At 66.1% G+C, this 226371-nt stretch carries 210 protein-coding genes (2 of these 210 cut by a window edge); 120 read left to right on the top strand and 90 right to left on the bottom strand.

All coding sequences use genetic code 11. The features are described 5' to 3' along the window. A protein-coding gene (locus ACQU6B_RS09325) for a MarR family winged helix-turn-helix transcriptional regulator (protein WP_430867280.1) crosses the window boundary here: on the bottom strand, window positions 1-225 show its start. 285 nt of this gene lie to the left of the window's left edge; only the first 225 of its 510 coding nucleotides appear in the window; the start codon lies at window positions 223-225; its stop codon lies beyond the left edge, outside the window. Between the two features lie 174 nt (window positions 226-399). On the opposite strand from ACQU6B_RS09325, the gene tig reads away from it, so the two are divergent. Continuing rightward, complete coding sequence (gene tig / locus ACQU6B_RS09320) at window positions 400-1728, top strand: trigger factor (RefSeq protein ID WP_430867279.1); 1329 nt, start codon at window positions 400-402, stop codon at window positions 1726-1728. 102 nt (window positions 1729-1830) lie between these two features. On the opposite strand, the gene ACQU6B_RS09315 is transcribed toward tig, so the two are convergent. Then, window positions 1831-2262 (bottom strand): hypothetical protein, encoded by a 432-nt coding sequence (locus ACQU6B_RS09315; RefSeq protein WP_430867278.1) that lies wholly within the window; start codon window positions 2260-2262, stop codon window positions 1831-1833. 321 nt (window positions 2263-2583) lie between these two features. On the opposite strand from ACQU6B_RS09315, the gene ACQU6B_RS09310 reads away from it, so the two are divergent. From ACQU6B_RS09310 to ACQU6B_RS09295, 4 genes are all read left to right on the top strand, one after another. Further along, complete coding sequence (locus ACQU6B_RS09310) at window positions 2584-3162, top strand: ATP-dependent Clp protease proteolytic subunit (RefSeq protein ID WP_430869232.1); 579 nt, start codon at window positions 2584-2586, stop codon at window positions 3160-3162. Then, a complete protein-coding gene (locus ACQU6B_RS09305) occupies window positions 3159-3860 on the top strand; it encodes an ATP-dependent Clp protease proteolytic subunit (RefSeq protein ID WP_430867277.1) in 702 nt (233 codons plus the stop codon). The genes ACQU6B_RS09310 and ACQU6B_RS09305 overlap by 4 nt, the downstream gene beginning before the upstream one ends. Window positions 3861-4104: 244 nt before the next feature. After that, window positions 4105-5367 carry an ATP-dependent Clp protease ATP-binding subunit ClpX gene (gene clpX / locus ACQU6B_RS09300; protein WP_430867276.1) on the top strand — a complete coding sequence of 421 codons (1263 nt, stop codon included), beginning with the start codon at window positions 4105-4107 and terminating at the stop codon, window positions 5365-5367. Between the two features lie 848 nt (window positions 5368-6215). Beyond that, entirely contained in the window at window positions 6216-6656 is a 441-nt protein-coding gene (locus tag ACQU6B_RS09295) for an endonuclease domain-containing protein (protein WP_430867275.1), read from the top strand. A 323-nt stretch (window positions 6657-6979) separates the two neighbouring features. On the opposite strand, the gene valS is transcribed toward ACQU6B_RS09295, so the two are convergent. Genes valS through ACQU6B_RS09280 form a run of 3 tightly spaced genes read right to left on the bottom strand, consistent with a single transcriptional unit; the run spans window position 6980 to window position 11459 of the window. After that, a complete protein-coding gene (gene valS / locus ACQU6B_RS09290) occupies window positions 6980-9799 on the bottom strand; it encodes a valine--tRNA ligase (protein ID WP_430867274.1) in 2820 nt (939 codons plus the stop codon). 42 nt (window positions 9800-9841) lie between these two features. Then, a complete protein-coding gene (locus ACQU6B_RS09285; protein ID WP_430867273.1) occupies window positions 9842-10786 on the bottom strand; it encodes an anti-sigma factor domain-containing protein in 945 nt (314 codons plus the stop codon). A gap of 4 nt (window positions 10787-10790) precedes the next feature. After that, on the bottom strand, window positions 10791-11459 hold the full coding sequence (locus ACQU6B_RS09280) for a sigma-70 family RNA polymerase sigma factor (protein WP_430867272.1): 669 nt from the start codon (window positions 11457-11459) through the stop codon (window positions 10791-10793). Window positions 11460-11903: 444 nt separating this feature from the next. Here ACQU6B_RS09280 and ACQU6B_RS09275 point away from each other — a divergent pair, with 444 nt between their 5' ends. From ACQU6B_RS09275 to ACQU6B_RS09265, 3 genes are all read left to right on the top strand, one after another. Then, the gene (locus ACQU6B_RS09275; protein ID WP_430867271.1) at window positions 11904-12320 is read left to right on the top strand and encodes a carboxymuconolactone decarboxylase family protein; all 417 of its coding nucleotides are present in this window, start codon (window positions 11904-11906) and stop codon (window positions 12318-12320) included. A gap of 67 nt (window positions 12321-12387) precedes the next feature. After that, window positions 12388-12786, top strand: a complete 399-nt coding sequence (locus ACQU6B_RS09270; RefSeq protein ID WP_430867270.1) for a hypothetical protein — start codon at window positions 12388-12390, stop codon at window positions 12784-12786. 341 nt (window positions 12787-13127) lie between these two features. Continuing rightward, the gene (locus ACQU6B_RS09265) at window positions 13128-14645 is read left to right on the top strand and encodes an MFS transporter (RefSeq protein WP_430867269.1); all 1518 of its coding nucleotides are present in this window, start codon (window positions 13128-13130) and stop codon (window positions 14643-14645) included. Between the two features lie 81 nt (window positions 14646-14726). On the opposite strand, the gene ACQU6B_RS09260 is transcribed toward ACQU6B_RS09265, so the two are convergent. Both ACQU6B_RS09260 and ybaL read right to left on the bottom strand, forming a co-directional pair. Then, window positions 14727-15785: a hypothetical protein gene (locus ACQU6B_RS09260; RefSeq protein WP_430867268.1), complete on the bottom strand. Its 1059-nt coding sequence runs from the start codon at window positions 15783-15785 to the stop codon at window positions 14727-14729. A 90-nt stretch (window positions 15786-15875) separates the two neighbouring features. Continuing rightward, entirely contained in the window at window positions 15876-17501 is a 1626-nt protein-coding gene (ybaL, locus tag ACQU6B_RS09255) for a YbaL family putative K(+) efflux transporter (protein ID WP_430867267.1), read from the bottom strand. Between the two features lie 114 nt (window positions 17502-17615). On the opposite strand from ybaL, the gene ACQU6B_RS09250 reads away from it, so the two are divergent. Next, window positions 17616-18284: a heme oxygenase (biliverdin-producing) gene (locus ACQU6B_RS09250; RefSeq protein ID WP_430867266.1), complete on the top strand. Its 669-nt coding sequence runs from the start codon at window positions 17616-17618 to the stop codon at window positions 18282-18284. Here ACQU6B_RS09250 and ACQU6B_RS09245 read toward each other — a convergent pair. The 15 genes from ACQU6B_RS09245 to ACQU6B_RS09175 form a co-directional block, all read right to left on the bottom strand. After that, window positions 18262-18645, bottom strand: a complete 384-nt coding sequence (locus ACQU6B_RS09245; RefSeq protein ID WP_430867265.1) for a VOC family protein — start codon at window positions 18643-18645, stop codon at window positions 18262-18264. The genes ACQU6B_RS09250 and ACQU6B_RS09245 overlap by 23 nt on opposite strands. Next, complete coding sequence (locus ACQU6B_RS09240) at window positions 18645-19961, bottom strand: arginine deiminase (RefSeq protein WP_430867264.1); 1317 nt, start codon at window positions 19959-19961, stop codon at window positions 18645-18647. The genes ACQU6B_RS09245 and ACQU6B_RS09240 overlap by 1 nt, the downstream gene beginning before the upstream one ends. An 87-nt stretch (window positions 19962-20048) precedes the next feature. Then, window positions 20049-20993: a phosphotransferase gene (locus ACQU6B_RS09235; RefSeq protein WP_430867263.1), complete on the bottom strand. Its 945-nt coding sequence runs from the start codon at window positions 20991-20993 to the stop codon at window positions 20049-20051. Continuing rightward, window positions 20990-21922 carry a hypothetical protein gene (locus tag ACQU6B_RS09230; RefSeq protein ID WP_430867262.1) on the bottom strand — a complete coding sequence of 311 codons (933 nt, stop codon included), beginning with the start codon at window positions 21920-21922 and terminating at the stop codon, window positions 20990-20992. The genes ACQU6B_RS09235 and ACQU6B_RS09230 overlap by 4 nt, the downstream gene beginning before the upstream one ends. Then, window positions 21919-23337 (bottom strand): amidase, encoded by a 1419-nt coding sequence (locus ACQU6B_RS09225; RefSeq protein ID WP_430867261.1) that lies wholly within the window; start codon window positions 23335-23337, stop codon window positions 21919-21921. Before ACQU6B_RS09225 ends, ACQU6B_RS09230 begins: the two co-directional genes overlap by 4 nt. Next, entirely contained in the window at window positions 23334-24029 is a 696-nt protein-coding gene (locus tag ACQU6B_RS09220; RefSeq protein WP_430867260.1) for an HAD family hydrolase, read from the bottom strand. Before ACQU6B_RS09220 ends, ACQU6B_RS09225 begins: the two co-directional genes overlap by 4 nt. Next, entirely contained in the window at window positions 24026-25384 is a 1359-nt protein-coding gene (locus ACQU6B_RS09215; protein WP_430867259.1) for an aspartate aminotransferase family protein, read from the bottom strand. Before ACQU6B_RS09215 ends, ACQU6B_RS09220 begins: the two co-directional genes overlap by 4 nt. A 40-nt stretch (window positions 25385-25424) precedes the next feature. Further along, window positions 25425-26468: an ABC transporter permease gene (locus ACQU6B_RS09210; protein ID WP_430867258.1), complete on the bottom strand. Its 1044-nt coding sequence runs from the start codon at window positions 26466-26468 to the stop codon at window positions 25425-25427. Next, on the bottom strand, window positions 26465-27940 hold the full coding sequence (locus ACQU6B_RS09205; RefSeq protein ID WP_430867257.1) for an ATP-binding cassette domain-containing protein: 1476 nt from the start codon (window positions 27938-27940) through the stop codon (window positions 26465-26467). Before ACQU6B_RS09205 ends, ACQU6B_RS09210 begins: the two co-directional genes overlap by 4 nt. Window positions 27941-27995: 55 nt before the next feature. Next, complete coding sequence (locus ACQU6B_RS09200; RefSeq protein ID WP_430867256.1) at window positions 27996-28994, bottom strand: sugar ABC transporter substrate-binding protein; 999 nt, start codon at window positions 28992-28994, stop codon at window positions 27996-27998. 163 nt (window positions 28995-29157) lie between these two features. After that, window positions 29158-29931 (bottom strand): GntR family transcriptional regulator, encoded by a 774-nt coding sequence (locus ACQU6B_RS09195; RefSeq protein WP_430867255.1) that lies wholly within the window; start codon window positions 29929-29931, stop codon window positions 29158-29160. A 145-nt stretch (window positions 29932-30076) separates the two neighbouring features. Further along, on the bottom strand, window positions 30077-31921 hold the full coding sequence (locus ACQU6B_RS09190; RefSeq protein ID WP_430867254.1) for a glycoside hydrolase family 6 protein: 1845 nt from the start codon (window positions 31919-31921) through the stop codon (window positions 30077-30079). A gap of 299 nt (window positions 31922-32220) precedes the next feature. Next, a complete protein-coding gene (locus ACQU6B_RS09185; RefSeq protein WP_430867253.1) occupies window positions 32221-32457 on the bottom strand; it encodes a TM2 domain-containing protein in 237 nt (78 codons plus the stop codon). 25 nt (window positions 32458-32482) lie between these two features. Next, window positions 32483-32611 carry a hypothetical protein gene (locus ACQU6B_RS09180; protein ID WP_430867252.1) on the bottom strand — a complete coding sequence of 43 codons (129 nt, stop codon included), beginning with the start codon at window positions 32609-32611 and terminating at the stop codon, window positions 32483-32485. A gap of 55 nt (window positions 32612-32666) precedes the next feature. Then, window positions 32667-32960, bottom strand: coding sequence for a hypothetical protein (locus ACQU6B_RS09175; protein ID WP_430867251.1), 294 nt, complete (start codon window positions 32958-32960; stop codon window positions 32667-32669). Between the two features lie 49 nt (window positions 32961-33009). On the opposite strand from ACQU6B_RS09175, the gene ACQU6B_RS09170 reads away from it, so the two are divergent. Together ACQU6B_RS09170 and ACQU6B_RS09165 are read left to right on the top strand one after the other, a co-directional pair. Continuing rightward, window positions 33010-33393, top strand: coding sequence for a ribonuclease E inhibitor RraB (locus ACQU6B_RS09170; protein WP_430867250.1), 384 nt, complete (start codon window positions 33010-33012; stop codon window positions 33391-33393). A 3-nt stretch (window positions 33394-33396) separates the two neighbouring features. Next, the gene (locus ACQU6B_RS09165) at window positions 33397-33654 is read left to right on the top strand and encodes a hypothetical protein (RefSeq protein ID WP_430867249.1); all 258 of its coding nucleotides are present in this window, start codon (window positions 33397-33399) and stop codon (window positions 33652-33654) included. Between the two features lie 6 nt (window positions 33655-33660). Here ACQU6B_RS09165 and ACQU6B_RS09160 read toward each other — a convergent pair whose 3' ends face one another. The 5 genes from ACQU6B_RS09160 to ACQU6B_RS09140 form a co-directional block, all read right to left on the bottom strand. Further along, a complete protein-coding gene (locus ACQU6B_RS09160) occupies window positions 33661-34734 on the bottom strand; it encodes a hypothetical protein (RefSeq protein WP_430867248.1) in 1074 nt (357 codons plus the stop codon). Window positions 34735-34780: 46 nt separating this feature from the next. Continuing rightward, entirely contained in the window at window positions 34781-35278 is a 498-nt protein-coding gene (locus tag ACQU6B_RS09155) for a hypothetical protein (protein ID WP_430867247.1), read from the bottom strand. 290 nt (window positions 35279-35568) lie between these two features. Continuing rightward, a complete protein-coding gene (locus tag ACQU6B_RS09150; RefSeq protein ID WP_430867246.1) occupies window positions 35569-36972 on the bottom strand; it encodes an MFS transporter in 1404 nt (467 codons plus the stop codon). A gap of 29 nt (window positions 36973-37001) precedes the next feature. Further along, a complete protein-coding gene (locus ACQU6B_RS09145) occupies window positions 37002-39137 on the bottom strand; it encodes an alpha/beta fold hydrolase (protein WP_430867245.1) in 2136 nt (711 codons plus the stop codon). Then, window positions 39134-39754, bottom strand: a complete 621-nt coding sequence (locus tag ACQU6B_RS09140; RefSeq protein ID WP_430867244.1) for a TetR/AcrR family transcriptional regulator — start codon at window positions 39752-39754, stop codon at window positions 39134-39136. The genes ACQU6B_RS09145 and ACQU6B_RS09140 overlap by 4 nt, the downstream gene beginning before the upstream one ends. A gap of 187 nt (window positions 39755-39941) precedes the next feature. Here ACQU6B_RS09140 and ACQU6B_RS09135 point away from each other — a divergent pair, with 187 nt between their 5' ends. Next, window positions 39942-41228, top strand: coding sequence for a DUF2254 domain-containing protein (locus ACQU6B_RS09135; protein ID WP_430867243.1), 1287 nt, complete (start codon window positions 39942-39944; stop codon window positions 41226-41228). On the opposite strand, the gene ACQU6B_RS09130 is transcribed toward ACQU6B_RS09135, so the two are convergent. The 3 genes from ACQU6B_RS09130 to ACQU6B_RS09120 form a co-directional block, all read right to left on the bottom strand. Then, window positions 41225-41440, bottom strand: coding sequence for a type II toxin-antitoxin system VapB family antitoxin (locus tag ACQU6B_RS09130; RefSeq protein ID WP_430867242.1), 216 nt, complete (start codon window positions 41438-41440; stop codon window positions 41225-41227). The two genes, ACQU6B_RS09135 and ACQU6B_RS09130, sit on opposite strands and share 4 nt — an antisense overlap. Before the next feature lie 76 nt (window positions 41441-41516). Next, a complete protein-coding gene (locus ACQU6B_RS09125) occupies window positions 41517-41891 on the bottom strand; it encodes a PH domain-containing protein (RefSeq protein WP_430867241.1) in 375 nt (124 codons plus the stop codon). 66 nt (window positions 41892-41957) lie between these two features. Further along, window positions 41958-42176 carry a hypothetical protein gene (locus ACQU6B_RS09120; protein ID WP_430867240.1) on the bottom strand — a complete coding sequence of 73 codons (219 nt, stop codon included), beginning with the start codon at window positions 42174-42176 and terminating at the stop codon, window positions 41958-41960. A gap of 223 nt (window positions 42177-42399) precedes the next feature. On the opposite strand from ACQU6B_RS09120, the gene ACQU6B_RS09115 reads away from it, so the two are divergent. Together ACQU6B_RS09115 and ACQU6B_RS09110 are read left to right on the top strand one after the other, a co-directional pair. Next, window positions 42400-45423 (top strand): EAL domain-containing protein, encoded by a 3024-nt coding sequence (locus tag ACQU6B_RS09115; RefSeq protein WP_430867239.1) that lies wholly within the window; start codon window positions 42400-42402, stop codon window positions 45421-45423. Window positions 45424-45646: 223 nt separating this feature from the next. Further along, a complete protein-coding gene (locus ACQU6B_RS09110; protein WP_430867238.1) occupies window positions 45647-48037 on the top strand; it encodes a DUF7507 domain-containing protein in 2391 nt (796 codons plus the stop codon). A gap of 160 nt (window positions 48038-48197) precedes the next feature. Here ACQU6B_RS09110 and ACQU6B_RS09105 read toward each other — a convergent pair whose 3' ends face one another. From ACQU6B_RS09105 to ACQU6B_RS09050, 12 genes are all read right to left on the bottom strand, one after another. Beyond that, entirely contained in the window at window positions 48198-48953 is a 756-nt protein-coding gene (locus ACQU6B_RS09105) for an SDR family NAD(P)-dependent oxidoreductase (RefSeq protein ID WP_430867237.1), read from the bottom strand. A 45-nt stretch (window positions 48954-48998) separates the two neighbouring features. Next, window positions 48999-50102, bottom strand: coding sequence for a sugar kinase (locus ACQU6B_RS09100; protein WP_430867236.1), 1104 nt, complete (start codon window positions 50100-50102; stop codon window positions 48999-49001). Window positions 50103-50165: 63 nt separating this feature from the next. Continuing rightward, a complete protein-coding gene (eda, locus tag ACQU6B_RS09095; protein WP_430867235.1) occupies window positions 50166-50789 on the bottom strand; it encodes a bifunctional 4-hydroxy-2-oxoglutarate aldolase/2-dehydro-3-deoxy-phosphogluconate aldolase in 624 nt (207 codons plus the stop codon). 54 nt (window positions 50790-50843) lie between these two features. Next, complete coding sequence (locus ACQU6B_RS09090) at window positions 50844-51614, bottom strand: SDR family oxidoreductase (protein ID WP_430867234.1); 771 nt, start codon at window positions 51612-51614, stop codon at window positions 50844-50846. Next, window positions 51611-52654: a zinc-dependent alcohol dehydrogenase gene (locus tag ACQU6B_RS09085; protein ID WP_430867233.1), complete on the bottom strand. Its 1044-nt coding sequence runs from the start codon at window positions 52652-52654 to the stop codon at window positions 51611-51613. The genes ACQU6B_RS09090 and ACQU6B_RS09085 overlap by 4 nt, the downstream gene beginning before the upstream one ends. A 1-nt stretch (window position 52655) precedes the next feature. Continuing rightward, window positions 52656-53669 (bottom strand): C-terminal binding protein, encoded by a 1014-nt coding sequence (locus ACQU6B_RS09080; protein ID WP_430867232.1) that lies wholly within the window; start codon window positions 53667-53669, stop codon window positions 52656-52658. A 51-nt stretch (window positions 53670-53720) separates the two neighbouring features. Then, window positions 53721-54509, bottom strand: coding sequence for an SDR family oxidoreductase (locus tag ACQU6B_RS09075; RefSeq protein ID WP_430867231.1), 789 nt, complete (start codon window positions 54507-54509; stop codon window positions 53721-53723). 18 nt (window positions 54510-54527) lie between these two features. After that, window positions 54528-55337 (bottom strand): IclR family transcriptional regulator, encoded by an 810-nt coding sequence (locus tag ACQU6B_RS09070; RefSeq protein WP_430867230.1) that lies wholly within the window; start codon window positions 55335-55337, stop codon window positions 54528-54530. Between the two features lie 18 nt (window positions 55338-55355). Further along, window positions 55356-56195: a 5-dehydro-4-deoxy-D-glucuronate isomerase gene (kduI, locus tag ACQU6B_RS09065; RefSeq protein WP_430867229.1), complete on the bottom strand. Its 840-nt coding sequence runs from the start codon at window positions 56193-56195 to the stop codon at window positions 55356-55358. A gap of 62 nt (window positions 56196-56257) precedes the next feature. Further along, the gene (locus tag ACQU6B_RS09060) at window positions 56258-57568 is read right to left on the bottom strand and encodes a TRAP transporter large permease (RefSeq protein WP_430867228.1); all 1311 of its coding nucleotides are present in this window, start codon (window positions 57566-57568) and stop codon (window positions 56258-56260) included. Between the two features lie 14 nt (window positions 57569-57582). Then, window positions 57583-58086 carry a TRAP transporter small permease gene (locus ACQU6B_RS09055; RefSeq protein ID WP_430867227.1) on the bottom strand — a complete coding sequence of 168 codons (504 nt, stop codon included), beginning with the start codon at window positions 58084-58086 and terminating at the stop codon, window positions 57583-57585. A gap of 30 nt (window positions 58087-58116) precedes the next feature. Next, complete coding sequence (locus ACQU6B_RS09050; RefSeq protein ID WP_430867226.1) at window positions 58117-59175, bottom strand: TRAP transporter substrate-binding protein; 1059 nt, start codon at window positions 59173-59175, stop codon at window positions 58117-58119. A gap of 274 nt (window positions 59176-59449) precedes the next feature. Here ACQU6B_RS09050 and ACQU6B_RS09045 point away from each other — a divergent pair, with 274 nt between their 5' ends. The 3 genes from ACQU6B_RS09045 to nhaA are packed head-to-tail and all read left to right on the top strand — an operon-like array spanning window position 59450 to window position 62647. Next, window positions 59450-60409: a DUF4862 family protein gene (locus tag ACQU6B_RS09045; protein WP_430867225.1), complete on the top strand. Its 960-nt coding sequence runs from the start codon at window positions 59450-59452 to the stop codon at window positions 60407-60409. Then, the gene (locus tag ACQU6B_RS09040) at window positions 60399-61403 is read left to right on the top strand and encodes an NAD(P)-dependent oxidoreductase (RefSeq protein ID WP_430867224.1); all 1005 of its coding nucleotides are present in this window, start codon (window positions 60399-60401) and stop codon (window positions 61401-61403) included. Before ACQU6B_RS09045 ends, ACQU6B_RS09040 begins: the two co-directional genes overlap by 11 nt. Further along, the gene (nhaA, locus tag ACQU6B_RS09035) at window positions 61400-62647 is read left to right on the top strand and encodes a Na+/H+ antiporter NhaA (protein WP_430867223.1); all 1248 of its coding nucleotides are present in this window, start codon (window positions 61400-61402) and stop codon (window positions 62645-62647) included. The genes ACQU6B_RS09040 and nhaA overlap by 4 nt, the downstream gene beginning before the upstream one ends. Before the next feature lie 149 nt (window positions 62648-62796). Here nhaA and ACQU6B_RS09030 read toward each other — a convergent pair whose 3' ends face one another. Continuing rightward, window positions 62797-64602, bottom strand: coding sequence for an alpha/beta hydrolase (locus tag ACQU6B_RS09030; protein ID WP_430867222.1), 1806 nt, complete (start codon window positions 64600-64602; stop codon window positions 62797-62799). Window positions 64603-64788: 186 nt separating this feature from the next. Here ACQU6B_RS09030 and ACQU6B_RS09025 point away from each other — a divergent pair, with 186 nt between their 5' ends. Beyond that, the gene (locus ACQU6B_RS09025) at window positions 64789-66402 is read left to right on the top strand and encodes a DUF7507 domain-containing protein (protein ID WP_430867221.1); all 1614 of its coding nucleotides are present in this window, start codon (window positions 64789-64791) and stop codon (window positions 66400-66402) included. A gap of 85 nt (window positions 66403-66487) precedes the next feature. On the opposite strand, the gene ACQU6B_RS09020 is transcribed toward ACQU6B_RS09025, so the two are convergent. After that, entirely contained in the window at window positions 66488-66778 is a 291-nt protein-coding gene (locus ACQU6B_RS09020) for a hypothetical protein (protein ID WP_430867220.1), read from the bottom strand. A gap of 172 nt (window positions 66779-66950) precedes the next feature. Here ACQU6B_RS09020 and ACQU6B_RS09015 point away from each other — a divergent pair, with 172 nt between their 5' ends. Beyond that, window positions 66951-67730, top strand: coding sequence for an NYN domain-containing protein (locus tag ACQU6B_RS09015; RefSeq protein ID WP_430867219.1), 780 nt, complete (start codon window positions 66951-66953; stop codon window positions 67728-67730). Between the two features lie 81 nt (window positions 67731-67811). Here the strand turns inward: ACQU6B_RS09015 and ACQU6B_RS09010 are convergent, their stop codons facing one another. The 3 genes from ACQU6B_RS09010 to ACQU6B_RS09000 form a co-directional block, all read right to left on the bottom strand. After that, window positions 67812-68123, bottom strand: a complete 312-nt coding sequence (locus tag ACQU6B_RS09010; protein WP_430867218.1) for a putative quinol monooxygenase — start codon at window positions 68121-68123, stop codon at window positions 67812-67814. A gap of 128 nt (window positions 68124-68251) precedes the next feature. After that, window positions 68252-68521, bottom strand: a complete 270-nt coding sequence (locus tag ACQU6B_RS09005) for a hypothetical protein (protein ID WP_430867217.1) — start codon at window positions 68519-68521, stop codon at window positions 68252-68254. A gap of 193 nt (window positions 68522-68714) precedes the next feature. Beyond that, a complete protein-coding gene (locus ACQU6B_RS09000; RefSeq protein WP_430867216.1) occupies window positions 68715-68882 on the bottom strand; it encodes a hypothetical protein in 168 nt (55 codons plus the stop codon). A 94-nt stretch (window positions 68883-68976) separates the two neighbouring features. Here ACQU6B_RS09000 and ACQU6B_RS08995 point away from each other — a divergent pair, with 94 nt between their 5' ends. The 3 genes from ACQU6B_RS08995 to ACQU6B_RS08985 all read left to right on the top strand — a co-directional run bounded on the left by ACQU6B_RS08995 (window position 68977) and on the right by ACQU6B_RS08985 (window position 71661). Then, window positions 68977-69483 (top strand): hypothetical protein, encoded by a 507-nt coding sequence (locus ACQU6B_RS08995; protein ID WP_430867215.1) that lies wholly within the window; start codon window positions 68977-68979, stop codon window positions 69481-69483. A gap of 33 nt (window positions 69484-69516) precedes the next feature. Next, a complete protein-coding gene (locus ACQU6B_RS08990) occupies window positions 69517-70173 on the top strand; it encodes a DUF7002 family protein (protein WP_430867214.1) in 657 nt (218 codons plus the stop codon). 330 nt (window positions 70174-70503) lie between these two features. Beyond that, window positions 70504-71661, top strand: coding sequence for an ATP/GTP-binding protein (locus tag ACQU6B_RS08985; protein WP_430867213.1), 1158 nt, complete (start codon window positions 70504-70506; stop codon window positions 71659-71661). A gap of 377 nt (window positions 71662-72038) precedes the next feature. Here the strand turns inward: ACQU6B_RS08985 and ACQU6B_RS08980 are convergent, their stop codons facing one another. After that, window positions 72039-72323 (bottom strand): hypothetical protein, encoded by a 285-nt coding sequence (locus tag ACQU6B_RS08980; RefSeq protein ID WP_430867212.1) that lies wholly within the window; start codon window positions 72321-72323, stop codon window positions 72039-72041. 349 nt (window positions 72324-72672) lie between these two features. Here ACQU6B_RS08980 and ACQU6B_RS08975 point away from each other — a divergent pair, with 349 nt between their 5' ends. The 5 genes from ACQU6B_RS08975 to ACQU6B_RS08955 all read left to right on the top strand — a co-directional run bounded on the left by ACQU6B_RS08975 (window position 72673) and on the right by ACQU6B_RS08955 (window position 76671). After that, window positions 72673-72945, top strand: a complete 273-nt coding sequence (locus tag ACQU6B_RS08975; protein ID WP_430867211.1) for an OST-HTH/LOTUS domain-containing protein — start codon at window positions 72673-72675, stop codon at window positions 72943-72945. A gap of 2 nt (window positions 72946-72947) precedes the next feature. Next, entirely contained in the window at window positions 72948-74369 is a 1422-nt protein-coding gene (locus tag ACQU6B_RS08970; RefSeq protein WP_430867210.1) for a DUF2252 domain-containing protein, read from the top strand. A gap of 137 nt (window positions 74370-74506) precedes the next feature. After that, window positions 74507-75064 (top strand): uracil-DNA glycosylase family protein, encoded by a 558-nt coding sequence (locus tag ACQU6B_RS08965; RefSeq protein WP_430867209.1) that lies wholly within the window; start codon window positions 74507-74509, stop codon window positions 75062-75064. Between the two features lie 107 nt (window positions 75065-75171). Further along, entirely contained in the window at window positions 75172-75555 is a 384-nt protein-coding gene (locus tag ACQU6B_RS08960) for an HNH endonuclease (RefSeq protein WP_430869231.1), read from the top strand. Window positions 75556-75708: 153 nt separating this feature from the next. Further along, window positions 75709-76671: an SHOCT domain-containing protein gene (locus tag ACQU6B_RS08955; protein WP_430867208.1), complete on the top strand. Its 963-nt coding sequence runs from the start codon at window positions 75709-75711 to the stop codon at window positions 76669-76671. 136 nt (window positions 76672-76807) lie between these two features. On the opposite strand, the gene ACQU6B_RS08950 is transcribed toward ACQU6B_RS08955, so the two are convergent. Together ACQU6B_RS08950 and ACQU6B_RS08945 are read right to left on the bottom strand one after the other, a co-directional pair. Beyond that, window positions 76808-78871 carry a GmrSD restriction endonuclease domain-containing protein gene (locus ACQU6B_RS08950; RefSeq protein ID WP_430867207.1) on the bottom strand — a complete coding sequence of 688 codons (2064 nt, stop codon included), beginning with the start codon at window positions 78869-78871 and terminating at the stop codon, window positions 76808-76810. After that, window positions 78868-80280, bottom strand: a complete 1413-nt coding sequence (locus ACQU6B_RS08945; RefSeq protein ID WP_430867206.1) for a DUF262 domain-containing protein — start codon at window positions 80278-80280, stop codon at window positions 78868-78870. Before ACQU6B_RS08945 ends, ACQU6B_RS08950 begins: the two co-directional genes overlap by 4 nt. Before the next feature lie 332 nt (window positions 80281-80612). On the opposite strand from ACQU6B_RS08945, the gene ACQU6B_RS08940 reads away from it, so the two are divergent. The 3 genes from ACQU6B_RS08940 to ACQU6B_RS08930 all read left to right on the top strand — a co-directional run bounded on the left by ACQU6B_RS08940 (window position 80613) and on the right by ACQU6B_RS08930 (window position 84258). Continuing rightward, on the top strand, window positions 80613-80747 hold the full coding sequence (locus ACQU6B_RS08940; RefSeq protein WP_430867205.1) for a hypothetical protein: 135 nt from the start codon (window positions 80613-80615) through the stop codon (window positions 80745-80747). 86 nt (window positions 80748-80833) lie between these two features. Continuing rightward, entirely contained in the window at window positions 80834-82834 is a 2001-nt protein-coding gene (locus tag ACQU6B_RS08935) for an ATP-binding protein (protein WP_430867204.1), read from the top strand. 125 nt (window positions 82835-82959) lie between these two features. Beyond that, a complete protein-coding gene (locus tag ACQU6B_RS08930; protein WP_430867203.1) occupies window positions 82960-84258 on the top strand; it encodes a hypothetical protein in 1299 nt (432 codons plus the stop codon). A 3-nt stretch (window positions 84259-84261) separates the two neighbouring features. Here ACQU6B_RS08930 and ACQU6B_RS08925 read toward each other — a convergent pair whose 3' ends face one another. Both ACQU6B_RS08925 and ACQU6B_RS08920 read right to left on the bottom strand, forming a co-directional pair. Beyond that, window positions 84262-85146, bottom strand: a complete 885-nt coding sequence (locus tag ACQU6B_RS08925) for a DNA adenine methylase (protein ID WP_430867202.1) — start codon at window positions 85144-85146, stop codon at window positions 84262-84264. Window positions 85147-85235: 89 nt separating this feature from the next. Further along, the gene (locus ACQU6B_RS08920) at window positions 85236-87908 is read right to left on the bottom strand and encodes an ATP-dependent helicase (RefSeq protein ID WP_430867201.1); all 2673 of its coding nucleotides are present in this window, start codon (window positions 87906-87908) and stop codon (window positions 85236-85238) included. A gap of 175 nt (window positions 87909-88083) precedes the next feature. On the opposite strand from ACQU6B_RS08920, the gene ACQU6B_RS08915 reads away from it, so the two are divergent. The 3 genes from ACQU6B_RS08915 (at window position 88084) to ACQU6B_RS08905 (ending at window position 94659) form a co-directional block, all read left to right on the top strand. Beyond that, window positions 88084-89973, top strand: a complete 1890-nt coding sequence (locus tag ACQU6B_RS08915; protein WP_430867200.1) for a site-specific DNA-methyltransferase — start codon at window positions 88084-88086, stop codon at window positions 89971-89973. Beyond that, a complete protein-coding gene (locus tag ACQU6B_RS08910) occupies window positions 89973-92735 on the top strand; it encodes a DEAD/DEAH box helicase family protein (RefSeq protein ID WP_430867199.1) in 2763 nt (920 codons plus the stop codon). Before ACQU6B_RS08915 ends, ACQU6B_RS08910 begins: the two co-directional genes overlap by 1 nt. A 622-nt stretch (window positions 92736-93357) precedes the next feature. After that, window positions 93358-94659, top strand: a complete 1302-nt coding sequence (locus ACQU6B_RS08905) for an MFS transporter (RefSeq protein WP_430867198.1) — start codon at window positions 93358-93360, stop codon at window positions 94657-94659. A gap of 36 nt (window positions 94660-94695) precedes the next feature. On the opposite strand, the gene ACQU6B_RS08900 is transcribed toward ACQU6B_RS08905, so the two are convergent. Continuing rightward, entirely contained in the window at window positions 94696-94869 is a 174-nt protein-coding gene (locus tag ACQU6B_RS08900) for a hypothetical protein (RefSeq protein WP_430867197.1), read from the bottom strand. Window positions 94870-95316: 447 nt separating this feature from the next. On the opposite strand from ACQU6B_RS08900, the gene ACQU6B_RS08895 reads away from it, so the two are divergent. Further along, a complete protein-coding gene (locus tag ACQU6B_RS08895) occupies window positions 95317-95949 on the top strand; it encodes a hypothetical protein (RefSeq protein ID WP_430867196.1) in 633 nt (210 codons plus the stop codon). Window positions 95950-96843: 894 nt separating this feature from the next. On the opposite strand, the gene ACQU6B_RS08890 is transcribed toward ACQU6B_RS08895, so the two are convergent. The 3 genes from ACQU6B_RS08890 to ACQU6B_RS08880 all read right to left on the bottom strand — a co-directional run bounded on the left by ACQU6B_RS08890 (window position 96844) and on the right by ACQU6B_RS08880 (window position 100280). Further along, on the bottom strand, window positions 96844-97863 hold the full coding sequence (locus ACQU6B_RS08890; RefSeq protein ID WP_430867195.1) for a TerC family protein: 1020 nt from the start codon (window positions 97861-97863) through the stop codon (window positions 96844-96846). A gap of 211 nt (window positions 97864-98074) precedes the next feature. Further along, window positions 98075-98950 carry an NAD(P)-dependent oxidoreductase gene (locus tag ACQU6B_RS08885; RefSeq protein ID WP_430867194.1) on the bottom strand — a complete coding sequence of 292 codons (876 nt, stop codon included), beginning with the start codon at window positions 98948-98950 and terminating at the stop codon, window positions 98075-98077. A gap of 142 nt (window positions 98951-99092) precedes the next feature. Continuing rightward, the gene (locus ACQU6B_RS08880; protein ID WP_430867193.1) at window positions 99093-100280 is read right to left on the bottom strand and encodes an exonuclease domain-containing protein; all 1188 of its coding nucleotides are present in this window, start codon (window positions 100278-100280) and stop codon (window positions 99093-99095) included. Window positions 100281-100429: 149 nt separating this feature from the next. Here ACQU6B_RS08880 and ACQU6B_RS08875 point away from each other — a divergent pair, with 149 nt between their 5' ends. The 3 genes from ACQU6B_RS08875 (at window position 100430) to ACQU6B_RS08865 (ending at window position 102785) form a co-directional block, all read left to right on the top strand. Next, window positions 100430-100903 (top strand): nucleotidyltransferase domain-containing protein, encoded by a 474-nt coding sequence (locus tag ACQU6B_RS08875; protein ID WP_430867192.1) that lies wholly within the window; start codon window positions 100430-100432, stop codon window positions 100901-100903. Then, a complete protein-coding gene (locus ACQU6B_RS08870) occupies window positions 100903-101268 on the top strand; it encodes a HepT-like ribonuclease domain-containing protein (protein WP_430869230.1) in 366 nt (121 codons plus the stop codon). The genes ACQU6B_RS08875 and ACQU6B_RS08870 overlap by 1 nt, the downstream gene beginning before the upstream one ends. 194 nt (window positions 101269-101462) lie before the next feature. After that, the gene (locus ACQU6B_RS08865; RefSeq protein ID WP_430867191.1) at window positions 101463-102785 is read left to right on the top strand and encodes a DUF2130 domain-containing protein; all 1323 of its coding nucleotides are present in this window, start codon (window positions 101463-101465) and stop codon (window positions 102783-102785) included. 57 nt (window positions 102786-102842) lie between these two features. Here the strand turns inward: ACQU6B_RS08865 and ACQU6B_RS08860 are convergent, their stop codons facing one another. Then, the gene (locus ACQU6B_RS08860) at window positions 102843-103820 is read right to left on the bottom strand and encodes a zinc-binding dehydrogenase (RefSeq protein ID WP_430867190.1); all 978 of its coding nucleotides are present in this window, start codon (window positions 103818-103820) and stop codon (window positions 102843-102845) included. A gap of 324 nt (window positions 103821-104144) precedes the next feature. On the opposite strand from ACQU6B_RS08860, the gene ACQU6B_RS08855 reads away from it, so the two are divergent. Both ACQU6B_RS08855 and ACQU6B_RS08850 read left to right on the top strand, forming a co-directional pair. After that, window positions 104145-106610 (top strand): DUF7507 domain-containing protein, encoded by a 2466-nt coding sequence (locus ACQU6B_RS08855; RefSeq protein WP_430867189.1) that lies wholly within the window; start codon window positions 104145-104147, stop codon window positions 106608-106610. Window positions 106611-106745: 135 nt separating this feature from the next. Further along, window positions 106746-108287 carry a DUF222 domain-containing protein gene (locus ACQU6B_RS08850; protein ID WP_430867188.1) on the top strand — a complete coding sequence of 514 codons (1542 nt, stop codon included), beginning with the start codon at window positions 106746-106748 and terminating at the stop codon, window positions 108285-108287. A 65-nt stretch (window positions 108288-108352) separates the two neighbouring features. Here the strand turns inward: ACQU6B_RS08850 and ACQU6B_RS08845 are convergent, their stop codons facing one another. Then, window positions 108353-108991, bottom strand: a complete 639-nt coding sequence (locus tag ACQU6B_RS08845; RefSeq protein WP_430867187.1) for a SecDF P1 head subdomain-containing protein — start codon at window positions 108989-108991, stop codon at window positions 108353-108355. A gap of 153 nt (window positions 108992-109144) precedes the next feature. Between ACQU6B_RS08845 and ACQU6B_RS08840 the strand changes: the two genes are divergently transcribed. Further along, window positions 109145-109771 carry a thermonuclease family protein gene (locus ACQU6B_RS08840; RefSeq protein WP_430867186.1) on the top strand — a complete coding sequence of 209 codons (627 nt, stop codon included), beginning with the start codon at window positions 109145-109147 and terminating at the stop codon, window positions 109769-109771. Between the two features lie 325 nt (window positions 109772-110096). On the opposite strand, the gene ACQU6B_RS08835 is transcribed toward ACQU6B_RS08840, so the two are convergent. Together ACQU6B_RS08835 and ACQU6B_RS08830 are read right to left on the bottom strand one after the other, a co-directional pair. Next, window positions 110097-112196, bottom strand: a complete 2100-nt coding sequence (locus ACQU6B_RS08835) for an acyltransferase family protein (RefSeq protein WP_430867185.1) — start codon at window positions 112194-112196, stop codon at window positions 110097-110099. 219 nt (window positions 112197-112415) lie between these two features. Further along, complete coding sequence (locus tag ACQU6B_RS08830; RefSeq protein ID WP_430867184.1) at window positions 112416-112997, bottom strand: hypothetical protein; 582 nt, start codon at window positions 112995-112997, stop codon at window positions 112416-112418. Between the two features lie 112 nt (window positions 112998-113109). Between ACQU6B_RS08830 and ACQU6B_RS08825 the strand changes: the two genes are divergently transcribed. Further along, entirely contained in the window at window positions 113110-113709 is a 600-nt protein-coding gene (locus ACQU6B_RS08825; RefSeq protein WP_430867183.1) for a hypothetical protein, read from the top strand. 129 nt (window positions 113710-113838) lie between these two features. Here ACQU6B_RS08825 and ACQU6B_RS08820 read toward each other — a convergent pair whose 3' ends face one another. Beyond that, window positions 113839-114003 carry a hypothetical protein gene (locus tag ACQU6B_RS08820; RefSeq protein ID WP_430867182.1) on the bottom strand — a complete coding sequence of 55 codons (165 nt, stop codon included), beginning with the start codon at window positions 114001-114003 and terminating at the stop codon, window positions 113839-113841. Between the two features lie 122 nt (window positions 114004-114125). Here ACQU6B_RS08820 and ACQU6B_RS08815 point away from each other — a divergent pair, with 122 nt between their 5' ends. Further along, a complete protein-coding gene (locus tag ACQU6B_RS08815) occupies window positions 114126-114587 on the top strand; it encodes a hypothetical protein (protein ID WP_430867181.1) in 462 nt (153 codons plus the stop codon). Between the two features lie 108 nt (window positions 114588-114695). Here ACQU6B_RS08815 and ACQU6B_RS08810 read toward each other — a convergent pair whose 3' ends face one another. Together ACQU6B_RS08810 and ACQU6B_RS08805 are read right to left on the bottom strand one after the other, a co-directional pair. Beyond that, on the bottom strand, window positions 114696-115160 hold the full coding sequence (locus tag ACQU6B_RS08810; protein ID WP_430867180.1) for a hypothetical protein: 465 nt from the start codon (window positions 115158-115160) through the stop codon (window positions 114696-114698). 9 nt (window positions 115161-115169) lie between these two features. Beyond that, a complete protein-coding gene (locus ACQU6B_RS08805) occupies window positions 115170-115439 on the bottom strand; it encodes a hypothetical protein (RefSeq protein ID WP_430867179.1) in 270 nt (89 codons plus the stop codon). A gap of 117 nt (window positions 115440-115556) precedes the next feature. On the opposite strand from ACQU6B_RS08805, the gene ACQU6B_RS08800 reads away from it, so the two are divergent. Next, complete coding sequence (locus tag ACQU6B_RS08800) at window positions 115557-116582, top strand: aminoacyl-tRNA deacylase (RefSeq protein ID WP_430867178.1); 1026 nt, start codon at window positions 115557-115559, stop codon at window positions 116580-116582. A gap of 117 nt (window positions 116583-116699) precedes the next feature. Here the strand turns inward: ACQU6B_RS08800 and ACQU6B_RS08795 are convergent, their stop codons facing one another. After that, complete coding sequence (locus tag ACQU6B_RS08795; RefSeq protein ID WP_430867177.1) at window positions 116700-117296, bottom strand: dienelactone hydrolase family protein; 597 nt, start codon at window positions 117294-117296, stop codon at window positions 116700-116702. 108 nt (window positions 117297-117404) lie between these two features. Between ACQU6B_RS08795 and ACQU6B_RS08790 the strand changes: the two genes are divergently transcribed. Together ACQU6B_RS08790 and ACQU6B_RS08785 are read left to right on the top strand one after the other, a co-directional pair. After that, window positions 117405-119093 carry a cation:proton antiporter gene (locus tag ACQU6B_RS08790; protein ID WP_430867176.1) on the top strand — a complete coding sequence of 563 codons (1689 nt, stop codon included), beginning with the start codon at window positions 117405-117407 and terminating at the stop codon, window positions 119091-119093. 167 nt (window positions 119094-119260) lie between these two features. Further along, on the top strand, window positions 119261-120949 hold the full coding sequence (locus tag ACQU6B_RS08785; RefSeq protein ID WP_430867175.1) for a cation:proton antiporter: 1689 nt from the start codon (window positions 119261-119263) through the stop codon (window positions 120947-120949). Between the two features lie 59 nt (window positions 120950-121008). Here ACQU6B_RS08785 and ACQU6B_RS08780 read toward each other — a convergent pair whose 3' ends face one another. The 6 genes from ACQU6B_RS08780 to ACQU6B_RS08755 form a co-directional block, all read right to left on the bottom strand. Further along, window positions 121009-121824, bottom strand: coding sequence for an anti-sigma factor (locus ACQU6B_RS08780; RefSeq protein WP_430867174.1), 816 nt, complete (start codon window positions 121822-121824; stop codon window positions 121009-121011). Beyond that, window positions 121821-122471, bottom strand: a complete 651-nt coding sequence (locus ACQU6B_RS08775) for a sigma-70 family RNA polymerase sigma factor (protein ID WP_430867173.1) — start codon at window positions 122469-122471, stop codon at window positions 121821-121823. The genes ACQU6B_RS08780 and ACQU6B_RS08775 overlap by 4 nt, the downstream gene beginning before the upstream one ends. 50 nt (window positions 122472-122521) lie before the next feature. Continuing rightward, the gene (locus ACQU6B_RS08770; protein ID WP_430867172.1) at window positions 122522-122803 is read right to left on the bottom strand and encodes a hypothetical protein; all 282 of its coding nucleotides are present in this window, start codon (window positions 122801-122803) and stop codon (window positions 122522-122524) included. A gap of 338 nt (window positions 122804-123141) precedes the next feature. Then, window positions 123142-123321: a hypothetical protein gene (locus ACQU6B_RS08765; protein ID WP_430867171.1), complete on the bottom strand. Its 180-nt coding sequence runs from the start codon at window positions 123319-123321 to the stop codon at window positions 123142-123144. Between the two features lie 213 nt (window positions 123322-123534). Next, window positions 123535-123906 (bottom strand): DUF1304 domain-containing protein, encoded by a 372-nt coding sequence (locus tag ACQU6B_RS08760; RefSeq protein ID WP_430867170.1) that lies wholly within the window; start codon window positions 123904-123906, stop codon window positions 123535-123537. A 215-nt stretch (window positions 123907-124121) separates the two neighbouring features. Then, window positions 124122-125816 carry a cytochrome c biogenesis protein DipZ gene (locus ACQU6B_RS08755; protein ID WP_430867169.1) on the bottom strand — a complete coding sequence of 565 codons (1695 nt, stop codon included), beginning with the start codon at window positions 125814-125816 and terminating at the stop codon, window positions 124122-124124. Between the two features lie 119 nt (window positions 125817-125935). Between ACQU6B_RS08755 and ACQU6B_RS08750 the strand changes: the two genes are divergently transcribed. From ACQU6B_RS08750 to ACQU6B_RS08740, 3 genes are all read left to right on the top strand, one after another. Next, window positions 125936-126799, top strand: coding sequence for a hypothetical protein (locus tag ACQU6B_RS08750; RefSeq protein ID WP_430867168.1), 864 nt, complete (start codon window positions 125936-125938; stop codon window positions 126797-126799). A 91-nt stretch (window positions 126800-126890) separates the two neighbouring features. Further along, on the top strand, window positions 126891-127721 hold the full coding sequence (locus ACQU6B_RS08745) for a patatin-like phospholipase family protein (RefSeq protein WP_430867167.1): 831 nt from the start codon (window positions 126891-126893) through the stop codon (window positions 127719-127721). A 122-nt stretch (window positions 127722-127843) separates the two neighbouring features. Then, window positions 127844-128872: a 1-acyl-sn-glycerol-3-phosphate acyltransferase gene (locus tag ACQU6B_RS08740; RefSeq protein WP_430867166.1), complete on the top strand. Its 1029-nt coding sequence runs from the start codon at window positions 127844-127846 to the stop codon at window positions 128870-128872. Between the two features lie 228 nt (window positions 128873-129100). Here the strand turns inward: ACQU6B_RS08740 and ACQU6B_RS08735 are convergent, their stop codons facing one another. Beyond that, complete coding sequence (locus ACQU6B_RS08735; RefSeq protein WP_430867165.1) at window positions 129101-129766, bottom strand: class I SAM-dependent methyltransferase; 666 nt, start codon at window positions 129764-129766, stop codon at window positions 129101-129103. 362 nt (window positions 129767-130128) lie between these two features. Between ACQU6B_RS08735 and ACQU6B_RS08730 the strand changes: the two genes are divergently transcribed. The 4 genes from ACQU6B_RS08730 (at window position 130129) to ACQU6B_RS08715 (ending at window position 132276) form a co-directional block, all read left to right on the top strand. After that, entirely contained in the window at window positions 130129-130596 is a 468-nt protein-coding gene (locus ACQU6B_RS08730; protein WP_430867164.1) for a methyltransferase family protein, read from the top strand. A gap of 77 nt (window positions 130597-130673) precedes the next feature. Next, a complete protein-coding gene (locus ACQU6B_RS08725) occupies window positions 130674-131042 on the top strand; it encodes a hypothetical protein (RefSeq protein WP_430867163.1) in 369 nt (122 codons plus the stop codon). Between the two features lie 67 nt (window positions 131043-131109). Further along, on the top strand, window positions 131110-131505 hold the full coding sequence (locus ACQU6B_RS08720; RefSeq protein ID WP_430867162.1) for a DUF952 domain-containing protein: 396 nt from the start codon (window positions 131110-131112) through the stop codon (window positions 131503-131505). A gap of 27 nt (window positions 131506-131532) precedes the next feature. Then, window positions 131533-132276 (top strand): SDR family oxidoreductase, encoded by a 744-nt coding sequence (locus ACQU6B_RS08715; RefSeq protein WP_430867161.1) that lies wholly within the window; start codon window positions 131533-131535, stop codon window positions 132274-132276. Window positions 132277-132285: 9 nt separating this feature from the next. Here the strand turns inward: ACQU6B_RS08715 and ACQU6B_RS08710 are convergent, their stop codons facing one another. After that, entirely contained in the window at window positions 132286-133503 is a 1218-nt protein-coding gene (locus ACQU6B_RS08710; protein WP_430867160.1) for a PQQ-dependent sugar dehydrogenase, read from the bottom strand. Window positions 133504-133701: 198 nt separating this feature from the next. Here ACQU6B_RS08710 and ACQU6B_RS08705 point away from each other — a divergent pair, with 198 nt between their 5' ends. Continuing rightward, the gene (locus ACQU6B_RS08705) at window positions 133702-133983 is read left to right on the top strand and encodes a hypothetical protein (RefSeq protein ID WP_430867159.1); all 282 of its coding nucleotides are present in this window, start codon (window positions 133702-133704) and stop codon (window positions 133981-133983) included. A gap of 153 nt (window positions 133984-134136) precedes the next feature. On the opposite strand, the gene ACQU6B_RS08700 is transcribed toward ACQU6B_RS08705, so the two are convergent. Both ACQU6B_RS08700 and ACQU6B_RS08695 read right to left on the bottom strand, forming a co-directional pair. Next, entirely contained in the window at window positions 134137-134526 is a 390-nt protein-coding gene (locus tag ACQU6B_RS08700; protein ID WP_430867158.1) for a VOC family protein, read from the bottom strand. A gap of 44 nt (window positions 134527-134570) precedes the next feature. After that, complete coding sequence (locus ACQU6B_RS08695) at window positions 134571-136415, bottom strand: MFS transporter (RefSeq protein ID WP_430867157.1); 1845 nt, start codon at window positions 136413-136415, stop codon at window positions 134571-134573. Window positions 136416-137001: 586 nt separating this feature from the next. On the opposite strand from ACQU6B_RS08695, the gene ileS reads away from it, so the two are divergent. Together ileS and cysM are read left to right on the top strand one after the other, a co-directional pair. Then, the gene (ileS, locus tag ACQU6B_RS08690; RefSeq protein ID WP_430867156.1) at window positions 137002-140331 is read left to right on the top strand and encodes an isoleucine--tRNA ligase; all 3330 of its coding nucleotides are present in this window, start codon (window positions 137002-137004) and stop codon (window positions 140329-140331) included. A 12-nt stretch (window positions 140332-140343) separates the two neighbouring features. Further along, on the top strand, window positions 140344-141282 hold the full coding sequence (gene cysM / locus ACQU6B_RS08685; RefSeq protein ID WP_430867155.1) for a cysteine synthase CysM: 939 nt from the start codon (window positions 140344-140346) through the stop codon (window positions 141280-141282). 22 nt (window positions 141283-141304) lie between these two features. Here the strand turns inward: cysM and metX are convergent, their stop codons facing one another. The 3 genes from metX to ACQU6B_RS08670 all read right to left on the bottom strand — a co-directional run bounded on the left by metX (window position 141305) and on the right by ACQU6B_RS08670 (window position 144823). Then, window positions 141305-142504, bottom strand: coding sequence for a homoserine O-acetyltransferase MetX (gene metX / locus ACQU6B_RS08680; RefSeq protein WP_430867154.1), 1200 nt, complete (start codon window positions 142502-142504; stop codon window positions 141305-141307). A gap of 13 nt (window positions 142505-142517) precedes the next feature. Then, window positions 142518-143825 (bottom strand): bifunctional o-acetylhomoserine/o-acetylserine sulfhydrylase, encoded by a 1308-nt coding sequence (locus ACQU6B_RS08675; RefSeq protein WP_430867153.1) that lies wholly within the window; start codon window positions 143823-143825, stop codon window positions 142518-142520. Between the two features lie 344 nt (window positions 143826-144169). Continuing rightward, window positions 144170-144823 carry a cyclase family protein gene (locus ACQU6B_RS08670; RefSeq protein WP_430867152.1) on the bottom strand — a complete coding sequence of 218 codons (654 nt, stop codon included), beginning with the start codon at window positions 144821-144823 and terminating at the stop codon, window positions 144170-144172. 141 nt (window positions 144824-144964) lie between these two features. Between ACQU6B_RS08670 and ACQU6B_RS08665 the strand changes: the two genes are divergently transcribed. From ACQU6B_RS08665 to ACQU6B_RS08650, 4 genes are all read left to right on the top strand, one after another. Continuing rightward, the gene (locus tag ACQU6B_RS08665; RefSeq protein ID WP_430867151.1) at window positions 144965-145609 is read left to right on the top strand and encodes a hypothetical protein; all 645 of its coding nucleotides are present in this window, start codon (window positions 144965-144967) and stop codon (window positions 145607-145609) included. A gap of 106 nt (window positions 145610-145715) precedes the next feature. Further along, window positions 145716-147125, top strand: a complete 1410-nt coding sequence (locus ACQU6B_RS08660) for a bifunctional folylpolyglutamate synthase/dihydrofolate synthase (RefSeq protein WP_430867150.1) — start codon at window positions 145716-145718, stop codon at window positions 147123-147125. Further along, window positions 147122-147610, top strand: a complete 489-nt coding sequence (locus ACQU6B_RS08655) for a DUF4233 domain-containing protein (protein WP_430867149.1) — start codon at window positions 147122-147124, stop codon at window positions 147608-147610. Before ACQU6B_RS08660 ends, ACQU6B_RS08655 begins: the two co-directional genes overlap by 4 nt. 87 nt (window positions 147611-147697) lie before the next feature. Then, window positions 147698-148174 carry a hypothetical protein gene (locus tag ACQU6B_RS08650; RefSeq protein WP_430867148.1) on the top strand — a complete coding sequence of 159 codons (477 nt, stop codon included), beginning with the start codon at window positions 147698-147700 and terminating at the stop codon, window positions 148172-148174. A 58-nt stretch (window positions 148175-148232) separates the two neighbouring features. Here the strand turns inward: ACQU6B_RS08650 and ACQU6B_RS08645 are convergent, their stop codons facing one another. Continuing rightward, complete coding sequence (locus tag ACQU6B_RS08645) at window positions 148233-148736, bottom strand: adenine phosphoribosyltransferase (RefSeq protein WP_430867147.1); 504 nt, start codon at window positions 148734-148736, stop codon at window positions 148233-148235. A gap of 89 nt (window positions 148737-148825) precedes the next feature. Further along, complete coding sequence (locus ACQU6B_RS08640) at window positions 148826-150829, bottom strand: MFS transporter (protein ID WP_430867146.1); 2004 nt, start codon at window positions 150827-150829, stop codon at window positions 148826-148828. A gap of 271 nt (window positions 150830-151100) precedes the next feature. Here ACQU6B_RS08640 and ndk point away from each other — a divergent pair, with 271 nt between their 5' ends. From ndk to ACQU6B_RS08560, 16 genes are all read left to right on the top strand, one after another. Then, window positions 151101-151520, top strand: a complete 420-nt coding sequence (gene ndk / locus ACQU6B_RS08635; RefSeq protein ID WP_430867145.1) for a nucleoside-diphosphate kinase — start codon at window positions 151101-151103, stop codon at window positions 151518-151520. A 285-nt stretch (window positions 151521-151805) separates the two neighbouring features. Then, window positions 151806-155375 carry a chromosome segregation protein SMC gene (smc, locus tag ACQU6B_RS08630; RefSeq protein WP_430867144.1) on the top strand — a complete coding sequence of 1190 codons (3570 nt, stop codon included), beginning with the start codon at window positions 151806-151808 and terminating at the stop codon, window positions 155373-155375. A 362-nt stretch (window positions 155376-155737) separates the two neighbouring features. Further along, the gene (locus tag ACQU6B_RS08625; RefSeq protein ID WP_430867143.1) at window positions 155738-156034 is read left to right on the top strand and encodes a hypothetical protein; all 297 of its coding nucleotides are present in this window, start codon (window positions 155738-155740) and stop codon (window positions 156032-156034) included. Window positions 156035-156078: 44 nt separating this feature from the next. Further along, complete coding sequence (gene ftsY / locus ACQU6B_RS08620) at window positions 156079-157221, top strand: signal recognition particle-docking protein FtsY (protein WP_430867142.1); 1143 nt, start codon at window positions 156079-156081, stop codon at window positions 157219-157221. Between the two features lie 5 nt (window positions 157222-157226). Then, complete coding sequence (locus ACQU6B_RS08615; protein WP_430867141.1) at window positions 157227-158117, top strand: DUF2510 domain-containing protein; 891 nt, start codon at window positions 157227-157229, stop codon at window positions 158115-158117. Window positions 158118-158345: 228 nt separating this feature from the next. Next, window positions 158346-159635 (top strand): ammonium transporter, encoded by a 1290-nt coding sequence (locus ACQU6B_RS08610; protein WP_430867140.1) that lies wholly within the window; start codon window positions 158346-158348, stop codon window positions 159633-159635. Window positions 159636-159637: 2 nt separating this feature from the next. After that, window positions 159638-159976 (top strand): P-II family nitrogen regulator, encoded by a 339-nt coding sequence (locus ACQU6B_RS08605; RefSeq protein ID WP_430867139.1) that lies wholly within the window; start codon window positions 159638-159640, stop codon window positions 159974-159976. Between the two features lie 27 nt (window positions 159977-160003). Further along, a complete protein-coding gene (locus ACQU6B_RS08600; RefSeq protein WP_430867138.1) occupies window positions 160004-161881 on the top strand; it encodes an HD domain-containing protein in 1878 nt (625 codons plus the stop codon). Window positions 161882-161909: 28 nt separating this feature from the next. Further along, on the top strand, window positions 161910-163502 hold the full coding sequence (ffh, locus tag ACQU6B_RS08595) for a signal recognition particle protein (RefSeq protein WP_430867137.1): 1593 nt from the start codon (window positions 161910-161912) through the stop codon (window positions 163500-163502). A gap of 7 nt (window positions 163503-163509) precedes the next feature. Next, window positions 163510-164667, top strand: coding sequence for an amidohydrolase family protein (locus ACQU6B_RS08590; protein WP_430867136.1), 1158 nt, complete (start codon window positions 163510-163512; stop codon window positions 164665-164667). A gap of 58 nt (window positions 164668-164725) precedes the next feature. After that, window positions 164726-166084 (top strand): ferredoxin reductase family protein, encoded by a 1359-nt coding sequence (locus ACQU6B_RS08585; RefSeq protein WP_430867135.1) that lies wholly within the window; start codon window positions 164726-164728, stop codon window positions 166082-166084. 2 nt (window positions 166085-166086) lie between these two features. Then, window positions 166087-166554, top strand: coding sequence for an FMN-binding protein (locus ACQU6B_RS08580; RefSeq protein ID WP_430867134.1), 468 nt, complete (start codon window positions 166087-166089; stop codon window positions 166552-166554). 15 nt (window positions 166555-166569) lie between these two features. After that, on the top strand, window positions 166570-167409 hold the full coding sequence (locus tag ACQU6B_RS08575) for an FAD:protein FMN transferase (protein WP_430867133.1): 840 nt from the start codon (window positions 166570-166572) through the stop codon (window positions 167407-167409). A gap of 13 nt (window positions 167410-167422) precedes the next feature. Next, window positions 167423-168079 (top strand): hypothetical protein, encoded by a 657-nt coding sequence (locus tag ACQU6B_RS08570; RefSeq protein ID WP_430867132.1) that lies wholly within the window; start codon window positions 167423-167425, stop codon window positions 168077-168079. 196 nt (window positions 168080-168275) lie between these two features. Then, window positions 168276-168854, top strand: a complete 579-nt coding sequence (gene rpsP / locus ACQU6B_RS08565) for a 30S ribosomal protein S16 (RefSeq protein ID WP_430867131.1) — start codon at window positions 168276-168278, stop codon at window positions 168852-168854. A 2-nt stretch (window positions 168855-168856) separates the two neighbouring features. Beyond that, entirely contained in the window at window positions 168857-169093 is a 237-nt protein-coding gene (locus tag ACQU6B_RS08560) for a KH domain-containing protein (RefSeq protein WP_430867130.1), read from the top strand. A 522-nt stretch (window positions 169094-169615) separates the two neighbouring features. Here the strand turns inward: ACQU6B_RS08560 and ACQU6B_RS08555 are convergent. Then, entirely contained in the window at window positions 169616-170005 is a 390-nt protein-coding gene (locus ACQU6B_RS08555; protein ID WP_430867129.1) for a hypothetical protein, read from the bottom strand. A gap of 103 nt (window positions 170006-170108) precedes the next feature. On the opposite strand from ACQU6B_RS08555, the gene rimM reads away from it, so the two are divergent. The 11 genes from rimM to ACQU6B_RS08500 all read left to right on the top strand — a co-directional run bounded on the left by rimM (window position 170109) and on the right by ACQU6B_RS08500 (window position 179608). After that, the gene (gene rimM, locus ACQU6B_RS08550; RefSeq protein ID WP_430867128.1) at window positions 170109-170708 is read left to right on the top strand and encodes a ribosome maturation factor RimM; all 600 of its coding nucleotides are present in this window, start codon (window positions 170109-170111) and stop codon (window positions 170706-170708) included. Beyond that, a complete protein-coding gene (gene trmD / locus ACQU6B_RS08545) occupies window positions 170708-171397 on the top strand; it encodes a tRNA (guanosine(37)-N1)-methyltransferase TrmD (RefSeq protein WP_430867127.1) in 690 nt (229 codons plus the stop codon). Before rimM ends, trmD begins: the two co-directional genes overlap by 1 nt. A gap of 149 nt (window positions 171398-171546) precedes the next feature. Next, window positions 171547-172908: an NADP-specific glutamate dehydrogenase gene (gene gdhA / locus ACQU6B_RS08540; protein ID WP_430867126.1), complete on the top strand. Its 1362-nt coding sequence runs from the start codon at window positions 171547-171549 to the stop codon at window positions 172906-172908. Between the two features lie 83 nt (window positions 172909-172991). After that, on the top strand, window positions 172992-173531 hold the full coding sequence (locus ACQU6B_RS08535) for a hypothetical protein (protein ID WP_430867125.1): 540 nt from the start codon (window positions 172992-172994) through the stop codon (window positions 173529-173531). A gap of 91 nt (window positions 173532-173622) precedes the next feature. Continuing rightward, window positions 173623-174999 (top strand): ATP-binding protein, encoded by a 1377-nt coding sequence (locus ACQU6B_RS08530; RefSeq protein ID WP_430867124.1) that lies wholly within the window; start codon window positions 173623-173625, stop codon window positions 174997-174999. Further along, the gene (locus ACQU6B_RS08525) at window positions 174999-175658 is read left to right on the top strand and encodes a response regulator transcription factor (RefSeq protein WP_430867123.1); all 660 of its coding nucleotides are present in this window, start codon (window positions 174999-175001) and stop codon (window positions 175656-175658) included. The genes ACQU6B_RS08530 and ACQU6B_RS08525 overlap by 1 nt, the downstream gene beginning before the upstream one ends. Before the next feature lie 45 nt (window positions 175659-175703). Then, window positions 175704-177140, top strand: coding sequence for a ferredoxin reductase family protein (locus ACQU6B_RS08520; RefSeq protein WP_430867122.1), 1437 nt, complete (start codon window positions 175704-175706; stop codon window positions 177138-177140). Window positions 177141-177150: 10 nt separating this feature from the next. After that, window positions 177151-177663 (top strand): FMN-binding protein, encoded by a 513-nt coding sequence (locus tag ACQU6B_RS08515; RefSeq protein WP_430867121.1) that lies wholly within the window; start codon window positions 177151-177153, stop codon window positions 177661-177663. Between the two features lie 163 nt (window positions 177664-177826). Next, on the top strand, window positions 177827-178174 hold the full coding sequence (gene rplS / locus ACQU6B_RS08510) for a 50S ribosomal protein L19 (RefSeq protein WP_430867120.1): 348 nt from the start codon (window positions 177827-177829) through the stop codon (window positions 178172-178174). A gap of 59 nt (window positions 178175-178233) precedes the next feature. Then, complete coding sequence (gene lepB / locus ACQU6B_RS08505; RefSeq protein ID WP_430867119.1) at window positions 178234-178911, top strand: signal peptidase I; 678 nt, start codon at window positions 178234-178236, stop codon at window positions 178909-178911. Between the two features lie 4 nt (window positions 178912-178915). Beyond that, window positions 178916-179608 carry a ribonuclease HII gene (locus tag ACQU6B_RS08500; RefSeq protein WP_430867118.1) on the top strand — a complete coding sequence of 231 codons (693 nt, stop codon included), beginning with the start codon at window positions 178916-178918 and terminating at the stop codon, window positions 179606-179608. A 147-nt stretch (window positions 179609-179755) separates the two neighbouring features. On the opposite strand, the gene ACQU6B_RS08495 is transcribed toward ACQU6B_RS08500, so the two are convergent. The 6 genes from ACQU6B_RS08495 to ACQU6B_RS08470 form a co-directional block, all read right to left on the bottom strand. Beyond that, window positions 179756-182005: a TIM-barrel domain-containing protein gene (locus tag ACQU6B_RS08495; protein WP_430867117.1), complete on the bottom strand. Its 2250-nt coding sequence runs from the start codon at window positions 182003-182005 to the stop codon at window positions 179756-179758. Beyond that, window positions 182002-183108 carry a glycoside hydrolase family 15 protein gene (locus ACQU6B_RS08490; protein ID WP_430867116.1) on the bottom strand — a complete coding sequence of 369 codons (1107 nt, stop codon included), beginning with the start codon at window positions 183106-183108 and terminating at the stop codon, window positions 182002-182004. Before ACQU6B_RS08490 ends, ACQU6B_RS08495 begins: the two co-directional genes overlap by 4 nt. 83 nt (window positions 183109-183191) lie before the next feature. Beyond that, window positions 183192-184478, bottom strand: a complete 1287-nt coding sequence (locus ACQU6B_RS08485) for an ABC transporter substrate-binding protein (RefSeq protein ID WP_430867115.1) — start codon at window positions 184476-184478, stop codon at window positions 183192-183194. A gap of 33 nt (window positions 184479-184511) precedes the next feature. Then, window positions 184512-185327 (bottom strand): carbohydrate ABC transporter permease, encoded by an 816-nt coding sequence (locus ACQU6B_RS08480; protein WP_430867114.1) that lies wholly within the window; start codon window positions 185325-185327, stop codon window positions 184512-184514. Further along, on the bottom strand, window positions 185320-186264 hold the full coding sequence (locus ACQU6B_RS08475) for a carbohydrate ABC transporter permease (protein ID WP_430867113.1): 945 nt from the start codon (window positions 186262-186264) through the stop codon (window positions 185320-185322). The genes ACQU6B_RS08480 and ACQU6B_RS08475 overlap by 8 nt, the downstream gene beginning before the upstream one ends. After that, complete coding sequence (locus ACQU6B_RS08470; protein ID WP_430867112.1) at window positions 186261-187475, bottom strand: ROK family protein; 1215 nt, start codon at window positions 187473-187475, stop codon at window positions 186261-186263. Before ACQU6B_RS08470 ends, ACQU6B_RS08475 begins: the two co-directional genes overlap by 4 nt. Window positions 187476-187640: 165 nt before the next feature. On the opposite strand from ACQU6B_RS08470, the gene ACQU6B_RS08465 reads away from it, so the two are divergent. From ACQU6B_RS08465 to ACQU6B_RS08430, 8 genes are all read left to right on the top strand, one after another. Beyond that, window positions 187641-187967 carry a DUF2469 domain-containing protein gene (locus tag ACQU6B_RS08465; RefSeq protein ID WP_430867111.1) on the top strand — a complete coding sequence of 109 codons (327 nt, stop codon included), beginning with the start codon at window positions 187641-187643 and terminating at the stop codon, window positions 187965-187967. Window positions 187968-188042: 75 nt separating this feature from the next. After that, window positions 188043-188681: a TetR/AcrR family transcriptional regulator gene (locus ACQU6B_RS08460; RefSeq protein ID WP_430867110.1), complete on the top strand. Its 639-nt coding sequence runs from the start codon at window positions 188043-188045 to the stop codon at window positions 188679-188681. A 13-nt stretch (window positions 188682-188694) separates the two neighbouring features. Further along, on the top strand, window positions 188695-190371 hold the full coding sequence (locus ACQU6B_RS08455) for an MDR family MFS transporter (RefSeq protein ID WP_430867109.1): 1677 nt from the start codon (window positions 188695-188697) through the stop codon (window positions 190369-190371). A 300-nt stretch (window positions 190372-190671) separates the two neighbouring features. Further along, window positions 190672-191028, top strand: coding sequence for a YraN family protein (locus ACQU6B_RS08450; RefSeq protein ID WP_430867108.1), 357 nt, complete (start codon window positions 190672-190674; stop codon window positions 191026-191028). Further along, window positions 191025-192542 carry a YifB family Mg chelatase-like AAA ATPase gene (locus ACQU6B_RS08445; RefSeq protein ID WP_430867107.1) on the top strand — a complete coding sequence of 506 codons (1518 nt, stop codon included), beginning with the start codon at window positions 191025-191027 and terminating at the stop codon, window positions 192540-192542. Before ACQU6B_RS08450 ends, ACQU6B_RS08445 begins: the two co-directional genes overlap by 4 nt. Beyond that, on the top strand, window positions 192539-193735 hold the full coding sequence (gene dprA, locus ACQU6B_RS08440; protein WP_430867106.1) for a DNA-processing protein DprA: 1197 nt from the start codon (window positions 192539-192541) through the stop codon (window positions 193733-193735). The genes ACQU6B_RS08445 and dprA overlap by 4 nt, the downstream gene beginning before the upstream one ends. A 112-nt stretch (window positions 193736-193847) precedes the next feature. Further along, the gene (locus ACQU6B_RS08435; RefSeq protein WP_430867105.1) at window positions 193848-194804 is read left to right on the top strand and encodes a tyrosine recombinase XerC; all 957 of its coding nucleotides are present in this window, start codon (window positions 193848-193850) and stop codon (window positions 194802-194804) included. Between the two features lie 8 nt (window positions 194805-194812). Next, the gene (locus ACQU6B_RS08430; protein WP_430867104.1) at window positions 194813-195658 is read left to right on the top strand and encodes a FliA/WhiG family RNA polymerase sigma factor; all 846 of its coding nucleotides are present in this window, start codon (window positions 194813-194815) and stop codon (window positions 195656-195658) included. Between the two features lie 111 nt (window positions 195659-195769). Here the strand turns inward: ACQU6B_RS08430 and ACQU6B_RS08425 are convergent, their stop codons facing one another. Continuing rightward, window positions 195770-196552, bottom strand: coding sequence for a M23 family metallopeptidase (locus ACQU6B_RS08425; RefSeq protein ID WP_430867103.1), 783 nt, complete (start codon window positions 196550-196552; stop codon window positions 195770-195772). Between the two features lie 361 nt (window positions 196553-196913). On the opposite strand from ACQU6B_RS08425, the gene rpsB reads away from it, so the two are divergent. The 9 genes from rpsB to ACQU6B_RS08380 are packed head-to-tail and all read left to right on the top strand — an operon-like array spanning window position 196914 to window position 205490. Continuing rightward, window positions 196914-197987 (top strand): 30S ribosomal protein S2, encoded by a 1074-nt coding sequence (rpsB, locus tag ACQU6B_RS08420; protein WP_430867102.1) that lies wholly within the window; start codon window positions 196914-196916, stop codon window positions 197985-197987. 11 nt (window positions 197988-197998) lie between these two features. Then, window positions 197999-198838: a translation elongation factor Ts gene (tsf, locus tag ACQU6B_RS08415; RefSeq protein WP_430867101.1), complete on the top strand. Its 840-nt coding sequence runs from the start codon at window positions 197999-198001 to the stop codon at window positions 198836-198838. A gap of 46 nt (window positions 198839-198884) precedes the next feature. Beyond that, window positions 198885-199634 carry a UMP kinase gene (gene pyrH / locus ACQU6B_RS08410; RefSeq protein WP_430867100.1) on the top strand — a complete coding sequence of 250 codons (750 nt, stop codon included), beginning with the start codon at window positions 198885-198887 and terminating at the stop codon, window positions 199632-199634. A gap of 26 nt (window positions 199635-199660) precedes the next feature. Then, a complete protein-coding gene (gene frr, locus ACQU6B_RS08405) occupies window positions 199661-200218 on the top strand; it encodes a ribosome recycling factor (RefSeq protein WP_430867099.1) in 558 nt (185 codons plus the stop codon). Window positions 200219-200244: 26 nt separating this feature from the next. Next, window positions 200245-201327 carry a phosphatidate cytidylyltransferase gene (locus ACQU6B_RS08400; protein WP_430867098.1) on the top strand — a complete coding sequence of 361 codons (1083 nt, stop codon included), beginning with the start codon at window positions 200245-200247 and terminating at the stop codon, window positions 201325-201327. Between the two features lie 10 nt (window positions 201328-201337). After that, entirely contained in the window at window positions 201338-202450 is a 1113-nt protein-coding gene (gene rlmN / locus ACQU6B_RS08395; RefSeq protein WP_430867097.1) for a 23S rRNA (adenine(2503)-C(2))-methyltransferase RlmN, read from the top strand. Next, window positions 202447-203010 carry a DivIVA domain-containing protein gene (locus tag ACQU6B_RS08390; RefSeq protein ID WP_430867096.1) on the top strand — a complete coding sequence of 188 codons (564 nt, stop codon included), beginning with the start codon at window positions 202447-202449 and terminating at the stop codon, window positions 203008-203010. The genes rlmN and ACQU6B_RS08390 overlap by 4 nt, the downstream gene beginning before the upstream one ends. Next, window positions 203007-204161 (top strand): 1-deoxy-D-xylulose-5-phosphate reductoisomerase, encoded by a 1155-nt coding sequence (gene dxr, locus ACQU6B_RS08385; RefSeq protein WP_430867095.1) that lies wholly within the window; start codon window positions 203007-203009, stop codon window positions 204159-204161. Before ACQU6B_RS08390 ends, dxr begins: the two co-directional genes overlap by 4 nt. 18 nt (window positions 204162-204179) lie before the next feature. Then, window positions 204180-205490: a M50 family metallopeptidase gene (locus ACQU6B_RS08380; protein ID WP_430867094.1), complete on the top strand. Its 1311-nt coding sequence runs from the start codon at window positions 204180-204182 to the stop codon at window positions 205488-205490. 23 nt (window positions 205491-205513) lie between these two features. On the opposite strand, the gene ACQU6B_RS08375 is transcribed toward ACQU6B_RS08380, so the two are convergent. Both ACQU6B_RS08375 and ACQU6B_RS08370 read right to left on the bottom strand, forming a co-directional pair. After that, window positions 205514-206194: an arsenate reductase ArsC gene (locus tag ACQU6B_RS08375; protein WP_430867093.1), complete on the bottom strand. Its 681-nt coding sequence runs from the start codon at window positions 206192-206194 to the stop codon at window positions 205514-205516. 4 nt (window positions 206195-206198) lie between these two features. Next, the gene (locus ACQU6B_RS08370; RefSeq protein WP_430867092.1) at window positions 206199-206864 is read right to left on the bottom strand and encodes an ArsR family transcriptional regulator; all 666 of its coding nucleotides are present in this window, start codon (window positions 206862-206864) and stop codon (window positions 206199-206201) included. Window positions 206865-206960: 96 nt separating this feature from the next. Between ACQU6B_RS08370 and ispG the strand changes: the two genes are divergently transcribed. From ispG to ACQU6B_RS08355, 3 genes are all read left to right on the top strand, one after another. Next, complete coding sequence (gene ispG / locus ACQU6B_RS08365; protein WP_430867091.1) at window positions 206961-208115, top strand: flavodoxin-dependent (E)-4-hydroxy-3-methylbut-2-enyl-diphosphate synthase; 1155 nt, start codon at window positions 206961-206963, stop codon at window positions 208113-208115. Further along, window positions 208112-209047: a GNAT family N-acetyltransferase gene (locus ACQU6B_RS08360; RefSeq protein ID WP_430867090.1), complete on the top strand. Its 936-nt coding sequence runs from the start codon at window positions 208112-208114 to the stop codon at window positions 209045-209047. The genes ispG and ACQU6B_RS08360 overlap by 4 nt, the downstream gene beginning before the upstream one ends. 120 nt (window positions 209048-209167) lie before the next feature. Continuing rightward, window positions 209168-210958 (top strand): proline--tRNA ligase, encoded by a 1791-nt coding sequence (locus tag ACQU6B_RS08355; protein ID WP_430867089.1) that lies wholly within the window; start codon window positions 209168-209170, stop codon window positions 210956-210958. 26 nt (window positions 210959-210984) lie between these two features. Here ACQU6B_RS08355 and ACQU6B_RS08350 read toward each other — a convergent pair whose 3' ends face one another. Further along, window positions 210985-212091, bottom strand: a complete 1107-nt coding sequence (locus ACQU6B_RS08350; RefSeq protein WP_430867088.1) for a hypothetical protein — start codon at window positions 212089-212091, stop codon at window positions 210985-210987. A gap of 95 nt (window positions 212092-212186) precedes the next feature. Here ACQU6B_RS08350 and rimP point away from each other — a divergent pair, with 95 nt between their 5' ends. The 14 genes from rimP to ACQU6B_RS08280 all read left to right on the top strand — a co-directional run. Next, window positions 212187-212690 carry a ribosome maturation factor RimP gene (gene rimP / locus ACQU6B_RS08345; protein ID WP_430867087.1) on the top strand — a complete coding sequence of 168 codons (504 nt, stop codon included), beginning with the start codon at window positions 212187-212189 and terminating at the stop codon, window positions 212688-212690. Further along, window positions 212680-213732 carry a transcription termination factor NusA gene (gene nusA, locus ACQU6B_RS08340; RefSeq protein WP_430867086.1) on the top strand — a complete coding sequence of 351 codons (1053 nt, stop codon included), beginning with the start codon at window positions 212680-212682 and terminating at the stop codon, window positions 213730-213732. Before rimP ends, nusA begins: the two co-directional genes overlap by 11 nt. Before the next feature lie 17 nt (window positions 213733-213749). Then, a complete protein-coding gene (locus tag ACQU6B_RS08335) occupies window positions 213750-214037 on the top strand; it encodes a YlxR family protein (RefSeq protein ID WP_430867085.1) in 288 nt (95 codons plus the stop codon). A gap of 130 nt (window positions 214038-214167) precedes the next feature. Next, window positions 214168-216864, top strand: a complete 2697-nt coding sequence (infB, locus tag ACQU6B_RS08330; RefSeq protein WP_430867084.1) for a translation initiation factor IF-2 — start codon at window positions 214168-214170, stop codon at window positions 216862-216864. Beyond that, on the top strand, window positions 216864-217313 hold the full coding sequence (rbfA, locus tag ACQU6B_RS08325) for a 30S ribosome-binding factor RbfA (RefSeq protein WP_430867083.1): 450 nt from the start codon (window positions 216864-216866) through the stop codon (window positions 217311-217313). The genes infB and rbfA overlap by 1 nt, the downstream gene beginning before the upstream one ends. Beyond that, entirely contained in the window at window positions 217297-218289 is a 993-nt protein-coding gene (gene truB, locus ACQU6B_RS08320; protein WP_430867082.1) for a tRNA pseudouridine(55) synthase TruB, read from the top strand. The genes rbfA and truB overlap by 17 nt, the downstream gene beginning before the upstream one ends. A 26-nt stretch (window positions 218290-218315) precedes the next feature. Beyond that, window positions 218316-219347 (top strand): bifunctional riboflavin kinase/FAD synthetase, encoded by a 1032-nt coding sequence (locus ACQU6B_RS08315; RefSeq protein WP_430867081.1) that lies wholly within the window; start codon window positions 218316-218318, stop codon window positions 219345-219347. Between the two features lie 50 nt (window positions 219348-219397). Then, the gene (locus tag ACQU6B_RS08310) at window positions 219398-220171 is read left to right on the top strand and encodes an amino acid ABC transporter ATP-binding protein (protein ID WP_430867080.1); all 774 of its coding nucleotides are present in this window, start codon (window positions 219398-219400) and stop codon (window positions 220169-220171) included. Window positions 220172-220219: 48 nt separating this feature from the next. Next, window positions 220220-221086, top strand: coding sequence for a glutamate ABC transporter substrate-binding protein (locus ACQU6B_RS08305; protein ID WP_430867079.1), 867 nt, complete (start codon window positions 220220-220222; stop codon window positions 221084-221086). Window positions 221087-221189: 103 nt separating this feature from the next. Further along, window positions 221190-221843, top strand: coding sequence for an amino acid ABC transporter permease (locus ACQU6B_RS08300; protein WP_430867078.1), 654 nt, complete (start codon window positions 221190-221192; stop codon window positions 221841-221843). Next, window positions 221840-222775, top strand: a complete 936-nt coding sequence (locus ACQU6B_RS08295) for an amino acid ABC transporter permease (protein ID WP_430867077.1) — start codon at window positions 221840-221842, stop codon at window positions 222773-222775. Before ACQU6B_RS08300 ends, ACQU6B_RS08295 begins: the two co-directional genes overlap by 4 nt. 153 nt (window positions 222776-222928) lie before the next feature. Next, complete coding sequence (gene rpsO / locus ACQU6B_RS08290) at window positions 222929-223198, top strand: 30S ribosomal protein S15 (RefSeq protein ID WP_430867076.1); 270 nt, start codon at window positions 222929-222931, stop codon at window positions 223196-223198. 329 nt (window positions 223199-223527) lie between these two features. Further along, a complete protein-coding gene (locus tag ACQU6B_RS08285; protein ID WP_430867075.1) occupies window positions 223528-225744 on the top strand; it encodes a polyribonucleotide nucleotidyltransferase in 2217 nt (738 codons plus the stop codon). Between the two features lie 166 nt (window positions 225745-225910). Further along, a protein-coding gene (locus tag ACQU6B_RS08280; RefSeq protein WP_430867074.1) for a M16 family metallopeptidase crosses the window boundary here: on the top strand, window positions 225911-226371 show its 5' portion. The gene runs 865 nt beyond the window's last position; the window shows 461 of its 1326 coding nt (coding positions 1-461); the start codon lies at window positions 225911-225913; its stop codon lies beyond the right edge, outside the window.

The following is a 226371-nucleotide window of genomic DNA, read 5'->3' as shown; positions in this document are numbered from 1 at the left end:
GAGTTGGTCCTCGAGCGCCTGCGCCAACTGGGTGGCTCCCTGCGGGCTCACGCGGACTTCACGGGCCAGGCTGTCGATGCGCTGGGGTCCCTCGCTCTCGAGCACGTCGAGCGTGCGCCACGCGGAGGCGGGAGTGGTGTTGCCGGAGGCGACGGCCGCGACGCGAGCGAGTCGGTGCGTGCCGTTGACGAGGCGCACCAGGGTGCGGCGTTGGTTGGAATCCATAGGGGGACTCTATAACTCGCCAACGCAATTGTGCGCCGCGCGGTCACCCCGACTACTGCGTAGTACGTGCCCGTTTGGGGACGCGCGCCCCAAGCCGGTAGAATCGGCGGGTTGCTCTGCCGCGAGAAGACATCGTGTATGGCTGAGCCTTCTTCCACTTACAGGAGTACGTCAGTGACCAGCGCCTTCGAGACCATCGATGCCACGACCGTCAAAGTCACGGTCAACCTCACCGAGGAGGAGCTCGCTCCCGCCCTCAAGCACGCCTATGAGCACATCGGCGAGCAGGTGCAGATTCCCGGCTTCCGCAAGGGCAAGGTGCCCGCAAAGATTCTTGAGCAGCGCGTTGGTAAGGGTGCCGTCATCGAGCACGCCGTCAACGACGGTCTGCCCGGCTGGTACTCAGAGGCCGTCCAGGAGCTCGAGCTGCGCCCGTTCGGCCAGCCCGAGGTCGACGTCACCAAGATCCCCGGCTCCGTCGAGGGCGACGAGGGACTCGAGTTCACCGCGATCGTCGAGATCCGCCCCGAAGTTGAGCTTCCGGCCGCCGACTCGCTGACGATCGAGGTGTCGCCGATCGAGGTCAGCGAGGCCGACGTCGACGAGCGCGTCGACGCACTGCGCGAGCGCTTCGGCTCACTCGTTTCGGTTGACCGCCCCGCGGCCAACGACGACTACGTCACCATCGACCTGAACGCCAAGGTTGACGGCGAGGACATCGACGCCGTCCAGGGCACGTCCTACCAGGTGGGCTCGGGCAACATGCTCGAGGGCCTGGACGACGCACTGCTGGGCCTGAGCGCAGACGAGGAGACCACGTACGAGGGTCCCCTCGCAGCTGGCGACCAGGCAGGCAAGGACGCGATCATTACGGTCAAGGTCACCGCCGTCAAGACGCGCGAGCTTCCCGAGGTGAACGACGAGTTCGCTCAACTCGCCTCCGAGTTCGACACGGTCGCGGAGCTCCGCGAGGACCTCAAGTCTCAGGCCGCGAAGATCAAGACCAACAACCAGGCCATCGAGGCTCGCGAGAAGCTTCTCGAAGCACTCCTCGCGGTCACCGACTTCGAGCTCCCCAAGAAGGTCATCGAGGGAGAGGTTCACAGCCACCTCGAGAACGAGAACCGCCTTGAGGACGACGAGCACCGCGCCGAGGTCACCGAGGAAGCTCACAAGGCACTGCGCACGCAGATCCTGCTTGACCAGCTCGCCGAGGACCTCGAGATCGAGGTCCAGCAGAACGAGCTCCTCGACTACCTGCTGAACGCGTCGCGTCAGTACAACATGGACCCCAACGAGTTCATCCAGCAGGTCGAGCAGGGTGGCCAGATTCCCGCCATCGTGTCTGAGGTCTCCCGCTCGAAGGCGACCGCGTACGCGCTGCGTCGCGCGACCATCAAGGACACCGCGGGCGCCGCGGTTGACCTCAGTGGCGTCATCGGTTCGCTCGAGGACGAGAACAAGGAAAACGAAGCAGCTGCGGAAGAGTCGCAGATCGCCTAGGTCTCACGCGGGTCGCGGCTAGGAATCAGCGCGGCCCGCACACGCAACAAGGGCGGCACCCCATCGGGGGTGCCGCCCTTGTTGCGTCTACAGCAGCGTGCGCTAGGCAGCCGTGGGGTTCGTGATGATGATCCAGGCCGCGAAGATAGCGGTGGCCACACCGAACGCGAGGCCGATGGTGGCGGGGATGCGACCCACCGGCGGCTCGCCGGCCTTGAACAGCGCGACAGAGCGGCGCAGTCCGATGAACGACACGATGATGGCCGCGATCGATGACACCCCAAACGGGTTCATGATCAGCGACGCGATGCCCAGCAGCATTCCGGCGTTGGCCATGCCGTTACGCACGCGCTCCGGCGGTGCGTCGTCCAGGTCGGCGTCGTCCTCGTCTACCAGTTCTGCCTCGACGATCTCGGCATCGATGCTCTCCTGCCTAGCCTTCGCTGCCGAGTTGCCGTAGACAACCTCGCCGTCGATGATCATGGGCTCGGAGTTGTCGGGAGTGGTGTCGTCGTTCTCGGTGGAGCGGGCCATCGTTGCCTTTCAAGTCGTGTGGCTGAGAAGTGAGCGTGCATGGGGGCGCGCGCTCATCTTGTCCGCATAGCCTACGCGGTAGCAGACGGGGACGAAAGTATCCGGCGACGGCGGCCGCGCGGGGGGACGCCGTCGCATCGGCCGCCCGCAGACCGCGCCGCGGCACAGGTCGTTTTTCGTTCACCCAGTAGCGAAAACAGGCCCATTTGGGCATCGGACGGGGGGTGGGTCGCGTTACTGTCTCACAAGACGCTCTATAGGAGGACACACGTGAACGACAACACGTCGCATGAGATTACCGCGAGGGGTGACGGAGCCGGAATGGCTCTGAACGACTCGATCTTCAACAGGTTGCTGCGCGAACGCATCATCTGGCTAGGCGATGAGGTGCGCGACGACAACGCGAACGCCATCTGCGCTCAGTTGATGCTGCTCGCCGCTGAGGACTCAGAGAAGGACATCTACCTTTACATCAACAGCCCCGGTGGATCGATCACTGCGGGTATGGCGATCTACGACACGATGCAGTACATCAAGCCGGACGTCGCCACGGTGGCCATGGGTATGGCGGCATCGATGGGCCAGTTCCTGCTCGCCTCCGGTGCCAAGGGCAAGCGCTTCGCGACCCCCCACGCCCGCGTGCTCATGCACCAGCCTTCCGGCGGCATCTATGGCACGACCACTGACGTCCGCATCGGCGCCGAGCTCATCATGCACATGAAGAAGGTGCTCTCCGGGCTGACCGCAGAGCAGACCGGCAAGTCGATCGAGCAGATCACCAAGGACGCTGACCACGACCGCTGGTTCACCGCGCAAGAGGCGCTCGAGTACGGCTTCATCGACGGCGTCATCACGCACGCGGCCGATGCCGGAGACGCTTCGCAGGGAGGCAAGAAATGACCAATGAATTCCAGGCTATTCAGGCCGCGGGTCGCACCGCTGGCGACTTTGGCGGATCGGCACCTGCCGGCCCCTCGTCGCGCTACATCCTGCCCACGTTCGAGGAGCGCACCGCGTACGGCTTCAAGCGTCAGGACCCCTACGCGAAGCTGTTCGAGGACCGCATCATCTTCCTCGGCGTGCAGATCGACGACGCATCCGCTGACGACGTGATGGCGCAGCTGCTCGTGCTCGAGTCTCAGGACCCCGAGCGCGACATCACGCTGTACATCAACAGCCCCGGTGGCTCGCAGACCGCGTTGACCGCGATCTACGACACGATGCAGTACATCAAGCCTGAGATCCAGACCGTCTGCCTGGGCCAGGCCGCCTCCGCGGCTGCCGTCCTGCTCGCGGCCGGACACCCCGGCAAGCGTCTCGCGCTGCCCAACGCGTCCGTGATGATCCACCAGCCTCGCATCGAGGGTGGCTCGCGTGCGCAGGCCTCGGACATCCAGATCTACGCCGAGCAGATGATTCGCATGCGCGAGTGGCTCGAGGACACCCTGGCCTTCCACACCGGCCAGGACTCGTCGCGGATCCGCGAGGACATCGAGCGCGACCGGTTCCTGACCGCCGCCGAGGCCAAGGAATACGGCCTCGTCGACCAGGTGCTCGAGAGCCGCAAGGTCAAGCCCTCCGAGGGCATCAACGCCTAAGTGGCACTCATTTAGCGTCACGGGAGGGCGGTTCGGGCTTCGGCCCGGGCCGCCCTTTCTGCTTGCCGTTGTCAGTGCGCGGATGCTGCAGCCGTGCCCCAAAGCCGTCCGCGGGCGTGTCGGCGACGAATACCCATCAGACGCGCGCCGATAACGTTGCGGCGCGCCGCCCAGCGCGTGTCAGACCGCGTCTGTAGCCTGTTAAGGATGGCGCCGCACTATTGGGCGCGAAAGGAGCCTTCGAATGACTCGTCCCACCGACACCGGTGATCTGCTGAAGTGCACGTTCTGCGGTAAGACTCAGAAGCAGGTCAAGAAGCTCATCGCGGGCCCGAACGTGTACATCTGCGACGAGTGCATTGAGCTCTGCAACGAGATCCTCGAGGAGGAGCTCGCGGAGGCGGTCGAGGCCGAGTTCACGGACCTCCCCAAGCCCCGCGAGATCTTCAACTTCCTGGGTCAGTACATCATCGGCCAGGACCAGGCCAAGCGCGCGTTGTCAGTGGCGGTGTACAACCACTACAAGCGAGTGCGCGCAGGCGAGGCCAAGGCCTCCGAGGACGGCGTCGACATCGCCAAGTCCAACGTGCTTTTCATTGGCCCCACGGGTACCGGCAAGACGTACCTGGCCCAGACCCTCGCGCGCATGCTCGACGTGCCGTTCGCGATCGCCGACGCGACCGCGCTGACCGAGGCCGGATACGTGGGCGAGGATGTCGAGAACATCCTGCTCAAGCTCCTGCAGGCCGCGGACTACGACGTGGAGAAGGCGCAGCGCGGCATCATCTACATCGACGAGATCGACAAGGTCGCGCGCAAGGCGGAGAACCCCTCCATCACCCGCGACGTGTCGGGCGAGGGCGTGCAGCAGGCGCTCCTCAAGATCCTCGAAGGCGCGACGGCCTCGGTGCCGCCGCAGGGCGGGCGCAAGCACCCCCACCAGGAATTCATCCAGATCGACACCACCAACGTGCTGTTCATCCTGGGAGGCGCGTTCGCGGGCCTCGAGGAGATCATCTCGTCGCGCGTGGGTCGCAAGGGGATCGGCTTCGGTGCCTCGCTCAAGGAGGCAGACAACTCGGACCTGTTCTCGCACGTCACCCCGCAGGACCTGCACAAGTTCGGGCTCATCCCCGAGTTCATCGGCCGGATGCCGGTCATCGCGACCGTGTCCCCGCTTGACGTGGACGCCATGGTTTCGATCCTGACTGAGCCCAAGAACGCGCTGGTCAAGCAATATCAGCGCATGTTCGAGCTGGACGACGTGGAACTTGAGTTCGACGAGGGCGCTGTCAGGGCGATCGCGGAGCAGGCGTTGCTGCGTGGTGCCGGCGCCCGTGGACTGCGCGCGATTCTGGAAGAGGTTCTCCAGGACACAATGTTCGAGGTTCCCGGCCGCGATGACATCGCCACCGTGTTGGTCACCCGCGAAGTGGTCCTGGACCGCGTCGCGCCTGCGTTCGTGCCGCGCGTGATTGAGCAGATCGAGGAATCCGGGGCGGCGTAGTAGCTGCCTTCCGCCTCAGTCTTCTTGTCCTCACCCTCGCTACCTGCTCGCTCTACCCCCTCGCTCGACACCGTCTCCGCACCTCTCTCCCTGTCGCGCTACCCCAGCTCTCGCTCTGTCTACCCACCTCTCTCCCTATGGGTCCGTTTTCGCACGCATCCAGGTGCGCCTGACTCCTATTGGTCTGTTTCTGCACAGGTAGAAGCGAGCCGGCGTCCAGTTTCCGCGATTCGGCTAGGATCCTCCGCGCAGGGATCGCTGACAGTTGTTCACAGATACCGTGCGACCTCCAGGTTCTCCACAAGCGCTCGTCCCGACGCGCATCGATTGGTCGCGGGGCCTGCACTGGACTCATGGCGTCTCTCCGAGCACTCAATATCCCCCCGCAAGGGCAGGAACTTGCGTCGTGGCTGCGGGGCACCTGGCAGGCGTACAGTGCCGCGGAACTTGAAGCGATCTTCAGTCGGCGGCAACTGCGCAGGGGCCTCGAAGAGGGGGACGTCACTCGGCTCGCGCCGAATGTCTATGCTGGCACCGTCCACGCCGCTTCATTCCAGACACGAGTTGACGCAGCGGTGTTGTGGGCGGGATCCGACTGCGCTGTCGGAGGCCGGGCGGCCCTCTTTCTCCATGGCGTTCTAGACGACGAGCCTCAGCGCATCGAACTTGTGGTGGACCACGACCGCCGAATGCTCGCTCGACCCGGCTGGATCCGGGTACGTAGGGTGACGTACAACCCACCGGTTCAACAAGTCGGTCGTTGGTCGGTCGTGCCGCCGGAGATTGCGCTCTGCCAGGGATTCGGCGAATGTCCTCCGGATATAGGAGTCAGTGTCATTGCGCGTTCCATGGCCAGCGGGAAGGCGAGTGCGGGTGCGATCGTCGATGCGGTCGACGCACTCCCGCGGGTCAAGGGGAGGCGCGCATTGCTCCGCACCGTCGCGCAGTGCGCGGCAGGCGCGGAGAGCTACCTTGAATGGCATGCAGCAGAGAAGGTCTTTGTCGGCAAGCCATTCGATCGATTCATCAAGCAGTATCGCGTCGTGGTGCACGGGCGCAACTATCGACTCGACATGTACGACCAGGTGACTCGGGTCGCAGTCGAGGTTGACGGCGCGAAGTTTCACGCCGGTACTGATCTCTGGCAACGCGACTTGCGGCGGGATGCCGACCTGGCTTCGGTCGGGATCCAGACGGTGCGCTTTAGTTATCGCGATCTACACGAGCGGCCGCAGTGGTGCCGAGATCGACTGCGTGACATTCTCGCGAGCCGGAAACCCGCCGCCTAGGGGCGGGGCGTGCGAAAACGGACCCATAGAGTTCAGTGACCTGCGGGAGCGTGCGAAAACGGACCCATAGGGCTCAGCCGCATCGGAGAGCGTGCCAGTACGGACCCACAGGGCTCAGGCGCGGCTGAAAGCGTGCCAAAACAGACCCATAGGAGTCAGGCGCAGCTGGACACGTGCGAAATCGGACCCATAGGAGTCAGGCGCAGCTGGACACGTGCCAAAACGGACCCATAGGAGTCAGGCGCGGCTGAAAGCGTGCGAAATCAGACCCATAGGAGACCGGGGAGCACTGTGGGGCTGGGGACTGGAAACCAGACGAAGGGCTAGGCCTCTGCCAGGACCGCGTTCTCGGTGCGCATCACCGTGGTGTCCGCGATCTCGTTCGGGCTGCCGTCCTCGGGGCTCATCCCGTCCACGCCGGGGTCCAGCGCCAGGACAGCGTCGATGACCTGCATCACGCGTACGCGTCCCGCTGCCATCAGGTCCGGCTTGGCGGCGTTCACCGCAGCAACCTGCGCCTCGGGCACCAGCAGATCAACCGAAGCGATCTCGGTCTTCTGCGACACCTTGGCCTCGGACTTGATCTTGCGCAGCGTCGCGAGAGCGGCACCGGCAATCGAGATGAGCTTGGGATCCGGAGCGCCGGCCGAGTGCGTCGCACCAGCGGCGTCGCGCAGCGGAGCCGACTCGGGCCACGGAGCGCGGTGCACTGAACCCTCGCGCCACCAGGACCAGACCTCGTCGGTGGCGAACGGAAGGACGGGGGCGAACAGGCGCAGGAACGTCTCGAGCGCAATGGTCAGCGCGGCGCGCGCGGAGGCGGCCTCGCTCGAGCAGTCCGCGTACGGGTCGATGGCCTCGCCGGGAGCGGCGCCGTCGTAGGCCCGTGCCTTGACGAGCTCGAGGTAGTCGTCGCAGAAGGTCCAGAAGTAGGTCTCCGCGACCTCGAGCGCCTTGGTGTGGTCGTACGCAGTCAGTGCCTTGGTCGAGGCGTCCACGACGTTGGCAAGTCCGGCCAGCATCGCGCGGTCGAGCGGCTCCGTGACGATGCCGCGAGCTGCCTCCGTGGACCCAGCCTGCACATCGCCCGAGCCGCGCAGCGCGCCGCCGGTCACGTGTGCAGCCGCTTCCACGCCAGCCTCGAGTGAAGAGTCGGCGGCGCTGGCGATCCCGGTCGCGCCCAGCACAAACTTGGAGGCGTTCAGCACCTTCATCGCGAGGCGTCGGCCGATCTTCATCATGCCGGTGTCGAAGGCCGCGTCGGTGCCCAGGCGAGCCGAGGCCGCCCAGTACCGCACGGCATCGGAGCCGTGCTCCTCGAGCAGGCCCATGGGCGTGACCACGTTGCCCTTGGACTTGGACATCTTCTTGCGGTCCGGGTCCAGGATCCAGCCGGAGATCGCGGCGTGCTTCCACGGCAGCTGGTCGTGCTCCAAGTGCGAGCGCGCCACGGTGGAGAAGAGCCACGTGCGGATGATGTCCTGGCCCTGCGGGCGCAGGTCCATCGGGAAGGTCTTGGCGAACAGCTCGGGGTTGTCGCGCCAGCCGCACACAATCTGCGGGGTGAGCGACGAGGTCGCCCAGGTGTCCATGATGTCCTTCTCGCCCGTGAAGCCGTTGGGCTGGTCGCGCTGCGACTCGTCGAAGCCGGCGGGCACGTCGGCCTGCGGGTCGACGGGGAGGATGTCCTCGGAGGGCGCCAGCGGCGACTCGAAGTCGGGGTTGCCGTCGGCGTCGACGCGGTACCAGACGGGGATGGGCACGCCAAAGAAGCGCTGGCGCGAGATCAGCCAGTCGCCGGTCAGGCCCTTGACCCAATTCTCGTAGCGCACGCGCATGAAGTCGGGCACAAAGTCGATGTCCTTGCCGCGCGCCACGAGCTGCTCGTTGAGCTCTGCGTCGCGGCCGCCGTTGCGGATGTACCACTGGCGGGTGGTGACAATCTCGAGCGGCTTGTCGCCCTTTTCGAAGAACTTGACGGGGTGGCTGATCTTGCGCGGCTCGCCCTCGATGAGGTCGGCCTCGCTCAGCATCTCGACGATGCGAGCCTTGGCGGAGAAGACCGTCTTACCGGCCAGTTCGGCGTACGCGGCCTGCGCTGACTCGGACTCGAGCCCGGCAGGCGCCTCGGAGACAAAGCGGCCGTCCCAGCCCATCACGGGGCGCGTGGGCAGCTGCAGCTCGCGCCACCAGGTGACGTCGGTGATGTCGCCAAACGTGCAAATCATCGCGATTCCGGAGCCCTTGTCGGGCGACGCCAGGTGGTGCGCCAGGACGGGCACCTCGACGTCGAACAGGGGAGTGCGGACGTGCTTGCCGAACAGCGGCTTGTACCGCTCGTCGTCCGGGTGCGCGACCAGGGCGACGCAGGCGGGCAGTAGCTCGGGGCGGGTGGTCTCGATATAGACGGAGTCGAACGAGCCGGTGGCTTCCTCGGCATCGGCGGCCTTCTCAAAGGCGAGACGGTGATAGGCGCCGGGCTGCTCGCGGTCCTCGAGCTCGGCCTGCGCGACCGCGGTGCGGAACGTGACGTCCCACAGCGTGGGTGCCTCGGCCTGGTACGCCTCGCCGCGCGCCAGCGAGCGCAGGAAGGCCTGCTGCGCGACGGCCTGCGAGGAAGGGGAGATGGTCTGGTAGGTCAGCGACCAGTCGACGGAGACGCCGAGGTGACGCCAGAGCGCCTCGAACTGCTTCTCGTCCTCCTCGGTCAGCTGCTCGCACAGCTCCACGAAGTTGCGTCGCGAGATGGGCTGCTGGTCCGCCGCGCGCACTGACTTGCCGTCGCCGCCGTCGTGCGGGGGCTCAAAGCCGTCCTGGTACGCGAGGGTGGGGTCGCATCGGACGCCGTAGTAGTTCTGGACGCGGCGCTCGGTGGGCAGGCCGTTGTCGTCCCAGCCCATGGGGTAGAAGACCTCTTTGCCCTGCATGCGCTTGAAGCGGGCGATCACGTCGGTGTGCGTGTAGCTAAAGACGTGGCCCACGTGAAGCGACCCGGAGACGGTCGGCGGAGGCGTGTCGATCGAGTACACCTGCTCGCGGGTGACGTCGTCGTTGAAGCGGTACGTGCCCTGAGATTCCCAGGCCGCGTTCCAGCGGTCCTCGAGTCCGTCGACGGTGGCCTTTTCCGGGATGCGCGAAGTCATGAGGTCATTCTTTCAGACCTACGAGCATGCGCGCGCCTTTCGCTAGACGTCGACGACGGTGATGGGGTCGGTAGTGGGCTGGAGCGAGCCACCGGCAGGCTCCACGGACACCGCGATCGAGGTCAGGTTGTCGAGGTCGCCCACCACTGCGGTTTGGAAGTCGCCCGAGTCGAAGGTGGGGCCAGGATCGATGGTGCCGTCTCCGTTCACCACCCATAACTGGTACTGCTCGCCCGCAGCAAGGTCCGGCGCGTTCCCGGTGACAGCGAAGCCACCCACGTCCTCCGAAAGAGTGAGCTGCGCGTCACCCACGCCTAGGTCCAGCGTGAACGCATCCGGTGCCTGGAGCACCGACTCGACCGCCGCCAAGTTGGCGTCGGGGGAGCCATTCGAGACCAGGAAGCCGATGCCGACTGCCGCCACCGCGACGGCGGCCGCCGCGGACGCGAGCATCATTGTCATCCGTGAGCGGCGGGCGGGGGCCGCGCCGGTGGACGATTCGCCGCCGGTCTTGGTCGGCCGGGCGAAGGGCACGACGTTCTCAGACTGAGGTGAGCCGTCGGTCGCCGGGGCGCCGGCACTCAAGATGTCGGCCTCGACCCGCGGCATGTCCGCCGTGTTGCCGTCAGAAGCGGCGCCGCCGATACTCGCTGACGTGTCGCCGTACGTGTCGTCGGAGGTGTTGGCGCCGGTCGGAGCCGCAGCGGCATCGTCCGCGAGAGAAGCGGGGTGGACGGAGACCTGCGGGGTCAGCGCGATCTGCGCGCCGATGCGGTCGGCCAGCCCGGCCGGCGCCTGGACGCTGTCAGCGGACTCGTCCCCGGCATCGTCCGAAAGCGCGTCGAGAACAAAGCCGAAACTCGCGAGTTCCTCCCGGCACTGGGCGCAGTCGTCCAGGTGGGCGTCGAACGCTGTGCGCTCGGAGTCGTCGATGGCGTCGAGCGCGTAGGCCCCAACGAGGTCGTGCATTGATTCGAAGTCGTTCATGGCTCTACACCTCCTCCAGTGTGTCGCGAAGCTTGGTTAATGCGTCTCTAATGCGGGTCTTGGCGGTCCCGAGCGGAATTCCTAGCTGCTCGGATACCTCAACGTGCGTGCGCCCCTGGTAGAAGGCCAGATCGACGGCCTCCCGCTGTTTGTCGGTCAGCTTCTCCATTGCCGCGCGGACGCGGGCATTTTGAAATTCGGCGAAGTCACGGTCGACCACTGCGTCCTGCTCGCCAGGAACCGACTCGCGTTCAGCGACGACGGCCTCGGCCTCCATCTGCTGGCGCTGCCGCTGTTCGCGACGAACCCTGTCTACTGCCCTGCGGTGTGCAATTGTCAGCACCCACGCCTTGGCGCTTCCCCGTGAGGGGTCGAACTCGGGCGCCTTCCGCCAGGCCTCGACCAGCGCCTCCTGAGCCACGTCCTCGGCCATGCCGGGGTCGCGCACCACGCGCAGTGCCAGGCGATAGACCTGGTTGAGCATGCTGGAGTACAGGTCCTCGAACGCCTGGGTTGATCCGCGGCCTGCCTCGGACAGCAGGCCATCGAGGCGTAGAGCGGCGGCACGATCGGGCACAGGGCTCGATGGCGTTGGTGGGCTGTCAGGGACAGCACGCAGGTGCTGGATAGGTTCCATGCCCGCCTTTCGGTACTCAAGAACGGCGATGCTCATCGCGCTTCACCTATCCAAGCACCCCGGGGGGCTACGGCCAACCTTTCGGACGTTGTGGACGATCGTGTTGCGACCGTCACGGGTCCGTCAGCCTCGCGAAAGAGGTGCCGTTCGCCATGAAAGTTGTCCATGGTGTGGCTCCTTATCCGCGGCCGATGCAGTCGCGGGGCGGCCGCGGCTGGTGCCCCGCCCCACACTCGGGGGCATTGAGTGCGGGGCGAGGTACGTCAATGATTCGCGTGCCGACTCGCGGCGGATTGGTGTGCAGCGGAGCGTCCTCGGACCGCCAGTGATTCCCGCGTGCCAATTCAAACTTTTTGAAACGCAAGGGAGGGAGCAGGGCCGTGGAGGTACCAGGGGAGGGGGAAGCAAAGGGTGAGCGGGGGCGCCGCTGGGACGGCCCGGGTGGTGACGACCTGGCGTAGTCCTTGTTAGCCTCGCAGAGTGAGCGAAGCAACTATGCGACCCCAATTCATGAAGGCGATGGAAGACCTCGATGCGCGCATCGGAAAGGGCGTCGAGCCGCGCATTCGCGAGATGGTGCGCCTGCGCTGCTCGCACATCAACGGCTGTGCCTACTGCATCCGGCTGCACTCCGAACAACTCGCCTCGCTAGGGGGCAGCGTCCACCTCATCAGCGCCCTCGCGCGTCCCGTGAAGTTGATGCGGGAGGACCTTGTCAGCCCCGCCGAGGCGGCGGCGCTGCGGTTCGCGGAGGTGCTCACGGACTATCCGAGGGGCCTCGAGATTGAGGCTCGCAATGAGGCGGGCAAGCACTTCGACGCCGATGCGTTGGGCTCGCTTGTCGAGATCATCGCGGTGGTCAATGCATGGAACAGGATCACGCGCGGAAGCGAGTAGCGCGACACGGTAGCCAGTTCGCGCGTTTGACCTGCAAGAACCGGCCGTTGCGAGTATTGTCCGAACCATGATTCGACTACTGATTCGCGCAGCAATTTACGTGGGCTCGGCCGCCTTGGCGGTCTGGGTGACGTCCCTGATCCTCGCCGACGACATGAGCGTCCCGCTCACGGCGTTGCTCTACATCGCGGTGATCTTCGCGGTGATCCAGGCGATCCTCTCGCCGTTCATCTTCAAGATGACGCGCCGGTACGCGAACGCCTTCATCGGCGGCGTCGGCCTGTTGTCCACCTACGTCTCGCTGCTCATCACCACGTTCCTGGTGTCGGGCTTCCAGATCAGTGGTGTGAGCACGTGGATCGCGGCCACCGTGCTGATCTGGCTGATCACCGCCCTCGCCACGTGGCTGCTGCCGCTGTGGCTGCTCAAGGAGCACATGGACAAGCGCGACCAGGGACTCAACTAGCCCCTCGCCCATCATTGCCAGAGAGCCCCGCGCCATACGGCGTGGGGCTCTCTGCGTTTTACAGGAGGGATCCGGCGCCAACGCAGGGCGCGCGTGGCGCGCGGACACAGTAGGTATGCGACACGGGGAATATTCGCGTGCCGACTGCAGTTCATTACTGCGGAACTGTGAGCGCTCGCGAGAGTTGCGTTGACCTGCCGGCGCCACCGCCTTCGCCGTGGCCGCAGGCACAACGCGATCGCACGGCGACACCCGCTCCACCCTCATCGGCTACACCGTCACTGGCGGACGCAAGCCCCTGCGCACCTGCGACGGGGCCATTACCTCTGAAAGGCTCAACAATGGCCGACCTGGCCCCCATCCCCGATACCAAGGTTGCTGATCCCAACCGCTGGCGCATGCTCGCAGTGATTGCCGTCGCCCAGCTCATGATTGTGCTTGACGGCTCGATCGTGAACGTCGCGCTCCCGCAGATGCAAGAGGCGCTCGGCATCAGCCAGGCGAACGTGACGTGGGTCGTCACCGCCTACACGCTGGCCTTTGGTGGCCTGCTGCTGCTCGGCGGTCGCGTCGCCGACTACTGGGGCCGCAAGCGCACGTTCATCGTGGGCCTGGCGGGCTTCGCTCTCGCGTCGTTGCTTGGTGGCCTCGCACCCAACCAGGAGCTGTTGTTCTCCGCTCGGGCACTCCAGGGCGCCTTCGCCGCGCTGCTCGCGCCCGCCGCGCTGTCGCTCGTCACCGTGACCTTCACCGAGCCGCGCGAGCGCGCTAAGGCGTTCGGCGTGTTCGGCGCTCTCTCCGGAGGTGGCGCGGCCATCGGCCTGATTCTGGGTGGCATATTGACCGACGCGTTCAGCTGGCGCTGGACGCTCGGTGTGAACGTGCCTATCGCCATCGTCGTGGCGGTGTTCGCGTGGTTCATCGTCAAGGAGTCCAAGTCCGACGGCCACCCGTCCTACGACATCCCCGGCGCGGTCCTCGCGACGGCGGGCCTCGTGTCGCTGGTCTACGGCTTCACGATCGCCGCTCAGGACGGCTGGACCGACCCGCTCACGCTGACCCTGCTGATCGGCGCCGTGGCGCTACTCGTGGCCTTCGTCCTGGTCGAGCAGCGCGTCAAGAACCCGCTGCTGCCGCTGCGCATCCCGCGCAACCCGGTTCGCGGTGGTTCGTACCTGACGTTCCTCTTCATGGGCGCCGGTATGTTCGCGATGTTCCTGTTCCTCACCTATTACTTCCAGGTGGTGCTGGGCTACTCGGCACTCAAGTCCGGAATGCACTTCCTGCCGTTCTCGCTTGGCATCATCGCCGCTGCGGGAATCGTGGCGCGCATCCTGCCCAAGACTGGACCCCGTCCGCTGATGATCGGTGGACTCTCGGCCGCGATGCTGGGCATGCTCTCGCTGCTGCGCATCACGCCCACGGATTCGTATATGACCACCGTGTTCCCGTCGCTGATCGTCATGAGCGTCGGCCTGGCGTTCGTGTTCATCCCCGCGTCGTCGACCGCACTGTCTGGGGTCAACCCCAAGGACGCTGGCGTCGCGTCGGCGCTGCTCAACACCTCGCAGCAGGTGGGCGGAAGCGTCGGGCTGGCGCTCCTGTCCACGCTTTCCGTGGCGGCTCTCAACAGCTCCGTCGCAAAGATCGGCACCGTCGAGGTCGTAGGCGCGGACGGCACCGTGACGCAGGTGCCCCAGGCCGAGTCGCTGGTGGCCGGCTACCACGCAGGCTTCCTGTGGGGCTCGGTCCTGTTCGCGCTGGCGCTGATCTCGACCATCGTGCTGGTACGTATCAAGAAGGCCGATTTCCACGCCAACGTTCAGGACGAGGACGGCGTGCCCGCGATGGCGCACTAGCCATTGTGATCAGTTAGACCGATGGCGAGCTCCCGATGCGGGGGCTCGCCATCGGCGTCTCTGCAGCCGGCAGGCGCGGGGTTAGACGGTTGCGGTACTCCGCGCCCGCCACCAGCGCAGCGTTCCGGCGGCGACGCCTAGGAGCCAAAGCACTCCTACTGCGATGAGCGCCCAGCCCTCCAACGTGGACGTGGGCAGCTCGTCCGTCGGCCATCCCACCTCGTCGAAGAAGGCCTCGTTGAGGAGCGACTCTCCCAGCAGCATCCATCCGAGTAGGCCGTAGAGGCCGGTGAGCAGCACCAGGTTGATGACGGCGGAACGCGCGGTCCAGTAGCCGCGCACGTGACGCTTGACCGCGAACAGCGCGTTGACGGCGAGGAGCCCGACGACGGCGCTCCACGCCCACGGCCAGTGGTCGGGGTTGAGGAAAGGAACCTGCTCGCCGGCGTCGGTGACGAGGGACGGGTCGAGCTGCTGCACCACGATCGAGGTGGCCACCAGGAGCGAGGACACCACGGCCACCGCGGTCTGGGCAACGGAGACCACGGTGCGCGCGGGGGCGGGGAGCATGCCGACGGTCCACTCGGCGGCGGTGACCTCGGCGCGGTGGCGCGCGATGCGTTCCGCGATCGCGAATCCGAGCGTGACCCACGCCGACATGTAGGCGGCGACCGTCGCCGCGACCCCCGCGCCGTGAGCGATCATCGAGAAGAGGGTGGCGCCATCCTGCGCGCTCGAGACCATCGCGAGTGCGGCCGCCGACGGCACCACGATCGCCAGGGTCCACAGCAGCACATGCTTAAAGTCCTGGTAAAAGCGGGGTCCGACCAGGGTCTTGGGTCGGTGGGTCATGGCGGCCGCCACAAGTTCGGGCTCGCCCATGTCCTCGAGAACTTCAATCTCGATGTCGCTACGAGTAGTGACCTCGTCGCCTAGCAGCCGGTCGTGACGGTACTTGATCTCGTCTTTAATGGCCGCGCGTAGGGCGGGCTCCACTGCGTCGCGCTGCGCGTGAGGGACATTTCCTAGCGTGACCGCCACGTAACGCTCGGTCAGGGGAGCCGATGCGGCGGTGGTCGCCCGCGTGGTGGGCTCGTTGGTGTCATCGAGGTCGTGATCGACGGGGGACGAGTCGCTCATGGTTGGTGCCTTTCGGTACGAAGGTGATGAGGCGGCGGGACGCAACGGTAGTTCACCCACTGTGACCCATCAGTCAAGTCTGCGCGACCCTTATCCGTCGGAGTCCTCCGGAAGAGCCGCCTGCGCCACCATGAGATCGGCAACTTCGTAGACTCCCACCAGGACGCTCGAAGCGCCCAATTCGGTGAGGTACTCGACGTCGACCTCGCGGTGCCCGCGTGCCAGAATAACCGCCTCGGGCCTGAGCTTGCGCACCTTGGAGATGATCGCCCCCGCGTTGAGCGGGTCCGGTATCGCCACAATCACCATGCGGGCTTCGTGGATGCCGGCCGCGTTGAGCACCTTGGAGCGCACCCCGTTTCCGAGGATCGCCTCCCTGCCGTCCGCACGCAGGTCCTTCACGCGGACCTCGTTGTCGTCGACCACGACCACCGGGATCTGGCGTTCCCACAGTCCTTGCGCGACACGCGCCCCCACCCGGCCAAAGCCGACCACGATGATGTGGCCGCGGCCCTCGTACTCCACGGGGGCGGCATCGTCCTTCTCGGAGGCGCGATAGGCGCGGGAGGCCCAGGCGAAAAGTATTGGGTTGAGGATGATCGACACGATCGCGCCGGCGAGGACCAGGTCTCCGGCGTCGCCGGGCAGGATCTCGTACTGGGTGCCGAGCGCGACCAGGATGAACGAGAATTCGCCAATCTGAGCGAGCGAGGCGGCCACGACCAGCGACATTCGGCGCGAGTATTTGAGCACTCTCACCAGGCCGTAGGCGACGGCGAACTTCCCCACCACGATCACCAGCACGGTCGCGATCAGCGCGATCGGCTGCTCGATGAACACGGCGGGGTCTACCAGCATGCCGATGGCCACGAAGAACAGCACGGCGAACGCGTCGCGCATGGGCAGGGAGTCCTCCGCGGCGCGGTGAGAGAGGTCCGACTCGCGCAGAATCATGCCCGCGAAGAACGCGCCGAGGGCGAAGGAGACGTCGAACATCCACGCGGCGCCAACCGCGACGCCGATGCCCAGCGCCAGCACTCCCAGCGTGAAGAGTTCGCGCGAGCCGGTGTCCGCCACTCGTCCGAGCGCCCACGGGATCACGCGGCGGCCAACGATGACCATCAGCGCGACGAAGGCGCCCACCTTCAGGCCCGTGAACGCGAGTTCCTTAGTGATGTCGATGGGCCCGGCGGCATCGGTGGCAATCACGGGGATGACGACCAACGCCACGATCATGGCGAGGTCCTCGACTATCAGCCAGCCGATCGCGATATGCCCGGCGCGGGTGTCGAGGAGCTGCCGGTCCTCGAGCGCGCGCAGCATGACCACGGTCGACGCGACCGACAGCGCGAGGCCAAAGAGGATCGAGGCGGTGAGGCTCCACCCCAGCAGCAGGCCAAGTCCCGTTCCGGCCGCCGAGGCGAGGAGCATCTGGACCAGCGCCCCCGGCAGGGCCACATTGCGCACCGCGAGGAGTTCCTTGAAGGAGAAGTGCAGCCCCACCCCGAACATCAGCAGGATGACGCCGATCTCGGACAGCTGCATCGCGATGTCTGGGTCGCCCACAAAACCAGGCGTGAAGGGGCCAATAACGAGGCCGGCGGCGAGGTAGCCCACGATGGGCGAGAGCCGCAGCTTTTGCGCGATGAGCCCCAGGATGAATGCTGAGACGAGGGCCGCGGCGATCGTGGTCAGGAGGGGCGCGTGATGCAACATTTCCAAATTCTACTGGACGCCGCCAGTTGCTCTCGCGGATCGGATTAGCAGGCCGTGCGCCGGTTAACGAGCCGCAAAGGCGCAGCCGGAACGCGCCACAGTAGGGTGGGGCCCATGATCCCCACCGAAGCCGATGCCCCCGCCCCACATCCCGGCCTCGCCGAGCGGGTGCGCACCGCGACCGCTGCGGAGCACCAAGACACCGAGAACCGCTCCTTCATGACGCAACTCATGGGTGGCGAGCTCACGTTGGCGGATTACGTCACCTACCTCGCTCAGTTCGCCTACGTGTACCGCGCGCTCGAATCGCGCGTCGCCCAGCCCGGCGACCCCGAGTTCCTGGGCGACCCGGCGCTCGCCAGGGCGGCCTGCATCGAGAGCGACCTAGCCGCGCTCGGTGCCGCTGACTGGGAGACGTCTCACCCCGCGCTGCCCGCGACCGCGGCCTACGCCGCACGACTGCTGGAGGTGGGCCAGGGGGACCTCCCTCGCTACGCTGCGCACCACTACACCAGGTATCTGGGGGACATGTCCGGCGGCCAGGCCATCGCGAAGCTCGTCGCCCGGTACTACGGCGCCACCCCTGACCAGCTCGCTTTCTACGACTTCGCCGAGGTGCCCAGCACCGTTCGGTACAAGCGCGCGTACCGCGAGAACCTGGACGCGCTGCCGTTCGATGAGGCGCAGGCGCAGGCCATGATCGACGAGGCGAAGGCCGCGTTCGGCTACAACGGCGATATCTTCAACGCGCTGGGCGAGGCTACGCCCGCGCAGGCTCGATAAGGTCCCACGGCATGCCGTAGAGGTCCTCGAACACCGCGACTGTGCCGTACGGCTCGTGACGAGGCTCCTCCCGGAAGGTCACCCCGTGCTCTAACATTCGGGCTCGCTGCGCGGCGAAGTCGTCGGTCTCCAGGAAGAAGGCGACCTCGCTGCCGGCCTGAGCGCCGACGGATACATCCGCCTGGGCGAGGGTCAAGACCAAGCCCGTCCCGCCATCGGCCGGACCCACCACCACTCGCCGCCAGCCGTTCTCGAAGGTCTGGTCCTGGCGTAGCTCGAATCCGATCGCGTCGACAAAGAAGCGGATGGCCTCGTCGTGGTCGCCCACCAGGTAGGTCGCGTCGCTGATGCGGATTCCCATTACGCCTCACGCACCAGCGGCTGCGTCATGCAGTGGGCGCCGCCGCGCCCGCGACCCAGTTCGGCGCCCACAATCTCGAGCACCTCGACGCCGGCCGCGCGCAGGCGGTCGTTGGTGGACGTGTTGCGGTCGTAGGCCACCACCACGCCGGGTTCCAGCGCGAGCACGTTGTTGCCGCTGTCCCACTGCTGGCGCTCGGAGGCGTAGCGGTCGCCGCCGGTCTCGATCACGTTGAGGGAGCCCAGGCCCAGCGCCTTGGCGACCACGTGCGTGAGCGACTCCTTCTCGCGGCGCACGTCCAGCAGCACCGGCGCGTTGCCGGGCCGGATGGAGAACGTCTCGATGCCGTCGACGATGCCGGGGAACACGGTGGCAACGTCGCGGTCAGCGAGCGTAAATACCGTGTCGAGGTGCATTGCTGCGCGCAGGCGCGGCATCTTCGCGACGATCACGCGGTCGGCTGCCTCGCCCATGAAGAGCCTCGAGGCGAGCTGGGTGATGGCCTGGCGCGAGCTGCGCTCGGACATCCCCACCAGCACCGTGCGGTTGCCGATGGGCATCACGTCGCCGCCCTCGAGCGAGGCCATGCCGGTGTCGACCTCGGGGTCTCCCCACCAGACCCGCACGCCACCCGCTTCGGGTGAGTAGGGCATGTCAACCGCATCGGCCGGATTGGCTCCGGCGAAGTCCGGGTGGAAGGAGTAGATGGCCTTCATGATCAGCGTCTCCGCGTGGCGGGCCGGCCAGAACAGCGGGTTGAGGGTGACGCCGCCGTAGACCCAGGAGGTGGTGTCGCGGGTGAAGAGCGTGTTGGGCAGCGGCGGGAGCAGGTAGTCGCGCATGCCAGACTCCTCGCGCACCAGCTGGACGGTGGGCGGGGAGAAGTCTCGCGGCAGGTCCTGCGTCGAGAGGCCGCCCAGCAGGTAGCGGGCCAGCTCCCCGGCGTCCAGCTCGTCCAGGTACTGGCGCACGTCCGCGACCAGGCCCAGCCCCAGCTCGTTGGGCGTGACCTTGCGGTCAAGCAGCCACGCACGAGCGTCCGGCAGGACCATGGTCTCCGCGAGCAGGGTGTGCAGCTCGAGCACCTCGATGCCGCGGTCGCGCATGAGGTCCACGAACTGCTGGTGGTCGCGGCGGGCGTTGTCCACCCACATCACGTCGTCGAAAAGCAGGTCGTGGCAGTTCGACGGGGTCAGGCGATTGTGCGCGAGCCCGGGGGAGCACACCAACACCTTGTGTAGCTTGCCCACCTCGGAATGGACCCCGAATCGCTCGCGGAGGGCGACGTCGGCCGGAGCGTCAAATGAGTACGACATGGGGATGTCCCTTCGAGCGGGTGACGAGGTCTGGTCCTCCTTGGACTCTAGTCAACGAAACCTAAGCAGGTGCGCCACGGCGCCGAGTTACAACTGCTTCATCGCCCACGCCGCCCGGTCCGACTTCAGCCAGTGGTGTGCCGGCGCCAGCATTCCGGCACCGTACTTGTCGTAGTCGAAGTCCACGTCCCGCACGGCCGCGTTGTACAGGCCCCAAAGCCCCCACTTCACAGCGGCGCCAATCCCGGAAAGATGGATGCGGGCCAGCTCGCCGGGATTCGGTTCGGTGCCCAGATACGCGCTGATCAGCCCGTGCTCGACGCTCTGCGGGTAGCCGAATAGGGTCAGGATGCCGCCGATCTCGTAGTACCGATCCGTATTCGCTGCATAGTCGTAGTCAATCAACTTGAGGTCCCCGTCTGGACCGAACATGTAATTGGGTGGGTTGAAGTCGTTGTGGCCGGGAACCAGGTCGAGACCGGCGTCCACGTATGCGGCCTGGACTGTGTCCCACCGGTCGAGGACCTCACGCTGGTACGGCTCCAACGTCACGCCGGCTCCCTCAAGCTGGCCTCGGTGCTCGTCGATCATGTCGAATACTGTCTTGGTCGTGGACAACAGCGGGCCTGCGTGCAGGCGTCGGTAGAGACCGAAGATCTGGGAGACGCGATCGAGATCTGCGAAGTCGGCCGCTCCGGCACTCCGGTACCCGTCGAGGAAACGCGTAGCCTGCACCCCCGAGGTGGCGTCGTAGTACAGCAGTTCCGGTCCCACTCCCTGTTCGGCGGCGCAGCGGGTCGCCTCGGTGGAGACATCCCAGTTGATGAAGGCGCGTGTTCCCGGTCCGGGAACTTTGAGGAAGACGACTCCGTCAGCGTTGTGTGCAAAATAGTTGACGTTGGTGATGCCGTCGTCGACCCGATCAAGGCTGATCTGCCCGAAGGGCCAGCCGGGTAGGTTCGCAAGTTCGCTTGCTAACTCCTGCGGTTCCAGCGCGGACATGTCGGTGATGTCGAAAGTTGCGGGTGTCATTTCCATCCCTTTTGGGCCGTCGTGAGCAGTGTGTCGAGGTCGTCCGCGCCCACGCTGAAGGTGAGCTTCCAGCCGCGTCTCAGCGCGTACATCGAGTAGCCCGCGTCCGGGTCCGACCCGTGGGCGACGATCGAGACCAGCGCGGCACGCAGGTCTGCAACGATGCTCCACAGGACCGCACGCGCGAAGGCGCCAGGGTGGTCGTCGTCCCATAGGGCTTCGAAGGCGTCCTCGGCGGTAGCGCAATAGGGGGCGAGACCCGCGAGTGCAGCGCCCACGTCAGCGAGGGGATCGGCGATTCCCGCCGCGGTGCCACCGGTCAGCAGTACCGCGCCGTCGGGACCGAGTTGAATGTCTGAGATTTCGCTCGACATCCAGCACGGCGACGGCGCGGGACCATCGGCGAGCGCCGCCGTGAGGCGAGGCAGCAGCGCGAAGGCCTCGGCGACCCCGCCACTGGGAAGGCCGTCGCCTGGCTCCGTGCCTCCCGTCGCATCGGCAACAAGTGCGGCGAGGAGGTTGACTTCAGCGAGCATGTCACGAACCGGAAGCGTCGCCTCGGAGGTTCGAAAACGCATGCGGGCCCGGCCGAATGAGGCGAGGACCTCGGGATTCTTGAGTCGCAGGCTGGTGGCCACCCGCCATCGGTCGCCGAGGTGCTCCTCGATGGTGAATCCCGACGCGGCGTCGTACACCAGGACTCGCGGGCCCACGCCAACCTCCGCGGCCGCGACGCGTGCTGATCCGGCGTCGCAGGACAGCACCGGCACGAGGTCCCGGGGCGCCTTGCGTAGTGCGCGCTCACCGGTTCCTAGCGTGGCCTCGCTGATGTGGTGATCGGATCCTTGCCAGCTGAGAGGGGCGACGCCGGGGATGTCGGTCCAGGCCGCAGTGTCCCAGGCTGCGGACAAGGTGGGAGTGGATGTCATTGCTGGTTCTCCTGGGTGGCTAGGGCGAAGGGGTACTGGAGATCGAAACCGCGTGTCGACTCCAACGCGGCCATCACGGAGAGCACTCCGGCGTCGTTGAAACGGTGGCCGCTCACCTGGACGCTGATGGGCATACCCGATGCGGACATCGCCACGGGAACGGTGCCAGCGGGCAGGTGGGTGAGGTTGAACGCCGCGGTAAACGCCATGTGGTTGACGGCGTGGCCGTCCACGACGGGCTGCTCGAGCTCGGCAGCGTAAGACACGACGGGGGACGCCGGGGACAACACGTAGTCGAATGCCTGCAGCCGCCCCGCGATCCCAGCGCGGGAGGCCTCCAGCTTCTTCTCATTGGTGATGTGCTCCATCGCCGTCGTGTCGCGGTTCTCTAGGAGGCTCTCGCGCAGTCCTGCAGGGATGTTCTCCCACTGGTCCTCGGGAACTCGTAGGAGTTCGGGCAGCCCCCGAGTCATGAGCACCTCGGACATGATCGCCCAATCGTCCACATCGGAAATGGGCTCGGCCACGCGCGTCACGGTGGCGCCAAGAGACTCGAGGATCGCGGCCTGGCGGTCGACCACCGCCAGAATCTCAGGGTCGACCGGCACGGGACCGGGCATGGTCGTGAATACCCCGACGCTGACGCCCGCGAGCGATGTGACCGGCGCCCCATCCCCGCTGAATCCGCCGGGCAGGCACAGGTGATCGCTGAGGTCGGGCTGGCCCACCACCCTGAGCAACGCAGCAGTGTCCGCGACCGTCCGAGCCATGGGGCCCGCGACGCCGATGAGCTTGGGAGGGTCGTAGGCCACCAGGCCCTGCGTCGGTTTGAGTCCGACCACTCCGCACATTGCCGCCGGCATGCGGACGGATCCGCCGGTGTCGGTGCCGATGGCGAGGGGGCCAGCACCGATGGCGAGCAGCGCGCCGGCTCCAGAACTCGACCCTGCTGGGTTGCACGCTGGATCCCACGGGTTACGGATGATTCCGAACTGCGAGCTGATGCCAGAGCCGAGGAGGCCGAAGTCGGGCATGGTGGTCTTGACGAATGGCACCGCGCCGGCTTCGAGAAGGCGGCGTACGGGAGCTCCGTTGTGGACGGACGGTGGGAGGTTATCGGCGAGAGAACTGCCGTGCCAGCGTTTGTGCCCCACTAGGGGGAAGGAGTCCTTGACCGACACGGGGACCCCGTCGAGGTCGCTGAGCGGAGCGTTGGCAGCCCACCGGGCGGCGCTCGCAGCAGCGAACTCGAGCGCCTCGTCCTGCTTTATCGACGCGACAGCGTTGTAGGCAGATTGGCCCAATTCTGCTGCCGCGAGCGCCGCGTGCGTCGCGTCCACCGGAGTAAAGTCGCCGCTCGCGTAACCCGTGCGAAGCTGGTCGGCGGTCAGGCGGGTGAGGTCCAGGGGATTCATGCTGTCTCCTCGTGCTGATAGTGAAAATGATGAGAGTGGATGGACGCGAGGTCGGTGTAGGTGATCGCGTCGAGGTCGGGGCGGACGGCGTCGGCCAGTGGCGAGGTCGGTCCGCGCAGCGGCACCGCGACTACGGTGGCGCCAGCCGCGGCCCCGGAGGCAGCCCCTGGCAATGAGTCTTCGAGCACCACGCAGTCGCGGGGGTCAACGCCGAGTCTCTTCGCTGCCAGCAGGTACACGTCGGGGGAGGGCTTTCCCTCGGCGACCTCGTCGCCCGCGATGGTGATGGCGAACTCGAAGCCATTGAGCTCATCGGCGAGTGCCGTGAGCACCGGAGTCACGAGCTGCCGGTACGACATCGTGGCGAGGGCCTGGGGAATTCCTTTCGACGCGAGGTCGGAGATCAGCTTGAGGGCGCCGGCGCGGAACGGAACGTGCTCGTTCAGTTGCGCGCCCACGCGGTCGGTGAGTTCTGAGACAATTCTTGCGTCGCTGTAGGGCACGCCGAGGCTACGCATTGCGTCCGCGGTGTGACCCATGTTCGCGCCGATCAACGAGGTGGCGACGTCGGGATCCAGGGAGGCTCCGTGAACTGCCAACATGCTGACCACCGCCTCGCCCCAAGCGGGCTCGCTGTCGATGATTGTCCCGTCCATATCCCACAGTACGGCGGCAATGTTTCGTGAAATCATGCGTTCCCCGCGGCGGCGATAGTGTCCGCAAAACGATCTGAGAAGAGCGCTACCTCGCTCGTACCGAAGACCAGTGGCGGGCGTATTTTGAGAACGTTGTTACCGGGGCCAGCGACTGAGATCAGCACTCCGCGGTCGCGTAGATCGTTCACTATCGCTAGCGCGCGGCCGCCGTCCGGGGACTTTGAGTCGCGGTCCGTCACGATCTCGACGCCGATGTACAGTCCGCTTCCGCGCACGTCCCCCACAAACGCGGCGTCGGACGTGATCGTAGAAATCGCGTCCCGGAGGGAGGCGCCGACTGTCGCGACCTGCGACTGGAGTCCGGTCTCCTGGATGAAGGAAAGGACGGCGTTGGCGGCCGCGATGGAGACTGAGTTGCCGCCAAACGTGTTGAAGTACGGCACCTCGGTCCCGAACCTATCCAAGATTTCGGTGCGGCCCACGAGCGCGGCGACCGGAATGCCGTTGCCCATGGGTTTGCCCATGGACACCAGGTCCGCCTCGACGCCGTGACGTTCGAAGCCCCAAAAAGTGTCGCCGGTACGACCAAACCCGGGCTGGACCTCGTCGGCGATGAAGAGCGCACCGTACTCGTGGCATACCTCGATCGCCGGCCGCAGGTAGCCGACCGGATTGGGGAAGATCCCGTCAGACGAGAAGATCGAGTCTGCCAGGAAGGCCGCGGGCTTGATTCCGTGTGCGAGGAGGTCCTCGAAGGCCTCCCGCACTTGGGCGGCGAACCAAGCGCCCATGTCGTTTGTCTCGACACGGTAGGTATCAGGTGCGGCGATGACCCGTACCGACGGATCTTCGGGGAAGCCGCCGGAGATGGCGGGCGAGACTCGACTGAGCAACTCTGTGGTGCCGTGGTACGCCTCCGCGGTAACCACGAGGCCTTCGCCACCCGTCCATAGCCGGGCCACCCGGATCGCCAGATCGTTCGCCTCCGAACCCGAGTTGGTGTACATCACGCTGTTCAGGTACTCGGGGAAGGTGGCGAGGAGCTGTTCCGAGTGCTCGACGATGCCGTCCTGGAGGTAGCGGGTGTGGGTATTGAGCTTGCCCATCTGCAGTCCGACGGCGTCGATCACTCGCTGATTGGCGTGGCCCACACTTGCCACGTTGTTGTAGGCGTCAAGGTAGCGGGTGCCATCCGGAGTAAAGAGATAGCATCCCTCGGCGCGGTCCGCGTGCACCGGCGTGCGGTAGAAGAGTCGGTAACTCGTCCCGAGGGCGGCCATCCGGCGCCGGATGAGCGCCTGTTCGTTACTGGGTAGCAGTCCCAGGTTCGTGGCCTGGAAGCTGTTGCCGTCCATGATTGACGACAACGAGCGCGTGGGTGTGGTGTTCATCGGCAGGGGTTCTCCTGGGAGTTGAGTGAGAGTGGGTCGGCTAGGCGCTGGTGCGCTCGGTCGCGGTAGGGGTCGCGTTGCCGGGTGGTGGTGTCGTGGACGGATCGTCCTCCTGCTTCGCGACGTTGACCCAGGCAGACTTAAGGACCCTCTGGATCGACTTGTCGAAGGAGACTGCCGCGATCAGGGTCAGGCCGACCATGATGGTTTGCACGAACTGGCTGACGCCCAGGATGACAAGCCCGTTGCGCAGGGCGCCGACGAACAACACGCCGGCGAGGACCCCGGACAGGCGACCCTGGCCACCCTCGAAGGCGATACCGCCAAGTAGCACAACCGTCAATACGGAGAACTCGAGGCCGTTGCCCAGGCTTGGGGAGGCCGCCTGGAGCTTCCAGGACATCAGTGTTCCGGCGACCGACGCCGCGATTCCGGTGAAGACGAAGAGGCGGATACGCACCCACTTGACGTTGATTCCCATGAGAAACGCTGCGCGGGCATTGCCGCCCGTCGCGAGCACCGCTCGGCCGAAGGGCTTGCGGTTGAGGATCCACCAGCCCACCGAGAAGACTGCGATGAGGACCAGCATTGGCGTCGAGATGACGCCGAACAGTTGGAACGACGAGATGGACTTTGTGGCCGTCGGGAGGTCGGTGATGCTGCGGCCCTCGGCGATGAGTAGCGCGAGGCCTCCCCACACGCTGAGCGTGCCGAGGGTGACGACGAGCGGGTTTAGCCCCGCCATCTCGACCAGCAGCCCATTGATGACGCCGGCGACGACGCCTACGGCGAGTGCCATCAGTGTGCCGAGCAGCAGGTTGCCCGTGGTGCTAGAGACGAGGCCTCCAGACACCGCGGCGAGCGACGCGATTGAACCCACGGACAGGTCCACGGACCCAGACATGACCAGGAAGGTCATGGGGATAGCGATGATCCCAATCTCCGCCATGGACAGCACCACGGTTTCGAGGTTGCTGGGTTGCAGAAAACGCGGGCTGAGGAACGTCAGGGTGGTGACGAGGACGAGCAACACCACGACGGTGCCGTTGCTTGCCAACAGGATCTTGAACTTGTCGGAGGTCATGACGCCAGCTCCTTCTTCTTGGGGATGAGGTCCAGCAGGCACTGGAGTAGGTCGGAATCAAAGTGAGGCGAGCGAGCCACCTCTTGGCACTGTCCACTGGAGAGCACGTAACTGCGGTCGCACATGGTGGCGATCTCGTCGCTCTCTGCGCTCGCGACGATCACGCACGTGCCCGCCTCGGTGGCAGCGCGGATAGCGCGACGAATGTCTGCCTTGGCCCCGACGTCGACGCCCTGGGTTGGTTGGGCGAGAAGCAGGACCTTGGGCGCCACGGGCCGCATCCACGCGGCAATCAGGTGCTTCTGACGGTTGCCGCCGGAGAAGGCCGAGATGGGGGACGAGCCTCCGGGGCCGTGAATGTTGAGCTCGCTGCGGACCTGATCGTAGAGTCGGGCCCTGCCGCGACGGCTTTCCGCGACCAGGCGGCCGCCGATGCGGCGGCCGCGCCAAGGTCCATACACGTTGTCAATCGCGCTCATAGTAGGCACTAGACCGTCTTTATCGCGGTCGGCTGCGACGGGGTGGACCCCCGCCTTGATTGCCGCGGAGGGAGAGGCGGGAGCGTAGTCACGCCCGTCTACTTGGCAGTCCACGTTGCCGCCCCGGCCGGTCAATGCCTCGAGCAACGCAAACTGGTCTCCGGAGGCGACTCCGAAGAGGCCTACTACCTCGCCGCAGTAAAACTGCATGCGATGCGGCTTGACGATGTTGACCATGATCTCGCCGCGGCTCATTGGGACGAACTCCTCATCCTCGAGTCCCGGGGCCAGGGCTCTAGCGAGTTCCCTGGTAGAAAGGCCAGCGACGGGCATTTCTGCGGCTATTGCGCCGTTGGACAGGATGACCACGCGCTCGCAGACGTCCACGATGTCGGGAAGTCGATGAGACACGTAGACGACCGTGGTGCCCTTGGTGGAGACCGACCGGATCAGGGCGTGTAGTGCGTCGGTCTCCGACTGGCCCAGGGCCGCGGTCGGCTCGTCCAGAAGGAGAACCTTCATGTTTCCGATGAGCAGTCCGCGCGAGATGTCGATGATCTGGCGCTGACCTAGCGACAACACCCCCACGATGGTGTCGAGGTCCAAGTGGCTTCCGCCCACCTCATCAAGCGCCTGACGCGCGGCCTCACGCTCGGCCACGGAGCGCCCGGTGGTCGCGCGGCCGATGTACAGGTTGTCGATCACGCTGAGGTTGTCCGCGAGGGCGGGGGACTGGTGCACCACGGTGATGCCGTGGGCGTGGGCGTCAGCGGGAGTGGAAAGATCCACTGCTTGTCCGTCGATGAATATTTTGCCGGCGGTGGCGTGCACGGCGCCGGTGGCGACGTTGAGCATCGTGGACTTACCGGCGCCGTTGTGGCCGAGCAGGCCGACTATCTCGCCGGGGGCGAAGTGTGACGTGACGTGATTGAGTGCGCGAGTGGTGCCGAAGTCGACGGTGACGGAGTCGAACGTGAGCCGTGGAGCAGTCATGGTGGTGCCTTTCCGTTCCGAGCGGGTGGGGTCCGGGGACCCCACCCGCGCTGGATTATTCGGCGACGTAGAACTCGTCGGCGTTCTCGGCGGTGACGAAGACGCTGGGTACCGTGATATCCGTGACGGCGACGCCTTCGGCGGCGTCGATCAGCAGCTTCGCGTTGGCCTCGGCGAGCGCCTGAGCCGGCACCACGATCGAGGTGCGGTAGATCGAATCAGGGATCTTGATGAGGTCGAGGACCTCGTTGGTCGCGTCGCGAGAGGCAACGTAGTAGTCGGGGTCATCGACCGCGACGCCCGAGTCTAGGAGTGCCTGATAAGCGCCGAGCATGGTGTCGTTCGAGGCGCCGAGCCAGACGTGAGTGTCGGGGTCCGCGGTGAGTTGGCTCTTGGTGAAGTTGTAGCCGTCCTCGCGGGTAATCGTTGAAAGCTCCGTGATCACAGCGTTCGGCATGACCGACACGAAGCCCTCGGCAAGACCGTCCATGGCGAGCGCGCCGAACTCTGTGTCGCGGCCACCGAACGTGGCTACGGTGATCGTGGCGTCAGCGCCGGCGGTCTCTGCTGTTTCCTCCGCCGCGCTTACTCCGAGGTCATAACCGCCCTCATAGGAGTCGACAATCGTGGCTGCGGCTACACCGTCCCACGTGAGGAGATAGCCCAGGACGGGGACCCCGGCTTCGGTTGCCACCTCGGTGACGGGAACCACGGAGTCGGTCGACACGGGGTAACCCATGATCGCCTTGACATCGCCGCGGTTGACCCAGGCCTGCCAGGATGCGACCTGACGGTTGATGTCGAACTGGGGGTCGTCCGTGAGGAACTCGTACCCAGCGTCCTCGATGATCGGTCGCATGATCTCGAGCTGGTCGTTCCAGATCTGGATCTCGGAAGTGGCGAAACCCATGGCGATGGCGCCCTTGGGCTCGTCGCTGGAAGCGCTGGAAGCGATCGGATCGGCGGACTCGGAGGAACTGCTGCATGCTGCGAGGGCGAGGGCCGCGACTGCGGCGGTGAGGCCCGTCGCGAGGCGCTGAGTGTGCTTTTTCATTGAATCTCCATCTGTTTGGCCCGTTGGGGGGACACGGGCGAGACCCAGGAAGTCTCTGCAGTGAAGACTCGCACTCAACCATTTCTGGTATGGCTGGTCGCGCGTAACAAGGATGTAAATCTCTCGCGGGAGCCGGGCGAGGGCCGCGGGGAGTGTCCCCGAGCTAGGGGATGCGGGTGGTGCCGACGCTGAGGCGCGTGCGGTCGGCCCGGAAGAGGTCAACAGAGACTTCGATTGGCGCCCCGCCCCCGTCGCTCCCGATGCGGCGTAGCGCGAGCAGCGGCGACCACGGCTTGACCTTCAGCAGCGCGGCGACCTGGCGCGGCGCGTGTGTGACCTCGATCGATTCCTCGGTGGTGAGGATGGAGATGCCGTACTCGTCGCTCAGCAATGAATACAGCGACAGGATCGGGCTGTGGTCAAGCAGGTTGGGGAAGCGCTCGAGATCCAGGTACATGCGCTCCAGCGACAGCGGTTCCGAGTCTGCTAGCCGCAGTCGCAGCAGAGAGATTGCGGGCGCGCCGGGGGCGATCCCCAGCGGCTCCGCGATATTCGCGGGCGCGGGTTCGATGGTCTCCGAGACGATGCGGGTCTCCGAGGCGAATCCTTGCTCTGCGAGCATCTGCGGCACGCCCTTGACGGAGGTGAGGTCGCGCGTCACCTTTCGCGAGTGGCTGTCGAAGAGCAGCGGCGGGACCGGTGCGGACTGCACTGTCTCCGTGATGAAAGCGCCGCCGGCACGTCCCTGAATCCGGATGACCCGGTTCTGCTTTTCGAGCCGCGCGAGCGCGGTGCGGACCTGGTTTCGCGACACCTTGAATCGCGCCGCCAACTCGCGCTCCGGAGGGAGTTTCTCGATCCCTTGAGAAGTCAGGTCCGTGACGAGGCCGTCGATACGCGCGACAAAGCTGTCGAGATCGCTGGGCTGATTCGTCATGTCGGCCTCCCGGCTAAGTGCTGGACGTGACTATAACCCTCGCGTGTTGCGGCGTGGTTTCGACCTCCTGGCAGCCGGGAAGTGCAACGCAAAGAGGGACCCGGCGCACCCCGTGCCGGGCCCCTCTTTCTCTATCTACTGTGCGCTAGCTCGTGCAGCTCACCGCACCCGCTGCCGGGGCAGTGCCTGATCCAACGAAGCCGTACTCCATGGACTGGCCCGCACTGATCGAGCCGTTCCACGAGGCGTTGGTCACCGTGTAGGGCGATGAGCTTCCCGACACGTTGCCCGACCACAGTTGTCCAATTGAGGAGCCTGCGGGCAGGGTGAGCGACGTCGACCACGAGCTAATGCTCGCGGAACCAGCGGTCACCTTGACGGAGGCCTGGAAGCCGCCCGGCCATGAGTTGCCAACGCTGACGACCGCCGTGCACGCGCCACCCGGTTCAGGGGTGACAGAGGGCTCGGGGTCCGGCGTGACCGAGGGGTCAGGGTCGGGAGTGACCGAGGGGTCGGGGTCCGGCGTCACTGACGGATCGGGATCCGGAGTGACCGACGGGTCGGGCGTGGGTGACGGGTCGGGCCCGGTTCCCTCGTCGCCGATCACCGGGTACGCGTTCTGAACCAGCTCGATGAACTGTGCCTCGAACCACTTGCCGGACAGCGGGGCGTTAGCCTTTGCTCCGGTGAGCAAGCCACTCAACTTGGGGGAGTTGAACGTCGGGTCGCACATGCGGTCCAGCGCCTTGCCCTCGTCGTTGGGGATCTCAACCGAGGAGCCATCGGACTCTCCCGGAGGCTTGATCCACACGAACGCGTCGAGGTGCGAGTCCGGGAAGCCGGCGGGCGAGGCCTGGGGGCGCTCACCGATTCCTGCTCCTTCGGGGTTGCACCAGGCGCCGCGGTGGTTGCGCTGGTCGACACGCGATTCGTTGACGAACGTGTTGAGGACAGTGCTGGTTGACGCAGCGGTGGGTCGGTTCTCTCCGCCCCAGCCGTTGCGGCTGGTGTCGATCAGCATGCCTACCGACGTGGGGAATCCCTCGGCAACAAGCTTGCCGTAGAGGTCCTCAGTCCAGTCGATCTCGTCGAAGTCAAAGTTCCACTCGTAGAAGTCGGCAGATCGCACCTGGTACTGGTTGCCAGGCAGCGTGGTGGTCGCATCGGGAAGATACGGCTCCACCAGCGGCGTGGTGTTCGCGGTGTTGGTGACGAACCCATCGATCGAGTCGAATCCGTCGATGGTGTCCTTCGCGATGTCCGCGAACAGTTTTGCGGTGGGACCGGAGTTGCTGTCCCAGCCCAACCAACCGCTGTGCGCGGCGTCCACGTAGGTGTACACCCCGGGGATCGCGTGCAACTTGTCGAGCGCGTACGTCACGCCTTCCTTGTAGTACGGCGCGGACTGCTGGCACGCGGGATGCGATGCGTTCGTCACCAGGTTAGGAAGCGAGTCCGGCTCGACGGTCGCGGAGACGCGCAGAGACTCGTACTGAGGCTCCGCGAGCATGTCCGTAATCACGTCGATGTAGTCCTCCTTGTAGCGGGTCATGCCGGCCGGGGTGGCGGGCAATTCACCGTTGGAGGCGAGCGCGTAGCAGTCGCGACCGGGAAGGTCGTAGACGACGAGGTTGAAGACGATCGGCACCCCCGCCTGCTTCTGCTCGAGTGCGGCGTCCAGGTGGTAGCGCAGGCCGGGGCCATCTGCATTGCCCTCGATCGCGCCAATCCTGTCCATCCACACCGCCGTCGGCTGTTCCGACACGGCGAGCATGGCATCGGCGAGATCGCCGGATTGCCGTGACGCAGCATCGGCGACGGTGGCCGACCAGTTGGCATTGACGTATTGCGTAGCGCCGGCGTACGGGTTGTCGACGTGTGGTGCGGGTGCGGCGCTAGCTGCGGGGATGGAGACTACTGCCCCCGCCGCAACGACTGCGCCAACCGCAACCAGGCTGGTAATTGTTTTTGACCTTGCTGTTTTTCTCACGGTGCCCTCCCAGGCATTCACGGCGCTTCATTGCGCCGCTTAGCATGGGCTCAGCGTCAACCTTTGGTGTCAACGGTGAGCCCCTCAGAATCTCTGACTTTGCCGTGACTGCCAACGCCCTCCTCAATGAGGTTCGCGGTCAAAGTGAACGTAACAGAACGTTTCGATAGCCGCAACAAAAGGGACAAACCGTGTGAGAACATGCACACGAGCCGGTTGAGACAGGGGAGTCTCAGGGGGCATGCAAAAGGCCCGCATCGCGTGCGACACGGGCCTCTCGGAAAGCAAAAATCAGGCGGTTAGCGGATTCCTACCGCGCGCTGCGCGTTGACCGCGCGGAGCTGTCCGGGGATGGTGAAGAGGTCGATGAACCACATGATTCCCAGGACCCCGCCCGTCAGCAGGTAGAGAATCCCGCGACCGGTCTTACCCATGTAGAACTGGTGGACGCCCAAGAGTCCGAGGAAGAACCAGAGCACGTACGTGACGCCGGTCGACTTCGGGACTAGGAGTGGCTGAGAGTATGAAGTGGTCATGCCGGTACTTTACGCGTACCAGCGTTTATGCGTCTACGCGTTCGCACGCGCAACGGTCCTTCTGGGCGACGTCGGCGAGCGCCTCCTCGACGTGCAGGCCGCAGCCGGCCCAAGTGGTCTTGCCGCAGGTTTCGCAGGTGGCGGGTGAGCACATAGGGAGATCCTTAATGTCGTGCGTGAAGGGTTGTTGGTGACCAGTCTAAGCGGGGCTAGGCGCCGCGCTGGTCGTGGATGGCGTCGAGTTTGGCGCCCAGAATCCGCTGGTTGTAACCCACTCGGCGCAGCGCCTCGAAGCCGAGGACTATCGGCAGGAAGAGGAGGCCACTCAGCGCGAAGGAGCCGAGGAACCATCCCCAGGCGAAGGAGGAGCTGTCACCCTCCGGGACCAGGATGAGCCCCGCGACGAGCCCAAAGATCAGGGCCGCGAAGAGCGCCCAGGTGATGGCGGCGCTGAAGAATCCGTTCAGGGGCTTGAGGTTGCTGGTCGGAGCGATTCGAGTCATGACATCACTCTGGCACAGGCGGGGTGCAGCAGCGGCTAGCGTGGACGTCATGGGACTATTTTCTTCCGCAAAGAAGCGCGTCGAGCCGTACGGCCTACTCAAGGAGGATGCCGAGCACCTGGCGCGCCTCGAGGAGCGCGGCATGGACGCCTTCACCCCACGCGACAGCGAGTTCGCGGTGTGTTTCAAGTCGCAGGACACGGCCGATGCGGCGGCGGCCTCCCTGCGCGCCGACCGGGTGCGCCACGAGGTGGTCGAGCCAAGTCACGACGTCCCCGAGTGGACCATCATGCTGCGCGGACGCCGCATCCCGTTGGTGCCTGACTTTCTGCGCGAACGAGTCGACCTGTGCAGGGCCCTGGCCGACTCTCACAAGGGCGAGTATGAGGGCTGGATCGCCCTCATGACCGACGAGGAAAAGGCGACGGTCTAGCCGATGCCCATCAACGAGTTTTTCATCGTCGTCGCCGTGGCGCTGGTGGCCTGGTGGTTGGTTCGGTCCATCGCGAACCTCCGCGGCGAGGACGTGGGGCGCAACGACAGGCTCGACGTCGAGGCCGCGGCTGTGCTCCTGGTGCTGTGCTGCGCGGGCGTGGCCTTCAGCGGAAACGGGGTCATACAGATCGCCGGCGTTGTCGCGCTCTTCGCCGGGCTGGGAGCCGGCTACGTGCGGGTTCGCCGCAACGGTTCGTAGTTGCGCTTAACTCTTCGTCAGCGCCCAAAGGGTCACGAGCACATATGGTGATGCGAGCAGGATGAGCCCGACAACGGCGCCGCCCACCGTGTAACGACTCCGTAGGCGCTTGCGGCGCGGGTCGCCCTCAACGGTGACGCCGCGGTCATCGCCGGCCATAGACGCCGCTGATTCCAGCAAGCTCCGCCCCACGGTATTCGCGATTCGCATCACCCGCTCGTGTTCCTTGGGCTTCTGGAGGTTGAACGGGACCGACGAGTGGAGCACTATCCGGTCGTGGATGACCTCGATGTTGAAGCCGTGGTCGGTCTCGTCGATGAGTCGCAGCAGGTCCGGCGGGAACATCTGGAGGGCGGCGTCGTGGGCGCCGTCCGCCGCGTACAACGTGAAGCGCTTGGCGAACTGGTCTGCGAGTTCCACCTTCTGGCTGTCCCAGAACGTGTAGTTGCGCGTGTCGCTTCCCTTGACCTCGAGCATCATGTTCGGCAGAGCGGTGGCGGTGCGAAATTCGATAAAGGCCCAGCTCTGACCGCCAGCTACCTGTTGGCTCTTCGTGTGACGAGTGACGGTGCCGTATTCGAACGTCGGTTCCGTGGGCACCACGAAGTAGTTGTCTCGTGTCACCTTGTGTCCGCCGGAGGCGATAGTGCCGGGCATGGAGGACGGGTCGGTCGTGACGACGAACTCAAAGCCGTTGGTCTGGGCAAACGTGAGGAGCCGGTACCACTGGGTCCACTGCGTGAAGCTCTTGACGAAACTCGTCACGCCAAAGGTGATGCTGAAGAGCAGGCCACCCACGATGAGCAGCCCCACGCCCAGTCCGGCTGCACCGACGGGGGAGATGCCGTCCACGAATATCTCGCCGGAAAATGCGGCCGCGATCATCACGACGACAAACGCGAGGATGGGCAACACCAGCAACGCCATCATGACACCGAGGATCACGCGCGGCCATACTCTGCCCTTGAGGTACTCGGGCTTGTTCTTTACAGTCTCGATCCACGCGTCGCGGCTGGCTTTGTCGACCTGTTCGGTCAGCGCGTGGGTGTTGAGGTTGACGGGGCTTAGGTTCCGGCTCATGCGCTGGATTGTTTCACGACTAATGCTGATGGCCCGGCATTAGTCATTAACGAACGCTCCTGCTGTCAGCGTGATGATCGGGTGGGCGAATGGCCACGGTGCCCAAGGTGATTCCACTGACGCTATAACGTGTGCGAAGCATCTGGGCGCGGAGCTTGCCTCCTAGTGCACTGTCTGCTGCATCTTGACTGACCATGCTCGTGCTTGCGGAGGCAGAAGTTATTTCTTCAGCGTTTGCTATAAGGCCACGGCCCACGGTGTCCGCGAGGTGTATGACTCGCTCGTGTTGCTGCGCGCGCTCTAACTTGAATAGTCGCGCGGAGTGGAGCACGATCCGGTCCTCGATTACCTCAATATTGAAGCCGCGATCAATTTGGCTGATGAGCCTGAGCAGGTGAGGCGTAAACAGTCCCAGTGCGGTCACGTGGCTTCCCTCCGTCGCGTAGAGCGTGAAGTCCTTGGCGAACTCGGGATCGATTGGCACGCGCTGGCTGGAGCGGAGGGTGTACGTGCGGGTCTTGCTCCCCTTGACCTCAAGCATCATGTGTGGAATCGGCGTAGGGGTGCAGAACTCTATAAAGGCCCAGGAGCTCGATCCCGCAACCGGAAAGGTGATCGTATGCCGTGTCGCAGTGCCGTATTCAATTGCGAGCGCGGGGGAGACGACCCCCACGAGTGGCACAGTAATCGACTCCCAGTGGAATGCTCCGGTGAGGAGCCCCTCGATTTGACGGTCGCCGTGTCAGCTCGTTCCCGCAGGTCACGAGTGTTCAGATCGCAGGAGTGAGGTTGCGGCTCATGGCTGGAATTGTGCCATGCCTGGTGCGGACGCGTTTATGCAGGCTCTTCGCCCGATCCCGGCGCTGCCGGGTTCCTGATCCCCAGCCACGACACGATGCCGCCGAGCGCGAGCAGCGCGGCCGTCACCATCATCGCCCGGTGGAAGCCGTTCAGGTCGAGCTGGCCGCCCACGATGGTGCCGATCAGCGCGATCGCGACGAGGCCCGCGATCCGGCTCACCGCGTTGTTGACCGCCGACGCGATTCCGGAGCGCGAGGTGTCGATCGCCCCCAGGATGGCCGACGTCAGCGGCGAGACGGTGAGCGTCAGCCCCAGCCCGAAGACGACGATGCCGGGCAGCACCTGCCACCAGTAGTCGAAGTCCTCGTCGACGGCGAGCATCAGCAGGGCGCCCGCGGCCATGGCGAGGGGGCCGACCGTCATGAAGACGCGGGGGCCGATCCTCCCCGCTAGGGCGCCCACGCGCGAGCTCAGCGCGATCATGATCACGGTGATCGGCAGGCTGGCGAGCCCCGCCGCAGTCGCGCTCAGCCCCGCCTGTTCCTGCAGGTAGACGGCCAGGACGAAGCCGTTGAGGGACAGTGCGCCGTAGACCAGGAACGTCGACAGGTTCCCCCACGCGAAGTTGCGGGCCTTGAACAGGTCCATCGGCATCATCGGCCGCGTCGCCACATGCTGGCGCCACAGGAACGCGACGAACGCGGCGACGCCCATGGCCGCGGGAACCCAGATCTGTGGGTGGCCCCAGCCGTACAGCGGGGCCTCGATGAGCGCGTAGACCATCCCTCCCAGCCCCGCGGCGCACAGCACCGCGCTGATCGCGTCGATGTGCGCGTCGGGAAGGCGGACGTCCTGCTGGGTCAGGCGGGCGAGCAGCCACAGCGCGACGGCGATGGGAACCACGTTGATCACGAAGGCCAGTCGCCACGACGCGAGGTCCACGAACAGGCCGCCCACGACGGGTCCCACGATCATGGCGCCCGCGGTCATCCCGGTCCAGGTGCCGATCGCCTTGGCCTGCGCGGCGCCGCGGAAGTTGGTCATGATCAGCGCGAGGCTGGACGGCACCAGCAGCGCGCCCGCGGCGCCCTGAAGGAGGCGCGCGCCGATTAGCACCTCGGCGGTGGGGGCGACGGCGACCGCGACGGAGGTGATCCCGAATCCGATCAGGCCCCAGCGGATGACGCGGAGGCGGCCGTAGGTGTCGGAGATGGAGCCGGCCACCAGGATCAGGCTTCCCAGAGTGAGCAGGTATGCGTCCACGGCCCACTGCTGGACGGAGATCCCGCCGCCAAAGTCGGCCTCGATGGCGGGCAGCGCCACGCTGATCACGGTGCCGTCGAGGAAACTGACGAAGCTCGCGATGATCGCGATGGCCAGCACTAGTTTCTGCTCTCGCGAGGAGGAGGCGGGGGAGGCCGATGCTGGGGATGTCACGCTCCCCAGGCTACGTCCGATGCGCGCGGTTAGAGGAGCGCGCCGATGATCGCCGCGGCACGCGCGGCGCCGTCGGTGTTGACGTCCAAGAAGTCCGCGTCGCGCGAGAGCAGGTCGACCACGGCGTCGGCCAGGGTCTGGGGGTCGAGCTGGTCGTACTCCATGCAGCGTCCGGCGCGGTAGCGGTCCAGGCGTGCACGCACGTGCAGGTTCTGCTCGAAGTGGTCGCGAAGCGGCACGTAGATGAACGGCACCTTGGCGGCCGTGAGCTCCATCGTGGTGGTGAGTCCTCCCTGCACTATGGCCAGGTCGCACGCGGTCAGCCAGCGATACAGCTTGTCGACGTACGAGTGGTACTCGACTCCGTCCACCTGGGGCAGTAGTCGCGGGTCGATGCGGGGCCCGGTCACGACGATCACGCGCAGCTCCGGCACGGCCCGGCGCGCGGTAGGTACCGCGGCGACCACCCGGCGCAGCAGGTCGAGCCCAACGCCTGACCCGCCCACCGACACCACGCACACCCTCTCGCGGGGCCCGAAGCCCACCTGGGCGCGCAGGCGCTCGCGGTCGCCCAGCGCGCGCGGGTCGAAGCCGGTGACGTAGCCCGCAAAGTCGAAGTTTCGCTCGGTCCAGTCGCGGATGCCGGGCAGCCCCGGCCCAAACGTGCCCGCCACGATGTCGTCGCTCTCACCCACGAACACCGCGGCGTCGCGCAGGTGCGGGTGTTTCGCGACGTGCTCGATCATCTCGAGGTTGTAGTCGGCCGCGACGACCGCCTGCCGCTCGCCGCCGGCGGGCATCGGCAGGAATCCCACAAAGTCGGTCATCCAGGCCAGCGGCGCCCGCTTCAGGCCGGGGTTCTCGAACAGGTGGTAGTCCAGCTCCCACGACTCGTCCGCGATGATCAGGTCGTAGTCACCCGCGGCGGCAACGTCGTCGAGCACGTGGAAGTTGTGGCACATGATCTCGTCCATGTCACGGATGGCCTGGAACGCGTCCAGGGCGTGCTCGCCGCACTCGGCCTCGATGTGCCCGGACTCGCTGGCCAGCAGCGCCGATGCGGGGTGGACGGTGTGCCCGGCCGCCCGCAACACCCGGGTCACCGGGTTCTGCGATAGCCAGTCGATCTGCAGGTCCGGGTGCGACGCGACCAGCTCGTCGGCGATCGCGACGTCGCGGCGCGCGTGGCCGAGCCCGATGGGGGACGACAGGTACAGCGCCTTCTGACGCCGCGCGGGGGCGGACGCGTAGACCGTGGCGGCCATGGCATCGGGCGCCGTGTCGGTAGGGCCCGGACCGAGGACGCGCTCGGCGAGTTCCAGGATCCGGAGGTTGACCATGACGGGGTAGCGCGCGTGGACGGGATGCCCGGCACCCTCGACGGAGATTAGTTCCGCGCCGGGGATCAGGTCGCGCGCCACGACAGACGAGGCGTGCGTGGTGATCCGGTCGTCGGTGCCGTGGATCAGCAGCGTCGGGACGCGGCTGGCGGCGAGGCGGCGGCGCATGTCGTCGGCGTCGAAGTCGCCGCTCCCGTCGATGGTCCACCACAGCACCTGAGGGTCCTGCTCCATGCCCCAGCCGAGGCAGTCGTCGTAGCCCTTGGTGGAGTGCGGGTCGGAGTTCACCTGGTCCATGAAGAACGCGGTGAACGCGGGCCAGTCCCGCGCCCAGTACTCGCGGTTGAACTTTTCCCAGCCCCGCGGCTCCTCGCCGCTGGCACCGTCCCACGTGGACTCCGCACGGTCTGGGTGGGGGACGCGCCACGGGTGGCTACCGCCGATCGACACGATTCCTGGGAAGCGTTCGGGATACAGGGCGGAGAGGTAGAGCGCGAGTTCGCCGCCCATCGAGTACCCGATGGCGAGCGCGGAGGCGGTGTCGGTGGCGTCCATGACGGCCATCGCATCGGCGACCCGGTTGGTGTGGCCGTAGCGCTCGGCGCGACGCGGGCGCGTGGATCGACCCGTACCCGTGGCGTCGTAGACCACCACGCGGTAGCGGCCGGCCAGGAACGGAATCTGCAACTTCCAGGCGCGGGAGTAGATGTATTCCCAGGTGGGCAGCAGCAGGATGGTGGGGCCGGCGTCGCCGTAGACGTCGTAGGTAAGGGTCGCGCCGTCGCGCTCCACGGTTCCGGTGCGGGTGGGCTCGAGCGCCCTCATGAGCGTGCCCCCGCGGGGGTCGTGGAGGCGGACGATGCCGCGGCCGCCTCGGCGGTCGCGATCAGCGCGCCCACCGCTCGCAGGGCGTCGCGAACGGGCAGAGTGTCGTCCTCCTGGCCGGCGAGGATGATGGCCTCGGCGCCAAGAAAGCTGGCCGATGCGAGCGCCGCGAGCTGGGGGACAGTGAAGGGGGAGAAGTCCACCCCGCGGGCCTCGTGGCTCGCGAAGGCCTCCGTCAGCACGGCGCCCCACGCATCGAGCATCGCGCGCACGCGCTTCCCGATGACCTCGTGAGACAGGCCTGCCGCGAGGAGTTCGTGAAGGATGCGAACGTAGCCGGAGGCCAGGTCGTCGTCGAGGTAGTCGCACGCGCGGACCCACTGCACTGCGAGCGGCTCGTCGCCGGCGTACATGGCGGCCTGGCGGCCAACGAGTTTGGCGTTCTCCGTGTCCAGGAGCTCCAGGACCAGGTTCTCCTTCGAGCCAAAGTGATAGTGGATCTGAGACAGCGGCACGCCCGCGCGCTCGGCTACCTTGCGCGTGCTGAGCGACGCGTAGCCGGTCTCCAGCAGTGCGCCGCGCGCCGCGTCGAGGATCGCTGTCGCGGTGGGGGACATCGCCAAGGGGCACGCTCCTTTGCGTCACGGGCGGAGGAGGGGAAACTCCCGGCCGCCATTCGGTCGTTCGACCGAATCCTCTTAAGGTAAACCCGGCCACCGCCGCTGTCAACGGGAACGCGATGTCCCGCGGCGTCCGACACCCCGTGTTGGTGGTGGGGAAAGGGCCACACGGTAGCGTCGAGTCATGAACGGTTTCGATATCCGCACCCTCCTCAGGCGCCTGCCTCAACTCATCTGGTTCCGCCTGGTGCTCTTCTCACTGGGGGCCATGGCCCTGGTGGGCCTCGCCGCTTCGGCCGGTTCCCTTGTTCCGGAGTGGCTGGCAGTCGACTTTGGACAGGACTCGGCGCTGCGTATTCTGCAGATCCTCGCGACCTCGATGCTCGCCGTGACGACGTTCTCGCTCACCGCGATGATTGGCGCATACTCGGGTGCGGCTGCGGGCACTACGCCGCGCGCGACTCAGCTGCTGATTGCGGACCGCACCTCGCAGAACGCACTCTCGAGCTTCCTGGGCACGTTCGTGTTCGCGATCGTCGGCATCGTCGCGCTGTCTACCGGCAGTTTCACGGAACAGGGGCGGTCGCTACTTTTCCTGGGCACCCTGGTGGTGATCGCGATCGTGGTGATCACGCTGCTGCGCTGGATTCAGCACCTCACCACGTTCGGTCGCGTCCCCGACGTGCTGGACCGGGTGGAGGCGGCCGCGACCGACGCGATCTGCGCGTATGCGCGCGAGCCGCACCTGGGCGGCGTGCCCGCGGTGGAGGCTCCCTCCGCTGCGCGCGAGGTTCGCGCGACCGCCCCAGGCTGCGTCACCGGCCTGGACATGAGCGGGTTGCAGGCGGTCGGCGAGCAGGCGGGCGTAGCTGTGCACGTCGCCACGCTCCCGGGTATCGCGGTGGGAACGGGTACCGTGCTGGCACGCGTCACCGGAGAGGCGGACGACGACGTCGACGAGGCCGTCCGCAAGGCGTTTCGCGTAGAGAATCACCGCACGTACGAGCAGGACCCGCGGCTGGGTCTCGTAGCGCTCGCGGAGATCGGGTCGCGCGCGCTGTCGCCGGCCACCAACGACCCCGGCACGGCGGTGGAGGCGCTCAACGCTCTCCAGCGCGTGCTGACGCGGGCGCTGACTACCGAGCCTGTAGACGGCGAGCGGTTCCCGGCGGTGCACGTCCCCACCGTCGACTTCGAAGACATGTTGGAGGACGCGCTCAGGCCCGTGGCGCGCGACGGGGCCGCCATCGTGGAGGTGGGGTTGCGGATCCAGCGCGTCATAGGCGACCTGATCGCCATCTCCACGTACGGGCACGAGGCGGCGGCACTACGGGCGGTGTCGGAGCGGACGGCCGCGCGCGCCGCGAGGGAGCTGGTGGACGAGCGGGACGCGGAGCTGGTGCGACTGGCCGCGCTAGAGGCGCGACGGACGCCACCGATGCCCCGAGGGAACTGGGCGGAGCGTCTCTAGACGCTCTGGGGAGAGGGGGGCTGCTCGGCCTCGAGAGCTCGGGCGCGTACTCGGGCGTTGCGGCGCTCGCGATACGAGGTGCCCCTGCCTCCGAGTGCGCCAAGCGCCGTGGTGACGGCGGCGTCGACGGCACCCTCATCCGTGTCGCCGGTACGGGCGGCCAACAAACGGATAAGCGCTATCGTCTCAGGGTCGTTGATCTCGATCGTCATGATCCGAGTCTACGCGCGCACAGGGGCGCACGTCGTGGCCAAGGGCCACGGCTCTCCGTCTATTGAAAGTCGTACCTCACTGAAGGACGTAGTGCCCGATGAGCTTGGACAGGTAAGCCACGTCCACGTCGCCGGCAAAGGCAAACTTCACCTTACCCAAACCCGAGAACCACAGTTCCATCTCCGCGTCGCGGTCGAAGGTGCCGGCCGTCTCCACGGAGAACGACTGGATCTTGGTGTAGGGCAGCGACGTGAGGCTCTTCTTCTTGCCCAGCATCCCCTGGACGTTGAGAGCAATCACCCGCTTGGAGGTGAAGACCACCTTGTCGCGTGATCCGCGGAAGGACATCAGGATGCTCTCGCCCTCGAGGAGCATCTCCTCGAGGATCGCGTCGCTCTCCGGACTCACCACCTGCTTGAGTTTGACGAACGTGGCGTTTTCAAAGTCCATGGTGAGCTCCTGAGAGATGTGCTGTCCCCGCAGATTATCAGTGAAGACAGCCGCGAGGATTGGTCGCTACGAGGCCGCGCCCTTGATCGCGTGGGTCAGCGCCTTCGCGAGCTCCTGGTACTCGCCGCGCCACCGCCTTGCCGTCTCGTAGCCGTCGCCGTCCATGAAGTCGCGCAGGGTGTCGAGCTGGTTCTGCGTCACGAATCCGGAGATGACGTACCCGGCGGTGCTCCCGTCGGTCTCGACCGGCTGGACGGAAAACGTAACTCCGCTGTACTTGGGCATGGTGGGACGTCTCTTTCAGGTTTTCTTGCGCGCGAGGTGCGTCGACTCTGAGCCTATGCCCGGCATCGGCTTGCCGTAGGGGACTAGTTTCCCGGTCCTGCGCTGGTCGCGGGTGCTCCGGATTCGCGCGATGATGGAGATGCGTGCCTTGAGGGTGTGCGCTGGTTGGCCCCGGCTCTTGGGGCACGATGAAGTGCAGCCCTTGTGCGGGAAGGGGTCAAAGATGATCGAGCCAAAAACGGTTCTGGTTCTCACTCCCAGCCTGGGCGGAGACTTCTTCGGAGAGATCCTGGCCGGCATCGAGCGAGAGATCGCCGGGGTGGGCGGACGCCTGGTCATTGTGGAGACGCTCGTGGCGGGCGCGCCCCGCGACGAGGTTGGCGCCCCCGGAGTCTTCGCGACCCGGGCCGCTTGGGCGCGGGTGGACGGCGTGGTCGCCATCACGAGCGCGGTCGGCGCGAACTACCTGCAGCGCCTGCGCGACGCGGGCAAACCAGTGGCGCTCATCTCCAACGCGCAGATGCCGGGGTTCGAGGCCCCCATCGCGCGGCCGGACAACCGCGCCGGCACCATTGCCGCCGTAGAGCACCTGATCGGTCACGGCCACACCCGCATCGGGTTCGTCGGCAACCTCGCCCAACCCGACATCCGGGACCGCTTCGACGCCTATGAGCAGACGCTCGCGGCCCACGGGCTTAAGGGTGACCGCCCGCTGCTGTACTCAGCGTCGCAGAACGCGGAGACGGGCGGCGCGTACGCCGCCCGCGCGGTGCTGAGCGCCGCGCATCGTCCCACGGCGCTGATGGTCGCCACCGACCGCAACGCGATCGGACTCATGCAGGCGCTCGCCGCCGCAGGGCTGGAGGTCCCGCGCGACATCGCGATAGTCGCGTTCGACAACATCGGCGCCGGGACGTTCAGCGCCCCCGCGCTGTCGAGCGTGGACCAGCGCTTCGACGAGGTCGGGGCGCTGGCTGGCAGGCTGGTGCTCGCGCAGATGCGCGGCGAGGACGTTCCGCACGTCGCCTACAGGACCGACCCGGCGGCGCTGATCGTGCGGGAGTCGTGCGGCTGCGACATCGACGCTCAGCACAGCGAGAGCGCGCGGGGAGACTTGACTGCAGAGGAGGCGACCCAGGCGCTACGGGACGCGACCCAGGACCTGCTCCAGCGCGAGCTGCTGACCGGTGACGACGCCGTCGACGGGCGGCTGCAGGACGATGCCATGGCCACGGTGGACGGCGCGCTGCACCTGATCGAGCTGGGGGACGACGTGACGGCGGCGCAGGTCCAGTCCGTCATGGATGCGTTCCGCGGCCTCACCTCGCGACCGGACACGCTGCGTCGCCTCACCGACGCGATGGCGAACTACAACCAGAGCTCCGCTATGTCGGAGGCGCCCACGGCTGAGGCGACCCTGCGGGTCTCTGGCAGGGTGGCCGCCGCGCTGTGGAAGGCGCAGGCAGGGGCATTCCTGCATCGGGCCGAGGCGGGAGACGCCGCGATCGCCGAGCAGTACGCGGTGGACGCGGGCCTGTTGGACACCGCGGGCTCGGACCCGCGCGACCTGAATTGGCTCGCCGGCACGCACGTCAAATCGGCCGCGCTCGGGATATGGGAGGACGGCGAGCCTGGTGGCCGCCTCGAGATTGTCGGCACGCACGGCACCTCCGCTGGGCTGCCGGAGACTGTGGGCCAGGTCCTCGCGGCCGAGGATTTCCCGCCGGAAGCCCTTATCGCAGGGGCCCTCGCGGGCTCGGGAGTTGCGGCGTCGGGCCGCGAGGTATGCGTGGTGGTGCCAGTGAGCACCCGCGACCGCGACTGGGGCCTGCTGGCGCTGGTCGCCGAGATTGACCCGACGACCGCGCGCGAGACGTATCAGCACTGGGCCGCCCTGCTGAGCGCGTCCCTGGAGTCGCAACGCTTGCAGGAGGAGGTCCGCCGCAGCGCGCTGTTCGACGCGCTGACCGGGCTGCCCAACCGCGAGCTCTTCGTCGCGCAACTGGAGCACGCGCTGGCATCCTGCGAGCGGTCGGGTACCCCGTTTGCCGTGCTCTTCATCGACCTCGACGGCTTCAAACTCGTGAATGATTCCCTGGGTCACCAGATGGGTGACCGGGTGCTGAAGGCGGTGGGCACCGACCTCACCGGGCAGCTTCGCGCGGTGGACATCGCGGCGCGATTCGGCGGCGACGAGTTCGTGATCCTGCTCGCGGACACGGGGCAGGAGGACGCGGTGGTTGCCGCGCACCGGGTGCAGGCGGCGCTGGGACAGGTGCACGACTTTGACGGGCACCAGATGGTGCTGAGGGCCAGCATCGGGGTCGCCACGAGCGCCTTCGCCTACGCGTCCGCCGAAGACGTGCTGCGCGACGCCGACACGGCGATGTACCGGGCAAAGTCCGCGGGGCCGGGGTCGGTCGAGCTGTTCGACACGCCCATGCACGAGCGTTCCCAGCAGAAGGAATCGCTCAAGCAGGAGATTTACCAGGGGCTTCAGAATGGTCAGTTCGAGGTCCACTACCAGCCGATCGTCAACCTCGCCTCGGGACGCACGGATCGCTTCGAGGCGCTGGTGCGGTGGCGTCACCCCGAGCGCGGGCTGCTTATGCCCGCCGAGTTCGTGTCGTTCATGGAGGACACGGCCATCATCTTCCAGTTTGGCCACTGGGTGCTGGACGAGGTCTGTCGCCAGCTTGTCGAGTGGGGCCAGGCGGTCACCAGCGTGAGCATCAACGTGTCCGGCAAGGAGTTCTGGAGCCAGGATCTGTTGCGGCACATCCTGGCCACCCTGCGACGCTTCGATTTGGAGACAGACCGCCTGACCCTGGAGATCACGGAAAGTGTGCTCATGCGCAATCCCGAGATGGCGCGGAGGCTGACGCGGGAGATGCGGCAGTCGGGACTGCGGGTCCACATCGATGACTTCGGGACCGGGTACTCGTCCCTGAAGACCCTGCATCAGTTCCCGATGGACGCGTTCAAGATCGACCGCTCGTTCATCCAGCAACTCACGCGGGACGACGACAGTGCGGAGCTGATCTCCTCGCTGGTGACGCTGGGCAAGGCGCTCGGGCTGTCCGTGGTTGCCGAGGGGGTCGAGACGGACGAGCAGCTCGCGCTGCTGCAGGAGCTGGGTTGCGCGACGGCTCAGGGCTACCTGTTCATGCCCGCGGTGACCGGCGCGCGGGCCACCGAATTGCTCGGCCGCACCGTTCGTGACGAGGGTCCTCAGACAGTCTCCTGACGGGCGCGGCCACGCTCGCACCGGGCTATTGGCGAACGCCCAGTCGTTGCCGCCGCCGGCGACGAACGCCACTTTGCCCGTGGCGTCGACAATGTTGCTACCAGGCACTTATGTAACTGGGGCGCTCCCAAGGCCGCTACGGTGGGACCAGGTTTCCGCTGAGAGTTGCCGTGCATTCGCAGCCGTCCATGTCACCACGGTTGCCCGACGAGGAGTAATCGACATGAATATTGAGCGCTCACTTGCGCGCCGAGGCGCAGCCGCAGTAGCGGGACTTGGCGTGCTGGCCATGGTGTCCATCGGCATGACGGCGCCGGCCCAAGCCGCGTCGGATGCCGACATCGACGTCACTTGGTCCAGCGCGACTTTGGACAATGACGTGAACGGCAACGAGAAGCCCGATGCGGGCGACACCGTGAAACTTGTATATTCGCTAAATTCCCTAAGTGCGCGCGTCGCCGATGGAGTCACCCACCAGCGGTCCAGCTATGGCGGCTTTGTCCTAGACAGAAGCCTGAGGTTAGTCTTCCCGATGGGATTAGTAACCCAATACGAGGTCCGCGCTCAGGACTTGGACCCGTTGGGTGGAGGCCCGCACCTGACCGACGGCGTGCTCGAGTACTTAATTGATGGCGGCCCCACCGCGACGTTGGCGCTGGACCCGGCCCTTCTCGCATACACCGCCCCCGCGCCGTTGACGGTGACCGCCGCGGCCGAGCTCGACGAGCAAGGACCGACGACGGACGGCAACCTCGTCGAGGGCGACCGAGTTCGTTACTCCGCGACCATCGAGAACGTGTCCGCCGTGGACATCGTCGTTCCGAGCGTGTCAGGATTCGAGGCGGGTTCGTTGCCCATGACCCTCGCACCGGGCGCGACCTCGACCCTTGACAGCCCGTGGCACGAGGTCACGCTGGCAGACATGCAGGCCGGCGCCGTCACCTTGGCCGGAGCCGCGGTTCAATGGTCGGCATCGGCTAGCGGGCTTGCTACGGCGACCGGTTCCGTACCCGTCGCCACCCCGAGCGTGCCAACCGAGGCGATTGATACCTCGTTCACCTCCGACGTCAAGGTGGTGGTGCACGATTCAACTCGCACCGTGGAACGTGTCCCGGGAGACGTGGTCGAGGGCGACCTCATCGACTTCGCATTCCAGGTGACTAACCAGGGCAACGTGGCGTTCAATTATCTCTACATGCAGAAGATCGCTCCTGACGTCCAGGGCTTTCTTTTCCAGAACGGCAACCTGTTGCCAGGGGAGTCACTCCCGGATTCCGGTGCGGCGGCGCAGTTGTACTCAAGTGAGGGTCCCGTGCTCCGGGCGCACCCCATCTCCCGAGCGGACCTAGCGCGCGGCTACGTGGATATGGCCTTCGTCTTGACCCCGGCGCCCACGGTTGCGTGGGCTAACGACCACAGGGCGGAGCTGACCCGCAATTTCAGCGAGCGCGTGCTGCTGCGCGAGTTCATCGCGGACCTCGACTGGAGCGTCGACGCCGTCCTGCAAGACACCAACGGTGATGGCGTGGGGCAGGCAGGCGAGGACGTGGAACTCACGTGGACCGCGACGCTCCCCGCGGATGCCGACCAGCCCGTCACCATCTCCGGCGTGACCGAGGGCGGACAGTTTGCCCCCTTGGGAGCAGTATTCGATGGAGTGAACCTAGTGCCTGGCGGCACGACGACGCACGCGGACACCGTGACGCTCGACGCCACCTGGATACCCAGCGGGGAATTGGACTACACCGCAACGCTGAGCTATGTGGGCGACGCCGATTTGGCCGCCAATAGCGTGGTGGCGTCCGCAACTGCGATCGAGTTGGGCGACTACGTGGCACCGGCGGTGTCCATCGACGTCGCACAGACACTGAGCGACCTCAACGACGACGGTCAGGCCTCCATTGGCGAGACCATGACGTTCGACGTCACCGTCAACAACGACGGCGGCTACCCGCTGACTGGCGTCGTCCTGGGCGAGGCCGGGGGGGCAACCCTCGACCCCGCGGTGCTGGCCGTCGATACCATCGCTCCCGGCGCATCGGCCGCGTGGCAAGAGACGCACCTGGTGACCGCGGCGGACTTCACCGCCGGATCCTTCACCTACGCCCCCACGGTGGACGCGGACGGCATGTCCACGCTCACGGAGACGTCAACCGTCGCGCCGGTGACGTTTGCGGCCTACGAGGCTGACCTTTCCGGTACGCCCGCGGGCAGCGTCACGGTGTGTTCGACTGCAGGTGACCCCATCGCGCACGCGCTCCAAGGTGATTCCGTCGACGTGACCGTGGGTGACTGCGATTCTGGTCCGCTCGAGGCGGGCTCTCGCGTGGTGGCATTCTCCACGCCACTGCTACTGGGGGTCGACACGGGATCCGTGACGATTCCAGCGACGCTCGCCGTGGGGACGCACCGCATTGCGGTCTACGGATCGAACGGACTGCTGGTGGGGTGGACGGCGCTGGCCGTCAGCGCTCCCGTGGTCCCGGTGGTTGAGCCCGGCGGGCTGTCCGCGACGGGTGCTGAAGGCGTGACGCCGATGCTGTGGGGCGCCGGGTTGCTGTTGCTGCTGGGTGCCGGCGGAGTGTTCGTGGCCCGCCGACGAAACCTGGTTTAAGGCCCTAGTCGCTCGCCCCTGAGGGGGCGGGCGGCTCGTCGCCGATCTCGGGCAGGTCCGGGCGGGCGGTCGCGATGACGGACTCGAACGCGCGCCAGCGCCGGGGCAGCGCCGCGCGCCCCGAGCCTTGGCCTGGGACGCGCGGCGCTACCAACAGCGGTTAGCGGAACCAGTTCCCGCCGTTGACGTCGAGCACGATGCCGGTGACGAAGGTCGCGCCGGGGGAGGCGAGGTACACCACCGCCTCCGCGATGTCGTCGGGTGCGCCGGCGCGGCCCACGGGGATGCCTGCGACCGCGGCCTTCTGGCCGGCCTCGGGAGTGAAGGTGGCGTGGAAGGGGGTGTCGCCGATGAAGCCGGGGGCGATCGAGTTCACGGTGATGGAGCGCGGGCCCACCTCCTTGGCCAGTCCTCGCGTGAAGCCGTCGAGCGCGGACTTCGCCGCGGCGTAGGCGACGGCTCCGGGGCCGCCGCCGTTCTCCGCCGCCTGGGAGCCGATGGAGATGATGCTGCCGCCGTCCGGCATCTGCTGAAGCGCGGCGCGCGTCACCCGGAAGGTGCTGGTCAGGTTGACGTCGACAACCGCGAACCAGTGGTCGTCGGTCATCTCCGCGAGCTTCTGACGGCCCACCAGGCCCCCGGCGTTGTTGACCAGGATGTCGATGGGGCCGCCGAGCGCAGCGGTGGCCGCGGCGAACACGGAGTCCACCTGCTCCTGGTCGGTGGCGTCGAGCGCGAAGGCGCCGGACTTGCGCCCGAGTGCCTCGATCTCGGCGGCGACGGGGCCGCCGTCGTGCGAGCGGTAGGTGAGCGCGACATCGGCGCCACGGGCGGCCAGGGCAAGAGCGGTCGCGCGGCCGATGCCGGTGCCGCCTCCGGTGACAAGGGCGCGCTTGCCGGTCAGATCGTTCGTCATGTGTACCTCCATAGTTAGGTTGCTTACTTTAAGGCCAAGGGGTGGTTAGCGGTCGACGCGGGCGCCGCCGCCGCCGGCCAGCTTGAGGACCTCCGCGGTGGTGACCATGGTGGTGTCGCCGGGGGTGGTCATGGCGAGCGCCCCGTGGGCCGCGCCGTACTCGAGCGCGGTGGCCAACGGCTGGCCGTCGATCAGTCCGTAAATGAGGCCGGAGGCGAAGGAGTCGCCGCCGCCCACGCGGTCCATGATCTCGAGGCGTTCGCGGTGGGTGGACTGGACCAGGCCGGTCTCGGGGGACCAGGAGAGCGCGCCCCAGTCGTTGATCGTCGCAGTGTGGACGGTGCGCAGCGTGGTGGCGATCACCTGGAAGTTGGGGAAGGTCGCGGCTGCGGTATCGATCATCTTCGCAAAGCCGTCGATAGCGAGGGCGGAGAGGTCCTCGTCCACTCCCTCGACGGCAAAGCCGAGGCTCGCGGTGAAGTCCTCCTCGTTGCCGATCATGACGTCCACGTGCGGGGCGATCGCGCGGTTGACCTCCTGCGCCTTGGCCTGGCCGCCGATGGACTTCCATAGGGACGGGCGGTAGTTGAGGTCGTAGGAGACCACGGTGCCGTGACGCTTGGCAGCGGTCACCGCCGCGAGGACGGTCTCGGCGGAGGTCTCGGACAGGGCCGCGAAAATTCCGCCGGTGTGCAGCCAGCGCACGCCCAGCTCGCCAAAGAGGTGGTCCCAGTCCACGTCGTCGGGTCCCAGCTGCGAGGCGGCGGTCAGCCCCCGGTCGGAGACGCCCACGGCGCCGCGCACGCCAAAGCCGCGCTCGGTGAAGTTCAGGCCGTTGCGCACCTCGCGGCCGATGCCGTCGTAGGGCACCCACTTGATGAAGTCGGTGGAGACCCCGCCCTGGATGATCATGTCCTCGACCAGGCGGCCGATCTCGTTGTCCGCCAAGGAGGTGACCACGGCGGTGCGCAGGCCGAAGGCGCGACGCAGCCCGCGGGTCACGTTGTACTCGCCGCCGCCCTCCCAGGCCCGGAAGGAACGCGCGGTGCGGATGCGGCCCTCGCCCGGGTCTAGGCGAAGCATCACTTCGCCGAGCGAGACCGCGTCGAAGTGGCACTCGGAGGCGGGGCGGATAGTCAGGCTCATCATTACTCCTAGGAAAGGGTCGAGTTGGAATGTGGGGTCGCCCGGCGTCGGTGCCGGACGGAGGGGCTAGTTTTTGAGGAGGGCGACGGCGTCTGCCGTCAGGCGGGTGATCTGGGCGAAGTCGCCGTCGCGCACGGTGGCGCGGGGCACCATCCAGGAGCCGCCCACGGCCACGACGGCCGGGATGGCGAGGTACTCGTGGAGGTTCAGGGGGCCGATTCCGCCCGTGGGGACAAAGCTGACACCCGCGAAGGGTGCGGCCAGCGCCGCGATCGCGGGGGCTCCGCCGGACGTGCCCGCGGGGAAGAACTTGACCGTGGTGAGGCCCATCTCCAGGGCGGACTGCACCTCGGTGGCGGTCACCGCGCCGGGCAAGGCGAGGATGCCGTGCTCCTGGCAGCGTTCCACCACGGCCCGGTTGAGTCCGGGGGAGACGATGTAGCTCGCGCCCGCCGCGACGGCCAGGTCCACCTGCGCGACGGTCAGCACCGTGCCGGCGCCCACGAGGATGTCCCCGCGTGCGCTCATGGCACGGATGGACTCCTCTGCGGCGTCGGTGCGGAAGGTCACCTCGGCGACGGGGAGCCCCCCGGCCACCAGGGCGGCGGCCAGCGGGTCGGCATCGGCCGCGTTGTCGAGGACCACGACGGGGACGAGTGTCGTGGCGCTGAGCTGGGCGAGAGTGTTCATGATCGGATTCCTACTGTCTGAGGTGAAATGAGGGAGGTGGGTGGGGTGGTGCCGTTAGCGGGCTAGCCAGCCGCCGTCGACGGCGAGCACCTGGCCATGGATGTAGGCGGACGCGGGCGAGGAGAGGAACACCACCACGTTGCCGATGTCCTCCGGCTGGCCCCAGCGGCCGGCGGGGATGCGCACCGAGAGCTGCTCGAGGCGGACCGGGTCAGCCAGTAGCGCGGTGTTCATCTCGGTTGCCATGTAGCCGGGGGCGACGGAGTTGACGTTGACGCCCCTGCTGGACCACTCATTGCACAGCGCCTTGGTGAGCTGGGCGACGGCGCCCTTGCTCGCGGCGTACGCGGGAACGGTGAGCCCGCCCTGGAACGACAGCAGCGAGGCCATGTTGATGATCTTGCCGTCGCCGCGTTCCAGCATCGGCGCGCCAAAGATCTGGCACAGCTGGAAGACGGAGCGCAGGTTGACGTCCATGACTCGGTCAAAGGACTCGAGCGGGAATTCCACGGCGGGGTGGCGCTCCTGGGTGCCGGCGTTGTTGACCAGGATGTCCACCTGCCGCTCGGCGAGGACCTTGGCGGAGACGGCCGCGATCGCGTCGCCGTCGCCGAGGTCGACTGAGTAGAGGTCGAGCGCGCGGCCGCGGTCGGCGGCGTAGGCGACCAGGTCCGCGGGCAGGTCGCTGCGGCCGTAGACGATCACGTCGGCGCCCGCGTCGATCATGGCGCGGGTGATGCCCGCGCCCAGGCCGCGGCCGCCGCCGGTCACCAGCGCGGTGCGTCCGGTGAGGTCGAATGCGGTGGGGCGTGCGTCGGTGCTCATGAGTCTGCCTTGTCGTTGAGGGGGGTGACGAGGACCTTGAGGAAGTCCTGGCCGGAGGTCGCGGCGTCGAAGGCCGCGCCCACCTGGTCGAGCCCGAAGGTCTTGGTGGGGAAGGTGTCCAGGCCCAGCGCGCCCGAGGCGATCAGCTCGATCGCACGCGTGACGTCGGGGGTGGTGTAGACCCGCACGCCGGAGACGGTCTGCTCCTTGAAGCACACGTCGCGCAGGTTGATGGCGGAGGGGGCCTTGTAGACACCCACCACGACGATGCGCCCCAGCACGCGGGTGACGTCGGTGAGCTCGGCAGCCACGCTCGGGTGGGCTGCGGTGTCGAACGTGGTGTCCGCGCCCTCCCCATCGGTCAGCGGCGCGAGCGTCTCGGCCATCGTCGAGCCCTCGGGGACCACGGTGAAGCCCAGGTCCTTGGCAACGGACCGGCGCCAGGCGCTCGGCTCCGTGATGACGACGGTGCCGGCGCCCTCGTGCCGCGCGACCAGGGCAGTGAGCACCCCGATGGGGCCCGCGCCGTAGACGGCCACGGTGTCGCCCTTCGCCATCCCGGACAGCGAGACGGCGTGGACGGCGACCGCGAGGGGCTCGGCGAGCGACGCGGTTAGCGGGTCGACGCCAGCGGGTACCTCGTGCAGGACCTCGGGGGGCAGCGCCACGTACTCGGCCATGCCGCCGGGGGTGTCGATCCCGTAGAGGCCGAGGTTGCGGCACACGTACGCGTTGCCGTCGCGGCAGGACTTGCAGTCCCCGCAGGACAGCAGCGGCTCGACCACGACGAGGGCGCCGGCGGCGGGGCCGGTGGCGCCCGCAGTCTGGACCCAGCCGGACATCTCGTGCCCCATGATCAGCGGCGCCTGGGCGCGGGGGTGCTTGCCGTGCAGGATCGCGAGGTCGGTGCCGCAGATGCCGTTGTAGGCCATCCTCACCAGCGCCCAGCCCTCGGGCACCTCCGGCATGGGGACCCGGCGGGTCTCGACCGCATCGGGGCCCGTCCAGACGGCGGCGGTCATCTCGGTTTGTGCTGTCATGTCAGGCTCCCTTGCCCGCGAGCGCCGGGGCGCACGCCTCGTTGCGGCCGGGGGCCCCGAGGACCTCCGGGTTGACGATGTTGCGTGGGGCGCGCCCGGCGCAGACCTCCACGACGTTCTCGACGGTGCGGCGCTTGAGCTCCGCGTATGACTCCTCGGAATACCAGGCAAGGTGCGGGGTGAGGACCACGGAGTCGAACTCGGTGAGGGGGTGGCCGACGGGCACCGGCTCTTCCTCGTGAACGTCGATCGCCGCGCCTAGAATTTCGCCGGCTCGCAGGGCGTCCACGAGCGCCGCCGTGTCCGCGACGCCGCCGCGGCTGGTGTTGACCAGGATCGCGTCCGAGCGCATCTTCGCGAACTGGGCGGCGCCGATCATCCCGCGGGAGTGCTCGTCTAGGGGGGTGTGCAGCGAGACCACCTGCGAGCGCTCGAGCAGCTCGTCGAGGCTCACGGACTTCACGCCGTGGTAGGTGTCATCGGCGGGGTCTGCGCGCACGTCGTAGCCGATAACCTCGTAGCCCAGTCCCGCGGCCTTGCGGGCCGTGGCGGTGCCGATCAGGCCCAGCCCGATCACCCCGAAGACGCGGTCGCGGGTCAGATAGAGCGGGCGCACGGCGACCAGGTCGAAGCTGCCGGCGCGCACGCCGCGGTCCAGGCGCGGGATGCCGCGAGCCGCGGCCAGGGCCATGCCGATCGCGTGGTCGGAGACGGCTTCGGTGCCGTAGTCGGGCACGTTGCATACGGCGATTCCGCGTGCGGTGGCCGCCTCGACGTCGACGGAGTCGATGCCGACGCCGTACCGGCCGATGGCCAGCAGGTCGGGCAGGCCGTCCATGACCTCGGCGGTGATCTGCGCGTACTGGACGAGGATGCCCTGGGCGCCTGCAGCGTTGGCGATGACCTCAGCGGCATCGCGCGACTGGGCGAGCACCAGGTCGGCCCCGGCGGGGTCGGTCACGGCACGCTCGATGTCGAATGCGTCGTGGTCGCACTCGGTGATGACGATTTTCACAGCAGTCCTTTGATAGATCTGAGTCCCGTAGGGGCTCGGGAAGGGAGAGACTTAGCGCGCGAGCCAGCCGCCGTCGACGGGCAGGATCGCGCCGTGGATGTAAGAGGCGGCGGGGGAGCAGAGGAAGAGGACGGCGCCGGCGATGTCGGACGCGTCGGCCCAGTGGCCCGCGGGGATGCGGTCCAGGATGGCCTTGCTGCGGACGGGATCCTGGCGCAGGTCGTGCGTGTTGGCGGTGGCCACGTAGCCGGGGGCAACCGCGTTGACGTTGACGCCGCCCGCGGCCCACTCGTTCGCCAGGGCCTTGGTCAGGCCTGCGATCGCGGACTTCGAGGAGGTGTAGCCGGGGACGTTGATGCCGCCCTGGAAACTCAGCATCGACGCGGTGTTGACGATCTTGCCCGAGCCGCGTTCCAGCATGGTCTTGCCCACCTCGCGGGAGAGGACAAAAGCGGTGCGCAGGTTCACGTCCAGCACGTGGTCGAAGTCCTCGTCGCTGTGCGTCGCGGCGGGCGTGCGGCGAATGGTGCCGCCGTTGTTAATGAGGATGTCGACCCTGCGCGAGGCCAGGTCCGCGGCCAGCGCGCTCACCTGCTCGCGGTCGGAGAAGTCGCAGCTGAGGGGAGTGAAGGCGCGGCCCTGCGCCTCGACCGCGGTGCGCGCGTCGCTCTCTCCACTGGCCATGCCATAGCTCACGCCGATCACGTCCGCCCCCGCCTTGGCGAGAGTCTCAGCGATAGCCAGACCGATGCCCTGGCTTGCGCCGGTGACGACGGCCGTTGAGCCCTCGAGGCCCAGGAGGCTGTGAGTGAACTCGGCGGGGGTCGTTGCTACGGTCATGGCGTACTTCCTTAACGGTTATTCGGGCGGTGTATTGCGGTCTGTGGGGGGCTTGTAGCCCAGGGCGCGGGAGATCTGGTTCGCGGTGTTGATGGCGTCGACAGACATGGCGTCGATCTCCGCGGGGGTGTGGTCGAGCATGATGGTGGAGATGCTGACGCCGTAGTTGACCTTGCCCGTGTGGTCGCGCACGGGTGCCGCCACACAGCCGATGCCGGGCTCGTTCTCCTCGCGGTCACGCGCGTAGCCAAGGTCGCGGACGGTCTGGACCTCCGCGCGCAAGCCCTCGAGGTCCGTGATGGTGTGTTCGGTCTTGCGCGGCAGGCCAGCCCGGGCAACAAAGAGGGCGAGGGCCTCGTCGTTGTAGTTGGCGAGCACGCACTTGCCGATCCCCGTGGTGTGCATGGGGATGGAGTTGCCCACGCGGGAGATCATGCGGTATGGCTTGTCGGAGTCGGAGCGGATCAGGTAGAGGATCTCATCGCCGTTTGCGGCACCCAGGTGCACCGTGCAGTGGACCTGCGCCACCAGCGCGTCGACGTAGGGCTGCGCGATGGCTGAGATGTCGATCCGCTGCAGGGCGCGCCCCGCCAGCGAGAGGACCTTGGGCCCCGGCAGGTAGCCGCCCGTGGCGGACACCGTCACAAACTCGCGGTCCGCGAGGGTCATGAGAATGCGGTGCACGGTGGCTTTTGCGAGACCGGTGGCCTCGACTACGTCGGTAAAGCGGTCGTGGATCAGCACCGCCTCGAGCACCAGCAGGGTCTTTTCGCTTGCGTTAGCAGGCGCTTTTGGGATGGGGGGGAGGGCTGGAAGGTTAGTAGTCATGAGTGTCATCCTTCACCCTTAACGCATTTCCGTGATGGCAAAGCGGTCCATGTCGTCGAATGACTGGTTCTCGCCGGCCATCGCCCAGACAAAGCTGTAGCTCGCCGAGCCCACCCCGGAGTGCACCGACCAGCTCGGAGAAATGGTGGCTTCCTCGTTCGCGACCACCAGGTGGCGCGTCTCGCTGGGGTCGCCCATGAGGTGAATGATGCGGGCCTCGTCGGGCAGGTCAAAGTAGAGGTACGCCTCCGTGCGGCGGTCGTGAGTGTGCGCCGGCATGGTGTTCCACATGCTGCCGGGGTGAAGGGTGGTGACGCCCATGACCACCTGGCAGCTGCGCACGCCGTTCTCGTGGATGTACTGGTTGAGGGTGCGGCGGTTCGAGGTGAGCGCGTCGCCCAGTTCCCGAATGTTGCCGGTGCCGGCCTCGACCAGCGTCGTGGGGTAGGCCACGTGAGCCGGGGCGGAGACGCCGTAGAAGCGGGCGGGTCCCGCCTCGCCGGTGGGGTCGGCGGAGGCGAACTCGACGTCCACCGCGCCGCGGCCAACGTAGAGGCAGGATCCGTGCGCGAGCGAGTAGTCGAGGCCGTCGACGGTGACCGTGCCGGCGCCGCCCACGTTCACGATCCCCACCTCCCGGTGCTCGCAGAAGAACTGACTGCGGATCTCCGGGAAGGTGGGTAGGGCGACAGGCCCGGTGACGGGCATCGCCCCCAGCAGCACCACGCGGTCGTGGTGCGTGTAGGTGGCGTTTACCTGGTCCGCAACGAAGAGTCCCTGGACTAGGTAGCGGCGACGCAGCTCGTCCGTGTCCATCGTGGGGATGTGCTCGGGGCTGGTGGCGTATCGCTGTTCCATGTGAGGTGGCCTTTCTTTGCGGTGGGGTGAGGAGTGGTTCAGTGCAGTGGCTAGTCAGGCGGTCAAGGGGTGACCAACCCGAGCAGTGTCGGCAGCCCCATGGACAGCACGGGGGTGAAGATCACCACGACGAGCAGCACGATCAGCGCCACGAAGTACGGCATGAGTCGCCGGACCACGTCCTCGATCCCGAGACCAGCGATCTTCGCTCCGACAAACAGGATTGGCCCCACCGGCGGCGTGATGGTGCCCACCGAGAGCGCGAAGACCATGATGATTCCGAAGTGCACGGGGTGGATCCCGAACGACATCACGATGGGCAGGAAGATCGGGGTGAAGATCAGCACGGCAGGCGTCGGGTCCATGAAGAGGCCCACCACGAGCAGCACGACGGCGATGAGGATCAGCAGCACCGCGGGGTTTTCGCTGACCTGGAACATGAGGTCGGAGATCATCGCCGGGATCTGCGCGAATGACATCACGAAGCCCATGATCGACGAGACGCCGATCAGGAACATCACTACCGCGGTGGTGCGGGCCGCGTCCATGAGGATACGGGGGAGGTCCTTGACGGAGATGGCCTTGTAGATGGCGGACAGGACCAGCGAGTAGATCACCGCGATGTTCGAGGCCTCCGTAGGAGTGAAGACTCCGCCGAGGATGCCGCCGATGACGATGACGATGAGGAACATGGCCGGAAGTGCGATGGCGATGGTCTTCATGCGCTGGCCGAACGGGATCTTGTCGGTGATCTTCAGCTCGGGGCGCTTGCGTGCGTACAAGAAGACGATGACCATGCAGGCGAGGGCCCAGAGGATTCCGGGGATGTAGCCGGCGACGAACAGTGCGGAGACCGAGGCGCTGGAGACCAACGAGTAGACGATCATCAGGTTGCTCGGCGGGATCAGCATGCCGGCGGGGGCCGAGGCGATGTTGGTCGCGGCAGAGAAGCCGCGGTCGTAGCCTTCTTTGGCCTGCAGCGGCCCCATCGTCGATCCGATGGCGGCAGCGGCGGCGACGCCCGAGCCGCTGACGGCTCCGAACATGGCGTTCGCCGCGACGTTGGTCTGGGCGAGCGAGCCGGGGGTGCGGCCCACCATCACCTTGGCGGCGTTGACCAGCCGCAGGGCTATGCCGCCGTTATTCATAATGACGCCGGCGAGCACAAAGAAGGGTATGGCGAGCAGCGGGAACGAGTTGATCCCGCGGAAGACCTGTTGAGCGGACGTGAGGACGCCATTCTCGAGGCCGAGGGCGACGACGAGTGCCGCCGTCGAGGACAGGCCGACGGCGATGCTAATCGGCGCGCCGATGACCAGGAAGACGGTGATTCCGATGACCAGAATGAGTGCTGAGATTACTGCGGTATCCATGTGTCAGCGCTCCCTTACAAGACGTCCTGGGGGGCATCGACGAGCGGGCGTTCAGTGCCCGTGAAGATGCGTACCAGGTGGTAGATGGTGTAGAGCGCGATCAGCACGCCCGAGATCGGCAGCGCCAGGTAGAGGGGGCCGACGTTGATCGGCAGGCCGGTGAGGTTCTGATTCCAGGCCAGGGCTACCACGAGGTAGCCGCCCCAGATCAGGACCAGGCTGGTGAAGGTAAGGATGGAGAGTTGGACCACGACCGCCAAGACGGTCTGGACCTTCCTGGGGAGCTTCTTGACGGCGAAGTCAACTGCGATGTGACCTCGCTCGCCGAAGACCAGGGCCGCCGCGAGGAGGCCGAGCCAAATGAACAGGTACTTGGCGAGTTCTTCAGACCAGCCGCTTGGGTCGTTGAGGACCTGCCGGGTGAAGACCTGCCACGCGACATCGATGACGAGTGCTGCGAACAGCACCACCACAATCCATGTCAATGCGGTGTCGAGCAACTTCTTCGCTGCGTTCATGAGCTCATGCCTCCTCGCGTCGGTTACTGGTTACTCTGCCGCCGCGCGGACCTGGTCGTAGATTCCCTGGGTGACCTCGTTGGTCAGCTTCTCCTCCAGCAGCGGCGCGATGGCTGCTGCGAAGGCTTCGGTGTCGACCTCGTTGAACTGGGCGCCTGCTGCCTCGGCGTCAGCCACGGCTACGCTGACCTGCTCCTTCCAGAGCTCGGCCTCGTGAACGCGCGCCTCTGCGAGGAGCTCGTCGAAGATGGCCTGAGTCTCGGGGCCCATCGCGTCGTAGACGTCGGGGCTGATGATCAGGTAGTCGGGGAACATCAGGTGGCGCGTGTAGCTGTAGTACGGCGCGACCTCGGAGTGCTTGAGGCCCGAGTAGATGAGCTCGTTGTTCTCGCCGCCCTCGATGATGCCGGACTGGATGGCCGTGTAGACCTCGCCCTGACCCATCGGGGTGCCGGTGCCGCCCATGAGTTCCATCATCTCGATGTTGGTGTCCGACTCGATGACGCGGATCTTCATGGCGTCGAGGTCCTCGGGGGTCATGATCGGCTTCTCGGAGTTGTACACCGAGCGGACGCCGCCGTGGAAGGCGGAGGCGACCTTGATGCCCTGGTCCTCGAGCGAGGCGTAGAGGTCGCCCGTGATCTCGGGGTCGTTGGTGGTCGCGCTCTGGTGCTCGGGGGAGTCGAACACGTTCGGGAGGTTGAAGACCACGAAGTCCTCGTTGAAGTTCTCGAGCAGCGGGCCGCCCACATACGCCATCTCTAGCGTGCCGGCCTGGACCAGCTCGATGGTTTCCTTCTGTGCGCCGAGCGTCTCGTTGGGGAACACCTCGACGTCGTACGCGCCATCGGTGGCCTCGAAGAGCTTGTCGCCCAGCTCGTCCATCACGATGTACTGCGGGTGGGTCTCGGGCTGGTTGAACGCGACCTTCATGACGGTCGTGTCCGCGTTGGCGGCCGGTGCGCTGCTGTCTGAGCTGCCGGTGCTGCCGTCGGTGGTGGTGGTTCCGGTGCCGGCGCTGCACGCTGCGAGCGCGAGGACGGAAACACCGAGGATTGCCGTGATTGAAACGGTCTTGAAATGCCTCATTGAAGACTCCTTTGTCGGTTGTGCCGAGGTGATGTGGTTCTGCTGGTGGCCCACGCGGGGTGGGCCAAGTCTTGCGTCAGGGTGGTGCTAGTGGGGACATCTTTGTCACGTGTTGTTCGACATGCTGACCGGAAAACCAATATGATTTGTGGAACACGGTTCCGGTACGTGGAACAAACTAACCCAGGTCCGGACCATGTTGCAACAGCAAAATCCGCTCGAAGTCCAAATCGAGACTAAAACGAGACCTTAGGGCAGTACCCCAGGAGCGACGATGAAGTCACCCACAGCACGTGCACCATTCCCTCTGCTTGGCGCCTACGCAATGGCGCCCGCGGACCCGGATCAGGCCGCCGATTTCTACCGCGCCCTCGCGTCGGAACAGATAGGCGGGCTCGAGATTCCGGTTCCCGATGCGCCGCTGGATTCAGCGGCCGTCGAGCTCATTTCGAGCCGGCTGCAGCCCGGCTGGCGAGTCATGCTGACCGCGATACCAGGAGTGATGGGCAGGCTCGGCGCGGAACCCGCCTACGGTCTCGCGTCGACGGACGGCGACTCGAGAGCCCATGCGCTCGCCGACGTGGCCAGGGCCGTCGACCTCGCGCACAGGCTCGCCGACGTCCACGGCGAGAGCCGGGTCGCGGCCATCGAGGTGCACAGTGCACCGGGGCCGATGCGCGGCGGCGGCGACGCGCTGGCGCGGTCCCTCGAGGCCATCGCGGGCTGGGATTTGGCGGGTTCGCAGATTCTGTTGGAACACTGCGACGCGCTGGTGACCGGACAGGCGGCGGCCAAGGGTTTCCTGACTTTGGAGGAAGAAATCGCCGCGATCCGGGCCGCTGGCTCGCCCGATTCGCTCGGAATTGCCATCAACTGGGGGCGTTCCGCGATCGAGATGCGCGACTCGCGCGCCCCCGTGGGGCACGTCTCGGCGGCCTCGCGGGCCGGACTGCTGCGGGCGGTGGTGCTGTCCGGCGCGAGCGACCAGGACTCCCCGTGGGGTGGCGCCTGGGGCGACGCCCACATCCCGCCCAGCGGCGCCGATGCGGCGCTCGCGGCATCGTCCGCCTCCCTTCTGGACGACGACGCGATGGCGGAGACTCTCGCGGACGCCGGCCCCGAGGCGTTGCTCGCCGTCAAGGTTTCCGTCAGGCCAACTGACGCATCAGTAGCTCAACGGGTCGCAGTGGCCCGTGCCGTTCTCAACCAAGTGGAGTCCCACCGTGTCAGCTGAAACCTTCCCCTCGTCAACGCCTGCTCCGTCGTCACGGCCGGCGCCGTCGTCAAATTCAGCGCCGCCGCAGGACAAGACCCAGGCGGCTGGTGCTTCCGCGCCGGGCGGTGCGACCTGCGGAGTCGGAGTCATCGGCCTGGGCACCATGGGCGCGCCCATGGCAGGCCACATGCTCGCGGCGGGGCTGGACGTTCACGTCCACGCGCGCCGTCCCGCGGCCTCCGCGGCGCTCGCCGAGGCGGGGGCGACCGCCCACCCCACGGCGGCCGCGCTCGCTGCCAGGTGCAGCGTCGTCGTGCTCGTGGTGCCCGACCTGCCCGACGTGGAGGCGCTGCTCGGTGGCCCCGACGGGCTGCTCGCCGTGGTCGACCACCCGCTGGTCATCGTCATTAGCTCGACGGTGTCGCCCGAGGGCGTGCGTCAGCTGGGCGCGCGGCTCGACGCGGAAACGCGAGGCCTGGTGCAGGTGGTCGACGCGCCCATCAGCGGGGGAGAGCGCGGCGCGATCGCCGGCACGCTCGCCATCATGGTGGGCGGGCGCGACCACGACGTCGCGCTCGCGTGGCCGGCGCTTCAGGCCTGCGGCAATCCCGCGCACCTGGGGCCGATCGGTGCGGGGCAGGTGGCCAAGGCGTGCAACCAGATGATCGTCGCGGCCACGGTGCTGGCGCTCAGTGAGGCCAGCATCGTCGCCGAACGCGCGGGGCTGGACGTCCAGGCGTTGTTCGACCTGCTGGGAACCGGCCTGGCGGGAAGCCAGGTCCTGGAGCAGAAGAAGCACGCGCTGGTCACCCACGAGCACCCGCCGTCGGGGCCCGCCAAGTTCATGGTCAAGGACCTGAGGTTCGCGACCGCGGAGGCCCGTGCCGGCGGCACCGTGACCCCTCAGCTCGACGTGCTCAGCGAGGTGTTCATCGCTCTGACCGAGGCCGGGCTGGGCGAGCAGGACGTGGCCGTGGTGCAGACGTACGTGCAGAACCTGCGCCTGCCATGACCGTCCTCGGCAAGCTCACCCCGGGCGGGCGGCGCAACTTTGTTGACACGCTGCGCGCGGAGAACACCGGATCCAAGCTGTTGCTGCTGGGCACCGTGGTGGCGCTGTTCTGGGCCAACTCGCCGTGGAAGGACTCGTACGCCTCTATCAGCGAGGTCACGTTTGGCCCGGAGGCACTGCACCTGAACCTGACCGTCGCGGAGTGGGCCACCGACGGCCTGCTGGCGATCTTCTTCTTTGTGGTGGGGCTCGAACTCAAACGCGAGATGGTCGAGGGGCAGCTGCGCAAGCCCGCCACCGCCATCGTGCCCATCCTCGCGGCCGTGGGCGGGATGGTGGTCCCCGCGCTGGTGTACCTGGCCATCGTGGCCGCGCAGAACGGACCCACCGAGGGCTGGGCCATCCCGGTCGCGACCGACATCGCGTTCGCGGTCGCGGTGCTGGCGATCTTTGGGTCCCGGCTCCCCACTGCGCTGCGGGCGTTCCTGCTCACGCTCGCAGTGGTCGACGACCTGCTCGGCATCGTCGTCATCGCGATCTTCTACTCCGGCGGGCTGGACTTCGGCTGGCTCGCGGCGGCGCTCGGCGCGATCGCCCTGTTCGGCTGGCTTCTATACAAGCGCAACGTCCCCGGCTGGGTGCTGATCCCGCTGGCCGTGACCGCGTGGGCGCTCATGCACCGCTCCGGCGTGCACGCGACCATCGCCGGCGTGATGCTCGGGTTCATGGTGCCGGTCGCGGCCATCCGCGGCCAGAAGGGCGGCATGGCGGAGCGCTACGAGCACCTGTGGCGCCCGGTGTCGGCGGGCGTCGCGGTCCCAGTGTTCGCTTTGTTCGCCGCGGGGGTCAGCCTCAACCCGGCGGACCTCGCCAGCGCCGCCAGCGACGCCGCGGCCCAGGGGGTCGCTCTTGGCCTGGTGGTCGGCAAGCCCGTGGGCATCCTCATCGCCACGTACTTGCTGGTGCGGCTGACGCGCGCGCAACTTGACCCCACGGTGCGCTGGCTGGATCTGCTGGCGGTGGCCGCGGTGGCGGGCATCGGCTTCACCGTCTCGCTGCTCATCGGCGAGCTGTCCTTTGGCGAGGACTCTCCCCACAGCGAGCACGTGAAGGCGGCGATCCTGTTCGGATCCCTGGGTGCGGCGGTGATCGGCGGGATCCTGCTGACGTGGCGCAGCCGGGTTCACACACGGGCGCACGACCTCACGTCGGAGGAGATCTCAGTAAGCCCGGAGCGGCCGTGAGCGAAGGCGGATGAGGTTTTGTTAGACCGGGGTCAGTGCCACGGAATTGTTCCCAGCACGGGGATGGCCGGCGAGCTGCGAACCAGCTGGTGCAAGCCGGATTCCTTCGCGCGCCTGGCATGCGACAGGACGGTGGGGTTCACCGGTCGCTAGGGAGTGATTCCTTGCTGCTCCTCGGTGATGAATGCCGACAGCGCCGCGCTCTGCGCGTCGTCCCAGGCATCGTCGCCGATCACGCCCGCCCAGGCGGTCGCGAACTGTTGGTCCGAGTAGCGGTGCCCGTTGCCGGTGGGGACGCTATCCGCGGCCGTCAGGTCGATGGCCACCTGCAGCATCGTCACCACGGGGGCCCAACCCATCTCCGGGGAGACGTCGGGCGCGCGGTTGCCCGCCTCGAGCCACGCGGGGCTCTGCCAGGCGAGTTCCGGCGAGAAGAACACCACCGGGTCGGAGCCGTTCTGGAGGTAGACGACGCGGGACGGCCCCCACAGGCCGACGCCGTGGGTCAGGTTGTCCCCGCCTGCGGTGAAGCGCACGGTGCGGCCCTGGTCGAAGATGGGCAGCGCGGGTGAGGTCCCGGTGTCGCGCTCGTCGGTGAGCTCGGCGTGCATGGGGTTGAGGAACGTGGGGCCCGCCATGAGGGCGCCCGCGATGGGCTCGTTGATGATGCTGGGGGAGCGCAGGATGGCCTCGACCCCGTACGAGCCGAGCGAGAGCCCGAACAGGTAGATGTCCGGGCGGTCGTCGGGATCCAGCGTGGACCAGTAGTCCTGGATGGCGCGGAAGGTTGCGACGGACTCCTCGCGCACCACCTCCTGGTCCGCGAGGGTGGAGATCCAGCTGGGCAGGTACGAGTACTGGTAGCCGGCGATGGCCGTGTCGCCGTTGAACATGTACTCGAAGGTGCTCATGGCCTGGGCGTCGAGCCAGCCCGTTCCCGTGCTGGTGGCGATCACGAGGGCCTCGCGGTCGAACGCGTCGGTACGGATCAGCTCGTCCAGCAGCAGCTGGGTGCGGTCCTCGGCGGTGTCCGCGGAGCGCAGGCCAACGTAGACGCGGATGGGCATCCTCGCGTCGGTGGCCTCGTTGAATTCATTGAGGTCGCCCACGGACGGGCCGCCGGCGACAAAGTTGCGGCCCTGGCGGCCCAGCGAATCCCAACCGGCGTTGGAGTACTTGCTGCCCGACCGCATCGGCGACGTGGGCTGCTCGACCCCGGGGGCGGTGGCCAGGTCGACGGGGGAGAAGGCGGAGTTGGCGCCCGTGAAGAACACGTTGGTGAGCACGCCCGTCACCAGCAGCCACACGCCGACGACGGACAGCGTCAAGCTCAGCGCGTGCGCGACGCGCGGCGGCATCAGCAGCGACAGCAGGTGGGCGATCTTGCGCACCACCACCCGCGTCGTGCGGGCGATGAGCAGCAGCACGGTGCCGGTGATGGCGGCGATCGCGGTGATCATGATCCACACGCCCGAGCTCACGGGGGGCATGCCGAACAGCTCGCGCACCTCGTTCTGCCAGCCGGTGTAGTGCGCGATCCGGTCGATCAGCAGCCCCAGCAGCACGATCAGGGTGAGCAGCGCCGCGGGCCGGCGCACACGCGTGGGAATGATGGGGAGCTCGAAGAAGCGCCACAGGGCGCGCAAGCCGGCGCCCAGGCCGTAACCCAACACCATGGCGACGCCCGTGACCAGGCCCTGCATCATCGGCGTGCGCGGCAGCAGCGACGGCACCAGGGACAGCGAGGTGACCAGTAGCGCCGACAGCAGGCCGATGCGATTGAAGCGCGGGGAAATGATATAGCGCCACGAGCGGCGGCGGCGGCGGGGCTTGGGCACGGGGGGCTTCTTCGGCTGCGTTGCGGGACTCTCGGCCGATGCGGCGGGCGCGGTGGGGTCCGAGTCCCGGCCCGGGTGGGGGCCCGGGAGGGAGTCGAGGTCGGTCGCGCTGGTCACGTCAGAATCGTACGGCCGATGCGGCGTGCTCGTCGCGCATCTAACTGAAAGGCGTCGTAAAACACGGAATATGCAAGATCTTGTGCGGCCGGGTGTACGCCACTATGGTGTGCACAGGCTCCCGCTGAGGTGGCCACGCCCGCGACCGGGGGAACGCCGTCGGTCGCTCGATGAGGAGCCGCCCGTATGAGTCTTTCCCTTTCGCGCTTACGCCACGTGGCTGCAGTCACCATTGGGGCGGTCATCGCCTCCACCGCTGCGGTGGGTCTAGCGGCGCCGGCGCAGGCTGCCGATGCGCCAGCGGAGGACCTGGAGACGTCGATCCGCATAGAGCTGCAAGGATTCGGAGCCAATCCGGTGGGCGACTTGATGGTGGGCGACGTGGTTCGTTACGACATTTTATTTTTGAACAGGGCAACCACAGGGATCTTTCTCTTTGGTGATGGAATTTATGGCGCGCTGGACCTCAACCCCGGAAGTCGTGCGACCACCGAGGGTCAGTGGCATGAGGTGACGGAAGCGGACGCAGCCGCTGGCAAGGTGCTGTGGGAGGGGAGGACCTTCCATTGGATACTCTCTCTCGACAACAGCTTCGGTGACAAGACGGTCGAGGCGCCCGTGGTGCCGGTAACCCCGCTGCGGAACACCGTGAGTTGGGATGTCGATGCCGTGCTCGAGGACTCCAACGGTGACGGCATCGGTCAGCACGGCGACCGGGTCAAGGTGACGTGGACCGCGACGTTGCCTCTGGATGCCGACCACCCCATGACCATTGCCGGCGTGAGCGAGGCGGGCCACTTTGCCGCGGTGGGAAATGCCTTTGACGGTGCCCTGCTCGCTCCGGGAGCGGTCGTCACCCACACTCAGACGCTCGCCGTCGACACGGCGTGGATCGCCAGCGGCGCGTTGGATTACTCCGCGACACTGAACTATTCGGGCCCCACTGACTTTGTCCCGCGCGCAGTGAGCGACCCCGCCGATGCCGTGGTCCTGGGCGAGTTTGTGGCCGCCCCGGTCGCTATCGGCATTGTGAACCGCTTCGACGACGCGAATGCGGACGGTGCCGCGAGCATCGGCGAGAGCGTCTTCTTTGATGTCACGGTGACCAACAAGGGCACCTACCCCCTCACCGGGTTGACGCTGGGTGACGCCGCGGGGGCGACGCTCGACCCGGCCGTTCTGGCCGTCGACGCGCTGGCGCCGGGGGCATCGTTCGCGTGGACGCAGGAGCGCGTGGTGAGCGCCGCGGACTTCGCGCACGGCGCCGTGACGTTCGCGCCCACCGTGGCGGCGACGGGCATGGCGGTGCTGACGGAGGAGTCGACCGTGAGCCCGCTGACCTTCGCGGCGTACGAGTCCGACCTCGACGCGATGGCCGGCGGCGGCGTGAGCCTGTGCTCGTCCGCCGGTGAACCTGTCACGTCCGTGGCGCAGGGCTCGTCGGTCACTGTCGCTCTGGATGGCTGCGCTGGGTCGGCGCTCGATGCCGACGCGCGCATCGTCGCCTTCTCCACGCCCGTCATGCTGGGCACTGGCCCAGCGGCCGTGGTGATCCCGGCCTCGCTAGAGGCGGGTCAGCACCGGATCGCCGTCTACTACGCGGACGGCTCGCTCGCGGGCTGGGCGGCCTTTACTGTGACCGGCGTCGTGGTTCCAGCGGCAGCTGTCGAGACGATTCCCGCTGCGAGTGGCGGGGAACTGGCGGAAACCGGGCCGGAGGACCTTCAGCCGATGCTGTGGCTCGCGGGTCTGATGGTCCTGCTGGGCGTGGGTGGAGTGGTCGCAGCCAGGCGCAACTAGTCCGCGAGGCGCCGTCCCGCCGTTTAGGCGGGAGGGCGAGTGGCCGCGAGGGTGTTGTCGGTTGAGTGTGGCCGCGAGGGTGAGGCTAGTGCGTGGACTCGAGGGCGCGCATTTGTGCATCGAGCTTCGGGTCGAACTTCGAATCTGGCGCCGATTGGCGGCGCGCGCCGCTAAGGATTCCGAGCAGGACGAGCACAAAGCTGGCGATCACGAACAGCGGGCTGATGAAGAACGTGCCCCAGTCGAGGAACGAGAGCATCCCGCTCTGGTCGGCCGGGGTCTCCGTGCCAGCGAGGGCCCAGAACCTGGCAAACAGGTAGCCGCCCACGATGGCGCACCCGGCGCCCAGGCCTACGAACAGGGTCTTGCGCGACATTGCGGCTCCTCGACGAACGACGGTGTCCCGGTGAGGGGGCGTGAGGTGGTGTCCTCAGCGTAAGGCGGCGGGCGCCACCGCGAAAGCCCCCTCTTGTGGGGGCAGGTGAGCGGGTTCGGTTTTGGGACCAGGGTAGGGGTGGGCGGTGGCCGAACAGTGACACTATGGATACATGGCAGATACCACGCACGAGGCCCGGCTCGCGGTGCTGATCGACGCAGACAACGCGAGCGCGCAGCACATCGAGCGACTGTTGGTCGAGATCGCGAAGTACGGCACCGCAACGGTGCGTAGGGCATACGGCGACTGGACGGGACCGCAGCTAGCCAAGTGGAAGTCGGAGCTGCTCGCGCACTCGGTGCAGCCCATCCAGCAGTTCGCCTATACGACCGGCAAGAACTCCACCGACAGCGCGCTGATCATCGACGCGATGGACCTGCTGCACGGAGGCACGGTGGACGGCTTCTGCCTGGTGTCCAGCGACAGTGACTTCACCCGGCTTGCGGCGCGGATCCGCGAGCAAGGCCTGATGGCCTACGGCTTCGGCCAGATGAAGACGCCCAAGCCGTTCGTGGCGGCGTGCACCAAGTTTGTGTACGTGGAGAACCTTGGCGGCAAGGAGGTTGCCGCGAAGCAGAAGGCGACTCCCGAGGCGGCGGAGACGGCGCCGGCCGCCAAGGCGAAGGCGAAGCCCTCGCTCAAGGGCGACGCGAAGCTCACCACACTCCTGTCAGAGGCGGTCGAGACAGCGGCCGATGACGACGGCTGGGCTTACCTAGGGGTGGTCGGCTCCAACCTGTCCCGGCTGGCGTCCGACTTCGATACCCGTACGTGGGGCTACTCCAAACTCACGGATCTTCTGAGGGCGCATCCCGGCTACGACGTCGAGTCGCGCTCGCCCGGAGACGGCAAGCAGAAGATGTGGGCGGTGCGGAGCAAGCCCCGCAAGTAGCGGGCGCGATGGCCGCAAAATAGTTGTGGGTTTGGCCCGGCAGGTCGAGGCGATCTGCCGGGCCAACTACCGCGCGATGTTCTAAAGCGCGCCGCGGGTACCGCCAAAAGGCAACGGCATGAGCGTGACGACACGCGGTGGCCCAGCAAGTTTGCCCTGGAAAGCCACGTTGATTTCGGCCATGACGGCTCCTGCGCCGTGCGCCTCGAGGTCCGCCAACGTGGCCCACTTCTCAATCATCACGAGGCCTCCGTCGGGAGCCTCGTGAATGGCATAGAGCTCGCAGCCCTGCTCCTCGTGCACGCGGGGGATGAACTCGCCGAGTGCCTCGAGGAGCGCCTCCTTGTGCCCGTCTGCGGGTTCCAAGTGGGCAGTCACAATTACTGGATTCATCGTTTCACTTATCCTTTTGGCCTCACGGCCGCTACGAGGGTGTCGGTAGCCACGATGGACCCCGACGGTGCCTGGAACAGTAACGCGCGAGCGTCTGTAGATAGTCCGCCCTCAAGAGGGGTCTCGTCTTAGTGAAGCGTCGAAGCGGATCGCCGCGGCCCAGGCAGGGTCAGCCCGGATCCCCCTTGCGCCGCGTATCGAGGAGGTACCGATCCGTACAGCCACGTGTTTGCCGTGTGTGAGCACAAGCCCTTACGGGCGGTGCCTGTCCAGGTGCGGTCTTGGTCGCGCGTGGCGAGGTAGTCGTCGATTTTGTCGTCGGGGATCAGGTAGTTGCCGATGCCGGCGCCGTCGAACCCACAGCCCACGAGGTGGGTGTGAGGGCTGTAAACGTGCACGGTTGTTGAACCCGATGTGGTGGTCGCCGTGCCTGGCGCATCCCGCCAGGTCGCGCCCCCGTTGGTGGTGAACCCACCCCTTCATGCGGTCGTCAAGGTGAACGTGGAGCGGTGTTCGGCGACGCGGGGGAAGGTGAACGGTTTGCCTCCGTCCTCGAGCGACCTGCCCGGATCAGTCGAGGTCCACGTGGTGCTACGGATGGTTTGGCTCTAGGTTCGAGAACGTCGCACCCGCATAGTTTCCGCGCGTGCGGCAGTGGGCGGCGAGGTTGGCGGTGTTGAGCGCCTCGACAATCGTTTTGCAGGCACTCTTCATGAGAGCTTGATCAACTGTCGCCCAGGAAAATTCTTCGGTTGCCATATGGCCACCGTGGCAAACATGGCGACGATCGGCCAGGGCCGAACTGCGCCCGCCCTCGCGGAGCCGTGTCGGGGCCACCCGGTAGGTTGAGCGCATGGAACCGCCGCCTCTTGCAGACTTCTCCAGCATCGACGCTATGCGGGGAGCTGGCTTCGAAGGCTTTGCGCCTCTCGTGACTCTCGACACCTCGACTGTGCCGCAGTTGCCCGGTATGTACGTCGTTGTGCGGACAGCCCTTGGGGCTCCCCGTTTTCTGGACGCCAGTGTGGGCGGCTGGTTCAAAGGCAAGAACCCCTCCGTACCCGTCGCACGCCTTGAGTCGCGGTGGCTCACCACGACACCGGTGGTCTACATCGGCAAGGCGGGAGGCAGCACCTCAGCCGCGCATCTGGCGGGACGGCTCATGCAATATCGACGGTTCTGCAACGGTGAGCCCGTGGGGCACTGGGGAGGGCGGTTCATTTGCCAACTCGCCGACCTGCCTGATCTTCTCGTGGCATGGCGCCCGTCGAGAGGCAAGGCGGCGTCGGAGGACACGGCCGCGATCGACGAATTCAAGGTGCAGTACGGCCAATTCCCATTCGCGAATCTCAGGCGCTGACAAGCCGGGCGAAGCCGTGCCATTCTGATCAGCATGCTCCCCGCTGAACTCGTCGCGACGTACCCCCACATCTTCCATATGGCCGAGGAGTCGGCGTGGGAAGGAATCCAACGGCACGGTCTCCTGTCGACCGAGGCTCTCGTGGACCTTTTCGAGACTCCTAACCCGCGCCGCAACCGGCTACTGTCTGAGCGCCGACCAGACATGACGGCAGTGCTTCACGACGTGCACGGCAGCGCGCTAATCCGAGACAACGGGCCGCTCAACGAGAAGAAGCTCGCAGCTTGCCTCATCGACATGACGGTGCCAGAGTTCTTGCACCTCATCAACAGCAAGGTGTTCTTCTGGCCGACCGAGAAGCGACTCCAGACGCTCTTCGAGGCGCCGGCGTACCGCGACCGCCCGCACCTCATCCTGACGATCGACACCGCATCGCTGCTCGCCGCCCACGCTGAGCGTGTCACTCTCTCGCCCATCAACAGCGGCGCGACGGTGCACAACGCTCCCCGTCGCGGGTCTGAGACGTTCAAGACCATCGCCGACTACGACTTTGAATACTGGCGCACCAAGCGCTCGCGCCCCACAGCGGTGGCGGAGATATGCGTTGACCATTCGGTACCCGACGTCATCAGCCACCTGGTCGAGGCGTACGTGCGCCACCCCGATGGATCGGTCGAGCAGGCGAACTAGTCGATCGGGGCGGCAACCGGATTTACATTAGAACTACGGCGGGATCCCGGCCACCGCACGGTAGAGATATCTGCCGCGCTCACGACGGTGCAAGGAACGCCTAGAAGGGGCTTGCGGGAGTGGCGGAGCGGGCATGACGCTGCCGTACTTGCCACGGTGAGGTCACCGCAGCAGTCCAGCCGCAAGTGCCGGACGCAGGCCCGCACTAAGTCCCGGATTGTCACGTCTGTCCGCATTCAAAACCCTCGAAAATGTGTTGAATTGCCAACTTGGGGCGTGCTCCAGGGCTGCCTAGAGTCAATTGTCCGGGCTTTGCCGTAGGTTTATGGCATGGCAAACAAGCAGGGGCGCAAACTAGAACAGCACATCGCCGTGTTCGGTGAAATCGGCAGCGGAAAGACTGTGCTGGTCTCGTCGTTCTTTGGCCCTTACCAGGAGCGCGAGGCGGTGCGGAAGCGCGGCCTACGCGTCCTGGCGCGCGACCCCGGGCAGGGCAACGCGCTCCATCGAAACTACCTAGGAATGCGCGACTCCGCGCATGTGCCCTCTGCCACGCGGTTCGATAGCACTTCCTATACCTTCGACATCCGGCTGGAGGGTGACCGAGGCAACTCTCGGCGGCGTCAGCATCGTCCCGACGCGACCCTGGTGTGGCATGACTATCCCGGCGAATGGTTCGAGTCAACGTTGAGTGGTGCTCAAGAAGAGGCCCGCCGTCTTGAGACCTTTCGCACGCTACTCGGCTCAGACGTAGCTCTTCTGCTCGTCGACGGCCAGAAGTTGAAGGACTACCAAGGTGAGGAGGAGCGCTACCTCAAGTCGCTCTTTGGGAACGTCAAGCGTGGTCTGCTCACCTTGAAAGACCCGCTTCTTGAGAATGAGGGCCCGCTGACTCAGTTCCCACGCATCTGGGTCATCGCCCTGTCCAAGGCGGATCTTTGGCCTGATCTGGATGTCTACGCGTTCCGGGACATGCTGATCGACAAGGCCAGCGACGAGATCGCTGACCTCCGCGACGTCATTGGCGGCCTTGTTGCCGACAAGGCCGCGCTATCAGTAGGCGAGGACTTTGTCCGGCTCTCATCGGCAAGGTTCGACGCCGGGTCAATCGACCTCACTCAACGTGTAGGACTCGATCTGATCATGCCGATGGCTTCGGTCTTGCCGCTCGAAAGGCACCTCCGGTGGTTTAGGTCCAAGAAACTCTCGCACGGCGTCGCAAAGCGCCTGCTGGACAACGCAGGACCGATCGCCGCGGCTGGGCAGGCGATCGCCCTGAAGGTGTTGCCCGGCAAATACAAGGCTCTCGCTTTACTCTTCAATGCTGAGCTGATCGAGAGAGTCGCCGAGGCAGGTAAGGAGCAACTTGAGGGCGTAAAGGCAGAGGCAACGGAGAAGCACGACCTCCTTACAGCCACCCTCGCCCAATTTCAACTTGACCTCAACGCTGCAGAGAGAGACGGCGTAATACTCCGGAGTGAGCGTTGAGCTTTCTTTGGGCAACGCGCGGTAAGAGTTGGGGTTATCGGTTCCTCCGCGACGGAGGCCTCGCGGACCCGCTACCCACGTTCGAGAACGCATTCGCCAGTATGGGCGACTCCGAGAAGGGATGGTGCGAGCATAATGGCGCCGTCGCGGTCCGGTTCCAAGATCCCGAAGGCCGACGTGATGAGTCCGGACGGCCGATCCTGCACGAGTTCGTGTTACTCCCGCCCGTCCGCTTACCGATCAACTCCGCCGACGACGGAATCGCCGTCATCTGGCCGCTCGTCGCTGAGGACTATACGGCCGTGTGGGATAAACCTGTAGGACCCCAAGCAACACCCCACGGCGCTGGATAGGGCCAGGGGATGCGCTGGGCCTTACTAGCTGAGCGCCCCTTCACCCACCACCGGAATCCCATACCCCCGAGCCTTCCGCGCCTTGCCCGACCCGCTCCCAGGGTCCTGAGCAATCACCGCCACCACTCCGCGCTTCACCGCAGGCCACACCGCCAGTTCCCGTGCCTCAGCTGCCGCTGTCAGTTCGCGCTTGCGAGCCTCCGAGATCCCCGTGAGCAGCACCAGATCCTCGGGCTTGAATGCAACATCGGAAACCACAAACGGCACCGCCCCCTCCGCCCGGGCGAACGATCCCTCCGCTCGCTTCATCAGTTCGCTCCCGGGCGTGGTTAGCTCGCGCGCGAACCCGCGCCACACCGGCGCGGTCCCCGGCCGCGGCGGAGCCGGCCACAGCATCGTCTCCGCGAACATCAACTGCTCGTCCCACAACCTCCGCTCGCACGACGCGCGGCGTTCATTACCGAGCCCACAACGTCTGATCCTGCGTACGGCCAAGCGGCCACCCGGCGCGGGCGCCGCGCTCATTCAAGAACCGGCGACCAGGAACGACGCGTCGGAGGCGCTGTTGTGCGCTTGCGGCGGCAACCCGCAAGAAGGACCGTGAGGTCGCCCACCACATCGTCTGACACGGGTCGCATGGAGGCGATGGTCGGGGTTCATGGCGAGCGACCAGGCGGTGATCGCGCCGTTGCGTGAGCTGCTCATCGAGGCGGCGGCGACCGCTGCCGATGACGATCGCTGGGCACAACTGGGCTCAGTCGACTTCAACTTGTCGCGCCTCGCGTCTGAATTCGACACTCACAAGTGGGGCTACTCCAAGCTCTCGGACCTTCTCGCAGCTCAAACCCGCAACTGGTGGCGCGCTGCTGGCCGCATCCCTGCCAAGATGGTGATGTCGCCCGCCAACGGAGCAGGGCGGAGGGGACGTTAAACATGGGCAGCGAAGCGGCCGAGAGTCTCGACATTCTCAATGACACTGACCGGGATGCGTATGAGTCGCTACGCAGGCGTCCGAGTACCCGTGCAGAGCGATACGCGGTGGGCCGCTCACTCCGGAAGAAGGTTCCACGGTCCTCGCTGGGCGAGTGGCGCGTCGGCCGTGACGACCGCAACCCCATCGCGCTCGTGGAGGAGAGCCACGAAGGCCGAATCTCGGATTTGATCCCTGTGCGGGTCGCGCGTATGGCAGCTTCGCCGTACGGCTTTCTTCGCGGCTCCGCGGTGGTCATGGCCAGCGACGTGGCGGGTCTTCCCGCGACCGGCATCATGCCGGTGGTGTGCGGCGACGCCCACCTCGGCAACGTGGGGTTCTACGCCTCACCCGAACGCGACCTGGTGCTGGACCTTAACGACTTCGACGAGGCGCACACTGGCTCGTGGGAGTGGGATTTGCGCCGGCTGGTCGCGAGCACATGGGTAGCCGGCCGCCACAACGGCTCCACGGAGGAGCAGTGCGAGGAGGCCGTGCTCACGTGTGCTCGGTCGTATCGAGAGGAGATGCGCCACCTCGCCAACCAGCCGCTCTTCACTCGTTCGTTCGAGCGGATCGACATCACCCGGATGGCCGAGCACGCTCCGGGCAGCCCGCTGACGGTCGAGCTCGAGCGGGCGGCCAAGCGGGCACGCGAGCGCACCTCGGACCGCGCCCTGCCGCGCTTCACCACCGAGCACCAAGGAGAGCGCCAGATCGTCGAGGAACCGCCGCTCATCAGCAGGCTGTCGACTGCGGAGGCAGGGATGCTCGCCGAGGGGCTCGATGAGTATCTGAACACCCTCGACGCGCATTGGCGGCGCGTGCTGGGAGGCTACACGCTGGTGGACGTGGCTCACAAAGTCGTGGGCGTGGGGTCCGTGGGCCTGCGCGCGTATGTGGCGCTGCTGGAGGGATCGAGCGAGGACGACGTGATCTTCCTTCAGCTCAAGCAGGCTCGCAGGTCGGTGCTCGCGAAGTACGTGCACGGCGACAACGCCTGGCACCGCCACCAGGGTGAGCGAGTGGTGGAGTACCAGCGGGCCCTGCAGACGGTGAGTGACCCGCTGCTCGGGTGGACGACCGTGGATGACAGGCAGTTCTACGTGCGCCAGTTCCGCAACATGAAGGGCTCGGTCTCTCTCGACGAAATTTCCGCGCGGTCCCTCGCGGAATATGCGGGCATCGCCGGTCACCTGCTCGCCAAGGGCCACGCGCGCACCAGCGGTGCGTCGATCATTGCCGGCTACGTGGGTAGCGGCACGGTGCTGGACAAGGCGATGGCGCGATTTGCGCAGGCATATGCCGACCAGACGGAAGCCGATCACGAGGCACTGCTGGCCGCGGTCAAGAGCGGCCGGCTGCCGATCGCCGAGGGTGTGTAGGAGACGCGGCGTTACGCCAGCCCCGGCACCCCGGGTACGACGTGGAGTCACGCTTGCCGGTAGGCGCCGAGCAGAGGGTGTGGGCAGTTCGGAGCAAGCCGCGGAAGTGTGTGTCGTTGGCCGTCGCTAGGGTCAGCATGACCAATGAGCTGATCGATTTTCAGGGCGTCGAAGAGTGGATGGGAGTCGAGTACGTCACGCTGCGCGACGTGATGCCGCAGAAACCGCGGGCGGTGATCGTGGGCCTCAACCCCTCGCCGGTCAGCGTCGCCGCGGGCCACTATTACCAGGGCCGGGTGGGACAGCGTCAGTTGCGCCGCCTTGCGTCGGCTGGACTCTTTGCGCTGGCCGACGGAGCTCGCACGTTCGAGGACGCGGCCCTTGCCGTAGGGGTCGGGTTTACCGACATCGTGAAGCGCCCCACGGTCGGCGAAAAGGACCTCGTTCCCGGGGAGTTGGAGCATGGGCGTGGGCTGCTGGCAGACAAACTTGGCGCGTTAGGCGTCCCGTTAGTGGTGTGCGTATTCCGGCATCCAGTGGAGGCGTTGCTGGGCCGTGCCGCGGCAGGCGGGCCGGGCCTCCAGCAGGCGCGGACAGACTGGGGTGCGCAGGTGTTCAGGATGCCGGGTCCCTTCGATGCGGTGGGCAAGGCTGACGCCGTCATGGCCGAGTTCAAGAATCTCATGAGGCGCTAGAGGTGGATTTATTTGGGGCTGTTGCCGGGAGTTTTTGGTCGGTCATCAGGCCGAATCTGTGGTGGCTGTTGCCGCTGGTTGTGGTCGGCATCGTCTTCAACGTCACGATGCCCGGGCGGGGGCCCAGATCGTCGCGCCGCGACCCTTGGCGTGTGTTCAAATACTCCCCGCGAGCCGAGGTGCTGAATCGTGCTGGTGGCCGTTGCGAGGGCGCTTTCATCCTGTTTTGGGGTCGCTGCGGTAACGCTGCCGCTGAAGCCGACCACGTCTTTCCGTATTCGAAAGGCGGCCCGACAGTGGTGAGTAATGCCCAAGCACTCTGCAAGAGCCATAACCTGCGCAAGGGCAACATGATCCCGCCCTGGTGGTACATCCGCGGACTCGAGAAGCGTCGACACTCTTACTTCCCCGAGGGCAGCGACGTGCGGGTGTTCGCAGTAATGACTGCGGAAGACGTTGGCGCAAGGGAACGCCCATCTGGGCGTCTATAAGTCTTCCGACGCCCTGATCTCAGTGAATAGTGAGTGGCACCATAGGCTTTTTGCCTACCTTTTGGTGAGTGTCTCGCCAATTCCGTGTCGTTATGTCCATTAGGTGCCGAATTACGATGAAGGCTGCAAGTGATAGCGCACTAGGATTCCAGAGTGACTCCAACTAACGACGCGAAGCCGATCGAAGATGCGCGGCGCCCGTTTGCCGCAAAGTATGCCTATCGCGGCTGGGGAATCGCCCTCGCCGTCATCGGCGCGCTGACAATTATCGGAAGCATAACTCCGAGCACTGAGACTTCTGAGGGCGGTTCTTCGAACCCCTTCGGCACATTTCTTGTCGGCCTTGGATTGATCGCCGGATCGGTTTACCTGCTGCGTGGGCGTGGCAAGAAACCCGCTACCGGAGTAACCGCTGTCGCGCCCCAACAGCGAGCAGACATTGCGCCACCCAAGACTTGGGAACAGACCACGGCCGCGCTCGCGGCTGCAACGACCGGAGCTGCGGCGATCGTCGCGTACCGGAACGTGGAAAGTGCGGCGCGAAACCTGAGTCCGCAGGATCCGGGTGCGCTGGTGGAGCAGGCAATCCTTCAGACGTCGTTTGATCGCAGTCTGCTCAATTCTCCGAGGTTCGGCTACGTCGCGGCACTTGGCGGAGGATCCGTCGAGTTCTTCCGCGACTTCGTGGTTTTCGGCCAGGAGGCCTACGACTACGAGCCGACCACGCGCGGTCAGGTGTACATCGACGGCGGCATCCAGGTGAGTTCGTCGGTGGTGCATGACAAGAAGGGGAATCAGCACATCGTCGAGCGGACACATGACCTTCGCAAAGCCAACGTGCAGCTCACGAGCGGCACGTGGACGATGAGCTTCGCGATCAGCCCCGACGTCGTCAACGATGCCCGGCGGTTCGTGGACCAAATGAGCATTCGCGCGGGCGAGTTGCAGCCCAAGAACGCGACCGCCGCAGATATCCAGCAGATGGTCGACCAGATTCTCCGGAGCTCGGGACAGCCGCCCGCGGAGAAACTAAAGCAACTGTCGAATTTGAGGTACGACCGACTGCTATCGGACGACGAATTCCAGCGGGCTAAGAATAGGATTCTTGGGCTGTAAGCCAAGGTCAGTCAGGAACCCCGGGGCAGTCCCAACCAAGGGGGCGGCCCAGTGCGTCATGTGACGGAGCCAGGATTGCGACCAAGACCAGCCAGTCTGGCTTCGGTCTTGTGACAGAACCTCGTCCCCCGCTTGGTTACCCGTGGTCTGCGGTCACTGAGTCCAGCAACTGCAACATCCGATACTCATGTTCTAAAATCTCGGGATCGTTCCACGGCCCCTGCTCCTGCGGCATCGCGTGTGAGCGTGCTCGCTCAATAGTCTGCTGCGCCATAAGTTGAAACTTGAGGCTCTCATCCGCGGATCTGTACTCGCCAATTTTGTTGCTCGGCGCGAGATTTGAACGTTTTGAGTTCTCTGAGTTGGTCATTAGACACAGGTTGCCGAAAGTGTTCACGTTCTCAGGTGTTGAGAGACCTGTTCCTTCGCCCACGTTCTGTGGGAAGAAGTGTTCGACAGACTTGCGGTATTTGAAGCGAAAGCTCTTTACGTAGCGAGGTCCCGCGGTCTCGCCGAACCATCCATGCTTTTTCCAGAGCACGTAGTCCAGGTAGTTGAAAACGAAGTGGGTGGTCGATTGGCCGCGATCAATTCCGCGGGGGGAGGCCTTTGTAGCGAGGTAGCGTTGTCGAGCCAGTTCCTCCAGAAAATCCCCATACTCCGCGCCGGAGACGGGGCCATCTTGCGCCGTAAGAAAACGCAACATGTGGTGCAAGAAGACTTTGTAGGCGCGGCGTGAGTCGGTAACCTGGAACATAGATTGCGCCATTACTACCCGGATTTGCTCGCGTAACGTCGGATCCTGACCTTCAGTCTCCTCGTCGTCACCGTCACGGGGGGACCTATCAACCACTTTAGCGATGCCTCCTGAGCCGAAGGTGGATCGCATTGTCAACTTGTTCCCATTGCCGGGGAGTCGTCGCGCAACCTGTAGGACCCAGTTTGAGTTGTCTTCAGATTCACGTATTTGATCGGTTTTGATCACGTATGCGTCGAATAGGAACCTAGCTCGCAGGAGGCTGGACGTGAATCGCTCAGCGGCGCATCGGCACTGGACATACATCTTGAAGAAAGAGACAAGTTGCTTGTCGTCAAGAGGGAACGGTGTGTCCTCGCTCCAATGTGCGTTTGGCATGCCTTTCGATGAGCCATTGTCATTCAAGACCGACAGCGCAAGTGCGTGCAAGAGAAAGTTCGGGAAGTCGATGATCGCGCCGTAACGCTCAGCATCTTCTTCGTTCTGTGCGAATCCTGATTGGTGTGGTGTGGCAACTATGCTGAGGAGGGCAGAGAGGCTCCGAATCTCAGGAGCACGACTGCCAGTTGGAGTCAGGCACTCATCAATGGCCGAGAACGCTGAGGGCGGGGTTTTGTCCCAGCGCGACCCGAAAAGCTCCTCTCGCTCGCCGGTCGTGAAACCAAGTTGCACATGGCGAGAGAGGTCCGCGCACGCGCTCCAAACTCGGTCAAAGGTTGAGACCCCATCGGTTTGCGCAGGTATAGCGGTAGAGGTCCCCGCTTCGTTGGCTTCACAGCAGGGCCGCAAGTTAGTTGTAGTTGCGGATGGCGTAAGCAAGCCAATGAGATGTGCTCGCACGATCTCATGCTTCTCGAGTTGCTCGCCCCGGCTATTCATGACCTCGAAATAGTGATTTAGATCAGTGTTGCCCGGCAACGTGGTGCGAAGCAGCCTCACGTGTTTTCCAAGGTACGACGCATCGTCCGCGGTAAAATGAAGACCATCGTTTCCAGCATCACTCAACGCGCGTTGCATGATTTGCACTGCACCAGAAACACGTGGGTCCTCAAGGCTCGAACTGTCGATGTCGCGCCCGTATTTGAGGATTTTCTGTAGATCGCGAGCTGATTCGTCTCGCCCCTCATAACTCAGTTGCATGCCGACTTGTCCGGTCAGCGCAAGAATTACGAAAAGCGTCGTCAGCCGCTGTTGGCCATCGACTACTTCAAGAGTGGTCTCACCGGTGTCAGGGTTTTGACGGGCATAGGTGACGAGCGTCCCGAGGTAATATGGCAGATTTGTGTCGGGGGTGGCACCTAGGTGCCTGTCCTTGACGTCCCGTAGGAGGGTAAGGATTTCGTCCTCTCCCCAGGCGTAGGCCCTTTGGTAGATCGGAACCTCGTATCGCACGTCCTCGAACACTGAGTTGACCGCAAGGATCTCTACATCCGTAGATTTCATTTCTTCACTTCCGCAATTGGCTCAAAGAGCTCGTCTGCAAGGTTTTCATACTTTATTCGCTCTGGCGTGATGATCGGGATTCGGAGCAAGTCTTGTGGGTAGGACGCCAAGCGAATCTCTAGCGGTAAGGCACGCATCGCGAGAGGGCCATATGCGCGGACACCACGGGCGTAACGGTCAACCATGGTTCGAGTGACGCGTTCCTGTTGCACACGTATCGCAAAAGCCCATCGTGCGATCATGAGTGCCGCATTCTTGAGGTCGTCTTCGCCGAATCTATCGATGTAGTAAAGCAGACCCACCTCGTACAGGTTCCGCACTAGGTTCAGGGTTCGCTTGCGACGATATCTGTCGATGATTGCTGTGGTCGGCTTGAGGCCTTCGAGCGCGACAGAGGCTTCGGTATCGTCGGTGTCTAGCAAGCCGGCCGAGCACGCTAGCGCGTAATAGTGAGAAGCCATCATGAAGAAGGGCTCGCCATTAATGATCGGTTGGTCAATCTGGAAGGGGAACTCTAGTTCGGGGAGAGCGCCGTACCGGATGAGGGTGTGATTCTCCTGGCCGTAGTCATCCGTGAAGTTCTTTGCGTATAGCAGCGGTAGGGCCCACTTCGATGCGATGGCCCCTCTGATGGGTTCTCGAACTCCCTTGAAAGCATCGATGTGCTCAGTTGAGAAGCCGGTGTCGGGCATCTCAAGCCCATTGCTCCAACGCTTGACCTTGAACAGGTAGTCGCTGAAGAGGGAGTCTCGACTGTCAGGAGGGATTGCCTCCCACTTGCGGATGACTTCCAGCTTTCGTGGAACGGAGACTCCACCGGCCTCCATCTCGCGAATGTGAAAGGCCTTTAGCAAGTCTGTCGGGAACAGTGCTTTGCCTCTAGTGTTCTGAGAATCGAACATCTGGAAAGCTTCGTCAACCTGGTTCAGCGTAATTACTACGACCTCGCACTTGTCGAGCAGGCTGTCGACCCACTCGTCAGGGCGTTCGCGTTGGCTCAGCCAGTCCTTGATGTATGCGTAGTTGATTCCAAGGTTCGCAGCGCTCGCATCGCGGTCATGTGCGGGGATCTCGGGATCCGGGCTTGGCAAGGTCCGGTCATGATTGTGCTGCTCGGAAATCACGCTCGCGCGGTACGTGTGCAAGATGGTGCACAGAGTCAAATACCTCTGCTGGCCGTCAACCACATCTAACTCGTCGTTCGTGTTGCGATGCAGGATAATCGTCCCAATGCGATACCTGTCGCGTTGCGTGAACGTCGTCACATCGTCCAACAGTTGAGCGACGTTGCGCACCGTCCACTTGTAGGGGCGCTGGTACGTCGGTATCCGTAGGTCCATCCCCAGGAGAGTCCTCAACGGAACCACCATGGATTCCTGCTCGCGCGCCGGTGCTACCTTCATTCCCATTCCCCCAGTCTTGAACTTCTTGTCACCCTAGCGCGCAGTGTGAGCCGTGCGATAGGCGCCGTGTCCTAGTCGTCACTGGTTCAAGCGCGAAACTAGCGCCGGCCAGATCATGAATGGCAGTCCCCGGCAGTCCCCGGCAGTCCCCGGCGGTCCCCGGCAGTCCCCGGCAGTCCCCGGCAGCACAGGTGGGTCCGCAACGCGAATAGACGTCTCGATGGCATGTGGATCCGTACCGCTAGCTGCCAGTCCCAACCGCCCTCGCAGCCTCACCAGAAATATGCACCAAACACCTCGGTCGAGGTCTTCGCCGCAAGGTATGACCGACCACTCGCGTGTTGGAAGTCCAGTTCCGTAGCGGCGGCGTCTACGGCCACTATGGCGTTGACCCTCACCTCTTCGAGCGGATCCTGGCGCCGCCTCCGTGGAGGCGCATCGAACGATTCGTTAAAGCACGCCAGCGCGCGTAGGTCGCGCGACTACTGCGGTAGCCAATTTGGAGGTTCGGATGTCCCGCTACACGATTGTGTCGGACCCCACCCCTAAGGTTGTAGCCATGAGCATCAGTGACACAATCGTGAAGTCTTCACGCGCCTCCACGCCGCTTGCGGCCCTGGTCAACTCCGGTTGCAAGGCCGTCGGTGGTATCTTCCGCTTGGACTACGCGCGTGCGGTGGTCCTAACCGACGACTGGCGCAAGTCCCAGGCCGGCGGCGTGCCGCACGGTGCATTTCTGCTTGCTGCGGCCGGTGCGCAGACGACAGAAGGTTTTGCACTCGACGATGAGGAACTTATCCTCTTACGCGTTGATGGCACGGCTCCCCTCCCCAACGAGACCGATCTCGTTCAGACGCGGCTCGCAGTTGTGCGTGACGCGGGGGACTCAGGCAAGGGTTTCGATGACGTCACCGACGAGTTGACCCGCAACGAGCTTCAGCAGTCCGCCTTCGACTGCGAGGTCCTCGGGACCTTCTACACCGAGCCCACCTCGACGCGAATGGAGTTCGGTTCCGACATCGATAACGTCGTCTCGTCTGCGCGATATCAGGTCTTCCTGCCGTCGCAGGAAGTCCTCTCGAGGATCGCGTCGTATCCAGAGCCTTCCACCGACGATATCCTCACAATCGGAGTCGTCCGCTTCGCCTCAACGCGACGGCGCTCACGCGCAGCAGGCGTTGATTCCGCCGAAGTTCATGTTCACATCGACGACTTCGTGGCACGCAAGACCGCAGTTTTCGGTATGACGCGCACCGGTAAGTCGAACACCATCAAAACACTGGTCACGGCGGTCTACCAGCACAGTATGAGCGCCGAATCCAAGATCGGCCAACTGATCTTCGACCCGCAGGGTGAGTACGCGAACGAGAACACGCAGGATCAGACGGGGTTGCGATTGCTCGGTGACTCACCGGATGAAGTTCGAGTTTACAAGGAGCGCCCAGACCCATCGAAGCCGATCGATCGAGCCCTTCGGATCAACTTCCTTGATCCGGCCACCCTGTCGACTGTGTGGGCAATGGTTCAACAGGAGGTCGCCGAGTCCTCGTCCTCAGGTGCTCAGTACATGGCGGGCTTCCGCGGCGTTTCGATGGAAGAGCCGGACCCGAGCGACTTCAGCGCACTGAACCATTTCGAGCGCAACCGCCTCGCCTTCTACGCGCTTCTTGAGCGAGCCGGCATTTCCGGTCCCCTGGACTCGACAAGGGTCACGCTTGGGACAACGTTGATCGGAGACCTCCCGAAAGGACCCGCGATCGCGAACCTGACCACAAATGGGAGGTACGCATACTTGAGCCACACCTCTGCAGCCAAGGCGCTACTTGAGTGGCTTCAGCAGCAGAACGGATCGAACAGTGCCAACATGTCCCAGTCATGGACCGACGACTTCAACACTGGTGAGCTGGCCGACATCCTCAAAGCAATGGAAGGGCGTGCTGGCGACGCCGCAATCAAGCGGCTCAAACCATTTCACGACCCGACTGCCATCGGGGACATCGGAGAGTTGGTTTGGGATGACATGATAGCGGGTCGATTAGTCATCATTGACTTGTCTCAGGGGAATGGCACGGTGGTGAAGACACTCTCCGAGCGAGTAGTCACCACACTTCTCAATCACGCTCGAGATGACTTCGCGGATGGCAAGACCCCAATACCGTTCCAGATCGTTGTGGAGGAAGCGCATAACCTCTTCGAGCGTGGAGCGAAAGAAGTCGCTGGCAACCCATGGGTCCGGCTGTCGAAGGAAGCGGCAAAGTACAAGATCGGCTTGATGTATGCCACCCAGGAGGTTTCCAGCGTTGACCAGCGCATCCTTTCAAATACATCTAACTGGCTCGTGGCTCACCTGAACTCGGACAACGAGACGCGCGAGCTCTCGCATTACTACGACTTCAAGACCTGGGCTGAGAGCATCCGCCGCGTCGAGGACCAAGGTTTCGTTCGCATGAAGACTTACTCGGGCAAGTACATCGTTCCTGTGCAGATCGCGAAGTTCGATCACGCCATGATTAACGTGGCACGCGTGGCTGCGGGCCTCCAGCCCATAGAGGCGGGATAGCCTTGCCTTACCCATCTGAGCGAGCCTCAAGATTGGGCCACGTCCCGGTCGTCAGCAGCAAAGCAGTCCACGAAGCGTTCTCTCGCTGGGAGGTCGCGCAAGCAACTCCTTCCGATGAGAGTCGAGTGACTACGCTGTGCCGTTCGGTCGAGAAGCTCGAAAACGCTGGAATCTCGGAAGCCGTTCGTTTTGCCATCACCGTCGACGGCTCAGACACCGAGGTCGAGGCAACGCGAGAGCACCCGTCAATCAAGGTCGGCTATGTCCGCGTAGCCGCTTCCTTCATCGATCTTGAGAAGTTGCACCAAGCCGGCGCGGGTGACTTTGTTAACCCGCATCTCCTTCGAGAGTCGCACCAGCATTCAGCTTTCGACCGGGCGCTGCCAGGCTCGGGCCTAGTCATTCCGGGTTTGACTGGCGTCGACACTTGGCGACAGGAGTTGGATCAATTCCTCCATGAGACGAAGTTCGATCAAGCGTCCGAACAGACGCTGGCTGACATGCTCTTGACGCTCCACGGTTCACCAGATGCCCCGGCCACAACTGCACCGCTTCGGCGCTGCCCTTCATGCGGAGCGAAGGACGAGCAGCTCACAGGTGGGCAGATTGATATCCCCAAGGGCGGGACCCACTGCCCCGAGTGTGGCCAGAAGGTCTACCTTGGAGACGTGCTCCGCACCGAAGAGGAGTACATGCCAGAGGGGTCGAACCGCAGCTCACTTACTCGCATGATGCTGGTGGCTGAGAGACTGACATCGCTTGGGTACATGCAGTTGCTGTACGAGGACCCGCACAATTTCGATGTCCTTGGGAAGACGATGTTCATCACCGACGGCCCCTTGGGCCTTTTCGGCACCGTCGCCCCGCTAAAGCGGCGCTTCCAGGATTACCTAGCTGAGTTCGCCACACAGTGCGCTTCCAACAACCGGCCAGCTGCCCCACTCGTTGTTGGTGTCGAGAAAACGGGCACCTTCGTCGAGCATGCTCAACTTATCTCGCATCTGATCGAGCCCGGCCACGTCATGCTACCGACCACCGAGTACATCAACCGGATCACGGGCCGCCCCGCCAACAATACTTACGGCTCCGACGAATTCTACGGTCGACGATTCATCTACCGCACCAAGAGTGGCGGCATCCTTGTCTTCACCGTGCCGCCGAAACCGGGCGTCACGCCCTACGGAGACCCGGATGGCGAGCTTTGGGCGAGCTACCCGACGCTCCGACCCGTCTGCGAAGTACTTGACCATGTACAGACGCGACTGTACGAGAACGCTGTAATCCCTGTAGCGCTGGCACACTCAGCCGCGTCCCTACCTTTGGGCGTCGGCCAGTCAGTCCTCCGAGCACTGGTCCAGCAGTCGCTGGGGTTGCCGACGCGTAGCCAGATCCGTCAGACCGGACCCTTCGCAGGGCCGCGCTGAAACTTACATCAGTGCGTCGGCAACTGGATTCGACAGCACAATCAGTTCGCTTGCCGATGCTCGCTTGAGCCCGCCTGTCGTTCCCCGCAGGTGAGCGGAGTATAGGAGTCTAAACTCGGACACGTTCCGCGCTCTATACAGGCTCCTGATGAGGTCGGCGTTGTCGTAAGTCAGAACCCAGTTTCCATTCGAGCGACCATTCAAGACCTTCGCCAACTCGATATGGTCCTGCTCTTCGAAAGCGCTCATATAAAGCGAGCTGCCTTTCTCAACGTACGGCGGGTCGACGTAGGCGAAGACATTGTCTTTGGGGAGATACTCGCGGAGGCGAGCCGCACCGTCCTGTTTGGTCACCCGGATCTTTCCGCTCAGTTCGGCGAGCTTTTCGATACGGCCTCGGAGAGCGTGCTTATTGTATCTGGCGTCGATCTTGTACGAGCCCGACTGCGCGAATCCTCCGATTACTCCGGCTCCAAGTACGCCCGAGCGGCTGGTCCGATTGAGGTAGAAAGTTGCGAATCCGAGGGCGAGGGGGTCGAGATCGTTTTCATGCCGACGACGGTATATCTCGCGCTGCGTCCGCCACTCGTCGATGCTGAGTGGAGTTTTGGCCAGCAATACCAGAAACGCATCCGCATCCGTGACCATAGCCTTCCAGCAAGCGTGGATCGCGGGATCAAGGTCGTTGATGACAACCATGCCGACCACGTCCTTCAGGAGGAGTTCGAGTCCCGCACCGGCACCGCCGGCGTATGGCTCGATGTAGGTCGGTTTGTCGAGACCGAGTGCCTTGATGGTGGACTCGAAGAACCCAGCGAGAGTCGCCTTGCCGCCTGGGTAGCGTAGCGGGCTGGCGTGTGAGCCACGCCGAGCGGTGACGTCAACCACGATTGCTCCCTTCAGTCAAGATTGGACGATGTTGGCACAAGTCTAATGATCCGGTCTGTCAAAGCGGGTGGTCGCCCTTGACAGCATTGTCACTTGGACAATGCTGCGCCGCAGACGGTTCTCACATCGCAGAACGAGCACTTCTGCTTCCCTGGCTTAGGAGTGAAGTCGCGGTTCTTCAAGCCCTGAGCCGCCGCGGTGACTTGGGTTTCGGCGGAAGCGAGGTCAGCATCGGTGATGCTGACCTCGTGCCGCACGGTGGCGCTCAGGTCTTGGATGAAGGCAGCCCCAACGGTGAGGCCCTCGCGGCGCCCAGCGTCGGCGTAGACCTGCAACTGCAACGGCTTGAGCTCTACGCCGAGCGCCGTCTTGTAGTCGACGATTGAGAGGTTGTCGGCCGCTCCGTCGTGTTCGTCAAAGATGACGTCAGCGCGTCCGCTGATCACCACGCCGTCGAGGTACAGCTCGAAGGGGCGCTCCGTGGCCCAAGTTCTCTGCAACTCGGCCGAATTGTCGGTGACGTAGGTCTGGATCAGTTTCCGAGCCTTTTCACGCATCTCCTTATGCGCAGGCTTGTTCGCGAAGGGCAGGAAGAATTCGGAGTCCATGAGGGCATCAACGGTGTCCGAGTCTGGCACGGCACCTGTTGCTTTCACATGTTCTGAGATCGCGCGCAGCACGTGGTGGACGGCGTTGCCATACCCAATCTCTGCCTGTATCGGCGGCATGAAACCGAGTTCATTGCGAAGTAAGTAGCTCCGCGGGCACTCCATGTAGGCATCAAGCTCACTGTAAGAAACAGCGATGCTCTCAGAAGCGTCACCGCGAGGCTCTGCGTTGGTTGGCAGGCCCGCGCCTACGGCGATCGCCTGTGCTTCGAGGATGTATGGCGATGGCTGGCGTGACTGAGTATTGACTCGCTGGTGCGAAGACAGCCCTACCCAGTCTCGAGCCCTGGTGAGCGCGACGTAGAACAGGCGTCGCTCCTCCGCGTCCGAACCCTCGTAGCGGGCTGCGTCGAAGAGCGTGCGTGGGAACAGCCAGTTCTTCAGCGAACCTGACTTGTCGGATGGAAAGCGCCCCTCCTTCAATGAGGGCAGGAACACCACGGGCCACTCGAGTCCCTTGGCTCCGTGGATGGTACCGAGTGCGACGCCGTCGCCGAGCATGTCGCTCTCACCATCGAAGTCGTCGTAACTGCCGGTCGCATAGTTGGTCAGTACAAGCGAGAAGTTCTTGTAAAACCACTCGCCGCCGACAGCGCCGCCGACTTGTTCTCCTGGGTTGTCGGCGTCTCGACGCGAGCGCCGTGTGACTGACTCGTAGTCAGCCATGACTGCAGTGAAGCGCGCGATGGTGCCGAGCCGGTTGCGCTGGATCTCATCGGTGAGGTCCCAGTTGCGGATGCCCAGAAGGTCGGTCAAATTGTAGAACTCTCCGACGAGGCTCGGAGTCCAATTCTCGTCGTCACGCCTAGACTTCCACGTTTGCAGGTGCGAGCTGAGCGCTTGCCGTTCAGCGGTGTTGAGGCCGAACACAGCCGAGTATCGGTCGAGCAGGGCGTTCAGATTCACAGCGGCTCGGGTCTTCCACTTGCTGACGCTCCAGTCGACGTTCGATATCCACGCGAACGTTGCCCCGAAGACCTCGGCCTCTGGCTGCTCAAACAGGCCGGTGCGCCCCCCCGGTTGCACCGGGATGTTGGACAGCGCCAGCGCGTCGAGGATCTTTGTGTAGGCGGTCTTCCCACGCACGAGGATCGCGATGTCGCGGTAGCGGACACCGTCCTTGTGGAGAGCTTCGATGTCCAATGCGATCGAGTCGGCTTCGTCCTGCTCCATCAAGTGCCCGATGGCGATGGAGACCGCCGGACCAGCAGATGGTCGGACTGCGGTCATCTCTTTGTCGATGCGGCCTGGGATGGATTTCGCAAATCCGTTGGCGAGCGCCACGATGTCCGGACGGGACCGCCGGTTGGCCAGGAGCTCGAATTTCGATACGTTGGCATATCGCGTGGAGAAGGCGACGATGTTCGCTACATGGGAACCGCGCCACTGATAGATGGCTTGATCATCGTCGCCCACCACCACGACATCTGCCTCGCCCTTGGGCTTGGCGAGTAGCTCGATGAGGCGCTCCTGCGCAGGGTTCACGTCCTGATACTCGTCAACGATGAGGTGCCTGAGGTCGGCGGTGACCGCCCTGTGCACGGTCGGGTCTTCGAGCGCGCGAACCGCCTCGACGATCTGCGTTCCAAACGACATGAAGCGGTAGTTGTCCAACATCTCGTAGTACTTGACCAGAGCATTCTTGAAATCACCGTTGGTGAGGGCTTCGAGGGCCATGTATTCGTTCTCGACTACGTCGATCGACTGTTGGAACAACTCGATGCCAGAGAACACCCGATTGCGCTGATCGAACTGCCGCAGGCCGAGGCGGTTGGACTCGCGGTAGAGCAGATTCGTCAACTGGTTCGGATCGAGCGGTGTGTAAGTCTCGAACCTTGGTACGTAGGTCTGGAGCAGCCTGAAGCAGTAACCGTGAATGGTGCCAACGTAGAGATGGCCTAGTTTGTCAGTGGCCGACGGGCCGAGGAGGGCAACCGATCGCTCCCTGATGCGCTCCTTCAGTTCCTCCGCGGCTTTCTCGGTGAAAGTGAACGCCACGATCGACTCAGGCTGCTCGCCGTCTTTTAGGAGGGATGCGACCCGCTGGGAGACGACCTCGGTCTTGCCCGAACCTGCGGCGGCGATGATCTGCACATGTCCACCCCGGTGTGCGACCGCGGATGCCGCTTCGCCTTGGAGGACCGGGATGCTTTCGCTAGTACGTGCTGTCATGACTCTAAGGCTATTGGAAAAGACTACCGGGTTGGTCCGCGACGGGCGGCTCATCACCGATAGCCTTCTCATGAACGACAAGCGAGAGCGGGGATAAATGAACGACGAGCCTGACAAAGTGGAGCTCGACACGCCAGACCTTGCGGCCGCGAGCAGGGCAGTAATCGAGGCGCTTCTCCCAGGTGCGATTCGAGACCATGTTCTCGATGCTGCTTACCTGGCCGAACTACTTGACATCCCATTGATGAACGCCCCCGATGGGCGGGAGCGATACGGGCTTCAATGGGCCGGCAAGAGTGACGCCATTCGATCCTTGCTAGCGCCGGGCCGAGGCTCACTGGTTCCTGACTTGAGGGAGTCGGTCGACTTCGATCACGCTCAGAACGTTTTTATCGAAGGGGACAACCTTGAGGTCCTTAAGCTCCTCCAGAAGGCGTACAACGACGAGGTCAAACTGATCTATATTGACCCGCCCTATAACACTGGGAACGACTTCGTCTACAGCGATGACTTTGCGGACGGTTTGCGGGGCTACCTGAGTTTCACGGGGCAACTGGACGAGTCGGGGAACAGGACTACTGCGACCTCGGACAGGGCCGGGCGCACGCACAGTCGCTGGCTGTCGATGATGTACCCGCGCCTCGTCCTTGCGCGCAATCTGCTCACGCACGATGGCGTTCTGTTTGTATCAATAGACGATAACGAGTTCAGCAACCTAAAAGCTGTGCTTGATGAAGTCTTCGGTCCCGAGAACGCGCTCGGTTGTATAACGGTGGTGAGCAACTTGAAGGGCCGAAGCGATGATAAGTACTTCGCCACGGCACACAACTATCTCTTGGCCTATCAGCGCTCGTCCTTTTTTCCGCGCGGCGTGCCGCTTCCGGATGCCTATCGCGACGACTACCCAGAGACTGACGGCGAGGGGAAGAGGTTCAGGCTTCAGGGACTTCGCAAGCGCGGAAACAGCGCACATCGCGAAGACCGTCCGTCAATGTACTACCCGTTCTACGTCGATCCCGCTTCGGGAGGCGTGGCACTCGAACAGGGCGGGAGTTTTATGATCGAAGTCGTGCCACGCCTGTCGGACGGGAAGGATGGGCGGTGGCGCTGGGGGCTCGAAACTGCTCGGTCGCGTATCAATGAGTTAATGGCGCGGCAGGTAGGGCCTGCCCGGCGTTGGGACGTTTTCCAGATCGACGCTCTTGAACGAGATGGTGTCGAAAGGCGCGTAATCCCGAAGACGGTGTGGGACGGGCCAGATTTTGCCAATGAGGCGGGCACTCTCGAACTCAGAAAATTGATGGGCAAGCGCGTATTTGATACTCCTAAGCCCACCGGCCTCATTCGCCAGATCTTAGAACACACCGTGTCCGATGACGACCTGATCCTTGACTTCTTCGCCGGATCTGGAAGCACGGCGCACGCCGTGGCGCTGATGAATGCGGAAGACGGCGGGACTAGGCGCGTAATTTCGGTCAATATCCAGGAACCAACCGCCGAAACTTCGGATGCGCGGAGGTTAGGTTACAAAACTGTCTCCGAAATCACCCTTGACCGCCTAAAGACCGTACTCGAAGTGGTGCCTGGGGCGAAACAACAAGGCCTCCGCGTCTATCGCCTCGACGGGAGTGCATTCAAGGACGCCGTCCCAGACGACGGCGAAATCATGCTGCACTCGTCGACCCTTCGTGACGGCTTAGATGACTTGCCCGGGGTAGTCGCCGAACTCCTTCTCAAGGAAGGCGTCCCACTCGACGCGCCTTGGGTAGGACACGAGTTGGGCGAGGTGTATACGGAAGTCTCTGGTGGCGTTGCAGTCGTTGTCGGCGAGGGGCTGGACTTCGCGACGGCCGAAAAGGTTTTCGGACTTGACCCGAAGCCGCGCGTTGTGGTCTTCCTTGAGGATGACCTGGCGGGACAGGACGCACTGAAGGCGAATCTCGTGGCGAATGCTAAGTCGCGGGGCATCAAGGTGAAGACGGTCTGATGCCGGTCGAGATAAAGTTCGACGGCGGCCAGCAATACCAGTTGGACGCGATCGATGCTGTCCTTGAAGTCTTCAACGGCAATGAGGAGCAAGGTCGCTCAGAAGTGGCCGACCTGGTCCTCGACGACGGGACACTCGATGCGCTGGATCGAGTGGTCATCGGGAACCAATTGGAGCTGTCGTCAGAGCAGTTGCGTCGGAATCTCCGAGCGGCGCAGGACAAGCCGATGCCTGCTGAAGACGGTGGCGAGGTTCCTACCATTCCTGAAGACCTTCGCCAGAACTGGCTCAATGGCGAAACCGTGCCCGACCTCAGCGTCGAGATGGAGACCGGCACCGGCAAGACCTACGTCTACATCCGAACCTGCCTGGAGATGCACGAGCGTTACGGCTTCTCGAAGTTCGTGATCGTCGTGCCAGGCGTGGCCATCCGCGAGGGCGTTAAGTCGAGCCTCGCGCTTCTCAAACCCCACTTCAAAGAGCTCTACCCGGACTCGCAGTACGAGTTCATGGTGTGGGACTCGGCTAAGCGGAAGATGGCCAGTGACTTCGTCCGGGATTCCAGCCTCAAGATCATGGTGATCAACCTTGAAGCCTTCAAGAACGAGGACAACATCTTCCGGCGCAAGGACCCCGAGTTCAACGGGGGCTATGCGCCGCAAGAGTTAATCAGCGCAGCTCGCCCGGTTGTCGTAATGGATGAGCCCCAGAACATGGAGACAGATGCGAGCAAGATGGCGATCGCATCGCTGGCTCCGCTCGCCAAGTTGAGGTACTCGGCGACCCACAGGGACTTGAAACACCTCGTCTACCGGCTCACACCGGTGGACGCTTACGACCTGCGGTTAGTGAAGCGCATCGGCGTCCTGTCCGTCACTAAAGACGAGGACCTCAACGGTACGTACGTTGAGGTCTCGAAGATCACCGCGACCCCGGGCGGTGTGACTGCCACTGCGAAGATCTTCAAGACCAATGCAGGAAAGACGAAACTTACGCGGATTACATTGTGCAAGGACATGGATCTGTTTGTCGAGAGCGGCCAGCGTGGCGCCTATCAAGGCTGGTCCGTTGAGGATATCCACGCCGGCCAGGACGGTGAGCGTGGGTACGTCGAGTTCGGCAACGGCACCCTCGTTCACGAAGGCGTCGGTACCACCTCGGAGGAGGAACAACACCAAAGGCTCATGCTTCGTCAAGCCATCGAGAGCCACTTCGAAAAGGAGCTCCAGCTCAAGCTCCAGTTGCGACGCGGTCTCATCTCGGCAGCTATAAAGCCGCTCACGTTGTTCTTCATCGACTCAGTGTCGAACTACCACCCTGCCGACGGCAAGCTCCGCCAGTGGTTCGAGCAGGAGTATGAGATCGTGCGTTCCGACGCGCGCTTTCGTTCACTCGACATGCCTGACATCGAGGTGGTCCACGACGGTTACTTTGCCGTCTCTAGCAAGGGTGTGCCGGAGGACGTGTCGAGTCGTGGGCTCGAAGGCGCGAAAGTGGGGTCAGCGCTGGAGAGGATTATGAGGAGTAAGGAGAAGTTGCTCAGCTTCGAGGAGCCGCTGCGGTTTATCTTCAGTTACGCGGCTCTCGCAGAGGGCTGGGACAACCCCAACGTGTTCACCATATGTAACCTCCAGCACGGTCGCTCAGAGATGCGCAAGCGGCAACAGGTCGGGCGAGGCTTGCGCCTGCCGGTCATGGTTGACGGCGAGCGTTGCCGCAACGACGATATCAATGTGTTGACTGTCATCGCGCACGAAGACTTCGCCAAGTTCGCTTGCGACCTCCAGGAGGAGATCGAGAAGGAGACCGGCGTTAAGTTCAGTGGCCGGATTGTCGACCTCAAGCAGGACAAGATCAAGCTTCAACTCAAAGAGAAGGTGCTGCTTGACCCGCAGTTCATCGAACTATGGGACAAGATCTCCCAGAAGACGACCTATGAGTTGGCGTTCTCGACCGACGATGTGGTTGCTGATGCGGTGCGTCGGATAAACGTCATGCCTGCGATCGAACCCATCAAGTTCCGCGTGACCAAGCACATCACTTCTATCAACGCCGAGGGCATCACGTCTGGAGACTACCAAGACCGAGGAACGGTCGAAGTTGACGGAGCCCGAAAGCTTCCCGACTTGGTCGGGGAGCTCACCCGCCGAGTGACGCTCACTAGAGCGACCATCGTTCGTATCCTCTCCGAGATCGACAACCTCGACGAGGTGAAGCTCAATCCTTCAGTGTTCATGGACCAAGTCGAAAGTGCGATGAAGGAGGCGCTCTACGCTCAAGAAGCAGAAGGAATCCTTTACAAGCCAACTGGCGACTCGTGGCGGGCCGAACTATTCAAGGAATGGCATCAAGCCGAGACGATCGCGCCTGCCTCGATGGTCGTCGAAGTCTCAAAGAGCATCACTGACAAGATCGTGTGCGACTCGGGCATCGAGAAGACGTTTGCACAGTTCCTTGAGGACCGGGACGACGTGCCGCTCTTTATGAAGTTGCCGCACTGGTTCAAGATCGACACTCCTCTGCACGGCTATAACCCTGACTGGGCGTTCGTGCGTGAGCACCCCGAAGGTCAGTACCTCCACTTCGTCCGAGAGACCAAAGGGACCGACAGGCTCGAGGAACTTCAGTGGGAGTCGGAAGGCTGGAAGATCAAGTTCGGCACCGCGCACTTCGAGCAACTCAAGGTTGACTACTTTTGGGGGTACGATCCTGCTGTGCTTATCGAAATCTCGCCCGACTTCGCCTGGCACGGCGAAACCTGAGGCCCGACAAACATAGTCGACTCTGACTACCGCACCTCAGGATAGGTAGTTTGGCCCATGACATTGGTGACGCGGGACTTGGGCCGTTGGGCCGGTGTCCGCTGGCTTTGTGATGTCGACGGTTGTTGTAGTAGATGTTCCTGCGGTCCCGTTCGGACACGGCCAAGCACTTCATGCCAAAACCGCGACTATGGTGTGTGCACCCGCTAGTTGTTGTCGGTTTTCACGAACTCCGAGGATCGCCAATGCGCACGTGTGATCGCCTGAAGCAACTGCTCGAGGCGGAGCGACACGATCTGGGCGATGCGCGCACCGGAGCTGCAGTTGTTCGCTCGTGAAGCAAGCCACTGTCCTGTCCTTGCCGGCATTCCCGATGCGAGCCGCCGCGACCGGGGCGAGCAGTTCCGAGCCCTTGCCGGATGGCTCGACATAGAATCAGGGGAAAGCGAGCGCCTTGTCGACTTTCAAGTGCGCATTCGCGCATGGATTCCCCAGTCGAGTGGCCCGCCTTTGATGAACCTCAAGAGTTGATACTGGCCCACCCAAGTCGTCCGGGCGCCCCGTCAGACCCCCCTCCGTCAACCGGATCGACGCATCTGGCCAACATGCCCATAATGGATCAGTGGCCTCCCAGTGGATCTACCAACGACTCATACACAGCGGCGAGCCCGAGCTCAGCAGTCTGAGCGAGGAAGCTCGCCCGCTCGTGCCCGGCAACGCGCTCCGGCAGATGGGCGCCCAGGCGCTGCAGTCCATCGGCGACCAGTTGGTCAACGCCAAGACGGTGCTGCCGTGGCTCCTGAGCGCGCTCGGGGTCCCCGGGGCGTTCGTCGCCTTCCTGGTGCCCATCCGCGAGTCGGGATCGATGCTGCCGCAGGCTGCCTGGGCGCCACGGGTGCAGGCTCGGCGCGAGCGCAAGCAGGTGTGGGTGTTGGGTGCGGTCGGTCAGGCGATCGCAGCCGCCGGCCTGGCGGTCGTGGCTGCCACGGCATCGGGATGGATCGCGGGTGTGGGCGTGCTGGCGTTCCTGGCGGTCTTCGCGCTTGCCCGGTCGCTCAGCTCGATCGCGAGCAAGGACGTGCTGGGCCGCACGGTGCCCAAGGGGCAGCGAGGCCAGATCAAGGGAGTGACTACCGTGGCATCGGCCGCTGTGGCTCTGACCCTGGGCCTGGCGCTGCGATTATGGGGCGGCGACAACCTGGGGGCCGGGGTGCTGGCCGCGCTGCTCGGCGTCGCCGCACTCGCCTGGGTGGTGGCGGCAGTCATCTACTCGAGTATTCGTGAACCCGCCGGTGAGGTCGAGATACCCGTTGAGGACCAGCCCGGGTGGGTCTCGCAGGCGCGAGACCTGTGGCGGGACGATGCCGTGTTCCAGCGGTTCGTCATCGCTCGTGGCCTGTTGCTGGTCGCGGCCCTCAGCCCTCCGTTCGTGGTGGGACTTGGCATCCAGCAGGGTGCCTCCGGGCTGTCCTCGCTGGGCCTGTTCGTGATGGCTCAGGGCATCGCGGGATTGGTGGGCGGGCGACTGTTCGGCCGGATTGCGGACAGGTCCTCCCGGCGGCTGATGATCGGCGCCTCCCTCGCCTCCTCGGCAGTCATCGTCGCGTTCCTCGGGCTGCTCATGGTTGCAGGCGTCGGCAAGGCGTTCTGGCTCGCGCCCGCCACCTACCTGCTGCTGGCCCTGGCCCACGTGGGCGCACGGTTGTCCCGCAAGACCTACGTGGTGGACATCGCCGAAGGGGACCAGCGCACTCAGTACGTGGCCGTGTCCAACACGCTGATGGGGGTGCTGCTGCTCGCCGTCGGCGCGATCACTGCCGCCCTGGCGGTGTTGGGCGACCAGTGGGCGCTGCTGCTGCTCGCGGTATTGGGCGTGGCCGGGGCAGTGGTGGGCAGGAGTCTGCCGGAGGCCGAGCGCGCCTGAGTCGTGGCAAGTCGTACGGATCTGTGGCGGACCGCGTCAGTCGGCGGCCGTGCCAGCCGCGCCCATGATCTCTCGCACCACCGTGCCATTAATGGCCATGGGGGCGATGACGTCGACCCCAGCTCGCAGCAGGATGCGCGCTGTTTCGACGCGCACGATCCCGGTGCCCAACAGAGTCGCGGTGGTGGTTATGGAGACATCGTCGCGCACTCAGTTGGAGATGATTGAATGCAGAAGCGATCGCCGCGACGGCTGTGGAATCCAACCGTGCCGAGCGAGCCTCCGCGTCCCAGCCGGTCGCGGCATGAAAACCACGTAGATCTGCCTGCGGCAATCTACGATTCCGCCGCGGGTTCGCCCAGTGACGAATTCGCCCGCGGATCGCTTTCTGGGTTCGGCCGAGGCGAGCCGCGGCTGGCCGAGTTGATCGCGACACGGTGTCCACAGGGCAAGACTGTTCTGGTTCCGTTACCTCCCACCGTCAGATTGAAGCATGCGATTGAGGTGCAACTTGAGCACCGCTTCATGGGTGACTAGGAGGATACAGAGACCGATAGCTCGGGATTCGGCGGAGATATCCCGATACTCCGAATGCCTGCGGATTGAAGTAACGACGGCCCGATGCTGATGTCGGACCTCGGCGCTAGCGTGGCCGTTATGGATTTGGACGAGTTGGAACGACAGAAGTCTGTGGTGCGAGTGCTCGAGCGAGACGCGGAAAGTGACCCACGTGCGTACTCGTCCGATTTGGCTTGGGCGTTAAGTACGCTCGGGTTTGCGCAGCACTCTTTTGGCTACCCGGGGGACAGCCTGCGCAGCGCGGAGGAAGCCGTAGCCGTGTTGCGGGCAGTCTGCGATCTGGACGAAGCGAAGCCGGGGGATCGGCAGGACATCATTCTTTTGCTGTCAAACCTCTCCGCCGCCTACGAACAAGCTGGTCGCGGGGAACGCGCCGCCGAAGCGGAGGGTGAGGCGGTCGAGAGGCAGCGGGCCATTGTGGTCGAGCGTTCCGATCTCCTTGCTGAGTCTCGAGAAACGCTCGCCGGTTTACTCTCCGGCGTCGCGCATGGATTTGCCAAGTCGGGCAAGGAGGACGAAGCGCAACGCCGAATCTCGGAAGCTAGAGAACTACTCGCGCTTGCCGCTCCAGTATTCCCTGACCGCGTCGGCCATGAACTGATCCGTCTCCGCAATCTCGAGCGGCTGTTGCTCTTTGGGGAAGAGACAGGCGGGGACTACCACCTGGCGTCGCAATGCCCGGGTGGTCAGTCAGTGACTAGGCGCGAATAGTGATTCCAAGAATAGGGAAGCTCCAGCGTGTATTACACAGTCGACTCTTGGTAGGGAAGGTTCCAAGCGGCTCGGGAGTATTTAGACATTCGATAAGGATAGACAAGGGAGACAGGCCATGATCAAGACAACACCGTTTGTGCCAACGATCGATAGCGACTCGGACTCGGGTGGTGGCATGTTGTGGGTGATGCACGCACCGTGCGGATGTCGCGCTGGGTGGCTTGCCCTTTTCATCCCTGGTTACGGCGAGATTGTCGACGAGTACGGAGCATGGAGAGTCATGCACTTCGGGCCCGTCCGCGAAGTGCGGATGCGCGCAGAAGGGTTTCGTTGGTTGCTCGAGACATCTGACAAGGCATACTCCGGTCCGAGTCAATGTCCACATACCCCGTACCTCGGATCCGAAAGCTTGCTTGTCCCCGCCGGGTACACGTGGGCAGCGGATTCCATCGTTTCGACGGTCGATCATTTGGTCCCGTTTGCCGAGGTAGACCTTCTCGAATTTGACGCCTTCGGTTATGCGGGTGCGCATTTAGCGTCACTGTGCTCGACGGAACCGATTTCGCCCTGGTGGCGCGCGTCCCGCTCCGACCCATGCCCTACGTGCGAGGAAGTGGCGAAGGGTCTCGCGCGGGAGGGTGCGAGCCACTAGTTTTTGGCGGCGTTTGACTCAAGAGCCGATGGTTATGTGGGCCTAAACCACGGGGTCAGCCCAGCTGCCCTAGCCACGGCATCGGCCGCAAGTCGGTGATGGCTTTCGAAGGCGTGCGCTCCGCTACTGAACCTCGAGCGGCCCCACCGTGGGGAACTAGCCAAGTCCGAGGCGCACCTTGCGGATCGGTGGGGGAGGCCTCCCCTCCGATCAGCAACGGACCTCGTCGCCTGGAGGGTTTAGTCCTCCGCGTGGATGACGGTCTCGCCCCCAACGCGAGTGCGATCGTTTTTGCCATCGTCGCGGCGGGTTTTCGCGAGGCTCGCGACCGTGGCCACGAGGACTGTTGCAGTGATAAACAGCAACGAGAACCAGATGGGGATCTCGGGCGCCCACGCGATGTGTTCGCCGCCGTTGATGAACGGCAGCTCGTTGACGTGCATCGCGTGCAGCACCAGCTTGATGCCGATGAACGCAAGGATGACAGCGAGGCCCTGCGCGAGGTAAACGAGGCGCTCGAGCAAACCGCCGATGAGGAAGTAAAGCTGGCGCAGCCCCATCAGCGCGAACGCGTTCGCGGTAAACACGATGTAGGCCTCGTCGGTGAGGCCGTAGATGGCCGGGATCGAATCGAACGCGAAGACTAGGTCCACAAAGCCGATGGCGATGATTGTCAGCAGCATCGGCGTGATGAACCGCTTGCCCTTGATCTTTACGGTGAGTCGGTCCTCGTTGTACTCGTCGTGGACGGGCAACACGCGGCGCACGAGCGTCATAAACTTTCCGTTCGCGGGGTCGGACTCGCCATGCGAGACGACCTGCCGGTACGCGAGGACCAGCAGCAACGCGCCGAAGATGTAGAACACCCAGGAGAAGTTCGCGATGAGGGTCGCGCCGAGGGCAATGAATGCGCCGCGCATGATCAAGGCAATGACGATGCCAATCATCAGCACCTTCTGCTGGTACTTCCGGGGAACGGCGAAGCTCGACATGATCAGTAGAAACACGAAGAGGTTGTCGATGGACAACGCCTTCTCCGTCAGGTACCCGGCGAAGTACTCGCCGCCAAAGTCCCAGCCGGAGACGAATCCGATGCCCACGCCAAACAGCAACGCGAGAGAGATATAGAACACTGACCACCGGGCGGACTCACGGACAGTCGGCTCGTGCGGAGTGCGCACATGAGCGTAGAACTCGTAGACAAAGAATGCGATGGTCACCGCAATGGTGACGAGCCAGACAACAGGGGTGATATCCACGGGAGGACTCCAAGGGGTGAGATGACGTAGTCAAGACGTCAAGGTCTCTTCCACTCCGACAGGATCGGAGCCAGCGGGCCGGGACACGATTTCGCGTCCGTACTGACGACTCCGCTGCAGACGGGAATACTCCCCTTGCCCTGCAAGGATAAGGCACGCTGGCACTTCGCGCATCCCCTTCACGACAATGCGCTTATTAAGACCTCTGAGGCTACTTTTCTTCGAAGCTCGCGAAGTAGGCGGCGGCCATGTCTTCGCCGCCGTGACCTGCGTGGACCGCTCGGGCGAAGCGGTCGGCCGATGCCTGGGCGCCGTCGAGTCTCACGCCGCGAGCGGACGCTGCCGCGACGATCAGTTGCGCGTCCTTGCCTGCTGCCGATGCGGAGAAGCTCGGGGGAGTGAGCGCATCGTCCATGATCAGGCCGGTCTTGATGCGCAGATAGCCGCTGTCGAGCGGCCCGCCCTCGATGAGTCGCAGGAATTGTTGCGGGTCTACGTCGAGCGACTCGGCCAGCGCGACCATCTCGCCCGCGGCGTTGTTGATCGCGAGCACCCAGCTGTTCGCGACCAGCTTCAGCTTGGTCGACGGGGCCGATGCGCCATCCTCGCCCGTCCAGACCGTGCGGCTGCCCACGGCTCCCAGCACGGCGGCCAGCTCGGGGCGGATCTCGATGGGGCAGGCGGCCAGGATGGTGAGCTTTCCCGCCTCCGCGGGTGCGCGCGTGCCGAGCACGGGGGCATCCACGTAGGTCACGCCCAGGCGGTCGGCCAGCGCGGCAAGCTCGGGGACGTCGTCCACGCCCACCGTGGTGCTCTGCATCCACACGGCGCCTTGGCGCATCGCCGGGCCGGCATCGTTCATCACTTCGCGCACCGCCGTGGCGTCAAAGAGCATGGTGAGGACCACGTCGGCCCCGGCCACGGCATCGGCCGCATGCAGGGCGACCGTGGCGCCGTCGTCCGCCAGGGGGAGTGCGCGCTCGGGCGTGCGATTCCACACCCTCACCTCCAGCCCCGCTCGTAGGAGGTTGCGCGCCATCGCGGCGCCCATGATGCCAGTACCCAGAACTGCAACAGTGGTGGTCATGGGGACATTGTCCCGCTCGCTACGGAGCCTGATCAAACGCGGGAGCCATCGCCGCGAAAGTTGCGGCACTTAGCCCCGCTAAGCGAGCCACAGCATCGGCCCTCTCCAAGTGGTGTCCCGGTGATTTGGCCGTGACGCGCAGTTACTGCGCGAGTACCCTGGCGCCAACCACCGGAATCCCGTACTCCCGAGCTTTGCGCGCCTTGCCTGAGTTTGAGCCCTCATCGAGTGCGATCACAGCGGCCACGGACTTCTTGACGTTGGGCCACACCACAAGTCCCAGTGCCTCGGCGATGGACTTGAGTTCTGCTTTGCGAGCTTCAGGGAATCCCGTCAGTACGATCAGATCGCCGGTTTCCAATGCCAGCCCGCCATGTACCACTGCGACCCCAGACTCTGCTTTGCGGAGGAGGGCCTCGACCTCGAGGTCCTCCAGATCCAGGAGCCCCGCCAATTGGATCACGAGGGCGCGCTCGTCGCGAGTGAGCTGGTCGTCGGCACACACCGCGTCCACCACTCCCAGCATGTAATGGCGGTTGAGGCGCCCAATCTGGTCAGCGCGCAGGCCGAGTGCCGCGGCCATGCCGTCGAGGGCCCTGCGTTCCGGCACCGAAATCTTGCGGTCCAGGAGAACGCGATCGAGCAGGTCCAGATACTCGTCGGAGCCCTCGAGCCCTTCTACCCGCTCAAACTGACCCGCCACCGTTGCCAGCAGCTCGCTTCCAGCCCCAGCCGCGCCTCGAGGCACTGGAAGAGTCGCGAGGCGCGGGGGAGTGGGCCACTGGACACCCTCGCCGAACGTCACCCAGTGGTCCCACATACTCCTGTCAGGGGAGGCGGCCATGTAGGCGGCGAGGAGCGAAGCGGTGGCCTCGGCGTCCGCCAACGCGGCGTGAGCATTGGTCAAGGGCACCCCGAAGTGGGCGCAGCACGCGCTCAGCTTCGCGGGGGCGCCGTACACGCCGGCGAGTCGCATGGTGCACAGCGTCATGTCGGGAGTGAGATTGAGCGGCCAGCCAGCACGCGCGTATTCGGCAACCAGGAACGCTGTGTCAAAAACACTGTTGTGCGCCACGATGACGCGGCCGGCGATGAGGTCAGTGAGGTCGCCGACAATGCGGTCGAACGTGGGTGCGACTCTTGCGTCCGTGGCGTCAATACCGTGTACGTGCTGTGCGCCTAGGTCGCGTTGCGGGTTCACGAGCGTGCCGTATGTTGTCTCGCGCTCGCCGTTGGCGTTGAGTAGCACTACACCGATCTCACACACGCGGTCGGCGCCGCTATACGCGAAGCCAGTGGTCTCCAGATCGATGACGGCAAATCCTGCCATAGTGGTTGCCTCCCTCAGCATTTTGACTGTAGCGCCCCAATGCATCTCGGCGTCAAGAAAACTCCTCCGGAGTGGCGTAGAACCTCGAGGTGTCCACAGTATTGGCCACTAGCCCTGTCGCCGCACTTCCATTGCGATAAGATGCCCTTATGACACTGCTAGCGGAGTACCAATACGCGCGAAGCGACGAGGACCGCGCTCGGGCTCGGCGCGCTCTCGCACTGCGGGCGATGGTCGCGGACGGAATGTCGCAGCGTGAGATCGCGGAGCAGTTGGGCGTCTCACAGTCGGCAGTCAGCCAGCAACTGAAGAACGCCCCCAACTTGGACGGCCTCGAGCTGTCAGAACTCATGGAGTACGCGGCTCCGTTGTTGAAGGCGCTCGCGTCGGAACGTGGCTACACCCGGCTGGCAGTGTTTGGATCGGTCGCTCGCGGCGAGGCAGGTGCCGACTCCGACATCGATCTGCTGGTCGAGACGCCTGAGGGCCTCTCATCGTTTGGATTCGTGAGATTCGCTGGTCTGCTCGCGCAGGTGCTCGGTCGTCCCGTGGATCTCGTTGACTATGCGAGCCTCACTCCGGGCCTCGACGATGACATCCGGCGTGACGCGGTGCTGCTGTGATGGACCGTCGCACCGCGAAGGAGCTTATTCACATTGCCGGTTGGCTCGACCAGGTTGGCCGGTTAGTAGGACAAGGTCGGGACGCGTATCTCGCCGACGAGTTGCTTCAAGAAGCTGGCGACTCGCTCATGATGAAACTCGGTGAGGCTGCGGGTCGGCTAGCGCGGCTTGGCATCGCGCCACCGAAAGGCGTTGAGTGGACACTCGCGATTGCCAACCGGAACTTCCTGATTCACCAATACGACCAGGTGAACCGCGCGCTCACCTGGGAAACTTTGGCTGGAGACCTACCTGCATGGGCCGACGCACTTCTGCCTTTGGTCGCGAGGGCACGGAAGTCGCTCGACAGTGACGGCCTGTCCTGAGGCAGAACGGCGACCGACGTGCGGGAGGACAGGTCGCGGCTGTTGGCTGACGTGCGCAACCCAATGCCAAGGCTCCTTTGACCTGCCAGGCCGCCCAAGCATCGGCCGCTGGTAGTTGTATGGATGAGGGTGCGTTGCTGAGGCCAATGTCGGGACCGGGCTCTAGACTCGGGCAATCAAAGGAGACTGCCACTATGCATGAGATTGTTTGCCCTCACTGCGGGAAAGCGTTCACGATCGACGAGGCCGGTTACGCCGACATCGTCAGCCAGGTGCGCAACAAGGAGTTCGACGCAGCACTCCACGAGCGGCTCCAGATCGCCGAGAACGAGAAGCGCAGCGCGGTCGAGCTCGCCGAAGCCAAGTTCGCTTCCGAGCAGCAGAAGGCCGCCGCGGCCAAGGACGCCGAGATCCAGGACCTCAAGGCCAAGCTAGGCGCGGGGGAGTCCACCCAGAAGCTCGCCGTCGCCGAGGCGCTCGGTGCGGTGGAGAAGGAGCGCGACGCGCTCGCCAACCAACTGGAGCAGGCGCGTCTTGCCGAGAAAGCCTCGGCCGAACTGGCGGCGGCCAAGCTCGCCAACGAGCTGCAAGAGGCCAAGGCTAAGACGAGCTCCGAGATTCAGGAGTTGAAGAGCGGCCTTGAGCGCGCCGAGTTTGAGAAGCAGCTCGCGGAGACCGGCCTCAAGGACAAGTACGAGACGCAGCTCAAGGACCGCGACGAGGCGATCGAGCGACTGCGGGACATGAAGGCCAGGCTGTCCACCAAGATGGTTGGCGAGACGCTAGAGCTTCACTGCGAGAACACGTTCAATCAGCTCCGCGCGACCGCCTTCCCCAAGGCGTACTTCGAGAAGGACAACGACGCGAGCACCGGCAGCAAGGGTGACTACATTTTCCGGGAGTCGGACGATGCCGGGGTGGAGCTGGTCTCGATCATGTTCGAGATGAAGAACGAGTCCGATGCGACGGCCACCAAGAAGCGCAACGAGGACTTCTTCAAGGAGCTGGACAAGGACCGCAACGAGAAGGGCTGCGAGTACGCGGTGCTCGTGTCGCTGCTGGAGCCCGAGAGCGAGCTATACAACAGCGGAATCGTGGACGTCTCCCACCGCTACCCCAAGATGTATGTGGTGCGGCCGCAGTCGTTCATCACTGTTATTTCGCTGCTGCGCAACGCCGCGCTGGGAGCGATGGTCTATAAGAAGGAATTGGCGCTGGTGCGAGAGCAGAGCGTTGACATCACCAACTTTGAGAACGAGCTGGACAGCTTCAAGTCTGCGTTCGGGAAGAACTACGACCTGGCGTCGCGTCGGTTCCAGACGGCTATTGACGAGATCGACAAGTCGATCGACCACCTGCAGAAGACCAAGGAAGCGCTGCTCGGTTCGGAACGCAACCTGCGCCTGGCCAACGACAAGGCTCAGGACGTGACGATTAAAAAGCTCACGCGGGGCAACCCGACCATGGCGGGGAAGTTTGCGGAGCTCGACGGGGGAGAAGCCCCGCGCGAGGGGTGAAGGCGCCCCAGCATCGGCGATGCGTGTGCTGAGGCGCCGTCACGGCGTTAGCTGGGGTTACGGACGCAGCAGAATCTTGCCCGCGCGACCCGGGGTGAAGTGGGCGCGTACCGCATCGGCCATCTCGCTGAGCGGGAACGTGGCCTCCACCGGCAAGGTGATAGTGCCATCGCCGAGGCGTGCGAACAGTTCCTGCATGAGGCGGGTGCGGGTGTCTGCGGCCATGTTCTCGCCGACCTTTTTGCCCCAGAAGCCGCGGATGGTTGCCTGCTTGAAGATGACGTCGCCTGAGCTGAAGTTCAGGATGGGCGAGGCCATCGCTCCGAACACCACCAGGGTGCTGTTCTCTGCCAGCAGCGACAGGACGTCGGCAGCGGACTCGCCACCCACTGACTCGACGCCTACCTTGATGGGTGCGCCGCCGGTGATCTGCGCGACGCGGTCCTTCCAGTCGTCGGAGTCGGTCGCGACGATTCGCTCGATGCCCTGAGCGGCGAGCTCCTCGATGCCGTCGGCGCGACGGACCAGGCCCACCACGTTGACGCCGCGGCCCTTGGCGAGCTGCGCGACCATGCGGCCCACAGCGCCGTTAGCGGCGTTCTGGATCAGCCAGTCGCCCTCGGCCAGGTCTAGCGAATCGAGCAGGCTGATCGCGGAGAACGGCATGGACACCAGCTGCGCGGCCACCTCATCCGGGATCTCGTTTGCCACGGGGATGAGAGCAGTGGCGTCCGCCACGAACTGCTCGACCCACACGCCAAAGGTGCCGAAGCTAGCGACCCGCTGACCCACCTCAAGATTGGTGACGCCCTCGCCCAGCTCCTCCACTACGCCGACGGCCTCGGTGCCTGCCTGCGCGGGCATCTGGGGCTTGAAGCCGTAGTTCCCGCTGACCGTCCACAGGTCGTGATTGTGGATGGTCGACAGGACCATACGGACGCGCACCTGACCGGGGCCGGGCGTGGGGGTGGGGACGTCCTCGACGGCCAGGACGGTGGCGGGATCTCCGAATTCGTGCTGAATGAGTGCATGCATGATGAGGCCTTCCGGGTGGGATGGGAGCGCGCGGCGTCCCGGATTGGGGCGGGGCGCGCAGGGGGTTACTTCTAGGCAACGCGGGAGGGGCGTGAGGTATTTCCTCGGGTCCGCTGCGACGGCGTTAGCCGGCCACGGCATCGGCGATGAAGCGAGGGCCGGCAAGAGCGAGCGTCCGCTATGTGACCAGGCAATTTGTTGCGTGGCGGGGGATCTTGACCGCTTGGTCTGGGCCTGCTTGGATGAGGTCGTGGCCCCCTCGAAAGGGTGGTCGCATCGTCGCACCCGGCGTGATCGCGGGCGTGCATAGCCTGAGGATTCCCCATGACTAACGCACGTGTCATCGCCGCCGCCCGCAAGACCGCCGGGTGGATCTCCGCCGTCGCGATCGTGGCCATCGCCTCCGTGGGCGTCGCCGCTCCGGCGCAGGCAGCCTCGGACGCGAATGTCGAAGCGACCATCACCACGAGCCGCCTGTCAATGGACGCCGACGGCAATGGCCGTCCGGACGTCGGGGACAAGGTGATCTACACCTTGATCGTGGCGTCCACAGCGCAGGGAGGGATCTCTGAGTTTTCGATTCCCTCCTTTTTGATAGGCGGCATTGACTACGCTTTGTATTCTCAGCGCCAGCTTCCCTATGTCGTTGACGTGGAGGTGACCGTCAGGGCCGAGGATCTTGACGGGGTGGGCCGCGGTCCGTTCATCGATCCCCCGGTGTTGGTCTACGCCCTGGGCTGGGTGTCGCAGCCGCCGTTACTGCTCGAATCGCCCGCGCCGCTCAACACCGCCGTGTTGACGGCGCAGACCGCGCTGGAACTAGAGGGCTCTAGCGCCGCTCCCACTGGCGGGTTGGTGGAGGGTGACCGCGTCCGCCACACCGCCACGGTGACCAATACGGCCGCTGTGCAAGTGACGTTGACGAGTGCCGTGGGGCTTGATTCATCGCCGTCCCTGCCCACGGCGTTGGCAGCGGGGGCCACCACCACACTCAACGGTGCATGGCACACCGTCACTTTCGCGGATATGCGTGCTGGCTCGGTGCAGTTTGCTGCGACATCGGTGGACTGGGCCGCGGAGAGTTTGAGCGGCTCGGCGCCTGTCGCCGCAGTGAGCGCTATGACTGCGGTGCCCGTGGTGAGCTACACCACACACTTTGACACGGTTATCCATAGCCCCGGATACGGCGTGGAACGTGGCTTTGGCGACGCGCAAGTCGGCGATCTCCTGGATCGCACCTACGTGGCCACCAACACAGGCAACGTGGCTCTCAACTATTTCGTGATGACCAACTCCAACTCGGGATACTACTTCTACGATGTGGGCCTGAAACCTGGAGAGTCGATCCCCGAATCCGGTCTTAGTACCGGCAACGATCTCGCAAAGGTCACGAGCCTGCCGGGTGGCTACTTCGAATCCGACCGCCGCACACTCACAGCGGCAGACCTTCAACGAGGCTACGTCGATGTGTCCGGGGGAATGGGAGTATTTCCCTCGTACAATGAGCAAGCGTGGGGAAGTCAGGGGGCGGTGACCACGCGGGTGCTTTTGCGCGAGTTGACGGCTGACGTGGATTGGTCCGTGGACGCCGAACTCCAGGACACCAACGGCGACGGCGTTGGCCAGGCGGGAGAGGACGTCGAGCTGACCTGGACCGCCGCACTTCCGGCCGATGCTGACCAGAGTGTGACCATCGGCTCGGTGAGCGAGTCGGGCCAATTTGGTGCCGTGGGGACTGCCTTTGACGGCGTGGTGTTGACGCCCGGAGAGTCGTCGACTCACACCGACATCGTTGCGATCGATGCCGCCTGGCTCGCCACGGGCGCGCTCGACTACACGGCGACGCTTTCCTATTCCGGCGACATTGATGCCGCGGTGAGCAGCGCGGTAGCCAGCGCCGATGCCGTGGTCCTGGGTGAGTACGTGGCACCCTCGGTGTCGCTCGGCGCGGCTAGCTCCTTCGACGACCTGAACGGTGACGGCCAGGCATCGCTCGGCGAAAAGGTGACCTTTGACGTCACTGTCGTGAACGATGGCGCCTACCCGTTGACCGGGGTGACACTGGGGGAGACCGGGGGAGCGACGCTTCCCGCCGATGCCGTGGCCGTCAGTGATCTGGCGCCGGGAGCATCGGCCGCGTGGACGGCGACGCACGTGGTGACCGCGGCGGACTTCGCGGCCGGTAGCGTGTCGTATTCGCCTTCTGTGGACGCCGATGGCATGTCCAGGTTGACGGAGACGGCGACCGTCGCGCCGCTGACCTTTGCAGCGTACGAGTCTGACCTCGATGGCATCGTGGAGGGTGGCGTGGCCGTGTGTTCTGCGGCGGGCGAGGCTGTCGCGAGCGCGGTGCAGGGCTCGTCGGTGTCGGTGGTGCTGGACGAGTGCGGCGGGGCTCCGCTCGTGGATGGCTCGCGCATCGTCGCATTCTCTGCGCCGATGCTGTTGGGGGTTGGGGCGGCGGCCGTCGAGATTCCCGCGACGCTCGCCGTGGGTGCGCATCGCATCGCGGTCTATGGCGCCGATGGGGTGCTGGTCGGGTGGGCGACGATCGCCATCACCAAACCTGTCGTGGTTGTTGAGCCGGCGGAGGACGCGGCCGGCGTGGCGACGGCGGAACCCGTGGAAGTCGCGGCGCCCGTTGCTTCCTACTCCGAAGCGGCGGAGCAGCTCTCGACGACTGGCTCGCAGGGCATCGGCCCGATGCTGTGGTTGGCCACGGCGCTGACGCTGGCGGGGGCAGGCGGAGTGTTCGTCGCTCGTCGCCGGGGGTCGCGGGTGGACGTCTAGTTCTTGGATGTTTGTGCCGGTGCCGATGCCGGTGCGGGTGAGCTGGTGATGTGCACAGGTGCCGGGTCGCGTGGGTAGTCCACAGATTTCGGTTGCTCGGGGCTGAATGTCAGTCCCTTATGGTCGAATTGTCCTATGAGCACGACCGCCGGCAATGAAGCCGAAACTGAGACCCCCACCAGGGACGATGCTGCCTGCGGTGCTGGTTTCGATGCTATCGAGCGGGTGCGTGCCGGGGTGGTCTCGGGATCCGGTTGGCAGGGCATTGATGTCGATGCGTTGCCGCAACCCGAGCTTCTCGCCTCGCATGGCGATATGGCGCGGATGCGCCGCGTCCTTGAGGGGATGATGGCCATTTCCGGTGCGGCCATTGCCCGGCAGTCCAGGCCCGAGAACGGGCAGGACGGGTTGGCGAAACGTCAGGGATACAGGACGCCGGAGGAGCTGCTCGCAAGCATCTCGGGTGGCAGCACGGGGGATGCTCACCGACTCATTGAGGTCGGAGAGATGTTGGCCGCCGATGAGCAGGCCGCAAACTCCGGCAACGACGTGGGCAATGGCTTGAGCGATGGGGACGGGGCCCGCGACGGGGACGGGGACGGGGACGGGGACGGGGCCGGGGACGGGGACGGCACGGATAGCCGGCCCGAGGCCGCGGTGGTGGCGCTGTCGCCGCGTTTCGCGATCGCGAGTGACCGGGTTCGATCCGGCAGGCTTAGCCTTGAGGCTGCGAACCTGATCAAGCGCATGCTGACCCGAGTTTGGGATCGCCGTGATGTGTTGGGTGTGGAGCTGAGCGATATCGAGCGGATCGAGCGGGTGTTGGTGGAGCGTGCCCATGGGTTGTCGGCGAACCGGTTTGCACGGATCGTGCGCCAACTGGAGGCGCAGATGGACTCGGGTCGTCACGCGTTGACGGAGGAGCTGCAGCGTCAGGAACGTTCGGTGTCGATGTACGAGGACGCCGAGGGGATGTTTGTGTTGCGGGCCCGTCTGGATGCGGAAACGGCGGCACCTGTGCGCGCCGCATTGGATGCGCTAGTGGGTAACGCCCTGCACAAGCGACGCGACAAAGACCCGCTGGCCGAGGACGACCGCAGCGTGCCCCAGATCCGTGCCGACGCATTGGCGGCGTTGGCCCGCCACTGCCTCGGATGTGACAGCGACGACCTGCCCCTGGCCTCCACCACCGTGGTGGTGCGGTTAACTCTTGCGGACCTGCAGGACGGCACTGGTGTTGCAGACATTGACGGTGGCGGGCAGCCGGTGTGTGTTGAAACGGCACGTCGTATGGCCGCCAGCGGTGAGGTGATCCCGTTGCTGCTGGGCGGCAAGAGCGAGATTCTAGATTTAGGTCGCGGCAGCAGGATTTACAACCGGGCGCAAAGGATCGCGTTGATCGAACGCGACGGCGGGTGCGCGTTCTGCGGGGCCCCTCCCGCGTACACCGAAGCTCACCACATCAAATGGTGGACCAGAGACCGAGGCCCGACCGACCTCAACAACGGTGTCCTTTTATGCGTGACCTGTCACCATCGAATCCACCGCGACCACTGGGACATCTCCGTCAAAAACAACCAGGTGTGGTTCACCCCACCCAGCACGGTCGATCGACAACGTGTGCCCCGCCTTGGCGGACGAGCCCGCTTCGACGCATCCAAGCTGAAGGCTGCCTAAAGGACCACCGTGCTTTACGCCTGCGAGCGGGGAGAAGAGTCATCCCATCGAGAGAATCGTGGAGATCAGCTGAAGGCGTCGACCAACGCCTCCAGCGAGGGGTCTTCGACAACTCCGACTATCTGCACCTGCCCGCCCGAGATGGCCGACATTACGGTGGGCGCGGACAGGACCTTCCCGTCGACGACGATCGCCACTCGGTTGCGCGGCTCTTGGAGACCGGATACCTCGCCGGTGAGTTCCTCGAACGCTGCCGCGCCGGCACTATCAAGCGTCACGAGCACTGCGTCGTTGGGGTAGTCGGCGTCCGTGGGTTCAACGCTCACGATGCTCGACTCGTCCAGCGACGACGCGCCCAGCAAGAAGACCGACGAGCCGTCCGTGGAGCAGGCGCCAGCAACATCGGGCGTGGAGAAGGGCTCCGCAAGGCAATTCGCTGCTGCTACCCATTCGGCGGCGTCCACAGTGTCGCCGGTGTCGGGCAACCCCAGGTCCGTCACGAATTGATTCCAGTCCGCGGGCTCGTCGGGCAGGAGTCCTCGAGCTTCCGTAGTGGCGCCAGTCAGCGCGACAGGACGCAACTCCACCGTGACACCGATCGACGCCGGGGTCGTGTCGCCTTCATCCGACTCCGAGCAGCCAGTCGCAAGTGTGACTGTGGCCAGGATGGAGAGAGCGCCGAGCATGCGGAGTGGAGTGATCATCTGGCGATCCTCGCACGAAACCGACCGGAGTCAGCAGGGCGCGCGACGACGTCCTCGCGCAGCACGACGCGCTACAAGAGACCCGGGGGAGGCTAAAGCGGGCTCGCGCACTAGTCTTTGAGTTCCACGGAGATGAAGCGTTGAGGAGCTCGTGTGACGGTTTTACGGCGAAGGTCCGGGCTAACGGCCGTCGCAATAGTCGCGATGGTGGCAGCGCTCACGGCGTGCACCGTGCCGGCAAGCGACGTCGGAACCAACGGCGTCCCGCTCAACCCGAACGGCGCAGTAGCTAACTCGGATGGACTGAGCGAGGCACCCGCCGATCCCGCCGACTCTACCGATCCCTCCGGCCCCGCCGACTCCGAGAAGTCCACCGAGACAATGGAGCCCGCTCCCGACTTGGGTCAAGGCGAGACCGTCACCATCACCCGGGTCGTCGACGGCGACACCGTGTACACGTCAAACGGCGGCAAGGTCCGGCTCCTGGGCTACGACACCCCCGAGCACGGCGAGTGCGGATTCGACGAGGCCAAGAAATTGGTCACGGAACTAGTCGACGGCCGCAGCGTCACGCTCTTCAATCCCGCGAACGTGGACGACGAGGACCACTACGGGCGCTGGCTACGCTACGTCGAGTTCGAAGGCCAGGACCTGGGAACCGCCGTACTCAATGCGGGCATGGCGCAGGCGCGCTACGACGGACTCGACGGCTACGACACGCACCCACTGCAGGATTCGTACCGATCCATTGACGCAGCGACCAGGCATATCTGCCGATAGGGGGCGGCCACCGATCGCTGTGGCTGTGGCTGGGGTGTGACGGCAGCGAAGGCGGCGACTCCCGAGGTTGCGAGGGCTCGTGCCACTGAACTGAGCCAGGGGCAATCGGATCCAAAGACACATTGATCCGGAGACCGGAGACCGGAGACCGGAGACCGGGGATCAGGGATCAGGGACCAGGGATCAGTGTCAAGTGACCCAAGTACTTAGCGATCCACGGGAGCCAGCGGGCCAAGGACCCAGCGTCTTCAACGAGCGAGGCGGTTGAGGATGTAACGAGCGTGCACCCAAGTGGTCGTCACTCGTGGCGATTTGCCGTGGACCGCTACCGGTAGAGCCAGGGCGCTTCCGCCCGCAACTGGGCGTCCAGCATCGGCGCGAGGGAGCGGACGTAGGTAGCGGTGAGATGGTCGTCGTCCCTGTAGACCATGACATTGCCCACGATCGGGTTGCAGACTGTCGGCTCGCAGATGTAGTCGGACAGGTCCATCGAGACGAGATCCGCAGGAAGCCCCATCGTGGTGTCCACCGGATTGACCGGAAGCATTGCGACGTCTCGGTCCACCGCGCATCGTTCCCGGTCGCCCGGATTCTTCTCCAGGCATTCAGGCACGTTCCAGTCGAAGCGCGGGGTGTCGCGCATCGCGATCACCGGTATTCCCGCGCCATGAAGAGAGTTCCACGCGTCCACCTCCGCTGGGCCTACAGTCTCGACGGGAGTGCGGGGCGGGGTGTTCGTGCTCACGGTGAATACCGCATCGGGCTCGAAGGATTCGATCACGTCGAGGGCCTTCTGATTCCACGACAGGCACGAGTCGGTGCCGAAGAAGTCGGCGCCAGCCGACTGCAGGCGGCACGAACTCTTGTTGACGACGATCAAGTCCCACTCCTCGCGCTCCGCGATGAGTTCCATCGCGGTGTACCACTGCTGGGCATGGGAACCCCCCGTCATCACGATCGTCTTGCGGGCGCTCCCCTCGGAGTCCGTGTCGCCGCAGGAGACCACCTCGTCCCCGGTGACCCAGTCCTCGGGATTGCACGGGTCGGTATAGATCAGGTCTGGCTTGTCGGCGGCGGCGTCCGCGGTCTGGGGCCTGAAGTCCATGCGGGCAGGCCCATCGTCCGTCAGGCCGTCGGCTAGCACCGCGGCGCCCGGATGCAGCGCCGACGGCGCGCTCAGTTCCGCGAGGCTGGCAGTGCGCTGAGCCTCCAGGTGTCGCGCGAACCCGGCCGCAGCGCCGGCCACCGCGCCCACGAGCAGCACGAGGACCACCATGCTCCGCCACGGCCGCGCAGCGCTGTGCGTCAGCCTGGCGAGCGACCACTTGGCGAACCTGGTCGTGAGAATGGCGAGGACAAGGGACACCGCCAACACTCCGGTGGCGCCGAGCAAGCCCACGTGGTCGTAACCCCGGTAGGTGAGGTACGCGATCAGGACCGGCCAGTGCCACAGGTACAGCGCGTAGGACACGTTCGCGAGTCCCACCATTGGTCGGACCGTGATGGCGTGCTCGAGCCGGAATCGTGAGGTGCCGCCGCTGCCCACCAGAATGAGGATCACCGCGGCCACGGGTAGCAGGGCTTCGGGTCCTGGGAAGGTGTGAAGGCCGTCGACCACGAACCCGGTCGCGACGATCATGGCCACGCCGAGCCAAGGTAGCGCGGTACCCAGCGGCCCGCGGACCCGGTGATGCCCGATGTAGAGCGCGGCCAGGGCGCCGACCCCAAACTCCCATAGACGCGCGAAGCTCGAGAAGTACGCGACGGGCTGGTTGACGTTGACGAGGTAGACGGCATACGCGAACGACGTCGCGGTGAGCGCCACTGTTACCGCGGCCAGCGGACCGCGAAGCCGACCCTCGAACCACTTGCGGGCCACCAACCAACACGCGAGGGCGACCAGTGGCCATAGCAGGAAGAACTGGCCCTGGATCGAGAGCGACCAAAAGTGCTGGAGGGCGCTGGTGAACGGCCCGGCCGCACCGTACGAGAGGTGCGAATTGGCCAGCTCGATGTTCTCAACATAGAGAGCAGATGCGGCAATCTCGCGATACGTGGAGATCCAGCTGAGCCGCGGGTAGATCAGCGGAACGGTGAGCGCGACGGCGACGAGCACCAGGAGCGCCGCCGGCACCAGCCGCGAGAAGATGCGCGCGTACCGCGTCGCTAGATCCCGCAGGCCCCGGCGGGGAGGGTTGCGGACCAGCGACGCGGTGACGAGGAACGCGGAGACGACAAAGAAGACGTCGACGCCGCCGGAGACCCTGCCTGCGCCAAAGAGGTGAAACGCGACTACGAGAGCGAGCGCCAGGCCTCGCAGCCCGTGGAGTTCGGAGATGAAGTGCTCGCGCGCAGGCTTGACGGCCGTGGGCGTCCCTTCGCCTCCGTTTGCGGTCCGCGACGGTGCCGTCACCGTTGCGCGCATCGCGACCCGTTCTCCGAGAAAGTGTTCCGCACGCCGTCGCCGCCGGATTCTGGCTCGGGAGGGTCGCTACTGGTGTTCCAAGAGAGGCCCTCCCGACGGCCCACAGTACAGGCTGCCGTGCGTCGCTTGCCTGCTAATCGGCCGATGTGGTCTGTGCATCGGCACAGCCCCAGAGCTACTGCCGGAAGCGGGCGCCCACGTTAAGCGTGGAGCGCGCGGCTAACCCTCGCCCTCGACGTCGTCGGCCACGCGCACGTTGTCGGCCAGGAACTGCGAGAGGTCCGGGCTCAGTACGACGTCGTCGCCGGTGCCTTGCAGAAGGCTCGGGTCGCCCAGTGCGTTGATGATAGACGCCTCGGCTGCCGTGAGGGTGCGGTACGGGTTACGCACCAGCGACACCGCGTCGTCCTCCTCGAGCACCTCAAGGATGGCCTGAATCTTGTTCTTGATTTCCAGCGCGGCCGGGTCCACCGCCACCGCAGCCCTGAAGAACGCGATGTAGTCCTCGCCGAGGAACTTGTTCTCGCGCTCCGAATTGAGCATGTGCTCCAGGTCGGTCGCGAGCAGGATCTCGGCGGGGACCAGCTCGCGCTCGGGGTCGTTGATCAGGCTCGTCGCCGCATCGGCCGGGAAGGAATCAAGGAGAGCCTGCACGTCACGTTTCATCGACTCGAGCACCTGCTCGGCCGAGGCCGCGAACTGCTGCGCGTAGGCATCCGCCTCGGCGGCGTTCGTCGGGATGTTGCTAGGCGCGTCAGGCGCGTCGGTGGTCACGGAAAGGTCATTGTTGTCAGAAGTCATCCATCCACCGTAGCGAAGCTAGGGCGCGTGTCCAACGATGTTCGCCCTCGGCAATGTCAGACCGCCCCCATAGGTTGAAGACGTACCAACCAATCGCTGAGGGGAGCACGATATGAACAAGGTAAAGGTCTCGACACCACCATGCAGACTCATCGCGGTCGATCTCGAGAATCTGCTGGGTGTGGAACCCCGCTATGCCTCGGACTCGTGCTGGGAGGCCGCGCTGAGCGGCCTGCTCGATTCGGTTCAGTATCGCGAGGGAGTCGATCGGCTCGTCGTAGGCGTCGGCCACGACTGGGTATTTACGGTCGCCGACCTCGCCCCCGCATCGGCGCGCATCGTGACGCGCGATGGTGTCTCCGGCGCCGATCTCGCGCTGTGTGACGAGCTCGCCGACACGGGCTTCATCGCGCGCCGCTTTGACGAGGTGATTATCGGCAGCGGCGATCACGAGTTCGTCGGGTCGGTGCGGGCGCTTCGTGCCGCCGGGCTCGCGACCACTGTCGCGACCATCGCGATTCAGGCATCGGGCGAACTTGCGTTTGTCGCGGATGCCGTGGTGTGGCTCGAGCGGCCAGCCATCCGGTTGGGGGAGTACGCCACGATCGCGTTGGCCGTGGACGCCGCCGACATCGTGGCCGTGGAAGGTGCCCGCTCAATGGTCGCCCTGCCCGCGGCCGATGCTCGGGCCGAGCTAGCGCTCGCCGCCTAGATTTGAAGGGAGTGACGATCATGAGGAAGTGGAAGACGCAATGACCGGGGACTCCAAGCATGACTGCGCCGTGTCCGGAGAGTGCACTGTCACGTGGCACCCGAACGGTGACGTGACGGTTGAGTGCCGTCAGCCGGGGAGCTGGGAGCGCGGCAAGTAGCGGAGCGTCCTCGGTAATCGGGTGACCCGCACCTTTGCCCGCAAGGCCTCGTACCCGAACACGGCCGCCCAGAACTCCGCGAGCCCCATCGGGTTGTCCGCGTAGAGGACGATGTTGCCTAACTTGTTCGCCACCGTCGGCCTCCTTAGGTCACGCACCGCAGAATAGAGAAGCGCAATTGCTAAGTAACCCGCAGCATCGGCCGCCGCTACGCTAATCAATAGACGAAAACCACCCCGCATCGAAGGAGCACCACATGTTCACCGGACTCGACCGCGAAATCTGCGCACAGGCGTGGGACGTCATCGTTCCCGCCATCGAGAAGGCCGCCGAACTGGGCGTCTCCAACGGGCTGCAGGGGAGCCTTATTGTGCTCGACCCCGCGGATCCCGACCCCAAGAATCCGATGTTCACGGCCCACGTGGGGGAGTTTGATCAGGAGTTCCTCACCAACGTCGAGGGCAAGGTCGCGGTCACCATCCGTACCGGCCTGGACAGCTCGCGGGTGCGCCAGGACTTCCCGTACCTCTACAAGGTGGGCGACATCAAGTACCCGGGAGCGATCATTCGCGAGGGCCTGATCGTCAGCTTCAGCGGCGTGCAGGGTGACTACGACGAGATGATCTGCGAGTGGATGGTCGCGGCGATCCGCGCGATCTGCCGCCAGGCATTCAGCGGCGACAACGGCGCGGACAGCCAGCCCGGCGCCTACCTGTAAGTCTGGACGTATCGGCGTTGGCGATAGCGCCCGCTCAGACGCTCATGTTCGTTGTCGCGTGCGCGCGCCAATACCCGCGGTGACGGTGACTGAACTGCCCTCTGGCGGCTAGCGCCCCGGAGGCGGCTCGTAGGGTGAGCGCGCCTGAGGACCGACCTCGATCGACGCGAACTCCAGAGCCTCGTCCGAGTCGGAACACGACGACGCCCCCTCGCCGCTCGGCGTGACCTCTCCTCCTGGCTGAGCCTCAGCGTCGAGAACCTTCGCGCCGATCGCCGCCATCACGGCGTCCATCTTGGCTGCCAGCGCATCGTGTCGCGCGGCGTCCAGCTCGCGCTGCAGGTTCCGCTCCTCGCGCCGCCGGTCGATCGCCACGGCGAACAACGGTAGAGGGAGGGTCAGCGCCGCCGCGACCAACGCCCCCACGGCGAACGCCTCCCAGTTGTACGTGCTGACTTCGTACCCGTCATAGTTGAAACCCCGGAACGTGTTGCCCGCCCACGCGCCAATAAGGAGCGCAACCACCACGTACCAGGCGTAGATCCAGGCCCTCAGGTTTTCGAGTCTTTGCATGGCGGGGTGTTACTCCTCGGATCGGGTTGCGCTAGAGGCCTGCACGGCATCATCGGAGGGTGCCGTACGGAGTGAGTCGAATTCCGCGAGGAGGATGAACAGTGAGAAGCACGCGAATAAGGTGAGGACGATGCCACCTAGGAGCCAGGCGAAGTTGAATTCTGCCGCGCCTATGTCGTCGTAACCCTGATGGCGGTTGCCGAGTACCAGGCCCACGGCGATGGCGAGGACCCCGCACCACAGTTTCAACAACGTGCGTCGGCCCCTATTTGTAGACATAAGTGGAATGGTACTGGCGAGATGCCGCTATCCGCGCGCCGAAAAGGAAGCCATCTGGCCGGTGCGTGAGGGGGGAACTTCCGCGCCCGCCTCGAGGCGAGGCACTAGCGTGGACATATGACGGACAATTCGACCGATGCCGCGTCCACCAGCGAGGACGCTCCCACCACCCCGGCACTCGACGCCCTCGCCGAGTCGGGCCTCGACTACAAAGTGGTGCGCCACGGTGAAGTCGACTCGCTCGAGGAGGCGGCCGCCGCGCGCGGCCTCGACCCGCGCCAGGTCCTCAAGACGCTGGTGGTGCGTCGCGGCGAGGGCGACTTTCTTTTCATCCTGGTCCCCGGCGATCGCCAGATCAGTTGGCCCAAGGTCCGCGAGCACTTAGGGATCAAGCGAGTCTCGATGCCCGACGCCACCGTCGCCCAAGAGGTGACCGGCTACGTCCGCGGCACCATCACGCCCTTCGGCTCGCGATTCTCGGAGGCCGGCAAGCCGTGGCCCGTGATCGCCGATGCGCTCATCGCGTCCCGCGCGGCCGACGCCGTGGCGGGTCAGGGCGAGACCACCGAAGGCGAGACCCCGCAGGGCGAGACCCCGCAGGGCGAGACGGCGCAGGGCGAGACCCCGCACGGCGAGTCGGCGCGAGGTGAGTCGGAACAGGGCACGTCGGTACAGGGCGAGGTGGCGGGTGGCCGTGCCGCGGAGGGCAAGGCGCCGCAAGGCAAGGCGGCGCAGGTCGAGTCGGTACAGGGAGAGACGGCGGGCGGTAGCGCCACGGAGGGCAAGGCGGCATCGTTCGCCCTGGTCAGCATCGGCGGGGGAGCGCCGGGGGTATCCGCCACCATCGCGGCCGATGCGCTCATCGCCCACCTGGGAGCCGACGTGGCCGATGTCACCGACGCCGCGGTGATCTACGCCGAGCCGCCCTACTGGAACGTCACCATGGACGCGCTCGAATCCACCGCGAAGCTGGGCTACGCGCTTCACCTCACGCCGGCGGCGCTCCACAACGGAGCGATCATGACAATGGTGAAGGAATCGCTGACAGGAGACGCCGCCGCGACCTTCGAGATCGCCGCGAATGAGGCGTGCAGGCGACTGCCGACGCCGACGGACGCGCAGGTCGCCGCCGCCACTCTCTAGGACGGCCACGTTTCGCCGGGCGGGGCTAGGGTCAGGTGAAATCGGGGTTTGGTGAATAGCACGCGTACCGAATGTCGGACGCACTGAATTTCAGTTCTGGTGAAGTGGCGCGCTGCCTTAGAACCGCGCCCAGGCCTCATTCGCCTCGGAGTCGACCCTGTCTAACCACTCCGTGACGCGATCCTCGAACAGGTCCGCGGCATCGGCGTCGTAGTCCCTGCTGGAGGGGTCAACGAACATGTGTCCCTGGTCCGCATAGCGGAACAGGTCGCCCTGGCGCGCGTGGAACATCAGCGACTCGACCTCGTTGGGGTTGACCCACTCGTCGGGATCCGCCACGTGCACCTGCAGGTGACAGGGGTGGCGCCAATCGCCACCCAGCGCCTCCGGCGGGAGCGCGCCCCCCATCAGCAGGCACGCATTGATGTGCCTCTTGTGCTGCGCGAGCTGCTGCGCCATCGCCGCCCCCAGCGAGAACCCCATCACCACCCGCGCGTCGCGATTCTGGCGGTGCGCACGGTTCGCGACCTCCTCCATCGCGTCGTGCCCGATGCCCTGGGCGTAGGAGACGCCCTCGTCGAGGTCGGTGAACACGCGACCGGAGTAGGCGTCCGGACAATGAACGGTGTGATGGTTGGCGCGCAGCCGCTCGGCGAAGGACTGCAAGCCGTCGGTCAGGCCCAGTGCGTGGTGGAAAAGCAAGATCTCTGCCATGTCTCCAGTCTTGCGCGACGCGACCAACTTCGCTTGGCGAGAGGGTCAACTTTGGCGAAACCGACGGTCCGGTACCGGTAAATTGGGGGCTTAGCCAGGGAGGCCCGCATGGACATCGCTGTGATTGCAATCTTGGGTGTTATCGGCATCGTCGCAGTTAATGCCGTCGCACCGCGAGTGGGGGTCGCCTCGCCGTTGATCCTGGTCGCACTCGGCGTCATGGTGAGCCTGGTGCCCGGTGTTCCGGAATTGGAGTTTCCTCCGGAGTTGATCCTGGCCGGCGTGCTCCCGCCGCTGCTGTACTCCGCGGCCGTGTCCGTGCCCACCCTGGAGTTCAGGCGCGACTTCACGGTGATCACCGGGATGTCGGTGGTGCTGGTGGTGGCGGGGTCCGTGCTGATGGGACTCTTCTTTTTTTGGGCGATCGAGGACATTCCGCTGCCCATCGGCATCGCGCTCGGCGCGATCGTCAGCCCGACTGACGCCGTGGCGACCAACATCATCAGACACATGGGCGTGCCGCCCCGAGTGGTGACCGTGCTGGAGGGCGAGTCGATGCTCAACGACCCCAGCGCCCTGGTGCTGTTGCGAGCGACCATCGCCGCCGCCGCCGTGTCCGTCTCCGTGTGGACGGTCGCGTGGGACTTCGCGACCTCCGTACTGGTGGCCGTGGTGGTCGGCGCGATCGTTGGACTGTTGGCGCTCAAGTTGCGCAAGGCGCTGGCCAACAGCACCTCTGGCACCGCGATCTCCTTTGTGCTTCCCTTCATCGCGTACGTACCCGCGGAGGCGCTCGGCGCGTCCGGCCTGGTGGCTGCCGTCACCGCCGGTCTCATGACGAGCGCACTGTCCGCGCGCTACCTCAGACCCCGCGACCGGATGTCCGAGACTCAGAACTGGCGCACCATCGAGCTGCTGCTCGAGGGTGGGGTATTCCTCATCATGGGTCTGCAGCTGACCGCCATCATCACCCAGGTGCAGATCCGTAACGGCAGCGTGTGGTTCGCCGTGGGCATCGGAGCCGTCGCCGCAGCCCTGATTCTGGTGATCCGATCCATCTACGTCTCCCTGGTGCTGGTGGTCGAGCGGCGCAAGCGCAGCCGGGCGGTCGCCGTGCGCGAGCGGCTCGAGGGGTTCGCCGAGCTCACCCACGGGATGCAGGACCGCAAGCGCGCGCGTATCGTCAAGCGGCGCGTGAGGCGTCGCGTGGCCGATGTCGACTACATCACCGACAAGCCGCTGGGTAGACGCGAGGGAGTGGTGTTGGTGTGGGCGGGAATGCGCGGGGCCGTGACTCTCGCGGCGTCCCAGACCCTTCCCGCAGACACGCCCGCCCGTTCCACGTTGATCCTGATCGCGTTTGTGGTTTCCGCCGGGTCGTTGCTGGTCCAGGGCGGCTCGCTGCCGTGGGTGGTGCGCTGGTTGGGCCTGGCCAAGGAGAATACCGACGTGGCCGAGGTGCGCGAGAGCGCGCTGGTCGACGCGATGTCCGACGCGGCCTTTGGCATGCTGGACAACGAGGACCTGCGCCGGCCGGATGGTACCGAGTACGACCCGCGGGTGGTGACGTGGATTCGCGATTCGTTGGCCCACGAGCGCACCGAGGACGACCACGAGGCCGAGCCCATCCTTGGCGCCCAACTGCGCGAACTGCGCCTGGCCGTCATCGATACCCAGCGACGCAAGCTGTTGCGGCTGCACGCCATGGGCGAGTACAGCACGGACGCGCTGCGCCACGTGCTCGCGGTCCTCGACGCGGATCAGATCTCCGCCGAGCTCAAGGACCAGAGCGACTGACCTACGGAACGACGGGCTGGCTGCATGAATGGCGAGCTGACCGACTGAACGTCTCTCCGACTGACCGACTGACCACCTCACCTCGGCGCCGCCTCGCCGCCGTACCAACGGTCGCGCTCGCCGGAGCCACGGTCGCGGGTGTGGTTGTCTTATCGCAGGAGGATTACATGGACGTCGCCATCGTCGCCATCTTGGGAGTGCTCGGCATCGTCGCCGTGAACTCGATCGCGCCCCGCATCGGCGTCGCGGCGCCGCTGATCCTGTTGGCCGGGGGCGTAGCCGTCAGCTTCATCCCGGGCGTCCCTCACCTCGACATCAACCCCGAGTTCATCCTGGCCGGCGTCCTGCCGCCGCTGCTGTACTCGGCCGCGGTCTCCGTGCCCACCATGGACTTTAGGCGCAACTTCAGCGCCATCAGCGGGCTGTCGGTGCTGCTAGTAATAGTGGGTTCCGTCGCGATGGGGTTCTTCTTCTGGTGGGCGATCCCCGGCATCTCGCTGCCCATCGGCATCGCGCTTGGCGCCATTGTGAGCCCCACCGATGCGGTGGCCACCAACATCATCAAGCGGCTCGGCGTGTCCCCGCGAGTGGTGACGGTGCTCGAGGGTGAATCCATGCTGAACGACGCATCGGCGCTGGTATTGCTCCGTTCCTCGATCGCGGCGGCGGCCGTGAGCGTCACGCTGGTCGAGGTGGCGTTCGACTTCGCGAAGTCGGTGGTGCTCGCCGTGGTGATCGGCGGAATCGTCGGGTACCTCGGGCTGCGCGTGCGCAAGCGCATCCCCAACCCCGCAGCGAGTACCGCCATCTCCTTCGTGTTGCCGTTCGTGGCCTACGTGCCGGCGGAGGCGATCGACGCATCGGGCCTGGTCGCGGCCGTAACCGCGGGACTCGTGACGAGCGCGTTGGCCGCGAAGTACCTGCGACCCCAGGATCGGCTGTCGCAAACGCAGAACTGGCGCACCATCGAGCTGCTCCTCGAGGGCGCGATCTTCGCGATCATGGGCCTGGAGCTGATCGGGATCGTCGACGGCGTGCGCGAGACTCACGGCAGCGTCTGGTTTGCCGTGGAGCTCGGCGGCGTCGCGCTGGTGCTCGTGCTGGTGGTGCGGTCCCTGTACGTGGGGATGGTTCTAGTGCTCGAGCGCAGGCGCGCCCGCAAGGGGGAGGCGTCGCGGGAGCGGCTCGAGCAGTTCGCCTCGCTCGCCGGCGGCATCAACGATCAGCGCAAGCGACGGCACTTCACCAGGCGCGTGAAGCAGCGGGTCGCCGACGTGGATTACCTCACGGACAGTCGGCTGGGCAGGCGCGAGGGGGTGGTGCTGGTGTGGGCCGGGATGCGTGGCGCCCTCACGCTGGCCGCGGCGCAGACGCTTCCCGCGGACACGCCGTCGCGATCAACGCTGGTGCTGATCGCGTTCGTGGTGGCGGCCGGTTCGCTGCTGATTCAGGGCGGAACGCTGCCGTGGCTGGTGCGGCGGCTTGGCCTGGTCTCGGACGGCACCGCGGCGGACGATGCGGAGCAGAGCGGCCTGTTCGACGAGCTGTCCGACGTCGCCTCCAAGGTGCTCGACGACCCGAAACTGTGCCGGCCCGACGGCAGCGCCTACGACACTCGCACCATCGGCTGGACGCGGATGGCGCTGGTGCGCGAGCGCGGCGAGGAGACCGAGGAGTCCAGGCCGGTCTACGGCGTGCAGATCAACGAGCTGCGCCTCAAGGTCATCGCGCGGCAACGTGACCACCTGATGGCGGCCCGGGGCGTGGGCGCGCACAGTTCCGAGGCGCTGCGGCACGCGCTGCGGGTCCTCGACGCGGACCAGATATCGGTGGAACTCAAGAGCGACCACGACTGATTGGCTTCGCAGGCAACGCTCAGTGAATTACGGCCGCGAGTCGCGGCGCGACAGCAAACCTAGAGGTGGATCTCGGTCAGCGAGGCGGAGGTCGGCGACTCGGACCCGCCCATCGGCTCCTGCGTGACCATGAATCCCGCCACGTCGTCGAAGCCGGTGTGCATCATGGTGAGAAACTCGCCGTCGTCCTCGGGCATGAACGTAGGCCCCGGCATCGCCTTGCCGTCATCCATCATCAGCCACAGCTGATACTCCATGCCCTTATCCGGCATCGGCGCGGCCTGGCCCATGGCCACCACGGTGTCCATGCGCACGCTCATGACCAGGTGGGACGCGCCCAGGTCCAGGTCCATCGCGTGCGCGTCTGGCGCGCTCGTGACCATCATGAGTTCCTTCTCCACCGCGAGCTCCTGCTGGTGCGCGTTCTGCGTCGACAGTCCAATTCCGGCCGCTCCCAGCATCAGCACGGAGGCCGCAGCGATGCCGATGAACGCGTTGCGGCGCCGGTGCGCGGGCCGGGTGCCCCTGGCATCGGCCAGGCTCGTCACGGAAGCCGATGCCGCGGCGGGCTCGGCAGCGTCCCCGGCAGATGCGGTTGTCGGGTCGAGTTCGAGCGCCGGCGTGGTTTCCTCGGTGAGGTCCAGCGGCGGCAGTTGCGGGGTGAGGGCGGCCTCGGCCATCACGCGTGAACGCAGCGACAGCGGGGGAGCGACGGCCTCCGCCTCGGCCAGCGCGGCGGTAACGTCGGCGAGCGAAGCCACCTCGTCGCGGCAGTCCTGGCAGCCGGGCAGGTGGGCGTCGAACTCGTCGCGCTCGGCAGGAGTCACGGCGTTGACGAGGTACGGGCCCAGCAGCGAGTGAACGTTGTCGGTCATGCTCCTGCCTCCCATGCGTCTCTGAGTTTGATGAGTCCGTCCCGCACCCGCGCCTTGGCGGTGCCGAGCGGTATTTCTAGTGCCTGGGACACCTCGCGGTGCGTGTATCCCTTGAAGTAGGTGAGTTCCAGCGCCTCGCGCTGGCGTTCCGTGAGGGCCTCAAGACCGGCGCGCACGCGGGCGGCCTGCCAGTCGGCGAACATCGTATCCACCACCTGGTCCTGCTCCGCGGGGGACACCTCGTCGCGCGGCGCGTGCTTGATCAGGCGATCCGTGTGGGACTGCTCCGAGCGCACGCGGTCAACGGCCCGGCGCTGCGCGATGGTGAGAATCCACGACCGGGCGGATCCGGCATCGGCGCGGTATCGGGAGGCGTGTCGCCAGACCTCGACGAGTGCCTCCTGCGCGATGTCCTCCGCCATTTGCGGGTCGCGGACCACCCGTAGGGCGATGCCGTAGACGGCGCCGGAGACCTCGTTGTAGAGCTGTTCGTAGGCGACGGCTGAGCCGCGCCCGGTAGCCGTGAGCAAGGGGGCGAGGTCGAGTCGCGTGGCCGCGCCAGACGCGGCGCTCGGCGAAGGTTCGGCCTGGCTGGGCGCGCGGTCGTCGGAGGAAGTCACCGCGTGAAGGTGTCGCGCTGCGCTCATATCCTCGTCCTCCGTATCCGTCTCGATCGCCCCCTCGCTACGTGTTGGCTTTAGCCCTCTTCTTCCATCTTGTCTTCTTCCATCATGGCATCCTCGGAGTGCTCCGCAGAGTCGCCCTCTTCCATGGCGTCTTCTTCCATCTTGTCTTCTTCCATCATGGCGTCCTCTGACATTTCTGCCTCGGGCGCCATGGTGGCTTCCATCGTCGCTTCCATGGTCGCTTCCATGGTGGACTCCATCGAGGACTCGGGGGTCGCGTCGCCTGAGTCACCACATCCGGCCAGGACGAATCCGGAGACGGCGATGATGGCGGGAACTGCAAACTTGGTCATGGTCTTCATGATTCCTCCAGGAATATAGAAAGCTAAGTCACGTGGCGGTTCGCGCCCGCGTCGCATGGCCGGGCGGCCCTACATGTCTCTATTCGGAGTCCTGGTGGGGGTGGATGGGTCGGGAATTCACCGCTGTGTGAACCGTTGAGGCGCTACGGGCCGTTCGTCAACCCGCACGTGAACCTAGGGAGCAGCGGATGGTGCTCACGGTGGGGGTGGATGGGCCGGGTAGAGCGCTTGACGGGGAGGAGCGCTTGGCCAGTTCGGATCGTGTTTTGACCCAAAAAAAGGGGTGGCACGCCAGACTTGGCGTGCCACCCCTAGTGACGTATGGCGGGTTAGCCGTCGGTGCCCGTCGTCGACTCCAACGGCGACATGGTCGACTCCAGAGGGGCCACCGTCGCGTCGAGGTCAGTGCCGGGAGTGGCACCGCCGTCGGCGGTCGTGTCGCCACATGCGGCGAGGAGTGCTCCTCCAGCGAGGATCAGAACGGGAACTGCAGCATGACGAATATTCATGAGGTGCCTCCTTGTTCACTAGGCGAGCCACTCGGCCCGCTATGCCAGTAAACGCACGGGCACAAAGGGAATGTTCCGGACATTCCGAAGATTTCCTGTCAGTTTACTAACAATTTACGTGCGGTGAGCCTAGGCAGAAGCGACAAAGTGGTCGCCGCTTTGCCTGGGCTTGAAGCTAACGAGACGCTTCTTGGCCCTGCACTGTGGAGCTGGCTAGGCGAGCAGCAGCGCGATCAGGGCGATTGCCGGCGGGGTCGCCTGCATGGCTGCCGCGCGGGCCAGCTCGGGTGCTCGCGTGACGAGCACTATCCCGGCGCCCACCATGAAGAGGCAGGTGAAGGCCACGAGCGACACAGCGCCCGAGTCGGCGAGCATCCACGCGCCGACGAGCGCTCCCAGGCCAAGGAAGAGGTTGTAGAAGCCGATGTTGTAGAACACGGGAGCCTGGATGGCGGCCGTCTCAGCATCCTTCGCTCCGAAGCGCTTGAAGATGGACGGGCGGTTGAAGAAAAAGACCTCCATGAGGAAGATCATCACGTGCATGAGGCCGGCGATTGCGGCGAAGATTACGGCAACTGTTGTCATGGGTAAAAACCTAACAGTGGTGCCGGAGGCCCAAAAACATGCGGGGAGGTCGGACGTGGCGAAGCGAGCGCCATGTCCGACCTTGGAGACGGAGGTGTCTCCGTCCGCCCGTTCGCCCATTCGTCGGCTGCCAGTTTCTCCGTTTGTCCGCCCGCACGCAGAAATGCCGGGTGCCCTCGGGCACCCGGCATCTCTGATCAGCTCAACTCTCGCGATCACCCAAACGTGAACGCGTACGCCTCGACGCCTTCCGAGAACTCGAGGTGCAGCGTGTCCTCGATGGGCGGACCCTCATAGAGGTCGACCAGGTCAGATACCCCGCCCACGTCGATCACCTCACTGTAGGACGGGTCCCCGGCCAGCGTCACTGTGACCGTGCCGTCACCGGCCAAGACCAGGTGGGCATCGGCCGCGTAGAAGTTGAGGTCCAGCGTCGCGCCCTCGCCGGCGACCGCGTATTCCGGCTCGATGGTCCAGTCGCCGCCAAAGCTGAACTCGTCGCGGATCGGGGTGGGGTTGGCCGTGTAGGTGTGCTCCTGGCCGGGAATGATGTCCGAGTTCTCCGCAGCGCTCAGGCGTGCCGAGCCAACGTAGAGCTCAGGAGTGCGAGACGCGGTGCTGCCTCCGGTGTCCGCCTGGACTGCCTCCTGCGGCGGGGCGTCGAGCAACTGCTGAATCAGCTTCTCGGTGGCCTCGTACTTACCCTCGCCGTAGTGCACCTGGACCACGGTGCCGGTCTGGTCGATGAGGTAGTGAGCGGGCCAGAAGCGCTGATCCCATTCGCGCCAGGTGGTGAAGTCGTTGTCGATCGCGACGGGGTACTCGATCCCGTAGCGCTCGGTGGCGTCCTCGACGTTGCTGACGACCTTCTCAAAGTTGAACTCGGGGGAGTGGACGCCGATGATCGTGAGTCCGTCGTCGCCGTAGCGCTCGTTCCACCCGTTGAGGTACGGGAAGGTGCGCTGGCAGTTGATGCAGGAGTAGGTCCAGAAGTCGAGCAGTACGACCTCTCCCTCGAGCTCGTCGAGGCTGAGCGCCTCGTTGCCTGGGGTGTTGAGCCATTCCTGGATGCCGGGCAGGTCGCGCGCCGGGCCGCAGTTCTGCAGCACGGTGGCGTCGCCCTTCTCGCACTCGTCGAACGTAAGTTCGTCGCCGGACGTGGGCGCCGCGGCCTCACGGCCGGAGAGGTCGTCGAGCTCGCCCTGCACGTTGTCGTTGTTCTCGATCGACTCCTGAATGGAGGCGAGGAAGCCGGGGACCGAACGCTGCAGCGGCTCCGCCAGGTTGGTGGCGATGACCAGCGCGGTGAGCATCAGGACGACGCCCGAGGCGATGCGGATGGCCTGCAGGCGCTCGCGGACAGCCTTGATGCGGCTGCCGATGCTCTGACCAGCGACGCCGAACAGCAACAGCGGGATCGCGATGCCGACGGAGAAGGAGACGGTCAGGGCGATGAGGCCCCAGCTGATGCCGTTGGTCGCGGCCAGCACGGTGATGGACGCGAGGATGGGTCCCGCACACGGCACGAACACGAGTCCGAGCGCCAGTCCCATCACGAAGCCGTTGCCTTCGCGGTTCAGGGTGGGGATCTTGGTGTTGACGAACGGCTTCTCGAGGATGTGTCCCACTGCCGGGATGGCCAGGCCGAGTCCCACCACTGCCAGCGTGATGATTCCGGCCCAGCGCAGCACGTCGTCGGGCAGTCCCAGCAGGCTGATGAGGATCCCGCCGATGAGCGTGAAGACCGCGAAGCTCACCACCAGGCCGCCGACCACGACATACGGCCGGCGCTTGTTGGCCGCGCCGTCCTGGATGGAGCTGGTAAGGATCGCCGGCAGGACCGGCAGGACGCACGGACTGATGGCCGTGATGATGCCGGACACGAGGCCGACGATGATGAGTGTGAACATGACTCCTATTCGGCGCCGGACTGCGCGGGGATGGGACGAGTTTGAGTGGCGTCTGAGGTTTTCCACAGATTGCCCTCGCGGCCGATGCGGGGGTGGGTCGCGTACCTACCGTGGCTTGCATGGAGACGATGCGACGGATCATGGCCAAGACGAAGAGCGCTGCGCTGAACGTGCGGCTCGAGACGGCGGCGAACGTGTGCCTGGCATTGGCGTGCGTGGCCGCGCTCGTGCTGACGATGACGGTGGCCGGCTGCTCGCCGGCGGGGTCGGCCGGCGAGCGAGGCTCTGCCGGCCTGACCGCGTCTGGCTCGACCTCTCCGGCCGATGCGGCTGATGCGGCTGATGCGGCTGATGCTTCCGACTCCTGGGATCCGACTGCGCCGGGTGATCCGACCGCGCCGACCGATCCGCCCGGCGCGAGCAACCCTCCCAATCCGGAAGCGGCTGAAACCGCCTTTCCCAACGATGCCGCCGGCCCGGGACCGCTGAGCGATTCCATCTACGTGGTCAGCACCCAGAACGTGGTGGGCGCTGACCAAATAGCCGAACTGATCCCGGTGCCGCTGGCTGATACTGAGGACGCGGCGTTCCACACCGCTTTCATCCTGATGAACACGGCCGACGACGTCTATGCCACCGCTCCCGATAAGCCCGGGGACCTCTCTTTGTTCTCCGCGATTAGCGCGCCCGAATGTACATGGTGCGCGTCGGTGCTCGAAGCCGCGACGACCGCCGCCGCGTCAAACGTGCGCGTGATGGGTGGCAAATTCACGCCGGTGGGCGACTCCTTCGATGGCGGTCGAGTCGGGGACGGCACGGTGGTGGTCAACATTCCCGTAGAGGAGGCCCTGACCCAGGCGTGGAATCCAGACGGCACCCTCGCCACGAGCACCGCCGGAGGGCCCGCAACGTTGAATGTCCAGCTCGAGTGGCGTTCGGGCCTGTGGATGGTGACGGGGGTGAGTACCTCGGAACGGGCGTAGGTGCCTCTAAACCGGGGTGAGTGCCTCGGAACGGAGGTAAGTACCTCGAAACAGTGGTGAGCGCCGCAGAACTGCGCGGTAGCGTATTCCCATGACAGTGGCCCTAGTCCTTGGTGGTGGCGGCGTTCGCGGCGCAGTAGAGGTGGGGATGGTGCGCGCGCTATTCGAGGCCGGTGTGACGCCAGACGTCATCGTGGGGACGTCGATCGGCGCCATCAACGGCGCCGCCGTGGCCGCGAATCCCACGCTGTCCGTGGTTGACACGCTGGAGGCAGCGTGGTCATCTCCCGCGGCCGGCTCCATCTACGGCGAGTCCTGGGTTCGCCAACTGCGCCGTCTCGCCAAGTCGAAGACGCACCTGAATGACCCGGCGCCCTTGCGTGAACTCATCGTCAGCGTCGTTGGCGAGGACGCGCGCTTCGAGGAGCTCAAGGTGCCGCTCGCGGTGTGCGCCGCGAATATCGAGCGCGCCGCCGAGACCTGGTTCGACTCTGGGCGGGTCGTCGAGGCCGTTTTGGCCTCGGCCTCGGTCCCGGCCGCGTTGCCTCCCACCGTGATCGACGGCGAGCACTACATCGACGGCGGCGTCGTGAACTCCATCCCGCTGGGTGAGGCGATCGCCCGGGGCGCCGACGAGGTCTACGTGCTGCAGGTCGGCCGTATCGAGGAGCCGCTAGAGGTTCCACGCAAACCCTCCGACGTCGCAAAGGTCGCCTTCGAGATTTCCCGGCGTCACCGTTTTGCTCGCGAGCTGGCAGGAATCCCCGCGGGTGTCGTGGTGCACGTACTGCCGTACGGAGGCGCGCAGGAGGGCGACCAGAAGCTGGGTGCGTTCAAGCGACTGGATCAGACTCAGCGGCGCATCGAGGCGGGATACAAAGCCTCGGCCGCCTACCTTGCGCAGGCGGGAGTGGGACAGTGACTCGCGACGACGCGCGTCCCGCCCGAACGAACGAGCCCGCAGGGGCTTCGCGAGAAGCGCGGGGCGGTGCCGCAACGCGTCGCACGGCGCGGCGTATCTCGTGGGGAGTTCCCTCGCCGTGGGTGCGGAGGCTAGTCATCGCACCGGTAGTAGTACTCGCCGCCCTGGTGTGGCTGCCCAACGCGTTCTGGCTATTCATCGTGGTCGCGGGGCTGCTAAGCCTGGCGCTACCCGGACGGGCCCGCATCCTGCGGATCCTCTTTATCGCGGGCGTCTACCTGCTGTGGGACGCGCTCGCGCTCGTCTGGATGCTGATCCTATGGATTGCGTCCGGCTTCGGGTGGAAGATGCAGGCCCCCGCCTTCCAACGTGCTCACTACCGGCTCGCCGGACGGATGCTGGGCTCGATCTTCGCCGCAGCCCGCTGGACTCTGCGCTTAAAGATCGAGCCGGAGGACGTGAACCTCGACTCGATCGCCCCGGGGCGCCCCATCATCGTGGTGTCGCGGCACGCGGGCCCCGCGGACTCCTTCATCATCGTCGAGGCGCTGATCAATAAGTACAGCCGCCAGCCCGCGATCGTGCTCAAGGACACCCTGCAGTGGGACCCCGCGGTGGGCACCCTGCTCAACCGAATCCCTACCCGGTTCGTGTCTCCTTATCGTCGCCGCAAGCCCGGCGCCCCGGGAGGGACGGCCGCCGTGGCGAGCCTCGCATCGGCGCTTGGCGTGGACGACGCGCTGCTGATCTTCCCCGAGGGCGCGAACGCCACGCCAAAGCGCCGAGTGAAGCGGATCGCCGCGCTGCGAGCAGCCGGCCACCACGAGCTCGCGGACCGCGCCGAGGCCATGCCGCACGTGATGCCTCCGCACGGTGGCGGGGTCCTGGCGGCGATGGAGGCGTGCCCGGAGGCCGCGGTCGTGGTCGTCGCCCATACCGGGCTGGAGCGGCTGTCGACGGTTCGCGATATCTGGCGTGAGCTGCCCGCGGACAAGACCATCATGCTCAAGGGCTGGCTCGCGGACGCCGACGAGATTCCGCAGAGCCGCGCCGATCGCGAGGACTGGCTGTACTCGTGGTGGGAGCGCATCGACCAATGGATCGATGAGAACCAGCCCGAGTGTGCGGCGGGGTCCTCGCGGGCGACCTGACGTCGACCATCCGCGCCAGGGGATCTCTCTAGTTGCACTCAAGCCGGGAGTCAGACTTCCAGGTGGCCTTATCCGCCCACTGGTCTGCGACCAATCAATGCAGAAGAGCTTGCGCAGTAATGATGAGAACGTCATAAAGCAGAGCGTCATTGATGAGAACGTCGCCGACGGCGGCGATGCTCATTCTTTCGGGTAGCCAGGCCAACTCTGGCCAAGGGCAAGCTCGGCTTAGGCCATCCCGACGACGTAGATGAACTTGTTCGAGTCGAAGGAGATGCTTCCGTCGCTAGCGACATGGTGCTTGATGGCGCTACGAGCCGCCTGTTCGACGGCGTCCAGGCCTGCCAGGCTGATGGCCAGTTGGGCCGGCCCCGCGGCCCTGGTGCTGCGCCAGTACTGGTCCCAGTCGCTGTACTGGAACGGACAGTTGACTTCGCCGGTGGCCGACACAGCCATCCCGACTGAAGTGAAGGCATCCTCGAGCACTCCGGGGGCAGACAGCCGATAGGGGCCTCCGGGCTTGCGTCCGGGAGGTGGTCGAGGCAAGAACCGGCCGATCGCGTCTAGAACGGGCTTGTATGAAATCTGGTCGGGCGTTCCGAATAGGCCGGCGACGACCGCACCCCCCGGCGTGCACACTCTCCTGAGTTCTGTGAGCGCCTTCCCGAGGTCCGCGGCGTACTGCACTGAATTAGCGCCGAAGACAACGTCGAAGTCGCCGTCGGCGAAGGGCAGGTGTTCCATCCCGGCGACCTGGAAGTCGATCCCGGCGAATGTTCGGCTGGCGTAGTCGATTAAGCCCTCAGCGGCGTCAATGCCAATCACCTGGGCTCCAGCTCTGCGGATGAGGTCACTCGAGTGACCGGCACCGCAGCCGACATCGAGGACGCGCATATCTGGGCCAATGCTTGTCGCTTCGATCATCGCGCTAAACAGGGGTGCGTGCTGCAACTCGTGTGCGGCCCAATTGCTTGGTTCGGCGCCCCAGAGTTGTCCTTGGGTCTGCTCTGATCCCATAGTCGTGTCTACCATGGCTATCGGGCTATCGCATGTCTTTGCGCGGGCTGGCGGCCTGGCCCGCTTGAAGAGTGCGCCCAAGACCCTAGGCGGCTCGTCCCGGGCGACCTGACATCGATGATCGGGGCCCGTGACCGCTCCCTGACTGAACCCCGGCGGGGGAGTCAGTCACGGCGCAAGGTGCCTCGCGCGCCCACTGGTCTGCGAGTCACCGGCGCTGGAGGGCCTACGCTGGCCTGATGGCTGACAAGAGTTTGGGTGCATGGGCCATGGTCGCCCTGCAAGGGTTGCTGTTCCTGCTGGTAGTGGTGGCGGCCCTGGTGCCGGCCATCGGCCCGGCCGTGTGGGACTCGCTCGTGCTGAGCATCGTCCTGATCCTGGTGGGCGCAGCAGGCATGTTCTGGTCGGGGCGCGACCTGGGCAGCTCGCTGACCCCTCTACCCGTGCCCAACGGCAAGGGGCTGGCCGCCAAGGGAATCTACAAGTTCGCGCGCCACCCCATGTACACGGCAATCCTGCTGATCTGCCTGGGCGTGGCCGTGGGAGCGGGCAAGATTCAGACCTATGTCGTGGTCCTCGCGCTCGTGGTGTTCTTCGAGGTGAAGACGCGGTACGAAGAGCGCTACCTGCTGAAGACCTACGACGGCTACGCGGAGTATGCCGCGCGTACGGGCAAGTTCCTGCCGGGCATCGGCAAACGCGGATAGCCTGCCACTCGCTATCAGCGCCAGGCACTTTGGGCTATTGACGTGACGAGCGGCACCAGCGGTGCGACTATAGGTGCATGGCGAGCATCGAGCTGTCAGTCGAGGTTGCGCGCCCCTCTGCGGAGTCGGCGGCGCTGCTCGAGGGCGCCGGCTACCAGTTGTTTCGCGGGCCGATCGGCTGGAGGGTGGTCTTCGTGACGTCCCTGATCGGCACCCACTCGCTGCGCTCTCACGCGCACCTGGTCGCGCGCGAACTCATCGTCGACTTTGGCCTCACCGCACTCACCGAACCGCCGACCGTCAGCCTGCACGACCCCGACGGAGACATCGATCTCAAGGTGGCTAGTCTGGTACTCGAAGACGCTCGAAGGGCGTCAGATCCGGACCCGCTGCAGATCCTCTCTCGCAGGGAGCTCAGGCGGGTGCGTCAGTATGGGCCCAAGTGACAGCACGTCACTTGCTGGTAGCGCGTAACTGATTGACAGCGACAAACCGAGTAGCAGCACGTATCCGATGAGCAGTGAGGGCAACGAATCTATGAATCTCGAGAACCACGAGTACTACTACCACCTGGCACTCGCGGAGCACTGGCCGCCGTTGCCAGGGCAGCAGTACGAGAGGTCCAGCGTCGACTCGACGCTCCAGGAGGAGGGATTCATCCACCTGTCACGCGCCAGCCAGGTGCGGCACGTGGCCGAGAAGTTTTATAAGGGTCGCGACGATGTCCTGATGCTCACGATCGACCCCGCTCTGCTCGACTCCCGGGTCGAGTTCGAGACCTCCCCCGAGCATGAGCAGCCGTTTCCGCACCTGTTCGGTCCGCTCCTGCCGCGCGCCGTGATCCACACCGACATCGTGCACTTGGACGAGGATGGCGCCCTGCAGCTCGACCAGCTCCTCCCCATCTAACGCCCCTCACCAAAGGACTTAGCCCACATGACCGAACTTCACGCAGTAGTGACCGGAGCGTCCTCCGGCATTGGCGCCGCGACCGTCCGCCGCCTAGTTGCCGAGGGCTGGGATGTGACCGCCGTCGCGCGCCGCGCCGACCGGCTCGCGGACCTCGCGAAGGAGGTGGGGTGCGCGACCTTCACCGCGGACATCACCTCGGACCAGGACGTCGCCGCGCTCGCGGCCGAACTCAAACTGCGCGGACCCGTGCACGCGCTGGTCAACAACGCGGGCGGCGCGGTCGGGGTAGACACCATCGCCTTGTCCGCCCTCGACGAGTGGACCCAGCAGTACGCCGTCAACGTGGTCGGCACCGTGCGTGTCACGCAAGCGTTGCTCCCGGCGCTGGAGGCGTCGGGGCGCGGAGACGTGGTGATTGTGACCTCGACTGCCGGGCACGAGCCCTACGAGAACGGCGCGGGCTACGTCGCGGCCAAGTCCGCAGAGGTGGCCATGGCTCGTACCCTGCGTCTCGAGCTCACGGGAACCGGTGTGCGCGTGATCGAGATCGCTCCCGGGATGGTGCACACCGAGGAGTTCTCACTCAACCGTTTTGGTGGGGATCAGGCCAAGGCCGACGCCGTCTACCAGGGCATAGAGCCGCTGCACGCCGATGACATCGCGGACGCCATCGCCTGGACTCTGACTCGTCCTCATCACGTCAACATCGACCAGATGGTGGTGCGTCCACGCGAACAGGGCGGCGCGACCAAGCTGGTGCGGCGGTAAATCGAGGCGCTACGACAGGCCGAGTCGGTAGACGTGGTCGTCCGAGTCGCTGGGGTCGCCGCGCCCGTCAGTGTTGCTGGTAAGGACGCGCAGCGAGCCCTCCAGCCCCACCGCGACGTCGCGGATGCGGCCCAGGTCTAGTTCCAGCGGCGCGGGGGCCCCGGTGCCGGTCTGCGTCAAGGGGACGCGCCAGATCTCCTCGCCGCGCAGCGCCGCGATGTAGATCGCGTCCGCGGTGATGGCCATCCCCGACGGCGAGGCGTCCGCGACGGGCCACTGCGCGACCGGGTAGGTCAGGCCGTCGACGGTCTCGCCAAGCGCGGTGCCGTCCGGGGACCCCTCGAGTCCCTCGACAGCGGGCCAGCCGTAGTTGGCGCCGGGCACAATCAGGTTGAGCTCGTCCTGCAGATCCTGCCCGAACTCGGTGGCGTACATCCGCCCGTCGGCCGCCCAGCCAAGTCCCTGTACGTTGCGATGGCCCATGGACCACACCAGCGTGCCGAAGGGGTTGTCGGGGGCGGCGGTGCCGTCCGCCTCGCCGCCGTCGGCGACCACCCGCAGAATCTTCCCGGCGAGTGAGTGCTCGTCCTGCGCGAGCTGCCCGTCGCCCGCGTCGCCCGTGGCGATGTAAAGGTAGCCGTCGGGGCCAAAGGCGATGCGGCCCCCGTTGTGGTTGGTGGCGTGAGGTATGCCCGACACAATCTCGACGGGCGAGGACAGCAATTCGCCGGTGAGCGTCATCCTCACCACCGAGTTGGATTCGCTACGCGACACGTAGGCGTAGATGACTCCGGGGTCGGCGGGGCTGATCGCTAGCCCCAGCAGGCCGCCCTCGCCGTCGCCGTCAACGGTGCTGCGCAGCGCCTCGGCTCCGGGTCCGTTGAGTGTGGTCGCGAACCCCGCGCGAAGGCGCTTGATGGTGCCGGTTTCGCTCTCCGAGACCAGCATCGAACCGTCGAGCATGGGCTCGATGTCCCACGGTGCGGCCAGGCCACTCGCGATCTCGTCCTGAGAGACGACCGTTGCGGTGGGGGCGCCATCGATGACGATAGTGGGAACGGGGACCGGCTCGGCGGCGCCCGATGCGGTGATGCTGGGTTGCGCGGTGGTGCTCGGCTGCGAAGGGGAGGCGGTGGACGACGCGTCATCCCCGTCCGTTGAGCAGCCGGTCAGTCCCAGCGCGGCGGCAAGAATGGCTGCGGCGCACGCTCGCTTGCTGAAAGTCATTGTCAGTTCAGGTTACGTACTTTTGTCCGCCAGGACAAAGTTGCGAAACGATGCGAGATGTGCGTGATTCGTCAGTCTCAAATGGGAAGTTTGTCGCTTTGTGGGGTTACACCTAGTGCGCTTGTGACATCGGGCGTAGGTTGAGAGGAGTTAGTTGTTTAAAGCGTCATAAATCGATGTTTGGGTGAGGAGAACGCCATGTCAGGCATCACGCCGGATTCCAATGCAAACGTAGGGCGCAACACCGGCGACCCGAGCGGTATGCAGCATCCCAACGAAGATGGCGGCGCTCTGGGGCCCTCGAGCAGCCAGGATCCCAGCGGCAAGGGTCGAGTGATCGCGTTCTGGGTAGTCATCGCGGTCCTTATCCTCGGCGGCATCGTGTGGTGGCTGGTCTCGTCAAGCGACGGCGCCAGCCCCGCGGGCATCCCCGCGCCTCCCAGCGCGGCGGCAAGCATCGACCCGAGCGCCGCGCCGTAGGTAAGTAACCGCTCCTCGGAGGCACCGCCGCGGGTCGCGTTGTCGACGCGACGGTCACTCACCGCGGGACACGGGTAGCTCTCGCCTGCGCAACACGGAGATGAATCGCCTGTGCAGCGTCTCCTGCGGGCCGTCACCACCCGCAAGGTGCGCCTAGTTGATGTCCTTGTCGCTGACCTCGATGATCGCCAGCCAGTTGCCGGCGGGGTCCCTGAACCAGGCGATACTCGGCATGCCGAGTCCCTTGCCATGCGAGATGCCGTCGGTGGTCGCGTCCATCACGTCCTCGAGCTTGACGCCCGCCGCGCGGAGCTTGGCGGCGGCCTCGTCGATGTCCTCCACCATGATGTTGAGCACGGTGTGACTGGCGGGAGTGTGGCCCTCCTTGCCGTAGATCATCACGTGGGTGCCGTTGGGGAAGCTGATGTTGAGGTTGTCGCCCACCGGGTGCACCTGCAGACCGAGCGTCTCCTTATAGAACTCCCACGTGGCGGGAAGGTTGTCAGTCGAGAAACTCGCGAAAGCCGAATTGGAGCCGAACATGACGCACCGTCCCTTTGATTAGCGGCACCGCACCTCGGCGCCTCTCACCATTCTGCGTCGGAATCGTTTCGCTGTCTGGTTGAGTCGGTGCGAGACCCGGGGGAGCCAGGGCCGCCCTTGGGACTAGCGCCGCCCTTGGGGCCGGCATCGTTCTTGGAACCAGGGGATCCCTTAACGCCAGCGGAACCCCTAGATCCAGCGGAACCCTTAGAGCTGGGAGAGCCCGGGCCGCCCTTGGGACCGACAGCACCCGGGGCACCAGAACGTGGCTTGCGCTTGACGGCGCGGGCGGCTCCGGCGGCGCTGGCTCCGGCCCGCTTGGCCACGTCGCGGCTAGCAAGCTTGACGCTGCGGGCCTTCCACTTGGGGCGGTCCACCTTCGCGCGAGAGCGCTTGCTCCACTCGCCGCGCCGGGCCCGCAGCGCCTCGCGCTCCTGCTTGGCCATCCGGATGCGTCGCGGCACGTGGAGTCGGCGTCGCATGGTCTTGTCTGCCCCGAGGGTGACGACCGCCGCGCAAAAGGTGAGGCCAAGGGACACGACCGGAAGCCAGGCGATGCCCCATAGCGCCACGATTCCCGCGCCCATCATCGGGCCCGCGGCCGCGCCCGCGTTCATGGTCATCGTGTAGGTACCCGCGCCAGTCTCGATGCGCCACGGCGTGTGGCGCATCGCCCAGTTCAGCATCGATGCCAGCAGGATCGCCCAGCCGGCGGAGATCGCGACCTGGGCGGCGATGGCGCTCCACTGCTGCGCGATCGCGAGCAGCACCCACCCGAGCATGAGAACCAGGATCCCGACCGCCACCGTTCGCACCGCGCGGCGCGCCAGGAACGGGGAGACCGCCAGCGTCGCGCCCACCGCGAGCACGCCGCCGAGCGCGAACATCAGCGGCACGGACTCGGAGGTGACGCGAGCCTCGCCCGTGTAGAAGGGGACGATGTAGGTCCAGGTGCCGCTCACGGCAGTGGAGGCCAGGAAAGCGACCACCAAAACGCGGATGAACGCACTCTTCGAGGGCAGGTCGCCTCGCGTGATGGTAGCCGTGGGGGTCGACTCGTCATCGTCGTCGCCATCGGCGGAGGACGCGACCCTGGTGCTTCCCGGCAGCGTCAGGCTCATCGCGATGGCCAGGAGCAGGCCGATCACCGCGAGGGCCCAGAACGGCGCCTGCCAGCCGATGTTCTTGCCGGCGATGGTGACCAGCGGCGTCCCGATCACGCCGGACGCCGCGGCGCCCACCATGATGCGCGTCACTGTGCGGCCGCGCAGGTGAGGGGCGAACAGCCGGGTGGCCGTGGGGGCCACGATCGCCCAGAACAGCGCGTGTGCCGCGCCGGAGATGACGCGGCCACCTGCGAGCTGTGCGACTGAGCCCGCGGTCGCCGCTACGACCACTCCCGTGGTCCACACGCCGAGGGTCGCGGACATCGTGACGCGCCTGCTGAGGCGCTTGGTCGCGAAGGTGAGGGGGAGCGTCACTGCCACGATGGTCAGCGCGAAGGCGGTGACCAGTAGGCCGATGGTCGCGACGGGGACGCCCAGGCCGGTCGCGATCTGAGGGCTGAGGGCCACGACCGCGGCTTCGTTCGCACCCATAGCGAACGCGCCGATCGCCAGCGCCGTGAGCGCTAGCTTGGCCCGCAGGGGGGTGATCGTGAGCGACTCGAGCGAGCGTTCGGTATTCGCGGCATCGTCGAGGATCAGGGTCTCGGTGGTGCCCACGAGGGGGATCGACATCGTGGTGGGTGCCGTGCCAAATCCCTGGTCCTGGGTCGACTCGACGCCGAACGCCTCCGCGAGCGCGTCGTACTCGGGTTCGTCGTCGAATTCCGAGTCGTCGGGGAGGCCGAGAATCGGCAGTTCAAGCGTCTGTGTAATCGGTGACACGGCGGTGATCCAAAGAACTCATGTAGCGGGGGATATGTGTCGCGCGCCGATGGTTGCGGCGCGCGATGCGTGGGGCGGCGCCGCCCTCGGGGATCACCTAATGATCCCACCGAGTACTCAACTACGCGCGACCAGAAAACGTTCCACAAAATGCCCCGTTTTGGTGGGTGTTTCCCGGCGTCAAACAGATGCCTGGCAGACGCCTGGCCGGTGCCTGGTCGACGACTCGCGGATACCCCTTGGTGGGCGGTGCTTGCGTGCGATCTGACTGACGGGGATACACTTGGCGCACCAGCGTCGACCCGGCCATCACCGGTGAGCTTCCGGAAGAACAGCATCGTTTGCGCGATTCTCAGTAGAGCCGGACGGGCAGCCCGTCATAGCGAGAGCAAAGTGGTGCGGCGCCGATGCGTCGGGCAAGCGAGGTGGTACCGCGCGGCCGGGTAACCGGCAGGCGTCCTCGTGGCATAGGGAAACTGTCCGTCAACCGGACCCTCCCGTGCAGAGTTTGACTAGGTTCCACCAGCTATTGCCCGTTGCTCCCAGGCCTCGTGACCCGAGGCCGCGTCACCAAAGGACCGCCGCCGTGACCCACGACGCTCGCTACCCGTTGCACCGCCTTCCCGTCGACGGCGCCGCCGCCCAGATCAGCCCCTCGCCGAGTTTCCCCGCGCTCGAGGAGGAAGTTCTCGCGTACTGGAAGAGCGACGACACGTTCCAGGCGTCGATCGACAACCGGCCGGTGACCTCGGAGGGTGGAGACGAGGGCGACAACGAGTTCGTGTTCTACGACGGCCCGCCGTTCGCCAACGGCCTGCCGCACTACGGGCACCTGCTGACGGGTTACGCCAAGGACGTGGTGCCCCGCTTCGAGACGATGCGCGGCAAGCGCGTCGAGCGCCGGTTCGGCTGGGACACGCACGGGCTGCCCGCGGAGCTCGAGGCCGAGCGGATCCTCGGCATCACCGACAAGAGCCAGATCGAGGAGATGGGAATCGCCGCGTTCAACAAGGCGTGCCGCGACTCCGTGCTGAAGTACACCGACGAGTGGGAGACGTACGTCACCCGCCAGGCGCGCTGGGTGGACTTCGAGAACGACTACAAGACGCTCGACGTGACGTACATGGAGTCCGTGATCTGGGCGTTCAAGTCCCTGCACGACAAGGGCCTGGCGTACGAGGGACACCGCGTGCTGCCGTACTGCTGGCGCGACGAGACCCCGCTGTCCAACCACGAGCTCAAGATGGACGACGACGTCTATCAGATGCGCCAGGACCCCGCGCTGACGGTGCTGCTGCCGCTGCTCGATGACCAGGGCGACCGCGCCGTGGTGGACGGGCTCCAGGAGTCGCTCATCGTCTGGACCACCACGCCGTGGACCCTGCCGTCCAACCTCGCCGCAGCGGTGGGCCCCGAGGTCGAGTACTCGGTGATCGAACCCGGCGCCGACTCCGACTTCTCCGGCCAGCGCGTGATCATGGCTACGGCCCGCATCGGCGCCTATGCCCGCGAGCTGGGCGAGTTGGCAGCGGAGGGCGAGGAGGCATCGGCCGAAAACGCCGTAGTGGTGCGCACTGTCCTTGGACGCGAGCTGGCCGGCAAGCGCTACCTGCCCCCGTTCGGCGAGTTCCGGGGCCGCGACAACGCGCACCAGGTGCTCACCGCGGACTTCGTGACCACCGAGGACGGCACCGGAATCGTCCACCTCGCCCCCGCCTTCGGTGAGGACGACATGACGGTCTGTCTCGCGGCGGGCATCGAGCCGGTCATCCCGATCGACTCGCGCGGCCGCTTCACCTCCGACGTGCCGCCCTACAAGGGCCAGCAGGTCTTCGAGGCGAACACGCAGATCATCACGGACCTGAAGGCCGGCGGCGTGGTGCTGCGTCACGAGACCTACGACCACAGCTACCCGCACTGCTGGCGCTGCCGCAACCCCCTGATCTACCGCGCGATCGGCAGCTGGTTTGTGCGCGTCACCGAGTACCGCGACCGGATGGTCGAGCTGAACGAGGAAATCACGTGGGTGCCCGAGCACATCAAGGAGGGCCAGTTCGGTAACTGGATCTCGAACGCGCGCGACTGGTCCATCAGCCGCAACCGCTACTTCGGCACGCCCATCCCCGTATGGGAGAGCGACAACCCGGACTTCCCGCGCACCGACGTGTACGGCTCGCTCGAGGAGATCAAGCGCGACTTTGGCCGCCTACCCCTCAACGAGGAAGGCGAGCCCGACCTGCACCGCCCGTACATCGACGACCTCACGCGCCCCAACCCGGACGACCCCAGCGGCGACTCCACCATGCGCCGCATCACCGACGTGTTCGACGTGTGGTTCGACTCGGGCTCCATGCCCTTCGCCCAGGTTCACTACCCGTTCGAGAACCGCGAGTGGTTCGAGAGCCACAACCCCGCGGACTTCATCGTGGAGTACATCGGCCAGACCCGCGGCTGGTTCTACGTCATGCACGCCCTGTCCACCGGGCTGTTCGACCGCCCGGCGTTCACCACCTGCATCAGCCACGGCATCGTGCTGGGCTCGGACGGTCGCAAGATGTCCAAGTCGCTGCAGAATTATCCGGACGTGGCAGATGTGTTCGACCGCGACGGCTCCGACGCCATGCGCTGGTTCCTGATGTCCAGCCCCATCCTGCGCGGCGGCAACCTGACGGTCACCGAGGAGGGCATCCGCGAGGGCGTCCGCCAGGTGATGCTGCCCATGTGGAGCACGTACTACTTCTTCACGATGTACGCGGGCGCCTCTCACGGCGGGGCCGGCTACGTAGCCAAGGCGGTAGCGGACGATGCGGTGGCGGGCTTGCCCGTCATGGATCGGTACGTGCTGGCAAAGGCGGCCGAGCTGGTGACCGACGTGACGGCGCAAATGGAGGAGTTCGACATCCCGGGCGCCTCCGAGTCGATCCGCGTCTTCTTCGACCTGCTCACCAACTGGTACGTCCGCACGCAGCGCGACCGTTTCTGGGGCGAGGAGACCGACGCCTTCGACACTCTCTACACGGTGCTCGAGACCGTGATGCGTCTTGCCGCGCCGCTGCTCCCGCTGCTGACCGAGGAGATCTGGCGCGGGCTGACCGGCGGACGCTCCGTCCACCTGACGGACTTCCCGACGGCGAACGCGGCCTGGGCTGACGCATCGGCCGTGGGCGCGACGTCGCTCAAGGACACGATGGATCAGGTGCGCGAGGTAGTTTCGACCGCTCACGCGCTGCGCAAGAAGGAGCAGATCCGCGTGCGCCAGCCGCTCGCGCTGCTCGAGGTCGCGGTGGCGGACACCGACGCGATGGCTCCCTACAGCGAGCTGGTCGCGTCCGAGCTGAACGTGAAGTCCGTCGCGTGGGTGACGGTCGACCAGTTCACCGCCGCCCACCCCGTGGAGCAGCGCCTCAACGTGAATGCGCGCGCGGCCGGGCCGCGCATCGGCAAGTCGGTGCAGGCCGCTATCAAGGGCTCCAAGTCTGGCGACTGGTCGGTGACCGATGGGGTACTCACGTCCGGAGGGATCGCGCTCGAGCCGGGCGAATACGACCTCGTCACGGTGATCGGCGGCGCGGACGATGCGCAGGCCGGGGGGGCTTCTTCCGCCGCGGCCGTCCTGGCTTCCGGAGGCTTTGTGCTGCTCGACACGGCGCTCACGCCCGAGCTCGAGGCGGAGGGCTACGCGCGTGACGTGGTGCGCGCGGTGCAGGACGAGCGCAAGAATGCCGGACTGAACGTGTCGGACCGCATCCACCTGACGCTCACGGTGCCGGTTGACAAGGTGCCGGCGGCGGAGACGTGGCGCCACCTCATCGCGGCGGAGACGCTCGCGCAGGACCCCGTGACGGGGGACTCGCGCATCGACGTCATCGCCGGCGCGGAGCTAACCATCACCGTCGCCAAGCACGAGTCGAACTAGGCGGGGCAGAGCATGGCCAGCGAGACTCCAGACCCGGGTCGGTACGCGACCGTCGAGTCAGTGGTGGGCAATACGCCGCTGGTGCGCCTGCAGCGGCTCGCGTCCGGAGACGGGGGATCGCTGGTGCTCGCCAAGCTGGAGGGCAACAACCCCGCGGGCTCGGTGAAGGACCGCCCCGCTTTCGCGATGATCGCTGCGGCCGAGGCCAGCGGAGCCCTGCTTCCGGGGGCCACGCTCGTCGAGGCCACCAGCGGCAACACGGGCATCGCGCTCGCGGCCGCCGCGGCCGTCAAGGGATATCGCATGATCCTGGTGATGCCGGCGGGCTCGTCGCGCGAGAGGTTCTCCACGATGCGGGCCTACGGCGCGGAAATCGTGGAGACGGAGCAGGAGCTCGGCATCGAGCATGCCAGGGACGTCGCGGAGGCGATCGCGACGGAGCGCTCGGCCCTACGACTCGACCAGTTCGCGAATCCCGCAAACCCGGCGGCCCACGAGGCCACCACCGGACCCGAGCTGTGGGAGCAAACCGGCGGGACGCTCACCCACGTGGTGTCCTCGATGGGGACCACGGGCACCATCACGGGCCTGTCCCGGTCGCTGAAGCGGCTCTCGACGGCGGTGCAAGTCATTGGGGTTCAGCCCGCGCCCGGCTCGCAGATCGCTGGAATACGCGCGTGGTCGCCCGGCTACCTGCCCGCCATCTACGACCCGACGCACATCGACGAGATCCGCGAAGTCACGCGCGAGCGGGCCATCGCCACCACCCGTGAGCTCGCGCGTCTCGAGGGGCTGCTCCTGGGGGTGAGCTCGGGCGGCGCGGCCGCCATCGCGCTCGACATCGCCCGCGAGAACGCCGGGGCGACCGTGGCCTTCATCGCGTGCGACCGCGGGGATCGCTACCTGTCTACGGGAATGTTCGACGACGACGAGCCCGCAGAGTCGCGCTGACCGGCAAGTCGAGGTGACCGAGTTAGGCCACGCCCTCCACGAACTCTCGGATGATGTCGGTGAGCTCGGGGGAGTCCACCAGCAGGCCGTCGTGGCCGATGGCCGACGGCATGAGGGTGACGCCGTTGGCTCCGGGAAGGGCGTCGGCGAGCAGTTGCGCGTCGCTGACGGGGTAGAGGCGGTCCGTGTCGACGCTCATCACCATGGCAGGCACGGTGACGCGGGACAGTGCCTCGTGGACGCCGCCCCGACCTCGGCCCACGTCGTGCGAACACATCGCCTCGACCAGTCGGATGTAGGTATTCGCGTCAAAGCGGCGCGCGAGCTTGTCTGCGTGGTGCCTGAGGTACGACTCGACCGCGTACTGGCCGCGGCCGCCCAACGGATTGACGTCGCCCTGCACCTCGCGCCCAAACCGGCCGGTCAACTCCGACCCGGACCGGTACGTGGTGTGGGCGATCATGCGCGCAATCCCCATCCCCACGTGGGGACCCGCGCCATCTGGGGCGCCGTAGAAGTCGCCGCCGGCGAAGGCGGGGTCCGCGCGGATCGCGGCGAGCTGGGCGGTGTTCCAGGCCAGCTGATCCGCCGTGGTGGCCGCGCACGTGCCCAACAGGCCCAGAGACTTGACCAGTTCGGGTGCCATCACCGCTATCTCGATGGCGCGCATGCCGCCCATGGACGGGCCGATGATCATCCGCCACGAGGGCACGCCGAGGTGACGGGTGAGCGCGATCTCCGCGCGGACCATGTCGCGAATGGTGACGTAGGGAAAGCGTGAGCCCCAGGGGGCGCCGTCGTCCGGGTGCGGCGAGGCGGGCCCGGTGGATCCCTGGCAGCCGCCGACGACGTTGGCCGAGACCACGAAGTACTTGTCGGTGTCGACGGGCTTGCCGGGGCCGACCAATGCGGGCCACCAGCCGCCGGTCCGGTGGCCGGACTCGGCGGGTCCGGTGGCGTGCGAATCGCCGGTGAGGGCGTGGGCGATGTACACGGCGTTGTCTCGCGCCGCGTTCAGCTGCCCCCACGTCTCGTAGGCGATTCGCACGCCCGGCAGCACTCCCAGCGGGTCGATGTCGAGTTCGAGGTCGCCCAGCTCGAAGAACTGGCGGCGACCCGCGGGGTCACCCTCGCGCCACGCGCCCGAAGCCGGGATGGGGGAGTTGTCCCGCATGTCCGCGGCGGACTGGTGGTCGTCGATCTCGATCTCGTCATCGTCCATGGTGAATCCCGCCTTACAGCGCTGCGAAGCCCTTCTCTAGGTCCTCAAGGATGTCGTCGATGTGCTCGATGCCCACCGACAGGCGCACCTGGCCGGGCGTGACGCCGGCCTGTGCCTGCTCCTCGACCGTCAGCTGGCTGTGAGTGGTGGATGCCGGGTGAGTCACGAGCGAACGCACGTCTCCCAGGTTCGCCACGAGCGAGTGCAGCTCGAGCGCGTCGATGAACGTGCGCGCCACATCGGCGCCACCGTCGACCTCGAAGGAGATGACGGCGCCCGCGCCCTTGGGTGCGTACTTGTCGGCCTTGGCCTTCCACGGCGAACCCTCGAGAGAGGCCCACACCACTCGCGTGACCTCGGGGCGTGCCTCGAGCCAGTGCGCGACCTTGTGGGTGTTCTCGATGTGGCGCTCAAGGCGCAGCGACAGGGTCTCGAGGCCCTGCGCGATGAGGAAGGCGTTGAACGGCGAGATGGCCGCGCCAACGTCGCGCAGCAGCTGCACGCGAGCCTTGAGGATGAAGCTGAGGTTGACCCCAAACAGGCCGTCCTTGCCCAGGTCCTTGGCGTACGTGAGGCCGTGATAGCTGGCGTCGGGGGTGTTGAAGCCGGGGAAGCGGTCCTTGTCCACGCCAAAGTCGAACGTGCCGGCGTCGACGATCACGCCGCCGATAGCGGTGCCGTGCCCGCCGAGGTACTTGGTCGCCGAGTGCACGACGATGTCCGCGCCCCACTTGATGGGCTGGATCAGGTACGGCGTCGCCACCGTGTTGTCCACGATGAGGGGAACGCCCGCGTCGTGGGCGGTGTTTGCGACGCCCTCGATGTCGAGCACGTCGCCCTTGGGGTTGGGGATGGTCTCCGCGAAGAACGCCTTGGTGTTGGGCTTGACCGCGGCCTTCCAGGAATCGAGGCTGTCAGGGTCCTCGACGAACGTGACCTCGACGCCGAACTTGGGAAGCGTGTAGTGGAACAGGTTGTAGGTTCCGCCGTACAGCGACGGCGAGGCGACGATGTGGTCGCCGGCTTCCGCGATGTTCAGGATGGCGAACGTCTCCGCGGCCTGGCCCGATGCGACCAGCAGGGCGCCGACGCCGCCCTCGAGGGCGGCGATGCGGGTCTCAACAGCCTCCTGGGTGGGGTTGCCGATGCGGGTGTAGATGGGGCCCATCTCGGCCAGGGCGAAGCGCTTCGCGGCCTGCTCGGTGTTCTCGAAGGCGTAGGCAGTGGTCTGGTAGATGGGCAGCGCACGGGCACCGGTGGCGGTGTCGGGAGCTTGGCCCGCGTGGATCTGGAGAGTCTCGAAGCGGTGGTTTTCTGACACGGTTTTATCCTTCTATGGGGGAGTAATCGGGGTGGACCCCTGCCACAGATACGTGTGTCAGCGCGCTGACGAACGCGACCCATGGCAGGGTCTGCGTATGCACGCGGTGAGTGAGCCCGGAGGCGAGAGCCAGCTCTGATGGCTAGGCGCCGCTACGGGCGCACGCCAAACGTGCGCTTGTTAGCGACACATTCGACAGGACAACATGGCTCAAACATAGGGCATTGTCTGGGATATGCCAATCCCGCCCTTGCGTGGGTGCGCGATGCTCCTTCGCCGTGGTCGCGGATTAGTTCGACGGCCGCCGTGATCGGTCCGGCTGAGGTGCCGACGGGCAGGCCCGACTACCAGGTCGCGACGGCCCTGACCGGGGACGTCGCGAGGCCCACGAAGTTGAGCGGCGTCGCCGTGAAGAGGAATCCGGACTCAGATAGCGCCTCGAGCCCGCGCAGGTGCTCGACGATGGGAACCCCCGCGGCGAGCAGCGTGGTGTGAGCCGGACGCTCGTCTCCCGCCGTCGAGTCGATGTTGACCGAGTCGATGCCGACGATCGCGGCCCCGCCGTCCACCAGGGCTCGCGCGGCGGCCTCGGTTAGGTGCGGGTGTCCGCCCAGGTACTCGTCCGTGCCGAAGCGCGCGTCCCAGCCGGTGCGCAGCAGCACGGCTTTGCCGCGCACGTCTAGGTGCGCGACGGCATCGGCGTCGATGGCGCTGCCCGCAGAGAAGGGAGCGTCGATCACAATGCCGGGCACGTTGACCAGTCGCTCGAGGGGGAGCGACGCGATGTCCGCGCCGTCCGCGAAGCGGTGCAGCGGCGCGTCGAGGTAGGTGCCGGTGCCGCCGATCATGTCCAGGTGGGAGAACGCGAAGGTTGTGCCCTCGGCGTAGAGGTCGCGAGTGTCGGCGTGCGTCTTCCAGAAGCCGATGCGTGGGGCCGGCTGCCCCGGGGTGGTGACGGTGCCATCGGCGATGCGGTAGCTGAGGTCTGCGATGGGCATGAGCATGAGCGTACCGGGAGCAACTCCCCGCAGCTGGTGCGCGGGCGCCGCGTGACGGTACGGGTGGGCGCGTCGTCGTCGCCCGGGCACGGCGAACGCACGGGAGCCGTAGGACGGGCGGCCGGTAGGTAGGGTGCGAGCATGACCGCCCCCTCGCGCAAGACCAACGCCGCCCCGAAAGTCTCCTGGGCTGCCTACCGGGAATCGATCGGAGACAGGTCGCCGCTGTTCGCTGAGGTGGCGCGGTCGTGGGCGCCCAAGCGTGCGTTGTATGCCGGCAGCTACGTCGACCTGGCGCCCGCGACGGCACTTCCGGCGGTGACTTTCCTGGACGTGGACCGCCGCGCGGCGCGCTATTTTGCCGACGGCGCCCTGGTGGCGGCGGAGCTCGAGGGGAGATCGGCGCCCGGGGTCGCGCCCCAGGTGGACTTCGTCCACGGCGACTACACGGCGGATCTCCCGCTTCCTCAGGCCGGATTCGACCTGCTGATCTCGCTGTACGCGGGCCCGGTGTGGGACCACTGCAGCCGGTACCTCGCGCCGGGCGGCCTGCTGCTGTCCAACTCGAGTCACGGCGACGCCAGCATCGCGGCTCTCGACCCGAGCCTGACGCTCGTGGCGGTCGCGAAGCATCGGGACGGAAAATGGAGCCTCACCGAGGCGGGGCTCGACGAGTACCTTGTGCCCAAGAAGCCGGAGCTAGCCGACGCGGACCAAATCCGCGCCTCGGGGCGTGGAATCCAGTACACCAAGCCGGCGTTCGCCTACCTGTTTCAGCTGACCTAGCGGGTGGAGGGGCCGGCGCGACGGTGCCCCGGCGCCCGAGCCGCCCACGTTCGCGTTTAGCGGGACTCGGAGTGGCCGCGGGGGCCGCCGTGGGAGACTTGACCTCATGACCGATCCCAATGCCGATCTGGCCCTTGGCGGACTCAGCCTCGACGAGGCCGAACGCGAAATTTACGGCCACATTCTTTCCCGCAACCCGGAGCACGACTTCGAGCCGAGCCTGGACCGCGTCCGCGCGGCGATGGAGCTGCTGGGGGACCCCCAGCACGCCTATAAGGTGGTGCACCTGACCGGCACCAACGGCAAGACGTCCACCGCCCGCATGATCGAGTCGGTGGTGCGCGAGCACGGCCTGCGCACTGGACTCTTCACGTCCCCGCACCTCAGCAGCGTGCGCGAGCGGATCCAGATCGACGGCGAGCCCATCGCCCAGGACGAGTTTGTGCGGCTGTGGCACGAGGTCGCGCCGATCATCCACCTGGTGGACGCGCGCTCGGCGGAGACGGGCGGCCCACGCCTGAGCTTCTTCGAGGTGCTGACGGTGCTCGCGTATGCGGCGTTCGCTGATGCGCCGGTAGACGTCGCCGTGATCGAGGTTGGCATGGGCGGCGTCTGGGACGCGACCAACGTGGCCGACGGCGTGGTGAGTGTCATCTCTCCCATCTCGATGGACCACCAGCAGTGGTTGGGGAACGACCTGGCGAGCATCGCCGCCGAGAAGTCGGGAATCATCAAGGCCGGCGCGACCGCCGTCCTCTCCGCGCAGTCGGAGTCCGTGATGCCCGTGCTGACCGCGGCCGCCGCCGAGCGCGACGCCCGCGCACTGTGGGAGGGCGAGGACATGGAGGTCGTCGACCGCCAGCCGGGAGTAGGCGGGCAGTTGGTGACCCTGCGCACTCCCGCGGCTCGCTATGAGGAACTCTTTGTGCCGCTCTACGGCGATTACCAGGCACACAACGCCCTCCTAGCGGTAGTGGCCGTGGAGGCACTATTCGCCGACGGCGGCGAGCTGAGCGCGCTCAACGGCGAAATGCTCGAGGCCGGATTCGGTGCCGTGACCTCTCCGGGCCGGCTCGAAGCCGTGCGCACGTCGCCCATGATCCTGGTGGACGCGGCGCACAACCCGGCCGGCATCGACGCGCTCGTCGGCGCGATCGAGGAATCCTTTGCCTTCGAGGCGCTCGTAGGCGTGGTGGGGATCCTGGCGGACAAGGACGCCGAGGGCATCCTCGCCGGGCTCGAGCCGCTGCTGGACGAGGTGGTCATCACGGCCTCCGCGTCCGCGCGGTCTATCCCGGTCGAGGAACTTGCCGCGATCGCGGTGGGCCAGTTTGGCGAGGACCGTGTCCGCACCTCAACCTCCCTGCCCGATGCCCTGGATCAGGCCGTGCAACTGGCCGAGGCCGAACACGACATGGGCGCCGGCGTGCTGGTGGTGGGATCCGTGACGGTGATCGCCGAGGCGCGAGTTCTACTGGGCGCTGACAAGCGCAAGGGAACGGGGAAGGCCCGATGACAGCATCGACCGCGGGGGCGCCAGAAGGCGCTCCCAAGCCGGACGCATCCGCCAAGCCGGCCGGCGCATCGGCCGCGGGGACGCCGGAAGGCGCTCCCAAGCCGCAACGTTCCGCGACGCTGACCTTTGCGCAGGCGGTACTGGGCCTGCAGGCGCTGGCGGCGCTCTTCGCCACCCTGGTGACCTGGGGCCTGTCGCGCACCACCGAGGTGTCGCTGTCCACGGGATGGATCTGGGGCGGGGGCGTCCTGCTGATGGTCGCGCTGTTCTACATCGCGGGCAAGCAGAAGCTGCGCTGGGGCAGGATCGCCGGCTGGGTCTTGCAGATTCCGATGATTGTCGCGGGGCTGATCGTGCCCGCCATCGCGGTGATCGGCGTGATGTTCCTGGTGCTGTGGATCATGGGTCTGCGGCTGGGCGGGCGCATCGACCGCGAGCGCGCCGAGCGGCTGGAGGCCGAGGCAGAGGTTACAGACGAGCGCTAGCAGTAGGGTTTCATTGCGCCAGGCAGTGGCGCGACACACGATGGCGAGCGGCCCGATTGTTGGCGTCGCCGCGACGGAGGAGTGACGATGAGCGCGTTCATGTGGAAAATGGCGGGCGCCCTGGTGGCGGGACTCATCGGGCTGGGCATGCTGTTCTGGGCGTTGGAGAGCACGTCCCTTATCGCGCTCGCGGACGGCGGCAACGCCGAGACGTCGCGCGCGCCCTTCTCCGTGTACGTGGTGCTCTTCCTAGGACTGCTGCTCGTCATCTTCGCACTGCTCTTCGCCGTTGTTCGCTGGTCACGCTTCCTGGGGGAATCCCCCGAGACGGGGCAGCTCCCGCTGTGGCTCGCCTTCACGATAGTGGCGGTCGCCGGTGCAGCCTTGGTCGTGGGAACGGCGACGCACGCGGCATGGCTGCAGGAGCAGGACCCGGTGCCCATGGTGGTCAACGAGGGCTTCGTCCTCTTCCAGGTCCTCATGACCGCGCTGGTCCTGATCCCGCTGGTGCTCGTGGGCGTGCGCTGGGCGCCCGGCTACCAGCGCCGCGCCAGCATCGCCTAGCGCCTAGCGCCTAGGCCGTCGCGCAGCATCAAAGTCGCGAGCAGAAAGAGCCGTCAGCCTAGACGGTAATGACAGACGTCACCGGGTAGGCGGCGAGGACTTCGCGGCCCGGAAGCGCCTCGATCTCAATCAGGAAGCTGAATTGGACCGACGCCGCACCCGCGGTGGTGAGCATCTGCGCGACGGCCCGCGCTGTGCCGCCCGTCGCCAGGACGTCGTCGATGACCAGCACGTGCTTGCCCTCAATGCCCGCGGGGTTCAGGACGAGCTCGCTCGCGCCGTATTCGATGGTGGCATCGGCCTCAAGCAGCTCGCCGGGCATCTTGCCCTTCTTGCGCACCATGGTCATGCCGACGCCAAGATCCTGCGCGACTACCGGCGCGAAGATGAAGCCGCGCGCGTCGACCCCGGCGACGATGTCGACGTCGGCGCCACTGGGGGTGAGCGCGTCACAGGCCTCGCGGAATTTTGACGGGCTGGCCAGAATGGGCGCGATGTCGTAAAAGAGGATGTCCTTCACGGGGAAGTCGGGATACGTGTCGAAGTCCGCGAGAGTGATCATGGGGCCATCCTGGCAGACGTGCGGGCCGAGCAATAGTCACCCGGCAGCCAGGTCCGGTGGTGCGCGGGCTGGTTTGGTCGGCCAGGACTCTAGCTGCGCTCGACTGTGAAGTTCTCAACCGTGCTGTTCTCGACCGCGCATTCCTCAACCGTGCCGGGCGCGACTGCGCGGTCGCGATCCGCGTCATGTACGAGAGCATTCTGGCCCGGCATGTCCTGGTCGCTGATGTCGTGGGTGCCCGAGCTGGCAGCGGGACGGCTCTGGGCCTTCGTCGAGGGCCGCGCACTTTTACCAACGCTGACGCCGGACTTCGCGACGGTCTTGCCAGCCTTCACACCGGACTTAGCTACGGTCTTGCCAGCCGTCACACCGGACTTAGCGACGGTCTTGGTGGCCTTCGCGGCACCCTGGCCTGCCACCATTGCGCCCTGCGCTGTGCTCTTGCCTGCGTTGGCTCCCGCCTTCGCGACGGTCTTGCCCGCCGTAGCACTTGCCTTCGCGACGGTCTTGCCCGCCGTCGTGCTCGCCTTGGCGACAGACTTTCCCGCCACGGCGGCGCCCTGCCCCACGGTCTGCAGCGTGACTGCGCCCGCGGCGCGTACGGCGCCCGCCGGAACCTTGACGGCAACCGCGGTGCGGCGCTGCCATTCCCGACGGCGCGCGCGCAGGGCGTCGCGCTTGGCCAGCGCGCGTCGCACCTTGGACGGCACGCGAAGCGTCTTGAGCATCTTCTGGTCAACGCTTGCGGTGATGACTCCGGCGATGGCGGTGAGACCTAGCGACATCCACGGCAGCGCCACGGTTCCCCACGTGGTGACGACCACCCCGCCGAGCACCGGGCCCACCCCGGCGCCAGCATTCATGGTCACCGTGTAGGTTCCCGCGCCCACCTCGGTGCGCCACGGCGAGTGTCGCATCGCCCAGTTGAGCAGCGAAGCGAGCACGACCGACCATCCGGCGGCCTGGAACACCTGGGCCGTGACCGCAGCCCAGGGCTGTGCGAAGAGCAGCACTGCCCAGGCGAAAGCGAGCATGGCGATGCCGGCCGCCACCGAGTACACGGCGAATCGCGCCAGGAAGGGCGAGATCGCGAGGGTGGAGGCCACCGCGATGACGCCGCCAAGCGCGAACAACAGGGGCAGTTGCGACGAGTTGACGCCAGCGACGTCCTTATAGAACGGGACTATGTAGGTCCAGGTGGACGTCATCGCGACGGCCGCGACGAACGTCACCACGAGCACCCGGATGAACGCAGGCAGCGACGGCACGTCGCCGCGGACGACCTCCTGTTCACTCTGGTCCGGGTCCGACTTCCTGCGCGGCTTGATGTCTGGCATCACCAGCCAGAGCGCGGCGCCCAGAATGAGGCCAAGGGCCGCCAGCGCCCAGTACGGCGCCTGCCAGCCGATGTTCTCGCCCGCGATGGTGACCAGGGGCGTGCCGATGACGCCGGCCGCGGCCGCGCCCACCAGGATGCGGGTGACGGACTTGGCTCGCAGGTGCGGAGCGAACAGACTCGCGGCGGTTGGGGCGACCACCGCCCAGAACAGCGCGTGGGCCGCGCCAGATACGATGCGGCCGGAGGTCATCTGCGCCATGCCGGTGGCCGACGCGGTCAACACCAGACCCACCGTCCAGACCGCGAACGTCGCGGTGAGCGTCTTCCTCTTGCTGAAACGCGTGCTGAGCAGCGTCAGCGGCATCGTCGCGAAAACGACGGTGAATGCGAAGGCCGTCGCCAGCAGACCGATCGCGGCGACCGGCACGCCAAGGCCCGACGCGATGTTCGGGCTGAGAGCGACGATGGAGGCCTCGTTGGCGCCGGTTGCGAACGCTCCGACGGCCAGCACGGCAAGCGCGATCTTGGCGCGGCGCTGGGTGATGCCGAGGGACTCGGGGCTCCTTCTGCCTGGTTCGTCCTCCTCGACGACGACCGTTTCTCCGCCAACCACGCCGGGGATGGACATGGTGGTGGCCTCGGCCTCGTCGTACCAATCCCGCTCGTTCAGGGGGCCGTCGTCGATTCCGTCGTCGCTCATCTGGGCGCGCAGGCGCGTGACATCGAGTTCTAGGGTGGTCGTGTTTTCAGTCAAGGGGACATCCAATACTGGGTTGCGGTCACTGTCAGATGCCGCACCAGATGGAGCCGGTGGCGGCGAGAAAGGGCAACGCCGCCCGGCGGGGATGAGGTGAACCCGCTTACCCCCTCCAACAGGCGGGCCGCGGGGGATGTTCCCCGATTCGACTTTTTCTTTTGACTCGTGCGGCAGGGTTGTCGCGTCGACTGGGCCCCTGGAGCCTTGGATGGCGGCCGCATTGCCGTAGTGCGGGCTGAGTTGCGGGGGAGCGGCTAGTCTCTTCCCCATGACTGAACGCACTCTGATCCTTGTGAAGCCCGATGGAGTCCGCCGTGGACTGTCCGGGGAAATCCTGCGCCGCATCGAGGCGAAGGGCTACACGCTCGTCGCCGTCGAGCTACGGGAGGCCACTCCCGAGCTGCTGAGCCAGCACTACGAGGAGCACGTGGGCAAGCCGTTCTACGAGCCGCTCGTCGAGTTCATGATGGAGGGTCCCACGCTCGCCATCGTCGCCGAGGGCAACGCCGTCATCGAGGGCTTCCGCTCACTCGCGGGCACCACCAACCCGACGTCCGCCGCTCCCGGCACCATCCGTGGAGACCTGGGGCGCGACTGGGGCCTCAAGGTCATGCAGAACCTGGTCCACGGCTCCGACTCCGAGGAGAGCTCGGCGCGCGAGATCGGCATCTGGTTCCCCAACCTGTAATTTGGGTCACCATTGCCGGTGAGCGCCGCCACTTTGCTTAGCGGCCCGGTGGCGTCCGGCTAGCTCACGTCCGTGACTCCTATGGGTCCGATCTCGCACGTTTTACGCGGTGCCCGACTCCCATGGGTCCGATCTGGCACGTTTTGCGCGGTGCCCGACTCCCATGGGTCAGATCTCGCACGTTTTGCCACTCAACGACCCTGATGGGTCCCGTGCCGCACTCATTCACCACTCCACGGTGCCGATAGGTCCGTTTGCGCACCGCTTTCCCCTAGGCTGACTGACGTGTATCTCAAGACGCTGACGCTGCGGGGCTTCAAGTCCTTCGCGTCCGCGACCACCCTGGAGTTCGAGCCGGGCGTCACCTGCGTGGTGGGCCCGAACGGCTCCGGCAAGTCCAACGTCGTGGACGCGCTCGCCTGGGTGATGGGAGAGCAGGGGGCGAAGACCCTGCGCGGCGGCAAGATGGACGACGTGATCTTCGCGGGCACCTCGGGCCGCGCGCCGCTCGGCCGCGCCGAAGTCTCGCTCACCATCGACAACACCGACGGCGCCCTGCCAATTGACTACACCGAAGTCACGATTAGCCGCACCCTGTTCCGCTCCGGCGGCTCCGAGTACGCGCTCAACGGCACGTCATGCCGCCTGCTCGACATCCAGGACTTGCTGAGCGACTCGGGCCTTGGCCGCGAGATGCACGTGATCGTAGGACAGGGGCAACTCGACGCCGTACTCCGCGCGACCCCCGAGGAGCGCCGTCACTTCATCGAGGAGGCCGCGGGCATCCTCAAGCACCGCAAGCGCAAGGACAAGGCGCTGCGCAAGCTCGACGCGATGCAGGCGAACCTGACCCGCGTGCAGGACCTCACGGGCGAGATTCGCCGTCAGCTGGGGCCCCTGGGCAAGCAGGCCGAGACAGCGCGCCAGGCGCAGACCATTCAGACCGATGCGCGCGACGCCAAGTCGCGGCTGCTCGCCGACGATCTCTCCCAGCTGGGCAATGCGCTCGAACAGGAGCAGGCCGACGAGACCGCGCTGCTGGAGCGCCGCGCGGCGGTCGAGAAGGCGCTCATCGAGATGCGCGGCCGTCTGGTGGAACTCGAGCGCGCATCGGCCGAGGCGACGCCAGCACTCACCAAGGCCAACGACACCTTCTACCGCCTGAGTTCAATCCGGGAGCGGCTGCGCAACCTCGCGGCGCTCGCGGACGAGCGGGTGCGCATGCTGGGCTCGACGCTCGACCACTCGCCGCCCACCGACCTGGTGGACCTGGACGAGCAGCTAGAGCGGGCTCGGGCCGCTGGCGCGGAGCTCGCCGCCGAGGTGACCGCTGCAGCAGAGGCGCTCACGCTGGCCGAGGCGGGTCGTGCGGAGGCGGAGTCCGTCGCCGAGGCCTCCGAGCGCCACCTCGCCAACCTGATGCGGTCCGTCGCGGACCGCCGCGAGGGCGTGGCGCGCATCGCCGGAGACGTAGCAGCCAGGCGCTCGCGCGTCGAGTCCGCCGAGGCGGAGATCGGCCGCCTGAACGACGCCCTCGCCGCGGCCGTCAAGCGTGGCAACGACGCGACCGCGGAGTTTCAACACCTGGAGACCTCCGTAGCGTCCGTCGAGGACGGCGAGGAAAACCTCGACGAGGCGCACGAGGCGGCCACCGAGGAGTGGGAAGACGCCAAGAGCGCACTGAGCGAACTCAAGGACAAACTCAACACCGCAATGCGCGAGCGCGACACCTGGGCCGCCAAGGCCGAGGCTCTCGACCTGTCGCTCGCCCGCAAGGACGGGGCCGGAGCGCTGCTAGGCGCCAACGTGCGCTCGGTCCGCGGCACGGTAGCCGCGCAGATCGAGGTGCACGCGGACGCGGAGGACGCGATCGCCGCCGCCATGGGACCGCTCGCGGACGCGCTCGCCGTCGACTCCGTCGAGGACGCGGTCGACGCCATTCGTTGGCTGCGTGACGAGGATGCGGGCCGCGCGCGCTTCGTGGTCGCCAACCCCGAGGCAAAGGTCACCAACCCCGACATCGCACTGCCGGACGGCGCCGCCTGGGCATCGGACCTCATCAGTGGCGCGGCGGGCATCGTCGACACCGTGCGAGCGTTCGTGTCAGGGGTGGCGGTCGTGGACGACCTGGCGGCCGCGCGCGCGCTGGTCAACCAGCACCCAGACGTCACGGCGGCGACTCGTCGCGGCGACATCCTCGGCTCTCGCAACGCCTCCGGAGGGGCGGGCGACGCTCCCTCGGTGCTCCACCTGCAGGCGGCGCTGGACGAGGCGAAGACCAAGCGCGACGCGGCGACCATCGTGGTCGAGTCCACGCAGTTCGAGACCCGCGCCGCGGAGGAACGCGAGTCCGCGGCACGCGCTCGCCACAACATGACGATGGAACGGCTGAACGAGTCCGACGCCCGCATGGCGGCGGTCGCGGAGCAGCTGGGCCACCACGGCGCGCAGGCGCGCGCGGCAAAGGGCGAGGCCGAGCGGCTCACGGTGCAGCTCGAGGAGGCCGCGGTCCGCATCGCCGGCGATCAGGTCGAGCTCCAGAGCCTTACGGAGCGGCTCACCGCCGCCCAGGCGGAGCCGGAGCAGACCGAGTCGGACACCGTCACGGGCCAGGCGCGGCGCGACGAGCACGCACAGCAGGCCGTGGCCGCACGCGCCCGCGAGACCGAGGCCCGGCTGGCTTTGCGTACGTCGGAGGAGCGCGCGCGGGCGCTGAATGCCCGCGCCGAGTCCCTGGAACGCGCGGCTATCGCGGAACGCGACGCCCGAGTTCGTGCCGAGGAGGCTTCCAAGCGTCGCGAGCGCCAGGCGCAGGCCGCCCGGGAAGTTATTGAGGGGGCGCACCAGGCCCTCGCCCAGATCGACGTGTCGGTCCAGCGCGCGGACGATGCGCGGGCGGCGGCCGAGCAGGCTCGCACCGAGCGTTCGGGCCAGCTGTCCGAGGTCCGCCGCGGGGTCGAGGAGTACGCCGAGGAGTACCGGCGCCTCACCGACGATGCCCACCGGGACGAGGTGGCGCGCGCGCAGCAGAAGGTGCGACTCGAGCAGCTGGAGCAGCGCGCCATCGACGAGCTCGGCATAGATCCCTCGCAACTGATCGAGGAGTTCGGCCCCCACCTGCCGGTGCCGGTGAGGGACCCCAATGCGAGCGACGGCGACGCCGGTGGAGCCGAGGGCGAGCCGCGCACCGCGCCCTACGTGCGCGAGCAGCAGGAGAAGCGACTGCGGCAGGCGGAACGGGCCATGAATCAGCTCGGGCGCGTCAACCCGCTCGCGCTCGAGGAGTTCTCCGCGCTCGAGGAGCGGCACAAGTTCCTGACCGATCAGCTCGCGGATGTGAAGAAGTCGCGCGAGGACCTGCTCGAGATTGTCCGCGAGATCGACGAGCGGGTTGAGCAGATCTTCGTCGAGGCGTTCAACGACACCGCGGCGCAATTCGAGCTCATCTTCCCGCGACTGTTCCCCGGCGGTGAGGGTCGCCTGGTGCTGACGGACCCCGCCAACATGCTCACCACGGGCATAGAGGTGGAGGCGCGGCCGGCAGGAAAGAAGGTCAAGAGACTCTCGCTGCTGTCCGGCGGGGAGCGATCGCTGACCGCAGTCGCGATGCTGGTCTCGATCTTCAAGGCGCGCCCCAGCCCGTTCTACGTGATGGACGAGGTCGAGGCCGCTCTCGACGACGTGAACCTGGGCCGCCTGCTGGAGATCTTCACGGAACTTCAGGAGGACAGCCAGCTGATTGTGATCACGCACCAGAAGCGCACCATGGAGATCGCCGATGCGCTGTACGGGGTCACGATGCGCGGCGACGGCGTGACCACCGTCATCAGCCAGCGGCTACGCGAGGCCGAATAGCCCGCAAGTTTTCTGGGAATTGACCTTCCCGGGGGATGAAAGTGCGTCGCGTTAGATAGACTCTGACCAGACGCCGTCGCAGCCGTCGCCGTTCACCGTCAGGGTGGGCGCTCTGACCGCTGAGTACGCCAGCGGGAATCAAGAACGCCAAATCCTTGGACACGGGGAATCCCCCTACCGCTTGGGCCGCAAACGCCCAGGCACCCATGCTTATCTGGGCGCCGTGCGCCCCGAGGAGGGCGGGAAACTGCCGGGGGAAGGGCGACTTCACGAGTGCGCTGCCACCCAACCGGGGGGCTTGCACATCCGTTCGCGGCGGGAGACGATTCTATTTGAAGCTTGAGTTTTAGAAGGAGTGGTAAATGTTCTCGAACATGTCAGGGATGCTCGTTTTGGCGTTGGTGCTATCCGGCATCGTTTTCCTCGCGGCCATCGCCGCAGAAGGACGCGGCAACCGCATGCTGCGCGTCATGCTGGGGCTCGAGGGCGAGCGTGGCAAGGAACAGATCTTTGCCGACGTCGAACGTTCCGGCAACGACCTTGGCCTAGTGAGTGACATGGCGCGCCTCGAGGAGTTGAGCCGCGACACCACCGAGATCGAGGTGGCCGCAGGCATCGCCGCGGAGATGAAGCGCGAAGCAAGCTCCGCCGCGGCCTGAGCGTCGCAGTGACGCACACCCCGACTACCTGAGACACTGACGCCGTGGACATTTCATGGATTCCTGGTGACCAGGACGCACTCGTCGCCGCAATTGTCGGCGTCGCCATCATCGGCGCAGCTGCCGCCGCACTATTCACGCAGGTGCGTAACCGCCGCGACCTCGATCAGTACGCGCCGCCACCCAAGCCGACCGACGCCCCCGTGGCCGAGGACGAGCCGGCGGCTCCCGCTACTGGCGAGCGCGCCCCCGCCCAGCCCAAGGGCGAGCGGCCCGAGGATCCCGAGGCCCGCTTCGCGCGCCTGCGCGGCCGACTCGGAGGCGGACTTGGCGCCGGGCTGCTGTCGATCTTCGGCCGCGGCAAGCTCGACGCCGATGCGTGGGATGAGTTAGAGGAGACGCTGCTGCTCGCGGACGTCGGCCCCGCCGCGACCGACGAGATCCTTGCCTCGCTCAAGTCGCGACTGGCGCGCGAGCCAGACGTCAAGCCGCGGGACGCGCTTCACGACGCCCTGCTGGCGATCGTGGACCCCTCGCTCGACAGGTCGTTGGCGCTCGGCGCCCCCGGCGCAGGCGACGGCGTCACCGCGATCGTGGTGGGCGTCAACGGGGTAGGCAAGACCACGACCGTGGGCAAGATCGCCCGCGTGCTGGTCGCCGAGGACTACTCGGTCGTACTCGGGGCCGCTGACACGTTCCGCGCCGCCGCCGCCGATCAGCTCGAGACGTGGGGCTCCCGCGTCGGCGTGCCGGTGGTGCGCTCTCACAAGGAGGGCGCGGATCCCGCGTCCGTCGCCTTCGAGGCCGCGGACCGGACCCGCTCCGACGGCGCCGACGTGCTGCTGGTGGACACCGCTGGACGCCTGCAGAACAAGGCCGGGCTGATGGACGAACTCGGGAAGATCGTCCGCGTCGTCTCCAAGGTTCGTGCCCCCAGCGAGGTGCTACTCGTGCTCGACGCGACCACCGGGCAGAACGGCCTGAGCCAGGCGCGCATCTTTGGCGAGGTCGCTCCGCTGACCGGCATCATCCTGACCAAGATGGACGGCACCGCCAAGGGCGGCATCGTCATCGCGGTCCAGCGAGAGCTCGGCGTCCCCGTGAAGTTCCTGGGGTTGGGCGAGGGCGTGGACGACCTCGCGCCGTTCGACCCCCAGCAATTTGTCGACGGACTCCTGGGCGAGTAAGCGCCGTGACGCAGACCCCAGCGGACTGGTACGACGACGGCTCGGGCCGGCTGCGCTACTGGGACGGTTCCGCCTGGACCGACCACTTCGCGGATACCTACGTGCCCGAGGTCGCCCCAGCGGGCCCCGCGCCTACGCGGTACGACGCCCCGCAGACTTACGCATACACAAGCGCGCAGACAAGTGCGCAGACAAGCGCGCAGGCGTACCCGCTGTCGCACGATGCCGCGACGGCCGATCCGTACATCGGGCCCTCCGCGACGAGCGAGCCATCGGGCTTGGGTTACGCGGTCCCTGGCGTCGCGCCGCACGATGCGTTGGCGGACCCCTTCGCCGCGCCGCCGCGGCAGTCGGGGTACCCGGGCGGGTATCAGGCCCCGGCATCGGCCGCCAAGAAAGGTCTTCCTGGGTGGGGCATCGCCCTGATCGTTGTCGGCTCACTGGCGCTCATCGTCGTCGTGCTCGGCATTGTGGCCGCGGTCGCCATCCCGGTCTACCTCAACGACCAGGAGGTCTCCGAGGAATTGGGCGGCACGGCAGCCGATCACGGCGACTCTTACGCGGTGCCGGACGAGCTCGAGAGCGTCTATTGGCAACTGGATCAGGCGTATCGCGACGACTCGTGTGAGGCGCTCAAGTCCGTGACGACGACCAACTACTTTGCCGTGCTCGACATAGACGAGGACGATTGCGCCGGGGCCTTCTACTTCGACGAGTACCTAGTCGACTTCGCGGTCGTCCTAGATTATGGCTACTTTGACGGTGACTACGGATACTTGCAGGCGTACGAGACTTACACCGAGGGCGGGGAGTTCTACGGCGACAACGCCGAGTACACGCTCGTCAAAATCAATGGCGAGTGGCTGTTCGACAGCCTGGAGTACCCCGACTACTAGACGTCGCCCGCCGGGACCCTCCGCCCGCGAGCGCCTATTCGCATCGCCGCCGTGCTCGCGGCGCGCTTCTTAGGCCCAAAATCCGGTTTCCGAGCCCCCGCAACACACCTTTTACCGCAGTGCCCATTTTGTAACGCTCCGGAAACATATAGGCAGTTCAGACGTAACAGTTCTACGCGAGTCTGTTTTCACCGCTGACCGCCCGGTTGGCCTTGAGGAGAAAACACAATGGATTTCGCGCTGGATTCTGGCAACACCGCGTGGATGATCGTTGCGGCTGCACTCGTTCTGTTGATGACGCCTGGTCTGGCGTTCTTCTACGGCGGTATGGTTCGCACGAAGTCCGTGCTCAATATGATGATGATGAGCTTCAGCTCGATCATGGTCGTCGCAATCGTCTGGGTCGTCATCGGCTACGGACTTACCTTCGGTGAAGATGGCTTCCTTGGCCTCTGGGGTAACCCCTCCGGCTTCGTCGGCCTTAACTACATGCCCGACAGTGACAGCTTGGCAGCCGGTTCCGGCGTGCCGTTCCTCGTGATGGCCGCCTTCCAGGCAACATTCGCCATCATCACTGTCGCCCTAATTTCCGGTTCCGTCGCGGACCGCATGAAGTTCGCGTCGTGGATCACCTTCACCGTCATCTGGGTCATCGTCGTCTACACGTCGGTTGCGCACGCAGTATGGGGCGGTGGAGCACTCGGCTGGGACAGCGCGCTCACTCCCACCTCGCCCATCGACTTCGCCGGTGGAACCGTGGTTCACATCAACGCAGGTGCGGCTGGTCTAGCACTCGCACTTCTGCTCGGCCTGCGCAAGGGCTTCGGCAAGGAGCCCTTCAAGCCTCACAACATGCCGTTCGTGATGCTCGGTGCCGCCATCCTGTGGTTCGGCTGGTTCGGCTTCAACGCCGGTTCAGAGTTCGCTGCAGACTCGACCGCTGGTCGCGCCTTCCTCAACACCGTTGTCGCTCCTGCGATCGCCATCCTCGGTTGGTTGGTCGTTGAGAAGATCCGCGACGGCAAGGCAACCTCGCTCGGTGCCGCATCGGGTATCGTCGCCGGTCTTGTGGCCATCACGCCCGCCGCTGCTTCCGTCGACACCTGGGGTGCCATGGCTATCGGCCTGGTCGCCGGTATCCTCTGTGCACTCGCAGTTGGTCTCAAGTACCGCTTCGGCTACGACGACTCGCTCGACGTCGTCGGCGTCCACCTCGTCGGTGGTCTTGTCGGAACGCTCATGATCGGCCTCGTGGCCAACCTCGACGAGGGAACCACCTGGGCAGGCGCTGGCGAAGACAAGTCGCCCATGAACGGTCTGTTCTACGGCGGCGGCTTTGATCAGCTGATCTCGCAGGCCATCGTGGCACTGATCGTCGTGGTGTTCTCGTTCGTCGTCACGCTGCTTATCGGATACCTTCTTAAGAAGACCATGGGTCTGCGCGTAACCGAGGAGATTGAGGTCTCCGGTATTGACCTCGCCGAACACGGCGAGACCGCATACGAGGAGGCTAAGTAAGCATGAAGCTTGTTACCGCAATCATTCAGCCGCACCGCGTTGACGAAGTCCGCGCAGCCGTCGAGGCCGCCGGAGTCAAGGGTGTAACGGTTTCCGAGGCAGCCGGCTACGGCCGCCAGAAGGGCCACACCGAGGTCTACCGCGGCGCCGAGTACACGGTCGACCTGGTTCCCAAGACTCGTCTTGAGATCCTCGTTGACGACGCCGATGCGGCCATCGTGACGGACGCCATCGTGTCCGCCGCGCAGACCGGCAAGATCGGTGACGGCAAGGTCTGGACGGTGTCCGTCGATGACGTGGCTCGCGTCCGCACCGGCGAACACGGCGCAGACGCGCTGTAGTCGCACCGCAGAAAACAGTTAAAAAAAATGGAGCCCCACGCTAGCGCTGCTCGTGATGACTCCCACGCTGAGGTCCCGCATCCCCAAGGGGTGCGGGGCCTCAAGCGTGAGCGGCGCGAGCTCGCCGCCACCCTGTATCGCGACCGGGTGCCCGGGGTGGACCGGCGCCTCGCGATCTCGGGGCTGGCATTCACCCGCCTGGCCGAACACTGGGACCAGGTCACCGACGGCATGACCCAGGGCGCGACGCTCGGCGCGGTGGGGAGCATCGGCCGCGGCGACGCGGGACCCGAATCTGATCTGGACCTGGTACTGATTCACGACGGCCAGACCCTGTCAAAGGACCAGCTCGCGGACCTCGCGCAGCGCCTCTGGTATCCCATCTGGGACGCGGGGCTCGAGCTCGACTACTCCTCCCGCTCCATCACGGAGTGCCGCCAGGTCGCGTCCAAGGACCTGGCCGCTGCCGCCGGCCTGCTGGACCTGCACGCCATCGCCGGCGACGATGCGCTCGCCAAGCAGGCGCGTGCCGCCATCTACCAGGACTGGCGCTCCGCGGCCCGCAAGCGATTCCCCGAGCTTCTGGCCAACTCGCGAGCCCGCGCGGAGCGTCACGGCGAGCTCGCGTACCTGATCGAGCCTCACCTCAAGGAGTCGCGCGGCGGACTGCGCGACTGGATGAGCCTGACGGCACTTTCCGCCACGTGGCTGACCGACAAGCCGCACGGCGCGGTGGACGCCGCGGGCAAGTACCTGCTTGACGTCCGCGACGCTATCCAGACCGTCTCCGGTCGGGCTCAGAACGTCCTGGGTCGCCACATCGCCGGCGACGTCGCGGCGCTGCTCGGCGAGGACAACCCCGACGACGTGCTGGCCTCCCTCGCGGAGGCCGGCCGCACCATCGCGTACGCGCTCGACACCACCGAACGCGGCGCCCGCCGCTCGCTCGAACGCTCCAGCATCGGCTCGCGCGGATGGAAGGCGCGCCGCAGGGGAGGGGCGCCCCGCCACCAGCCGGTCGCCACCGGACTGATCGACGTCGACGGAGAGCTCGCGCTCGCCCCCAGCTACGACGCGGCGGCCGATGCGCTGCTACCGCTGCGCGCCGCCGCCACCGCCGCCACGACCGGCCTGAGGTTCACCCCCAATCTGCTAGCCGCGTTCGAGCGGTGCCCGGACCTGCCCGAGCCGTGGCCGCGCGAGGCGCGCGAGCACCTGCGCGACCTGCTGCGCTCCAGCAACAACCTGGTATCGGTGTGGGAGGCTATCGACCTCGCGGGCCTCGCGGTGCGGTGGCTGCCCGAGTGGGAGGGCGTGCGCAATCGTCCCCAGCGCAGCCCAGTGCATCGCTTCACCGTGGACCGCCACTCCATCGAGACGGTGGTGCTCGCTGGCAAGGCGCGCAGGCACGTCGACGACGCGGACCTGCTGCTGTTCACGGCGTGGCTGCACGACATCGGCAAGCGCCCCGGCGCCACCAACCACTCGATCGACGGCGCCGACCTGATCCCGGGCATCGCCGCCCGGCTGGGGCTCTCCGACGGATTCGCGCACGACATCGAGGTGCTGGTGCGCCAGCACCTGACCCTCGCGGACTTCGCGACGACGCGCGACCTGGACGACCCCCAGACCGTCGCCGACCTCCTCGCGGCGGTCGAGGGGCGCGTGGATCTGCTCGACGCCCTGCGCGCGCTGACCGAGGCGGATGCCAAGGCCGCCGGGCCCAAGGCCTGGACCACGTGGCGCGCGGCGCTCATCAACAGTCTCACCGAGCGCGCCAAGCTAGCCCTGGCCGAGGGGCACGTTGGCGGCAAATCCCTGCCACCCGCATCGGCCGACTTGGATCCGCCTGTGGTCCATCCGGGGATTCTGGACGAAGGGCAGTTGCCTCCCCAGGTAGGCTAGAACGCAAGTCTTTTCCGAAAGGGCACCAGTGTTCGCAAACCTCTCCGACCGTCTGACATCTACCTTCCGCAACCTGCGCGGCAAGGGACGCCTCTCCGAGGCGGATATCGACGGCACCATCCGTGAAATTCGTCGCGCCCTGCTCGATGCTGACGTCGCCGTCTCCGTGGTGCGTACCTTCACCGGTAACGTGCGCGAGCGCGCGCTTGGCATGGAGGTCTCGGAGTCGCTCAACCCGGGCCAGCAGGTCGTTAAGATCGTCAACGAGGAACTCGTCGCGATCCTCGGTGGCGAGACGCGCTCCCTGAAGTACGCCAAGACGGGCCCCACCGTGATCATGCTGGCGGGCCTGCAGGGTGCAGGTAAGACCACGCTGGCCGGAAAGCTCGCGCACTACCTCAAGGAGCAGGGCCAGACGCCACTCCTGGTGGCCGCGGACCTCCAGCGACCCAACGCCGTGACTCAGCTTCAGGTAGTCGGCGAGCGCGCGGGAGTCCCCGTGTTCGCTCCCGAGCCGGGCGTCACCCGCGAGGGGGAGAAGGAGCGCGGCAACCCCGTCAAGGTCGCCAAGAAGGGCCTCAAGGAGGCCCAGACCAAGCAGTACTCAGTGGTGATTGTCGACACCGCCGGACGCCTTGGCGTGGACGCCGAGCTCATGAAGCAGGCAGGCGACATCCGCAAGGCGGTCGACCCCCACGAGGTCCTGTTCGTCATCGACTCGATGATTGGCCAGGACGCGGTCAACACCGCGCTGGCCTTCCAGCAGGGCGTGGACTTCACCGGCGTGGTGCTGACCAAGCTCGACGGCGACGCCCGCGGTGGAGCGGCGCTGTCCGTGGCCGAGATCACGGGTCGACCGATCATGTTCGCGTCCACGGGTGAGAAGCTCGACGAGTTCGAGGTGTTCCACCCCGACCGCATGGCCTCGCGCATCCTCGACATGGGTGACGTGCTGTCCCTCATCGAGCAGGCGGAGAAGGCGTTCGACGAGGACGAGTCCAAGCGCATGGCGGATAAGGTCGCCAAGGGTGAGGACTTCACGCTCAGCGACTTCCTGAGCCAGATGCAGCAGCTCAAGAACATGGGCTCCATGAAGAAGATGCTGACGATGCTTCCGGGCATGGGTCAGATGCGGGACCAGATCGACAACTTCGACGAGCGCGAGTTGGTGCGCACCGAGGCGATGATCCAGTCGATGACCCCCGCCGAGCGCGATAACCCCAAGCTTCTGAACGGCTCGCGCCGCACGCGCATCGCCAACGGTTCGGGCACGACTGTCGCCCAGATCAACACCCTGGTGAAGCGCTTTGCCGACGCGCAGCAGATGATGCGCTCGATCAGCAAGGGCGGCGGCATGCCGCAGATGCCCGGCGCGGGCGGCGGACCCGGCGCCTTTGGCGGGATGCCCGGCGGCAAGAAGTCGCGCGGCAAGCAGGCCCCGCAGCGCAAGGTCAAGGGCAAGAGCGGCAACCCAGCCAAGCGCGCGCAGCAGGAGGCGCAGGCCAAGTCCGGTCCCGTCGCCCCCGCCGGCAGCGCGTTCGGGCTCGGCGCACCGCAGGAGCCCAAGGAGCTGGATGCCGCAAAGCTGAACGCGGACCTCGGCAAGTACCTCGGGCGATAGCCGCGCCGTGGCTAGCCTTCACCTCACGGGCTCCATCGTGGTCGACGCGACCACGCAGCACGACGAGGCGTGGGTCGTGGACGGCCGCATCACCTTCGTGCGCCCTGGGGGCGCCCCGGCTCTAGCCGATGCTGCGGGCGCTCCCGCGGACGATGCGCGGGCGGGCGCGGGCGGCTGGGTCGAGCTGTCCGGCGTCGCCATCCCTGGTCTGGTCGACGTGCACTGTCACGTTGGCCTGGACACCGGCGGACCAGTCGAGCCTGAGCTGGCAGCGAAGCAGGCGATCGTGGACCGAGACGCGGGCACGCTGCTGATCCGCGATGCCGGGTCGCCCATCGACAACTCCTTTGTGCACGAGCGGGATGACCTCCCGCGCCTCGTTCGCGCGGGCAGGTTCATCGCGCGACCCAAGCGTTACCTGCGGGGATACGCTCACGAGGTGGAGCCGGAGGACCTGGTCAATACCGTGATCCAGGAGGCCCGGCGCGGCGACGGCTGGGTCAAGCTGATCGCGGATTGGGTGGACCGCGACGCGGGCGACCTCACGCCGCTGTGGCCGGCCGACGTGCTCGCCGACGCCATCGCGGCGGCCCACGCCGAGGGCGCGCGCGTCACCGCCCACACCTTCGCGACCGAGAGCATCGACCCGATGCTCGACGCGGGCATCGACTGCATCGAGCACGGCACCGGGATGACGCGCGCCCAGATGGATCGTGCCGCGGCGGCCGGGGTCCCCGTGGTCCCCACCCTGCTGCAGGTCGCCAACTTCGCGAGCTACGCCGACCAGGGCGAGGCCAAGTTTCCCGCCTACGCCGCACGCATGCGGCCGATGTACGACAACAGGTACGCGCAGGTCCGCGCCTTCCGCGACGCCGGGTTGACGATGCTCGTGGGCACCGACGCCGGCGGCACCATCGGCCACGGCGCGATAGCCGAGGAGGCCGCGCTGATGGTCGAGGCGGGCATCCCCGCCACGGAGGTAGTGGCCGCGGCGTCCTGGACCGCGAGGGACTTCCTGGGAGTCGCGGGGCTCGAAGAGGGCGCCAGCGCCGACCTGGTGGTCTACCCGCGCGATCCCCGTACGGATATCTCAGCGCTGGCCGAGCCAGTCGCGGTCGTCCTACGCGGAACCGTGGTGGCGAGCGCGACGCCGGTCGTCGCATGAGCTCGCGCAATCCAAACGCGGTCCGCGCGCGAACCCTCCTCACACCCGAGAGGACACCATGACCGCTTCCGATGTCGCGAGCGTCAGGGCCGCTAGCGCCGCCCGCCGCAGCTGGCAGGCCGACGCGCTCGAGGCCGCGATGTGGCTGGCGGCGGTCACCGGCATCGCGTTCATGGTCGCGAGCGGCGCGCTCAACACCGTCACGGTGGTCGACTGGTGGAATACGCTCGGGCGCGCCATCGGCATCGTTGCCGCCGTGATGATGATGACTCAGGTGCTGCTCGCGTCGCGCGCGCCCTGGGTGGAGCGGGTGATCGGCCACGACCGGGCCATCGCGAAGCACACGCGGCTGGGCAAGGCGGCGATCATCCTGATGTTCGTGCACCTAGTCCTGATGACCGCGACGAATGCGTCGTACGACGATCGGTCATTCCTCGGGCAACTGCTGACGTGGCCCGACTACGGCTGGTTCATGCTGTTCGCTCAGATCGCGGCCGTGAGCTTCCTGATAGTGATCCTGACCTCGCTGGCGGCGGTGAGGCTGCGGTGGCGCTACGAGCGCTGGCACGCGGTTCACCTGCTGGTCTACGTGGGCGTCGCGTTCGCGGTCCCGCATCAGTTCCTCGAGGGCTCGACGTTTGTGAGCAACGGGCCGGCGTGGTGGTTCTGGGCCGCGCTGTGGACCCTGAGCATCGGCTCGTTCCTTATGTTTCGCCTCGCGCGACCGGCGCTCCTCGCGAGTCGCCACGGGCTCACCGTCGCGGCGGTCGACACCTCCGCGGACGGGTGGGTGTCCGTGACCATGAGTGGTCGCGACCTGTCCCGGCTGCGCGCGCAATCTGGGCAGTTCTTCCTGTGGCGCTTCCTCAGCCCCGGCCTGCGGTGGCAGTCGCACCCCTACTCTTTGTCCGCGGCTTCCGGCGATGGGCTACGGATCACGGTCAAGGCCTCCGGCGATGGCTCGGCGAGCCTGGCCGCGGTGCCGGTCGGAACGCGGGTGATATTCGAGGGCCCGCTGGGAGTCTTCACCCACTCACGACGCGCGAAGTCGGCGCTGCTGCTGGTGAGCGCCGGCATCGGCATCACGCCGGTGCGCTCCATGCTCGAGGCCGTCGAGCCCGGCGACGACTGCACCGTGGTGGTGCGGGTGCGCTCGCGCGCCGAGGCTCCGCTGCTCGATGAGGTCGAGGCGCTGGCCGCCGACAGGGGAGTGACGCTGCACGTGCTCGAGGGCGCGCGCGGCGAGACCTGGGGAACGGCGGACTCCCCGGCCACTATCTCCCAGTTCGCCGCGGACCCGTCGGCCACAGATGTGTATGTGTGTGGCCCCCCGGCATGGGCCGCGGGGGTGGCGGCCGATGCGCTGGCGGCAGGTGTCGCACCCGAGGCGATTCACCGCGAAGAGTTTGGGTGGTAGGCATGAAGACTTCCAGAAAGTTCATGGTTGGCGGGGCCTCAGTGGTGATTCTGGGCGCCGGCCTCGCGGCCGCGCCCGAGGCGGCAGTGCTCGACTTCGCAGCCCCCGGAGATGCGGAGCAGGCCGCGACACCTGGTGACGTTGGGACGCCCGCGCCGACGGAATCGGCGGGCGGGGAGGCAGCGGCGCCGGCCGATGGCACCTACTCCGGCACCGTCGTGAATAACATTCGCGGCGACTACCAGCTGCAGATTGTGGTCGCGGGGGGCGTGGTGACCGACGTTCAGTTCCTGACCGCGGGCACCCAGGCGGCGGAATCCGTCGCCGTCAACGCGATGGCGCTGCCAATTTTGCGCGAGCGGATACTGGAGGCGCAGGACTGGGATGTTGACTTCGTGAGTGGCGCCTCGTACACGTCGCCCGCGATGGTCGAGTCCGCGCAGGCAGCGTTCGACGACGCCGGACTCTAGCGAGGGAGATTGCTCATGACGACTCAAGATTCGGGTTCCGCGGGTCAGCCCACCAAGCGGCGCACCGTGACTGCGATGGCCATGGACTTCACGCTCGACGTCCCCGTGGCGGTCAGCGACGAGTCGCTCGACACCGTCATGGCGATAGTCGCCTCCGACCTGACATGGGCGGACGGCATCTTCAGCCTGTACAAGCCCGAGTCGGAGCTGTCACGGCTGGGGCGCGGCGAGGCGAGCATCGGCGACTGCGTGCCCGCCGTCGCCGAGGTGCTTGACCTGTGTGAGCAGTACCGCGAGGAGACGGGCGGCGCGTTCGACGCGCGCCGGCCCGACGGCGTGATCGACCCCACGGGCGTCGTGAAGACCTGGGCGATGGAGCGGGTGAGGTGGCGTTTCCAGCTCCTCGGGGCATCGGCCTGGCTGTGGGGATGCGCGGGAGACGTGACGGCACTCGGAGTCCCCGCTCCGGCCCAGCCGTGGCGAATCGGCATCGCCGACCCGCGGTCGTCGGACGCACCCGCCGGCGAGCCAGGACCCGCGCGCGTCGTGGACGCGATCGACCTGGCCGACGGTCGATCGGTAGCCACCTCAGGGACCGCGCACAGCGGCGAGCACATCTGGGACCCTCGCAAGGGCGTGGCCGCCCAGCACTACGCGCAGGTGTCTGTCGCGGGTGGGGATCTGGTGCAGTGCGACGCGTGGGCGACGGCGATCATGGCGGGCGGGCGCAAGGTGGCGCTGGCCGCACAGTCCGAGGGGCTCGACGTGCTGACGTGTTCCGTGCGCGAGGGCAAGGTGTTCTCCGAGCGCAGCCCGGGTTGGCCGACGCTCGCGGCGCCCGGCGAACGCATTTGATAGGTTCGTGAATATGTTTGCGCGCACGAAGACTAGGTTGGCGGGTGCCGCAGTTCTGGCGGCGATCCTGCTCGCGGCGTGCTCCGGCCCAGACCAGGTGGAATGGGAGCCGAGCGTGGCGTATCCATCGTTCAACCCGTCTAGCGAGCCCAACGCCTCGACCGATTCCGACGAGGATTCGACGGCGAGTGCGCAACCCACGCCAAGTGAAACGCCAGTGCTTCAGTTCGCCCTCGCCACGGACAGCTTCCCCTACGACGCCTACCCCATGAACGCCAACGGCACCGCGCTGTCGGGATGCTCGCCGGGGTCAAGCGACAGCCTCCCGGATGGGGTCTGGTACGGCGTCGTGCAGGAGTGGGGTGACGACTCGATCTCGTTCGACCTGGCGTGCCTTTACCACCCCAAGTCCCCGGAGTGGGCCGCGTATCTGGACTCCCTCGGGCCCGACGAGCCTCAGCGTGAGTACCCGACGACCAACGACAACCCGGGCTTGCGGGAGTTGCCGCTCGCCGAGAATTCGGTGTTTTGGTCCGCTGATTACCAGAGCCTCCCCGACGACTCGGCGGTTCCTTACAGCGAGGTTCAGTCCGGCTGGGGCACGTCCGACTACTACGTCTACGTCAATGACGGAGAGGTCACTGAAGTAGTCAAGGTCTACTACCCGTAGCCGAATCGACGCGACTTGACCGTCGCATCGGCCGTGGTGTTCCGCGTGGTTGCCCCGGTACCGCGAACTCTGGCACAATGGATCGCTGGTGAACGTGGCCTTGGTGCCACCGGATCCACTTCGTCTTGCTAGCGACATCGTCCGATTGAACCGGACGGTGGGCGCCGGCTCACACCGAAAACAAGGAGATACAGCTATGGCTGTCAAGATTCGTCTAAAGCGCTTTGGTAAGAAGAAGGCGCCGTTCTACCGCGTAGTCGTCATGGACGGCCGTGCGAAGCGCGACGGTAAGGCCCTCGAAGAGATCGGCATTTACCACCCGCTGAACAACCCCTCAATCATTCAGATCAACTCCGAGCGCGCGCTGTACTGGCTCTCCGTTGGTGCGCAGCCGTCCGGCCAGGTCTTCAAGCTGCTGACCCTCACGGGCGACATGGGCATCCACAAGGGTGACAAGGACGCTAAGAGCACCGTTCAGGTCGCTGGCGAGAAGGTTAGCGCCGAGGACCAGATCCAGGCTCACGCCGACGCCGCCGAGAAGTTGAAGGCTGCCAAGGCAGTCGAAACCGAGAAGGCCAAGAAGGCCGCCGAGGACGAAGCTAAGGCTGCCGAAGAGGCTGCTAAGGCAGAGGCCAAGGCCGCTGAGGACGCCGCGAAGGCAGAGGCCAAGGCCGCTGCTGCTGAGGCTCCCGCCGAGGAAGCGCCTGCTGCTGACGAGGCACCTGCTGCTGAAGAGGCACCCGCAGCTGACGCCGAAAAGGCCGAGGAGAAGTAACCGTGATCCTCGACGCCCTGGAGTACCTGGTCCGTAGCATCGTCCGCAACCCGGACGACGTTCGCGTCACCGAGCGCTCCGGGCGTCGGGGCACCACCCTCAACGTGGTGGTACACCCTGACGACCTTCCCCGTGTGATTGGTCGTCGCGGACGCACTGCGTCCGCAATCCGCACCGTCGTGGAGGCCATTGCCCGCGACGACGTGCGCGTCAACATCGTTGACGTAGCCCCGCGCTAGTAGGGCTGGTCTGCCGGTCAGATCTGCTGGCTTGTGAGCCTGTGAGCCTGTGAGCCTGTGCTGCCCAGTGCCCAGTTGATTTGTTTGCTCGGTGATCTGGTGATCTGGTGACCCGCTGACTTGTTCACTCGGTGACCTATTGACCCGGCGACGCGCGATCCTGCTGTCGCGCCGGACCCCGCGCTCTCTTTACCCCGGCGTACCTCCTATGGGTCTGATTTCGCACGTTCTGTGGCCTGGCTGCGCCCAGTTGGTCTGATTTGGCACGGCGGTGCCAGGTGCGGAGCGCTGGAACTGGGCGAGCTCCGGGGTTCGTGTCGTGGCCAGCACTGTGCCAATTCACGAGCATCACTGTGCCAAATCGGACCAATAGCGCGCGAGCACGTACCGAAACCGTGCGAAAACGGACCCATATCAGGTGGTGGGTCTCGCTGAGCAGGTGCTGGACACTGCTGACCGGCTGGTGGGTGCTGCTCAGCTGGTGGTGGGTGTGGCTGAGCTGGTGGTGGCCGGCTCCCACTCCTAGCCGCGGAAGAACTCCGCCGCGCGTCGGGTGGAGAGCAGCCCGATGACGAGGAGCGCGAAGATGATCGACACTGCTACCTGCGGCACCGAGATGTTGTCGATGGTGATCCACGCATAGACGTCCAGCGCGATCCGCACCAGCATCGTCAGGATGACCAGGAAGCGGATCAACCGTGACCCGAGCGACAGTGAGATCGCCAGCAGCGCCATGAACACGCCGATGATGATGGAGGCCCACGCGTAAGTGCTGGGGTCGGCGCCAATGACGACAACCTTGTCCTGGTTCGACAGGATCAGGACGCCGCCGATGATGCTGCCGAGGGCGAAGAGCCACATCAGGAAAACGACGAAAGTGACGCTGCCGGGACGTGGTGCGCGTGAACTCATTTTTCTCCCCAATTCCGGCCGAGCAGCCGTTTTGATGATCGTACTGCCCGGTCGAATACGACGCGCGGGATGCGTGCCCGCGCGCGTGAATTACGCTTGAGCCATGAAACTTACTGTTGCCCGCATTGGCCGTGCGCACGGACTGAAGGGCGAGGTATCGGTGGAGTTGCACACCGACATCCCCGAGGAGCGCCTGATCCCGGGGGAGCGCTTCGACACCGAGCCCGCCGAGGCAGGCCCGCTGACCGTCGTCAAGGCCAGGACCCAGTCGGGTCGCTGGTATGTGGTCTTCAAGGAGATCACGTCTCGCGAGCTGGCGGATGCCGCGCGTGGAGCCACCCTCACGATCGAGGGCGAGGAGTCCGATGAGGACGACGCCTGGTACGTCCACGAGCTCGTGGGACTGACCGTGTTCCGCCCCGACGGCACCGAGGTGGGCAAGGTTGTGGACCTGCAGTCGATGCCCGCTCAGGACCTGCTGATCGTCAAGCAGGCCACGGGCGAGCGGGCCATGATCCCGTTCGTCGACGAATTTGTGCCGGAGGTGGACATCGAGGGCGGTCGAGTGGTGGTCACTCCGCCCTACGGGCTGCTGGCGGGGGAGACCCCTGAGGCCACCGGCGAGACCCACGGAGACTCCCAGGACGACACCGACACCGACGGCGACGACGACACCAGCACCAACTCCAACGGTGACGCGTAATGCGGATCGACGTCGTCACGATCTTCCCCGAGTTCTTTGGGGTGCTAGACGTGTCACTGCTGGGCAAGGCCCGCCAGGCCGACTTGGTCGAGACCCACGTCCACGACCTGCGTAGCTGGACCACCGACAACCACAAGACCGTGGACGACTCGCCCTTTGGCGGTGGCGCGGGCATGGTCATGAAACCCGATGTGTGGGGCAGGGCGCTCGACGACGTGCTGCAGCCCGGGGGTCACCTCCTGGTGCCCAGCCCCGCGGGGGTTCCGTTCACTCAGGCGATGGCCGCGGAACTCGCGCAGGCGCCGCAGATCGCGTTCGCGTGCGGACGGTACGAGGGGATCGACGCGCGGGTGGCGGAGCACTACGCGGCGACGGGCTTCGCGGTGACGGAGGTCTCGTTGGGTGACTATGTCCTCAACGGGGGAGAGGTCGCGGCCTTCGCGATGATCGAGGCCATCACGCGCCTCATCCCGGGCTTCATGGGCAACGCGCAGAGCATCGTCGAGGAGTCCCACTCGGACGGCCTGCTCGAGTACCCGAGTTACACCCGCCCGGCGTCGTGGCGCGACCTCGACGTGCCGGACATTCTGCTGAGCGGCAACCACGGCAAGATCGACCAGTGGCGCCACGAGCAGCAACTGGAGCGCACGCGCGAGCGTCGCCCGGACCTGCTTCCCCCCATCGACTGACACTCGCAGTCTGGACCTAGACCTCCCGCGGATTAACCAGGGGCGGCGCCACGGCCTCATGTGTGTCGCGGCCCGTCGCACCTTGTGTAGGCTCGGGTGGATTTCTTCGCCGGGGGTTGCCCGCCGGCACCCCAGGTAAAGGAGCCCTCATGAGCGATTACGCTTCCCAACTTCTCGCGTCGGTCGACGCTAAGGATCCCGGCGAGACCGAATTCCGCCAGGCAGTCGAGGAGACGCTCGAATCGCTCGAGCTTGTCCTGGATCGCCACCCGGAGTTCGTCAATGAGAAGATTCTCGACCGCATGATCGAGCCCGAACGCATCATCACGTTCCGGGTGGTGTGGACCGACGACAGCGGCGAGGTCCAGGTCAACCGCGGCTACCGCGTCGAGATGAACAGCGCGCTCGGCCCGTACAAGGGCGGACTGCGCTTCCACCCGTCGGTGAACCTGGGCGTGCTTAAGTTCCTCGCGTTCGAGCAGGTCCTCAAGAACTCCCTGACGTCGCTCGCGCTGGGTGGCGGCAAGGGCGGCAGCGACTTCGACCCCAAGGGAAAGTCCGACGGCGAGGTCATGCGCTTCTGCCAGTCGTTCATGTCTGAACTGGCCCGCCACATCGGCCCTAACACCGACGTGCCCGCGGGCGACATCGGCGTCGGCGCGCGCGAGATTGGCTACCTGTTCGGCCAGTACAAGCGGCTGCGCAACGAGTTCACGGGAGTTCTCACCGGCAAGGGCCTGGACTGGGGCGGGTCACTCATCCGCCCCGAGGCCACCGGCTACGGCTGCGTCTACTTTGCCGAGGAGATGCTGCAGACCCGCAAGGAGCGCTTCGACGACAAGGTCGCGCTGGTCTCCGGATCCGGAAACGTCGCGCAATTCACCATCGAGAAGCTGATCGACCTCGGCGCCACCGCGGTCTCGGTGTCCGACTCGAGCGGGTACATCTACGACGAGGCCGGCATCGACCGCGAGAAGCTGGCGTGGGTCAAGGAGATCAAGAACCAGCGTCGCGGGCGCATCTCGGAATACCTCGACAAGTTCCCCGACGCAGTCTTCACTCCGGTCGACGCCGACGCGGATCACAACCCGCTGTGGGATCACCAGGCGGACTGTGCGTTCCCGTCCGCGACCCAGAACGAGATCAACGGCGCGGACGCCCGCAACCTCATCGGCAACGGCGTCTACCTGGTGGCCGAGGGCGCGAACATGCCCTCCACCCTCGAGGCCGCGCACGTGTTCCTGGACGAGGGCATCCTCTACGGGCCGGCCAAGGCCAGCAACGCCGGCGGAGTAGCGGTGTCCGGGCTCGAGATGGCGCAGAACAGCGCGCGCCTGTCGTGGACGAGCGGGGACGTCGACTCCCGTTTGCGATCCATCATGGCGACTATTCACCACCGCTGCCAGGCGGCGGCAGAGGACTTCGGGACGCCGGGCAACTACGTCAACGGCGCGAATATCGCGGGCTTCTACAAGGTGGCCAACGCGATGCGCGCGCAGGGAGTGGTCTAGCGGCCGATGCTGGGGTCGCCTCGGCACCCGCGCGCGGCAGGTCTTAAGAAACCTCTCAGGAACCACAGGCGAGGATTGGTCTTATGAATAACACCACGCGTTACCTACTGACCATCGCCGGGACCGGCGCCGCTGTCTTCGCTGTTGGCTTCGGGGCCAACGCGGTCATGTCCGACTCTTCGGCCGCCTCGCAGACGGTCGGCGACCCGGTCACGATCTCGGATTCGACGGCGAACCCCACCACCTCGAGCAGTTCCGCCGCGGCTGACGACTCCGCGACAGCTGATGACTCGGACGACAAGCCCGACGGCGCGCGCACCCGCACCAGGAGCCCCGAGGCCGTCGCGCCGGAGGTGCGTGACCTCGACGGAGACGGCGACGAGCACCGTGACAGGGACCGTGATGGTGACGGTGACGGCGAAAAGGCGGGCCAGGAGGACGGCGCCACCGTCGACGAAGACGGAGTGGTCCACCTGCGCCATCACGGCAAACAGGGTGCCCACGGCATGCCGGGAGCGGCGGGCGAGCGCGGCGCACACGGGCCAGGAGACAAGGGCGCCGCGCCCTCAGACGCCACAGACAAGACTGACTCCGCACCCGCCTCGGACTCCGCATCGGCCTAACGAAGTAGCGTAGGGATTAAGAGAAGAAGGGGCCGCCATTTCTAGACGCTCAGCGCGGCCCAACGGCCGGGGCCTCACGGTACGCGCCCGCGTGCTCGTGTCGCTCGTCGCGCTGTCCGCCTTCGGCATCGCCCTCACCGGGGTAGTCGCCTACGCATTCATCTCCGCGGACGTCACCTCATCCATCGACGCGGAGCTGAGGTCCAGGACCGAAGCCTTCTACGCGCTCGCCGACGGTGCGGACCCGGCGACCGGACTTGCCTGGACGGACCCGACGGAGTTAGTGCGGGCGGGCGTGCAGAACGCGGCGGCCTCGGACACCACCAGCGCGGTGGGATTCGTGGCAGGCGAGGCGCGCTTCGTGCCCGCATCGTCCACCCACCTCGCGCTCGAGGACGATCCCGAGTTCCTCGAGGTCGCGGGCAACCCCGAACCGGGCGAGGTTACGGTGGAGACCGTCGTGACGGACACCGCGGAGTACCGCGCGGTGAGCATCCCCGTACAGGGCGCCGATGGGTCCACCGAGGCCGTCTTCACGGTCGCCACCGACCACGGCGCGCGCATGCACGAACTCGGCGAGATCGTCGGCGGCTACGTGCTGGCGGCCGTACTCGCGCTCGTGTTCATCGCCGTCGTGGCGTGGGTCATCGTGGGGCGTCTACTGGTGCCTATCCGGCTGCTCGACGAGGCCGCGCGGGACATCAGCGAGAGCGACCTGACCCGACGCATCCCCATAGTCGGCAACGACGACCTCGCGCGGCTCTCGGAGACCGTCAACGCGATGCTCGAACGCATCGAGCGGGCCTTCGCCGCGCAGCGCAACCTCCTCGACGACGCGGGCCACGAACTGCGCACGCCGCTCGCGGTGATGCGCACCAGCCTGGACCTGCTCGAGCCCCGCGACAGCGAGCAGGTGGAACAGACCCAGGCGATGATGCAGGACGAGGTAGCGATGATGTCGCGCCTGGTTGACGACCTGGTGGTGCTGGCGAAGGCCGACCGCCCGGAATTCGTCGACAAGCAGGACTTCGACCTGGGGGCGCTCACCGATGCGGTGCTCCAGCGGGCGCGAGCGCTTTCGGATCGCGAGTGGCGCGTGACCGAACGCGCCGAGGCGCCCATCCACGCCGACTCGCAGCGACTGCAGCAGGCCTGGATGCAACTGGTGGCCAACGCGGTCAAGTTCAGCGACGCGGCCACGCCCATCTCGATCGGCTCGACGGTCGACGGCGAATGGGTGCGGCTGTCGGTGAGCGACGCAGGGCGCGGCATCGCTCGGGAGGATCACGAGCGGGTCCTGGAACGCTTCCAACGGGTGGGGGAGGACAGCGACGGCGCCGGGCTGGGGCTGCCCATCGTGTCCGCGATCGCGCTGGCTCACGGCGGACGCGTGGAACTGGACAGCGAGGTGGGCAAGGGGTCGACGTTCACCATCGTCATCCCGGTCCATACGCCGGGGGAGGCGTGATGATCAGACTGCTGCTGGTGGAGGACGAGGACCGTCTCGCGACCCAACTGAGCGAGGGACTGCGTACCGTCCAGATGGAGGTCACGTGGGTGAGGACGGGACGCGAGGGGCTGACGCTGGCCAAGAGCGGCGACTTCGACATCATGGTGCTCGACATCGGGCTGCCCGACCAGGAGGGGTTCACCGTTCTGCGTAAGCTGCGCGCGCACGGCTCCCGCCTGCCGGTCATCATCCTCACCGCGCGCACGAGCGCGGAGGACACGGTGCGGGGCCTCGAACACGGCGCCGACGATTACATGCCCAAGCCGTTCTCGTTCGACGAGCTGGTGTTGCGGATTCGCCTGCGCACGCGCCGCGACGACCCAGAGGAGTCCGCGGGCGACGTCCTCGTCGCGGGGGACTGCGTGCTGGATCCCGTCCAGCGCTCCGTCGAGTGCGACGGCGAGCCCGTCAAGCTATCGAACCGCGAGTTCCAGTTGCTCGACCTTCTGATGCGAAACGCGGGTGAGGTCGTCACCCGCCAGGCGGCGCTCGACCACGTCTGGGGCTCCGCCGCCGGCGCGAACGTGCTTGACGTCTACATCGGGTACCTGCGCTCGCGGCTCGGCGCCGCGGCGATCCAGACGGTGCGCGGACGCGGGTTCAGGTTCGTCGCCTAACCAACCTTGAGGAAAGTCTCAGGATTGGCTCTGCAGACTGGCGGCATGAGCACATTCGCACCAGTGGGCGTCGCCCGGCCGATGCCGCCGGCGCCTCCGCGTCCGTCTCGCCCCGAGCGGTCGAGGCGAGCGCGGCGGCCGGCGCAGCCCACGCATCGGCGCCGCTTCTCTTGGCTCTGGCGCGACGCGCTCGAGGCCATGGTGTGGATGCTGTGCATCGCGGCGATCGCGTTCTTCCTCGCCAGCGGGGCCTTCGTCTGGACGGCCCCTATCGCACTCATCGAGGAAGCCGGCCGCGTCACCGGGCTGGTCGCGACCGTGCTGCTGCTCGTCCAGGTGGCGCTCGCGTCCAGGGCGCCCTTCATTGAGCGCACGATCGGTCACGACCACGCGCTCGTGGTGCACGGCAAGCTAGGCAAGGCGGCGTTCCTGCTGCTCCTGGCGCACGCCACGCTGCTAACTATTTCCTGGGGAGCGCCCGACGGGCGCAGCATCCCGGCCCAGACCGTCTACTTCCTGACTCAGACCAAGTGGATTGGCCTGTCGGTACTGGGGCTCGCAGTGTTCGTGGTGGTCGTGCTGACGTCCGTGACCGCGGCCCGCCGGCGCTGGCCCTACGAGACGTGGCACGCCATCCACCTGCTCGCGTACGTCGCGATAGCGCTGAGCGCGCCCCACCAGTTCACCGACGGCGCGACGTTCGTGGTGAGCAGCGCGGCCACCTGGTTCTGGATCGCGCTCTACACCGTCGCGTTTGGCTCGTTACTTGTCTGGCGCGTCATCATCCCGGTGCGCAGGGTCTTCAGGAACCGGCTGACCGTGGCGCGCATCGACAGGCACCGCGACGGGAGCGTCTCCGTGATCATGACCGGCCGCGGCGTCGACCGGCTCAACGCGCGGGCAGGCCAGTTCATCCTGTGGAGGTTCTGGACCCGTGACCTGTGGATGTCCGCGAACCCGTATTCGCTGTCGGCCTCGCCCCTGGCCCACGCGATGCGCATCACGGTCAAGCCGCTGGGGGATCACTCCGCCGCGCTCGCGCACTTGCGTCCCGGCACCCGGGTCAGCGTGGCCGGACCCTACGGTGTGTTCCACCATGGCTCGCGAGTGGGCCGCGGGCTGGTGCTCGCCGGCGCGGGCATCGGCATCACCCCGGTCCGAGCGTTGCTCGAGACGGCCGATCCGACCGAGCCGGTGACGGTCATCGTCCGGGCGCGCAGCCAGGCGGAGGCGCCGCTGCTGGACGAGGTCCGCGCCCTATGCGAGGCGCGAGGCGCAGAGCTCTACGAGTTCTACGGGCGCCGCGGGGCCGGCTGGGCCCCCGCCGGATTCGGTGGCACGCTGCGCGACCTGGTGCCTCAGATTCAGGGTGCCGACCTGTTCGTATGCGGCCCCGTGGAGTGGGCCGATGCGATGGCCGTCGACGCGATCGCCTCCGGTATGGCCCAGGCGGCCGTTCACCGTGAAAAGTTTGACTGGTAGGAGACGGAAAATGAAAACGATTAGTCGAGTAGTTCTCACGGTCGCGGGGCTGTCAGTGTTGGCCACCGGATGGCGCGCCGGCGAGGAGCCGTTCGCGGCTGCCCAGGTGCAGGCCGTCGCCGCTCCGGCGGCTGAGTCCTCCGCCGTTGGCGCGGGGGCTTCCTCCGCCGCGACTGGCGCCACGGATTCGAGCCAGACCGCGTCCGCTGCGCCCACCGAGGCTGCGCAGCCATCGGCCGCAACGGCCGTCACCTATGTGGGTCCCGCGATGGTTACGCGCTACGGCACGATGCAGGTGCAACTGGTAGTCGAGGCGGGCGTCGTCACTGACATCCAGACGCTGCAGGAGGGGCTGACCGACTCCAAGTCGCAGCGGATCAACGCGAATGCGATCCCCACCCTGATCAGCGAAGTGCTCGACGCCCAGACGTCGAACGTGTCGTATGTGTCGGGGGCGAGCTACACCAGCCAAGGTATTCTGGGCTCGATCGAGGCGGCGCTGGCAGACGCCGGACTCGCCTGAGGTGAATCCGCCGCCGCGATGTGGCAGAATAGACCCTCGGTGCGCAAGAAGCATCGGCCTGCCACAGGGGGCCGTTGCGACATTCGACGCTCATCACCACCTAATGATTGCCGTAAGGCAGATACCGCGCGGGACCTGTGGCGTGTGCGAGGAGAGATAAGTCATGCAGAAGCTTGACGCCATTACCGCGGATCTGATCCGCACCGACATGCCAAACTTCCGTTCCGGCGACTCCGTCAAGGTCCACGTGAAGGTCATCGAGGGCAGCCGCTCGCGTATCCAGGTCTTCCAGGGCGTCGTTATCGCCCGCCAGAGCCAGGGTGTCGCAGCGACGTTCACCGTCCGCAAGGTTTCCTTCGGTTGCGGTGTGGAGCGTACGTTCCCCATCAACGCGCCCACCATCGACCACGTCGAGATCGTCAGCCGCGGCGACGTCCGCCGCGCCAAGCTTTACTACCTGCGCGGACTGCGCGGTAAGGCTGCTCGTATCCGCGAGAAGCGCGAGAACTAAACATCAGCACGAGCACCGACGTACCGGCGGACGGGCAGCAGCCCTCCGCCGGTCGTCGCGTGTGGCTTGGAGTACGCGAGATACTCATCATCACCGTGAGCGCACTGCTGCTCTCGCTGATCATCAAGACCTTCTTCTTCCAGTCGTTCTGGATTCCGTCAGCGTCGATGGAAGACACCCTGGTAGACGGCGACCGCATCCTGGTCACCAAGTGGCGCCCCGGTCCGCTCGAACTTCGCCACGGCGACGTGGTCGTGTTCAAGGATCCCAATAACTGGCTCCAGCACGACCCGACCGAAGACCCCACGGGCATCCACAAGGTCGGCAACGAGATCCTGACCTTCACTGGCCTGCTGCCCGAGGATGCGGGTGAGCACCTCATCAAGCGCATCGTCGGACTGCCGGGGGACACCGTCGTGTGTACCGACGCAGACGCGCAAGTCCAGGTCAACGGCGTCGCTATCGACGAGACCTACATCAAGCCCGGCACGCAGGCCTGCGGCCGCGAGTTCGAGGTCACCGTCCCTGAGGGCTACCTCTGGGTAATGGGCGACAACCGCGACAACTCCGCGGACTCCCGCTCTCACATGGGCGAACCCGGCGGCGGCACCATCCCCGTCGCCAACGTGGTCGGCACCACCTTCGCCGTGGTGTGGCCGCTCAGCCACTGGACCGGGGTCGGCAACCCGTTCACCGAGGACACCGCGCCTCCGGCCGCCACCACCTCCACCGAATAGCTCCATGCCCGTCTCCCTCGAGTACGAGGCCGCGCTGTGGGACTCCGGAGCGCGCGTGGTCGTCGGCATCGACGAGGTGGGCCGCGGAGCACTCGCGGGCCCGGTCTCCGTCGGGGTGGTCGCGTTGGAACGCTGCGACGACTGGCCCGTGGGCCTCGCCGACTCCAAACTACTGAGTCCCAAGCGTCGCGAGGCGATGAACGCCGTGCTGGCGGACTACGGGCTGGCGCGCGCCGTGGGTCACGCGTCGCCGCAGGAGATCGACGACGTCGGGATTGTGGCCGCGCTGCGCCTGGCTGGCAACCGCGCCCTCGCCACGATCGCCGCGGTGGGAGTCACCGTCGACGCCATCCTGCTCGACGGCAAGCACGACTGGCTGACGCCGCCCGCCGACGACCTGTTTGCGGCCGATGCGGGGCAGGACGATGTCTCGCTAGGCACCGCGGACGAAGCACCCCTCCCGCCGGTCACCATGGTGATCAAGGGCGACAACCTGTGCGCGTCGATCGCGGCCGGCTCCGTCATCGCGAAAGTCGAGCGCGATGCGCTGATGGCGCAGGCGCACGTGCGCCACCCCGAGTTCGGGTGGGACGGCAACAAGGGTTACGGCGCCGAGGGTCATCTCAACGCAATCCGCACGCACGGCGCGACGGACGAACACCGGCGCTCGTGGAAGCTGCCCGAGCGCGACCTCTAGCAGTCAGGTCGATCGTGCCGGGGACGATGGCGCGGCGTCACGCCTCCGCGCGGCGAGAGGATCTCAAGGCGAGGAGACCTCCAGTCGAGCAGACCTCGCGGTGTGGTGACCTCGTGGTGTGGAGACCTGCGCTACCTGTGCGTCCCGCTACGGACGGAACACCGCCCTGAGGTCGTCCCAGGCCGCGGCCCGCACGTACACGGGGACGCGGGTGCGGGGGGTGGTGACGTCGTACGCCGCGCCGCCCTCGACGGGCAGCCCGGTCCACGCGTCGACCCAGTCTCCGGCGGGCACGTAGACCGTGGACGCCTCGCCGGGTGCCAGCACGGGTGCTACGAGAAGACTCTCGCCCAGCATCCACTGGATGGGGAAGTCCCACACCCGGGCGTCGTCGGGGAAGTCGAAGAACATCGGCCGCATGAGCGGTACGCGCGACGCGACGGCGTGCTTGGTGCTGCGCGCGAGGTAGGGGAGGAGCCGCTCGCGCAGCTCGACGATCTCCCGGACCTCCCCGATGACCGACTCGTCGCCGGAGAGCTCGGCCACGTGCCACGGAGTGCGGTCGCGGGCCGGCTTGCGGTGGTGGTTGAACTCGGAGTGATACTGCATGATCGGCACGAAGGCCGATGCCGCGAAGGCGCGCACATACAGCTCCGGCTCGGGTAGGTCGCCGGAGAACCCCGCGATGTCCCAGCCCCAGTAGACGATCCCGCTCGCGGCGGCGTTGAGGCCCGCGAGCATCGACCACCTAAAAGCCTCCCACGTGGAGTTCTCGTCGCCCGCCCAGAAGGCGCCGTGGGCCTGCGACCCGGAGAAGCCGGCCCGGCTGAACGTCACGGGGGCCTTGCCGCATCGTTCCAGCAGGTCGCCGTAGGACCTGGCGTACGCCACGGGGAAGAGGTTGTTCTTCTGATCCCCGCCGGTGCCGTCGAGGTACACAAGGTCGCTTCCCCAGGCGTGCTCGCCGCCGTCAGTCTTGAAGCCGTCGATTCCCACCTCGTCCACGAGGTAGCGACGCTTCTCGGTCCACCACTGCGCTGCGGCATCGTCCGTGAGGTCGGGCATCAGGCTCAGCGGGAACCACCAGCCGCGGTTGCGATACGGGCGCAGCTTGCCGTCCTTGGTCCGCTCCTGGATGAGGTGGCCGGCCGCGCGCGCCACGTCGGCGTCGACCCGCGCCTGCCCCTGGGGGTGCGGGCGCATCTTGATCAGTGGAATCTGCCACAGGTGCACGTGGACGTCGTGATCGCGCAGGGAGTCGACCATGCCCTTGGGGTCGGGCCAGGCGCCGTCGGCCGGGAAGGTGAAGTCCGCCAGGCGCGCGGGGGAGCCGTCTGCACGGGGCTCGAACTTGGCGTCGCGGAACGCGGTGAACGACGTCTCGTCGCTCCACGCCTCGATCACGACGTTGCCCACCGGGATCCGGTGCTCGCGGTGCAGCGCCATCTGGCGCTCCACCTCCGCCTGCGTGTTCCACTCGTTGCCGCTCGCCCACAGGCGCAGCACCCAGTCGGGGAGCAGCTTGGGTGCCCCGACGCCCGCGACGAAAGCCGCCACCACCTGATCGGGCGTGCCAGCGAACTGGCGCACGGTGATCGCCCCGGCGGCGTCTGCCGGCGCGTCGGTCTCGGCCTCGACCGCGATGACGTCGGGTTCGGTGGCGCCGACATCGAACCAAACGCGCCGCGACGTGTCGACGTGGAATCCCCAGCCGTCCGCGCCCACCACGTGGGCGAAGGGCATTGGCATGTAGGTCTTGCGCTGAGCGCCCTGGTTCTTGTACTGCTCGAAGACCACAGAGTCCAGGGTGAGCCCGCGCTGATCGAGGGTGTCGAAGCGCTCGCCAAAGCCGACGACGCGCTCGCCCGCCATGAGCCGCATCTGCCAACGCACTCGGGCGGTCAGCGTTCGGGTGCGCAGTGCTACGACGGAGCCGGGCACCAGGCGCGATGGGCCGGGGCCGGAGGCCTCGACGAGCGAGTCGGCGGACGTCTCCCACCAGGCCACGTCGGTGGCGTACGGGCCGGTACGGGTGACGCGGCCTTCGGGCCCCTGGGCGGCCAGCGAGTACTCAATCGCCACGGTCGAGTCGTCGAGGCGCAGGTGCGCCTCCCAGCCGCCCGGCTGGTTGGCCTTGCGGGCCTGCGCGGTGGCCAGGTGTCCGCCGTCGGTGGCCTGGCCGCGGCTGGAGCGCACCACTGACTCGGCCGGATGAGTCGTCTCGCGCCGTGCGCCGTCCGCGTCGAGCTCGATCACCGTGATGGTCACCCCGGTGACGTCGGCCGAGGTACGCGCGCCGATGCGCAGCGGTTCGCCGCGCACGGGCAGGACGGGGGAGCGCTGCTCGGTATCTTCGCTGTAGGGGTGGCCGGAGCCGTGGGGGTTGTGGCGAATCATGGGTGAGTAACCTCGGCGTTCAGTCGGAGCAGCATGGCGTGGGACCACAGCAGCGGGGTCGCGACGGCGCCCCACTTGTCTTCCCATTCCTGGATTCGTTCGGGCGCGAGCAACTGGTCACTGACCTGCTCGGGCATGTCAAGGGTGGCGGTGGCGGTCCGGGCCGCCCACGCCAGGTACTCGGCCGCATCGTCCTCGCGACCGGTGGCGTGCATCGCGAGGCCGAGGAAGCACGACAGCAGGGGCCAGCGCCCTCCGCCGTAGAACGTGTCACCGAGGTAGCGGTAGACACCGTGGTCGCGGGCGAGCTCGGACTCGACGGCCGTCACGGTGGCGCGCGCCAGGTCGGTCTGGGCGGGGATGTAGCCCAACGGGCTGACGAGCGCGCTCAGGCTGGCGTCGACGGACGTGCCGCCCAGCCACTTCACCAGGTGCCCGTCCACGACGCCCTCGCGTTCGATGAGGTCGCGGATCTGAGCCGCGGCCAAGGTAGCGGCGGCCTCGCGTTCCGGGTCGAGCAATGCGGAGGCAGCGGCGGCCTCGAGGCCCGCCCCCACGCACCCCAGCGTCGATACGTGTCGATGGCCGGAGCTCTCCTCCCACCAGTCGTAGCAGGGACGATCCCACGAGCTGACCAGGTAGTCGACCGTGAGCTGGATCGCCGCCAGGTGACCCTCCAGGGGGAGGTCGTGGCGGGCGGCGTGGGCGAACAGCGCCCACAGGTAGGTTCCGTAGCCGTCGAGCTGGAAGTCCCACCAGTCGTCGACGCCAACGCCGCCGTCAAAGGTGAATCTGGCGGGCAGCATGTGGAGGTCGTCGACCGGGGTGGACGTCTTGGCCCGCGCGACGATGTCGGTGACGGCGGCCGCTCTCGAGGTCAGCGTGGCGGCGCACCAGTCGAAGAACGCGGAGGCGGAGTCGGGCAGTCCGGCCACCGATGCGGCGTCGGCGATGAACGATCCGTCGCGGAACCAGCAGTAGCCGCGGTAGGCGGAGAACGTGGGGCTTGCCGGGTAGGCACCGTTCGCATCCTGGAGGCGCGAAATGGTGTCTCGCGAAGCGGCCAAGACGCGTTCGGCCGCGGCGCGGTCGACGTGGGGCATGGGGGAACTCAATTCTGGTTGCGAGGCTAGTGTTGGACCAGCGTGGTGGCAGCGAATTCAGGTCGCTGCCACCACGCCTCGGCTTAACCCAAGAGGTCGTTGACGGCGCTCTCGGCGTTGGTGAGAGCCTCTTCGACCGTGATGCGACCGGCAGCGGCCTCGGTCAGCTGCTCGCTGATCATGTCTTGCATCTCAGCCTGACCGTCGCCGATGATGGGCGGCCATGCGATGGCGTCGAGCGAGTCGAAGACCGCCTGGCGGTTAGCCGGGTCCGTCTGGTCGAGGTACGTCGACAGTTGCGCCTGGTCAGAGATCGCGGGCAGCTCCCACCCGGAGTCGAGTCGGATGTCGACCATGGTCTGCGAGCTCGTGAGGAACTCGGCAAACATCTCCGCGGCCTCGAGGTTGTCGGTGTTCGCGGAGACGCCTACTGCGTTCGAGAACACCGCGCTCGCGTTCTGAGTGTCGCCAGGTTCGACGGCGATGTCCCACGCGAAGTCGCTGTCCGCGGCCGCACCGAACATCCAGATTCCGGAGTGCCACATGGCGAGGTTGCCGTCAGCCCACAGTCCCGTGTCGAAGTCGGGGGTGCCAGCACCCTGCTCGGCGGTCGGCATGACCGTGCCAGACTTCTCGACCAGCCAGTTTGCGGCGGCCGTGCCCTCGGGCGAGTTGAACGCCGCCGCGGTGCCGTCGGCGTTCAGGAAGTCGCCGCCCGCCTGCGCGAGTGCCTTATAGAACTCGTAGTAGCTAATGGGCTGGTAGTCGCCCCACACCCCGGCGCTGGAGTCGGTGAGGGCCTCTGCTGCTGCCTTTTCGTCGGCCCAGGTCCAGTCGGACGTGGGGTAGTCGAGGCCGGCGGCGTCGAAGAGGTCCTGGTTGAAGTACAGCACCACCGTAGAGAACGAGGACGGCAGCGCGTACTGCGTGCCGTCGGTCTGGTAACCGGCCGCAACATCGGGCTTGTAGACCGAGGTGTCGACGCCCTCGAGCGGCGCGAGCACGCCGCTGGACTGGTAGGTGGAGTAGTTGGCGTATTCGATGTCGAACAGGTCGGCCTCGGTGCCGCCCGCCAGGTCGGTCTGCAGGGCGGTGAAGTAGTCGCCATACGGGAGGGTGCTGACCTCGACGGTGATGTTGGGGTGCTCGGCCTGGAACGCGTCGATGATGGCCGTGAGGTTGTCTTCATTTCCGCCATTGGAGATGAAGTTCGAGTACGTGATGGTGACTGGTTCGGCCTGCGCGGATTGCGAGGCACTCGGGCTTGCGCTGCTCGTGTCGTCGCCGTCAGTGGCGTCGCTCGAGCAGGCAGCTAGGGACAGGCTGAGCGCGGCGACGATGCCGATTCCAGCGATTCCTACCTTGCGCATGATGTGTTCCTTTGGTTGGTGATGAATCTCGGATTATTTGAGACCCGAGCTTGCAACGCCCTGAATGACGTACTTCTGGGCGAAGATGTAGATGGCCAGCATGGGCAGGATGCTGATGACCGAGCCGGCCATCATGACGTCCCACTGGGTGGTGAACTGGCCCTGCAGGGAGGCGAGGGCGAGGGGCAGCGTCTTGAGCTCCTCGGATCGCAGGATGATGAGCGGCCACAGGAAGCTGTTCCAGCTGCTCATGAACGCGAAGATGCCGAACGTCGCGAGCGCGGGGCGCACCAGCGGCATGATGACGGTCGTGAAGATTCGAAAGTGGCCGGCGCCGTCCAGGCGGGCGGCCTCGTCGAGCTCGTGCGGGACGGTGTTCATGGCCTGCCGCATCAGGAACACGCCAAACGCGCTCGCCATCGACGGCAGCAAGACGCCCAGGTAGGAGTCGATGAGCCCGAGGTCGCGCATCTGGACGAACAGCGGGACTATCAGCACCTGAATGGGAATCATCATGGTCGCGAGGTATACCGCGAAGATGATGTTGCGGCCGGCGAACTCGAAGCGGCTGAACGCGTACGCGGCCATTGAGCTGGTGATGAGCTGGAGCGCCGTGACGACCAGAGCCAGCACCACCGAGTTGATCACCACCCGTGCAAACGGGGTGGCGGTGAACAGCTCGCGGTAGGCATCCAGCGTGGGGTTGGCGGGAATCAGGCTGGGGGTCGACGACAGCCCGGCGCCGCCGGTGAGCGAGGTGGACAGCGTCCAGATGAACGGGAATACCATCACCAGCGCGCCGAGGACGACGACGGAGGTCACGATGACGGAGCGCGAGCGGCTAGACATAGTTGACCCACTTCCGCTCGCCGCGCAGTTGCAGCGCGGTGATGATGAGGACGACGATGAACAGGATCCAGGACAGGGCCGATGCCGCGCCGGCCTCGCCGTAGCGGAACGTGAGGTCGTAGATGCGCTGCACCACTACCTCCGAGGACCCGGCGGGGCCGCCGCCGGTCATCGCATAGACCTGGTCGAAGACCTGGAAGCCGTTGATCAGAGAGATGATCACCACGAAGAAGATGGACGGCGTGAGCAGCGGCAGCGTGACCGACCACAGGCGCCGCCACCAGCGTGCGCCGTCGATGGTCGCGGCCTCGTAGACGTCGGTGGGGATGGCCTGCAGCCCGGCAAGCAGGATGACCATCACGAAGCCCAGGTCCTTCCACGCGCTCGCGAAGATGATCGCGGGCATCGACCACGCTGGGTCGGTCCACCAGCCGGGGCCGTCGATGCCGACCATCTCGAGGCCGCGGTTCACGATGCCGACGGAGGGGTTCAGGAGCCAGCGCCAGACGATGGCCACGGCAATCCAGCTGGTGATGACGGGCAGGAAGTAGAGGCCGCGAAGGAAGTTGCGTCCGCGCATCGCGCGGTTGAGTCCGAGGGCTAGCGCTAGTCCGCCGATGAAGACCAGCGGGAAGTACCCGCCGATGTAGTAGAGCGTGTGGGCGAAGGATGCCCGCGTGTCCGGGTCCTTGGCGAGGTCGACGTAGTTGCCAAGGCCCACCCACGTCATGGGGCCTAGGAGGTCCCACTCGTGCAGGCTCGTCCAGAAGGCCCGGCCCATGGGGTAAAGGGTGAAGAACAACAACGGCAGGGCGGACGGCGCGAGGAAGGCGAGGGCAACCAAGGTGTTGTGGCGCTTGCGGGACCCCGCCGTGACGAGCTTCGGCCTCTTGGGCGGCGCCGCGATCGGCAGCGGCGTCGTCATGACGGCGCTCATGAGCTGCTGTCCTGGTCGACGCGCTCCATGAGCCGTTCCCTGACAAGGCGACCCTGCTCTCCGGAGACTCCGTCCGAGTCGAACGGCGTGCCAAGCACCAGGCATGCCGCGCCCTGCGCCCAGCGGTCGTCCTGCCAGGCCTCGACTGCGACGCGGATGCCGCGGTTGCGCGGGATGACCCCGCCGCGCAGCGCCGGCTCGAAGCCGACGGCCCAGTGGGTCCACGACTCGGCGCCTTCGCCCAGTACCACGATCAGTTCGGGGTCAAGCGTGTTGACGACGCCAGCCACGGCCCGGCCCAGCAGGTAGCCGGCCTCCTCGAGCACGGCCTGAGCCGCGCTATCGCCGCTGGCCGCGGCGCGGTGCAGCGCGGCGATGCCGCCGTCGGGGCCGATCGCGCCTTTGTCGCGCGCGGTGTTGACGAGCGCGCGTTGGCCGATGAGCGACTCGAGGCAGCCGCGGGCGCCGCACTGGCACTCGGGGCCGTCCGCGCGGGTGGGGATGTGGCCGATCTCGCCCGCGTTGCCGGTGTGGCCCCGCACAATCGAGCCGTTCGCCATGACGCCGGCGCCGATTCCCGTTCCGATGGTGACTACGAGGAAGTCGTCCTTGGCCCGGCCCGCGCCGTACAGGGACTCGGCGAGCGCGAGCGCGTTCACGTTGTTGTCGATCAGTACCGGCAGCCCGGTCGCGGCGCGCAGCGCGCCTCCCAGCGGGACCCGGCTCCAACCCAATTGAGTCGAGTCGACGACGTCCTCGCTCTGGTCCTGGACGTTTCCGGGCAGGCCCACTCCGATGCCGAGGATGGTCGCGTGGCGGGAGTCGGCCTGAAACCGCGAGGTGATGTCCGCGACGGCGCTCAGGGCTAGGTGGTCGTGCGCGTCGAACGGCTCGGTGGTGCTCCGGGCCACGACTCCGTCGAGGCCGACCTCGACCAGCGTCACGTGATCGGGGGCGATCTTGAGGCCGATCGCGCCAATCGAAGCGTCCACCAGGCCGAGTAGTTGGGCGGGCCGGCCACCGTTCGACGGCGTCATGTCCAGCTCGCGGACCAGCCCATCGGCGATGAGCACCTTGGAAACCCGCGTGATGAGGGCCGGCGAGAGCCTGAGGGAGCGCGCCAGGTCGGCGCGCGATGCTGATCCGTGGGCCCCGATGTGGGCGAGCACGGCGGAGCGAGTGTTGTCGCTCCGGGCAGATGAAAAGGCCACCGGTTAACTCCTTTGTTTACTAGTAAAGTCACCCTAGAACTAAGTTCCTTACCTTGTCAACAAAGTCAATGTTGCGGTTTGATCTCGGCGCCCAATTCGCCTTCGCGCGGCACCGATGCGGCGCGGCAGGTGCGCGATGGGCCAGTTTGTGTCCATGATGGAGCCGTGAGCAGCGAAGACCTCGAAAACTATGAGACAGACGCGGAGCTAGCGCTTTACCGCGAGTATCGAGACGTGGTGGGCCTGTTCCAGTACGTCGTGGAGACCGAGCGCCGGTTCTACCTGGCCAATAAGGTCGACCTCCAGGTGCGCGCCTCGGGCGGCGACGTCTACTTCGAGGTGACGATGGCCGACGCTTGGGTGTGGGACGTCTATCGCTCCGCCCGCCTCGTCAAGAACGTGCGCGTGGTCACGTTCAAGGACGTCAACATCGAGGAGCTCTCGCAGGACGAGGACGCGATTCCGGACATGGGTCAGCTCCGCAGCAGGTAGGACGCCGCCGCGCTTTACAGTTCGGTGCAGAGTCTGCAACAATGCAGACTATGCAACGAGTTGAAGCGGTGAGGCATGCGTAAGTTGGGCCTGCGGGAGCGCAAGGTGGCCGAGAGCCGCCTGCGAGCACAGCACAGTGCGATCGACCTGTGCCTGGAACACGGGTACGAGGCGGTCACCGTCGACATGATCTGCGAAGCCTCGGAGATCTCCGCCCGCACGTTCTATAACTACTTCGGGACCCGCGAGGCGGCGCTTCTTGGCGATGCCAAGCCGATGCCGTCGGAGGAGCTGATCGTCGGCTACATCGAGCGCGCCGCGGCGAGCGAGGTAGAGGAGTTCGCCACCCTCATCGCTCAGACATTCGACGCGGAGAAGATCGACCGCGACCTGGTCCGCAAGCGCCGGCAGCTGCTGGACGCCGAGCCCCAGCTCGCCACGCTCAACTTCGTGCGAATCTCAGAGGCCCGCGGCCAGTTCGCTCAGATCGTGGGGCGTCGTGTCGCGCACAGGGAGCCAGAGTTGTCGGCCCAAGACGCCGCCCGGCAGGCGCACTTCATCGTCGGCGTCACCATGGGCGCCATGCAGGAGATCGGCCGCGGCTGGCTGCACGGCCACACCGACATGTCTATGAACGAGTACCTCAACGAGGCGTTCGTCACCATTCGTCACATCACCCAATCCCCGCGTCCCAGTGACGCGAGCATTTCCTAGAGAAGAGAACCGCATGAGTCCCCAAACCGAGGCGTCGCCACCCGCGACGACCGAGGAGGCCCTCGACCGCAAGCACATCCTGCTTGTCTTCGTTGGCCTCATCCTGGCGATGCTGCTCGCAGCCCTCGACCAGATGATTTTCTCCACCGCACTGCCCACTGTTGTGGGTGACCTAGGTGGGGTCGAGCACATGCTGTGGGTGACCACTGCGTACATCCTGGCCGCGACCATCATGATGCCGGTTTACGGCAAGCTGGGCGACCTGTTCGGCCGCAAGAGCCTGTTCATCTTCGCGATTTCCATCTTCATGGTCGGATCGATCGTGGGTGGACTCGCGCAGGGGATGCCCGAACTGATCGCGGGTCGCGCGATCCAGGGCCTGGGCGGCGGTGGCCTGATGATCCTGGCGCAGGCGATCATCGCCGATGTCGTCCCCGCGCGTGAGCGCGGCAAGTACATGGGGGTCATGGGCGGCGTGTTCGCCCTGGCTTCGGTGGCCGGGCCCCTCCTGGGTGGCTACTTCACCGAGTCGCTGAGCTGGCGCTGGTGCTTCTGGATTAACATCCCGCTGGGCATCGCCGCGATCATCTCGGCAGTGCTCTTCCTGCACCTGCCCAAGCGGACGCAGGGCAAGCCCAAGATCGACGTCGCCGGCATGGTGGCCCTTGCCGTCGCATCGGCCGCGATTGTGCTGGCCACCTCGCTGGGCGGCAATACCTACGACTGGGGTTCGGTCCAGATCATCAGCCTGTGGGTCATCGGCGCGGTTGTTGGCGTCGCCTTCGTCCTCATCGAGAAGAACGCGTCCGAGCCGGTCATGCCGCTGTACCTTTTCAAGAAGCGCAACTTCAACCTCACCACGGGCGCTGGCCTCATCACCGGTATCGCGATGTTCGGCGCACTGGCGTACATGCCCACGTACCTGCAGATGGTGACGGGCGTGACGGCGACGCAGGCCGGGCTGCTCATGATTCCGATGATGGCTGCGATGCTGATCACGTCGATCGGCTCGGGCCAGTTTGTGAGCAAGACGGGGCGGTACAAGTTCCTGCCCGTGGTCGGCTCCTTGTTCATCGCGCTCGGGCTGTTCCTGCTGTCCACCATGACGCCGGGCACGCCGCTGTGGCTGCGCTGCGTGTTCCTCGCCACGATGGGCCTCGGTCTTGGCCTCACCATGCAGCTGCTGGTACTCATCGTGCAGAACTCGTTCCCCGTCTCCGCGGTCGGCACGGCGACGGCGTCGAACAACTACTTCCGTCAGATCGGCGCCTCGATTGGCGCCGCCGCGGTGGGCAGCTTGTTCACGTCGCGGCTTATTGAGTTCCTCGGCGATAGCCTGCCGGCCTCCGTCGCCACCAGTGGCGACCTGAACTCAATCACGCCGTCCGCGGTGCAGTCCATGCCGCCGGAGATCCAGGACGCCATCGTCAACTCGTACAACGACGCGCTCACGCCCGTGTTCCTGCTGATGGTGCCGCTAGTGCTCGTCAGCTTTGTGCTGCTGCTGTTCGTCAAGGAGGAGAAGTTGGCCACCACCATCGAGCGTGACGTGGTGCCAGAGTCCTTCGAGATTGACGGTTCGTCGAACGCGTACCTCGACACGCACGAGCTCGAGACGGTTGCCGTTGGCGCCGATGGTGCCGTTGCCGACAATGCTGCCGATGCGACGGGTGGCGATTCCCGGAGGTAGCTTCCGCACGAAGACAGGCCCCCGTGGCTCGGCGTTCGCCGAGATGCGGGGGCTTTGTGGTTCCTTGGCGGGGGCGCATTTGAGGTGACGCGAGGGAGGCGGGCGCACGAGGTGCCTCGTCGCGCGGTCTGGTCACGCGCGGTCTGGTCGCGCGCGGTGGCGCCGCACGTGGTCGCTCCACGCATGGTGTCGCCGCACCGTTGTGCACAGGGCGGGGCGCCGGCCGCGTCGTCCGCCGATGCGGGTGCGGGCACGCGGGGGGAGGCGAGCCCGCGCGAGGCTCGCTTCAGGAGGTGGCACATGGCCGCGAAGGACGAGGTGGGCCGCTACGGCGAGGACCTAGCGGCACGGTCGCTGTCCGAGCAGGGGTGGGAGGTGCTCGCGCGGAACTGGAGATGCGCACAAGGCGAACTGGATATCGTGGCGGTCGACGGCGAATATCTGGTCGCGGTAGAGGTCAAGACGCGGCGCAGTGCGGCATTTGGCAGCCCGCAGGAGGCGGTTACCCCGCGCAAGCTGCAACGCATCCGGCGCCTGGTTTCCGCATGGCTAGCGTCGCAGGATCGTTCGTTTCCCGCGGTTCGGGTGGACGTAGTCGCGGTGACGCTGCCCCACGCGGGCGCGGCGTGCGTCGAGCACCTGCGGGGTGTCGAGTGATTGGCCGGACGCGCTCCATTGCGCTCGCGGGACTGACGGGGCACGTGATCGACGTCGAGGCGCATTTGGCGGCGTCGCTTCCCGCGTTTGCAATAGTCGGGCTTCCCGATGCGTCGCTGAGCGAATCTCGCGACCGGGTGCGCGCGGCGGTGACCAGCTCGGGCCTGGCGTGGCCCACGAGGCGAATTACCGTCAACCTGTCGCCCGCCTCGCTGCCCAAGTCCGGATCGATGACGGATCTCGCAATAGCAGTCAGCGTGATGGCGGCGGCCGGAATGGTGGATGCGGCTACGGCCTCCCGAGCCGTTCATCTGGGGGAGTTGGGCCTAGACGGGAGGGTTCGTCCGGTGCGTGGGGTGCTGCCGGCTGTGGTGGCGGCAGTTGGCTCCGGGTGCCCGCGAGTGGTGGTGCCAGCAGGCAATGCGGAGGAGGCGCGACTCGTGCCCGGGGCGCAGGTGCATGCGGTCGCGTCTCTCGCGGACCTCGCGCGCGACTACGGAAACGACGAGGCGCGGCCGTCCTCGACCGAGCCCGTCGTCGCGCCGGTGATCGCGCGGCACGCTGTAGATGCGCTCGACTTGGCGGAGGTGCGCGGACAACACGAGGCTCGCTGGGCACTCGAGGTGGCCGCTGCTGGCGGTCACCACCTGCTGATGTTGGGCCCGCCTGGTGCGGGCAAGACCATGTTGGCGGCGCGCTTGCCCACCATCCTTCCTAACCTCAGTGCGGCCGATGCGGTGGCCGCCACCGCAGTCCATTCGTTGGCTGGAACATTCGATCCGGAGCAGGGGCTGCTGTCGCGGCCTCCCTTCGAGGCGCCGCACCACAGTGCGTCTGCGGCTTCCATCGTGGGGGGAGGGTCGCTCATGGCGCGCCCCGGGGCGATCTCCCGGGCGCACGGCGGGGTGCTGTTCCTCGACGAGGCGCCCGAGTTTGCGACTCGAGTGCTCCAGACCCTGCGCCAGCCGCTTGAGGACGGCGAGGTGGTGCTGCACCGGGCCCAGGGGGCGGCACGCTATCCCGCGCGGTTTCAGCTCGTGCTGGCGGCAAACCCCTGTCCGTGCGGCCGCTACTACGGCACGGGGGCCGACTGCTCCTGCACGCCGATGGCCCGCCGGCGCTACATGGGGCGGCTGTCTGGGCCGCTGCTCGACCGCATCGACCTGCACGTGGACGTGCAACCCGTGCGCCGTGACGCGGAAGAGGAGGCTGAGTCGAGCGCCCGGGTGGCAGAGCGGGTTCGCATCGCACGGGGCGCCATGACCGAGCGGCTGAGCGCCCACGGGTGGCAGGTGAACTCGCAGGCCAACGGGGTCTGGCTGCGCGCCAACACTCCGCGTGAGGTGATGAGGCCCGTCTACGCCGCCATGGATCGCGGGGCACTCACCGCGCGCGGCGTCGACCGCGCATTGCGAGTGGCGTGGACGCTGGCGGACCTCGAGGGCGCGCCCACGCCAGCGCTGGGCCACGTCAACCAGGCGATGACCCTGCGCACTCGGGAGGTGGCGGCATGAGCGAGCGGGAGCGAGTGGGCGCCGACGCGGACGCTGCGGCAGACGCCGACGCCCTGGTGGCGTGGAGCGCGCTCGCGGAGCCCGCGGACGTCGGCGCGGCGTGGCTGGTGGCCACGCTCGGACCCGCGCGGGCGCTGGCCTGGGTCAGGAGAGTCGCCGACAACCCCGTGGCCGCGACCATGGAACTCGCCCCCATCGCCCCCGCGGCGCAAGTGAATGAGGCCTTCAAGATCAGCGAGAAATGGGTGGCTCGGCTGGACGTGGCGGACCCGCAGGCGCACCGCGAGCGCGCGCACAAGTGTGGGGCGCGAGTCGTCGTGCGTGGGGGTGCTGAATGGCCCCGATGCCTCGACGACCTGGGGCCGGTCGCGCCCTTCGCGCTGTGGGTACGGGGCTCCGGAAACCTGGGGGCGCTCATGGACAACGGGATCGCGATCGTGGGGGCGAGGTCCGCAACCGCCTATGGCGAGCACGTCACGTCGACGATTGCGGCAGAGCTGGCGGACAGGGGAGCCACGGTGGTCTCGGGTGGCGCTTACGGGATAGATGCCTCGGCGCACAGGACCGCGCTCGCGGTGGGAGAGCCGACCGTCGCGGTGATGGCGGGAGGCGTCGATCGCCTCTACCCGGCAGGAAACTCCGACATGCTCGAGCGGGTGCTCGACGGGGGAGTGGCCGTCAGCGAGGTGCCCCCGGGATATGCGCCGCACCGAGCGCGGTTCCTCTCGCGCAATCGAGTCATCGCCACGGCACGCGCGACCGTTGTGGTCGAGGCGGCGCTTCGCTCGGGAGCGCTCAGTACCGCTCGCCATGCGGCCGCGATGATCCGGCCGGTCGGGGCGGTTCCTGGGCCAGTGACGTCGGCGTCCTCCGCGGGATGTCACGGACTCATCCGCGACGGGCTCGCGCAGTTGGTGACGTGCGGCGCGGACGTGCTCGCGCTAGCCGAACCGCTGGGCTCGCAGGGGGCCGATGCTCCGCGGGATGAGGAACGCGACCTACGCCACGAGTTTGCGGACACCGACCAACGCCAGGCCTACGGCGCGATAGGCCGCAGGCGAGCGGCCGTCGAGGGCATCGCGAAGGAGGCCGGACTCACGCTCGCCCAGACGCGAGCGGCGCTCGGGGGACTCGAGATGGCGGGTTTGGCGCGACGCGAGGCGGGACTCTGGGTGCGACGAGAAGCGCGATAGTGGCGCAATATTCGGACAAAACGGCACAAAGTGGGGTTGAGACACGAAACTGATGTGACAAATGTGACTCAAGGGGTTGATTTGACGGGTGTGACGGTGCCAGAGTGTCGTTATGCCGATAACGCACGAGGTAACCACCAGCGAATTGCTGACGCGCTTTGAGCGCCACCTGGTGCATCAGCGCGGCCTCGCGGCGAACACAGTGCGGGCCTACCTCGGCGACATGGCGCACCTCGTCGGTTTCGAGGGCAGCGTTGCCGGAACATCGTCGGCGGATACCGAGAATTCCCAGGTAGACGAGCTTCTTCGGTCGCTCGGTATCGCCGAGTTGAGGGCCTGGCTCGCATCGATGGCGGCCGACGGGCTAAGCCGGACCACTCTTGCTCGCCGCGGCGCCTCGGTGAGGGCTTTCTACGCCTGGGCGGAGGAGGCTGAGGAGATCGTTCCCAACCCGGCCGCCCGTCTGGCCTCGGCCCGTCCGGCCACGACGATCCCCACCGTCATGAGTCCCGCGGACGTGATCACGCTGCTGCACGCCGCGCAGACACGGGCCGACGACGGCAACCCCCTTCACCTGCGTGACTGGGCGGCGGCGGAGATGCTCTACGCCACCGGAATGCGGGTGGGCGAACTAGCCGGGGCCAACGTCCGCGATGTCGACCTCGACGAGCACCTGGTTCGCGTGATGGGCAAGGGCAATAAAGAGCGCGTGGTTCCCTTTGGGGTCCCGGCTGCACTCGCCGCTTCCGAATGGCTCGAGCACGGGCGACCCCAGTTGGTCAGTTCCGTCACCGACTCCGCGTTCCTGTTGGGGCGTCGAGGCCACCGCGTCGACCAGCGTCAGATTCGCGAGTCGATCCATCAGCTGTGCGCGTTCGCCGAGATCGGCGACATCGCGCCGCACGGGCTGCGTCACACCGCGGCGACCCATCTTTTGCACGGCGGTTCGGACCTCCGATCCGTCCAGGAGGTGCTGGGTCACGCCAGCCTCACCACCACTCAGAGGTACACGCACGTGTCCGCGGAACGCCTTCGGGCCACCTACCAACTCGCGCACCCGCGCGCCTAGGGAGATCAATGTCCACCCTGAACACAGTGCTCACGGAGCTAGCAGAGGCGCCCGCGCCGATGCCTACGCGACGGTTGGCCCCGCTCCAAGACGACGTGGTGACGGGCTGGTGGCTCGGGCTCAAGGAGGGCGAGGCAGCGGCGCGCAAGGAGTCCCGTGACGCGCTGATCACTCACTTCGCGCCGGTAGTCACCCAGGTGGCCTCGCGCATGATCGGGCGCCTGCCTGACACGGTTGAGCTCGGTGACCTCGTTTCCTATGGGATGTTCGGACTCATCGACGCGATCGAAAAGTTTGAACTGGACCGCGGCTTCAAGTTCGAGACCTACGCGTCCACTCGCATCCGCGGCGCAATCATCGACGAGCTCCGCGCCGCTGACTGGGTGCCGCGTTCCGTCCGCTCCAAGGCGCGCACTGTCGAGCAGGCCACTCGCACGCTCGAGCAAGAACTCATGCGCCCCATCACCGACAAGGACGTTGCTGAACGCGTCGGCTGGAAGACGAGCGAGGTGCGCACCGTACGCGCGCAAGTCGCACTCAGCCATGTTGCCGCGCTCGACACGTTGGGCACCTCCGACTCGGACACCTCAGCCATCGACACGGTGGTCTCGCTCTCCGTGCCAGGTGCCTTTGCGTCAGTCGAGGCCCAGGAAACGCGACTCTTGCTCGCTACTGCCGTGCAGGATGTGCGAGACCGTGAGCAGGAGGTGCTGCGGCTCTACTACTACGAGAACCTCACGCTGTCTCAGATCGGGCAGATACTCGGCGTGACCGAGTCGCGTGTCAGCCAGATTCACTCGGGCGCGGTTCGCAAACTCCGTGAGAGCCTGCTCAAGACCGGTGCATTTTCGTAGCAAGTCTGCAAGTCCGCAAGCCCGCAAGTCTGCAAGCCCGCTAGTTCACCAGAGAGCTCACTGGTCGTCCCGACTCGGTCAGCTCGCGAACTCTCCGTTAGGGCACGTGGACTACTTTCCGCGCAGGGGCAGCAGTCGAATGGGTCCAAATCCCACCAGCCAATCGAGCGGGTCGAGGTACTCGTCGCCATCGCGCAGCCCCCAGTGCAGGCAGTGACTCGGGGCGCAGTGGCTCGCCGCGGCCGTGGACTCCACCTTGCCCACGACCTGGCCCTGGCTGACCCGTGCGCCCTGGGCGAGCGTCGAGGACGCCGGCTCGAGAGACGCGCGCAGGCCAACGTCCAGGTCGATGCTGAGCACCCCTCGATTCACCACTTTGCCGACGAACACCACCGTCCCAGCGCCGGGGGAGCGGATGTCCGCCCCAGGCGAGGTGAACAGATCGATGCCACGATGTCCCGCGTGCCATGGCTCGGGAGGCGGATCGAAGAGCCTCGAGGCGCGCAACGGCGCCACCGGTGGGCCCAACACAGGTCGCGCCCCGTCGGCACCGGGGGCGACCCCTGACGTTGGCCGCTCATCGGAGAAGGCGCCGTCGGTCTCAGGGGTGACCTTTGCGATCAGCCTTCGGTCGGAGGAGGCGCGGTCGACTGTTTCCGCACCAGCACCCGCACCCATGCCGTTACCCACGCCTACGCCTACGCCTACGCCTACGCCGTCACCCACACCCACGCCGATGCTCTCGCCCACGCTCACGCCGACGCTCTCGCCCACGCTCACGCTCACGCCGACGCCCTCGCCCACGCTCACGTCGATGCCTTGCGCCGAGCCGAGGCCCACCAGCGATAGCGCGGCAGCGAGTGTGAGGGCGACCCACGCCCGCGTATGTTTCATATGATCATCGTGACGCCGTAACCGGGCGGCTACTTGGCCCCGTTTCCCTATCGGTGGACGGCGCTCTGACACGCGGGGCCTGTGCACGCCAGCGGTCGCGTGTGTGCCGCACCGTCGGGTAGCATTAACCCTGCATCCGGCATGCCCGGATGACTTCGCGCATCATTCGCCACTGGTTCGGCCTCACGGTCGAGACGTTGGCGCCGGAATGGCAAGGTCCGAGTTCGCTCGGTGCCAGACCGCGTTGGTGCTAGGGGCGGACCCACCTGGGAACGCCATCAACCGAACTATCGGGGGAGCCCATCGGGCAACCCCGAACTAAGCACGCACGCCAATTGAGGCGTGCAGATAAGGACGAGCCATGGCCGTTGTGACCATGCGCGAGCTGCTCGATTCGGGCGTCCACTTTGGACACCAGACCAGCCGCTGGAACCCCAAGATGAAGCGCTTCATTTTCACTGAGCGCAATGGCATCTACATCATTGACCTGCAGCAGTCGCTCGGAATGATCGACAAGGCGTACACCTTTGTGCGCGACACGGTCGCTCACGGCGGAACGGTGCTGTTCGTCGGCACCAAGCGCCAGGGCCAGGAGCAGATCGCTGAGCAGGCCGTTCGCGTGGGCATGCCCTACGTCAACGAGCGCTGGCTCGGCGGAATGCTGACCAACTTCCAGACCGTCTCCAAGCGCGTGACGCGCCTCAAGGAGCTCGAGCTCGTTGACTTCGACGATGTGGCCGCTTCCGGTCGCACCAAGAAGGAACTGCTCATGATGCGCCGCGAGCGCGACAAGCTTGCCAAGGTCCTCACGGGTATCCGTGACATGCCCAAGGTTCCGTCGGTCATCTGGATCGTCGACACCAACAAGGAGCACCTGGCAGTTGACGAGGCACGCAAGCTCGGCATCCCCGTGGTCGGCATCCTCGACTCCAACTGCGACCCGGACGACGTCCAGTACGGCATCCCCGGAAACGACGACGCTATCCGCGCCGTGGGCCTGCTCACCCGTGTGATCGCTGACGCGGTCGCCGAGGGTCTCAAGATCCGCCACACCCCCAAGGCCGCTGACGACGCGGAGGCAACCGGCGAAGCCGAGCCCCTCGCTGAGTGGGAGCAGGAGCTCCTCGACGGCAAGAAGGATGAGACGAAGTCCGAAGACTCCAAGGACGACGCGAAGACCGCGGACGCTAAGGACGAGGCAGTTGCCGAGGCCCCCGCTGCCGAGGAGAAGGCTGCTGACACCACCGAGGCCCCCGCGGCCGAGGAGCAGGCTGCAGAGACCACCGAGGCTGTCGCCGAGGAAAAGCCTGCTGCCAAGAAGCCCGCCCCCAAGGCTGCTGCCAAGAAGGACGACGCTGACGAGGCCAAGGCCGACAAGCCTGCCGCCAAGAAGCCCGCTCCTAAGAAGCCCGCAGCTACGACAGACGAGAAGTAAGGAACGCATCTATGGCGAACTACACCGTTGCTGACATCCAGACGCTCCGCGAGCGCACTGGTGCAGGCATGCTCAACGTCAAGACGGCACTCGACGAGGCTGATGGCGACCTGGACAAGGCCGTCGACATCCTGCGCGTCAAGGGCCTCAAGGGCGTCACCAAGCGCGAGGGCCGCTCGGCCTCCGAAGGTCTTGTGCTGACCTCCATCGAGGACGCCGACGGCGGCCAGGTGGGCACGCTCATCGAGATCAACTGCGAGACCGACTTCGTGGCGAAGAACGACAAGTTCCTCGCCTTCGCCCAGAAGGTTCTGACTGCAGTTACTGCAGCCGGCGCTGACTCGGCCGAGGCAGCGCTCGCCGCTGACATCGACGGCTCGACCGTGCAGTCGTTCATCGACGAGAACGCGGGCATGCTGGGCGAGAAGATCGTCCTGCGCCGCGTGGCTCGGATCGAGGCACCCGTGGTCAAGGAATACCTGCACCGCACCAACAAGGACCTGCCCGCGCAGGTCGGCGTTCTGGTCGGAGCCGACGAGAAGGCAGGCGAGGTCGCACGCGACATCGCAATGCACATCGCCGCGTACACCCCCACGTACCTCAACCGTGACGCGGTTCCGGCCGATGTGGTCGCGAACGAGCGTCGTGTTGCCGAGGAGACGGCCAAGGGAGAAGGCAAGCCCGAGGCTGCCATGCCCAAGATCGTCGAAGGTCGCATGACGGGCTTCTTCAAGGAGAACACCCTGGTTGACCAGGCGTTCGCGAAGGACCCCAAGACCACGGTCGGCAAGGTCATCGAGAACACTGGCGGCGAGGTTTCGGCCTTCGCTCGCTTCCGTGTGGGAGCCTAGTCACAACAGCTTTTAACTAAACGCGCCGCGCCTTCAGGAGGAATTGATGCCCGAGAACAGTGAACTGGTCCCGGGGGTCGATTCCTCGGATAAGGCGCGGCGCGTTTTGCTTAAGCTGAGCGGCGAGATGTTCGGCGGCGGGGCGGTTGGCCTCGACCCCGACGTCATCTCGCGCGTCGCACACGAGGTGGCCGATGCGGCAAAACAGGGCATCGAGATCGGCATCGTCGTGGGAGGGGGGAACTTCTTCCGTGGCGCCGAGCTGTCGCAGCGAGGTATGGAGCGTGCCCGCGCCGACTACATGGGCATGCTGGGCACCGTGATGAATGCCCTCGCCCTGCAGGACTTCCTCGAACAGGCGGGGGTCGACACGCGTGTCCAGACCGCCATCACCATGGGCCAGGTCGCGGAGCCGTACATTCCTCGTCGCGCGATGCGCCACATGGAGAAGGGTCGGGTAGTCATCTTCGGCGCCGGCGCAGGTATGCCCTACTTCTCCACCGACACGGTCTCGGTACAGCGCGCGCTAGAGACTCGTTGCACCGAGGTGCTCATGGGCAAGCACGGCGTGGACGCGGTGTACACCGCGGACCCGCGCCTCGACCCCACCGCGAAGCGCCTGGAGCACGTGACGTACGCAGACGCCCTCCAGCAGGGACTCAAGGTCATGGACGCGGCCGCCTTCAGCCTGTGCAGTGAAAACAACCTGCCAATGATGGTATTCGGCCTAGAAGAGCCCGGAAATGTGACTCGCGCCCTCTTGGGTGAGAGAATCGGCACCCTGGTCACGGCGTAGCGCCGCGGCCCCTTAAGGAGACAACTGTGATTGACGAGATCCTCCTCGACGTCGAGGACAACATGGACAAGGCCGTCGAGATCGCGAAGGACAACTTCGCGAGCATTCGTACGGGTCAGGCCTCGGCTGCGATGTTCGCGAACATCACGGTCGACTACTACGGCGCGCCCACCGCTCTACAGCAACTCGCCTCCATCAGCGTGCCCGAGGCTCGCACCGTCTTGATCGCGCCGTACGACGTTGGCGCCAAGAAGGAGATCGAGAAGGCGCTACGCAACTCGGATTTGGGCGTCAACCCTTCCGACGACGGCAACGTCCTGCGCATCAACATGCCGCAGCTCACCGCTGAGCGCCGCCGCGACTATGTGAAGTTGGCCAAGGTCAAGGCCGAGGACTCCCGCGTCACGCTGCGCAACATGCGCCGCAAGGGCAAGGACCTGATCGACGCGGCCGTGAAGGACGGCGACGTTGGTGAGGACGACGGCTCACGCGGCGAGAAGGAACTCGACATCCTGACCAAGAAGCACGTCGAAGTGATCGACTCGCTTCTCTCCCACAAGGAGCGCGAACTGCTCGAGGTGTAACGCCCGAGGACTCGCACACCTACGACATGAAGTGGATCAGACGCCGAGGCTCGGCGCCCGAGCAGGACTTGGGTTCCGTGCCCACCCCGCAGTTGCCGCACTTCGTGCCGGTGACCGCGCAGGCGACCGAGCACGCGCCCGAGTCTGACCTGTCTACGTGGGCCGAAGACGACGTCGCGGACCCAATCGTGCCGGACACCATCGCCCCGGAGACGCCTCGTGTCGAGCCGTTTAACGAGTTAGGCGAGGCGGTCTTCGACTACTCGGAGACCATCCCGCTAGCCACCCCCCGCAAGGGCCGGAACATGTGGGCCGCCTCCTCGGTGGGCATGCTGTTGCTCGTGGTGACGCTGGCCGCTGCCTGGTACGACCCGCGCCTGCTCGGTATTTTGCTCTACTCGTTCCTGTTTGCCGGCGTATTCGAGTGGCGCAACGCGCTGCGCAAGCAGGGTCAGCGATTGTCGCTGGTGCCGATCGGTGTCGCGACCTACGGCATGGGTATCGCCACCTGGTACGGCGCGGAGCGCGGACCGGGTGCCGCCGAGGGGCTGGTCGTGGCCATGCTCGTCGGTTGTGCCGGGCTGGTCGCGTGGCGAGTCGTCGACGAGCGGATAGAGAACACGTTCGCCGAGGCGGTCGGGAGCATCTTCGCGCTGATGTGGATCCCGTTCCTGGGGTCCTTCGTGATGCTGCTCGAGATGTCCGACAACGGCTGGCAGCGCGTCGTTATTCTGATCGTGGCCGTCGCGGGCAACGACACGGGCGGGCTTTTCAGCGGGATGGCATTCGGCAAGCACAAGCTCGCGCCCCGAGTGAGCCCCAAGAAGACCTGGGAAGGCGCGATGGGTGGCGTCGCGCTCGCCATCGTTTCCGCCGGGGTTGCTTCTTACTTCTTATTTGACGGACAATGGTGGATTGGCGTGGCCGTAGGCCTCGCCGCGGCCGTCGCCTCGATCATCGGCGACCTGGCCGAGTCTGCGCTGAAGCGCGACATGGACGTCAAGGACATGAGCGGGTTCATCCCGGGTCATGGCGGCATCCTTGACCGGATCGATTCGTTGTTAGTTGCTGGCCCCGCGGTGTACGTGGTGTTCGCCATATTGTTTTAGTGAGGACCACATGACCAACCCCCCTGTGTTGCAGATGGCAGCGCCCAAGCGCGGCAAGGCACCGCGCCACTTCGCGGATCTCAGCCCCGAGGACCGCGTCGAGGCGCTTAAGGAAATCGGCCAGCCGGGCTACCGGGCCAAGCAGTTGGCGGCCCACTATTACAGTCACCTCACCACCGCGCCCGATGACATGACAGATCTGCCTGCAGGAGTGCGGGAGGAGATCGCCACGGCGATGTTCCCCACCCTCATGACGCCGGTCCGCACGCTCGAGGCTGACGGCGGAGAGACGGTGAAGACGCTCTGGGCGCTCCACGACAACGTCAAGGTCGAGTCCGTGCTCATGAAGTACCCTGAGCGCGCGACGCTGTGCGTCACGAGCCAGGCAGGCTGCGGCATGGCCTGCCCGTTCTGCGCGACCGGTCAGATGGGGCTTACCCGGAACCTCTCGTCGGCGGAGATCATCGAGCAGGTCCGCCTGGCGGCGCGTGCCTCACGTGACGGCTCGCTGGGCGAGCCGGTGCGCCTGTCCAACGTGGTGTTCATGGGAATGGGCGAGCCGCTCGCGAACTACAAGGCCGTCATGGAGACCGTCCGCGCGTTGGTCGCCCCCGAGCCCAACGGCTTCGGCCTGTCCGCCCGCCACGTCACGGTGTCGACCGTCGGCCTGGTGCCCGCTATCGACAAGCTCACCAAGGAGGGCATCCCCGTGACGCTCGCGGTGAGCCTGCACGCAGCGGACGACGAGCTACGCAACGAGATCGTTCCTATCAACACGCGCTGGAGCGTCGACGAGACCCTCGACGCCGCGTACCGCTACTACGCCGCCACCGGTCGCCGAGTGAGCATCGAGTACGCGCTGATCCGCGAGATGAACGACCAGGGCTGGCGCGCCGACCTGTTGGCCGAGAAGCTCAAGGCGCGCGGCGATGGCTGGGTGCACGTCAACCCCATCCCGCTGAACCCGACCCCGGGTTCAATCTGGACCGCGTCAGATCCGGCAGTCGAGAGGGAATTCGTGCGTCGCCTGCGTGCTCACGGAATTCCGACGACTATCAGGGATACTCGTGGAAGCGACATTGACGGCGCTTGCGGTCAGCTGGCCATCAAGGAGAACGAATGACGGACCTCTTTCCCCGTACGAACAAGTTGCGTTTGGGGTACAAGACGGAGCAGGTGGCGGAGTTTTTTGACCAGGCCCGCCTGGCGTACGAGCGCCCGGGCAGTCCCGATCCCGAGGTCTCGCCTCTGGATGTGCGGCGCGCGGCGTTCGATCTCAAGCACGGCGGCTACTCCACGGCCGCAGTCGACGCGGCGCTGGATCGCCTGGAGCTAGCGTTCTCGACGCGCACGCGCGACATCTTTGTGCGCGCCAACGGCCAGGACGAGTGGATGAAGAACCTCGCGGAGCGCGCCCAGGTGCTGTACCCGCGCCTGCGGCGTCCGGCAGGTGCGCGTTTCGATCACCCCGCGACCTTCAAGCGCGGCTACGACGTGCGCCAGGTGGACGCCATCATGGCTCGCATCACGGCATTTTTCGACACCGGTCAGCCGCTCGTGGCCGACGAGCTGCGGGCGGTCGCCTTCGGCTCCAAGACGGGCAAGCGCGCGTACGACGAGCGCACGGTCGATGCCTTCCTGGCCCGCACGGTAGACATCCTGCTGGGCGTCATCCCCGCATGACCTCCCGCACCGTCGCGCTTCTGGGTTCGACCGGCTCGATCGGCACCCAGGCCATCGACGTCATCGAGCGCAATCGCGACAGGTTCGACGTGGTCGCCATCGCGGCGGGCGGACGCGACGCCGATGCGGTGATATCCCAGGCTCGCGCGCTCGACGTACGCATGGTCGCCGTAGCCGATGCCGCGGCAGCCGAGCGCATCGCGGCGGCCTTGCCAGGCGTCGAGGTGGTGTCAGGGGCCGATGGCGTCGTCGCCGCGGCGGGCATCGGCGCCGACGTGGTGCTCAACGGCATGACGGGCTCGGTGGGACTGCGGCCCACGCTGGCGGCCCTCGAGGCCGGCAGCACGCTCGCCCTCGCGAACAAGGAGTCCCTGGTCGCCGGGGGAGCGCTGGTCAACGCGGCCAAGCAGCGCCCCGATCAGATCGTGCCCGTCGACTCGGAGCACTCGGCCCTGGCGCAGGCGCTACTCGGCGGCACGCACGCGGACGTCAAGCGCCTGGTCGTGACCGCATCGGGCGGCGCCTTCCGTGGCAAGACGCGCGCGGAGCTCAGCGACGTGACGCCGGCCCAGGCGCTCAAGCATCCCAACTGGGACATGGGCCCGGTGGTCACCATCAACTCCGCGTCAATGATGAACAAGGCTCTCGAGGTGATCGAGGCGCACCTGCTCTTCGACATCCCGATGGAGCGCATTGACGTGGTGGTTCACGCGCAGTCAATCGTCCACTCGATGGTCGAGTTCGTGGACGGCTCGACGCTGGCGCAGGTGTCCCCGCCTGACATGCGCCTACCCATCGCCCTGGGGCTGTCATGGCCGCAGCGGGTGCCCGGCGCCATCGGCGGCATGGACTGGACCCAGGCCCAGCAGTGGACGTTCGAGCCCCTAGATGAGGAAGCGTTCCCCGCGATCCGGGTCGCGCGCGCGGCCGTCGCCGAGTCCGCGCTGCACCCGGCGGTCTTTAACGCCGCGAACGAGGAGTGCGTCGCAGCCTTCGTTGCCGGAAAGTTGCCCTTCCTCGGGATCGTTGACACGGTGCGAAGCGTTGTCGAAAAGTACGAGGCGCCCACCCAGATTTCGCTCGAGGCCGTGGACGCCGCCGAGTCGTGGGCGCGAGCCCGCGCCGCCGCGGTCATCGCGGCGCTAGCTTAAATCAAGTAGAGGACACACATGTTGCAGGTCGTAGGCATCTTGGTGCTGCTGGTCGGATTGCTGATTTCGATCGGGCTCCACGAGATGGGCCACATGATCCCCGCCAAGAAGTTCGGCGTGCGGGTCAGCCAGTACTTCGTTGGCTTCGGCCCCACCCTGTGGTCCAAGCAGGGCAAGGAGACCGAGTACGGCATCAAGGCCATCCCGCTGGGCGGCTACGTGAAGCTCGTGGGCATGATTCCCCCGGAGGAGGCAGTCAGGCCCCTCAAGGTCAAGGGCCGCATCGCCGAGCTGATCGGCGACTCGCGCGCCGCCTCCACGGAGGAGGTCCTGCCGGGCGAGGACTACCGCGCCTTCTACCACCTGGCGTGGTGGAAGAAGGTCATCGTCATGTTCGGCGGACCCTTCGTCAACCTGATTCTGGCGCTGCTGCTGTTCTCCGCGGTATTGGTCGGCATCGGCACCCCCACCGCGACCCTGACCGTCAACGAGACCGTGCAGTGCGTGCCCGCGGTCGGCTCTGCTCAGTGCGAGCCCGGCGACCCGCTGTCGCCGGCGGCCGCAGCCGGACTCGAACCAGGCGACCAGATCACGGCCATTGACGGCCTGGCCGTCACCGAGTGGCCCGAACTCACCGAGTACGTCGCCGCACACCCCGGCGACACGATGCCGCTCGAGGTCATCCGCGACGGACAGACCGAGACCCTCACCGTGACCCCGACGCCGCGCGAACGCGCCGTGACGGACGCCGATGGCGCGGTCGTGTTGGACGACGCGGGCGCCATCGAGACCGAGACAGTCGGCTACCTGGGTGTCGCGCCCGAGGTCGAGAACGTTCCCCAGGGCATCGGCGCGGGAGCCGCGCTGACGTGGGACTACCTGGGCAAGACCTTCAACGTGGTCTTCCACCTGCCGCAGAACCTTTATCACGTGACCCTCGCGACGCTCGGTCAGGAGGACCGCAGCACCGAGTCCGTGATCGGCGTCGTGGGCGTGGGTCGCATCGCGAGCGACGTCGCCTCGGCGGACGTCGAGGGCTACGGGCTCACCGAGAAGATCGCGGACATGCTGATGCTGCTGGGCGGACTTAACCTCGCCCTGTTCGTGTTCAACATGATCCCGCTCGTGCCGCTGGACGGCGGGCACATCGCCTCGGCCATCTGGCAGGCCATCAAGAATGGCTGGGCGCGCGTGCGGTCGCTGCCCAAGCCCCGGCCGGTAGACGTCGCGCGCATGATGCCGCTCGCGTACGGGGTCTTTGGCCTGCTGCTGGTCATGGGAGTGATCCTGATCGTGGCAGACATCGTCGCGCCTGTCAGCATCGTCTAGACCGACCGGGGGATACCTCGGACTTAGGACTGCGTGGCGGTCGCCGAGGTCTCTACCTCGACACCGAGCTCGGCGAGCAGGGCGCGCACGCGACGCTCGATGTCGTCGCGCACGGGGCGGACGTTCTCGATGCTGTTGCCGGGGGGTGCCTGGAGTTCCCAGTCGAGGTAACGCTTGCCGGGGTACACGGGGCAGGCGTCGCCGCAGCCCATGGTGACGATGACATCGGCCGCGCGCAGTGTCTCCTCGGTCCATGGCTTGGGGAACTCGCCGGTGATGTCGATGCCGACCTCGGTCATCGCCTCGACCGAGTACTTGTTGAGCGAGTTGCCGGGCTCGGAGCCACCCGACCAGGCGATCGCGCGGTCGCCCGCGAGCTTCTCGAAGAAGCCCAGCGCCATCTGGGACTTGCCCGCATTGTGGACACACAGGAACAGCACCACCGGCTTGCCGTCGTTGACGAAGCCCTCGACACGGCTGAATGCTTGCAGTCGCTGGCGCGCGAATCGCTCGGCCAGCAACGGGAGGTAGTTGGTGAACTTCGCGTTGCCGGCGAACTGGTCGTACGAGCTGGCGAGGAAGTGTTCGATGGTCTCGCGACCAAAGATGCCGTCGAAGTGATCCTCCAGGCGCGCGGCGGCGGTCTTGAGGGCGTGGGTCTGGTCGATCGTGAGGGTGTGCTCGCGATACAGAGGGTCGGTCATGGCGCTATCCAATCGTGAGGGCGTCGGCGAGGCGCGCGACGCGGGGGTTAATGGTGTTGAGAGCGGTGGTGAAGTCGGCGGGGCCGCCCGCCGCGGGGTCCGGGATGGACCAATGCAGGTCAATATGCGCGCGCCCGAGTTCCTCGAAGGCCTGGTCGCACACCGCGATGACGATGTCGCCCTCGCGCAGGATGTCCTGCGCCTGCTGCGGCGCGGTGCCGAGCGGCGCGAGGCCCCGCTCGGCGAGCGCGGCCTCGGCCAGCGGGTGGACGCGCGCGGCGGGCACGGTGCCCGCGGAGGTGACGGGGACATCGGTGTGGCGCGCGAACAGGCTGGCCGCGAACTGGGAGCGCGCGGAGTTCGCCGAGCAGACGAAGACCACGCGCGTGCCGCCCGGGGAGCGGCCGTGGGCCGCGGTCGCGGCGACGATGGGGTTGTCCCACGCGAGCGTGAAGTACGAGCGCCGGGCGTCGCCGTCCGAGCGGCGGCGGCGCACCACCCCGGACTTCTCCAGCGAGGACAGGTGATGGGCCAGGAGGCTGGGCTGTTGGCCCGTGCGGGCGCTCAGTTCCGTGGGGGAGAGGTCGTCCAGCGCGAGGGCGTCGACTATCTCAAGGCGGTGGGGCTCGGCGAGGGCGGCGAGCACCCCGATTCGATTTAGTTCAACCATGATTGAAACAATATCAGATGGCCGGGAGTGAGGCGGTCCCGGCCTACAGCGTGAGTCGGGAACAACCAACGCTGACAAGTGGTTGATACTAGAACTATGACTGCAATCGGACTCGGAATGCCGGCCATGCCGCCGGAGACGCTCTCCCCGCGCAAGAAGACGCGCAAGATCAAGGTAGGCACGGTAGACGTGGGGGGCGACGCGCCCGTCAGCGTGCAGTCGATGACCACCACCAAGACCACCGACATCAACGCGACGCTGCAACAGATCGCGGAGCTCACGGCCTCCGGATGCGACATCGTGCGCGTGGCGTGCCCCACCCAGGACGACGCGGACGCGCTGCCCGCGATCGCCAAGAAGTCGAACATCCCGGTGATCGCGGATATCCACTTCCAGCCCAAGTACGTTTTTGCCGCGATCGAGGCCGGCTGTGCCGCCGTGCGGGTTAACCCCGGCAACATCCGCCGCTTCGATGACCAGATCAAGGAGATCGCCCAGGCCGCCAAGGACCACGGCACCTCGATCCGCATCGGCGTCAACGCGGGCTCCCTTGACCCGCGCCTGCTCAAGAAGTACGGCAAGGCCACCCCCGAGGCTCTGGTCGAGTCCGCGGTGTGGGAGGCCAGCCTGTTCGAGGAGCACGACTTCCACGACTTCAAGATCTCCGTCAAGCACAACGACCCCGTGATCATGGTCAAGGCGTACGAGATGCTCTCTGAGCGCGGCGACTGGCCCCTGCACCTCGGCGTGACCGAGGCCGGGCCGGCGTTCCAGGGCACCATCAAGTCCGCCACCGCGTTTGGCGCACTTCTCAGCCAGGGCATCGGCGACACCATCCGTGTCTCGCTGTCCGCGCCTCCCGTCGAGGAGGTCAAGGTGGGCATCCAGATCCTCCAGAGCCTCAACCTGCGCCCGCGCAAGCTCGAGATAGTCTCGTGCCCGTCGTGCGGACGCGCGCAGGTTGACGTCTACGAGCTCGCGGAGAAGGTGACCGCCGGCCTTGAGGGCATGGAGGTGCCGCTGCGCGTCGCCGTGATGGGCTGCGTAGTGAATGGCCCGGGCGAGGCTCGCGAGGCAGACCTGGGCGTCGCATCGGGCAACGGCAAGGGCCAGATCTTCGTTAAGGGCGAGGTCATCAAGACCGTGCTCGAGAAGGACATCGTTGAGACCCTGATCGAGGAAGCGCTGAAGCTCGCCGAGACCATGGAGCCCGTCGAGGGAGCGTCACCGCAGGTGATGGCCGCTCGATGACCGAATCGCTGCTCAGGCGCGCGCAGCACACGCTCGCGCCCCTGCAGCGGCGTGACCTCGAGATGGCGCTCGAGTGGTGCGCGGCGGATCCCGTCGCTAACACGTTCCTCGCGATGCATTTGGAGACGGCACGACGCTCGGGCGGCCTCACCCCCTATCTGTGGGCGGTGAGGCGTCGCTCCGGGCGAGCGCTACCCGGCATGGGGCGCGAGACCATCGGCGTGATCTGGAACGGCGCGAACCTCACCGCGTTGATCCCCTCCGCCGACGACCCGGACACCGGTGACGACGTCCGCGCCGAGGTGGCCGCGGCCATGCTCGGCCGCCTCAACCGGCCCGCCGCCCTGGTGGGCCGCGCCGACCTCATCCTCGACATCTGGGGCCGGGTCGAGCCCTGGTGGGGGCCCGCGCGCGAGGTGAGGGCAAACCAGCTGTCGATGGCCCTGGCGACAAGCCCGCGTCACGTCGCCAGCGACGGCTCGGGTCTCGAGCTAGAGGCGGTGCGCCGGGCGACGATGCAGGATTACGACGAACTCCTGCCCGCCTCGGTTCACATGTTTCTAGGCGAGGTCGGCTACGACCCGATGAGCCACGGCCGGGCCGCGTACGAGGACCGGCTGCGCGCACTCATCCGTGCGGGGCACGCCTTCCTGCAATACGGCGAGGTGGACGGGCGTCGCCGGGTCCTTTTCAAGGCGGACGTGGGCGCCGTAGGCGGCAAGGTGGCGCAGGTGCAGGGCGTGTGGGTGCACCCCCAGGCGCGGGGCAGGGGACTGTCCAAGGCGGGCATGGCTGCGGTTGTCGAGGCCGTCCACGCATCGATCGCACCCACGGTGTCCCTGTACGTGAACGACTTCAACACCACCGCCATCGCGGGCTACCGCGCCGTGGGGTTCTCCCAGGTAGGAACGTTCGCCACCGTGATGTTCTAGGCGCCGGCCCCTCCTCACGGGTGGACGGGTCCCCAGTGGCGCGCGAGCGCTGCGCGGTCCGGTCGCGCGGGCGGCATCGGCCCACACGTGTGCGCCAGTAGGATTGCGAGCATGTTGCGCATGTCTACTCTGTTCCTTCGTACCCTTCGTGAAGACCCGGCCGAGGCCGAGGTCGCGTCACACAAGCTGCTCGTACGCGCGGGTTACATCCGCCGCGCCGCGCCGGGCATCTACACGTGGCTGCCCCTTGGGCTGCGCGTGCTCGCCAAGGTTGAGGCGGTCGTGCGCGAGGAGATGGAGGCCGCGGGGGCGCAGGAAGTGCACTTCCCCGCGCTGCTTCCCAAGGAGCCGTACGAGATCACGGGACGCTGGGACGAGTACGGCCCCAACCTGTTCCGCCTCAAGGACCGCAAGGGTTCCGACATGCTGCTCGCGCCCACGCACGAGGAGATGTTCACGCTGCTGGTCAAGGACCTGTACAACTCGTACAAGGACCTGCCGCTGACGATCTTCCAGATCCAGAATAAGTACCGCGACGAGGCCCGCCCCCGCGCGGGGCTCCTGCGCGGCCGCGAATTCATCATGAAGGACGCGTACAGCTTCGACATCGACGATGCCGGGCTTGAGGCCTCCTACCAGGCGCAGCGCGAGGCCTACGTGCGGATCTTCGAACGCCTGGGGCTCGAGTACGTCATCGTCACCGCCACGTCCGGCGCCATGGGCGGGTCCAAGTCCGAGGAGTTCCTCAGCCCCACCCCGATCGGCGAGGACACGTATGTCCGCTCCGCGGGGGGCTACGCGGCAAACGTCGAGGCCGTCACGACGCCTATTCCCGACTCGCTCGACATCGCCGACGCTCCTGCGGCCCACGTCGAGGACACCCCCGACACCCCGACCATCGACTCGCTTGTTGCTGCAGCAAACGCTGCGCACCCGCGCGCCGACCGTCCCTGGACGGCCGCCGACACCCTGAAGAACGTCGTCATCGCAGCCACCAACCCCGCTGGGGAACGCGGGCTACTGGTGGTGGGACTTCCCGGAGACCGCGCGGTCGACATGACCCGCCTCGAGGCGGCCCTCGCACCTGCGACCGTTGAGCCCGCGACCGAGGAGGACCTCAAGAAGCGTCCCGAGTTGGTCAAGGGCTACATCGGTCCTGGCGCGCTCGGACCGCAGGCGCGACCCGCGGACGTCGAATTCCTGTCCAAGGACGACTCGACCATCCCGTACATGCTCGACCCCCGCATCGTCCCCGGAACGCGCTGGATCACCGGCGCCGATGCCCCGGGCAAGCACGTCTTCGACCTCACCATGGGTAGGGACTTTGTGGGCGACGGCACGATCGAGGCCGCCGAGGTGCGCGCAGGCGACGAGGCCCCCGACGGCTCCGGACCGCTCGAGCTCGCGCGCGGCGTCGAGATCGGACACATCTTCCAGCTGGGCCGCAAGTACGCCCAGGCTCTCGACCTCAAGGTGCTGGACGTTAACGGCAAGCAGCAGGTCGTGACCATGGGCTCCTACGGCGTGGGAGTGACACGTGCACTCGCGCTGCTCGCGGAGAACAACAACGACGAGCTCGGCCTCAAGTGGCCGACGGCGTACGCGCCGTACCAGGTGCACGTGATCGCGGCGGGCAAGGACGACGCGGTGCACGACAAGGCCGAGGCAATCTCTCGCGCACTCGAGGCGCAGGGCATCGAGGTCTGCTACGACGACCGACCCAAGGTCTCCCCGGGAGTGAAGTTCAAGGACTCCGAGCTGATCGGCGCGCCGTACACCGTCGTGGTGGGACGCGGCCTCGCCGACGGCGAGATCGAGTTCAAGTCGCGTCGTGCAGGCACGAGCACGAGCCTGCCCGTGGGCGACGTGATCGACCACGTCGCCGCCGCGGTAAGGGCCGACCTGGCCTGAGTTTTGCTGTCCCGCCGGGCCTGGCGCTACTGCAGGCCCGGGAGCAGCGGGAACTGGTCGGGCGTGAATCCCGACTGACGCGCGCCAGCCGCGTATACGTCGAAGGCGGCGTTGAGGACCCATCCTCGATCGCTGCTCGGCACGCCGTCCAGCATGGTCGCGTACGTCGCGCCCAGGGCGAACTCCGCGTCGCGCGCGGTCGTCGCGCGAGAGGACTCCGTGTCCACGGCGACGGGGGGAATCGTGTAGGTGACCTGGCGGGGGTCCTCGCCGCCCGCCAGCGCCGCGAACTCGTCTGCGCGCGCCGCGTGGACATCGCGTCGGGCGAGCGCGTCGTCCCGCTCGGTGCCGGCCGATCGCGCGGCAATCACCTCGTAAAGAAAACGCGCCTCGTCGTGGGCGAGCGCCAAGTCGGCAAAGGTGGCGGGCACGAACGCGTCGCTCGACACCGGCGTGAAGTCGCTGCCCAGCACCACGGTCGTGGGCAGGACCAGCTCCGTCGCCCCGAGGGGGTCTGGCGCCGCGCTGACGGTCGGGACCGCGCTCGGGCTGGGGGTGGCCTCGCCGGTGACCTCGGGCTCTGCAGCGCCGGGCTGTGCCGCGTCCTCGGTCGCTCCAGGGCTGGCCGAGGCGCTCGGTTCGGGCGCCGCCGCCAGCTCGGAGTACTGCGCCCACCACAGCGCGAAGGCGTGAGTCAGGCCGATGCTGGACTGCAGCAGCGCGAGATTCTCGTCGGTCGTGCTTTGCGCGGTCTCGAGGGCCCCGTCGCGCGCCTGCGCCACCGCCTCGTCCAGCGAACCGACGAAGGGGGAGGGGGACAGCGTGGGGGAGGGCACGGCGACGTATACGCCGCCCAGTGCGGCCAGGTGCGCTGGCGCGGCGGGCGCTTCTATGGAGGCGAGGTTAGATGCCGAGAGAGCGTCGCTGGTTCCGGCACCCAGGGCGTCTATGATCTCCTGCTCTCGCAGTGCCGCGGCGTCGCGCTCGAGCGTCGCCTGGTGGGCGGAGGGATACGTGACCGGCTCCTGCGCGAGGGTCCACGAGCACCCGGAGACTCCCGCGACTAGCGCGCCCGCAATGAGCGCCGCGGTCCACGGGCGGACGGTAGAGTATGGGACTCGGCGGGCGTTCATGCTCGCCATCATGACACGCGCTAGGCCTGGGCTTAGAATGTGTCCTGACGAATTTAAGCAACGGAGCGCGCATGAGCGCGCGGGGAGGCGATGTTATGGACATCTCACGCCAGATTGCCGACCTAGCGACACCCGGAGCAGAAGCTGCCGGGTTGATCGTCGACGGGGTCGCCGTCGCACCGGCGGGCAAGCGCACACGTGTCACAATTACGCTCGATCTACCCGAGACTGAAGTGGGTTCCGCCAGCCTGGACGCGATCGCGGTAGCGTCGCGGGCCATCGGCGCGGCGCTCGACGAGGCAAACGTGCCCAAGAGCGAGTACACCCTCGAAGTCTCTACCCCGGGGACGGACCGCACGCTCACTGAGCGTCGCCACTTCATGCGCGCACGAACGCGCCTTGTCACGCTGGACCTCGCGGAGGGCGCGACGGCTTCCGGCCGCCTCGTCGACGTGACGGACGACTCCGTGGTGCTGGAGATCGCCGGCGAGCGCAGCAGCTTCGCGCTGGCGGACATCGCCGACGGACGCATCGAAGTCGAAATGAAGAAGATGAAGACCGCTAAGTTCGCAGAAGAGGATGCACCTGATGGACATTGATATGAGGGCCCTGGAGGGCCTCGAGAAGGAAAAGGACATCAAGCTCAGCGTCCTCATCGACGCGATTGAGCAGGCGTTGCTGTCGGCCTACCAAAAGACCCCCGGCGCCTATTCCCACGCACGGGCAAAGCTGGACCGCAGCACCGGAAAGGTCTCCGTCCTGGTCCGCGAGCCCAACCTCAACGAGGCCGGCGAGATGGTGGACCTGTCTCCCGAGTTCGACCACACTCCCGACGACTTTGGGCGCATCGCGACGTCCACCGCCCGCCAGGTGATCTTCCAGCGACTGCGTCAGGCCGGCGACGACGCAGTGCTGGGCGAGTACGCCGACAAGGAGGGCCACCTGGTCTCCGGCGTGATTCAGCAGAGCGCCGACCCGCGCAACGTGCACGTCGACATGGGTGACGTCGAGGGGCTGTTGCCCGCGCACGAGCAGGTCCCCACCGAGACGTACACGCACGGCGAGCGCCTGCGCGCCTTCGTGCTCGACGTGTCGCGCGGCATGAAGGGCCCCTCGATCACGCTGTCTCGCACCCACCCCGGTCTGGTGCGCAAGCTCTTTGAACTCGAGGTCCCCGAGATCGCCGACGGCACCGTCGAGATCATGAATATTGCCCGCGAGGCAGGCCACCGCACCAAGATGGCTGTTCGCGCCAACGTGGCGGGGGTCAATCCCAAGGGTGCCTGCATCGGCCCGATGGGCGCGCGAGTGCGCGCGGTCATGAGCGAACTGCACGGCGAGAAGATCGACATCGTGGACTGGGACGACGACCCCGCAACGTACGTGGGTAACGCGTTATCGCCCTCACGCGTCGTGTCAGTGACGGTCGTCGACCTCGAGGCTCGCGCGGCGCGAGTGATCGTCCCCGACTTCCACCTCTCGCTAGCGATCGGCAAGGAGGGGCAGAATGCCCGCCTGGCCGCTCGACTCACTGGCTGGCGCATCGACATCCGTTCGGACGAGGCCCCCGACGGCCCCGTCACACCCCCCGCGGAGGACGGCGAAACCGCCGACCTCGACACGCCGGGTGCGACACACTAGCGCGACCCGGTAGACTAATGACGCTGAGCAGCCAGGATTACGCGTCTCGCACCCCCGCATCGGACCACACCGGACCGGTACGAACGTGCGTCGGATGCAAAAAACTGGAAGCGCAGTCGGTCCTGATGCGAGTGGCATTGGACGGCAACCGTGTGGTTGCCGATCCGATCCGGTCGCTGCCTGGGCGAGGAGCGTGGCTGCACCGCAGCGACGATTGCCTCACCAAGGCGCTTCAGCGTCGAGCCTTCGGACGCGCATTGCGCGCCCCGCAGGCGGATGCCTCCGGCATCTCGCTAGAGCTTTAAGGATTGTGACCATGATGACCATCGATAGAACGGGACGAAAGCCCATGGCAACCCGATGAGTGCCTCACGATGACCACCCCGCAGTAACGATGGTTCGACCCTGTCTTGGTCGGACCAAGACAGGAGAATTGTGGCAAAGCCCCGCGTCCATGAGATCGCGAAAGAGCTCGGAGTATCGAGCAAGGACCTAATCGCTAAGCTCACCGAAATCGGTGAGTATGTGAAGGGTCCGTCTTCCACCCTTGAAGCGCCCGTAGTGCGCAAGGCCAAGGAGGCGTTCCCGGCACCGGCCGAGAAGCCTGCCGAGGCACCCAAGCCCGCCGCCAAGAAGCCGGCGGCACCCAAGCCCGCAGCCCCCAAGCCTGCCGCCCCTGAGGCGCCGGCCAAGGAGGAGGCACCCGCACCTGTTGACGCGCCCGCTCCGGCGGCGCCCAAGGCAGACAAGCCCGCAGCACCGGCAGCACCGGCCGCACCGGCCGATGCCGCAGCAAAGGCAGACACTCCCGCCGCCCCTGAGGCCAAGACAGACGCACCCACGCCCGGCGACATGCCGCGTCCTCGTCCTCGTCCAGGCGGAAACAACCCGTTCTCGGACAAGGCCGCAGGTCCGCGTCCTCGTCCTCGTCCGGGCGGAAACAACCCGTTCCAGGCGCCTCGCCCGCAGGGTCGCCCAGGTGGCGCACCAGGCGGTCGTCCTACGGCAGCTGGAGCACCCGCTCGCCCGGGCGCTCGTCCGACCCCAGGTCAGATGCCCGCACAGGCGCCTCGTGGTGGCCCAGGTGGCGCACCCGGTCGCGGTGGCCCCGGTGGAGCTGGTGGCGCACCCGGTCGTCCCGGCGGATTCGGCGGCCCCGGTGGCCGTCCGGCCGCTGGTGGTCGTGGACGCGGCGGTGGAACCGCAGGAGCATTCGGTCGTTCCGGTGGTAAGCCGGCACGCTCACGGAAGTCGAAGCGCGCGAAGCGGGCCGAATACGAGCAGAGTCAGGCGCCAGCCATCGGCGGCGTCAACATTCCTCGCGGTAACGGTGAGACGCTGATCCGTCTTCGCCGCGGCGCGACGCTTGCTGACTTTGCCGAGAAGATTGACGTCATTCCCGCGTCGCTCGTGACGGTGCTGTTCCACCTCGGTGAGATGGCTACCGCAACGCAGTCGCTCGACGAGGACACCTTTGCGACTCTTGGTTCCGAGCTGGGTTACAAGATCCAGATCGTGTCCCCGGAAGAGGAAGACCGCGAGCTGCTCGAGGACTTCAACATCGACATCGAGGCGGAACTCGAGGCCGAGGGCGACGACGTTCTCTTCGCTCGTCCTCCCGTCGTCACCGTCATGGGTCACGTCGACCACGGTAAGACGCGTCTACTCGACGCGATCCGTCACGCGGATGTCATTTCCGGTGAGGCCGGCGGCATCACGCAGCACATCGGCGCTTACCAGGTGCACCACGAGCACGAGGGCGTCGAGCGCGCCATCACCTTCATTGACACCCCGGGTCACGAGGCGTTCACCGCCATGCGTGCACGTGGTGCCAAGGTCACCGACATCGCGATCCTCGTGGTCGCGGCCGACGACGGCGTGATGCCTCAGACCATTGAGGCGCTCAACCACGCTCAGGCAGCCAACGTCCCGATCGTTGTCGCAGTGAACAAGGTGGATAAGGAAGGGGCTAACCCCGCAAAGATCCGCCAGCAGCTCACCGAATACAACTTGGTAGCCGAGGAGTACGGCGGAGACACGATGTTCGTCGACGTCTCCGCGACCAAGGGCATCAACATCGACGAGCTTCTCGAGGCCGTTCTGCTCACCGCAGACGCCGGTCTGGACCTGCGCGCCAACCCCAACAAGGACGCCCGCGGTGTTGCCGTCGAGGCGCACCTCGACAAGGGGCGCGGTGCCGTTGCGACGGTACTCGTGCAGTCCGGTACGTTGCGCATCGGCGACTCGATCGTGGCGGGTACGGCTCACGGCCGTGTGCGTGCCATGTTCGACGAGCACGACCAGCAGATCAAGGAAGCCCTCCCGGCCCGTCCCGTGCTCGTGATCGGACTCACGTCCGTTCCGGGCGCCGGCGACACGTTCCTGGTGGCTGACGACGACCGTACGGCGCGTCAGATTGCCGAGAAGCGCGAGACCGCCGAGCGCGCAGCTCAGCTTGCCAAGCGTCGCAAGCGCATCAGCCTCGAGGACTTCAACCAGGCCCTCGAAGATGGCAAGGTCGACACCCTCAACCTCATCATCAAGGGAGACGTTTCGGGTGCCGTCGAGGCCCTCGAGGACGCGCTCCTGCAGATCGATGTGGGCAAGGACGTCGACCTGCGCATCATCCACCGTGGTGTGGGTGCTGTCACGCAGAACGACGTCAACCTGGCGACCGTGGACTCCGCGATCATCATCGGTTTCAACGTGCGTCCCGCAGAGCGCGTTCAGGAACTCGCGGACCGCGAGGGCGTGGACATGCGCTTCTACTCGGTCATCTACCGCGCACTCGAGGACATTGAGGCATCGCTCAAGGGCATGCTCAAGCCTGAGTTCGAGGAGCAGCAGACCGGTGGCGCCGAGATCATGGAGATTTTCCGTTCCTCCAAGTTCGGAAATATCGCCGGTTGCTTGGTCCGCAAGGGCGCAATCCGCCGCAACGCCTCCGCTCGCGTCGTGCGAGCCGGAAACGTCATCGGCGAAGCCAAGATCGACACGCTGCGCCGTTTCAAGGACGACGCGACCGAGGTCAAGGACGGCTTCGAGTGCGGTATTGGCCTAGGCAAGTTCAACGACATCCAGGTCGGGGACGTCATTGAGACGTTCGAGATGGTGGAGATTCCGAGGACCTAATGGTTGACCACGCACGCGCACTCAAGCTCGCTGGCACGATTAAAAGGATCGTTGCCAGCGCGCTCGAGAACGACATTAAAGACCCCCGCTTGGGGTTCGTCACGGTGACCGATGTTCGAGTCACCGGCGACCTCCAGCAGGCGTCCGTCTTCTACACCGTCTTTGGCGGCGACGAGGAACGCGAGAACACCGCGGCGGCCCTGGCTTCGGCCAAGGGTCGCTTGCGGTCCCGCATGGGCTCGCAGTTGGGTATTCGCCTGACCCCGACGCTCGAGTTCCATCTAGACGCGGTGCCGGAGACTGCCGCCTCGCTCGCCAAGTCGCTCGAGGCCGCACGCCTGCGCGACGAGGAGGTCACTCGCATGCGCGAGGGCGCCAAGTACGCAGGCGAAGCGGACCCGTACAAGCACCCCGACGTCGAGTCCGATGACGATGACGAGGACGCCTAAGCCCGAGCCGGTTCCCGGCATCGTGGTGGTCGACAAGCCGCAAGGCTGGACCTCCCACGATGTCGTTGGCCGCATGCGCCGGCTCGCGCAGACCAAAAAGGTAGGTCACGCGGGCACGCTCGACCCCATGGCCACCGGCGTGCTGGTGATCGGGATCGGCAAGGCCACCAAGCTGCTGACCTACTTCGTGGGTCACGGCAAGTCCTACGACGGCACGATTCGCCTGGGCGAGTCCACCGTGACGGACGATGCCGAGGGCGACGTTCTCGAATCGGCGGACGCGTCCGTGGTGACCGACGCGCAGATCGCCGATGCCGTCGCGACCCTCACCGGCGACATTCAGCAGCAGCCCAGCGCGGTCAGCGCGATCAAGGTGGACGGTCAGCGCGCGTACAAGCGCGTGCGCGACGGCGAGGACGTGCAGCTTCCCTCCCGTCCGGTGACCGTGTCGCGATTCGACGTGCTCGACATTCGCCGCGACGGCACGCTCGTCGACATCGACGTGAGCCTCGACGTGTCCTCGGGCACCTACGTGCGGGCACTGGCGAGGGACCTGGGCGCGGCGCTGTCCGTCGGCGGCCACCTCACCGCCCTTCGCCGCACCGCGGTGGGGGACATTGACCTTTCCAGCGCGAAGACTCTTGACGAACTCGGCGCGTTGGTGGATGGTGGCCAACCGCTGCCGCTGCTACCGCTCGCGACCGCCGCGGCATCTGCCCTGCCCACCGTGACCATCGACGACCGCCAGGCGACCGCGCTCGGCTTCGGCCAACCCATCGAGGTCGGCGTCGAGCCGGTGACCGCGCCGGGAGTCCTCCCGCCCGCCGGTTCAGAGGTCGCCGCACTGACGTCCTCCGGAACCCTCGCCGCAATTCTGCGCCCGCGCCGCGGAAAACTATCCCCCGTGGTGGTGTTCGAAACGTCCACTACCGCTGAGACACCGACGGCCGTAGTCCCCGACTCCGAAGCGGAGTGATCTTGGGCGACAGGAGTTAGGCGACAATGGCAGACGTGACTGGCACCGACGCAACAAATCCCGGCTCAACGATGACGACGTGGCGGTCGCTTGCCGACATCCCGGCGTCGCTAGGCCCGGCCATCGTGACGCTAGGTAACTTCGACGGCGTCCACCTGGGGCATCAGGCGGTGCTCGAGCGCATGGTCGCGGACGCCCGCGCCCGAGGTCAGGTCGCGATTGCGATGACCTTCGACCCGCACCCCAAGGCGGTTCACGACCCGACGCACCCACCGGTGTTGATCACCGGCATGGATGACCGCCTCGAGCGCCTCGCCGCGACGGGCCTCGACGGCGTGCTCGTGGTGCGCTATACCCTCGACTTTGCCCAGCAGACCGCGGAGGAGTTCGTCCGCCGCTACCTGGTCGAGGGTCTCAAGGCGGCCACTGTGGTGGTGGGACAGGACACCCGGTTTGGGCGCGGCAACGCCGGCGACGTCGACACGATGCGCGAGCTGGGGCACAAGTTCGGCTTCGACGTAGAGGTCATCGACGACGCCTGCGCGGTGTCACAGTCGGGCCGACGCTGGTCCTCGACCTGGGTCCGCGAGCTCCTCGACGCGGGCGACCTGCCAGGGGCCGCCGACGTCCTCGGGCGAACGCACCGGCTGCGGGGGACTGTGATTCACGGGGACGCGCTCGGGCGGACCATCGGTTTTCCCACGGCGAACCTGGACGTCTCGGGCGGGATGATCCCGCGCCACGGCGTCTACGCTGGCAGGCTGACGGTGATCGACGCGCGCGCCAATTCCTTGGCGAAGCCGCTGGTCGGACTACCTATGAAGGCCGCGGTGAGCCTGGGGCACAACTACACGGTGGGCGGCAGCGATCTACGTGTCGAGGCGTTCGCGCTCGATGCCGAGGGCATCGACATCTACGACACCGAGGTGGCCCTGGACCTGGTTCAGTGGCGGCGGCCGATGCTGGACTTCGGCTCGCTCGAGGCGCTCACTGCGGCGCTGGACGAGGACGTCGCCTGGACTCGTGAATTGTTAAGCGAAGGTCACGATTCGTGTTAATTCGCTGTTAACCCAGGCATTCGGCACCTTTTGGGGGCTACAGTCTTTAGATGGACCAGCCCAATGATGGAAAGCTGCAGGGAGAGCACAAGCCCCTCGTGGTGCTCAAGAACGTAAACAAGCACTTCGGCGAGCTTCACGTGCTGCAGGACATCAACCTCACGGTCGGTGAGGGCGAGGTGGTGGTCGTGATCGGCCCGTCGGGCTCGGGAAAGTCCACGCTGTGCAGGGCGATCAACCGGCTCGAGACCATCGACGACGGTTCGATCACGCTCGACGGGGTGGAGGTTCCCGCTGAGGGCAAGGCACTAGCCAACCTGCGAGCCGACGTCGGCATGGTGTTCCAGTCTTTCAACCTCTTCGCGCACAAGACCATCCTCGAGAACGTCACCCTGGGACCCATCAAGGTCAAGGGAGTGAAGAAGGCGGAAGCCAAGGAGCGCGCTATGGCGCTGCTCGAGCGCGTGGGCATCGAGTCGCAGGCGGACAAGTTCCCCGCGCAACTGTCAGGTGGACAGCAGCAACGCGTCGCCATTGCTCGCTCACTCGCCATGCAGCCCAAGGTGATGCTGTTCGACGAGCCCACGTCGGCGCTAGACCCGGAAATGATCAACGAAGTCCTGGACGTCATGACCGACCTGGCGGCGGAGGGCATGACCATGATCGTCGTGACCCACGAGATGGGATTCGCGCGCAAGGCGGCCAACCGCGTCATCTTCATGGCCGACGGCCAGATTCTGGAAGAGGCCGAGCCGGAGGAGTTCTTCACGAACCCCCAGTCCGCGCGAGCCAAGGACTTCCTCTCCAAGATCCTTACCCACTAATTTGCACGCTGGCTCGGGAGACCCTCGGGCCAAAACAGAGGAGATCAAATGAACACCAAGATAAAGGTAGTGGCGCTGGCAGCGACCGCTGCGATCGCACTGTCCGCTTGTTCGTCCGATTCCGACGGCGGAGACGACGTTGACGCGTCCTCGTTCCCCGCGGGCTCCACGATGGCGACCCTTGCCGACGCGGGTGCCATCACCATCGGCACCAAGTTCGACCAGCCGCTGTTCGGCCTCAAGGCACCCAGCGGCGAGCCCGAGGGCTTCGACGTCGAGGTGGCCAAGATCATCGCGGGCGAGCTGGGCATCTCGGACGACAACATCACGTGGACCGAGACCGTCTCTGCCAACCGTGAGCCGTTCATTGAGGGTGGACAGGTCGACATGGTTGTCGCCACCTACACCATCAACGACGACCGCAAGGAGATCGTGTCGTTCGCGGGACCGTATTACAACGCGGGCCAGGCGATGATGGTGCTGTCCGACAACGAGGACATCGTGGGCCCCGAAGACATGGCAGGCAAGGTCGTCTGCTCCGTCGAGGGCTCCACTCCTGCGCAGAACGTCATGGATAACTATCCCGACGCCGAGCTCAAGCTCTTCGGTGCGTACACCGACTGCCTCCAGCCGCTACGCGACGGCACCGTCGACGTCGTGACCACTGACAACGTGATCCTCGCGGGCTACGTGTCCGAGTCGGACGGTGACTTCAAGGTTGCCGGCGACCCGTTCACCGAGGAGCCCTACGGCATCGGCGTCGGCCACGACGATGACGAGTTCCGTAGCTGGATCAACGACGTTCTCGAGGCCTCCTTCGAGGATGGAAGCTGGATCGACGCGTGGAACGAGACCGCAGGAACCGTGCTCCCCGAGCCGGTCACCCCGACGGTGGATCGCTACACCAACTCATAAGCAGTGAGGCCCTCGGTGCGTTCCCTCGTGAGGGAGCGCACCGAGGTCGCCTCATCGCCCGGCGGTTCTACCGCCCAGAAATGTACGTGATCCGGAGAGGACTATGGGAGCACTAATCGACAACGCCGACCTGGTGTGGGCGGCGTTCAAGATGACGTTGTGGCTGTCCGTATCCGCCGGCGTACTCTCCTTCATTTGGGGAGTCATGCTCGCCGGTTTCCGCGTGGGCCCCATCGCTCCGCTGCGTACCTTCGGCACCGTCTACGTCAACATCTTTCGAAACTCGCCGCTCACGCTGATCTTCCTCGTGATTCTCAACCTTTCGGTGCCGGTCTTCGGCCTTGGAATCGGGCTCGGCGTTCCCATGGCGATCATATCGCTGACCTTGTATACCTCCACCTTTGTGTGTGAAGTGGTGCGCTCCGGCATCAACGCCGTGGGCATCGGGCAGGCAGAGGCCGCCCGTTCACTCGGACTCTCCTTCTTCCAGACGCTCGGCGAGGTGGTGCTGCCGCAGGCGTTCCGCTCGGTCATTCCGCCGTTGATCAACGTCTACATCGCGCACGTCAAGAACACCTCCGTGGCAGCTGGCTTCGCAGTCTTCGAGCTCACCGCGTCCGCGCAGCGCATCGCCAACGGCAACCCGGGCGACGTCGTGGGCGTGTTTGCTGGCATCGGCCTGTGCTATCTCGTCATCACCATCCCCATGGGTCTCGCGAGTCAACGCATCGAGCGAAGGGTGGCGATCGCGCGATGAGTGCCGAGACTTCAGTCCTCTACGAGGCACCGGGCCCGCGCGCGAAGGCCCGAGACAAGATCTTCACCGTTGTCTTCACCCTGGTATTTCTCGCCTTGGCAGTGTGGGCCGCGTACACCGCCTACGGCAACGGCATCTTTGACGATCGCTGGGCTGTGCTGGTGGACCCCCCAGGCAAGTCCACCGCGCATGACGTGTGGTTCAATTCGCTGTTGATGAGTGGCATCTGGGGTACCCTCAAGCCGGTCCTCATTGCTATTCCGATCGCGCTGTTCCTCGCGCTGGTGCTGACAATCCTCAGGCAGACCCCGTTCTGGGTCGCGCGAGTCCCCGCGCGCGTCGTCACCGAGGTGTTCCGTGGCATTCCGGTGCTGCTCATCATGTACTTTGGTGTGCTCGCACTCAAGCTCGACCCGCTGTGGGCCGTGGTCCTTGGCCTCGTGGTCTACAACATGGCGGTGGTCGCGGAGATCCTGCGCGCGGGAATCGCCGCGCTGCCGAGTGGTCAGAGGGAGGCCGGGCTGAGCATCGGCCTGTCGCCGTTGCAGACGCTGCTGCGAATTGAGTTGCCCCAGGCCGTGCGGATCATGTTGCCCGCGCTAATCAGCCAGATTGTGGTGCTGCTCAAGGACTCGTCGCTCGGTTTCATCATCGGCTACTCCGAGCTGCTCAAGGCGGGCAAGGACAACTACAACTTCTTCAACGAGCCGAGCAAGGTCGTCTTCATCACCGTGGTCGGGGTGCTCTACATCATCATCAACATGTCCGTGTCTCGACTGGCCACCTACATTGAGGGCCGAATGCGCACCAAGAGCAAGACGGTTGCTGGGTTGGGCGTTGAGGCGAAGGCCGGTGCCGAGGGCGGAAACGTGAAGATGGCGATGGGTGGCCGCAACGCGGGTGATGGCGGGGCCGGGGGAGGGGGAGCGTAAGCTTCCACGCCCGATGTCTTAGAACACTCGTGGTGGTGCGGAGCCGCCGCGTCCGGTAGCATTGACCGTCGCCGTATAACGGCCGCGGATCCCAGTGCCCCGGAGAATATGCCCGGGTGCGCCGCGCAACAAGACATTACAAAGGAGACTGCTGTGCCGCTTACCCCTGAAGTCAAGAAGTCCATCATGACCGACTACGCCCGCTCAGAAGGCGACACCGGTTCTCCCGAGGTTCAGGTGGCGATGCTCTCGCAGCGCATCCTCGACCTGACCGAGCACCTCAAGGAGCACAAGCACGACCACCACACGCGTCGTGGCCTGCTCCTCATGGTCGGCCAGCGCCGTAACCTGCTGAACTACCTCCAGCGCGTCGACATCGAGCGTTACCGTACGCTCATCGGTCGTCTGGGCCTGCGCCGCTAGTCACAATCTTTCACCGAGAGACCCGGTTGCTCCTCCCGCAAGGGAGTCGAGCGGCCGGGTTTTTTGCGCATCCTGGACCCATGGGTCCTGCCGCGCGGCTACCAACCTGAAACCGAGCGCTCCCTGATACCATATGAGGAGCCCGCCATTGATGGCGGAGCTTGAAAAAAACACCTGGCAGGCCAGTTGAACGCTGGTCCTCGGTGGTGATGAGCAGACTCCCGCAGCTAAGCGCGGATGAAGTCTGGGCATTTCGACTGACGATCAGTAGCGGCAATCGCACGTTATGTTCCCCTGAGCCTGCTCCAAACTTAAGGAGCAACTTCCACATGGAAGGTCCCGAAATTCAGTTCGCCGAGGCCGTTATCGACAACGGCAAGTTCGGCACGCGCACTGTGCGCTTCGAAACGGGCCGTCTGGCCCAGCAGGCCGCCGGTACGGTCGCCGCTTATCTCGACAACGACACGATGCTGCTGTCGGCCACCACGGCCGGCAAGCACCCGCGCGAAGGCTTTGACTTCTTCCCGCTGACCGTTGACGTCGAAGAGCGTTCTTACGCCGCGGGCAAGATCCCCGGCTCGTTCTTCCGTCGCGAAGGTCGTCCCTCGACCGACGCGATCCTCACCTGCCGCCTGATCGACCGCCCCCTGCGCCCCACGTTTGTCTCGGGCCTGCGCAACGAGGTCCAGGTCGTCATCACGGTGCTGGCAATCAACCCCGAAGACTCCTACGACACGCTCGCGATCAACGCCGCCTCGGCGTCGACGCAGCTGTCGGGCCTGCCGTTCACCGGCCCGATCGCCGGTGTGCGCATCGCGCTCATCGACGGCCAGTGGGTCGCGTTCCCCAAGTACAGCCAGATGGAGCGTGCCGTGTTCAACATGGTCGTCTCCGGCCGTATCGCGGGCGACGACATCGCCATCATGATGGTCGAGGCAGAAGCCACCGACGACTCCTTCAACCTGATCTCCGAGGGCGCTCAGGCTCCCACCGAGGCAGTCGTTGCCGAGGGCCTCGAGGCAGCAAAGCCGTTCCTGCGCGCACTGTGCGACGCTCAGATCGAGCTCGCAGCGAAGTCGCCCAAGGAGCCCAAGGAGTTCCCCCGCTTCCTCGACTACCAGGACGACGTCCTCGCAGCCGTGACCGCAGCCACCGAGGCGGACCTGTCCGCCGCGCTGCAGATCGCCGACAAGGCGGAGCGCGAGAACCGCCTCGACGAGATCAAGGACGCCGCACACGACGCACTTGACTCTCAGTTCGAGGGTCGCGAGAAGGAAATCTCCGCCGCGGTTCGCTCCGTGACGAAGCAGACCATCCGCCAGCGCGTCCTCACGGACGGCATCCGCATCGACGGCCGTGGCCTCAAGGACATCCGTCCCTTGGCCGCAGAGGTCGGTCCCATCCCGCGCGTGCACGGTTCCGCTATCTTCGAGCGCGGCGAGACCCAGATCCTGGGCATCACCACGCTGAACATGCTGAAGATGGAGCAGCAGGTCGACTCGTTTAACCCCGAGAAGAAGAAGCGCTACATGCACCACTACAACTTCCCGCCCTTCTCCACGGGCGAGACCGGCCGCGTGGGTTCCCCCAAGCGCCGCGAAATCGGCCACGGTGCGCTCGCAGAGCGTGCACTGGTTCCGGTGCTCCCGTCGCGCGACGACTTCCCTTACGCGATCCGTCAGGTATCCGAGGCCCTCGGGTCCAACGGTTCCACCTCGATGGGTTCCGTCTGTGCCTCGACCCTCGCAATGCTCAACGCTGGTGTGCCGCTGCGCGCGCCGGTCGCCGGCATCGCCATGGGCCTCGTGTCCGACACGGTTGACGGAGAGACCCGCTACGCGGCGCTCACAGACATCCTCGGCGCCGAGGACGCCTTCGGCGACATGGACTTCAAGGTTGCAGGTACCTCAGAGTTCATTACCGCGATCCAGCTCGACACCAAGCTCGACGGCCTTCCGCTGTCGGTGCTGATCGGCGCTCTCGACCAGGCCAAGGATGCTCGCATCCACATCCTGGGCGTCATGGCTGAGGCCATCTCCGAGCCCGACGAGATGAGCCCGTTTGCTCCTCGCGTCATCTCGGTGCGCGTCCCCGTTGACAAGATCGGCGAGGTCATTGGCCCGAAGGGCAAGATGATCAACCAGATCCAGGACGACACTGGCGCTGACATCTCGATCGAGGACGACGGAACCGTGTTCATCGGTGCCACCGACGGTCCCTCGGCCGAGGCGGCCCGTGCGGCGATCAACGCGATCGCTAACCCGCACGTGCCCGAGGTCGGCGAGCGCTTCGTGGGAACGGTCGTCAAGACCGTCGCCTTCGGTGCCTTCGTGTCGCTCAGCCCCGGCCGCGACGGACTGCTGCACATCTCGCAGATCCGCAAGCTGGTCGGTGGCAAGCGCGTCGAGAACGTCGAAGACGTCCTCGCCGTGGGTCAGAAGATTCAGGTCCAGATCGGTGAAGTTGACCCGCGCGGCAAGCTGTCGCTCGAGGTAGTCGAAGAGGCCGGCGCTGAAGTCGCCGACGTCGACGGCGACGACAACTAGTCGTCATCCTTCGCTAGACGGTTCACGAAGCCGCCGGTTCCCGCAAGGGGGCCGGCGGCTTCGTCGTTCCCGGGCGCGCCCCAGCGACCGGTGACGGGCACGGCCCCCCGCCGATGCATCGGCCGGGTGGGCGACGGGCCCGGCGTGTCGCGTTAGGCTCGTGACCATGCCTCACGCCCTCCCGCTCGTCTCAGCATCGTCCATCGGTTCCTCCATCTCCATCGAGCAGGACCAGGGCGCTCTGGTGCGCCGCAGCGTCCTGCCGGGCGGGGTGCGCGTGTTCACGGAGCAGATTCCGGGGATGCGCTCCGCGACCATGGGCGCCTGGGTCGGGGTGGGCTCGCGCGACGAGACCCCCGAGCACGCTGGGTCGACTCACTTCCTCGAGCACCTGCTGTTCAAGGGCACCAAGCGGCGCACGTCGCTGCAGATCGCCGAGGCGTTCGACCGGGTGGGCGGCGAATCCAACGCCATGACGGCCAAGGAGTTCACCTGCTACTTCGCGCGGGTGATCGACACCGACCTGCCCATGGCTATCGACGTGATCCTGGACATGGTGACCAGCCCGCTGCTCGACAAGGACGAGTTCGAGATGGAACGCGGCGTGATCCTCGAGGAGATCGCCAT

The sequence above is a fragment of the Demequina aurantiaca genome (assembly GCF_050598105.1).
In the GTDB taxonomy this organism is placed as follows: domain Bacteria; phylum Actinomycetota; class Actinomycetes; order Actinomycetales; family Demequinaceae; genus Demequina; species Demequina aurantiaca_A.
The sequence above is the reverse complement of the archived record's forward strand: the minus strand, read 5'-3'. Positions and strand labels throughout refer to the sequence as shown.

What these genes read in the sequence shown, in the direction of transcription:
- ACQU6B_RS09085 (WP_430867233.1), bottom strand. Translation starts at nt 52,654, where the DNA reads ATGACAGCACAAACCGAGATGACCGCCGCCGTCTGGACGGGCCCCGAT.
- ACQU6B_RS09220 (WP_430867260.1), bottom strand. Translation starts at nt 24,029, where the DNA reads ATGATTTCACGAAACATTGCCGCCGTACTGTGGGATATGGACGGGACA.
- ACQU6B_RS09230 (WP_430867262.1), bottom strand. Translation starts at nt 21,922, where the DNA reads ATGACATCCACTCCCACCTTGTCCGCAGCCTGGGACACTGCGGCCTGG.
- ACQU6B_RS09000 (WP_430867216.1), bottom strand. Translation starts at nt 68,882, where the DNA reads ATGGCAACCGAAGAATTTTCCTGGGCGACAGTTGATCAAGCTCTCATG.
- ybaL (WP_430867267.1), bottom strand. Translation starts at nt 17,501, where the DNA reads ATGTTGCATCACGCGCCCCTCCTGACCACGATCGCCGCGGCCCTCGTC.
- ACQU6B_RS08730 (WP_430867164.1), top strand. Translation starts at nt 130,129, where the DNA reads ATGGCTGACAAGAGTTTGGGTGCATGGGCCATGGTCGCCCTGCAAGGG.
- ACQU6B_RS08715 (WP_430867161.1), top strand. Translation starts at nt 131,533, where the DNA reads ATGACCGAACTTCACGCAGTAGTGACCGGAGCGTCCTCCGGCATTGGC.
- ACQU6B_RS09145 (WP_430867245.1), bottom strand. Translation starts at nt 39,137, where the DNA reads ATGAGGGCGCTCGAGCCCACCCGCACCGGAACCGTGGAGCGCGACGGC.
- ACQU6B_RS09130 (WP_430867242.1), bottom strand. Translation starts at nt 41,440, where the DNA reads ATGACGATCGAGATCAACGACCCTGAGACGATAGCGCTTATCCGTTTG.
- ACQU6B_RS08460 (WP_430867110.1), top strand. Translation starts at nt 188,043, where the DNA reads ATGCGTAAGTTGGGCCTGCGGGAGCGCAAGGTGGCCGAGAGCCGCCTG.
- ACQU6B_RS09240 (WP_430867264.1), bottom strand. Translation starts at nt 19,961, where the DNA reads ATGTCGTACTCATTTGACGCTCCGGCCGACGTCGCCCTCCGCGAGCGA.
- ACQU6B_RS08945 (WP_430867206.1), bottom strand. Translation starts at nt 80,280, where the DNA reads ATGGGAATGAAGGTAGCACCGGCGCGCGAGCAGGAATCCATGGTGGTT.
- ACQU6B_RS08990 (WP_430867214.1), top strand. Translation starts at nt 69,517, where the DNA reads ATGCTCCCCGCTGAACTCGTCGCGACGTACCCCCACATCTTCCATATG.
- ACQU6B_RS08770 (WP_430867172.1), bottom strand. Translation starts at nt 122,803, where the DNA reads ATGACCAAGTTTGCAGTTCCCGCCATCATCGCCGTCTCCGGATTCGTC.
- clpX (WP_430867276.1), top strand. Translation starts at nt 4,105, where the DNA reads ATGACTCGTCCCACCGACACCGGTGATCTGCTGAAGTGCACGTTCTGC.
- ACQU6B_RS08375 (WP_430867093.1), bottom strand. Translation starts at nt 206,194, where the DNA reads ATGACCGACCCTCTGTATCGCGAGCACACCCTCACGATCGACCAGACC.
- ACQU6B_RS08825 (WP_430867183.1), top strand. Translation starts at nt 113,110, where the DNA reads ATGAACAAGGTAAAGGTCTCGACACCACCATGCAGACTCATCGCGGTC.
- ACQU6B_RS08355 (WP_430867089.1), top strand. Translation starts at nt 209,168, where the DNA reads ATGTCTACTCTGTTCCTTCGTACCCTTCGTGAAGACCCGGCCGAGGCC.
- ACQU6B_RS09120 (WP_430867240.1), bottom strand. Translation starts at nt 42,176, where the DNA reads ATGCCCAAGTACAGCGGAGTTACGTTTTCCGTCCAGCCGGTCGAGACC.
- ACQU6B_RS08970 (WP_430867210.1), top strand. Translation starts at nt 72,948, where the DNA reads ATGGGCAGCGAAGCGGCCGAGAGTCTCGACATTCTCAATGACACTGAC.
- ACQU6B_RS08350 (WP_430867088.1), bottom strand. Translation starts at nt 212,091, where the DNA reads ATGAACGCCCGCCGAGTCCCATACTCTACCGTCCGCCCGTGGACCGCG.
- ACQU6B_RS08965 (WP_430867209.1), top strand. Translation starts at nt 74,507, where the DNA reads ATGACCAATGAGCTGATCGATTTTCAGGGCGTCGAAGAGTGGATGGGA.
- ACQU6B_RS08380 (WP_430867094.1), top strand. Translation starts at nt 204,180, where the DNA reads ATGTTGCAGGTCGTAGGCATCTTGGTGCTGCTGGTCGGATTGCTGATT.
- ACQU6B_RS09185 (WP_430867253.1), bottom strand. Translation starts at nt 32,457, where the DNA reads ATGACCACTTCATACTCTCAGCCACTCCTAGTCCCGAAGTCGACCGGC.
- rimM (WP_430867128.1), top strand. Translation starts at nt 170,109, where the DNA reads ATGAAACTTACTGTTGCCCGCATTGGCCGTGCGCACGGACTGAAGGGC.
- trmD (WP_430867127.1), top strand. Translation starts at nt 170,708, where the DNA reads ATGCGGATCGACGTCGTCACGATCTTCCCCGAGTTCTTTGGGGTGCTA.
- pyrH (WP_430867100.1), top strand. Translation starts at nt 198,885, where the DNA reads ATGCCCGAGAACAGTGAACTGGTCCCGGGGGTCGATTCCTCGGATAAG.
- ACQU6B_RS09070 (WP_430867230.1), bottom strand. Translation starts at nt 55,337, where the DNA reads ATGACTACTAACCTTCCAGCCCTCCCCCCCATCCCAAAAGCGCCTGCT.
- ACQU6B_RS08745 (WP_430867167.1), top strand. Translation starts at nt 126,891, where the DNA reads ATGACAGTGGCCCTAGTCCTTGGTGGTGGCGGCGTTCGCGGCGCAGTA.
- rimP (WP_430867087.1), top strand. Translation starts at nt 212,187, where the DNA reads ATGGACATCTCACGCCAGATTGCCGACCTAGCGACACCCGGAGCAGAA.
- ACQU6B_RS08475 (WP_430867113.1), bottom strand. Translation starts at nt 186,264, where the DNA reads ATGAGCGCCGTCATGACGACGCCGCTGCCGATCGCGGCGCCGCCCAAG.
- metX (WP_430867154.1), bottom strand. Translation starts at nt 142,504, where the DNA reads ATGGACGATGACGAGATCGAGATCGACGACCACCAGTCCGCCGCGGAC.
- ACQU6B_RS09305 (WP_430867277.1), top strand. Translation starts at nt 3,159, where the DNA reads ATGACCAATGAATTCCAGGCTATTCAGGCCGCGGGTCGCACCGCTGGC.
- ACQU6B_RS08725 (WP_430867163.1), top strand. Translation starts at nt 130,674, where the DNA reads ATGGCGAGCATCGAGCTGTCAGTCGAGGTTGCGCGCCCCTCTGCGGAG.
- ACQU6B_RS09075 (WP_430867231.1), bottom strand. Translation starts at nt 54,509, where the DNA reads ATGACCGTAGCAACGACCCCCGCCGAGTTCACTCACAGCCTCCTGGGC.
- ACQU6B_RS08285 (WP_430867075.1), top strand. Translation starts at nt 223,528, where the DNA reads ATGGAAGGTCCCGAAATTCAGTTCGCCGAGGCCGTTATCGACAACGGC.
- ACQU6B_RS09260 (WP_430867268.1), bottom strand. Translation starts at nt 15,785, where the DNA reads ATGAGCGACTCGTCCCCCGTCGATCACGACCTCGATGACACCAACGAG.
- ACQU6B_RS09285 (WP_430867273.1), bottom strand. Translation starts at nt 10,786, where the DNA reads ATGAACGACTTCGAATCAATGCACGACCTCGTTGGGGCCTACGCGCTC.
- ACQU6B_RS08485 (WP_430867115.1), bottom strand. Translation starts at nt 184,478, where the DNA reads ATGCGCAAGGTAGGAATCGCTGGAATCGGCATCGTCGCCGCGCTCAGC.
- ACQU6B_RS08815 (WP_430867181.1), top strand. Translation starts at nt 114,126, where the DNA reads ATGTTCACCGGACTCGACCGCGAAATCTGCGCACAGGCGTGGGACGTC.
- ACQU6B_RS09265 (WP_430867269.1), top strand. Translation starts at nt 13,128, where the DNA reads ATGGCCGACCTGGCCCCCATCCCCGATACCAAGGTTGCTGATCCCAAC.
- ACQU6B_RS08480 (WP_430867114.1), bottom strand. Translation starts at nt 185,327, where the DNA reads ATGTCTAGCCGCTCGCGCTCCGTCATCGTGACCTCCGTCGTCGTCCTC.
- ACQU6B_RS08515 (WP_430867121.1), top strand. Translation starts at nt 177,151, where the DNA reads ATGAAAACGATTAGTCGAGTAGTTCTCACGGTCGCGGGGCTGTCAGTG.
- ACQU6B_RS09020 (WP_430867220.1), bottom strand. Translation starts at nt 66,778, where the DNA reads ATGTCGCGCAAGACCCTGTTCGTAGGCCTGGGCGCCGGGTGCGCCATC.
- ACQU6B_RS08600 (WP_430867138.1), top strand. Translation starts at nt 160,004, where the DNA reads ATGGAGCCCCACGCTAGCGCTGCTCGTGATGACTCCCACGCTGAGGTC.
- ACQU6B_RS09250 (WP_430867266.1), top strand. Translation starts at nt 17,616, where the DNA reads ATGATCCCCACCGAAGCCGATGCCCCCGCCCCACATCCCGGCCTCGCC.
- ACQU6B_RS08500 (WP_430867118.1), top strand. Translation starts at nt 178,916, where the DNA reads ATGCCCGTCTCCCTCGAGTACGAGGCCGCGCTGTGGGACTCCGGAGCG.
- ACQU6B_RS08300 (WP_430867078.1), top strand. Translation starts at nt 221,190, where the DNA reads ATGGGAGCACTAATCGACAACGCCGACCTGGTGTGGGCGGCGTTCAAG.
- ACQU6B_RS09180 (WP_430867252.1), bottom strand. Translation starts at nt 32,611, where the DNA reads ATGTGCTCACCCGCCACCTGCGAAACCTGCGGCAAGACCACTTGGGCC.
- ACQU6B_RS09175 (WP_430867251.1), bottom strand. Translation starts at nt 32,960, where the DNA reads ATGACTCGAATCGCTCCGACCAGCAACCTCAAGCCCCTGAACGGATTC.
- ACQU6B_RS08610 (WP_430867140.1), top strand. Translation starts at nt 158,346, where the DNA reads ATGGATTTCGCGCTGGATTCTGGCAACACCGCGTGGATGATCGTTGCG.
- ACQU6B_RS08660 (WP_430867150.1), top strand. Translation starts at nt 145,716, where the DNA reads ATGACCGATCCCAATGCCGATCTGGCCCTTGGCGGACTCAGCCTCGAC.
- ACQU6B_RS08495 (WP_430867117.1), bottom strand. Translation starts at nt 182,005, where the DNA reads ATGATTCGCCACAACCCCCACGGCTCCGGCCACCCCTACAGCGAAGAT.
- ACQU6B_RS09110 (WP_430867238.1), top strand. Translation starts at nt 45,647, where the DNA reads ATGAATATTGAGCGCTCACTTGCGCGCCGAGGCGCAGCCGCAGTAGCG.
- ACQU6B_RS08665 (WP_430867151.1), top strand. Translation starts at nt 144,965, where the DNA reads ATGACCGCCCCCTCGCGCAAGACCAACGCCGCCCCGAAAGTCTCCTGG.
- ACQU6B_RS08650 (WP_430867148.1), top strand. Translation starts at nt 147,698, where the DNA reads ATGAGCGCGTTCATGTGGAAAATGGCGGGCGCCCTGGTGGCGGGACTC.
- ACQU6B_RS08775 (WP_430867173.1), bottom strand. Translation starts at nt 122,471, where the DNA reads ATGAGCGCAGCGCGACACCTTCACGCGGTGACTTCCTCCGACGACCGC.
- ACQU6B_RS08985 (WP_430867213.1), top strand. Translation starts at nt 70,504, where the DNA reads ATGGCAAACAAGCAGGGGCGCAAACTAGAACAGCACATCGCCGTGTTC.
- ACQU6B_RS08625 (WP_430867143.1), top strand. Translation starts at nt 155,738, where the DNA reads ATGTTCTCGAACATGTCAGGGATGCTCGTTTTGGCGTTGGTGCTATCC.
- ACQU6B_RS08570 (WP_430867132.1), top strand. Translation starts at nt 167,423, where the DNA reads ATGTTTGCGCGCACGAAGACTAGGTTGGCGGGTGCCGCAGTTCTGGCG.
- ACQU6B_RS09200 (WP_430867256.1), bottom strand. Translation starts at nt 28,994, where the DNA reads ATGAAAAAGCACACTCAGCGCCTCGCGACGGGCCTCACCGCCGCAGTC.
- ACQU6B_RS08370 (WP_430867092.1), bottom strand. Translation starts at nt 206,864, where the DNA reads ATGGTTGAACTAAATCGAATCGGGGTGCTCGCCGCCCTCGCCGAGCCC.
- gdhA (WP_430867126.1), top strand. Translation starts at nt 171,547, where the DNA reads ATGAGCGATTACGCTTCCCAACTTCTCGCGTCGGTCGACGCTAAGGAT.
- ACQU6B_RS09025 (WP_430867221.1), top strand. Translation starts at nt 64,789, where the DNA reads ATGAGTCTTTCCCTTTCGCGCTTACGCCACGTGGCTGCAGTCACCATT.
- ACQU6B_RS08535 (WP_430867125.1), top strand. Translation starts at nt 172,992, where the DNA reads ATGAATAACACCACGCGTTACCTACTGACCATCGCCGGGACCGGCGCC.
- ACQU6B_RS09105 (WP_430867237.1), bottom strand. Translation starts at nt 48,953, where the DNA reads ATGACGAACGATCTGACCGGCAAGCGCGCCCTTGTCACCGGAGGCGGC.
- ACQU6B_RS08980 (WP_430867212.1), bottom strand. Translation starts at nt 72,323, where the DNA reads ATGAAGCGAGCGGAGGGATCGTTCGCCCGGGCGGAGGGGGCGGTGCCG.
- ACQU6B_RS08895 (WP_430867196.1), top strand. Translation starts at nt 95,317, where the DNA reads ATGGATTTGGACGAGTTGGAACGACAGAAGTCTGTGGTGCGAGTGCTC.
- rbfA (WP_430867083.1), top strand. Translation starts at nt 216,864, where the DNA reads ATGGTTGACCACGCACGCGCACTCAAGCTCGCTGGCACGATTAAAAGG.
- ACQU6B_RS08435 (WP_430867105.1), top strand. Translation starts at nt 193,848, where the DNA reads ATGCCGATAACGCACGAGGTAACCACCAGCGAATTGCTGACGCGCTTT.
- ACQU6B_RS09090 (WP_430867234.1), bottom strand. Translation starts at nt 51,614, where the DNA reads ATGAGCACCGACGCACGCCCCACCGCATTCGACCTCACCGGACGCACC.
- ACQU6B_RS08360 (WP_430867090.1), top strand. Translation starts at nt 208,112, where the DNA reads ATGACCGAATCGCTGCTCAGGCGCGCGCAGCACACGCTCGCGCCCCTG.
- ndk (WP_430867145.1), top strand. Translation starts at nt 151,101, where the DNA reads ATGACTGAACGCACTCTGATCCTTGTGAAGCCCGATGGAGTCCGCCGT.
- ACQU6B_RS08735 (WP_430867165.1), bottom strand. Translation starts at nt 129,766, where the DNA reads ATGCGCGTCCTCGATGTCGGCTGCGGTGCCGGTCACTCGAGTGACCTC.
- ACQU6B_RS09100 (WP_430867236.1), bottom strand. Translation starts at nt 50,102, where the DNA reads ATGATGAGCCTGACTATCCGCCCCGCCTCCGAGTGCCACTTCGACGCG.
- rpsB (WP_430867102.1), top strand. Translation starts at nt 196,914, where the DNA reads ATGGCCGTTGTGACCATGCGCGAGCTGCTCGATTCGGGCGTCCACTTT.
- ACQU6B_RS08915 (WP_430867200.1), top strand. Translation starts at nt 88,084, where the DNA reads ATGAACGACGAGCCTGACAAAGTGGAGCTCGACACGCCAGACCTTGCG.
- ACQU6B_RS08585 (WP_430867135.1), top strand. Translation starts at nt 164,726, where the DNA reads ATGACCGCTTCCGATGTCGCGAGCGTCAGGGCCGCTAGCGCCGCCCGC.
- rplS (WP_430867120.1), top strand. Translation starts at nt 177,827, where the DNA reads ATGCAGAAGCTTGACGCCATTACCGCGGATCTGATCCGCACCGACATG.
- ACQU6B_RS08645 (WP_430867147.1), bottom strand. Translation starts at nt 148,736, where the DNA reads ATGATCACTCTCGCGGACTTCGACACGTATCCCGACTTCCCCGTGAAG.
- ACQU6B_RS08580 (WP_430867134.1), top strand. Translation starts at nt 166,087, where the DNA reads ATGAAGACTTCCAGAAAGTTCATGGTTGGCGGGGCCTCAGTGGTGATT.
- ACQU6B_RS09045 (WP_430867225.1), top strand. Translation starts at nt 59,450, where the DNA reads ATGAAGTCACCCACAGCACGTGCACCATTCCCTCTGCTTGGCGCCTAC.
- ACQU6B_RS09215 (WP_430867259.1), bottom strand. Translation starts at nt 25,384, where the DNA reads ATGAACACCACACCCACGCGCTCGTTGTCGTCAATCATGGACGGCAAC.
- ACQU6B_RS09195 (WP_430867255.1), bottom strand. Translation starts at nt 29,931, where the DNA reads ATGACGAATCAGCCCAGCGATCTCGACAGCTTTGTCGCGCGTATCGAC.
- ACQU6B_RS08805 (WP_430867179.1), bottom strand. Translation starts at nt 115,439, where the DNA reads ATGTCTACAAATAGGGGCCGACGCACGTTGTTGAAACTGTGGTGCGGG.
- ACQU6B_RS08785 (WP_430867175.1), top strand. Translation starts at nt 119,261, where the DNA reads ATGGACGTCGCCATCGTCGCCATCTTGGGAGTGCTCGGCATCGTCGCC.
- dprA (WP_430867106.1), top strand. Translation starts at nt 192,539, where the DNA reads ATGAGCGAGCGGGAGCGAGTGGGCGCCGACGCGGACGCTGCGGCAGAC.
- ACQU6B_RS09295 (WP_430867275.1), top strand. Translation starts at nt 6,216, where the DNA reads ATGGCCAGCGGGAAGGCGAGTGCGGGTGCGATCGTCGATGCGGTCGAC.
- ACQU6B_RS09155 (WP_430867247.1), bottom strand. Translation starts at nt 35,278, where the DNA reads ATGATGCTTGAGGTCAAGGGGAGCAAGACCCGCACGTACACCCTCCGC.
- ACQU6B_RS08880 (WP_430867193.1), bottom strand. Translation starts at nt 100,280, where the DNA reads ATGGCAGGATTTGCCGTCATCGATCTGGAGACCACTGGCTTCGCGTAT.
- ACQU6B_RS08310 (WP_430867080.1), top strand. Translation starts at nt 219,398, where the DNA reads ATGGACCAGCCCAATGATGGAAAGCTGCAGGGAGAGCACAAGCCCCTC.
- ACQU6B_RS09170 (WP_430867250.1), top strand. Translation starts at nt 33,010, where the DNA reads ATGGGACTATTTTCTTCCGCAAAGAAGCGCGTCGAGCCGTACGGCCTA.
- ACQU6B_RS08335 (WP_430867085.1), top strand. Translation starts at nt 213,750, where the DNA reads ATGACGCTGAGCAGCCAGGATTACGCGTCTCGCACCCCCGCATCGGAC.
- ACQU6B_RS08800 (WP_430867178.1), top strand. Translation starts at nt 115,557, where the DNA reads ATGACGGACAATTCGACCGATGCCGCGTCCACCAGCGAGGACGCTCCC.
- ACQU6B_RS09310 (WP_430869232.1), top strand. Translation starts at nt 2,584, where the DNA reads ATGGCTCTGAACGACTCGATCTTCAACAGGTTGCTGCGCGAACGCATC.
- ACQU6B_RS09115 (WP_430867239.1), top strand. Translation starts at nt 42,400, where the DNA reads ATGATCGAGCCAAAAACGGTTCTGGTTCTCACTCCCAGCCTGGGCGGA.
- ACQU6B_RS09010 (WP_430867218.1), bottom strand. Translation starts at nt 68,123, where the DNA reads ATGAATCCAGTAATTGTGACTGCCCACTTGGAACCCGCAGACGGGCAC.
- ACQU6B_RS08790 (WP_430867176.1), top strand. Translation starts at nt 117,405, where the DNA reads ATGGACATCGCTGTGATTGCAATCTTGGGTGTTATCGGCATCGTCGCA.
- ACQU6B_RS08830 (WP_430867184.1), bottom strand. Translation starts at nt 112,997, where the DNA reads ATGACTTCTGACAACAATGACCTTTCCGTGACCACCGACGCGCCTGAC.
- ACQU6B_RS09060 (WP_430867228.1), bottom strand. Translation starts at nt 57,568, where the DNA reads ATGGATACCGCAGTAATCTCAGCACTCATTCTGGTCATCGGAATCACC.
- truB (WP_430867082.1), top strand. Translation starts at nt 217,297, where the DNA reads ATGACGAGGACGCCTAAGCCCGAGCCGGTTCCCGGCATCGTGGTGGTC.
- ACQU6B_RS08605 (WP_430867139.1), top strand. Translation starts at nt 159,638, where the DNA reads ATGAAGCTTGTTACCGCAATCATTCAGCCGCACCGCGTTGACGAAGTC.
- ACQU6B_RS08865 (WP_430867191.1), top strand. Translation starts at nt 101,463, where the DNA reads ATGCATGAGATTGTTTGCCCTCACTGCGGGAAAGCGTTCACGATCGAC.
- ACQU6B_RS08885 (WP_430867194.1), bottom strand. Translation starts at nt 98,950, where the DNA reads ATGACCACCACTGTTGCAGTTCTGGGTACTGGCATCATGGGCGCCGCG.
- ACQU6B_RS08845 (WP_430867187.1), bottom strand. Translation starts at nt 108,991, where the DNA reads ATGATCACTCCACTCCGCATGCTCGGCGCTCTCTCCATCCTGGCCACA.
- ACQU6B_RS08750 (WP_430867168.1), top strand. Translation starts at nt 125,936, where the DNA reads ATGGAGACGATGCGACGGATCATGGCCAAGACGAAGAGCGCTGCGCTG.
- rpsP (WP_430867131.1), top strand. Translation starts at nt 168,276, where the DNA reads ATGGCTGTCAAGATTCGTCTAAAGCGCTTTGGTAAGAAGAAGGCGCCG.
- ACQU6B_RS09235 (WP_430867263.1), bottom strand. Translation starts at nt 20,993, where the DNA reads ATGACACCCGCAACTTTCGACATCACCGACATGTCCGCGCTGGAACCG.
- ACQU6B_RS08575 (WP_430867133.1), top strand. Translation starts at nt 166,570, where the DNA reads ATGACGACTCAAGATTCGGGTTCCGCGGGTCAGCCCACCAAGCGGCGC.
- ACQU6B_RS09015 (WP_430867219.1), top strand. Translation starts at nt 66,951, where the DNA reads ATGGCAGATACCACGCACGAGGCCCGGCTCGCGGTGCTGATCGACGCA.
- ACQU6B_RS08450 (WP_430867108.1), top strand. Translation starts at nt 190,672, where the DNA reads ATGGCCGCGAAGGACGAGGTGGGCCGCTACGGCGAGGACCTAGCGGCA.
- ACQU6B_RS09205 (WP_430867257.1), bottom strand. Translation starts at nt 27,940, where the DNA reads ATGACTGCTCCACGGCTCACGTTCGACTCCGTCACCGTCGACTTCGGC.
- ACQU6B_RS08975 (WP_430867211.1), top strand. Translation starts at nt 72,673, where the DNA reads ATGGCGAGCGACCAGGCGGTGATCGCGCCGTTGCGTGAGCTGCTCATC.
- ACQU6B_RS09165 (WP_430867249.1), top strand. Translation starts at nt 33,397, where the DNA reads ATGCCCATCAACGAGTTTTTCATCGTCGTCGCCGTGGCGCTGGTGGCC.
- ACQU6B_RS08760 (WP_430867170.1), bottom strand. Translation starts at nt 123,906, where the DNA reads ATGACAACAGTTGCCGTAATCTTCGCCGCAATCGCCGGCCTCATGCAC.
- ACQU6B_RS09050 (WP_430867226.1), bottom strand. Translation starts at nt 59,175, where the DNA reads ATGAGGCATTTCAAGACCGTTTCAATCACGGCAATCCTCGGTGTTTCC.
- ACQU6B_RS08390 (WP_430867096.1), top strand. Translation starts at nt 202,447, where the DNA reads ATGACGGACCTCTTTCCCCGTACGAACAAGTTGCGTTTGGGGTACAAG.
- ACQU6B_RS08670 (WP_430867152.1), bottom strand. Translation starts at nt 144,823, where the DNA reads ATGCCCATCGCAGACCTCAGCTACCGCATCGCCGATGGCACCGTCACC.
- ispG (WP_430867091.1), top strand. Translation starts at nt 206,961, where the DNA reads ATGACTGCAATCGGACTCGGAATGCCGGCCATGCCGCCGGAGACGCTC.
- ACQU6B_RS08795 (WP_430867177.1), bottom strand. Translation starts at nt 117,296, where the DNA reads ATGGCAGAGATCTTGCTTTTCCACCACGCACTGGGCCTGACCGACGGC.
- ACQU6B_RS09315 (WP_430867278.1), bottom strand. Translation starts at nt 2,262, where the DNA reads ATGGCCCGCTCCACCGAGAACGACGACACCACTCCCGACAACTCCGAG.
- ACQU6B_RS08315 (WP_430867081.1), top strand. Translation starts at nt 218,316, where the DNA reads ATGGCAGACGTGACTGGCACCGACGCAACAAATCCCGGCTCAACGATG.
- ACQU6B_RS08950 (WP_430867207.1), bottom strand. Translation starts at nt 78,871, where the DNA reads ATGAAATCTACGGATGTAGAGATCCTTGCGGTCAACTCAGTGTTCGAG.
- ACQU6B_RS08400 (WP_430867098.1), top strand. Translation starts at nt 200,245, where the DNA reads ATGAAGTGGATCAGACGCCGAGGCTCGGCGCCCGAGCAGGACTTGGGT.
- ACQU6B_RS08935 (WP_430867204.1), top strand. Translation starts at nt 80,834, where the DNA reads ATGAGCATCAGTGACACAATCGTGAAGTCTTCACGCGCCTCCACGCCG.
- ACQU6B_RS08755 (WP_430867169.1), bottom strand. Translation starts at nt 125,816, where the DNA reads ATGTTCACACTCATCATCGTCGGCCTCGTGTCCGGCATCATCACGGCC.
- ACQU6B_RS09280 (WP_430867272.1), bottom strand. Translation starts at nt 11,459, where the DNA reads ATGAGCATCGCCGTTCTTGAGTACCGAAAGGCGGGCATGGAACCTATC.
- ACQU6B_RS08520 (WP_430867122.1), top strand. Translation starts at nt 175,704, where the DNA reads ATGAGCACATTCGCACCAGTGGGCGTCGCCCGGCCGATGCCGCCGGCG.
- ACQU6B_RS09210 (WP_430867258.1), bottom strand. Translation starts at nt 26,468, where the DNA reads ATGACCTCCGACAAGTTCAAGATCCTGTTGGCAAGCAACGGCACCGTC.
- ACQU6B_RS08860 (WP_430867190.1), bottom strand. Translation starts at nt 103,820, where the DNA reads ATGCATGCACTCATTCAGCACGAATTCGGAGATCCCGCCACCGTCCTG.
- ACQU6B_RS08490 (WP_430867116.1), bottom strand. Translation starts at nt 183,108, where the DNA reads ATGCCCCACGTCGACCGCGCCGCGGCCGAACGCGTCTTGGCCGCTTCG.
- ACQU6B_RS08305 (WP_430867079.1), top strand. Translation starts at nt 220,220, where the DNA reads ATGAACACCAAGATAAAGGTAGTGGCGCTGGCAGCGACCGCTGCGATC.
- ACQU6B_RS08765 (WP_430867171.1), bottom strand. Translation starts at nt 123,321, where the DNA reads ATGAATATTCGTCATGCTGCAGTTCCCGTTCTGATCCTCGCTGGAGGA.
- rlmN (WP_430867097.1), top strand. Translation starts at nt 201,338, where the DNA reads ATGACCAACCCCCCTGTGTTGCAGATGGCAGCGCCCAAGCGCGGCAAG.
- ACQU6B_RS09160 (WP_430867248.1), bottom strand. Translation starts at nt 34,734, where the DNA reads ATGAGCCGGAACCTAAGCCCCGTCAACCTCAACACCCACGCGCTGACC.
- valS (WP_430867274.1), bottom strand. Translation starts at nt 9,799, where the DNA reads ATGACTTCGCGCATCCCGGAAAAGGCCACCGTCGACGGACTCGAGGAC.
- ACQU6B_RS08700 (WP_430867158.1), bottom strand. Translation starts at nt 134,526, where the DNA reads ATGTTCGGCTCCAATTCGGCTTTCGCGAGTTTCTCGACTGACAACCTT.
- cysM (WP_430867155.1), top strand. Translation starts at nt 140,344, where the DNA reads ATGGCCAGCGAGACTCCAGACCCGGGTCGGTACGCGACCGTCGAGTCA.
- ACQU6B_RS08295 (WP_430867077.1), top strand. Translation starts at nt 221,840, where the DNA reads ATGAGTGCCGAGACTTCAGTCCTCTACGAGGCACCGGGCCCGCGCGCG.
- ACQU6B_RS08780 (WP_430867174.1), bottom strand. Translation starts at nt 121,824, where the DNA reads ATGACCGACAACGTTCACTCGCTGCTGGGCCCGTACCTCGTCAACGCC.
- ACQU6B_RS08870 (WP_430869230.1), top strand. Translation starts at nt 100,903, where the DNA reads ATGGACCGTCGCACCGCGAAGGAGCTTATTCACATTGCCGGTTGGCTC.
- ACQU6B_RS08655 (WP_430867149.1), top strand. Translation starts at nt 147,122, where the DNA reads ATGACAGCATCGACCGCGGGGGCGCCAGAAGGCGCTCCCAAGCCGGAC.
- ACQU6B_RS08960 (WP_430869231.1), top strand. Translation starts at nt 75,172, where the DNA reads ATGCCCGGGCGGGGGCCCAGATCGTCGCGCCGCGACCCTTGGCGTGTG.
- ACQU6B_RS08525 (WP_430867123.1), top strand. Translation starts at nt 174,999, where the DNA reads ATGATCAGACTGCTGCTGGTGGAGGACGAGGACCGTCTCGCGACCCAA.
- dxr (WP_430867095.1), top strand. Translation starts at nt 203,007, where the DNA reads ATGACCTCCCGCACCGTCGCGCTTCTGGGTTCGACCGGCTCGATCGGC.
- ACQU6B_RS09140 (WP_430867244.1), bottom strand. Translation starts at nt 39,754, where the DNA reads ATGTCCCCCACCGCGACAGCGATCCTCGACGCGGCGCGCGGCGCACTG.
- ACQU6B_RS08995 (WP_430867215.1), top strand. Translation starts at nt 68,977, where the DNA reads ATGGAACCGCCGCCTCTTGCAGACTTCTCCAGCATCGACGCTATGCGG.
- kduI (WP_430867229.1), bottom strand. Translation starts at nt 56,195, where the DNA reads ATGGAACAGCGATACGCCACCAGCCCCGAGCACATCCCCACGATGGAC.
- ACQU6B_RS08855 (WP_430867189.1), top strand. Translation starts at nt 104,145, where the DNA reads ATGACTAACGCACGTGTCATCGCCGCCGCCCGCAAGACCGCCGGGTGG.
- ACQU6B_RS08710 (WP_430867160.1), bottom strand. Translation starts at nt 133,503, where the DNA reads ATGACTTTCAGCAAGCGAGCGTGCGCCGCAGCCATTCTTGCCGCCGCG.
- ACQU6B_RS08810 (WP_430867180.1), bottom strand. Translation starts at nt 115,160, where the DNA reads ATGCAAAGACTCGAAAACCTGAGGGCCTGGATCTACGCCTGGTACGTG.
- nusA (WP_430867086.1), top strand. Translation starts at nt 212,680, where the DNA reads ATGGACATTGATATGAGGGCCCTGGAGGGCCTCGAGAAGGAAAAGGAC.
- ACQU6B_RS09245 (WP_430867265.1), bottom strand. Translation starts at nt 18,645, where the DNA reads ATGGGAATCCGCATCAGCGACGCGACCTACCTGGTGGGCGACCACGAC.
- ACQU6B_RS09055 (WP_430867227.1), bottom strand. Translation starts at nt 58,086, where the DNA reads ATGAACGCAGCGAAGAAGTTGCTCGACACCGCATTGACATGGATTGTG.
- ACQU6B_RS08425 (WP_430867103.1), bottom strand. Translation starts at nt 196,552, where the DNA reads ATGAAACATACGCGGGCGTGGGTCGCCCTCACACTCGCTGCCGCGCTA.
- ACQU6B_RS08910 (WP_430867199.1), top strand. Translation starts at nt 89,973, where the DNA reads ATGCCGGTCGAGATAAAGTTCGACGGCGGCCAGCAATACCAGTTGGAC.
- ACQU6B_RS08875 (WP_430867192.1), top strand. Translation starts at nt 100,430, where the DNA reads ATGACACTGCTAGCGGAGTACCAATACGCGCGAAGCGACGAGGACCGC.
- ACQU6B_RS08835 (WP_430867185.1), bottom strand. Translation starts at nt 112,196, where the DNA reads ATGCGCGCAACGGTGACGGCACCGTCGCGGACCGCAAACGGAGGCGAA.
- ACQU6B_RS09135 (WP_430867243.1), top strand. Translation starts at nt 39,942, where the DNA reads ATGAACGGTTTCGATATCCGCACCCTCCTCAGGCGCCTGCCTCAACTC.
- ACQU6B_RS08850 (WP_430867188.1), top strand. Translation starts at nt 106,746, where the DNA reads ATGAGCACGACCGCCGGCAATGAAGCCGAAACTGAGACCCCCACCAGG.
- ACQU6B_RS09225 (WP_430867261.1), bottom strand. Translation starts at nt 23,337, where the DNA reads ATGAATCCCCTGGACCTCACCCGCCTGACCGCCGACCAGCTTCGCACG.
- tsf (WP_430867101.1), top strand. Translation starts at nt 197,999, where the DNA reads ATGGCGAACTACACCGTTGCTGACATCCAGACGCTCCGCGAGCGCACT.
- ACQU6B_RS08705 (WP_430867159.1), top strand. Translation starts at nt 133,702, where the DNA reads ATGTCAGGCATCACGCCGGATTCCAATGCAAACGTAGGGCGCAACACC.
- eda (WP_430867235.1), bottom strand. Translation starts at nt 50,789, where the DNA reads ATGAACACTCTCGCCCAGCTCAGCGCCACGACACTCGTCCCCGTCGTG.
- ACQU6B_RS09125 (WP_430867241.1), bottom strand. Translation starts at nt 41,891, where the DNA reads ATGGACTTTGAAAACGCCACGTTCGTCAAACTCAAGCAGGTGGTGAGT.
- ACQU6B_RS08455 (WP_430867109.1), top strand. Translation starts at nt 188,695, where the DNA reads ATGAGTCCCCAAACCGAGGCGTCGCCACCCGCGACGACCGAGGAGGCC.
- ACQU6B_RS08430 (WP_430867104.1), top strand. Translation starts at nt 194,813, where the DNA reads ATGTCCACCCTGAACACAGTGCTCACGGAGCTAGCAGAGGCGCCCGCG.
- nhaA (WP_430867223.1), top strand. Translation starts at nt 61,400, where the DNA reads ATGACCGTCCTCGGCAAGCTCACCCCGGGCGGGCGGCGCAACTTTGTT.
- ACQU6B_RS08555 (WP_430867129.1), bottom strand. Translation starts at nt 170,005, where the DNA reads ATGAGTTCACGCGCACCACGTCCCGGCAGCGTCACTTTCGTCGTTTTC.
- ACQU6B_RS08720 (WP_430867162.1), top strand. Translation starts at nt 131,110, where the DNA reads ATGAGCAGTGAGGGCAACGAATCTATGAATCTCGAGAACCACGAGTAC.
- ACQU6B_RS09270 (WP_430867270.1), top strand. Translation starts at nt 12,388, where the DNA reads ATGATTCGACTACTGATTCGCGCAGCAATTTACGTGGGCTCGGCCGCC.